Consider the following 224,430-nt stretch of genomic DNA (forward strand, 5'->3'; position numbering starts at 1 on the left):
CGTGCCGCCATCCTCAATCGCTTCACGCGCTTGGGCACGCCCACGACCGTAGCGGTGACCATGCCGTAAATCCGTCTGGGGTTTGGGGTACTACGCGCTCAATTGATTTATGCAACAAAGCCCTCTTCGCCGATCAGGCCGCTTTCATGGGCGCCGACCGGATTGAAGTAGCGCAGCAGCGCGATGCGCCAGTCGGGCTCGGCCTTGGCGAGGTCGCGCAGGATGTCTTCGATCATCAGCTTGCTGCGGCCATAGGGATTGGTGGCCGACAGCGGGAAGTCCTCGCGGATCGGCACCGAGGCCGGATCGCCGTACACGGTGGCCGAGGACGAGAACACCAGCGACTTGCAACCGAACTTGGCCATGGTCTCGAACAGCATCACGCTGCCGTTGACGTTGTTGTCGTAGTAGCGCAGCGGCTGCGCCACCGATTCGCCGACCGCCTTCAGGCCGGCGAAGTGGATCACCGCCTCGGGCTTGTGCTCGGCGAACGCGGCTTCCAGGGCGGCGCGATCGCGGATGTCGGCCTGGACAAAAGCGAACGGCTTGCCGGTGATGCGCTCGACGCGCTCGCAAACCGACTGCTGGGCGTTCGACAGGTTGTCGAGCACGACCACGTCGTGCCCGGCGTTCTGCAGTTCGACGACGGTATGCGACCCGATATAGCCCACACCGCCAGTAACCAGAATCTTCATGTCTTTCGCTCTCTGTTGATAGTATGTTGATGATCCATTTCTTGCCAGCGCGCTTCTTTCACGCCTCACTCATTCGTCCTGGCCGCTTCCTTGATCACGAGCCAGATAAACGCCATATCGTCGATAAAGTAACGCCGGAACATCCGGCGCGGCTCTTGCAGGAAGCGGAAGAACCACTCGAGTCCGGCCTTCTGCATCCAGGCCGGGGCCCGCTTGACCCGGCCGGTCGCCACGTCGAAGCTCCCGCCCACCCCCATCGCGAACGGTATCCGCATCTCGGCCTGGTACAGGCCGAGAAACCGTTCTTTCATGGGCGAGGAAATCGCCACGAACAGCAGGTCGGCGCGGCTGTCGCGCACCTGCCGCACCACCCCTGCTTCCGCATCCTTGCCCTGCCAGTAGCCGTCACGCACGCCGGCCAGCACCAGGGCCGGATAGCGGCGCGCATAGGTCGCGGCCACCTCGCGCACCACGTCGGGGCGCGCACCGAGCAGGAATACCCGCCAGCCCTTGTCCGCCGCGCGCCGCATCAGGGCCTCGAACAGGTCGATGCCGGCGACTCTTTCCTTGAGCGGCTTGCCCAGCAGGCGCGAGGCCCACACCACCGGCATGCCGTCCACATTGACCAGGTCGCAGGCATTGATGATGCGGCGCAGGTCCTCGTCGCGGCTGGCCTTGACCAGCTTGTCGACATTGACCACCACATGCTGGTGCGGCCGCCTGGCGCGCACGAAATCCTCGACCCGTTCCAGGGTCTCTTCCATCGAAACGTTATCTATATTACAACCAAACAGCGTGACGCGCTCGTTCATGCGTGCCTCCGGTCCGGCGTCTGACGTTTCTTGTCATTAATTATTTATCATCGATAAAGGTGATTGTAAACCTGCATTCGATGGGAACGGCGGACGATATGGTCGTGATGCGCAGCACTTCGCACGGCGTCTTCGATTCATAGGCGGCCGAATACCAGCCCAGCGGCGGATTCTCGGCGCCGCGCACCAGCTCCAGGTGCAGGTCGTCGCCGCTGGCCTGCATCTGCAGCACGAAGCGCTTGCCGCGCACCGACAGGCCTTGGCTGGTCAGGCGCACGTCCAGGCCGGGTGCGAAGTGCCAGAAGGCCTCGACCTTGTGCTGCTTCCTGGCGGCGACCTCGTCACGCACGGTCAGGGTGTTGCTGGCGCCGTCGAAGCGCACGCTGCGCAGGTGCAGCACCGGGTCCGGCAGGCGCACATAGCCATCATGCGAGCCGCGGAAGTCGAATTCTTGAGGCGAGGCAGGCATGCGCTCGATGCTCGAGCGCGCCTTGCGCAGCCACATGAAGCGCCCGCCCGGCACCGACTGGTCGAGGCCGTCGACGCGCACGCTGTTGTGGGCCGAGGTGCCGCGGAAGTAATCGCGCCATTTCTGGTCTTGCCAGTACGAATAGGTGCCGGGGTCGACCAGGCAGGCCTCGCCCGCCACCGACAGGTTCAGGGCCAGCGCATCGGCGTGGCCATGGGCGGCGATGCCGAGATAGCCCAGCGGCCCGCAGTCGAGCACACCCTTGATCTCGTTCGCCTCGCCGAAGTGGTTGCCGAACAGCAGGTAACCGCCGTCGGGGAAGGACCATCCGGACTCGACTTCGTGCGGATCGCAGTCGGGCCGCCCGCCCGGCAGCGCATGCAGCAGCCAGCGCACGCCCGGGTGATGGTCGGGCTGGCCGCCGAACACGGTATCGCCCAGCGCCAGCAATTGCGCGGCGCGGTCCGGACCCGGCCGGCCGCTGCCCGCGTGCAGGCGGAATGCGCAGCCGTCGTCGGCGTCGCCCACCATCGGCAGGCCGCCGCCGACGTCGCGCACCGAGCGCAGGAAGCGCAGCGCGCGCTGCAGCACCGCCCAGTAGCTGCGCGAGAAGGGATGGCCAGCGGCCTGGCCCAGCAGCCCGGCCACGAACAGGAATTCGCTGGACAGCATATGGTAGGCGAACGCCTGTTCGCGGTTGACGCCGTCGCGCGAGAACTGGGCCTGGGCCTCGTGCTCGAGTTCGCGCCGCGCCTGGGCTTCCCAGTCCTTCGATTCCTTCCAGCACGGCCAGGTGACGGCGCCCGCATACAGGCCGGCCAGTTCGGCGATCAGGTGGTTGTTGGCCGAGGAATGGCGCGACAGGTGGCGCGCGATGGTGCGGCAGTGGGCATGGATGCTGCTTAGCCAGTCGGCGCGCAGGCGCTGCCCGCCATCGCCCTCGAACAGTGCGCCGTGCTCGCCGCCCACCAGCTGCCAGATCAGGCTCCAGTTGACCAGGCGGATGCCCAGCTCCATCGAGCTGGTCCAGTTGGGTCCCGTCAGCGGCGGGCAGGCTTCGAACCAGCTGCGCAGGTTGTGCTCCAGCGCGTGCAGCCAGCGCGGCTCGCCCGTCAGCGCCCAGGCCTGGGCCAGGGTCACCAGGTGCAGGTGGCGGTTCAGTTCCCACACATGCTTGATGTCGCCCACCAGTTCGCGGTCGCCGATGGCGATGTCGCCGCGGTACAGCGACGGCGCGACGACGCCCGTTTCCGGATCGCGGTTCCAGGCGGTCGGCACGCCGACGTCGAAGCGGCGCTCGGCGAACAGCACCACATGGCCGGCCTCGATGCGCTCGGCGTCGAGCAGCAGCGCCTCGACTTCGGCCTGCGCCAAGGCCGGCGCGCCGCGCACGCCCAGGCTCAGGGTGCGCGGCAGCGGCGGCGGCGCGGCGCGGCCGATGGAACGGCGCGCCAGGCGGATCGTCGCCGCCTGGTGCACCCGGTAAGCCATTTCCGGCACCGACATGCAGCGCAGCCGGTTGACCAGCCATGCCATGCGTACTGTTGCGTTCATGAATTTTTCCTCACCGTTTTCTTCATTGCGCCCTCTCGTCCAGCAATTGCGCGTACAGCGCGGCCAATGTGGCGCACACCACCCCGGCCGAGTAGTGTCGCTCGACGGCGGCGCGCGCCGCGCACGCCAGCCGCGCATGGAGCAGGCCGTCGTCCAGCAGGCGCCCGATGGCGCAGGCCAGCGCCGGCGCGTCGCGCGGCGGGGCCAAGAGGCCCAGCGCGCCATCGGCCAGCGTTTCCGGGATGCCGCCGACCCTGGTGGCCACCACCGGCACCCCGGCCGCCATCGCCTCGAGCACCGACATCGGCAAGCCTTCGGCATGGGACGGCAGGCAGAACAGCCAGGCGCGCGCCAGCTGGGCGTCGCGCGCGGCCGCGTCCAGCCAGCCCGGCGTCTCGACCCGATCGGCGATGCCGAGTTCGCCGGCGCGGCGGCGCACCCAGTCCAGGTCGCCGCTGCCGCCCAGCACCAGGCGCAGCCGCGGCTGGCGCGCGGCCAGCACGGCGCAGGCCTGCAGCAGTTCATCCACGCCCTTGGCCGGATCGAGACGGCCCAGGAACAGGATGCGGCCCGCTTCGGCTTGTTCACTTACCGCAGGCGACGCCGGATGCACCGGGTTGGGCACCGGATTGGGCACCACCACGACCCGCGCGCGCGGCGCGCATTCGCGCACCCAGGCGGCCCAGCCGGGCGACAGCGCGATCACGCGCGAGCTCGCCTCCAGGGTGTGCCGGATCCAGCGCCGCAGCAACGGCCCGGCATCTACCTGCGCGTAGCGCCGGAAGCCGCCGCCATGCAGGTGGAACACCGTGCGCGCGCCGCCCATGCGCGCCATCAGCAACACCAGCGACTTGCGCTGGAAGCTGGCGTGCGATCCGGCGTGCACGTGGACGATGGCCGGCCGCCCGCCCGGGCCCAGGCAGGCCAGCCCGGTGCGCCACAGGCCGCGCAGCGCGCTGCCGAGCTTATGCAGGCGGCGGCCCTCGGCGTGGGTGGCGACATAGACGATGCCCTCGCGCTCGAACAGACCGTCGGCGCGCAGCACCTCGACCACGCTAGCGATGCCTCCCCTGCCCCCCAGCGCCGTTCCAACCATCAACACGCGTGGGGACGCCATGTTCATGCAGGCGCCCGTACCGGGAAAGGTGTCGCAAACCCGCTCATGGCTCATCTACCTCGAGGATGCACTTACAAAAGGGGCAATATTTACGATCATACATGGCGGATTGTCGAATCTCGCGCACGATTCAGCCGTCGACGGCGATGAACTCGAACTTGCCGTTGGCGCCGCGCGGGATCGCCTCGACCCGCTCCACGGCGACCTGCACGCCGGGCACCCGCTGCAGGAATTGTTCGCGCAGGGCGGCCTCGTCGCAGCTGCCGAAACCGTCGGCGGGCACCACCCGCAGGGTGAAGCGGGCCTGGCCGTGGTAGCGCACCTGGCCCTCGAGCAGGCGCAGGCCGCTTCCCTGGAACACGCGGTCGAGGCGCGCCACCATGCGGCCATCGGGCAAGGTGAGGATGCGCTCCTGGCGTCCGATCACGGCCTCGAGCGTCGGGAACACGCGGCCGCAGGGGCACGGCCCTGGTTCGCTCAAGAGCACCGTGTCGCCGGTGCGGTAGCGCGCGAGCGGCATCGCGGCATTGTTCAGGCTGGTGCCGACGAGTTCGCTGCTGCCGTCGGGCAGCGCCAGCAACTCCACGCCGCCGTAGTCGGTCAGCAGGTGGTAGCGGGCGTGCTCGCAGGTGCCGATGGCGGCCACCCGCTCGGCCTGCCCGTACCAGTCGAACACGATGACGCCGAAGGCGCGCATGACGGCCGCGCGCACGCCCGGCTCCAGGGTCTCGGACGAGGTCATCACGCCGCGCAAGGCCTGGCCCCCATAGCGGCGCCCGGCCGCCTCCAGCCAATGGGCGATGGCCCCGATCGAGGATGGATAGGCGTGGATCACGGTCGGATCGAAGGCCTCCAGCGCCGCCACATAGGCGCCGATGGTCGCGTTTGACAAGTGATATGACGACATCACGAGCAGCTTGCCGACCGGGTCGCGGCGCCAGTAGCGCCCGTCGTGCGGACGTTCGTCGCACACGAGGTCGCCGCGGATCCAGGCGCGGCGCTGCCCCGGCCGCCAGCCGATCCAGCGCAGCTGGCGCTGGATGAAGGCTTCCTCGCGGATCACGGCGCCGAGCGACTGCACCAGGGTGAGCGGCGAACCCGAGGTACCGCTGGTGCGGATCGTGTTGCGCAGCAGCGAGCCGAAACCGCGTGGCCGCAGGTGGCGCGCGGGGTCCTGGCGCAGCGCCGACTTGGCCAGCAGGAAGGCGCCGGGCGGCACCGCGTGCAGCCGGGTCGCATCCGGCGGCACGGCCACGCCCAGGCGGCGCGCGCGCCGCGCCACATAGGCATTCAGGGCAGCGGCCGAACGCTCGTTGCGCATCAGGCGCGGCAGCACCAGCAGCCGCGCCGGCAGGCCGCGCGCCAGCAGGCGGCCGAGCGACCTGAGCGCCAGGGCGAGCGTGCGCCCATCCATCAGGCGCCCCGCCCGGCCAGGATGCCGGCATAGGCCTGCGCCACCGCCCGTCCCAGGATCGCATAGCTGCGGTGGGCCCTGACCCAGCCTGGGCCGCGCGCGCGACAGGCGGCGGCCAGGCCGGGCTCGCGCAGCAGACGGCGCACGGCGGCGGCGAACGCCGGCGCCTCCATCGGCACGCACAGCCCGGCCCCGCTCTCGGCCAGCACACGGGCCTGGTCCGGGATGTCGTTGGCCACGCCGGGTATGCCCAGCGCCAGGTACTCGACCAGCTTGGTCGGAGAGGAGACGTCGTACAGGACGCCGCGCGGGATCGGCGACAGGCCGACTTCGGCCCGCACCGCATAGCCGAGCGCCTCCTGCCGCGCCAGCCAGCCGGTGAGCAGCACGAGTCGTTCCAGTTTGCGGCGCGCGATCTCGGCGCGCATCCAGGCCATTTCGTAGCTAGATGCGGCGTCGCCGGCGATCACCAGCAGGATATCGGGCACATCGCCGGCGAGCTGCTCGACGACGTCGAGCAGGAAGCCGGAGCCGCGCGCTTGCGCGACCCGGCCCAGGTACAGCACCACCCGCCGTCCGTCGAGGCGCGGATCGACGCTGGGCACGATGCGCCCGCGCTCGCACAGCGCGGCATCGACGCCCATCGGCACCGCCGTCATGCGCTCGCGCGCGAATCCCTTGCCTGCCAGCCAGTCGGCCATCGCCTCGCTCTGCACGAACAGATGGCGCGCGCCCGGCAGCACCAGGCGGTACAGCAGCCAGCGCGAGGCGGCGGCGCGCGCCGCATGCGCCAGCCAGCGCGGGCCCCGGCCGCGGCGCGCGATCTCGTCGCGCCGCGCCTCGAAGCCTTCGACGATCGGGAACGACATCCAGTACAGGAAGGGTATGCCGAGCGCGGCGGCGGCCAGGCGGCCCAGCAGCCCGGAGGCGATCTTGTCGCGCACCTGGATGCCGTCCGGCTTGCGGCGGCGCCAGGCGCGGGCCAGGCCCAGCAGGTCCCAGGCGGGCGACAGCACGCTGGCGTAGCGGCTGCCAAGGCTGCCGACGGCGTGCATGCCGCCGCCACCCCACTCCTGCGGGCCGGCGCCGCCGGACTGACCAACCAGCTCGCTATCGACGCCATGGCGCGGCATCTCGGCGCCGAACAGGGTCAGCAGGTCGGCGCGCACCGGCGGCAAGGGATCGCGCACGATGAAGGCGATGGAGAACGGCTTGCGCATGGCGCCTCGTATCGATGGGTGGAACCTACGATACTAGACCGGCGAATGACGCAAACGTTTCAGCTATCGCAGACTTGCGCGCTAGCGGCCGGCGTCGCGGTCGTCCTTGCCGTACTCGCCCGCCTTCTTGGCCGGCGCGCGCAGGATGGACAGGATCACCAGGCCGAACAGCGCGCTGAGGATGGCCGTGGCTTCGCGGCCCATGCCGGCGGCCACGCCGATGGCGGCCGTCATCCAGACGCTGGCGGCGGTGGTCAGGCCGCGGATGTCGTTCTGTTCCTTCTGCTTGAGGATGGCGCCGGCGCCCAGGAAGCCGATGCCGGCGGTGACGCCCTGCAGCACGCGCGACAGGTCCGACACCTCCATCCCGGCCTGCAGCGGGATCAGCACGAACAGCGCCGAGCCGACCGAGACCAGCATATGCGTGCGCAGGCCGGCCGAGGCGCCCACCGTCTCGCGCTCATAACCCAGCATCCCGCCCACCAGCGCGGCCACCAGCAGGCGCACCACGATGACGGTCACGTCTTCGGCATTGCCCAGGTCGGAAAATTCACGCTGTATCGTCAGCCAGCTTTGTGTCCACCACACTTGCATTCCTCCATCCTTTGTCCGGTTCGATTCCCGGTAAATCATGCCATCCATGCAAGATCCGTGTCGCCACGCTCGGCCGTTCGCGCCAGCGTAAAGACGCGGCATGCCGTTGCGCTTTTCGTATAATCGGCAGCTCAGCCAACCTTCACGAGGAGACCCTGATGGAAACGATGGAGATCTACCGCGGACGCCTGATCGACCACATCCAGCTGGTGGTGCGCGACCTGCCCGCTTCACGCAGGTTTTATACGGCGGTGTTCGAGGTGCTGGGCATTCCACTGGCCGGCTCGGGCATTGATTATTTCTGGGCCGACGAGCTGTTCGTCTCGACGGCGGACAGCGAAGCGGCACAAGGCCAGCTGACCGGCCGCCATCACCTGGCTTTCCAGGCGCGCGACCGCGCCATGGTCGACGCCTTTTATCATGCGGCGCTGGCGGCCGGCGGCAAGGACAATGGCGCGCCGGGCGAACGGCCGTATCACCCGGGCTATTACGGCGCCTTCGTGATCGATCCCGACGGTAACAATATCGAAGCCGTGTACCACGGCGAAGCGACCTTCAGCGCGCGCGAGATCAAGATCACGTTCTGAACTTTTTACGCGACCCGGCCCTCCTTCCATGCCAGCAGGCGCGGCAGCAAGGCGGCGCTGGCGTGGCTGTCGAGCTTGCGACAGAAGTGGGCGCTGGACGCCCGGATGCGCTCGAAATCGTCTTCGTCGAGCACCTTCGGATGGCAGGCGCCGCCTTGCGGCCACGCGATGTAGCGGAAATTGTCCGGCAGCACACGACCTGCGAAGCGCGAATGCATCACCAGCGTCTGGAAGAACAACTCGTCGGGCGACTGCACGCTGCGGCAAAAACCCAGCAGGCGGGGATGCGCGTCGGCGAGGCGCAGCAGCTCGCGCACGCAGTCGCGTGACAAGGTCCACCAGGATGAGCCGCCATAGGGCACGAATCCGTCCGGCAGATGCCGTGTGCGTCCCAGCAGGCGCAGGGCGCGATTGGCGGCGGCGCAGGCCAGTCGTTCGGCCAGCCTGCCACTGTCGCGATGGAAATAGGCGTAACGATGCATCACGCGCCAGCCACTGGCCGCAATCGGCGCGGTCTCGATCAGCTCGTATCCGCGCATCCTCGCCAGCTCTGCCTTCAACAAATGATTCGGCAACAGCGGGAAGTCCTGGGCCGATATGAGGATGAGCTTGTCGAAGTCCGGGACTTCCAGCAGGATCTGACGCACCGATGCCAGCACGGACTCGACCTGGGACACGTCACCCCAGCGCACGCAGACCCGTTCGCGCACCAGGCGGGCAGCCGGATGCAGTCGCGCCGGGTCGAGCGCGCTCTTGCGGTCGAGGTGGACGTAGACGCAGAAGTCGGGATCGCACAATTGCCGGACCAGCCCATTGAGCTGGTCCATGTCCTTGTGCGCACAGATCAGGAACGCCTGTTTCATCGGTGGCCGCAACTCCGCTCATGCGCGCCAGACTAGCACCGCGCACGAACGGTGCGCGCCATCCAGGCGCTGGGCAATTGCCTAGTTCAAGGTCACGCTCTGGCCGGCGACGGTCACGGTGCGCACCGTGCCCGAGGTCGTGATGCCTACCTGCGGCTTCCTGCAGCCGACGTCGAGCAGCACCAGGAACTCGGCGGTCGATTTGCCGTCGTTCTTGAGGTAGAAGGCGCCGTGGTCCTCGATCACGTTCACCTTGGCGCCCGGCCCGATCCACTTGGCGAAGCTGGCGTCCGCGTTCAGCGAGCGCAGGCACAGCGACTGGCCGCCGGCCGCCACCTTGACGTTCTGCGCGTTCTCCACCGTCATGATGACCGGGGTGTGGATATTCCACTCGTAGGTGCGGGCGATCGTGCTGGCCAGGCGGTCGCGCACCAGGATCGCGTTGCCGGCATTGCGCAGGTGCCAGACCTGGCGCTTGGCCATGGTCAGCTGGCCGCCATAGGCGGCGGTGGCGTCGCCCTCGGCGAAATCGTAGGCGGGCTGGGCGGCGAAGCCGGTGATCTTGCCGTTGCGCTGCAGCTGTTCGCGGTAGCCCGTCACCAGCTGGCCCTTGCCGCCGTCGAAGGTGACCGCATTCTGCGAACGGGTCTGGTGATACCAGTCGGTCCAGTACGGCGAGCCGTACCAGTCATACCAGCCGGCCTTGACCAGCAGCGGCTGGCCCGCGCTCGACAGCAGGATGCCGTTCTGGTCGCCATGGCTGTGGTTGAACGAACCGTAGGGGCTGGACTTGAAGTACAGCGAGGTCCGCTCGGCCGAGCCGATGTCGGTATGCATCGAGGCCCAGCCGATGCTCGGATAATAGGCCGAGTTGCTCGGCGGCGCTTTCGTTCTGGTGTCCTTGATCGGCAGCGGATACGGCGCTTGCAGCAGGCTCAGCGTGTCCTCGGTGCCGCCCAGGCTGGCGACGTACCAGGCCGCGCGCGGCGACACCATGCGCGAACCGAAGGCGTGCCAGACCCGTGTGTCGGGCCTGGTCTCGGAGCCGTCGCCGAAGGCGTGCACGCGCGAGCCCGGCGGCGTGAACTGGCTGGCGAAGTCGAGCAGGCCCAGGGCCCAGGGCTTGGCATAGAAATTCACGCCGGACGCCTGCGACATCGGATCCCACAGCGCGACCAGGTAGCCGGCCGCGTATTCGGCATACGCGGTGCCGTTGGCATAGCCGCCCTCCTCGCCGCTCCAGGGCGACGGCGAATTGGCATAGGCGCGGAACGAGAAGTCGAACCACTTCTGCGCCTCCGGAATGTCACCCAGGGCCAGGGTCGAGATCAGCGAAAGAAAGATCAGGCTCGTGTTGCCGTGCGAATCGAAGGGATACTGGTCGAGGCGGCCATTGTCGCCGGCCAGGTTGCCATAGATTTCCTCGGTGCGGATCTTGACCGTGTTCAGCCAGCGTGCGCGGCGCGCTGCGTCGAGGTCGCCGGCCAGGATGTCGACCGCCTTGATCAGCGAGACCGAGATCTGGCGCGTGGCCTGGTCCTGGTTGGCGTAGCTGGTAGGTCCGCGCGGATCGAGGGCCGCCATCTGGTCGCCACGGCGCAATGCCTCGTCGAGGAACAGGCGGTCGCCCTTCATGCGCCACATCACGGCGGCGGCCTCGAGCTGACGGCTGGCCTCGTTGATGCGCTGGCGGATGTCGGTCTGCTGGCTGGCCATGGCGGCCGTCAGCGGCGAGCTGATGACGATCGGCCAGCGCGCATCGCTCAGCGCCGGCACCGCATTGATCTGCAGCTTGATCTCGTTGCTCATGCGGCTGACGTAGGGGTCGAGTTCGGCGCGCTTCGCGCTGCTCCAGCTGCCGTAAGGCGTGAACGAGGGCGGCAGCGAACGCGGCCGCGCCTTGGCCGTGATGCGCGCGCGCAGCGTGGCATTCTCCGGCACCTCGAACAGGTTCGACTTGCTGGTGATGGAAAAGGCGCGCGGCGTCGACCAGTCCTCGCTGCCGACCGGACGTACGCGCCAGGTGTACTTGCCCAAGGCCAGGGCTTTTGGCGGAAGGTACCAGTTGCGCTCGGTGACGACCTTGCTCGGCGCACCGCCGCTTGGCGTGATCTCGAGCTCGTAGGCGGCGGGACCGTTGGCGTGGCGAGCCCAGGTGAATCCGGGCGGGTTCTGCGCCTGGACCTGATTCAGGTCCGGGCTGGGTTGAACGACCAAAGGATCGGGGGACTGGGCCCAGTCCGCGCGCGCGCTCATGCATACCAAGAGCGACGACAGCGCTAGCGCGCGGACCATACCTTTCCGGTGAAAATTCATGCTGGAGCTCCGAGAGAACGAGAATTGTTCAGGGACCGCGCCGCGATCGGGCGCTGGATCGATACCTGCTGCAGGCATCGGACGATGCTTGCTTGACGGGAAGAATGTTACCGCAGGTTTTCTTGAACAAAATAAACTTCCCCAAGGAAACAGAGCTTTATTTGATTTTTTGTCCTTCGTTCGCGCAAATCCAACACGGCAGATTTAACATTTGGCGAACAGGATGTTCTGTCCTGTAACTGTCGTGCTCGATGTGAAAAGACTGTGCGATAACTAGGCTTGCGCCTGGCCATCCTGGGCGCGTAATGCGTGCATGCGTTTCAGGTAGCGCAGGCAATAGATGCCGAACGCCAGCGGCGCCTTGCCCGCATGGCGCCGGCGCACGGCGAATTCCTCGCGCCGCGCCGCGATCCGGTTGCGCGACGAGACGCTGCCGGCATGGTCGCGAAACACGGCCAGCACCGCGTCCACCAGCGCCGGTGGGCCGAGCATCCCCAATCGCAGCCACAAGTCGATGTCCATCGCATAGCGCAGGCGCTCGTCGAAGCCGCCGACCAGGGCGAACACGTCGCGCCGCACGAACGCGGCCGGGTGCGGCACCCAGGCGCGGCCAGCGGCATAGGAGCGGTAGGAGAACGGCGGCATCGGGTTCGGCGGCAGCAGGCGCCCCTCCTTGAGCACCTGGATGTTGCCGACCAGCCAGGCCGGCGGACCGCCGCCGTCGCGCGCCTGTTCGATGCGCCGCGCGACCGTCGCCAGCACCGCCGGCCCGGCATAGTAGTCGTCCGAGTGCAGGTGGGCGACGTAGCGGCCGCCCGCCGCGGCGATGCCCCGGTTCATGGCGTGGCCGATGCCGCCCCGCACGTCGCACAGCACGCGCTTGTTGCCGGGATAGGCGGCGAGCATGTCCAGGGTGGCGTCGCTCGAGCCGCCATCGACGAAGATGTGCTCGAGGTCGCGGCAGGTCTGGGCCTGGACCGAGGCCAGCGTGTCAGCCAGCGTGGCGGCGCTGTTCCAGGTGCAGGTGACGATCGAGAAGGTCGGCTGGTTCGGCATACAGCTCCAGTAAGGTGGGCAGCAGGCGGGCGGCGTCGGCCCCGAAGTCGGCCGGCGGCGCGATGCGTGGCGGTGGCGGCGCCGCGAGCAGGCGCGCGAGCCGCGCCACCAGCTCCGGCATGGCGGCGGCCAGCGCCAGCTGGCCCGGATACCGGGCGTATTGCGCCAGCTCGGGCGTGCCGCCGCGCGCCAGCGCCAGGCAGCCGCGGCCCAGCGCCAGCGCTTCGAGCACCGTGGTGCTGCAGGCTTCCTCGCACACCGAAGGCGCCACGCACAGGTGGGCGCGCGCGGCCAGGGCCAGGGCGGCCGCATGGTCTTGCCAGCCGAGGAAGCGCACCTGCGGGCCGGCGTGGCGCCGCTCCAGCGCCGCGCGCTGCGGACCGTCGCCGACGACGCTCAAGCGGGCATGGGCCGGCAGGCGGCCGGCAGCGGCGTCGAGGAACTCGGCAAAACCCTTGCCGGTGTCGATCCTCCCGGCCAGCACGACCTGCCCCGCTTGCGGCATGGGCGCGGCCAGGGCCAGCGCGCGCAGGGAGGGATAGTCGACCAGGTTGTGGATCACGCGGCTGCGCGACAGGTCGGCATCGGGCACCGCGCGCAAAAATTGGCGGCGCAGGAAGTCGGACACGAAGACCGTCTTGTGGCGGGCGAAGGCGCGCGCGGCCTGGCTGCGGTAGCCGCTGACGGCGAGCGCCGTCAGCGCCGTGCGCACCGGCCCCGGATGCGGGCCGGCGCCGCGCGCGCTGCACGCCGTGCACGCGCCCGGCGCCAGCCGCTCGCACACGGCGCCGTCGACGAAACGCAGGTGGGTCAGGCATTCGCTGCCCTGGTCGTGGCGGGTCTGCACGAAGTTGATGCCGTCCCGGACGTACAGGCCCGTCATCGGCAGGTGGCCGTGGTAGTGGACCACGTCGAAGCCGGCGGCGTGGGCATCGATGGCGCGCGCGATGCGGCGCGCGAGCCAGGGCCGCTTGAGCGGGTTGAACGCGCCCAGCTGCGCTTCTTTCCAGCCGGGGCGCGCGATGGCGAAGCCGGGCCGGAAGCGTCCGGCGAAGCCGATCTGGCGCGCGGGGTCGCTTGACGGCCGGTCGGCGCGGCCCAGGATCTCGACCGCATGCCCCTCTTGCAGCAGGCGGTTGGCCAGGGTCACCACGTGCTTGCCCAGGCCGCCCACTTGCTCGCCCGGCAAATCCTCGGACACCATCAGGATGCGCATGTCTTTTTGACCTTGGTCGTCCTCAGCCGGCCCGGGCGCGTGCCGGCTGGCAGCGCGTCTTGAGGCGGGTCCAGGCCAGGTCGCGGTCGTCGCGCTCGATCACGAACAGCGCCCCATGCAGGGCCAGCAGCAGCGCGGTCGCGGCCAGGATCGCGACGAAGGCGCCCAGGGTGTCGTCGAGCAAGGCCTCGGCCGCGCCGGCGGCGATGGCGACGGGCGCGATCCCGGCCAGCCCCGGCGCATAGCCATGGACCAGCAGGCGCCGCAGCGTGGTCGGGACCGTGCGGCCATGGACGTAGACCAGGAAGGCCGTGGCGAACAGCAGCGAGGTGGCCAGGTGGCCCCAGGCGGCCCCATCGATGCCCCACCCCGCCACGCCGGCGTAGACCAAGCCCAGTCCGGCCAGCGCGCGCCCCATGGCGAACAGGCCCGAGACGCGCGGGTGGCCCATGCCGTCGTTGACCAGCGACGGCAGGCTGGTCAGGGAATCGACGAATTGCGACAAGGCCATCAGCGCCAGGATGGCGGCGCCGTGGCGGGCGAAGTCGGCGTCCATCCAGTAGCCCAGGATGCGATGGGCGAACACCGCCAGCAGCACCAGGATCGCCGCGTTCAGGTAGACCACGTAGCGCGTCGCCTTGAGATAGACCGCGTCCAGGCGCGCCAGCTCGCCCCTGGCCGCGAGCGCGCTGGCGGCCGGGAAGAACACGGCCGACAGGCGAAAGCTCAGCCCCAGCACGCGATTGGCCAGGGTGGCGGCGACCGTGAAATACGCCAGGCCGGCGACGCCGACCAGGGCCCCGATCACCAGCTTGTCGGCGTGGGCGTACGACAGCGCGGCAAAGCGCGACAGGAAAGTCCAGCTGGAAAAGCGCAGCAGGGCCGCGCGCATGCCGGCGGCCGGCCAGCGCCAGCGCCAGCCAGGCAGCAGGCGCCGGATGGCGCGCCACAACAGCAGGGCGTGGATGCCACTGGCCACCACACGCAGCAGGATCACCTCGAACAGGCCCAAGCCCAGGGCCAGCACGCCGACCGTGGCCAGCGGCAGCAGCGCGCCGAACGCCATCTCGAGCCGGCCAGAAATATCGTAGCGCATCAGCGACTGCGGCACGCTGTTCAGGTAGATCTGCAGCTGGCCGCACAGGAAAGCGAGCGCGGCCAGTTGCAGGGTCGCGCGCGCTTCGAAGCGCAAGGCCGCCGGCACGGCGAACACGGCCTCGATCAACCAGGCCGCGCTCAGATGGATGCCGAGCGCGCCGACGAGGCCGATGGCGGCATAGGTGGCCAGGCCAAAGGACAAGGTCTCGGCGACCTGGCGCGCATCGCCCCTGGCCCGGTGCTGGGCGATGTACTTGACGGAACCCGCCGTGAGGTTGATGTCCATCACCGCGAAGTAGCCGACGATGGCCGTCACCAGCGAGTACACGCCATAGCCGGCCTGGCCCAGGCCACGCACCACCAGCGGCACCGTGACCAGCATCACCAGCGCGGGTACCGCTGCCCCGAGCAGGTTGGACCAGGCGTTGCGGGCCAGGCGCAGCTTCATCAGGCCGGCACCAGGTGGCGCCGCGGCGCGCGCTGCCAGGCCGGCCGCTGCGGCGCTGTCGGCCCCTGCGCTGCCGCCAGCGCCAGGTAAGGCAGGCTCAGGCATAACGCCAGCATCTGGGTGGTGCGCACCTGCGGGAACGGCGTGCCGATCAGCAGGTCGGGAATCATGAACGCCAGCCCCGCCGCCCCGGCCGCGCCCAGGCCCAGCAGCTCGGGCGGCAGGCTGCGCAGCGCCCGCCGCGCGCCCACGACGAAGGCGACGACCGTGCCCGCCAGCAGCACCGTGCCGAGCAGGCCGCTCTTGAGTGCGATATGCAGCACCCCGCTGTGCAGGAACAGGCCGCCGTCCGGATTGCCTTGCCACGAAATGGCCTGGTAGCCGTGGTAGCGGCCCCAGGCGCCAATGCCGGCCAGCGGGTGCGCCAGGAAGTCGGCGAAGGCCAGCTTGAGTTCCAGCACCCGCTCGCTTTCGGGGCCGAAGCGGCGCGACTGCATATCGTGCAACAGGCCGCCCCCCGCACCGCCTCCCCCTTCGGCCCGCGTCTGCGCCAGGCGCCGCGCTGCCACGAAGGCCATCGCGGCGCCGGCCATCGGCAACGCGGCCAGGCCCAGCTGCAGGCGGCGCGCCGGAGGAAAGCGCCACAGCACGACCACGAAGGCCAGCAGGAAGCCGATCCAGGCGGTGCGGCGATAGGACAGCACCACGCACAGCGTGGTAGCAAGCAGGGTGGCCCATGCCAGCGCACGCCACGGCCGGCCCTGCGCTGGCAACGGCGCGCCGGATGGCGCCTGGAACAGCGCGACGGCGGCGATCGCGAACGCCAGCGTGCACAGCAGGCTGTCGTTGATGTCGAAGAAGGTCAGGCGGATCTGGATCGCATTCATATTGGCATAGACGTTGTTCGGGTCGCCGCCCGATACCGCCCAGCGGCCAAGGCCGAACAGCGCGCGCGCCAGACCCGCCAGCATGATGAAGCGCGCCAGCGCGAGCGCCTGCTCGCGGGTGCGGAAGGCCAGCAGCATCAGCGAGATGAGCGGCGCCATCCAGACGATATTCGAAAAGCCCGACGGCGCCAGCGACGCCGCCAGCGGCACCCCGGTGGCCAGCCCGACGCCGACGTGGGCGGCCAGCAGGACGGTCCAGGCCAGGAACCAGGGCCGCAGATTGCAGGCCGGCGCGGCGTGGCGCTGCGGGCCGGTCGCGGCGTTGTCGTTGAAGCTGGCGGCAATGCGGGCGCACAGCCAGGCGCCGAGGACGTACCACAGGACCACGCCGAAGAACAGCATACCCGAGCCGCGACTGTAGATGCTGCGCGACGCGAACACGGCCAGGTTGCCGTAGCTGGTGGAATTAACCCAGAAAAAGAGCAGCAGATAGGGATAGACCAGGAAGCGCGGCCATGCCAGCCCGACGCCGATCCCCAGCACGGCTGCGACCGACAGGCCGATGACGAACAGCCACGGCAGCGAATAATAGATATAGGGCAGGATGTCGTTCATCGCCGCGCTGTCGCCGGGTCAGTGGTGCGCGCTGCGGGCGGCGCGGGCCGGCGTGGCCGCAGTGGCCGCCGGGTCAGGCGCGGCCACCGTGGCCGTCGGCGCGGGCGCGGTGTCGGCGCCGATCAGGTGGGCGCGGTCGCGTGGCGCCAGCGCCGCGAGCAGGTCGACCACGAAGCGATCCTGCACGCGCCAGGCGGCGTGCCGGTCGGAGCCGATGGTCGATACCCGCACCAGCATGCCGTCCGGGATCTCGCCCGACAGGCCGTAGGCGAGGCGGCGCAGTTTTTGCTGGATGCCGGCCTTGGTCGCCTTGTCGCCGATGGTGATCCAGTAGGTGATCGGCTCGTTGCGCTCGCTCAGGCGCGCCACCAGGCGCTTGACCGGCAGGCGGCCATGGCGGGTGGGCAGCAGGACTTCGCTGTCTTCGAGCAGCTCGAAGCCCTGGGCCACGTAGCAGACCTCGGGCAGGTGCAGCTGCAATGCCCTGCTCTGGTCGCCGCCATAGGCGATCGACAGCATCACCCGCTGGCCGTAGGCGTCGACATAGGTGCGCGACAGGGTCTGGTCGTAGATCTTCGCGAGCACGCCCTGCTGCTCCGGATCGGGCTGCAGGGGCACGACGCTCGGGTCGACCGTCCAGGCGCCGAAGCGTTGCGGAATCATCTGTTCCAGGCTGAAGCGCTCGTGCGGCAGCGGCGCGCGCGGCGCCGGCGTCAAGGCCCCGGTCAGGGCCGATGTCGCGGCCATGGCCAGGCCCAGCACGATGCTGATGGCCAGGTGGCGGCGCGCCGCTTTCATTGGACCGCCCCGCGTATCGAATCCGGCGATGTTGGCGACTTCGGCTGGCCGTCGGGATGGCGCGATTGCTCCCGGCGTTTGATGAACCATTGCAGGGTCGAGTCGAGCGCCAGGATCATCAGGAGCGCCGTCACGAACAGCACCATGCCGGCGAAGCCGTGCAGGAAGCCCTGCCCGGCCGCGTCGCCGAAATAATAGGTGACCAGGGTCAGCGTGATCACGCGGATCACGTTCGCCGTGAACGAGACCGGCACGATCAGGATCGCCAGCGCGATATTGCGAACGGCCGAAGGATGGCGCATCAGGTTCAGGTAGAACAGGCCCAGCGCCTCGAGGGTCAGGAGGGTCTGCAGGCCGGCGCAGGCATCGGCCACCAGCAACTGGTACTGGCCGATCTGCAGCACCACCCCGGAGCGCGAGATCGGATAACCGGCGGCGAACAGCAGGTGTTCGGTGGCCCAGGAGACGGCCATCTTCATCGGCATCGTCACCGCCGCCACCAGCTCGCTCGGCAGCGGCACCATGAACAGCATGAAGAAAAACGGAAACCACAGCAGGCGCAGGGCGCGCGCGCCCAGCTTGAGCAGGACGATTGCCGCCAGCACCGCCAGGATCGAGGCGACCTCGAACATCAGGATGTTCTGCGAACGGCCCAGCAGGTGGATGCCGAGGCCGAAGGCCAGCACCGCCCAGCCGGCCGGGTGCGGCCGGAGTGGCGCGCTGGCCGCCCTCACCTCGGGCCACTTGCGCCAGACCAGCCACAGGGACAAAAAGAAGATGATCGGTCCATGGCCCTGCTCTTCGCCGATCCAGGCGCCGGTGAACAGGTCGTGGAAGGTCGGTCCGAACAGCAGGGCCAGGCCCAGCATGACCGGCCACCATTCGGGCAAGGCATGGCGCAGGCCGGCGCCGGGACCAGCACCGGAGCCAGGTCCGGAGCTCGCATACGGGCCGTGCCGCGGATCCATTTCGCGCCCGGTCGCCATGCTAGAACTCCATCACAACCGAACCGACCACTTCGGCGCCGGCATCGGCCATCTGCCCGGCCATGCGCGCCACGTCGGCGATGCGGGTGCGGTGCTTGCAGGCCACCAGCAACACGCCGCCGGCACGGCCCGCCACCGCCAGGGCGTCGGCGCCGGCGGTAAAAGGCGGCAAGTCGACCAGCACGACGTCGTGGCGGCTTTCCAGCTGCGCCGACAGCGAGCAGAAGCCGGGCCGCGCCAGCAGTTCTTGCGGATTCGGCGGTACGGTCCCGGCCGGCAATACCGACAGGTCGGCAAAGGACGGCACGCGCAATATCGCATCAAGGTCGGCCCGTCCCGCCAGCAGGTCGGACAGGCCCTGGCGCGGCCTGAGCCCGAACAGTTCATGCTGGCGCGGCGCGCGCAGGTTGGCGTCCACCAGCAGCGTTTGTTCGCCGAGCTGGGAAAACACCAGCGCCAGGTTGGCCGCGAACAGGCTGGCGCCATCGTCCGGGTCGGCGCCGGCGATCGCCAGCGCGCGCCGCCCGCGCGCGAACCAGCGCAGCATCAGCTGGCTGCGGATCGCGCGCAAGGCCTCGACCTGGGGAGAGAACGGTTCGTAGGCGGCGACCAGCCTGGGCGAGAGCCTGGCCTGCCCTTTCCGCACATAGGGATAGGCGAACTGCCGCGCCAGCGCCTGCTGGATGTCGTCTTCGCTCACCAGGCCGAGGCGCAGCGCCGCTTCGCCGAAGCGGATGCCCAGGTCCTGGTGGGTGCGCAGCACGCGCTCGGCGTCATCGACGCTGAGCTTGCCCGCATCGACCAGCAGCGTCCCCATGCTGGCGTCGCGGCCAGGGCCGCTGTGCAGGGCGGATAGCACGGATGAGTTCATGGCGCGTCCTCGGCTCGGCTCAGTTCAATTCGGGCGCGGCTGCAGGCCGGGCGCCATCAGCCTGCGAAATCAGCCGGCGAACACGGCCCGCGCGCACGGGCGGCGCCTGCCAGGCAATGGTGCCCAGCACCGGAATGCCCAGCATGTCGTCCAGGTCGCTGCTTGAACGTACCGGCCGCTCCAGCAATTCGAGCAGCAGCGCCAGGCCGACGCCGAGAACGGTGCCGAGCAAGATCGCCGCCAGTGTATTGAGCAGGATGCGTGGGCCGCTCGGCGTCGTGGGCGCCACGGCCGGGTTGAGCACCGAGACGTCGGACTGCTCGGACAGGGCCTCGATCCGCGTCTGCGAATAGCGCTGGCTGGCCGCATCGAAGGCGCGCTGCGCGCCTTCGAGGTCTTTCAGCAAGGGACCGAGCTCGTCGCGGGTGCGGTTCAGCTCCAGCACGCGTTCCTTCTGCGCCGCCAGCTCGCTGCGCAGCTGGGCTTCGCGCTGGCGGTAGACGTCGGCGTTGGCGCCGACGCTGCGGGTGACGCTGCCCAGCGCACCGGCGAGCTCGGCGCGCAGCTTGCCGGCCTCGGCATCCGCGGCCTGGTACTGCGGGTGGTTGCGCCCGAAGCGCGCGCCGGCCTCGGCCAGCTTGGCCTCGGCGCTGGCCAGGTTCATGCGCAGGTTCTGGATCAGGGTATTGTTGGCGACGTCGGGCGAATCGACGGCCGCGCCGGCGGTCCCGGCCGCCCTTTCACGCGAACCCGCTTCCATGGCCGCGGCCTGGGCCACGACCAGCTGGGCGGCCAGGTCGTTCAGGCGCGACAGCTCGACGTCGACCCGGTTGTTGTCGAGGCTGACGATGCCTTTTTCTTGCTGGTACTTCGACAGGCGGGCCTGGGCCGCCTCGAGGTTGTCGCGCAATTGCCTGGTCTGCTCGTTGAAGTACAGCGAGGCGTTCTTGGCCGGCTCGGTCTTGAGCTGCACGCCGACCCGCCGATATTCTTCGGCGAAGGCGTTCGCGACCGCGGCCGCGAACACGGGGTCGGCGCCGCTGAAGCTGATCTCGACCACGCTCGACTCGCGCGACGGCATGATTTCGAGCTTCTGGAGCAGCAGGTCGGCCAGCCAGTCGCGCACCGTCCCCTTGCCCTCGTTGGCTTCCTGGAATTGCTGGACGACGGCCGGGCTGGACGCCAGCCGCAGCGCGTCGACGACGCGCAGCGCCACGTTCTTGCTGCCGATGATGTCCATCTGCGTTGCCATATATCCCGGCATCAATTGCCCTGGCATCGTCAGGCCGGTGAGCGGATCGACGCCCTTGTAGTTGAGCAGCACCGATGCCGTCGCTTCATACGTCTTTTGCTGCACCACGCTCCAGCCAAGGGCGAGCAGCACCGTGACCAGGAGCGTTCCCAGGACAATTTTCTTCCGGGCCAGCAAGATCAGCAGAAATTGATGCACGCTCATGATTCACCTTTGCATGCGGGGACCGGCGCTACAGCCCAGCAAGAACCCAATGCCGGACATGCTGTCATGGCGCACCGGCGCTTCGATCACGCTCCGTTAAAACCAGCTTTCGCGCACCACGATCACGTCGTCGACCTGGACCGGATCGCCGGCCTGGACATCCAGCGTGACCGGCTTGCCGTTGGCGTCGCGGCGCGTGATCTTGATGCCGTTGTCGCTGCCGCGCGGGCTCAGTCCTCCGCCGGCCGAAATCGCCTGCTGGACCGTCATGCCGCGCTCCAGGCGGAACGGCCCCGGACGGCCGACCTCGCCGGTGACGTAGGCGCGCGGCGCCCGCTCCACGAAGATGATGTCGCCGCCGGCGACCTCGTAGTCCTTGTCGAGCTCGCCCTTGTGCACCATGTCGACCACGTCGATGGTCTCGCGCGTCGTCTTGCCGTCGCGCGTGCGCACCAGGCTGATCATGTCGCCGCCGTCGCCATGGATGCCGCCGGCCAGCGCCAGCATGTCGAGCACCTTGCGCCTGCCTTCGACCGGATAGCGGCCCGGCCGGTTCACCTGGCCCAGCACCGACACCTGCTGGCTGGCCAGCGTGGTCACCAGCATGTTCACCTGGGCCCGCTTGATATAGCCCCCCTTCTCGAGCTGGCCGGCGATCTTCTTTTCGGCGGCGGCTACCGACAGGCCGCCGACCGCCACCTGGCCCAGCAGTGGAAACGTGATGTGGCCGCTCTCGCTGACGCGGGTCTCGATCGACAGGTCGGGGCTGCCATACACGGACAGCCTGACCACGTCCCCGGCGCCCAGCAGCACCTCGGTCGCACCGGCCACGCCCATGCCCAGCATGAAGGCGGCCCCCGTCATCCACTTGATCCAGCGTTTCATCGTCAGTCTCCGGCTAGCACGTCGTTGGGAAGTCCCTGGAATGCGTTACTTGAGGCCGGCCACGCCGCGATCGAGCGCCGCCTTGTCGGCGCGCGCGTCCTCGTCCACGGTGTCGGCCACCGGGCCGATATCGTTGTCATTGTTGCCGTCGTTCGCGGTCGATCCCGTGTCCAGTCCGGCACCCGCCAGCGAGGCCGGCGCCGCGGCCGGGAGCGCACCGGGCGTGGCGGCGTCGGGCGCCAGGTCCTTGTTCAGGTAGTCGATCCGGGCGGTGGCGCGCAGGCGCTGGATCTCGGCCTGGGCCAGTTCCTTGTTCTTGCGGTTGGCCAGGTATTGCGCGATCTGCGGCGCGGCGATCGCCAGCGACACCGGCGCGTCGCGCACCTCGTCGATCGAGGTCAGCAGCGCGCGCTGCCCTTCCTGCACCAGGAACAACTGGCCCTTCGGCATCGACAGCAGCTTCGCGGCCAGCTCGGGCTTGAGGTCGGCGGTGCTGCGCGTGACCTGGGCGCGGCCATAGGCGACCTTCCTGGTGTCGAGATAGGCCGCCACTTCCTCGAGCGAGCGCGCCTTGTCGGCGGCGGCGCGCAGCTCGGGCGTCACGCTGGCCGCCGGAAACACGAGCTGGTTCATCGCGAACTGGCGGCGGTTGGCGAAGAACTGGGGATGCTTGTTGAAGTAGTCCTCGATCTCGGCCTCGGTCGGACGGCCGACGTCGCCGACCCGCTTCTGCATATAGGCCTGGGCGATGATCAGGGAGCGCGCGCGCTCGATCGCCTGCATCACCTTGGGATCGCGGTCGATCTTTTCCTTGGCCGCTGCGCTTTCGAGCAGTTCGCGGTCGATCAGGGCTTGCAGCAACTGCTTGCTGGCGGTTTGCTGCTGTGCCGCCGGGACGCCGGCACGCTGCATTTCTTCATTGAGCTGCAATACCGTGATCTCTTCGCCATTCACGCTGGCCAAGGCCTGGCCGGGCTTCGTCTCGGGCACCGGCTTGTCCCGGTTGCAGCCGGCCAGCGCGACGCTGGCCAGGAACAGGGCCGCGCACACGGCCCGCCCCGGGCTGAACCCCGGTGCGAATGAAAGCGGCGAGTCTGAGGCATTGTGCATGGTGTTCTCCAGCGTGGTGGACGGCATTGCCCCTCAGGCATGCGCGGTCCGGGGTGAAATCTGCCATTCTGGACCGCTTGCGCCATCCGCTCTGTTGTGTATTTCACATCGCGCGTCGAGACCGGCTTCGCAGGAGAGGTAAGCAAGATAGGCGAGATAGGCGCGCTGCAGGCCCTCGGCCAGCGGCGTGCTGGCGCGCCAGCCCAGCGCCGCCAGCTTGGAGACGTCGAGCAGCTTGCGCGGCGTGCCGTCGGGCTTGCTGGCATCGAAGACGATATTGCCGCAGTAGCCCACGGTCTCGCCCACCAGGCGCGCCAGCTCGGCGATGGTCACTTCCTGGCCGGTACCGACATTGATGTGCGAATGCATGGGGTCGGTAGCAGCCGCATACGCCTCGGGCGCCAGCTCCATCACGTGGACGCTGGCGGCCGCCATGTCGTCGACGTAGAGGAATTCGCGCATCGGCTTGCCGCTGCCCCAGATCACGACCTCGGGGGCGGCGCTCGTCTTTGCCTCATGGAAGCGGCTCAGCAGGGCGGGAATGACGTGGCTGTTCTCGGGGTGGTAGTTGTCGCCGGGACCGTACAGATTGGTGGGCATCACGCTGCGATAGTCGGTGCCGTACTGGCGGTTATAGCTTTCGCACAGCTTGATGCCGGCAATCTTGGCCATGGCATAGGGTTCGTTGGTCGGCTCGAGCATGCCGTTCATCAGGAATTCTTCGCGGATCGGCTGCGCCGCCAAGCGCGGATAGATGCAGGACGAGCCCAGGAACAGCAGCTTGCGCACGCCGGCGCGCCAGGCCTCGTGCACGACATTCGCCTGCACCATCAGGTTGTCGTAGATGAACTCGGCCGGATAGCTGTTGTTGGCGTGGATGCCCCCTACCCTGGCCGCGGCCAGGTAGACCTGGTCGATCGCTTCGCTGCGGAAGAATTCGCGTACCCGCACCTGATCGGTCAGCTCGAGTTCGTCGTGGCTGCGTGTGACGATCTCGGCCTTGTTGGCGGCGCGCAGGGCGCGCACGATCGCCGAGCCGACGAGGCCGCGGTGGCCGGCAACGTAGATGCGTGGCTTGTCGTGCACATTGCCTCCTGTGATCAATGCCGATGTTTCCCCACCCCTATTGCGGCGGAGAATCGGCCATTGCTCTTGCATTCCAGTTAACGATTCTACCCAGCGCGGATGGCCGCGCAAGCTTGTCGGCAATCGTCCAGATCAAAGAGCGCGTCGATTAGCGCTCATCCGTTTCCGGGACAAAATTGATAGGCTCGAAAGCCCGATTGGAACCCCGGCCACCCTGTCATTCGATGCGCGCGAAGCCCGACGGTTCATTTTTCGCGCGCGGCGACTGGCGGTGGTCAGTGCGCGTTCTCGCGCGTGAGGACGACCTTGACGGTCTTGAGGATGATCCACAGATCGAGCCACAGCGACCAGTTGCGCAGGTAATCGAGGTCGTAGCGGATGCGCGCTTCCATCTTGTCGAGGGTGGCCGTCTCGCCGCGCAAGCCGTTTACCTGGGCCCAGCCGGTGATGCCCGGCTTGACCTTGTGGCGCAGCATGTAACCCTTGATGAGCTTGCGGTACTCCTCGTTGTGCGCGACCGCATGCGGACGCGGCCCGACCACGCTCATGCGTCCTTGCAGCGCATTGATAAACTGCGGCAATTCATCAAGAGACGTGCGGCGCAAAAAATGGCCAATGCGCGTGATGCGGCGATCGTCGGCCCGGGCCTGGACGATGGTCGGCCCGTCGTCCAGCACCGTCATCGAGCGGAATTTATAGATATAGATTTCTTCGCCATACAGCCCGTAGCGGCGCTGCTTGAACAGCACCGGGCCGGGCGAACCGAGCTTCACGGCAAGGGCGATCACCAGCATCAGCGGCGCCAGCAGCACCAGGGCCAGCGCGCTGACCACGACGTCGGTGCCGCGCTTGAGCACGCTGTTAAAGCCCATGAATGGGGTCTCGCTGATCGCGATCACCGGCATGCCGCCCACGGTATCGAACCGCGCCTGCATCAGGTCGAACACGTACACGTCGGGCAAGAAATAGACCGAGGCAGTGGTGTCCTTCAATTCGTCGACCAGCTGGCGAATGCGCGGCTGGGCCGAGACCGGCTGGCTGATGAAGATCATCTTGATGTTCTTGCGCCGCACATAGGCGGCGACCTCGGCCATCTTGCCCAGCATCGGATAGCGCAGGCCGGGCGGCTGGCGCCGGTCTGCACGGTCGTCGAAAAAGCCCTGCACCTGCATGAACAGGTTCGGATGGCGCTCGCACACGCCGGCGAACTTGATGCCGGCATCGTTGGCGCCGACCACCACGATCGAGCGCATTTCACGCGCGTGGTGCTTGCGGCCCCCGGTGGCGAAACGCACCGCGATATGGCTGGCCAGGATCGTCAGCGGCGTCGCCACCGCCCAGGCCAGCAACACCCGCTCGTCGTAATAGTATTTCATGCCGCTGGCCGAGCCGAGGAAGTACAGCACGGCGAGCGTCAGGCACCAGCCGAACACCGTATCGCGCGCATAGGCCAGCATGCGGCCGCTGCGCCAGGTGCGGTAGGGATCGATTTGCTGGTAGACGGCCGACGAGATGAAGAAGGCCAGGATCATCAGCACCAGGCAATAGCCGGAGAATGGTTCGCCAAACGCCAATGTCGCCAGGTACAGGCTGCCCATCACGATCAGCGGATCGAGCACGCGCTGGAAGAAAGAAATGATGGGAATGTCGTTGACCGTCATGCGCCGCCACATCCCTGGTCAGAACAGCACGTTGGCACTCAGCTGCACCATATTGGCGTCGAACTTGCCGGTGCCAAGTGCCTGCGACCCCGAGCGCGATTCGTAGGCGTAGCCGGCAATCACTTGTACCTTGGGCCGGACCTGCCATAGCGCCCGCAGGCTGGCGCTGCGGATCGCGTCGGTCAGGTCATCTGAGCCGGCAAACACGTCGCGCGCCGTGTAGTCGCGCTTTTCATAGGACGCGCGGGCGTCCACCCTGATGCGGTCGGTCGCGAGCCAGGTGGCTTGCAGGCTCGCCCCCTTGTTCAGGGTGGTGCTGACCCGCGAGCTTTCGATCGGCGCGAACTCGCGCCACAGCGACGCGCCATAACTGATCTTGCCTTGCGGCTTGTACAGCCAGGTGACACGGCCATTGACGCCGCTGGTGCGGCCGTCGTCGTACGAAGGCTGGTCGCGCCGCGCATAGCCGACCAGCGCCTGCAGCGTCGTCGATCCGCTGGCGAGCCAGTCGACTCGCGCCTTGAGTTCGTCTTGCGTGAAATCGTCGGTGAGCACGCTGCTGTTATAAGGCCGCCGGTACGGATAGGTGCCCTCGACGCGGCGCGCCACCAGGCCGACCGTGCTGCCAGTTTTCGGCCGGTACTGGAGCTCGACCTCATGGGTCTTTTCGGTGCGGTCGTTGTAGCGCTGGGCCTCCAGCTCGTAGGTGTATTTGTCGCGCGCGGCGCCGACGCGCAGCTTCCAGCTTGGATGCAGCTTCCAGCCGGCATCGAGCAACTGGCGCCGCTGCTCGCGCAGATTGCGCTGGTCGCTGTCGAAGTCGGTGTATGGCGCCAGTGTCTTGATGTACAGCGCTTCTAGACGCCCCTCGAACTGCTTGCCGGCCTGCCACAGCCAGCTCGCCTGCAGGTCGCGCCCGTCGTAGTCGAGCTGGTCGAAGTGGTCGAACTTGACCTTCGACACCTTGGCAGTGGCCGCGATGCGCTGGCGGCTGATGTTCTTGTCGAGCACAATGCCGGCATCGAGCGTGCGATAGGAATCGCTGCGCCGGCCTTCGAACGGTTGCTCGTCGTCGGCTACCCGCAGAATATTGTCGTCGTAGGCCCAGCCGATGCCGCCAAGCAGCCGCAGGCCGTCTTCTTGCTGCGCATCGTTCGGCGCGGACACGGCAGGGAAAGAACACAACACCGCCGCCAGGGCCGCCACGGATCGAAGCCGATGCGCTGCAGGGTTGAAGAGCATGTTCTACGCTTCCCGGAAGATACTGCACCGAAGGAATTACCAGAACTGGCAGCCTCCGGCATGCAGCACCCGGATTCCCAGCAATCCATTGGTGATAGCGTGAGCCAGGATCGGCGACCACGGCTTGCGGTGCCGCAGATGCAACCAGCGCCGGCCGACGCTGGAGTGGGATCTTCGTAGAACTGCGTTTTATTCGCCCCTGGCGCGCGCCTCGATGCGTTCCCAGCGATCGAGCGCGTCGAGCAGCAGGTCTTCGATCTCGGCATACCGCGCATTGATGCGCTTGGCGTCGGCCGGATTCGTCTTGTAGAAGTCGGGCGCATTCAATTGCTGGGTGATCGCGGACTGCTCGTCTTCGAGCGAAGCGATCAGCTGCGGCAGTTCCTCGAGTTCGCGCTGTTCCTTGTAGCTGAGCTTGACCTTCTTGCCCGCGCCCTGGGCCGGCGCTTCTTCCACCTTGGCGGCGCTGGCCTTCGGCGCGCTCGGCGCCGGCGCCTGCGCCACCGGAGCCGCCGCCCTGACGCGCTCCCAGTCGGTATAGCCGCCGACGTATTCGCGCCACTTGCCGCCGCCCTCGGCCACGATGACCTGGGTCACGACATTGTCCAGGAAGGTACGGTCGTGGCTGACGAGGAAGACGGTGCCGGTGTATTCCTCCAGCAATTCTTCCAGCAGTTCGAGGGTGTCGATGTCAAGGTCGTTGGTCGGTTCGTCCAGCACCAGGCAGTTGGCCGGCTTGGCGAACAGGCGCGCCAGCAGCAGACGGTTGCGCTCGCCGCCCGACAGCGACTTGACCGGCGAACGCGCCCGCTCCGGCGAGAACAGGAAGTCGTTCAGGTAGGTCATCACGTGCTTGCGCTGGCCATTGATCTCGACCCAGTCGCTGCCGGGAGCGATGGTGTCGGCCAGGCTCGCCTCTTCGTTGAGCTGGGTGCGCATCTGGTCGAAATACGCGACATTCAACTTCGTGCCGAGGCGCACGGCGCCGCTGTCGGCCGTCTCCTCGCCCAGGATGATCTTGAGCAGGGTCGTCTTGCCGGCGCCGTTCGGCCCGATCAGGCCGACCTTGTCGCCGCGCATGATGGTGCCGGTGAAACCGTCGACGATGACCTTGTCGCCATAGCGCTTCGACACGCCTTCCAGGTCGGCGACGATCTTGCCCGAGCGCTCGCCGGTGGCAACGTCGAGCTTGATCTGGCCCTGCTGGTCGCGGCGCGCGGCGCGTTGCAGGCGCAGCGCTTCCAGTCGGCGCACGCGGCCTTCGTCGCGGGTGCGGCGTGCCTGCACGCCCTTGCGGATCCACACCTCTTCTTGCGCCAGGAATTTATCGAACTTGGCGTTCTCGACTTCCTCGTTGGCCAGCAGTTCGCGCTTGCGTTCCTGGTACGTGGTGAAATTGCCCGGGAACGAGAGCAGCTTGCCGCGGTCGAGCTCGATGATGCGGGTGGCGACATTGTCCAGGAAGCTGCGGTCGTGGGTGATGAACAGGATCGAGCCGCGGAACTCGCGCAGCAGGCTCTCCAGCCACTTGATCGAGGTAAAGTCCAGGTGGTTGGTCGGTTCGTCGAGCAGCAGCACGTCCGGCGCCGACACCAGGGCCACGGCCAGCGCCACGCGCTTTTGCATACCGCCGGACAAGGTGCCCATCTTCGCGTCGCCCGCCAGGTTCAGGCGGCCCAGCGTCGTCTCGACCTTGTTCGCCAGGTTCCAGCCGTCGGTGGCGTCCAGCCTGGTCTGCAGCACGTGCATGCGCTCCATCAGCGCATCGTCGTCGCCCTGGCCGAACTTGCCGGTGAGTTCTTCATATTCGGTCAGCATCGCCTGCTGGTCGCCCATGCCGAGCGCGACCACTTCGAATACGGTCATCTGCGGGTCGAACACCGGTTCCTGTTCCACGTAGGCGATGCTGACACCCTGCTGCATGACCAAGAGGCCGTCGTCGAGTTTCGAGCGGCCCGAGATGATCTTCAGGAGCGAGGATTTGCCCGTGCCGTTACGGCCGATGAGACCGACGCGCTCGCCGGTTTCCAGCGAAAAGTCGGCGTGGTCGAGCAGCGGGACGTGGCCGAAGGCCAGTTGCGCGGAAGTGAGGGAGATGACTGCCATGATCGGTGTGCGGCCCGGTGCCGGGCAAAAGCATGAGTTGATTGAATAAGGCGCACATTGTACCGACTGGACGCGCGCCCGACGTCAATTCTCACATATTCTGGGGAAACTGCAGGAGGGAAAAATGGTATCGCCAGCAGGAATCGAACCTGCATCTAACCCTTAGGAGGGGCTTGTACTATCCATTGTACGATGGCGACACGCGACGCGAATTGTACCAGCCGCCAGCCTACTCTGTCATTTCTACAGCGTAAGACCCTGGCATATTGCGCGGATCGGCACCGAAAACGATCGCCCCTGCGCCAACAGCCTGCCACTGTTTCCCTATCATGCCTCGTGCAAGGAAATTCCGGCGATCCCGCCTGCCTTGCCTTCACTGAAAGGGGCATTCCATGCTGACCATCCATCACCTCGAAAAATCCCAGTCCGAGCGCATCGTCTGGCTCTGCGAAGAGCTGGACATTCCATATGAACTGAGGCGCTATGAACGCGACCCGCTGACGCGCCTTGCGCCGATCGAGTATCGCGCCCTGACGCCATTCAGTACGGCGCCGGTCATCACCGACGGGGAGCTCACACTCGGTGAATCGGCGGCCATCGTCGAATACATCGCCCGGATCCATGGACAAGGGCGGCTGCTGGCGCGGCCGGATGCACCAGATTACGCAGACTTCCTGTTCTGGTTCCATTTTTCCAACGGCTCGTTCATGCCTGCGGCGATGATCGACTCGGTCGCCAGGCGGCTCGGCGGCGACAACCCGCTGGTCACGGCGCTGCGCTCCCGCCACCACCGCGCCCACGCCCTGCTGGAGCAGCGCCTCGCCGATGTCCCTTTCCTGGCGGGCGACACGTTCACCGCGGCCGACGTCATGACCTTGTTCGTGCTGACGACGATGCGGTTCTTTTCAAGCCACGACCTGTCGCCCTACCCGCACATCCGTGCCTACGTCGAGCGCACGACGGCGCGTCCGGCTTACCTGCGCGCCATGCGCCGGGCCGAGCCCGATGCACAGGCGCCAGCTTGACTGCCGTCGCCGCACCGTTCATGCTTGCCGTCAGCCTTCACTCGACGACTCCCCGATGACCGCACACACCGACCACGGCGCCAATGCCCTCAGGGTGCGACCGGGCATCGGCGCGACCGCCGGCGTCGTGCAACACAGCGAGCTGCGCTTCAGCCGACTCGCCATCGACCAGCCGACCGTGATCGTCGTACGCCACGGCAGCAAAACGCTGCATGCGGACGGCCGCGAGTGGCAAGTCGGCGCCGGCGAGGCCATCGCCATCGCAGCCGGGACTACCTTCGATGTGACCAATCGGCTGGGCGGCGACGGGCGCTACGAAGCGCGCTGGCTGATCCTGGATACCAATCTGGTGGAGCGCGCCAGACGCCGGACGCCCGATCTCGACGAAAGCGGCGACATCGACGGCGCCAGGACCGTCCACGGCCTGGAGCCCGAGTTCCGCGCCGCCCTGGGCCGCGCCTTCGACGCGATCACGGCGCCGTTCCCCGATCCCATTGCGGAGCACCGGCTGACCGAAGTGCTGGCATGGCTGTTCCTGCGCGGCCTGCGTTTTCCGCCTATGCAGGCGCCGAGCCTTGCCGCCCGGGTGCGCAAGCTGTTCGAGACCGCCCCCACACGGCGCTGGACCGCGGCCCTCGCGGCGCGCCAGCTCGCCATGAGCGAAGCGACGCTGCGCCGCAGGCTGGCGGCGCAAGACGCCACGGTGGGCACCCTGCTTGCCGACGTGCGCATGACGTCCGCCCTGCTCCTGCTGCAGTCGACCGGCCTGCCGGTCGGCCAGATCGCACTGGATGTCGGCTACGAGTCGGCCTCGCGCTTCGCGATCCGCTTTCGCGAGCGATTCGGCTGTGCGCCTTCCGCGATTCGCGCCCGGGCGACAGCCCCGCCGCGCGCCCGGCGCACGCCGGCCATCGACGTCACTTGACGGCCACGCTCATGCCCCCATCCGCCATCACGACCGCTCCCACGATGAAGCTGGCCCTGTCCGACGCCAGGAAGGCAATGATCTCGGCGATCTCGCGCGGTTCGGCGGCGCGCCCGATGGGGGCCCCTTTGCCGTGTTCGGCCAGGAACTTCCGGCCGTCTTCCATCAGGCTGTTCGCGATGTTGGTCACGACGTCGCCGGCGCCGACGGCATTGATGCGAATCCCGTGTTCGATTGCTTCCAGCGCCGACGCCCGCGTCAGCTGCGCCAGCGCGCCCTTCGACGCCGCATAGGCGGCGAGCGTGGGAAACGCCTGGTAGCAGGCATAGGAACCGACGTTGACGATGGCGCCCGTGCCCGCCGGGATCATCTTGCGCAGGGCTTCGCGCGAGAACAGGAAGGCGCCGGTCGTGTTCACCGCCAGCACGCCGTTCCATTCGTCCAGCGTCATGTCGACCATCGCCTTGTTGAGCAGGATGGCGGCATTGTTGACGAGGATGTCGAGCTTGCCGAAACGCTCGATGGCCAGCGCCACGGCGCGCGCCGCGCTGTCCTCATGGCCGACGTCGGCCACCAGGGGCACGATGCCGGCGCCCTCGAGCGCCCCCACCTCCGCGCTCCGGTCAACGGCGACCACGCTGGCGCCGCGCTCCTGCAACATCCGGGCGGTCGCCAGGCCGATGCCGCTGCCGGCGCCGGTCACGATCGCGACCTTGCCGTCGAATTCCTGTTTCGTGTGCAAATTGCTGGTCATGGAACATCCTCCTTTACCTGATCGATGAGACAGGGCCATGCTAAAGACGGCGCCTGTCATCGAACAGCCATGTTCCTATCGCAGGATTGCACTTTCCTATATTCTTGAGCGGCCAGCGCGCGCCGGCCCGGCCGTCTGCGCTACCATCTGCCCTTTGCCGTGCTTGAACTCAAGATTGGACGATGTCACCACCGCCCGCCGCATGACGGCCCTGCTGCGGCAACTGGCGCCGAACGAGGGCTATACCGCATCGCTTCTCGACGGCGTGCGCTTCATGCGCGCCGACCGCCACCTGAGCCGCACGCTGGTGCTGTACGAGCCGAGCATCATCATCGTCTGCTCCGGCTCCAAGCAGGGCTTCCTGGGCGACGAGATCTACCGCTACGATGCGCGTCATTACCTGGTGCTGTCGGTGCCGCTGCCACTGTGCACCGAGACCTGGGCCACGCCCGACGATCCGCTGCTGGCGGTGTCGGTCCGGCTCGACATGACCGAGCTGGCCGACCTGGTGCTGGCGCTGGACCGGGCGGGAGAGCCGGCCCTGGCCCCGCCGGCGGGCATCGTCTCCACCGCGCTCGACGACGCGATGGCCGACGCCACCTTGCGCCTGCTGCAGGCGCTGGCCTGCCCGCGCGATGCGGCCATCCTGGGACCTGCGATCGCGCGCGAAGTGTGCTACCGCGCGCTGATCGGGGAACAGGGAGGCGCGGTGCGCGCAGCGCTGGCGCACCACGGACATTTCAACCGCGTCGCACGCGCGATCAGGCGCATCCACGCGCAATTCGGCGAGCCCCTGGACGTAGGCGCGCTGGCATCGGAAGCACGCATGAGCGTGCCTGCCTTCCACGTGCACTTCAAGACGGTGACGCAAACGACGCCGATCCAGTACATCAAGGCGATCCGCCTGCACCAGGCGCGCCTGATGATGATCCGCGACGACCTGACCGCGGCGGCGGCATCGGCCAGGGTCGGCTATGAGAGTCCCTCGCACTTCAATCGCGAATTCAAGCGTTTCTTCGGCCGCAGTTCGCGCCAGGAAGCACGCGACATGAAGACGGCGTTCTCGCTGCTGCCGCCGACCCGCATCGGCGCTGTGCAGGATCGGGAATGAATCGCCGGGTTGGCATGCGCCGCCGGCTAGGCGTCGTCATCCACCCGCAGTTTTCGCTTCATGGTCGACAACAAGGCGATCATGCCCGCCTTGTCCTCGCCCGGCACATCCGCCAGCATCTCCTCGATCCAGCGCTCGTGCACCGCCGCCATCTCGGCAAACGCTGCCCGGCCCGCTGCGGTCAGCTTGACCGCCGACGCGCGCCGGTCGCGTGCGTCCTGCACCCGCACCACCAGTTCCTCGCGCTCGAGCTGGTCGGTAATCCCGGTGATATTCCCGCCGGTGACCATCATGCGCCTGGACAGCTCGCCCATGCGCAGCCCATCCGGATGACGCTCGAGCTGCGCCATCAGGTCGAAACGCGGCAGGGTGATCCCGAAGGTGGTGCGCAGGCGACTGCGGATTTCGTTCTCGATCCGGGTCGTGCACGACAGCATGCGCAGCCACAGCCGCAGCGACTGGTGATGTTCGTCCGTCAGGCGGCTTTCCAGGTCCAGCTCGGCCGCCTCTCTCCCATCGGCATCGGCAACCTCTTTGCGCCTGTCGTCATCCATGCAATTCCTCAAACCGCTTCAGTGCGTAATTTAAACCGTTGCAGTTTACCGGTTTCGGTGCGCGGCAGTTGTTCCTTGAAGAGTATCGCGCGCGGGTATTTATACGGTGCAATCTGGCCCTTCACGAATTCCTGCAGCTCGTGGGCCAGCTCGTCCGACCCGACGTGGCTGCTGCGCAACACGACGTGGGCCTCGACCACCTGCCCGCGCTCGGGGTCGCTCCGCCCCACCACCGCGCATTCGGCCACCGCCGGATGGTGCAGCAGCGCTTCTTCCACCTCGGCGCCGGCGATGTTGTAGCCGGCCGAGATGATCATGTCGTCGGTGCGCGAGCGGTAATAAAAATAGCCGTCCGCATCCATCTCGTAGGCGTCGCCGGTCAGGTTCCAGCCATCCTGGACGTAGTCGCGCTGGCGTTCGTCGGCCAGGTAGCGGCAGCCGGTCGGCCCCTTCACCGCCAGCCGGCCGATCACGCCCGGCCCCACGCGCCGGCCCTGGGCGTCGAGGATGCAGGCCTGGTAGCCGGGCACCGGCTTGCCGGTGGCCCCAGGGCGGACGTCGTCGGCCGCGCTCGAGATGAAGATGTGCAGCAGTTCGGTCGCGCCGATCCCGTCGATCATGGCCAGCCCGGTCGCCGCCTGCCAGGCCTCGCGCGTGGCCACCGGCAGCGCCTCGCCGGCCGACACGCTGGCGCGCAGGCTGTCGAGCCTGAACCGTCCTGCCTGCGCCGCCATCTGCCGGTAAAAGGTCGGCGCCGTGAAGCACACCGTGGCGCGGTGCTCCGCGATTGCGCCCAGCAGGTTGTCGGGCGTGAGCTTCTCGATCAGCACCCCGGCCGCCCCCACCCGCAGCGGGAACAGCAGCAGTCCGCCCAGGCCGAAGGTGAAAGCCAGCGGCGGCGTGCCGATGAAGACGTCGTCGGCCTGGGCGCGCAGCACGTGGCGCGGGAAGCAGTCGCAGATCGCCAGCACGTCGCGGTGGAAGTGCATGGTCCCTTTCGGCACGCCGGTGGTGCCCGAGGTGAAGCTGATCAGGCAGACGTCGTCGGCCGCCGTGTCGGCCGCCGTGAACGGCTCGCCATGGCGCGCCATGCGTTGTTCGAGGGAATCGGCGGCCAGCGCGTCGAACGCCAGCACCGGCACCGCCAGGCCCAGCGCGTCGACCTCGTCCACCAGGGCGGCGGCGCACAGCACCGCGTTCACGCGCGCCTTGTCGACGATGGCGCCGAGTTCGCGCGCGCGCAGCAGCGGCATGGTCGGTACCGCGATGCAGCCGGCCTTGATCACGCCCAGGATGCAGGCCGCCATCGTCGGGCAGTTGGCGCCGCGCACCAGCACCCGGTTGCCGGTGGCCAGGCCCAGGTCGTGGCGCAGCACGTGGGCGATGCGGTCGACCCGCGCCAGGAGTTCGGCATAGCTCAGCCGCTCGCGCGCGCCGATCAGCGCCGTGCGCCCGCCCCAGCCGCGCCTGACGGCGCAGTCGAGCAGGTCGGCGACGCAGTTCAGGCGCTGCGGGTAATGCAGTTCGGGCAGGTCGAAGCGGAATTCGGGCCAGGCGTGCGGCGGCGGCAGGTTGGCGCGGGCGAAGCCATCCGTGTGGCCGGACGGGGACAGGGTTGCGATGGTGGCGTCGTTCATGAATGGTCCCGGCTGGGTAAGACGAGGCGACGGCAAAAAGCGCTCAAGCAACAATCCAGGATTACTTTAAATCTAAAGCACCTGTTCGACAAGCGGATTCGCCACCTCTTCTTGCGCTCAGCCATGCGCTGCGCGCCCGGCCTGGCGCACGACCGCCGCGCTGGCCGTCGCCAGCGCCGCCGCCACGTCCTGCGGCGCCGGAGAACGGGTGTCGGCCACCCTGGCCAGCGCCGCGGCGGCGCCGTACAGGCCAAGCGTCTTGCAGCCTTCGCGCAGGCGGTTCAGGCGCGCCTGCGTCCCTTCGTCGCCGGGCGCCGGTTCGTGCATGGCCGCCTGCAGCTGGCGCGCCAGCCCGTCGAGATAGAGGCGTAGCCGCGCGGCGTCGATGCCGAGCCGGCGCGCGACCTCGTGCGGCGCCTCGTCCGGGGGCACGTCGTCTCCCCCGGCTGGAAACAAACGATCGAACTGCGCGCGCACGTCTTCCTGGCGGAAGGGCTTGACGATGTAGCCGCTGGCTTTCATGGCCGCCGCTTCGTCCAGCGTCGCGGCGTCGGACGCGGCCGAGACCAGCACGAAGGGCAGCGCGGCCATCGCCCCGTCCGCGCGCAGGCGCTGCAGCAGCTCGAGGCCGGACAGGTGCGGCATGCGCAGGTCGCAGAACACGATGTCGGGCCGCAGGCCGGCCTCCAGCTGGCGCCAGGCGTCGGCGCCGTCTTCCGCTTCCAGGATCGCATGGTTGCCGCAGCTGTCGACCAGATGCATCAGCATCATGCGCGCCACGATGTCGTCGTCCACTACCAGCACCTTCATTCGCCCTCCGCCTGATCGGTCAAGACCTGCATTATAGGCAGCCACGGTAGCACGGTTGCAAGATTGTCTGCACGATCAGTGCGGCGCGAAGGCATCGAGCAATGCATGCAGCTGCGGCAGGCCGGCGCGCAGGCGCTGGTGGTCGCCGGCGTCGGCCGCCGCTTCCAGTTCGCCGCACAGCATCTCCAGGCCTGGCTCCGCCAGGTGGCCGGCGCTGCCGCGCAGGCCGTGCAGGATGCGGCCGGCGGCGTCCAGGTCGTCGGACGCGACGGCCGCCGCCAGTTCGCGGCGCCGGCGCGGCAGGTCGGCGACGAAGGCGGCGCGCAGGCGCACCGCCAGCGCCTCGCCGTGCGCGGCCGGCGCGGCGGCGGCCGCAGTGGCCGATGGCACCGGTTCCGCGCTGCGGCTGGCCGCCGGTTCGTCGAAGGTCACCTCGAACATCGCGTCCAGCGCCGCCATCGCCTGCGCGCGGCTGTCCTGCGTCCCCTGCGCCGGCATCGGCTCGAGCGGCACGCCGCGCTGCAGCTGGCGCTCGATCGCGCGCGCCAGCTGGACATGCAGCGCCGCCTCGTCGATCGGCTTGGTCAGGAAGGCGTCCATCCCGCAGGCCAGGTAGCGCGTGCGGTCCTCGTCGGTGGCGTTGGCGGTGAGCGCCACGATCATCAGGTGCGGATCGATCACGGGCGCGTCCTGCGGGCCGCCGGCGCGGATCAGGCGGGTGGCATTGGCGCCGTCCATCTCGGGCATGCGGCCGTCCATCAGGACCAGGTCGTAGCGCTTGCGGGCGCAGGCGGCGACCGCTTCCACGCCATTGTCGACGATGTCGATCGCGTGGCCCATCTCCTCGACCATCAGGCGCGCGATGATCTGGTTGGTCGGGAAGTCCTCGGCGCACAGGATCCGCAGCCGATGGCTGTGCGGCGCGCGCGGCGCATGCTCCACGTGGGCCGGCTCGACGCCGTCCGGCAGCGGCAGCAGCACGCTGAACACGCTGCCCTTGCCTTCCTGGCTGTTGACGCCGATGGCGCCCCCCATCAGCTCCACCAGCTGGCGGCAGATCGCCAGGCCCAGGCCGGTGCCGCCGTAGCGGCGCGTGGTGGTGGTGTCGGCCTGCTCGAACTTCTGGAACAGGCGCGGCAGCGCGTCGGACGGGATGCCGATGCCGGTGTCGCGCACCGTGAAGCGGATCATGTGCATGCCCGGCGGGCGATCCTGGTCGTCGGGCCGGCATTCGACCTGCACCGTCACGCTGCCCGACCTGGTGAACTTGAAGGCATTCCCGATGAGGTTCACCAGCACCTGGCGCACGCGGGTCGGGTCGCCCACCAGGAAGCGCGGCACGTTGTCGTCGACCTGGACCGAGAAGTCCAGGCTGTGGCCCGCGGCCTGCTCCTGGAACAGGCTGGCCACGTTGCGCATCTTCTCGTGCAGGTCGAAGTCGATGCGCTCGACGGTCAGCTTGCCGGCCTCGATCTTCGAGAAGTCGAGCAGGTCGTTGATGATCGCCAGCAGCGCCTCGGCATTGGCCTGGCCGCGCAGGATCTGCTCGCGCGTATTGTCCCTGAGCGCCGCGTCGCGCAGCGCGAAGCCCAGCATGCCGATCACGCCGGCCAGCGGGGTGCGCATCTCGTGGCTCATATTGGCCAGGAATTCGGACTTCTGGCGCGTCGCGTCCTCGGCGCGCTCCTTGGCCTGGCGCAGGACTTCCTCGTTCTCCTGCAGCGCGCGATAGGCGCGCGCCAGCTCGTTGCTCTGGTGGCGTCCGCGCCGCTCCTGCTCGCGCAATTCCTGCGTCTGCTGCTCGAGCATGCGGTTCTGCTGCTCCACCTGCTCGGTGCGCGCGCTCACCTGGTGTTCCAGGCGCTCCTTGTGGCGGCGCAGGCTCGACAGGCGTACGCGCAGGCCCACGTAGACGGCGCTGCACACCAGCACGATCATGGCGATCCGGGCCCACGGCGTGCCCCACGGCGGCGGCTCGATGGTCAGCGCCAGCGCCGCCACGTCCTCGCTCCAGACGTCGTCCTTGTTGGCCGCGCGCACCCGGAACACATAGGTCCCTGGATCGAGGTTGGTATAGGTGGCGAAGCGCTGGTCGGCGCCGGCGTTCACCCAGCCCTTGTCGAAGCCGTCGAGCCGGTAGGCGAACTTGTTGCGCTCGGGCGCGGCGAAGTGCAGCGCCGCGAATTCGACCGTGAGCACGGCGGCGTCGGCCGGCAGGGTCACGGCGCTGGCGTTCTCGATCGGTCCCGGCAGCAGGCCCGGGAAAGCCTGCTCGAGGGGGCGGTTGTAGACCTGCAGCCCGGTGATCACGGGCTTCGGCGCGATGCGGTTGTCGCGGATCGCGCGCGGGTCGAAGGCGGTGATGCCGTTGAAGCCGCCGAAATACAGGGTTCCGTCGGCCGTGCGCAACACCGAGGCGTCGAAGAAGGCGCCCTCGGTGATGCCGTCGGCCGCCGTATAGCTGCGCCAGCGCCCGCTGGCCGGATCGAAGCTCGAGATGCCGCTCGAGGTGCTGGCCCAGATGCGGCCGTCCTGGTCTTCCACGATCGCCGCCACGGAATCGTCGACCAGGCCGTCGTGCGTGGTGTAGCGGGTGAAGCTGAGCGCGCCGTCGCGCCCCGTCACCATGCGGTTCAGGCCCACCGCGGTGCCGATCCAGATGTCGCCGCGGCTGTCTTCCATCAGGTGGTGCACCTCGTCGTGGCTGATGCTGTTCGGGTCGTAGGGATCGTGCCTGAAGTGGCGGAACCGGCCGCTGGCGCGGTCCAGCAGGTCGAGGCCGGCGAAGGTGCCGACCCAGAAGCGGCCGTGCCGGTCTTCCAGCATCGGCCGCGCGATGTCGTCCGACAGGCTGGTGAATTTCGACGGATCGTGGCGGTAGCTGGTGACGGCGCGCGTGACCGGATCGAGCCGGTGCATGCCGCCGCGGGTCGTGATCCAGATCGCGCCGGCGCGGTCGAGCAGCATCGAGCGCACGTTGTTGGCGTCGGCGTCGCCCGGCAGCACCTGGCGCTGGAAGCGGCGCGTGCGGGGATCGAAGGAGGTGATGCCGGAGCGGCTGCCGATCCACAGCAGGCCGGCGCCGTCGCGCACGAGGGCCGCCGCCGGCACGTCGATCAGGCTGTTGGTGTCGTCCTTGCGGTGCCGGAACACCTCGGCCTTGCCGGTGCGCGGATCGAAGTGGTGCAAGGCGGTGGCCGAGCCGACCCACAGCCGCTGCCCGTCTTCCAGCAATGCGCGCACCTTGTTGTCCGCCAGTGAATCTTCGACGCCGGGCCGCGCGTTCAGGCGCGCGAAGCCGCCGCTGCCCAGGTCGACGCGCGAGACGCCGCCATACCAGGTGCCGGCCCAGAAGGTGCCGACCCGGTCGCGGTACAGGGCCGAGACGTAGTTGTCGACCAGGCTGTGGCGGTCGGTGACGACGTTGCGGAAGGCGTCGAAGCGCTCGCCCCCGGCGCGCCAGCGCAGCAGGCCGTCGTCGTGGGTGCCGGCCCACACCGTGCCGTCGGGATCCTGGTACAGCGTGGTGACCCAGGAGTCCTTGACGCCGTCCGCCGGCCCGAAGCGGCGCAGGTTTCCAGCTTCCGGCCCGCGCAGTTCGCGCCGTTCCAGCCCGCCGTAGCGGCCGATCCAGAGCCGCTGGCCGGCGTCGACCAGCAGCGAGTGCACCGGCCGCGCACGCAGGTCCAGCGTCGATGGATGGTGCTCGACCGTCCGGCGGTCGGGGGCCAGGCTGTCCAGGCCCGCCGCGTTGCCGATCCACAGCCGCCCGTCGGCATCGAGCGCCAACGCCTGGATGCCGTCGTCGCGCAGGGTGCGCTCGTCGTTCGGCACGTGGTGCCAGACGGTGAACTTGCCGGTCTCGAGGTCGAAGTGCTGCAGGCCGTCGGCGGTGCCGATCCACAGCCCGTCGCGGCCATCGCCGATCATGGTCTTGATCTGGCGGTTGCCGGTGCCGCGCCGGGTGGGCTCGTGCGGCGCGTACAGGGTAAAGCTGCGGGTGGCCGGATCGTAGCGATTCAGGCCACCGTCGGTACCCAGCCACATGCGGCCGTGGCGGTCCAGGTGCAGCACCCGCACCCAGTTGCTGGACAGGCTGCGCGGATTGCCGATCTCGCTGCGGTAGTGCACGAAGCGGTAGCCGTCATAGCGCGACAGGCCAGACTGGGTGCCGAACCACATGAAGCCGTCGCGGTCCTGGACGATGGACAGGACCGATTCCTGGGCCAGGCCCTGCTGCACCGACAGGTGCTCGAAGCGCAAGGTCGGCTCGGGCGCGGCCGCCGCCGCCGGCGTTGTCAGCGCGGCAAGGGCCAGCACCAGGGGCAGGAACAGGAAAACGACGAAGCGCGAGATCGCATGCAGGACCCCGGCCTGGCAGGCGGCGCGCGCTTTTTCCCCTGTCAGGATCGATCCGTTTTTCTGTTTGCTATCCACGGCGACAGGGTAGCAAACTCTGCTTGTCTTGAGGCAAATATGGGGCCGGGAACGCGACAAATTGTCTTCGTTTGTCGCTTCCCGGCCGATTTTCAGTCGCCTTTGGCGATACCCTCGCGGCGCGGGTCGGCGCCGCCGAACCACATCGGCACCCCATGCACCCGGATCCGCTCGATGCCGTGCAGGCCCGAGGTCTGCTCGCTTACCCGGATCGCATGGCCGCGCGCGCGCAGCAGGTCTTGCGTGGCTTGCGGGAAGCGCCCGCGTTCCAGCTCGGTGGGTCCGTTGCGGCTGCCGAAATTGGGCAGCGCGATCGCCTGCTGCACGTTCAGGCCCCAGTCCAGGGTCCCGACCAGCACCTTGGCCACGTAGTTGATGATGGCCGGGCCGCCCGGCGAGCCGACCGTGAGCACCAGCTTGCCGCTGTCCTTCTCGAACACGATGGTGGGCGACATGGCGCTTCTTGGCCGCTTGTTGGCCTCGACCCGGTTCGCCACCGGGCCGTCGGCGTCACGCGCGCTGAACGAAAAGTCGGTCAGCTGGTTGTTGAGCATGAAGCCGTCGACCATCTGGCGCGAACCGAACGCATCCTCGATGGTGGTCGTCATCGCCAGGCCGCGGCCCTCGGCGTCGACCACCGACAGGTGCGAGGTCGACGGCGTCTCGATCGCATTGTCCGTGCCCCAGGCGACTTCCATGCCCGGCGGCGTGCCGGCCTTCGCCTCGCCCATCGAGCGGGCGCCGACCAGGCTGGCGCGCGCTTTCAGGTAACCCTTGTCGATCAGGCTCGGGATGCCGCGCCCCGGCAGCGGCACGAAGTCGGCGTCGGCCGCGTAGCGGTTGCGGTCGGCATAGGCCAGGCGGCCCACTTCCGAGAACACGTGCACCGCTTCGGCGCCGGGCACGCCGTCTTTTGGGGCCAGCGCCTTCATGTCGAAGGTCTCGAACATCCCCAGCATCTGGGCCACCGCGATTCCGCCCGACGACGGCGGCGGCATGCCGCACACGGTGTATTGCCGATAGTCGCTGCAGACCGGCGTGCGCACCTTGGGCCGGTAGTCGGCGATGTCCTTGGCGCTCAAGAGGCCGGGATTGGTCGGGTGGCTGGCGACCTTGGCCGCGATGTCGCGCGCGATGCGGCCGGTATAGAACACGTCGGCGCCGCCGTCGGCGATCTCGCGCAGGGTCTTGGCCAGCGCCGGGTTCTTCAGCACATGGCCGACCGGCCACGCCTCGCCGTTCCGGTCGTAGAAGTAAGCGGCCGCCACCGGATCCTTGCGCAGGTGGGTCTCGCCGGCCAGCATCTTGTGCATGCGCGGGCTGACCGCGAAGCCCTGCTCGGACAACAGGATCGCCGGCTCGAACAAGGCCTTCCAGGGCAGCTTGCCATGCTGGCGGTGCGCCAGTTCGAGCATGCGCAGCACGCCAGGGGCGCCGACCGAACGGCCGCCGACCACGCCTTCGGTGCGCGACAGCGGGGTGCCGTCCGGGCGTTCGAACAGGTGCTCGTCGGCTTTGGCGGGCGCGGTCTCGCGGCCGTCGAAGGCCTGGGTCTGTTTGCCGTCGTAGTGGACCATGAAGGCGCCGCCGCCGATGCCCGACGATTGCGGCTCGACCAGGGTCAGCACCAGCTGGGTGGCGATCGCCGCGTCGATCGCGCTGCCGCCACGGCGCAGGATCTGGTAGCCGGCCTCCACCGCCAGCGGATTGGCCGCGGCCACCATGTATTTCTGCGCCGGCCAGCCGGTTTTTTCGGCATAGCCGCTGGCCGCTTCGGGCGCGGCCTGCAGCGAATCCTGGGCCAGGACAGGATGGGTAAGGACTCCGGCCAGGACCAGGCCGAGTGCGAGCGAGCTGAGTTGTTTCAAACGATTCTCCCAAAAGCAAACGGGCGCGCCGCCGCACGACAGCGGCAACGCGCCCGGGACCGCAGACATGCTACCTCATGTCGCGCCGGCTTGCTTTCAGGACAAGAACTTTACTTCGGCTGCATGCGGATCGCGCCGTCCAGGCGGATCGTCTCGCCGTTGAGCATCACGTTCTCGATGATGGCCTTGGCCAGGTGGGCATACTCCTTCGGCATGCCGAGGCGCGGCGGGAACGGCACCATCTTGCCCAGCGAATCGCGCACTTCCTGCGGCATGTTCATCAGCATCGGGGTCTCGAAGATGCCCGGCGCAATGGTCATCACGCGGATGCCGTTGCGCGCCAGGTCGCGCGCCATCGGCAGGGTCAGGCCGGCCACGGCCGCCTTGGATGAGCCGTAAGCAGCCTGCCCCATCTGGCCGTCGTAGGCCGCGACCGAGGCAGTGTTAATGATGACGCCGCGCTCGCCGTATTCGGCTTCTTCGGTCTTGGCTATCGCTTCGGCCGCCAGGCGCGCCATATTGAAGGTGCCGACCAGGTTGATGTTCACGGCGCGCTGGAACACGTCCAGCGGGTGCGGTCCGTCCTTGCCGACGGTCTTGACGGCCGGCGCCACGCCGGCGCAGTTGACCAGGCCGCGCAGGGTGCCGAGCGCCACGGCGGCCTCGATGACGGCCTTGCCGTCCGCTTCCTGGGTGACGTCGCAGCGGACGAACTGGCCGCCAAGTTCAGCCGCCAGCGCGCGGCCGGCCTCTTCCTGGACGTCGGCGATCACGACTTTCGCGCCGCTCTCCGCCAGCATGCGCGCGGTGGCCGCGCCCAGGCCCGAGGCGCCGCCGGTGACGATGAAGACGTTGTTCTGGATGTGCATGGTGATGTCCCTTTATAAAAATTCTGGTGCCGCTTATTAACGTTTACGTTAACGTCAATCGGCATTGTAGCGAACTTTTATGAGTGACCACCACCTTGCCGCTCAGTTCAGAAGCACTGCATGGTGTTGCCGGTGCGGTTGCACAGGCGGCCTTCGCTGTTGACGCTGGCGTTGCCGACCTGGCCGGCCGTGGTGGCGCCGCTGGCGTCGGTGCAGGTGGCGCCGGTGCAGGCGCTGACCGGACGCGAGCTCGGGCCGACCGGGGCCGGCGCAACAGTCGGTGTCGGCGACGGCGTGACGCGCGCGCTTGGCGGCACCGCCTGGCTGTCCTGCGGACGCGGCATCGGCGACGGCTGCGGACGCACGTTCTGCGGCGCCGGATGGGTGGCGGGATCGATGTCCTTCAGGCGCGACGGCTCCTGGCGGCCGGTGGCCTTTTCTTCCTGGGTCATGGGACGCATGTCGATCGTCGGGGCCGGAGCCGTGGCCTGCTGGCCGTCGAGCGAGGGGCGATAAGTCGCGCCGGTGGCCGGCTGGCCCTGGGTGGTGCCGGTGGTCTGAGCGCCGGCGGCGAAGGCGGTGGCTGCGAGCAGGACGGCAAGGATGGCTTTCGACTTGTGCATGATGGACCTCTCTCCGCTTTTCATTGATCGATGACCTATTATCGTCTTGCCAACCCTGCGCACGGCAGGCGGGAAACAATTTCTCACATAATCTTGGAAAAAGATGGTTACATAGTGCCCGGCACCAAAAATTGCTTGCCCGACGGCAGCCAATATGCCAACAATGCGCATTGCATAGTGTCAATATTGCTGAACGCACTCTTCCCTCCACTTTCGACCAGAGCCAATGATGAACACGTCCGCCGCCAGCACGCATGATGCGATCGTCCAATCCTTCTATTTCGCCTTCTACGGCCGCCCCGCCGATCCGGCCGGCCTCGCGTTCTGGTCGCAGCAGGTCGAGGCCGCGGGCGGACAGCTGGCCGGCATCGCCGCCGCCTTCGCGCGCTCCGAGGAAGCCTTGATCCGCTTCGGCGACGCGCCACTGGCCGTGCGCATCACCGACATCTACCAGGCCATGTTCAGCCGGGCGCCGGATACGGATGGCCTGCGCTACTGGATCGGTGTCGTCGACGGTGGACAGGCGTCGCTGGCCGACGTCTCGCTCGCCATCCTGCAGGGCGCCCAGGGCAGCGACCTGGCCCTGGCCACGCTGCGGCTGGAGGCGGCGACGCTGTTCACGGCGCGGGTCGAGGCCACCGGCAGCGATTACCAGGGCTACGCCGCAATCGAGGCCGGACGGGTGATGCTGCGTGGCGTCACCCCGGATGCCGGCGCGGACGAGCTGTCCGCGCTGGTGGAGTCGGCGCTGGTCTTCGCCGACGTGGTCAGCGACCATCCGGCCGTGATGGAAGCGCTGGCGCCGAAGCTTCCCGTGCTGACGCTGTTCGAAGGCGGCCGTGGCGCGGCCGACCCGGCGCTGATGGCCGAAGCCCTCGGCGTCGTCGCCCAGGCGGCGGCCACTGAGCCGGCCGCCATGCGCAAGCTGCTGCGCGAAGGCGGCATGGCCGAGTTGCTGGACGAACTGCCGGCCGGCTTCGGCCTGCAGGCGCTGATCGACACGGTCAAAGCTGGCGGCCTGGCGAGCCTGGTCGGGCTGGCCTTCCCGCCCGCGGAGCCACCTCCGGCCCCCGAGCCCGAGCCCGAGCCCGAACCGGAACCGGAGCCAGAGCCGCCCACCCTGACCGCCGTCACCTACGGCCCGAGCGACGGCCACCTGGCCATCGGCGAAGCGATCACGCTCAGGCTGGTGTTCGACAAGAACGTGAGCGCCGACCCCGGCACGGTCCTGGCGCTGAACAACCTCGGCAGCGCCAGCTATCAGAGCGGCAACGGCAGCAATACCCTCGTCTTCCGCTACGTAGTGCAAGCGGGCGAGAGCGTCGCCGACCTGGCCCTGGCCGCCAGCGGCGCACTGGTCGGCGGCATCGTCGACGCCGACGGCCTGGCCCTGCCCGCCGCCAGTCTCGATGGCATCGATCCGGCCGGCGTGGTGATCGTCGACGGCGTCCAGACCAGCGTCTCGATCTCGGCCGGCGTGGATGGCTTGCGCGTCACCGCCAACAAGCCCGGCGACGTGCTGATCGAGGCAGCGGGCGGCACCCTCTTCCTGGCCCATGCGGGCAACGGCGCCGATCCGGTCGACGCCGTGATCGGACCGCTGTCCGGCGGCGAGCTGACCGGCACCGTGGTCGTGCGCTCGCCGAGCGGGAACGTCGGCAGCGAAGCGAACGGCATCGTGGTCGCGATCGGATCGAGCGACAGCCAAAACCTGGCCGGCCAGTACGTCTGGGGCCATGGCGGCGACGACGTCATCGACGGCACCGCCGGCGCCGACAGGCTGTTCGGCGGCGACGGCGACGACACGATCCGGGCCGGCGCCGGGGCCGACGTCGTATACGGCGGGCGCGGCGGCGACACCATCGACCTGGGCGCGGACAACGACGTCGACCGCCTGGTGTATGGCGCCGGCGAGTTCGACGACGGCCAGCCCCGGTTCGAGGACGGCGACACGACCGCCCACATCGACAAGGTCGACCATCTCGGCATTGGCGACATCATCGACCTGGGCCGCCCGTTCGGCGGGGCGCCGGTTGCGCGCGACACCTATCTGAGCGGCCTGGATGACAATGAATATGCGCTGGTGCGCGGCTCGGCGAGTGGCGGGCGCTTCGTACAGGGCGATAGCGCCGCGGACGACGACTTCATGCTGCAGTGGAGTACCGACGGCGTGGTGGGCAGCACGATCCTGCGCGACATCGGCAGCCGGGCCAATTTCATCATCGACCGCGCCGCCGGGACCCTGACCCTGGCCGCGCCGGCGCCAGCGATGTCACTGGTGAGCTCGATCTCGTACTCGTCGCTGCTCGGGGACATCATCACCGCAACCTTCGAATCCTTGCCCGACCCGGTCACGCACACCCCCGGCAGCGCGACCGGCCTGGCCAACCGCAACGGCTTCTCCTTGTTGAACTACCGTGAATTTTCCCCGCTGCCGACCGACCCAGGCCACGTCGCCGCGCCCGGATTCGGCCTGCGCGACAACGTCCTCTCGCTCAACGGGCCGCTCGCCTCGAACCTGTACTCGATGTTCTGGACCAACGACACCTTCGACACCACGGCGGGCTACCTCGCGACCGGCCAGGTCTTTTTTGCGGGCGGCCATAACAACGGCTTCGACAACGACGGTTTCGCGGTCGTCACCATGCGCACGATGTCCGGCAACACGACCTTCACCGACGCGGTCCCGTGGGCCATTTTCGGCCACGCCTCCGGCTCGGCGAGCCTCGTCACGGGAAGCGGCAACGACGTCGTGCTGAGCAAGGGCGGGGCGCTGACGATCGTCTACGCCGGCATCGATGCCGGCGCCGAAGATCTGATCCTGGACTTCGATCCGGCCAAGGACTTCATCGGGCTCGCCGGCGACCTGCGCGATGCCGTCGACGACAACGGCAATGGCCTCGACTGGATGGGCGGCAGCGGCGGGCGGCTGGTGGTCGGCGCCAGCGTCGACGCGGTGCAGGTGACGCTGGACGGCTCCGCGGCCGTCGTCTCGAGCGCGCCGTCGCTGCTGCAGCAGACGCTGGACACGCTCAACGCCGCGCTGGACGTCAGCCAGCTGGCCCGCGGCGGCGACATCCTGATCCTGGCCCGGCACGCCGAGCACACCGGTAGCGCCGCCATGCTCTACTTCCGAGCGGAGGATGACAATGGCGTCATCGACGCCGACGAGATCACCTTCATCGCCACCTTCAACGGCGGCGCGCCGTCCTTCGTCGACATCCAGCTGGTGGGGATGCCGGCGCCTTGATGGCGCGGATGATTTACGCCGGCCCAAAAACGGTCGTTCCCGCGGAGGCGGGAACCTAAGTTGCTTGCGTTATCGCGACGCTTGAAACTTGGGTTCCCGCCTGCGCGGGAACGACGGGTTACTGCTAACTTACTTTGTGCTTGCTACGCTTATTCGGACAGCGCGGCGAACGCGTTGTCGCGCACCTGCTCGACCGGGCCGACGCCCGAGATCTTGCGGTATTTCGGCGCGCCCGGCAGGCCCGACTCGGCCCACTTGCCGTAGTAGCCCAGCAGCACTTCGGTCTGGTTGTGATAGACCTCCAGGCGCTTCGACACGGTCTCGGCCTTGTCGTCGTCGCGCTGGATCAGCGGCTCGCCGGTGACGTCGTCGACGCCTTCGACCTTCGGCGGGTTGAACTTGACGTGGTACACGCGGCCCGAGGCCGGATGCGAGCGGCGGCCGGTCATGCGGTCGAGGATCATTTCGTCAGGCACGTCGATCTCGAGCACGTAGTCGATGGTGACGCCGCTGTCCTTCATCGCCTCGGCCTGGGCGATGGTGCGCGGGAAGCCGTCGAACAGATAGCCGTTGGCGCAGTCCGCATCCTTCAGGCGCTCCTTGACCAGGCCGATGATGATGTCGTCCGACACCAGTTGGCCGGCATCCATCACCTTTTTCGCAGCCAGGCCCAGTTCGGTGCCCGCCTTGATCGCGGCGCGCAGCATGTCGCCGGTCGAGATTTGCGGGATGTTGAACTTTTCCTTGATGAAGTTTGCCTGGGTGCCCTTACCGGCACCGGGTGCTCCTAACAGAATGAGACGCATGAGTTTCCTGAGATTCTAGAAAATAATGAAAATTGCTGGGGATTGTATAAATTATGTTTGCTGTTGCCAAGCCTTCTTGACACGGAAGTTACCACAAAAGTTGGCTTTCAAGCCAGTTTTGGGGCCCAGCGACCAGGATTATTGATCCCGCGCAGACGGCCCCATCATTACTCAGCGGTTTACATCAAGACGGATAATGCAGGCGTACCCGCGCGAGGTCGTCCGGCGTGTCGACGCCGCCGGGTGGCGCCTCTTGCGTGACATGCACGGCGATCGGGTAGCCGTGCCACAGCACGCGCAGCTGTTCGAGCGCCTCGATGCCCTCGAGCGGAGAGACCTCCAGCTTTGGGTAGGCTTGCAGGAAGGCGTTGCTGTAGGCGTAGAGGCCGACGTGGCGCAGTGGCGCATAGCCGAGCGGCAGGGAGTCCTGGGTGGCCGCGAAGGCGTCGCGGTGCCAGGGAATGGTGGCGCGCGAGAAGTACAGCGCGCGCCCAAGCTTGTCGAGCACCACCTTGACGATGTTCGGGTTGAAGACCTCGGCTGCGTCCAGGATCGGATGCGCGCAGGTGGCCATCGGCGTGTTGGCGTCGATGCGGGCGGCGCAGGCCGCGAGCAATGCTGGATCGATCAGCGGTTCGTCGCCCTGCAGGTTGACCACGACTTCGTCCTCGCCCAGGCCGAGCACCTGCGCCACTTCGGCGATGCGGTCGGTGCCGGACGGGTGGTCGGCGCGGGTGAGCACCGCGCTCACGCCATGCGCGGCGCAGGCGGCGGCGATGTCTTCATGGTCGGTGGCGACGATGATGCGCGCCGCGCCGGATTCGCGCGCGCGTTCGGCCACGCGCACCACCATGGGCTTGCCGCCCAGGTCGGCCAGCGGCTTGTTCGGCAGGCGGGTCGACGCCAGGCGCGCCGGGATGATGACGGTGAAGCTCATGTCACTCAGGCGGGTTCGATCTTGCGCGCCTGGTCGGCCCACATGATCGGGATGCCGTCGCGGATCGGGTATGCAAGGCGGTCGGCGCGGCAGGTCAGCTCCTGCGCCTTTTTGTCGAGTTCAAGCGGTCCCTTGCACAACGGGCAGACCAGGATATCAAGCAAGCGAGCGTCCACGACATTTCTCCACGATTTGTTCGGCCAGGCGCGCGTCGAGCTGCGCCGTGACCGGCACGACCCACAGGCGTGGATCGTTCTTCAGATGATCAATTTGCCGACATTTTACTGCATCCTTCTCGGTGATCAGGATGACATCGGCATCGACCCCGGCAAACGGGTCGTCCATGAAGTCGTGATGGTCGGGCAAAGGCAGCTCGCCGACCGTCAGGCCGGCCGCGCGCAGCATGGCGAAGAAGCGTCCCGGATTGCCGATGCCGGCGGCGGCCACGATGCGTTTTTCACTTAATTGTGCCAGCGGCAGCTGCGGTCCGCCTCGCAGCGGCTCGGCGAACTCACCCGCCAGGTGCATGCGCCATGGTTGTCCGCCGACCGCCTGGGCCAGGGCGGGCGTGATCTCGGGCGCATTGACGACCGTGAAGTCACGCCGGCGCGACGGCGGCTCGCGCAAGGGACCGGCCGGCAACAGCCAGCCATTGCCGACTCCGCGGCCGTCGAACAGGACGATCTCGACGTCGCGCGCCAGCGCGTAGTGCTGCAGGCCGTCGTCGGCGATCAGCACGTCGACCCCGGGATGCGCCTGCAGCAGCGCCCTGCCCGCCTCCACGCGGCGGCGGCCGACCACGACCGGGCATCCGGCGCGCGCCGCGATCAGCAGCGGTTCGTCGCCCACGGCGCGCGGATCGGACTGCGGGGTGACCTCGAGCGCCGCGCCTTCCTGGCCGCCATGACCGCGCGAGATCACCCCGGGATTCAGGCCGGCCGCGCGCAGGCTCTCGACCAGCCAGATCGTCAGCGGCGTCTTGCCGGTACCGCCGATAAAGATATTGCCGACCACGATGACCGGCACCGGCAGGCGCTCGGCCTTTTTCAAGCCGGTGCGAAACAGCAGCCTGCGCAGGCCGGCGAGCAGGCGAAACAGCAACGCCAGCGGCAGGAGCAGCAATGCCAGCGGCCCGCGCCGTAGCCAGGCGCGGGTCAGGGTCGATTCGAGTCGGGAAGCCATGCGGGAAGAAAAACGGCGCGCGGCGTGCGCGCCTTGGGGATTATTTGGCGGCGCCGGTCTGGGCCGCGAAGGTCAGCTTGTCATAGCCGGCCACGCGCGCCGCTTCCAGCACGTTGATCACCATCTGGTGCATCGCGAACTGGTCGGCGTTGACGATGATCACCGGGCTGGCCACCACCTGGCCGTCGGGCGTGCGCGCGGCGTTCTTCATGTCCTGGGCCAGGCCGGCCACGCTGGTGAAGGCCACCGGCGTGTTGTTGACCGTGTAGTTGCCCTTGGCATCGACCGTCACATTGATCTCGAACGGCTTTTCCGCCTGCTTCTCGGCCTCGGCGGTCGGCAGCGTGATCTGCAGCTCGGTGAACTTGCTGTAGGTGGTCGAGACCATCAGGAAGATCAGGACCACCAGCAGCACATCGATGAACGGGATCAGGTTGATCTCCGGCTCTTCGCGCTTGCGGCCGCGGCGAAAGTCCATCATTTGCGGGCACCGTGAACGACGTCGACCAGCTTCACCGCCTGCAGTTCCATCTCGACGACATAGGTGTCGACCAGGTTGCGGAAGTGGCGGTAGAAGACCAGGGCCGGCATCGCGATCGCCAGGCCGAAGCCGGTGTTGTACAGCGCCACCGAGATGCCGTGCGCCAGCTGGGCCGGGTTGTTGCCGCCGGTCGGGGTCGAGGCGCCGAAGATCTCGATCATGCCGACCACCGTGCCGAACAGCCCCATCAGCGGCGCCAGCGAGGCGATGGTGCCGAGCGTGGTGAGGAAACGTTCCAGGTTCTGGGCCACGCCCCGGCCGGACTCCTCGATCGATTCCTTCATCACGTCGCGCGGAGCGTCGACGTTGCGCAGCGCCGCGGCCAGCACGGTGCCGAGCGGCGAGTTCTGTTCCAGCTTGTCCACCACGTCGGGCGTCACCTTGCCGCTGCGGTAGACGCGGATGACTTCATCGAGCAGGTTGCGGGGCAGGATCTTCTCGCGGCGCAGGGTGATCAGGCGTTCGACGATGAGGGCGACGGCAACGATCGACGCAACCAGCAGGAACCAGATGGGCCAGCCTGCGGCTTGAAAAATGGCGAGCAAGAGATACTCCTGAGAGGAAAAAGGTCAATTCGGCAATGTAGCAAGTTGGCAGCAAAGCGGCAAGTAGAGTTCTTCACAACTTCTGTGGATAAAATTGTGCGCAATGGCCGGGAGGTGGAACAAGTACCTTGATTTGTAAGGGCTTTCTGCGCCTGCGCAAGAAAATGGCAGTCTCATGACTTGCCTCAACCGGGCGCTGGCCCAGGTATTTGCCCACTGGAATGCTGTAGTTGCGAACAAATTCTGTGGACAAAATTGTGCGCAAGGCTTACCGGACTCAGCTAAGTGACTGATTCTTTGGATTTAAATTGTTGAGCCTAAATTCCGGGCAGCGGAACCGTGCTGTACTTCGTCTTCGCTTGTGTGGGGTTCCGCACACTTTTTGTGGACAAAAGTGTGAGCAATGAGCACTTTATGACAGTAAGCCTTTGATTTACCTCAATAAATGATCGCTGCTTAAAATATTAGCACACGGCATTTTTTGCCAACAAACTGTGCCCGGAAGGCGGTTTCTGCCTCGTTTGTTTGGCCTGAGAGACGCTCGTGCATACATTATTCGCCATGTGCACAATTTTTGTGGATAAGAATGTGAGGAAGGTCGAACTTTACCACTTAAGTGCTTGATTTAATTGGCATTAGATCAGACCGCCCAAAAAGCAGGCAGCGGCGGTTGCGACATTTTCAGCTCGACAAAGGACAGAGCGAGCGCGCTGCCGACCTCCGGTCCCACACAAAAGGTTTGCACAGATTCTGTGGACAACTTTGTGATCAAGCTTCCGGCTAGGGGCTTAAGTCATTGATTCGTAATAATTCTACTTATCCTGCCCAATCGCTGCGCACTCTCCCTCGGGTCGGATGAGTTCCCCACAGTTTTTGTGGATAAATCGCCCTCAAACGACATTACCCCATCGATAAGTCATTGATTAAGAACGAATTTCAATAGATTGCATTGAAAAGCAGCAACATTGTGCCGATTACGTCCCCGGCCGGCAAACCACCCGAGGCTTGCCGATGGAGGATAATGATTGTTTTCGCCATTTTCACCAGCCCGCCATGCAAGCACCGAACGACGCCGATCCAGCCTTCACCGCCCCCGCCGTCCTGAGCGTCACCGCCCTGAACCAGCAAGTGGCGCGCCTGCTGGAGCGTTCGTTCCCGCTGGTGTGGATTGGCGGCGAGATCTCCAACTTCACCCGGGCCGCTTCCGGCCACTGGTATTTCACGCTGAAGGACGATGCGGCCCAGGTGCGCGCCGTGATGTTTCGCAGCCGCGCGCAGATGGCCGGCTTCACCCCGCGCGAAGGCGACAAGGTCGAGGTACGCGCCCTGGTCACCCTGTACGGCGCGCGCGGCGACTACCAGATCAACGTCGAGGCGATCCGCCGCGCCGGCGTGGGCCAGCTCTACGAGGCTTTCCTGCGCCTGAAGGAGAAGCTGGCCGCGCAAGGACTGTTCGACGCCGACCGCAAGCGCGCGCTGCCGCTGTTCGCGCGCAGCATCGGCATCGTCACCAGCCCGCAGGCGGCCGCCCTGCGCGACGTGCTGACCGCCCTGCGCCGGCGCGCCCCGCATGTGCGAATCGTGCTCTACCCTGCCCCGGTCCAGGGCCAGTTCGCGGCCGACAAGATTGCCGAAGCCATCATGACCGCCTCGCGCCGCGCCGAGGTGGACGTGCTGCTGGTCTGCCGCGGTGGCGGTTCCATCGAGGACTTGTGGAGCTTCAACGAGGAATGCGTGGCGCGCGCGATCGACGCCTGCGCGATCCCCGTGATCTCGGGTGTCGGCCACGAAACCGACGTCACCATCGCCGACTTCGCCGCCGACGTGCGCGCCGCGACGCCGACGGCGGCCGCCGAACTGGCCGCCACGCCGCGCGCCGACTGGCTCGCCTCGCTCGAAGGCGATGCCCTCGACCTGCAGCGCGCCATGGAACGCCGCCTGCACGACGCCAGCCAGGGACTCGACAACCTGAGCCGCCGCTTGTTGAGCCCTTCAGCCCAGATCGGCCACCAACGCCTGAAACTGCTATCGCTGGCCACGGCCATGACGCATGCGGTCAAGCTGCCGCTGAACCGCCACGGCCTGCTGCTCGCCCAGCTGCAGCAGCGCTGGTCGCGCCACCGTCCCGACATGCGCGCCCTGCGCGCGCGGCTGGCGTCGGACAGCCGCCACCTGAACGCGAGCCTGTGCAGCCAGGTCAGGGCACGGCGCGAGGCGCTGAACGCCCTCGCCGCCCAGCTCGAGCTGCTGAACCCGCAGCGCACGCTGGAGCGCGGCTATGCCATCGTGCGCGACGGCAAGGGCCAGATCGTGCGCGACCCGGCCCAGATCCACGCCCGCGACACGCTGACGGTGCGGCTGGCCAACGGCAGCGCCGAGGTCAGTGTGGCCCAGGTCCAGAGCGTCCTCGAGTGAATCCGGGACGGTTGCCGGGGCTGCATAAAATGCAAGCCTGCAACGTTGCTCTATATTGCGTAGAATAACGGCGCTATAAGAACAGCAACCTTTCCCAACCACTAAGGAACGCACACATGGAACACACCCTGCCGCCGCTGCCGTATGCCAAGGACGCCCTGCAACCGCACATCTCGGCCGAGACCCTGGAATACCACCACGGCAAGCACCACCAGACCTATGTGACCAACCTGAACAACATGATCAAGGGCACGGAGTTCGAGAACCTGTCCCTGGAAGAGATCATCAAGAAGTCGACCGGCGGCGTGTTCAACAACTCGGCCCAGGTCTGGAACCACACCTTCTTCTGGAACTGCCTGAGCCCGAACGGCGGCGGCGCGCCGACCGGCAAGGCACTGGACGCGATCAACGCCAAATGGGGTTCGTTCGACAAGTTCAAGGAAGAGTTCAACAAGTCGGCTCTGGGCAACTTCGGCTCGGGCTGGACCTGGCTGGTGCAGAAGGCCGACGGCAGCGTCGACATCGTCAACACCACCGGCGCCGGCACCCCGCTGACCACCACCGACGTGCCGCTGCTGACCGCCGACGTCTGGGAACACGCCTACTACATCGACTACCGCAATGCGCGCGCCAAGTTCCTGGAAGCGTTCTGGAATGTCGCTAACTGGGAATTCGTGAACAAGAATTTCGTCTGAATGCGCTGACTGTCATGCCGGCGACGGCATGATGCGTCGACGACCAGGGCCCGCTCGCGCGGGCCCTTTCTTTTACCGGCGCCCGAAACTAGTCGCCCCCGCCACCGCCGCAGCCGCCCGCGCCTCCACCATCGGCGCAACCGTCGCTGCCGCCGGCAGTATCGAAAATGGCGATGCCGCCATCGCCTGTTTGCGCCTCCGGTCCGGGCTTCTTCAGCAGCGCCAGATAGGTCATCTCGCTGACCAGGCCCGCACCGAACAGAGCAGGCAGCGCGAGATCGGGATGCACGTGCGCCGGCCCCGGTTTGCTTCCTGCCGCATCGAGGCGCCGGTAAACGATGTCGCCACGCTCGATCCAGTAACCGTGGCCGTTCGGCATATGCAGACGGGCGTCGAGTGCGAACAGCGGCGGCAGGCCCGGGCCGTGGGAAGGCCGCCCTTCGAGCGCGCGGCAGCCGACGAGCGTCTGCGCCAGGGCTGAGCGGTCGAGGGCGGACTGCGGCAGATGCGCGATCGTGGTGCCGAAATGGCGCCGGCAAAAGCGGGCCAGATCGTCGGCATCCCAGCGCATCCACGCATGCCAGACCGAGTCCGCGGCCAGCGACGGCAGTGCGCACGGCTTGCCGCGCCGTGTGGATGCCTCGAAAAAATCCATCAGTCCGACAGCGGCCCGATGGAAGAACAGGCGTCCGGTAGGCATGCCCGGAAATTCTTCCGGTCCAACACGCTGCCAGTAGGCATGCAAGGCCGGCGCAAGCTGCACCAGCTGTTCACGATAGCGTGACCGCCGCAGTTCACGGCGCACGCGCCAGTCATCGATCCAGTTCATATGCCGCCTTGATCTCGTTTGACATGGCTGCATCATACCGCGCCCCGCTTCTACTCCTGGAACAGGAAGTGCAGATCGAGCCGCTCGCCGCTCATGGCGCCATCGTAGCCTGGCAGCGCCGACAGCACCTCGCGGAAAGCGCCGCCCGCCATCGCCGCCTGCGCCGATGTCAGCAGCGGCGTGTCCAGTGCGCCAGCGTGACAGGCCAGGAAATACCGCTCGCGAATCACCGGAATGAAGTCGAGATCGAAGCGGCGCGCCGCCGTCTCGACGCCAAAACCCACATCAGCCATGCCGCTGGCGACATAGGCCGCCACCGCCGCATGCGTGAATTCGGCGGTGCCTGAACGGTTGATCACGGACGGGTCGACGCCGAGATCGGCCAGCAGCAGTTCGAGCAGCACCCGCGTCCCCGATCCCTTCTGGCGGTTGACGAAGCGAAGATCGTGGCGCGCCAGGTCGGCCAGGCCCGTCACTCCCTTCGGATTGCCCTTGGCGACGAAGATCCCCTGCATGCGATATGCCAGGTGCAGCAGCGCGTGGCGCTCCGGATCGAGCCAGGGCCGGTACTTGGCGGCCGCCGCCCCTTCCAGCTCGCCGACCGGCAAATGAAAACCCGCCAGGTCGCACTCGCCGCGCGCCAGCGCCGCCACCGCGTCGCTGCTGCCGCGATAATTGATGTCCACCGTGACGCCATGCTCGTTCAGCTGCGTCACCAGGGCAGCCACAGCGAAGCCGTGCGAGGCGGTCAGGCGCAAGACCTGCGCGTCGCCGACCAATACCCGCGCCAGTTCCTGCTGCAGTTCCGAGGCGAGACTATCGAGCGTCGGAGTCAGGCGGGCGTGGATGCGGCGGTCGGCCCACATCAGCTTTTCGGCCAGCGGAGACAGCACCGTGCCCTGCCCGCGCACCTTGTGAACCAGCTCGACACCGAACTGCGCCGAGAACTGCTGCAGCAGCCCCCAGGCATGGCGGTAGGACATGCCGCGCGCCGTGGCAGCCTTGCTGATCGAACCGAGCTCGCTCACTGCGAGCAGCAGGCCGAGCAGCGCCGGCAGCGCGGTCGGCTCCCCGGAGGCATCGCGCACGATCCAGTCCGGCCGTATCTCCACTCTGATCATATGCAAAATCCTTCATATTGAACACCTGCGAATCGGGTGCTACTCTGGACCAAGCAGTACATAAAAGCCGTTTATATATGTTCCCACAAACATATGCAAGGCAGAGATGGAGACAATATGAAACCAGATAGCACCGAAGCGCGCCGCGTCATCGGCGACATCCTCGCACTCCACGCGCATAACGGCCTGCTCGGTCAGGACATGCTGCTGCCGGTGCTGCATGCCATCCAGGACCGGCTCGGCTTCATCCCGCCCGATGCGGTCGAGGGACTCGCGCAAAGCTTCAACCTGTCGCGCGCCGAGGTGCATGGCGTGATCACCTTCTACCACTACTACAAGACCACGCCGCCGGCGCGCTGCACGGTGCAGGTCTGCCGCGCCGAGGCCTGCCAGAGCATGGGCGGCGACGCCCTGCTGTCCCACGTCCAGCAGGCGCTCGGTTGCGAGCTGCACGCGCATACCGCCGATGGCGGCTTCGCCCTCGAACCCGTGTACTGCCTGGGCCAGTGCGCCACCGCGCCGGCCATCATGATCAACGATGCCGTCCACGCCCGCGTGACGCCGCAACGTTTCGACAAGCTGGTCGCGAAAGTGGCCACCAAGGCCGAGGAGGTCGCATGAGCGTGCGTATCTATGTTCCAGCCGATTCCGCGGGACTGGCCCTGGGCGCCGACGATGTCGCCGCCGCGATCCGTAGCGAGGCCGCACGGCGCGGCATCGCCATCGACCTGGTGCGCAACGGCACGCGCGGCCTGCTGTATCTCGAACCGCTGGTCGAGGTCGAGACCCCGGACGGGCGCATCGGCTTCGGCAACGTCGATGAAAGCGACGTGGCCGCCCTGTTCGATGCCGGCTTCCACGCCGGTCAATCCACGCACCGCCTCGCGCTCGGCCTCGTCGAGCAGATTCCGTATCTCGCCCGGCAGACCCGCCTGACCTTCGCCCGCTGCGGCGTCACCGACCCGCTGTCATTGAGCGACTACGAGGCCCACGGCGGCTATCGCGGCTTGCGCCAGGCCGTGACCATGACCGGCGCCGACATCGTCGCCGCCGTCACCGCATCCGGCCTGCGCGGACGCGGCGGCGCCGCCTTCCCCACCGGGATCAAGTGGAACACGGTGCTGCGCGCACCCGCCTACCAGAAATACATCGTCTGCAATGCCGACGAAGGCGATTCCGGCACCTTCGCCGACCGCATCGTCATGGAAAGCGATCCCTTTGTCCTGATCGAGGGCATGACGATCGCCGGCCTCGCGGTCGGCGCCACCCGCGGCTTCATCTACGTGCGCAGCGAGTATCCGCATGCGATCGCCGCCCTGAATCACGCGATCCAGACAGCCACGCGCGCGGGCCTCCTTGGACCGAACGTCGCCGGCAGCGGCCGCGCCTTCGAGCTGGAGGTGCGCAAGGGCGCCGGCGCCTATATCTGCGGCGAAGAGACCGCCCTGCTGGAGAGCATCGAGGGCAAGCGCGGCGTGGTACGCGCCAAGCCACCCCTTCCCGCGCTCGCCGGCCTGTTCGGCCAGCCGACCGTCATCAACAATGTGCTGTCGCTGGCCTCGGTGCCGGTCATCCTCGACAAGGGGCCGCAGTTCTACCAGGACTTCGGCATGGGCCGCTCGCGCGGCACCCTGCCGGTGCAGCTGGCCGGCAACATCAAGAACGGCGGCCTGATCGAACTGGCGTTCGGCGTCACGCTGCGCGAGATTTTGTATGACTACGGCGGCGGCAGCGCCAGCGGCCGCCCGATCAAGGCGGTGCAGGTGGGCGGCCCGCTGGGCGCCTACCTGCCGCAGTCGCAGTGGGACACCCCGCTCGACTATGAGGCCTTCGCCGCCTTGTGGGCGGTGCTGGGCCATGGCGGCATCGTGGTCCACGACGACAGCGCCGACATGGCGAAGCTGGCGCGCTACGCGATGGAGTTCTGCGCCGTCGAATCGTGCGGCAAGTGCACGCCCTGCCGCATCGGCTCCACCCGCGGCGTGGAGGTGATCGACAAGATCCGCGCCGGCACCGAGCGCCCGCAGCAAGTCATCCTGCTGCGCAGCCTGTGCGACACCATGCTCAACGGTTCGCTGTGCGCGATGGGCGGCATGACACCTTACCCGGTGCTGTCGGCGCTGAACCACTTCCCGCAAGACTTCGGCCAGGTGGCCGGCGACGAATTGGCCGCCTGAACGGCTGCCCAGGAGAGAAGGCAATGATCGAAACCATCCTCACCCGCGATTTCGGCACACCGGCGAAAGAAATCAACCTCGCCACCGAGATGATCACCCTGACCATCGACGGCGTCCAGGTCACCGTCCCGGCCGGCACCTCGCTGATGCGCGCGGCGGCAGAGAACAGCATCAACATCCCCAAGCTGTGCGCCACCGACAGCCTGGAGCCGTTCGGCTCCTGCCGCCTGTGCCTGGTCGAGATCGAAGGCCGCCGCGGTTATCCGGCTTCCTGCACCACGCCGGCCGAAGCGGGCATGGTGGTGCGCACCCAGACACCCAAGCTGCAGGAAGTGCGCAAGGGCGTGATGGAGCTGTACATCTCCGACCACCCGCTCGACTGCCTCACCTGCCCCGCAAACGGCAATTGCGAGCTGCAGGACATGGCCGGCGTCACCGGCCTGCGCGAGGTGCGCTACGGCTACGAGGGCGCCAACCACCTCAAGCTCAAGAAGGACGAGAGCAATCCCTATTTCACCTTCGATTCGTCGAAGTGCATCGTGTGCAACCGCTGCGTGCGCGCCTGCGAAGAGACGCAAGGCACCTTCGCGCTGACCATCTCGGGCCGCGGGTTCGATTCGCGCGTGTCGGCCGGCCAGAGCGAAGCGTTCATGGAGTCCGAGTGCGTCTCGTGCGGCGCCTGCGTCGAAGCCTGCCCCACCGCCACCCTCACCGAGAAATCGGTGATCTGGCTCGGCCAGGCCGAGCACAGCATCACCACCACTTGCGCCTATTGCGGCGTCGGTTGCTCGCTCAAGGCGGAAATGAAAGGCAACGAGGTGGTGCGCATGGTGCCGGCCCGGGACGGCAAGGCCAACGAGGGCCATGCCTGCGTCAAGGGCCGCTTCGCCTGGGGCTACGCCACCCACAAGGACCGCATCCTCAAGCCCATGATCCGCGCGAAGATCACCGACCCGTGGAAGGAAGTGTCGTGGGACGAGGCCCTCGACTACGCGGCATCGGAGTTCAAGCGCATCCAGGCCAAGCACGGCAGGGATTCGATCGGCGGCATCGTCTCTTCGCGTTGCACCAATGAAGAAGGCTATCTGGTGCAAAAGCTGGTGCGCGCCGCCTTCGGCAACAACAACGTCGACACCTGCGCCCGCGTCTGCCACTCGCCGACCGGCTACGGCCTCAAGACGACCCTCGGCGAATCGGCCGGCACCCAGACCTTCAAGTCGGTCGAGAAGGCCGACGTGATCCTGGTCATCGGCGCCAATCCAACCGACGGCCACCCGGTGTTCGCCTCGCGCATGAAGAAGCGGCTGCGCCAGGGCGCGCGGCTGATCGTCATCGATCCGCGCCGCATCGACCTGGTCAAGTCGCCGCACATCCGCGCCGATTACCACCTGCAGCTGCGGCCCGGCACCAATGTCGCGATGATCAGCGCGCTGGCCCACGTGATCGTCACCGAAGGCCTGATGGCCAACGATTTCATCACCGAGCGCTGCGACCTGCGCGCCTTCGCCCAGTGGCGCGCCTTCGTCGCCCAGCCAGAGAACTCGCCCGAAGCGATGGAAGCGATCACCGGCGTGCCGGCGCAGCAGGTGCGCGATGCCGCCCGCCTGTATGCGCTGGGCGGCAATGGCGCGATATTCTATGGCCTCGGCGTGACCGAACACGCGCAGGGTTCCACCGCCGTCATGGGCATCGCCAACCTGGCCATGGTCACCGGTAACGTCGGCCGCCTCGGCGTCGGCGTCAATCCGCTGCGCGGACAGAACAATGTGCAGGGTTCCTGCGACATCGGCTCTTTCCCGCACGAGCTGCCGGGCTATCGCCACGTCTCGGACACCACCGTGCGCACGCTGTTCGAGCAGGCCTGGGGCGTGCCGCTGCAGGCCGAACCGGGACTGCGCATCCCGAACATGTTCGAGGCGGCCCTCGACGGCAGCTTCATGGGACTGTATTGCCAGGGCGAGGACATCGTCCAGTCCGACCCGAACACCCAGCACGTGACCGCGGCGCTCGAAGCCATGGAGTGCATCGTGGTGCAGGACATCTTCCTGAACGAGACCGCCAAGTATGCCCACGTGCTGCTGCCGGGCTCCTCGTTCCTGGAAAAGGACGGCACGTTCACCAATGCCGAACGCCGCATCTCGCGCGTGCGCAAGGTGATGCCGCCACGAGCCGGCTATGCCGACTGGGAAGTCACCGTGGCGCTGTCGAACCGGCTGGGGTATCCGATGAACTACCGCCACCCGTCCGAAATCATGGACGAGATCGCGCGCCTGACGCCGACCTTCAGCGGCGTGAGCTACCGCCGCCTCGATGAACTGGGCAGCATCCAGTGGCCATGCAACGACGAGGCGCCGGAAGGCACGCCGACCATGCACGTCGACGGCTTCGTGCGCGGCAAGGGCCGCTTCATCATCACCCAGTACGTCGCCACCGACGAGAAGGTGACGCGCAAGTATCCGCTGATCCTGACCACCGGCCGCATCCTGTCGCAGTACAACGTCGGCGCGCAGACGCGCCGTACCGAGAACGTGCGCTGGCATGCCGAAGACCGGCTCGAGATCCACCCGCACGATGCCCAGGAGCGCGGCATCGAGGATGGCCAGTGGGTCGGCATCCACAGCCGCGCGGGCGAGACCGTGCTGCGGGCGATGGTCACCGAGCGCATGCAGCCGGGCGTGGTCTACACCACCTTCCACTTCCCCGAATCGGGCGCCAATGTCATCACGACCGAGAATTCCGACTGGGCCACCAACTGCCCCGAATACAAGGTCACGGCGGTGCAGGTGATGCCGGTCCAGCAGCAGTCGGACTGGCAGCTCGAATATGCCCGCTTCAACCAGATGCAGCTGGGCCTGGCGGAGCCGGTCGCATGATGGACGCCCTCGACATGGATGCGCACGCCAAGGTGCACGAGCCCTTCCAGCATTTTCCGAGCGCCTGCATGACCGTGGCACGCATGCACGGCGGCGAATCGCGCAGCACGCAGGACGAGCTGGCCGAGGAAGTACCGGTTGCGCTCGAGTACAACGGCGTCTCGCACGCAGTGATGCTGGCGACGCCTGCCGACCTGGAAGAGTTTGCGCTCGGCTTTTCCCTGAGCGAAGGCATCATCGCCTCGCCCGCCGAATGCTATGGCGTGGAGATCGAACACGCTGCAAGCGGCATCACCGCCCACGTCGACCTCGCCGCCGGCGCCTTCATGCGTCTCAAGGAGCGGCGGCGCAGCCTGGCGGGCCGTACCGGCTGCGGCCTGTGCGGCGTCGACAGCCTGGCCCAGGTGGTGCGGCCCCTGCCCTGGCTGGCGCCGACGCGGGCGCTGTCCGGCCCAGCGATCCGGCGCGCCCTGGCCGATGCCCGCGCCCAGCAGCCGCTCAATCGCATAACCGGCGCCACCCATGCGGCCATCTGGTGCGGCCGGGACGGCAGGCCGCGCGCGGCCTTCGAGGACGTCGGCCGCCACAACGCGCTCGACAAGCTTATCGGCGGCCTGCACCTGGCCGGAACCGACCCGGCCGACGGTTTCTGCCTGATCACCAGCCGCGCCAGCGTCGAGATGGTGCAGAAGGCGGCCACCGTCGGCATCGCCGCCATGGTTGCCATCTCGGCTCCCACCGCCCTCGCCGTCCGTACCGCGCTCGGTTGCGGCCTGACCCTGGTCGCCTTCGCCCGCGGCGACGACTTCGTCGCCTACGCCCACGGCGCCAACATCGCTATGGAGTCCACATGAACATCGACAACCTGGTCACCATGGCCAACCAGATCGGCACCTTCTTCGCGTCCTATCCGGATCCCCAGGAAGGCCGCACCGAGATCGCCAACCACCTGCAGCGCTTCTGGGCGCCGCGCATGCGCAGCCGGCTGTTTTCGCATATCGATGAAACCGAGGGCGAAGGGCTCAATCCGATGGTGATCGAGGCCTTGCTGGAGCACCGGCGCGAGCACATGCCGCCGCCGCCGCCGGGTGGCGACGCCGGCTGATACCCCACTAAACCCGCCGACGAAGCACGTCATTCCCGCGGCCTCGATACGTCATTCCCGCGCAGGCGGGAATCCAAGTCCTATGCGTTGCCACTACGTTTTAACGAAGTGGCTGCGCGACATACTTGGATTCCCGCCGGCGCGGGAATGACGTTTTTGCGTTACGGGACTACCGTGATGGCGTGATGCGGGACTCGAAGAACACGATCACGCTTGCGCCGTCTCCAGCTGGGCCAACCGCGCGCGCAGCTTGCGTTCTTCTCCCCAGCGTTCGGTCTCGTCGCGCACCAGGGCGACGATCGCCGACACTTCCCCGCCAGGCCCATGCAGCAGCGCCACCGTGAAAGCGATCGACAAGGGCTTGCCTTCCTTGTGCAGCGCCGGCACGCGCAGGATGTCGCTGCCGTAGCGCGTCTGGCCGGTGGCCATGGTCTTGTCATAGCCGTCCCAGTGCCGCTGGCGCTGGCGCTCGGGGATGATCAGGTCCAGCGACTGCCCGATGGCCTCGCTTTCGCTGAAGCCGAAGATGCGCGTGGCAGCGGCGTTCCAGTACGTGATGTCACCTTTCGCATTGCAGACGACGACGCCGTCGCCCAGTGACTGCACCAGTTGTTGAAAATCGATGTCGGCTTGCATGTTCAACCCTCCCCCATAAAAAAACAGGTGCGCGTCGCAAACCGCCGACGCGCACCGGACCTTCGTGTTATTTAGCCAGGCCCGTGATCACACCACCTGCTTCTCGTGCAGCGCCGCGATGTCCTTCTGGCTGTATCCCAGGCCTTCCAGCACCTCGTCGGTGTGTTCGCCCAGCAGCGGCGAACCCTTGATCTCGACCTTCATGTCCGAGAACTTGATGGGGCTGCCCACGGTGAGATACGTGCCGCGTTCCTTGTGCTGCACCTCGGCGATCGTGCCGCTGGCGCGCAGCGATGGATCGGCGGCGATTTCCTTCATCGACAGCACCGGCGAGCAGGGAATGTCGAACTTGCGCAGGATGTCGACCGCCTCGAACTTGGTCTTGTCCTTCAGCCATTCTTCGATCGTCCCGAAGATGTCGAAGATCTTGTCCTGGCGCGCGCTGGCGGTCATGTAGGCCGGGTCGTCGATCCACTCTTCCCTGCCGAGCGCCTTGCAGATCGGCGCCCAGGCATGGCCCTGGATGGTGAAGTAGATGTAGGCATTGGGGTCGGTTTCCCAACCCTTGCACTTGAGCACCCAGCCCGGCTGGCCGCCGCCGCCGGCATTGCCGCCACGTGGCACGACGTCGGAGAATTTGCCGTGCGGGTACTGCGGATACTCTTCCAGGTAGCCGACCCGGTCCAGGCGCTGCTGGTCGCGCAATTTCACACGGCACAGATTCAGCACGCTGTCCTGCATCGACACCGCCACTTTCTGGCCCTTGCCGGTGGTGTCGCGCGCACGCAGGGCGGTCAGGATGCCGATCGCCAGGTGCATGCCGGTATTGCTGTCGCCCAGGGCGGCCGCACTGACGGTCGGTGGGCCGTCGTCGAAGCCGGTGGTCGAGGCCGCGCCGCCGGCGCACTGCGCCACGTTTTCATAGACTTTCAGGTCTTCGTAGTGGTGGCCGTCGCTGAAGCCCTTGACCGACGCGACGATCATGCCCGGGTTCAGTTCCTTGATGTGCTCCCAGGTAAAGCCCATGCGGTCGAGCGCGCCCGGACCGAAGTTCTCGACCAGTACGTCCGACTCCTTGATCAGCTTGGTCAGGATTTCCTTCCCTTCGGGCTTCTTGGTGTCGAGCGTCAGCGAACGTTTATTGCTGTTCAGCATAGTGAAGTACAGGGCGTCGACGCCGGGAATGTCGCGCAGCTGCGAACGCGTGACGTCGCCCGCGCCGGGACGCTCGACCTTGATCACGTCGGCGCCGAACCAGGCCAGCAGCTGGGTGCAGGCGGGGCCGGCCTGGACGTGGGTGAAGTCGATGATCTTGATGCCTTCGAGTGGTTTGCTCATGATGTCAGTCTCCGTTTTGTCAGTCGATATCTGTCAGTCGATATTGCGGGCTCCGCCGGCGGCCTCGTGGGCGCCGGCGGTCGTGCGTGTCGCTTCGCTGTACTACTGATCGGTCACTTTTTCGCGTTGCTTTGCGGATTCAGATTGGTCAGGCGGCCGCTCTCGGTGCCGGCGGTCTCGTCGATCACGGCATTGATCAGGGCGGGCTTGCCGGCGGCGATTGCCTCGCTCAGCGCCCGGGTCAGCTCTTCCGGGCTGGTCACGTGGTAGCCGATGCCGCCGAAGGCCTCGATCATCTTGTCGTAGCGGGCGTTCTTGACGAACACGGTCGGGGCGACGTCCTTGCCGCCGGTCGGGTTGACGTCGGTGCCGCGGTACACGCCGTTGTTGTTGAAGATGATGGTCGTGACCGGCAGCTCGTAGCGGCAGATAGTCTCGAGTTCCATGCCGCTGAAACCGAAGGCGCTGTCGCCTTCGATCGCGACCACCGGCTTGCCGCTGACGACGGCCGCGCCGATCGCGTAACCCATGCCGATGCCCATGATGCCCCAGGTGCCGGAGTCGAAACGCTTGCGCGGCTGGTACTGGTCGACGATGCTGCGCGCATAGTCCAGGGTATTGGCGCCCTCGTTCACCAGGTTGATGTCCGGATGCTGCTTGAGCACGTCGCGGATGGCGCGCAGGGCGGTGTGGAAGTTCATCGGCGCGACATCGCGGTTGAGCAGCGCCGCCATCTTGGCCGTGTTCTGCTCCTTGCGCTCGGCGATCGGGCCCAGCCATTCCGCGTCCGGCCTGGCGATGCCGGCGCCGTCCAGGCCGTCGAGCAGGGCCGCCACGCAGGAGCCGATATCGCCGATCAGCGGCGCGGCGATCGCCACATTGCTGTCGATCTCGGTCGGCGAGATGTCGATCTGGACGAACTGCTTGGGCTTGCCCCAGGTCTTGCCCTTGCCGTGGGCCAGCAACCAGTTGAGGCGCGCGCCGATCAGCACCACCACGTCGGCTTCGGCCAGCACGTAGGAGCGGGCCGCCGAGGCCGATTGAGGATGCGTATCGGGCAATAGGCCCTTGGCCATCGACATCGGCAGGTAGGGAATGCCGGTGCGCTCGACCAGCGCGCGGATGTCGTCGTCGGCCTGGGCATAGGCGGCGCCCTTGCCGAGCAGGATCAGCGGTTTCTTCGCGCCCTTGAGCAGCGCCAGCGCGCGCTGCACCGAGTCCGGGGCCGGCAGCTGGCGCGGCACCGGGTCGACCACCTTGATCAGGGAACGCTTGGCATGGCCGGCCTCGATCGTCTGCGCCAGCAGCTGGGCAGGCAGGTCGAGGTAGACGCCGCCCGGGCGGCCCGAGACGGCGGCGCGAATCGCCCGCGCCACGCCGACGCCGATGTCCTCGGCCTTGTTGATGCGGTAGGATGCCTTGGCGTAGGGCTTGGCCGCGTTCAGCTGGTCCATTTCTTCGTAGTCGCCCTGCTGCAGGTCGACGATCTCGCGCTCGCTCGAGCCCGAGATCAGGATCATCGGGAAGCAGTTGGTGGTGGCGTTGGCCAGCGCCGTCAGGCCGTTGAGGAAGCCCGGCGCCGAGACCGTCAGGCAGATACCCGGCTTCTGGGTCATGTACCCGGCGATTGCCGCGGCATTGCCGGCGTTCTGTTCATGGCGGAAGCCGATGAAACGCATCCCTTCGGCCTGCGCCAGGCGCGCCAGGTCGGTAATCGGAATGCCGACCAGGCCGAAGATCGTATCGATGTCGTTGTGTTTCAGGGCATCGATTACCAGGTGGAAGCCGTCGGTCACGTCTACCGATACGTGGTTAGTCATTGCTGTCTCCAGTTATTGTCGATCCGGGCAGAACGCGGTGTGTATCGCCCGCAAACCATCATAGCCAGCACGCCTGATTTGTCTCATTGACCATGGTCAATTTTGGCCGCATGATGCGAGAATCTCGCTAAACGGCCGCGTTCATGACGACTATTGCAAATCACTCGGAACGGAACATCATTCGTCTGCAGTTAAAGCAGAACGTAGTGCTCAAGGAATTGCGCGACAGCGAAATGGCGGCGCTCGAGCCGTACCTGACGATCGAGAACCACCAGAAGGGCGACCTGCTGATGAACCAGGGCGTGCACGAGATGTCGCAATACTTCATCCTGGACGGCATCCTCAAGCGCCAGGTCTCCAACCAGGAAGCCAAGGAGATGATCCTGCGCTTTTCGGCGGAACGGGACATCGAAACCAGCTACGCCGCCTGGTGCCTCAAGATGCCGACGCCATTTTCCATCGCCTGCGTCACCAAGGTGCGGGTGGCGCGCATGCCGCTGCCGCAATGGGTCGACTACCTGCGCAGTCACAGCACCGTGAAGCAGGCCTTCGAGTACGAAGTCATGAACCTGATGAGCGCGATCATGGCGCACACCATCACGCTGCATCTGCTCGATGCGCCGGGCCGGGTCCATCGCTTCATGCGCAAGCACCCCGACCTGTTCGAACGGCTGCCGAAAAAGGAATTGGCGGCGTACCTGAACCTGTCGCCGGAGACGTTGAGCCGGTTGAAGAATCGGGGGAAGATCTGAAAGTCAGGCGAAGTCGCTGATTTTGTTGGCACAAAACCGTCGCCCCCGCGAAGGCGGGGGCCTAAGTTCTGCGTTACCGATACGCTTGCAAACTTGGGCCCCCGCCTTCGCGGGGGCGACGCATGGTGCGGCTAAACTGTCGATACCGGAGACGCCGGCGTCACCGCCCTCTGCAGCTTGACGCCACCACCCTCCTCGGTCATGGTCTGCTCCAGCAGCTTCACGAGCGCATACGCCGAATCGATATGCGGCGTCGGCGTGCCGGTCATGCGCGCCAGTTCGATCACCGATCCGACCAGGGCATCGATTTCCGGCCCCCGCCCCGCTTCCACGTCTTGCAGCATCGAGGTCTTGTGCTTGCCGATCTGCGCCGCGCCCTCGATCCGCCGATCGAGGGTCACGCGGAAGGTGATGCCCAATTTGGTTGCCACCGCTTCCGCCTCGCGCATCATCTCCGCCGCCAGTTCGCGTGTGAGCGGGTACTGGCAGATGTCGACCAGGGTCGAATGCGCCAGCGCGCTGATCGGGTTGAAGCTGACGTTGCCCCATAGCTTGAGCCAGATCTCGGCGCGGATATTGTCGAGCACCGGCGACTTGAAGCCGGCGTTCTGGAAGCAGGCCGATACCGCAGCCACCCGCTCGCTCGTCGTGCCATCCAGCTCCCCCAGCGGGAAGCGCACGCCTTCGATGTGCCGGATGACGCCCGGCGCCACCAGTTCGGCGGCCGGATAGACCACGCAGCCGAGCACGCGCTCCGGTGGAATCCGGCGCGCCAACTCGCCGCCAGCGTCGACGCTGTGCACGGTGCGCCCGTCGAACTCGCCGCCATGGCGGTGGAAATACCAGAACGGTATGCCGTTCTGCATCGTCACCACCACGGTGCTCGGACCGAACAGCTTGCCGATCTGGGCCGACACGCCGTCGACCTGGTGCGCCTTGAGGGCCAGGATCACCAGGTCCTGCTCGCCGGCCGCGTCATAGTCGTCCGTCGCCCGCACTTGCGAGGCGATCCTCTCCTCCCCGTCCATCTCGATGAGCTTGATGCCGTTCGTGCGGATCGCCGCAAGATTGGCTCCCCGCACGATGAACGTCACCTCCTCGCCCGCCAGCGCCAACCTGGCGCCGACGAGGCCGCCAATAGCCCCCGCTCCAATTACTGCGATCTTCATGACCCACCCCTTGTCGTTTACTCGAACCGATTGATGAGCTTTCCGATGCCGTCGATCTCTACCTCGATCGTGCTGCCTGGCCGCATCGAGCCGACGCCGACCGACGTCCCGCACAGCAGGAGGTCGCCCGGCTCAAGTGTCATGTCCTGGGAAATCCGGCTGACCAGTTCGGCCACCGAAAACACCATGTCGTTGATCGGATAATCCTGGCGCACCTCGCCGTTCAGGGTCGTGCGCACGACCAGCATTGCCGGATTAAGCCCGGTGGCAATCACCGGGCCGAACGGGCAAAAGGTATCGAAGCCCTTGGCGCGCACCCACTGTGGGAAGGTCGGATCGCGCCCGATGATCTCGCCCACGGTGACGTCGTTGGCGCAGGTATAGCCGAACACATAGTCGTGCGCCTCTTCGACCGGGACCGCGGTGCAGCGGCGGCCGATCACGATCGCCAGCTCGCCCTCGAACGCCACCTTGCCCTCGCACAGCGGCTTGCGGATCGTCCCGCCCGGCGCCAGGTAGGAGGTCGACGGCTTCATCAGGTAGAGCGGCTCCGCTGGCGGCGCCAGGCCCAGCTTCTGGCCGAGCGCATGAAAATTGTTCCACATCGCCAGGACCTTGCCCGGCACGCTAGGCGTGAGTACCTCGACCTCGTTCAGGTTCACTGCCATGTCGGTGCGTCGCGGGCTGTCGAACATATCGCCCTTGAAGATCCGGATCTTGTCGCCCTCGAGCGTGCCAAAACGTATGGTGTCGAGGTGTTGAAAACGAATCCAGTGTCGGATCATGGGAGCTCTCTCGTACGTCGGGTCAGGGGATAGTCAGATTGTGGAAGAAGCAATTCTGCATATCCTTGACCACGGTTAAGATTCGAAAATCTCAGCCCAGCCGTGGGATTTACGCCCCGATTTGCCGCTGCTGGAGCGCGGACCAGTCGATGTAGGCTCCTGGGTTGCAGCCGGCGGCGCTCAGCTGCGCCTGGCAGCGTTCCTTGGCGGCCAGGATTGCCTCGACCAGGAAATCGGCGTCATGCGCGCTCAGGAGGTGCGATTGATGCCGCGCCAGATAATCGCGCAGGCCCGTGCGGTCGTCGGCGCCGGCGACCGCGCTCGCGTAGAGTCCGGTATCCCAGACCCAGCTCAATCCCAGTTCATGAAACGCCGCGTTATAGGCATTGCACTCGGCATCGATGTTGCTGCTGCAGGTCGTCGTCATGGCACTCTCCAGGTGGGTGGTTGCGGTCGAGCTGTCTTGAAACCATCGTAGTCCAACAAAATGATGAGCAATAGTGAAAGTTTTTAGGGATAATCATTAACGACTGCGTATACATGGGTGGGAGAACCGATGAAGAACGCGACACTGCGTCAACTGAAAGTCTTCGAGACGGTCGCGCGCCGCCTCAGTTTTTCGCGCGCCGCCGAGGAGCTGCACCTCACCCAGCCGGCCGTGTCGACCCAGGTCCGCACGCTCGAGGGCCACGTCGGCATGCCCTTGTTCGAACAACTGGGAAAGAAGATCTACCTGACCCAGGCGGGCGACGAGCTGCTGCACTTCTGCCGCGCCATCATCCAGCAGTTCGATGAAGCGGAAGATGCGATGGCGCAACTCAAGGGAATCGCCGGCGGCAAGCTGAACGTGGCCGTGATCAGTGCCGGCGACTATTTCTTTCCGCAACTGATGGTCGCTTTTGCGCGCCAGCATCCGGGCGTGCAGCTGAACCTGACCGTGCACAACCGCGAGGAATTGCTGGACAAGCTGGCGGCGAACCGCACCGACCTGGCCGTGATGGTGCGGCCCCCTGCCGATCTCGACACGCAGAACGATGCCTTCGCCCCCCATCCCTACGTGATCGTGGCTGCGCCCGACCACCCGCTGGTTGGGTGCGATCGCATATCGATGACCGAGCTGATCCGTCACCCATTCGTGATCCGCGAACCGGGCTCCGATACCTGGTTCTCGATGCAGGACGCCTTCGGCCCCCACCTGGATGAACTGAGCGTCGCCATGGAGATCAAGAGCACCGAGACGATCAAGCAGGCGGTGATCGCCGGGATCGGCCTGGGTTTCCTGTCCTTTCATACGATCGCCCGCGAACTGACCGCAGGCAGCCTGGTGGTACTGGAGGTCGAAGGGTTTCCCTTGATGCTCAACTGGTATGTCGTGCATCGGAGGGAGAAGCGCCTGCCTCCGGTGGCGCGGGCGTTCCGCCAGTTCCTGCTGGACGAAGGAAAGGCGCGGATCGCCGCGCTGATCCCCTCGCCCGGTTCCTGATCCTGTGTCGACCCAGCCACACCCGGTGAGCATGCGGGTCGCCGTAGAGATCACGCGTAAATGCCGGTTTTTATAGGGCGACATTCACATACAGCATAACTGGTATCAGCACTCGAAATTGGAAGCGTCGGCAGGTAGTCCCTATATTTACTGCATCGCACAAACCAACTTTCAGGAGCCAGTCATGATCAACGCACCAGCCGAAACCACTTTCGCAGCCCCGTCGCACTCGCTGCTGTCGCTCATCGTCGCCTTCCTCACGCTGAACCTGCGCGAGAAGCTCGAACCAGGCTACACCGGCCAGGATTCGGACCCGGCCTACTACGGTTGCGGCCTGTAATTCCCGGCCCTGTCGTTACCGGAATACACCGTACGACGTCAAATCGAGGCGCCCTCACTGGATGCGATATCCCGTGTGCGGCGCCGCGCTTTATAATAGTCATCCCTGCATCAGCGCGCGCACGTGCGCCGCGCAACCGCCGGCAAGCCCCTGGGCGCTGTAGCCGCCCTCCAGGATCGACACGATCCGGCCTTGGCACACATCCCTCGCAATTTCCATGACTTCGCGCGTGATCCACGCGAAATCCTCGTTTTCCAGGTTCATGCTGGCCAGCGGATCGAGCCGGTGCGCGTCGAATCCTGCCGAGATGACGATCAGTTGCGGCGCAAACTCGCGCAGCGCCGGCAGCAGGACGCCCGCCGTCCGCGCACAGAACAGATCCGGACTGCAGCCCGGCGGCAACGGCACATTGACGATATTGCCGCTCACGCCAGTCTCGCTGGCCGCCCCGGTCCCCGGATACAGCGGCGATTGGTGGCTCGACCCGTAAAACAGTTCGCGCCGGTCGAAGAACGCGGCCTGCGTGCCATTTCCATGGTGGACGTCGAAGTCGATCACCGCGACGCGCTGCAGGCCGTGCGCCTCGAGGGCATGGACGGCGGCGATGGCGGCCTGGTTGAACAGGCAGAAACCCATCGCCCGGCCAGGCTCGGCATGGTGTCCGCAAGGCCGGGTCGCGCAGAACACGTTGGCGGCCTCGCCCGTCATCACGGCATCCACGCCGGCGCAGGCGGCGCCGACGCAGCGCATCACCGCGTCCAGCGATCCGGGCGACATCAGGGTGTCGCCGCCGTCGAGCGCCACCAGCCCGCCCAGCGGTGCTGCGCCGACGATCGCGTCGATGTAGTCGGCGTCGTGCACCAGCAACAGCTGTTCGCGCGTGCCGGGCGGCGCCTCGCGCCAGGCCAGTTGGGCGAATTCGGGCTGGCGCAGCGCCGTGAGCACCGCATGCAGGCGCCATGGAGATTCCGGGTGGCCAGGCCCGGGTTCGTGCCCGAAGCAGGCCTCGTGATGAAATACCAGTGTATGCATGTCAGGCGGTGGCGATGGCGTGGTTCGACATCCGCTCGATCGCCTGGCACAGCGCCGAATGATCGAGTTGGGCCATGCCGTGGGCGGCGCAGGAATTCATCAGCTCCTGCGCGCTGGCGGTATTCGGCAGCGCGAGACCGAGGCTCTTCGCGCCCTGCAGCGCCAGGTTGAGGTCCTTCTGGTGCAGCTCGATACGGAATCCCGGCGCGAAGGTGCGCTTGACCATGCGCTCGCCGTGCACTTCCAGGATGCGCGAGGCGGCGAAACCGCCCATCAGTGCCTGCCTTACCCTGGCCGGGTCGGCGCCCGCCTTCGAGGCGAACAGCAGCGCCTCCGCCACGGCCTGGATGTTCAGCGCGACGATGATCTGGTTCGCCACCTTGGTGGTCTGGCCATCGCCATTGCCGCCCACCAGCGTGATGTTCTTTCCCATCAGCTCGAACAGCGGCCTGGCCCGGTCGAACGCCTCCTGCCCACCACCGACCATGATGGTGAGCGTGGCGGCGCGCGCCCCCACCTCGCCGCCCGACACCGGCGCGTCGAGGTAGTCGCACTGGCGCTTGTTGATCTTTTTCGCGAATTCCTTGGTGGCAATCGGCGAGATCGAACTCATGTCGATCACGATCTTGCCGGGGGTGAGGCCGGCCGCCACGCCCTCGGCGCCGAACAGCACTTCCTCGACGTGCGGGGTGTCGGGCACCATCACGATGATGATGTCGGCGCGCTTGGCCACCTCGGTGGCGTTGGTGCAGACGGTGGCGCCGCCCTCGATCAGCGCCAGCGGCGGATTTTTCAGGTCGTGCAGGTACAGCTTGCAGCCGCCTTCCTGCAGCTTGGTGGCCATGGGGCCGCCCATGATGCCAAGGCCGATGAATCCTACTTTCGTCATGATGGTCTCCAGGTGTGTTGTCGTGCGAAGCGCTTCACGAGCCGTAACTACGGGCTAGGCCCGCAGGCCGTGGTCGCCGATCCAGTGCAGGCCCTGCGCGGTGCCGGCTTTTGGCTTGTACTCGCAGCCGACCCAGCCCTCATAGCCGATCTCGTCGAGCATGCCGAGCAGGTAGCGGTAGTTGATCTCGCCCGTGCCCGGCTCGAAGCGGCCTGGATTGTCGGCCAGCTGGATGTGGCGGATCAGCGGCAGGTTGGCCTTGATCGTCGCCGCCAGCTCGCCCTCCATGCGCTGCATGTGATAGATGTCGTACTGCAGGAACAGGTTGTCGGAGCCGGTCGCGTGGATCAGGTCCAGCGCCTGGCGTGTACCGTGCAGGAAGAATCCCGGGATGTCGAAGGTGTTGATCGGCTCGATCAGGAGGCGGATCCCCTCGCCTTTGAGCTTGTCGGCGGCGAACCCGAGGTTCGACACCAGCGTGAAGTAGGCCTCCTCCAGCGCGACGCCAGGCGGCACGATGCCCACCAGGCAGTTGAGCTGCTTGACGCCCAGCCCCTTGGCATACTCGATCGCCGCGCCGACGCCGTCCTGGAACTCCGCTTCGCGTCCCGGATGGCAGGCGATGCCGCGCTCGCCGCCGGCCCAGTCCCCGGCCGGCAGGTTGTGCAGCACGAGTTCGAGGCGGTTTGCATCGAGCCGGGCGGTGATGTCATCGAGCCGGTAGGCATAGGGGAACAGGAATTCGACGCCGCGAAAGCCCGCCTTGGCGGCGTGCTCGAAGCGGTCGAGGAAATCGACTTCGTTGAACAGCATGGTCAGGTTGGCGGCAAGTCTGGTCATCTCGGTCTCCTGTGCTGGCGTTATTCGACATCGAGGACTTCATTGAATTCGTTGAGCGCGTCGATCTCCGTGCCCATCGCGATATTGGTGACGCGCTCGAGGATGATCTCGACCACCACCGGCACGCTGTACTGCTGCATCAGCGCGCGGGCGCGCTCGAAGGCGGGAATGATGTCATCGGGCCGGAACACCCTGAGCGCCTTGCAGCCCAGGCCCTCGACCACGGCGACGTGATCGACGCCATACCCTTCCAGTTCGGGCGCGTTGACGTTCTCGAACGCCAGCTGGACGCAGTAGTCCATCTCGAAGCCGCGCTGGGCCTGGCGGATCAGGCCGAGGTAGGCGTTGTTTACCAGGACGTGGATGTACGGCAGCTTGAACTGCGCCGCCACCGCCAGCTCCTCGATCAGGAACTGGAAATCGTAGTCGCCCGAGATGGCGACGATGTCGGCGTCGGGATCGGCCACGCGCACGCCGAGCGCCGCCGGGATGGTCCAGCCCAGCGGGCCGGCCTGACCGCAGTTGATCCAGTGGCGCGGGTGGTTCACGTGCAGGAACTGGGCGGCGGCGATCTGCGACAGGCCGATGCTGGCCACGTAGCGCACGTCGCGTCCAAAATAGGCGTTCATCTCGTGGTAGACGCGCAAGGGGTTGACCGGCACGGTGTCGAAATCGCTCTTGCGCAGCATGGTGCGCTTGCGCTCCTGGCATTCTTCCAGCCATTGGCTGCGGTCTTGCAGGCGGCCGCTGGCGCGCCACTCGCGCGCCACCTCCACCAGCAGTTCGAGCGCCGCCTTCGCATCGGACACGATGCCGAGATCCGGGCCGAAGACGCGCCCGATCTGGGTCGGCTCGATATCGATGTGCACGAAGGTGCGGTCCTTGGTGAACACCTCGATGCCGCCCGTATGGCGGTTGGCCCAGCGGTTGCCGATGCCCATCACGAAGTCGGAGGCCAGCAAGGTCGCATTGCCGTAGCGGTGGCTGGTCTGCAGGCCGGCCATGCCCGCCATCTGCGGATGGTCGTCGGGAATCGATCCCCATCCCATCAGGGTCGGGATGACGGGCACGCCCGTGATCTCCGCGAACTCCACCAGCAGCGCCGAGGCGTCGGCATTGATGATGCCGCCGCCGGCGGTGATCAAGGGGCGCCGCGCCCCGTTCAGCATGTCGAGCGCCTTCTCGACCTGGGCGCGGGTCGCCTGCGGCTTGTGCAGCGCCAGCGGCGCATAGGTGTCGCCGTCGAACTCGATCTGCGCCATCTGCACGTCGATCGGCAGGTCGATCAGCACCGGGCCGGGCCGGCCTGAACGCATCAGGTGGAAGGCCTGCTGGAATACGCGCGGCACCAGGGCCGGCTCGCGCACCGTGACGGCCCACTTGGTCACGGGCCTGGCGATCGACTCGATGTCGACCGCCTGGAAGTCTTCCTTGTACAGGCGGGCGCGCGGCGCCTGGCCGGTAATGCAAAGAATAGGTATCGAATCGGCTTGCGCCGAATAGAGGCCCGTGATCATGTCGGTGCCGGCCGGCCCGGAGGTGCCGATGCACACGCCCAGGTTGCCGGCCTTGGCCCGGGTATAGCCCTCGGCCATGTGCGAGGCGCCTTCGACGTGGCGCGCCAGGTAGTGGCGGATGCTGTCGCGCTTGCGCAGCGCTGCGTAGAAGGGATTGATCGCGGCGCCGGGCACGCCGAAGGCGACCTCGATGCCTTCTTTTTCCATCACCAGCACCGCTGCCTCTGCTGCTGTCATCCTTGCCATTCCAACCTCCAGGCTCATGAACGCACGATTGCGATGACCTTATGCTAGAGCGTCGTGGCGCTGCTGATAAGAACACAAAAAGTAGGTGTATTCGATCTCTGGAGTATGGAATACTGAAGACATGGACAAGGTCAAACAGATGTGGGCCTTCGTCGACGCGGTCGACAAGGGCAGCCTGGCGCGCGCCGCGCTGGGGCAGAACATCACGCCGGTGATGCTGGGGCGCCGCATCGACGCGCTCGAACGGCGGCTGGGCGTCAAGCTGCTGCACCGGACCACGCGCCACCTGACGCTGACCGAGTCGGGGTCGGTATTCCTCGAGCATTGCCGCAGGCTGCTGGCGGACATCGACCTGGCCGAGACCATCGTCTCGGAAGGCCGCGACCAGGCCAGCGGGCACCTGATCGTGTCGGCGCCGGCGGCTTTCGGGCGGCTGCACGTGGCGCCGCACGCCCCGGCCTACCTGGCGGCCAATCCGAACGTGCAGATCTCGTTCAACCTCACCGACCACGTGGTCGACCTGGTGCGCGAAGGCTATGAGCTGGGGATCAGGATCGGCGGCGTGCTCGATCCGAGTTTCGTCGCGGTGCGGCTGGCAACCAACCGACGGGTGGTGTGCGGCACCCCGGATTATTTCGCGCGCTGCGGCGTCCCGCGCACGCTGGAGGAGCTGGCGCAGCACAACTGCCTGGCATTTAATCTTCAGGGCGGCCAGCAGCGCGGCTGGTATTTCCAGAAGGACGGCAAGCCGGTGACCATCAAGGTGAACGGCAACCTCGATTGCAACGACGGCGAATTGCTGCACCGCTGGGCGAGCGAAGGACTGGGGCTGGCCTGGCGCTCCACCTGGGAGATCCAGGCGCAGCTGGCGAGCGGCGAACTGGTCACGGTGCTCGACGAGTACGCGCTGCCCGACTACGACATCATGGCGGTCTATATGCAGCAGCGCCACCTGCCGGCGCGGGTGCGCAGCTTCATCGATACTCTCAAGGCGGTCTACGCCCAGCCTGGATACTGGACCCGGCCAGGCATGAGCCGCCCCTAGATCACCCGCTCGTCGCGCAGCAGCGCGATCTGCTCGCGCGAATAGCCCAGGTCGGCCAGCACTTCATCGGTATGCTCGCCCAGCAGGGGCGAACGCCGCACCTCGGTCGGGCTGTCGGACAGCTTGATCGGATTGCCCACGCTGAGGTAGGAGCCGCGCTCGGGATGATCGACCTCGACGATCGTGCCGGTGGCGCGCAGCGACGGCTCTTGCGCGATTTCCTTCATCGACAGGATCGGGCCACAAGGGATATCGTATTTGTTCAGGATATCCATCGCCTCGAACTTGGTGAGCGTGGTACTCCACTCCTCGACCGTGGCGAAGATCGACATCAGGCGCGGCAGGCGCGCCTTCGGGGTCGCGTAATCGGGGTCGGTGATCCACTCCTCGCGCCCGATCAACTTGCAGACCGCGGGCCAGACCTGGGCCTGCGCGATGAAGTAGATATAGGCGTTCGGATCGCTCTCCCAACCCTTGCACTTGAGGATCCAACCCGGCTGCCCGCCGCCCGAGGCATTGCCCGCGCGCGGGACCGACTCGCCGAACTGGCCGTCGGCGAACTGCGGATATTCTTCCATCACACCGTTGCGCTCGAGCCGCTGCTGGTCGCGCAGCTTGACCCGGCACAGGTTCAACACCGCGTCCTGCATCGAGGTGAGCACCTTCTGGCCGCGGCCCGTGCTGTTGCGCTGGTAGAGCGCGGTGACGATGCCCAGCGCCAGGTGCAGGCCGCTGCCGCTGTCGCCGATCTGGGCGCCGGTGACCATCGGCGGGCCGTCGTCGAAACCGGTGGTGGCCGCCGCGCCGCCAGTGCACTGGGCCACGTTTTCATAAACCTTGCAGTGCTCGTAGGGGCCGGGACCGAAGCCCTTGACCGACGCCACGATCATGCGTGGATTGAGTTCCTGGATACGCTCCCAGGAAAAGCCCATCCGATCGAGCGCGCCTGGCGCGAAGTTCTCGACCAGCACGTCGCAGTGCTTGATCAGCGTTTCCAGCACTTCCTTGCCGGCCGGCCGCTTGGCGTCGAGCGTCATGGAGCGCTTGTTATGGTTGAGCATGGTGAAATACAGGCTGTCCACGCCCGCGATGTCGCGCAACTGGTTGCGTGTCGCATCGCCCTCGCCGGCGCGCTCGACCTTGATGACGTCGGCCCCGAACCAGGCCAGCAACTGGGTGCAGGTCGGTCCGGACTGGACATGGGTGAAATCGAGGATGCGAACGCCTTCCAGTGCCTTGCCCATACCAGTTTCCTCCGAAGATTTAACTCAGCCATTGCATTCTGCTCCTGGCAGCGCATTCGTGCACGCTGCACTGCATCAGCGCATGAGAGCAAAACGCCGATTGATCTTAACGAGGCGCAGCGGACGAGCTCAATGACCGCAGTCAAGATTCATGAAATGACGTTTTAACATCGAAACCGCGCCGGCCAGGCAAGAAAAACGGGCTTCCGAAGAAGCCCGTTTCCCTGTCACGCTGCGCCGTGGCTGTCAGGCAGGCAAAGGCCCTTTGCCGACCGCGTTTTCTTCCGCGTAGCGACTCCTCGAGTAGCTGACGTGATTGCGCAGCACCGGTCGCAGCACCGTGATCGCCAGCAGCGCCGCGACGAGGTCCATGGTGGCCACCGTGTACAGGACGGTCGACCAGGTGCCGGTCGCCTCCATCATCAGGTTACCGACCGGGACGAACAGCGCGCCGATGCCCTTCGCGGTGTACAGCACCCCGTAGATCTTGCCGATGTGCTTGGTGCCGAAGGCATCGCCGGCCAGGGCCGAGAACAGCGAGTACACTTCGCCCCAGGCCAGGAACACGATGCCGGACAGGATCAGGAAGGCGTACGGGTTGCTGCCGAAGTAGCCGAGCGCGATGATGCCGCAGCCTTCGAGCGTGAACGCGATGACCATGGTCTTCTCGCGGCCGATATGGTCCGAGATCCAGCCGAACAGCGGCCGCGAGATGCCGTTCATGATCCGGTCGAGCATCAGCGCCAGCGGCAAGGCGGCCATCACGAAGAAGTGCAGGTCGACCTGGAATTCCTTCACGCCGAGATCCTGCGCGATCACGCCCAGCTGCGCCACCGCCATCATGCCGCCGGTGACCACCAGCACGAACATCACCAGCATCAGCCAGAACAGCTTGGTGTTCAGCGCTTCCTTGAGCGTGTAGTCATGCGTCGATTGCACCAGCTTGCTCGACTTCTTGACCTCGGTCGCTTTTGGCGAGCGCAGGAACCAGGCGGCGACGAAGGCCAGGCTGCCTTGCAGGATGCCGAAGAACAGGAAGGTCTGCTGGAAGCCCGACGACTCGATCATGGCCGCGATCGGCAGGATCGTGGCGGCCGAACCGGCGCCGTAGCCACCCGCGGTGAGGCCGACGGCCAGGCCGCGGCGATCCGGGAACCACTTGATCGCGTTATTGATGCAAGTGGCGTAGATCGAGCCCACGCCGATACCGCCGACGGCCGCACCGACATAGAACCCGGCCAGGGTGGTGGCTTGCGAATTGATGATCCAGGCCAGGCCGATGAAGATGGCGCCAAAGGCGACCATCATGCGGGGCCCGAATTTATCGATGAAGTAGCCTTCGAGCGGCGCGAGCCAGGTCTGGACGATGACGAACAGCGTGAACGCGACCTGGATGCTGGCCCGCGACCAGCCGAACTCACCCTGGATTTCTGGAACGAACAGGGTCCACGCATACTGGATGTTCGCCGTGGCGATCATGCAGACGACGCCGACGGCGAGCTGGAACCAGCGCGTATTGCCGGACGCCGGTTGATGGGGCTGAAGCGCGGCTGCCGATGAATTATGCATTTGGCGCTCCTTGATCGGTGAGATGTTGTTGTTTCAGACCTGCAGACGGATATGCGGGCGCCGGGGGCACCTGCCTGGTTATGGTTTCCAGCATTTTCATGTCTCCACTTTTTTTGGTGTGATGTGCATGCTCCACGTCGAGTCCGGGACTCGCGCGCCAACCCCTACGCCTTTTCTAATTAAATCAAGCTCATTGAATAGTTAAAGCACCCTGCCATCAAAAAGGACGTCGGCATGCTCCTGGCGGCCGAACTGCCCACCAGGCGAGACAGCCGCTCAATACAGTTCTCCAACAGTGCTCTCCGGATTTTGAATGTGCGCTATTGCCGCTCTCCTCTTTGTGCAAGATTGCTGCCTGGACGACCGCAAAGGTATTGCGTTCCCTGCTTTCACTTCAGCGCCCGGGAGGCGCCGTTGCATCGGGGTTAATCAAAACAGTGAAAGTGAGATGATGTTGCTGGAGCCGATTTCGAGAATCATTGACCGCGGTTATGTTTTGAGATTTTTGAGAACCGGCAGTCAATGGCTTGGCATGTGGTGCACCCGCCGGACTGACGCGGGACAAGCCGCGCTGCGTGACATCGCGTGCGCCGTGCGAGATGCAGGCGATCGTTGATGGAGAAATGATGGTCGACTGGGCAGCCTGCCGCTGATCCGTTCCGGGTAGTTGGAAGGTGTCGGATGAACATTTGGCCGCCGAGCAGTATGTTGTAGGCAGTAGCAAAAGATGCGCTACCGGCACCTGCGCCGGCCAGGCATCCATTTTTCTGATCGAAACCTTACGTTATCGGCAGAAAGTGATTGGATTATTACAGATATTTTTCTGTATAGACAATTATTTTCAAGCAACACTCGATAGGAGTTTATATTGAGAAATATTTATTAATTGAATCCAATATTCGGGGCGCCCGGCTACTACTTCCTGACGTACCAGGCGCCGATCTGCGCACCGATCGAAAGCGAACCCTGCGAACAGCGCACGCCGTCGGCATTCAGGAAGATCAGCTCCTTGCCGGGCAGCTTCTCGAAAAAAAGCGCGAACGACGCACCGCCGCCGCTGAACATCCCCATTTCCTGGCCCTTGCGCACCAGCGCGCCGCGCCGCATGGCCGGATCGAACACAATGCCGGACGCCGCGCTCGTGCCCAGCGGGATGCAGCACACATGGCCATGGTCGGCGGTCCTGATCACGATCACCCCGCTGGCGAAGCCGCCGGGAATGGTGAACGGGTCGAACAGCACTTCGCCATGCACTGGCGCCCACCAGCGCTGGAAGTCATAGGGCCCGAGCTTGGTCTGGAACACGCGGCCGCCCTCGAACAGGTCGACCAGCCGGTAATAGTCGACCAGCGCCTGCTGCTGCGGCACGCTCGTTGCGAGGAGATCGGCCAGCGTGCAATGCCTGCCCCCGAACCGGAATGCGTCCTCGCGTACCGGCGCGCCATCGGTCGGGCAGGCGACGGTCCGGTTCGAATCCGGATCGGCGACGGGACGTGCCCGCGCGGGATCGTCGAAGGGTCGGGTCAGGAAGGCATTCCAGCTGTTCCAGTAGGGCGGCGTGCCGGCATCCTTGCGCCACAAGGAGAAGCGGTAGCGCTCCTTCGCCGCCGCCGACAGCCACTGTTCGCCATCGACACGAAAGCCCGCGTTCGAGGCCGGGCTGTCCAGGAAGGCATGCCAGTCGTTCAGGATGTTCGACGTCAGGAGCTTGATGGTTGGATGCCCGAACAAGGCGGCGCCGCTCGCGGTCCGGCCGAGATCCGCCATGAAGGCGGCAAACGGCAGGCCGATCAATTCACCGTCGATGAAGCCCGGCGCATGGGTGAGGATCGTGTTGAAACCATGCAGCAAGGCGCCAACGTCCTCGATGCGCGGCGCATGCGTACCGACGCTGGCCAGGCATTCCGCGCAGGCTTTGTTGGCAAGGCGGCGGACGTCTTCGGTGTTCTCGATATAGGTGGCCAGCGCCTGCACCGATGGCGCCAGCGCCGTTCTTCCGGCGCCCAGCACGCGCTCGATATACGTCCGCATGCCGGCGCTGCCGTATCGGGGCAGCCAGCCGCCGTGCGGATCGCCCGAGCCGGGATGGATGTCGAACTGCGCGTCATGCGGTGCGGTCGTCACTGCGTGTCCTTCGGATGATCAAAATAGAAAGATCACCTTTTTAACCGCCGTTCGATCGCGCCCGTTTGACATCGATCAGTCCGTTTTTAGGAAATCCCGGATGGATGGAGCCGGACATCTGCAACGTCACACCCCGCCGCAAGTTGGCATGATGGCCACGCTCGTGATCGTCCCGGCAAGCCGCAATCCCTTCCAATTGTCGTCAAACTGTAATTAACTGTCTTCTATGTCTGGAGGATGTGTTAATTGGAGACTTGGTCTTATACAATGCCGGACGGAGGAGAAAATTGTATGTACCGAGTGATGTTGGTGGAAGACGATGCGCGGCTGGCCGAGCTCGTCACCGAATACCTGTCCGGCTATGAATTCGCGGTCGAACTGGTCACGCGCGGCGATGCGGCGCTCGACCGTTTCAAGGAACTGGCGCCCGACGTCGTGATCCTCGACCTTATGCTGCCGGGCCTGGACGGCATGGTCGTGTGCCGCCAGATTCGCGACCAGTCCGACGTGCCGATCCTCATCCTCACCGCGCGCGAAGACTCCTATGACGAAGTATCCGGCCTCGAGCAAGGCGCCGACGACTTCGTCAACAAGCCGGTCCAGCCGCGCGTCCTGCTGGCGCGCCTGCGCGCGCTGATGCGCCGCACCCAGGCCAAGTCGGGCGTCGATGCGCGCGTGCTGCAGTTCGGCGCCCTGCGCATCGTCACCTCCGACCGCAGCGTGGTCTGGCGCGGCCAGCCCTGCGTGCTGTCGAATACCGAGTACAAGCTGCTGCTGGTGCTGGCCGAGGCGGCCGGACGCGTGCTCTCGCGCGACGCCCTGCTCAAGAAGATGCGCGGCATCGAGTTCGACGGCCTCGACCGCAGCATCGACAACTGCATCTCGAAGCTGCGCCGCAAGTTCGACGATGCGGAATCGGAAAAGATCAAGACGGTGTGGGGCGAAGGTTACCTGTTCTCGCCCTCTGCCTGGAATTGAAGACCCACCCATGAAACCTGCGGTATCGCAGGTTTTTTTTCGCGCTGTCTTATTCGAACAGCGGCACGATCGCGAGCGGCGCGTTGTAGGTGACGACCTGGCCCGCCGGCTGCGCGCCGAAGCGGTAGGTCACGACCGGGAAGTCGTCGTCGGCGTCGCCCGCGAAGGCAGCCCCGCGCGAAGGCGCCAGCGCCTGTTCGGCGCCGCCCGCGCGCACCCGCACGTCCGCCGCCTCGCCTTCTTTCGGGAACACCAGGCGCACGCCGACGCATTGGCGGCCGCGCGCCGAATTGTCGGCATAGCGGGCGAAGCCGAGCGCCTGCTCGCAGGCCGCGCGCAGGTCGGCCACCTCGTAGGCGCCATCGGCGCGCAGCGCCAGCGAGACCCGCGGCTTGACCGTGAAGCCGCCCAGCGGCCGGTTCGGCGTCAACACCGCGTTCTCGTCATAGGCCGCCTTGAGCAGCGGCAGCACGGCGCGGCCGAGCGGATCCAGCGCCAGGCTGGTCCGGACGCTCTTGCCCTGCATGAGCAGTTGCGCGCCCGGTTGCAGCACGCCCTTGTCGCGCGGCAGCACCTGCAAATGGTTGTTCAACAGATTCTTGGGGCCACCGTATTTGTCAAACAGCACCATCGCGCGGTAGGCGTCACGATAGTTCACCCATTCCCCGGCGCGCGGCTGCGCCACGGCCAGTCCGGCCGTCAGCAGCAAGGTCACGCAGGCGGTGAGGTGTGCGCGTCGCATCATCAAAACCGGTAGGCGAAGGCGGCCGAAACCGTCACGTTGGTGGGCCGCTCGACGAGCGGGCTATTGCGGACGCTGCCGACCAGGCGCGTGGCCTGGACATTGGTGACCAGCATCCAGGAGGGGCTCAGCGCCCAGTTCCAGCGCACGCCGGCGCGGACATCCTTGAGGCCGCCGCCCGGGCGATAGGGCGGATTGCCGCTTTGCCAGGATTCCTGGCCGGTCACGCCGAAATAGGCGCGGCTGTAGTCGGCGTTGACGATCGTTGCGCCGGCATTGAACGAGATCGTGTGCTGCGGCGCGAGCTGCACGGCCAGGCGCTGCACGCCCAGCTCCATGCGTGCGCCATCGCGGTCGTTGCCTGCGCCAAACAGCACGCTGCTGGTCAGCCGCCATTCCGGCGCCAGATAGTAATTGAAGAAAAAACCGCCTTCGAGCCGGGTGCTCACGTCTTCCATGCCCGCCAGACGGTTCCCGGTCCGTGCAAAGTGCAGCGGCGAGGTCGATACGCCAACGCCATCGACGATGCGGCCCGTGCCGGACTCGTCACGGTTCGGGTGGACCGACAGCAGCGGACCATACTCGACCGTGGGACGGTTGGACAGATGCATCCCCGCGCTCATGCCGGAAATAAAAAGGCCGTTGCTCCATTGGACCTGGAGCACCGGCAAGGCTGAAACCTTTTGGCTGTCCGCCCCTTCGTAACGCGGCCGCGAGACGGCGCCCAGCCCTGCGTACATGTCGCGGCTGCCGTCGGGCATCGGGTTGGTGGCCGGCGTCTGCGCACTTGCTGCGGTGCTCGCAGCCGCCAGGGCCAGGGCGAAGAATGGTTTCATCGTGAAAGTACTCGGAGAGTTCGTTTGTCGATATTTTACGTCGAGCAAGCTTCGCTCTCCCATCCCATTATGACAAGCGCCGCATTCCCGTTGGGGTTGCATCCGCGGTCAGGCCAGGGAACCGTGCTGTGCGCCGCGCTGGCGCTTTGGAACCGACCGGCGCGGCGCCGGGCTCGACGATGTTGCTCGCTCGCACCATGCTCATAAGCGCTTCCTTATGGTCGAGGCGCGGCCCGCTCCGGGTCGCTTCCTGCTGAATAAAAAAACCCACCGATATTCCATTGCTGGCGCATCAGGTGGGCAAACGGAAAACCTGATGATGGGAAAGATGGTAATCGTTCGGCCTCCTGTCATGCACCCTCCAGATGTCGGCCAATTGTCGTCAATTTGTAAGCCGCGCTGTCTGCTCTCTCCTTTGGATTACCGGTACCACCATTGCGCCTGTACAATTCGTGCCCGAGGAGAAACCATGCAGCCGGCACCACCGCCAGACCGACAGTTACCCAGGACGCGCCCGTGAACCGGATATTCTTCCGCTTCTTCGTGCTCGTCATGCTGTCGATCACGGCTGCCACCTTCGTCATCTATTTCGCGTTCGCGCGCCTGTTCGGCGACCCTCTGGACGACATCGCGCGGCGCCAGGCAGCGGCCCAGATCTTCCTGCTCGAACAATACGTGGACCAGGCGCCCGGCGACGAATGGCTGAGCCGCCTGAACAATGTGCGCGAAGTGTCCGACGTGCGCTACGACCTGATGCCCCTGGCCCAGGCGCTGGACGCCCTCGGCGCCGGCCAGCGCGCCGAGCTCGAACGGGGAAACATCGTGATCGACGTGGCCGGCAAATCCTTGTACCGGCGGGTCGACCTGGACGGCGAACGCTATATCGGCAGCCAGGACGAAGTCTTGCACGCCCACGACTTGCCGATCGATATCGGGCAGGCGCTCAAGATGGAGCTGCTGCGCTACGTGATCGTCGCCATCGCCCTGCTGCTGCCGATCGCGCTGTGGTCGCGTTCGCACTGGCAGGGCTTGCAGTCGCTGTCGCGCATGGCGGACGAATTCGGGGCCGGCAAGCTGTCGGTGCGCGCCCGGTTGAAACCGTCCGACGCCGTCTATCCGCTGGCGGAACGGATCAACCACATGGCCGGCCGCATCGAGGACTTGATGGAATCGCAGCGCAGCCTGCTGCACTCGGTGTCGCACGAACTGCGCACGCCGATCGCGCGACTGGAATTCGCGCTCGAGCTGCTCGACGCCAAGGCCAGGGATCCCGAGCTGAGCCGCCGCATCGCCGCGATGGAGGGCGACCTGTCCGAACTGAACAACCTGGTCAAGGAGCTGCTCGATATGAGCAAGCTCGACAGCGCGCGCACCCTGCAGCGCGCCCCGGTCGACCTGGACGTCCTGCTGCGCGACTGCTGCGCCACCCTGCCGCCCTCGCTGCAACAGGTGGCCTGCGAGCTGGCGGACGGGCTGGGCACGATCGAGGTCGATGCGCGCCTGCTGGCGCGTGCGGTCGGCAATCTGCTGCGCAACGCCCAGAAGTATGCGCAGGGACGGATCGTGCTGTCGGCGCAGAGAACGCCCGATGGCGTCGAGATCGCGGTCGACGACGACGGCCCCGGCATCCCCCTTGACGAGCGCGACAGGATCTTCAACCCGTTCTACCGCCTCGACCGCAGCCGCGACCGCGCCACCGGCGGCTTCGGGCTCGGCCTGTCGATCGCGCAGAAGGCCGTGGTGTTGCATGGCGGGAGCCTGCAGGTCGAGACATCGAAGCTGGGCGGCGCGCGCTTCGTCATCACCCTGCCGGACGCCCGGACAGATAAATAAACGAATTCGTTTACTTATTGTCGAGCCGGGCGTAAGCTGGGCGGGTTGCCAATTTCATCATTGCCATGAACGAACGCCTGCTGATCGGCACCCTGTGCGGCCTGGGCCTGTTGTCCACCGTCGGCGCCTCCCTCCCCTACCCGATGCTGGCGCCGCTGTTCGCCGACGGCAATGTCAATGGACTGAACAGCTTCCTCGGCCTGCCGCCCAAGCTGCTGCTGGGGATCGCGCTCATGATCAACCCGGTCGGCCTGCTGATCGGCAGTGCGATACTGGGTCCGCTGTCGGACGGCTTCGGCCGGCGCCGCGCCCTGCTCATGACCACCGCCGGCGCCGCGCTCGGCCACCTGCTGACGGCGGTGGCGATGGTGATGGAATCCTATCCACTGTTCCTGGCGGCGCGCTTCTTTACCGGTCTGTTGGAGGGCAATGGCGCGGTGATGCGGGCGCTGGTCATCGAGCGCATCAAGGGGCCGCTCCGCAACCACGCGCTGTCGTGGCTCAACGGTTCGTTCAACCTGGGCTGGCTGGTCGGCCCAATGCTGGCCGGCTTCACCATGGCGCTCGGGCCGGCGGTACCCTTCTACATCGCCGCCGGCGCACTGCTGCTCGGCACGCTGGGCGTGCTGGTCTCGATCCCGGCCACGCCCGCCCAAGCCCACCTGCAGCGGCAGCGCTGGTGGACGGTCGCGCGCGAGCGCCACGCCCTCACCCTGCTGCGCCATCCGCCGCTGCGCACCCTGTTCACGGTGCACCTTGCCTATTGCTGCGGCGTCGCGTCGCTGTACGAGTTCTTTCCGCTGTGGCTGGTGGACGTGGGCGGCTACGATGCGCGCCAGATCGCCATCGTTAATATGGGCATGTGCGCGCTGATGACCATGGCCGCACTGTTCGCCGGCCATGCCAGCCGGGTCGAGGGACGGCTGCGCGCCGGCTGGTATGCGGCCGCGGCGGCCGCCGCCGTGCTGTGCGTGGGCTTCGGCAACCTGTGGATCGGCATCGCCGGCATCCTCCTGTTCGGCGCACCGCACGCCTTCTACAACACCGCGCTGCAGACCTGGGCGGCGGACGAGTTCGCGCCGCACGGCCAGGGCTCGGTGATGGCCCTGCTGTCGACCATCTTCTGCCTGGCGAATATCCTGATGGCGCTGGCCGGCGCCGTGTTGACCCTGGTCGATACCCGCCTGGTGCTGGTCGTCGGCGGCCTGCTCGCCGTCTGGGCCTCGGTGGGTCTGCGCCGCTGGAGCGCGCGCAGTCCGCATCCCCACCTGGAGAACGCATGAACACGCCGGACCGCATCCTGTTGCAGCTCAAGATGCGCGGACCGCAGACCGCGCAGGCCCTGGCCGATGGGCTGGGACTGACGTCGATGGGCGTGCGCCGCCACCTGGACCAGGCGCAAGACAAGGGGCTGGTGGACAGCCATGACAGCAGCGGCAAGGTCGGCCGCCCGGTGCGGCGCTGGAGTTTGAGCGAGGCCGGCCATGCCCGCTTTCCCGACCGCCATGCGGAGCTGACGGTCGACCTGATTGGACAGGTGCAGGCGCTGTTCGGGCCGGCAGCCATGGAACGCCTGATCGCCGCCCGCGAGCAGGCCAGCGAAGCCCTGTACCGCAGCCGGCTCGATGAGGTGGCGCCGGACGCGCCGCTGGCGCGCCGGGTGGAAGCCCTGGCCCGGGTACGCGACGAAGAAGGCTATATGGCCGAGGCGCAGCCGCAGGACGATGGCGGCGTCCTGCTGGTCGAACACCATTGTCCGATCTGCGCGGCGGCGGCGACGTGCCAGGATTTCTGTCGTTCGGAGCTGGGAGTGTTCGAGCGGGTGCTGGGCCCGGACGTGAAGGTGGTACGGATCGAGCACCAGCTGAGCGGTGCGCGGCGCTGCGCGTACGCGGTCACGCCGCGGATAGCTGAATAAGACAACGGCGTCCGCAGGGGACGCCGTGTTGGATTACTTGCGGGTATCGATGCGGCCGTCGTGATCGGGGTGCGAGCGCACATGCGTCACGCCGTACCAGAGATGCTCCCACCAGTGATCGCGCGAACGCACGGTCAGCAGGCACTTCTGGTCGAACCCCTCCTTGAACACTTGATCAGGACAGAGGTTCGAGGCCATCGCATGGCGCTGGTTTTCGGCATGGACGAGCGCAATGCCGAACCAGACGGTGGTCAGGACGAAGATCAGCGCAAGCGTCCACGCGAGGTGATTCACGTTACTGGTCTCGAACAAGTTTTCCTCTTTGGGCCGGGACCCTTCGTAAATCTTGAGGATCTCGCCTTCGACTTTATCGGTCATTTTTCCTTGGCTGCCTTCGCCACCAGTGCATCGAGGACCTGGCCGGTCGCCGTCATCAGCTGGCCCATGTCCTGGATCTTGTTGGATTGCGCCACCGTTGCCGGCGACACGACGTATTTGCCGTCGATGACGACGGTCGGGGTGCTGCTGGCCTTGTACGCTTCGGCGATCTGCGGCAGGCGCTTGAGCTTGGTCTGCACGCCGAACGAGTTCCACGCTTCCATGAATTTAGCCTTGTCGAGGCCGTTCGACGTGGCCCAGGCGATGATGTCGTCGTCCTTCATCAGGCGCTTGCGCTCGACGTGCACGGCGCGGAACACGCGATGATGATACTCCTCCAGCTTGCCCATGGCGTCGAGCGTCAGGAACAGGCGGGCTTCGGGATCGCTGGCGCCCTGGAACGGCAGCGGGATGCGGCGCATCACGATGTTGTCACCCTGCTTCTTGGTCCAGTTCACCAGGGTCGGCTCGAACGCGTTGCAGGCGCCGCAGTGGTAGGCGAAGAATTCGACCACTTCCACCTTCTTGCCGACCGTCTGGGTCGGCTGCGGGTTCGCGAGCACGGTGTATTCGGCGCCAACCTGAGGATTGGTCGGCGAGGCATTGGCGAAACCGGCGACCAGGGCAGCGGCAACGAGGGCGAAACGCAGGGTGCGCATAAAATCCTTCCAAAAGAATGAACGAACGACCGCGAGATTACCACTTTTTGCGGTTCCCCTGTCCCAGGAGCACGATTTTTTGCATTTGCTTACGGCTGAAACAAGGGTCTGGTGACTTTCAATCTACGCCTCCGTCGTGAATAGTCAAGGCCGGCGCCCGCGCGCTTCTTCGAGCAGCGCGCAGACGCGGGCGGCGCCCTCGGCCGTGCGCGGCCCTGCCCGGCTGGTCAGGTCGCCATCAATCTCGAACAGGTTGCCGCGCTTGACCGCCGTCATGCCCTTGTAGGGTTGCCAGATCTTCCAGCCGGGATCCTTGGGATCGTCGCGCTTGCCGACCAGGATGACTTCGGGATCGGCTTCGATCACCGCCTCGCGTCCGACCTCGGGCGCGATCGTCTTCAGGGCGCCGAACAGGTTCCGGCCGCCGCACAGGCGCAGGATGTCGCTGGCGATATGGTCATCGTTGAGGGTGTACAGCGGGCGGTCCCAGACCTGGTAGAACACGCCTACCTGCGGACGCCCGGCGTAGCGCGTCCTGAGCGCGGCGATGCGCGACCCGTAGTCGTGCGCAGCCCGCCGGGCCGCGGGCTCGGTGCCGAGCAGCCGGCCCAGGCGCAGCAGGCTGTCGCCGACCTGCTCCAGCCGGCTCGGCTCGCTGTAATAGACGGGAATTCCCAGCCGCGACAGCTGCTCGAGCTGGCGCGTCCGGTTGCCGCTCTGCCAGACCACCAGCAGGTCGGGCTTCAGCGCCAGCACGCGCTCGACATCGATCTTGTTGAAGCTGCCGACCTGGGGCAGCTTTTTCGCCGCCTCCGGATAGTCGCTGTAGTCCACGGCGCCGACCACGCGCGCCCCGCCGCCGGCCGCGAACAGCAGCTCGGTGACGTGGGGCGCCAGCGAGATCACCCGCTGCGCCGGCCGCGCCAGCGTGACCGTGCGCCCGGCGTCGTCGACGACGGCGATCGCCGCCAGCGCATTGACTGACGTTGCGGCCAGCACGGCCGCCAGCGCGGACTTCATGGCCTCAGAAGTCGAAGCGCAGCGACAGTTTCAGCTGGCGGCCATCGCTCGGATAGATGCCGTCACGGCAGCTGAAGGCCTGGCTGTAGTACTGGCGGTCGGCCAGGTTCAGGCCCGACACCGCCACCTCCCACGGGCCGAAGCGGCGCGCATAGCGGGCGTCGATCGTGGTGAACGACGGGATGCGGGTGCTGCAGCCATTGGTGAAATCGTTGCCGTAGCGCTGGCTGTCGACCCATTGGGCGCCGATGTCGGCGGTCTGGCCGTCGCCCGGCGTCCAGGCCAGGCGCGCGGTGACGACGTGCTTCGGCACCAGCACCATCTCGCGGCCGGCGTTCAGGCCGTCGCGGAACTCGGCCTGCACGTACTGCCACGCGCCGGTCAGGCGCCAGGCGTCGGCGAACACGGCCTGCCCTTCGAGCTCCACGCCCTGGCGGCGGGTTGGATCGAGGTTGGTGTTGGCGCCAAAGCCGATGGTCGGGTCGTAGAAGATCTCGTTCGTCAGGCGGTGGCGGAACACACGCGCAGTCACCTTCCGCGCATCAAGGCCGGCACTGACACCCAGTTCCAGGTCGCGCGAGGTTTGCGGCTCCAGCACGTCCAGGGTCGAACGGTAGGAGTTCTCGTCGATGTTGGCGATGCGGTAGCTGCGGCCGGCCTTGGCGAACACGGTCACGAGCGGCATCACGTCGATGCTGCCTTCCACGGTCCAGGCGTTGAGCGACTGCTTGCGGTGCTCGCCCAGGACTGGCGGGAACGCCAGCGGGTCGCTGTAGTCCTTCTCGAAGCGCTCATGGCGGCCGCCGACCGCCAGGCGGGCGTTGTGCGGCGCATTCCAGCGCAGTTCGTCGCGCAGGTAGAAGGCTTTCGAGTCCTGGCGCGCGTCGCCGGCCGAGTAGGTCGACGTGACCTTGCGGTCCCAGCGGATCAGGTCGATGCCGGTGACGAATTCGTTGCGCTTGTCGCCGAGGTCGAGGGTATGGCGCAGGCGCGGCGAGAACTGGGTCTGCTCGGCCTCGTAGCGCGAAGCAGTCGTGCCAAATTGGGGAGAGATATAGGTGGAGGCGACCTCGCGCTCCCGGTGCGACAGTTCGGCCGCCAGCTCGAACGCGCCGATGCGGTGCTCGACGAAGGCAGTCACGCGGTCGGTGTCGAGCGAGCCGAAATCGTTCGGCGTATTGCTCTGGGTCGGAATGGTCAGGAACTGCTCTTCCGTCAGCGAACCCGGCAGGCGCGAATCGGAACGCGAACTTTCGAAACGCAGGCCGGCGCGGCCGTTCGGGGCGTAGGCATACTGCACGCCGCCACTGAAGCTGGTCTGTTCGTACTTGTTGTTGTCGCGGTAGTTATCCGTGCTACGGTCGCTTACTGCGGCGTCGAACGACCATGGACCGGCGCCGTGGGTGACCGAGGCGCGCAGGTCACGGTGGTCGAAGCGGCCGGCTTCGGCGAACAGCGAACCGTGCGTTCCCGCGCCGGCGCCGCGGCGGGTAACGATGTTGATCACGCCGCCGGTGGCGCCGTCGCCATACAGCACGCTGCTGCCGCCGCGCGTGATCTCGATGCGCTCGACCGTGTCCACGGGAATGGTCGACAGCACGGTGTGCGCCAGCTCGTTCTCGTTCAGGCGCACGCCGTCGACCAGCACCACCGTGTTCTGGGCGCTGTTGGTGCCGAAGCCGCGCAGGTCGAGGCCGAAGTCGGGCGAGCCGTCCAGGCTCTGGCGGCCGAACACGCCGCCGATCTTGCGGATCGCCCCGTTCACGTCGGTGGCGCCGGCGCTGCGGATCTGCTCGGCGGTGATGACGGTCGCGCCGATCGGCGTGGCCTGGGCCGGGAAGCGCGGGCCGGTGATGACGACGGACGGCAAGTTATCCTGGGCGATCGCCGGGGTGGCGAGGGCGAACAGGGCGGATGCGCAAGCCAGTGCGAGTGGCGCGCGGCGCGGTGCGGCAGCAAAAATCATGATGAATGTGTTCTCGATAAAAGGCACCGGCCTGCTTCCCCGCAGCCCGGAGTCAACTAGAAGCGCCTGGCGCTTCCACCTGCTTTGGCCGGTATCCGGGCTGGCAAGCATGACGGCCTCACCTTCCTGCGCAGGATGTACACTGGCACAGTGGTTGTCGAGACCGCCCGCCACGCCTCTTGAATGGGGGCGCGGCGCTTGTTGACCGTTGCGGGGGCAGCACACTTCCATGACGGCGCGCGGCGCGGCCATGTCGTGTTTCCCGTTTAACTTCGCGCACCAGGATGCGCGCGAGAGCACCAAAACGGGGCGATTATACCTTGACAAGGTGCGACCTGCCCGGCCGCCGGCAAGCTCTCGCCGCTTGGGCTAACATGACCGTTTCAATGCCCGACAGGAGCGATCATGGCGCGCTTACCCACCTTGCCCACCTATTTCGTCTCGCATGGCGGCGGCCCCTGGCCGTGGATGCGCGAGCAATACGGTTCGGCCTACGACCAGTTGGCGGACTCGCTGGCCGCACTCCGCGCCGAGGCTGGAGAGACGGTGCGCGCGGTGCTGGTCGTGACCGCCCACTGGGAGACGCCGCAGTTCATGGTGTCGTCGGGCACGGCGCCAGGCATGATCTACGACTATGGCGGCTTCCCGCCGCATACCTACCAGGTGAAGTACCCGGCCCCGGGCGAGCCTGCGCTGGCGCGGCGCGTGGCCGACCTGCTCGAGGCCGCGGGCCACCCGGCCGCGCTGGATGCCGAACGCGGATTCGACCATGGCACGTTCTCGATGCTGTACCCGGTCTATCCGGAAGCGCGCATGCCGGTGGTGCAGCTGTCGATCCGGCGCGACCTGGATCCGGCCACCCACCTGGCGGCGGGCCGCGCGCTCGCGCCGCTGCGCGACGAGGGCATCCTGATCATCGGCAGCGGGCTGTCGTATCACAACCTGCGCCAGTTCGGGCCGAATGGACGCGAGGCCTCGCAAGCCTTCGACGGCTGGCTGCAGCGCACCTTGCTCGATCTCGATCCAGCTGAACGCGAACAGGCCTTGCTGCGTTGGGATACGGCGCCGATGGCGCGGGCGGCGCATCCGCGTGAGGAACACCTGATCCCGCTGATGGTGGCGCTGGGGGCGGCCGAGCGGGAAGCCGCGGCCTGCGTCTATCATGAAGACGCGTTCATGGGGAATTTGACGGTGTCGAGTTTCAGGTTCGGGGCCGCGCCGGCGTGAGTTGGACGCGTGGACGGCAAGCCGTCCACCCTACGTGGGTCACGAACCTGACTAATTACGTCCCGCGCTTGCCGCGCGCCGCTTCTTCGGCTTTCGCGGCGGCCTTCTCGGCCGCGATACGGGCCTTCTCGGCCATCTCGGCCTCATGCTGGGCCAGGCTGGCCGCGCGCGATTCCGGCGTCTCGAGGCTGATGCGGCCCAGCGCGCCCTGGCGGTAATCCTGCAACAGGGTATGTGCAGCTTTCTCGTAATCGAAGTCGCCGCCGCGCACGCGAAAACCCCGGCGCTGGGCCACGCCCTCGATCACGGCCACGCCGTCCATCCCCTCGGTCTTGAAGCCATAGCGCGCCGTGAGCAGCTGCGGATAGCGCTGCAGCAGCAGCTCGCCCAGGTATTCGGCCACTTCTTCCTCGACCAGCGCATTGGTGCCGATCGCGTGGCTGGCGGCCAGCATCAGGCCGTCGCTGGCCATGGCGATCTTTGGCCACAGCATGCCGGGGGTGTCGACCAGCACCACGTTCTTGTTCAGGTACAGGCGCTGCTGGGTCTTGGTCACGGCCGGCTCGTCGCCCACCTTGGCCACGCGCTTTTTCAGCAGCGCGTTCATCAGCGTCGATTTGCCGACGTTCGGGATGCCCATGATCATGATGCGCAGCGGCTTGGTCGGCACGCCGCGGTGCGGGGCCAGCGACAGGGCCAGGTCCGGGATGCGGGCAACGTCGGCCGGCTTCTTGGTCGTCATCGGATAGGCGGTCACGCCATCCTGGGCATCGTAATAGGCTTTCCAGGCGGCGGTCGCGTTCGGGTCGGCCAGGTCGATCTTGTTCAGGACCTTCAGGCAGGGACGCTGGCGGAACTTGCGCAGCTCTTCCACCAGCGGGTTGCAGCTCGCCTCGGGCAGGCGCGCATCGAGGACCTCGATCACCAGATCGATGTTTTCCATCTGCTCGGCCGCTTCCCGCTTGGCCGCGTTCATGTGGCCAGGGAACCATTGAATCGACATACTATTGCTCTCTTAATCTTTCGTCCAAGGCGCTATTTTACGCTGAGCGTCGACACAAACGTAGCGGCGCAGCCACAAGGCCTCTTTCCATCGCGCACATCGTTGAGCTATTGCAACACTGATGACATATTCCGCGCGCACACTGCCCTCTTGCCTGCACAAGACGGAGATGGGAATGCGCGTAAGGGAAAAACTGAAACGGTCGCTGGCACGCTGGTATGGCGTGCTGATGCTGTGCTGCGCCATCGTGGTGTCGGCGATGGTCGAGCAGTTGCCCCTGCTTCCTTACTGATCCTGTCCGCAGTCGGCCGGCGGCAAGGTCGCCTGCGGATCGAAGCGCGCCAGCCGCGCACGGGCCGCGGCGCGGTCCTTCGCATACTCGGCCAGGTAGCGGCTGCGTTCCTCGCTCTGCCATTCGACATCCGGCACGCCGTCCAGCGAACGGGTGCGGCTGGCAAACACCTTTCCCTCCAGGCGCGGCAACAGCAGGCGGTCGGGGTCGAGATTCTCGCGCAGCAGATAGCCCTCGACGTCGCGGAGCGTCAAGGGCAGGCGCGGCGTGCCGTCGTGCAGCAGCTTGCCGTGCACCCTGAGCAGCACCTGCTGCGCCCCTTGCCCCAGCACCTCGTTGAAGGTGGCCAGCGCGAACGGCCGGCCGGCCGCATCGTCGACGCGGGCGGTGACCACGTAGCGTCCGGGCAGGCGCACGTCAAGCGGCAGCGCGAACTGCAGCGCGCCGCCCTCGACCGCCTCGCGCGGCGCACCGCTCCAGGTGGCCGGCGACTGCGGCGAATAGATGACGTCGAACAGCACGACACCTTCGCGGCCGCCGGCCTGGTAGCGAACCTCGAGCCGGATGGTGCCGTGGAACCCGGCCAGCGCGTTCTCCGCAGGCGCCAGTGTCCCGCGCCAGGCGCCGTCATGGTCGGCGAACGGCACGGCGACCCGCGGCGCCGGCCGGCTCGGCCCATAGGTCATGCCCTGGGCCAGCGCACGCGTGACGACCAGCGGCAGCGGCTGGCCGCTCCCGTCCAGCGCGCGTAGCGAAAAATTGGCCTGCTCGCCCGCCGCCAGGTAGACCCGCGACTGCGCGGTCTGCAGCTGGACGTCGGGATGGCTGTCGCCGCCCTCGGCCCGCATCGGATTGGTCTCGAGCAGCGGTTGGTTCGGGTACAGCTGGTCGGGATGGTGGCCGGCCGGCCGCGACTCGTGCGGATAGCGCGAATGCGCCAGGTAGCTGCAATAGGTGTGGTCGGTCAGGCGGACCTGTTCGACCAGCCGGCGCCGGCGCGCGGCGCGGTCTTCGAGCGTGGGCGCGACGGGCGGAGCAACTGCGATGGGATGCGCGGACGGCGGCGCCTGCGCCGCGTCGGGCACCGCCTCGCCTTCGTCCACCAGGACGACCAGCCCCAGGCCGATGCAGGCTGCCACGCCCGCCGCGGCCGGCCAACGCCAACGCATGCCGATCCCCTAGTTGGCGGTATCGACCATCGCCTGGCGCACGACCCCGATGATGCCCTCCCAGTTGCCGTCGCCGTAGTGGTCGAAGTCTTCGCGGTCGTCGCGGAAGGCGACCGAGTGCCAGCTCCACTTGACGCTGCCGCCCTGGTTCGGCTCGGTGCCATAGCGCAGGTCGTCGCAGAACCAGTCGCCCGGATTGCAGAGCGTGCGGCCGGAGTTGCCGGCCGCGCCGCCGCTGCTGTGGTAGGCCACGACCTCGTCGTCCTGTCCCGGCAGCAGGAAGGAATACACGGTGCCGCGCGCGCCGGCGTAGCGGTAGAACCAGATATTGCGGGTGTCGTTGTGGTTGTACATGGCGCGCGCCGTGCCGGTGCGCAGGTCTTGCACCAAGGGCTCGGAGGTGGTCCAGGCGCCGGCGTTGGCCAGTTCGGAGCCGCCCGAGGCGCCCGACGCCACCCTCACCCACTTGATGTTCCAGCCGCCCTGCACGCCGCCCGCGTCGCCGCAGACGCCGTCCCCGTTGGCCGTGGCGTTCTTGATCGCGCGCGTGGTGCCGCCGAAATTGGCCAACGTGTACCCCAGCAGCATCTCGCCCGCGCTGTAGGCCGCGATATAGCACCAGTTCTGGCCGGTGCAGAAGCAGTCGAGCGCGTCGCGCACGCGCCCGCTCTGCGAAGCGATGCTGCTGTAGCCATCCCAGTTGACGGCCTGCTTGTTGACGCCGGCGGGCGTGGTGTCCGGCCCCCAGTAGCGGAAGTCGGCGTAGTTGCCGGGCGTACCGCCGCTGTTGCGGCCGTTGATCCAGAGGGTGTAATTGGCTGCTTCGGCGATGCCGGCAGCCGAGAGCAGGCAGAGCGCACACAGGGTCTGCTTCTTGTTCATCTTCGTCTCCTCTACGCAAGCCGGACCAAGGCCGGATATGCGTTAGTGCGCGCGAGGAGCCGCTGAGTTCCGCGACCGGAACCGACGCCCTACTCGAGGTCGGCCATCACCTTCAGGTGCGCCACCACGCTGCGCCCCAGCGCCGACAGGTCGTAGCCGCCTTCGAGGCAGCTGACGACGCGCCCGCCGGCGTGTTCCTTCGCCACCGCCATGATCTGGCGCGTGATCCAGGCATAGTCGGCCTCCACCAGGCCGATGCCGCCCATGTCGTCGTCGCGGTGGCCGTCGAAGCCGGCCGAGATGAAGATCATCTGCGGCTTGAAGGCGTGCAGGGCCGGCAGCCAGTGTTCCTGCACCAGCTTGCGCACCGCGTCGCCGTCGCAGCGCGCGGGCACCGGTACATTGATGCGGTTGGCCGTGACCGGCTCGACCTCGCTGTAGGGATAGAACGGATGCTGGAAGAAGCTGGCCATCAATACGCGCGGCTCGTCGCGGAAGGCGTCGGCGGTGCCGTTGCCGTGGTGGACGTCGAAATCGACGATGGCCACGCGCTCGAGACCGTGGGCGTCGAGGGCGTGGCGGGCCGCGATCGCGACGTTGTTGAACAGGCAGAACCCCATCGGCTCGGTCGGCGTGGCGTGGTGGCCGGGCGGGCGTACCGAGCAGAAGGCGTTCGAGACGCTGCCCTTGATGACGTCGTCGGTGGCGGCCACCGCGGCGCCGGCCGCGCGCAGCGCCGCCTGGTAGCTGTAATGACAGAGCGATGTGTCGCCGTCGAGCGGGTAGTAGTCGCCGGGCGTGGCCGGCACGTGGTCGCGCACCAGCGCCAGCGCCCCTTGCGTGTGATTGCGGAGCACCTGCTCGACCTCGGCCAGCGGCGCGCTGCGCTGTTCGATCAGCCCGTCCAGCCGGGCCAGGATCAGCTGGTCGTCGATCGCCTGCAGGCGGGCCGGGGATTCTGGGTGCCAGCTGCCCATTTCATGCCGCAGGCAGTCCGGGTGGCTGTAAATCGCTGTACTCATGGTGCTCTCGTCTCCGACTATGCTCATCCATTCACACCCTGTGTCGCCGTTCTCGCATAGAATCCCCTGGAACGGCTGGCGCTTGCCAGGGCATGAAGCTTGCCAATGGCGCTAATCTACCACGGCAGGCCGCGGCCCCGCTCGGCCGCCCCCGTCGCAGACGCAACCGAACGACGCATCGACCAACCCACGGAAAATCCATGTTCAACAAACTGCACGCCGTCGCACGCCAGGTCAACGAAGTCGTGGTCGGCAAGGACCAGCAGGTGCGCCTGGCCCTGACCTGCCTGCTGGCCGGCGGCCACCTGCTGCTGGACGACCTGCCGGGCGTGGGCAAGACCACCCTGGCGCATGCGCTGGCGATCTCGCTCGGCCTGCGCTTCAACCGGGTCCAGTTCACCAGCGACCTGCTGCCGGCCGACGTGGCCGGCATCTCGGTCTACGAGCGCGACAAGAACGAGTTCGTGTTCCATCCCGGCCCCATCTTCACCCAGGTGCTGCTGGCCGACGAGATCAACCGCGCCACGCCCAAGACCCAGTCCGGCCTGCTCGAGGCAATGGAAGAGCGCCAGGTGTCGGCCGACGGCGTCACGCGGCCGCTGCCCGAGCCTTTCTTCGTGATCGCGACCCAGAACCCGGCCAACCAGGTCGGCGTGTTCCCGCTGCCCGAATCGCAGCTCGACCGCTTCCTGATGTGCCTGAGCCTGGGCTACCCGGACGCCGCCGCCGAGCGCGCGCTCTTGATGGGCGAAGACCGGCGCAGCATGCTCAAGACACTGCAACCGGCCATGCTGCCCGAAGAATTGGCGCAGGCCCAGTGCCAGCTGCGCGAGATCCACGCATCAAACAGCCTGGTCACCTATGTGCAGGCGCTGGCCCAGGCGTCGCGCCAGAACGGCCTGTTCGCCGAGGGCCTGTCGCCGCGCGCCGCGATCTCCCTGCTCCAGGCCGGCCGCGCCTGGGCCGCGCTGGAAGGCCGCGACCACGTGATCCCGGAAGACATCCAGGCCGTGCTGGTGCCGGTCTGCGCGCACCGCCTGCGGCCCCTGCGCGCCGCCCACGGCACCGCGCTGGCCAGCCGCGACCTGGTGCTGCAGCTGCAGAAGGCGGTCCCGGTCTGATGGCGCAGGCGCGGCAGAAGGTCTGGGGGCTGCGGGGGCGGCTGCGCCGCGCGACCGGCGCCTGGCTGCCGCGCGCCGGCAAGCTGGACGCCGGCGAGGTGGTGCTCAGGCAGCGCCGCGTGTTCATCTTGCCGAGCCGGGCGGGGCTGGGCTTCGCCGTACTGATGGCGGTGCTGCTGATCGGCTCGATCAATTATGCGCTGGGCCTGGGCTTCGGCCTGACCTTTCTCGCGCTCTCGTGCGCGCTGGTGGACATGGTCGCCACCTACCGCAACCTGGCGCACCTGGCCCTGCAGCAGGGCCGGGTCGCGCCCGTATTCGCCGGCCAGGAAGTCCAGTTCGAGCTGCAGGTCTTCAACCGCACGCGCCTGGCGCGCTATGCCATCCGAGCCGATTTTTCCGATATCGCCGAACCACGCCACGTGGCCGACATCGCGCCCGGCACCCACGCGATCCTGACCCTGTCGGTGCCGACCGTCCAACGCGGCTGGGTAGCGCCGGCCCGGATAAAACTGTCGACGCGCTTTCCACTCGGCCTGTTCACCGCCTGGAGCTACTGGCGTCCCGCCGCGCGCGCCCTGGTCTATCCGCGTCCCGAGGACGGCGCGCCGAGCCTGCCGCTGGGCGGGGGCAGCGGCAGCAGCCTGCGCGCCGCCGGCCACGACGATTTCGCCGGCGTGCGCAATTACCAGGCCGGCGATTCGCCGCGCCAGCTGGCCTGGCGCCAGATCGCCCGGCTCGATCCCAACATCGGCGGCGCCCTGGTGTCCAAGCATTTCGAGGGCGGTGGCGGCGACGAGCTGGTGCTCGACTTCGATGCCTTGCCGGCCACGCTCGACCTCGAGCTGCGCCTGTCGCGCCTGACGCGCTGGGTGCTGGAGGCGGAAAGCCGCGCCCTGCCCTATGCCTTCCGCCTCGGCGCGCTGCGCTTCGATGCCGCCCTGGGCGCGGCCCACCAGGCGGCCTGCCTGCGCGCGCTGGCGCTGCATGAGCTCAAGAACGACAATGGGGGCGCGGCATGAAGCTGCTTGCAACGCCGCTCACCCGCGACAAGGCCGACACCCTGCTGCTGCTGGGCAGCGCGGTGCTGGTGCTGGCGCCGCATACCCTGCACCTGCCGCTCTGGGTCTCGCTGCTGTGCGGCGCCACCCTGGCCTGGCGCGCCGCGATCACCCTGCGCGGCAAGCGCATGCCGCCGGCCCTGGTGCTGCTGCCGGTGGCGGTGGCCGCGATGGCCGGCGTGCAGTTCAGCTACGATACCCTGCTCGGCAAGGATGCCGGAGTGGCGATGCTGGTGCTGCTGGTCGCCTTCAAGATGCTCGAGATGCATGCGCGGCGCGACCTGTTCGTCGTGATCTTCCTGTGCTTCTTCCTGGTGCTGACCAACTTCTTCTATTCCCAGGGCATCGGCACCGCCCTGCTGACCGTGGCCTCGGTGCTGCTATTGCTTGCGACCCAGCTGTCGTTCCAGTTCGCAGGCAGCGTGCCGCCGCTGCGCACCCGCCTGGCGATGGCCGGCCGCACGCTGGCCTTCGCCCTGCCGATCGCGATCGTGCTGTTCGTGGTCTTCCCGCGCATCCACGGCCCGCTGTGGACCATGCCGGGCGACGGCGGCGGCCCGAGTTCGGGCCTGTCGGATTCGATGGCGCCGGGCCAGATGTCGAACCTGGCCCTGTCAGAGGAGCCCGCCTTTCGCGTGCGCTTCCTGACGCCGCCCCCGGTGCAGTCCCAGCTCTACTGGCGCGGCCCGGTGCTCGATTTCTTCGACGGCCTGACCTGGTCGCGCGGCGCCAGCCAGGCCTCCGGCCGCGACCTGCACCTGGCGGTGCACGGCGAACCGATCGACTACGAGGTCACGCTGGAGCCCTCGCAGTCGCGCTGGGTGTTTACGCTGGAGATGCCGGGCGAGCTGCCGCAGGTGGCGGGCCACGAATTGCGCCTGTCGCCGCAGTTCGAGCTGACCGCCGGCGACGCGCTCTCCAGCCGCGTGCGCTATCGCGCCAGCTCGCACCTGCAATTCGTTCTCCAGGGCGGCCCGACCCTGGACGACGCCCGCCGCTGGCTGCTGCTGCCGTATGGCTTCAACCAGCGCGCGCTGGCCGCCGGGCGGGCGCTGCGCCGGCTTCCCGATCCAGTGCAAAGGGTCGAGGCCGTGCTGGCGCAGTTCCGCGAGCAGCCGTTCGAGTACACGCTGGCGCCGCCGCTGCTGGGCCGGGACACGGTCGACGAATTCCTGTACGGCACCCGCTCGGGCTTTTGCGAACACTATTCGGGCGCCTTCGTGTTCCTGATGCGCGCGGCCGGCGTGCCGGCGCGCGTGGTGACCGGCTACCAGGGCGGCGAGATCAATCCGCTCGACGGCTTCATGACGGTGCGCCAGTCCGATGCCCATGCCTGGGCCGAAGTCTGGATCGCGGGGATCGGCTGGCAGCGGGTCGACCCGACCGCGGCGGTGGCGCCCGAGCGCGTGCGGCGCGGCCTGGACGCCTCGGTGCCGCGCCCGGCCCCGTTCGGCATCGAGGCGCTGCGCGGCATGAATCCGTTCCAGGGCGGCGCCAATGCCTGGCTGGCCCAGCTGCGCAACGCCGTCAGCGCCGTCAACAATGGCTGGAACCAGTGGGTGCTCAACTATACGCCCGAGCGCCAGCGCGCCGTCGTGCGCGACTTGCAGCGCAAGCTGTCCGGCTGGCCTTTTATCGCTGTGCTAACGTCTGTTGCGCTTGGCCTCGCCTCCCTGGTCTTTTTGCGCCGGCGCCGGGAAATCCACCCGGTCGATGCTCTATACTCGACCCTGTGCAAGCGTCTCGGCCAGCTGGGCCTGGCGCGCGCGCAGCACGAAGGACCGAGCGCCTACGCGGCGCGGGTCGCCGCCGCCGAACTGGCGCCGCCATCGCGCGCGGCGGCGCAGGAATTCCTGCGTCGTTACAGCGCCTGGCGCTACGCGCCTCCGACAACCGATCCCCGGCTTACCGCCACCTTGAAGAGCTTATTGTCGCAAGTCAGATGAAATCGATCGCAATCCTGTTTTCCGCGCTCGCGCTTGCCGCCGGCGCGCATGGCGATGCCCTCGCCGCTCCCCAGACCACCGCTACGCAAGCCGCCATGACGCTTGCGGCCGACCAGGACCCCGAACACGTGAACTTCGTCGAGTGGTTGCCGGTGCGCGAGTTCATCGAAGAGATGGTCACGCAGCACGGTTTCGACCGCGAGGCGCTGCATACCCTGTTCGGCCAGGTCCGTTTCATCGACCGCGCCGTGCAACTGGTCAAGCCGGCGCCGCCCGGCAAGCCGAAGAACTGGCAAGCCTACAGCGCGCGCTTCATCGAGCCGATCCGCATCCGCGCCGGCGTGCGCTTCTGGAACGAGAATGCCGAGGCCCTGGCGCGCGCCGAGGCCGCCTATGGCGTGCCGGCCGAGATCATCGTCGGCATCATCGGCATCGAGACCATCTATGGCCGCGATACCGGCAAGTTCCGCGTGCTGGACAGCCTGACCACGCTCGCCTTCGCCTATCCGGAAGCGCCCAACCAGGCCGCACGCAAGGCCTTCTTCCGCGAGGAGCTGGCCAATACCCTGGTGCTGGCGCGCGAGCGCGGCTACGATCCGTTCTCGCTGCTGGGCTCGTTCGCCGGCGCGGTCGGGATGCCGCAGTTCATGCCGAGCAATATTCTCAAGTATGGCGTCGACTTCGACAGCGACGGCCGGGTCGACCTGCGCGGTTCGGCGACCGATGCGATCGGCAGCGTGGCCAATTTCCTGGTCCAGCATGGCTGGAATGCCGAGCACCGCGGCCCGACCGTGTTCGCGGCCAACGTCTCGCCGACACGCGCCTGGGAACCGCTTATCGAGCGCGGTTTGGAAGCGACCCTGCGCCCCGAAGAGCTGCGCGCGGCTGGCGTGGTCACGGCGGCGGCGCTGCCGGGCGACCGCCTGTACGGCCTGATCGACCTACAAAATGGCGCAGAAGCAACAGAGTATTGGGTGGCAAACGATAACTTCTATGCCATCACTAAATACAATCGCAGTTATTTCTATGCCATGTCGGTCGTCGACCTGGGTCGCGCGGTGCGGGCGGCAAGGCCTGATTGACTCTTTCCTGGCGGGAAACTTTGTAATCCTTTGTAACAGGTTTCCCGCTTTCTCCTTCCGTTGTTCGTAGGCATTCTCCTACATACCCCCCAGGGGTATCTGCCGCCAACATTGTTGCGTCCGTGACAAAAATGGCACTGGTGGCAACATACCCCCCTATTTCTTTCAATTTCGTCAGCAAATATCGTACCGTGCGGCATCAAATGCTGGATGCCCGTACACTGGTCATTAAATAAAAAACAATATATTTCTCCAGTGACTTTGTGAGAGAATTGCATTGCGGCTATTGTTGCAATGAGACAACAAAATCCGAGGTGAGAGAAATGATTCCGACTTGCTCATGAGTATCGGAATAAAAATAGTTGTACAATTGAATAGAAAATTACGAAATTAAACTTCCGGAATCGAACGCCGCCAGCGACTCCGTTTCAACCCCAGATAGGAATTTGAATCATGACTAACCAAGTCGGCATTGATATGAACAGCGATTCGGAAGGCGATGAGCTGCTTCAGTACAACCCGAACCGCCTGCTCGATACCCTGATCGAGAACCTGCGCCTGAAGAACGATGCAGCACTGTCGCGCGCACTCGAAGTCGCGCCGCCGGTGATCTCGAAAATTCGCCACCACCGCCTGCCGGTCGGCGCTTCGCTGCTGATCCGCATGCACGAAGTCAGCGACCTGTCGATCCGCGACCTGCGCTACCTGATGGGCGATCGCCGTGCGAAGTTCCGCATCAGCGACAAGCAGTTCAAGCCAAAAGAAGGCGCGGTTCCTGCTTCGAAGGACTGAGTCGTCGCGGGCGCGGCAGCTGGCGCCCTGGCTTCTCTCCTGACGGGATGGGCGGCGCCTTGCGCGCCGCCGGACGAGTAGTGCGTACGCCCGCGCGGGCGTACGAGCCGCCGCATTGGCGGACGACCGATTAACGTTGGCGATGCGCCAATGATAAGGTCTATGCAGTCCCAGTGACTGATACAACAAGGCCGCCTGCAATCCAGGCGGCCTTTTTATTGGCGAGTGGCCTCAGGCCGGGAACACGCCGGTCGACAGATAGCGGTCGCCGCGGTCGCACACCACGAACACGATGGTCGCGTTCTCCACCGTCTGGGCGATGCGCAGCGCCACTTCGCAGGCGCCGGCGGCCGAGATGCCGCAGAAGATGCCTTCTTCGGCCGCCAGACGGCGCGCCATCTGCTCGGCCGACGCCTGATTCACGCTCTCGACCTGGTCGACGCGCGCCGCCTCAAAGATCTTCGGCAGATAGGCTTCGGGCCATTTGCGGATGCCCGGGATCGACGAGCCTTCCTCGGGCTGGGCGCCGACGATGCGGATGGCCTCGTTCTGCTCCTTCAGGTAGCGCGACACGCCCATGATGGTCCCGGTGGTGCCCATGGCGCTGACGAAGTGCGTGATGCGGCCTTCGGTGTCGCGCCAGATTTCGGGACCGGTGGTCTCGTAGTGCGCGCGTGGATTGTCGAAGTTGGCGAACTGGTCGAGGATGATGCCCTGGCCATCCTTCTGCATCTGCTCGGCCATGTCGCGCGCATACTCCATGCCGCCCGACTTCGGCGTCAGGATGATTTGCGCGCCATACGCGGCCATGCTCTGGCGGCGCTCGACCGACAGGTTGTCCGGCATCAGGAGGATCATCTTGTAGCCGAGGATCGCGGCCGCCATCGCCAGCGCGATGCCGGTATTGCCGCTGGTGGCTTCGATCAGCGTGTCGCCCGGCTTGATCTGGCCGCGCAGCTCGGCGCCGCGCAGCATCGACATGGCGGCGCGGTCCTTCACCGATCCAGCCGGGTTATTGCCTTCCAGCTTGCCCAGGATGATGTTGTTGCGGGCCGCGATGTCGGCGCCAGGCAGGCGCTGCAGCTGCACGAGCGGCGTGTTGCCGATCGTGGCTTCGATGGTCTTGTAAGCCATTGCTTTCTCTATTCCTTGCGATACCAAAGCGCCATTTTAATCCGAGAAGCAAGACGGCGTCGGGGCGGGCATCGGTGGACCTGTCCACCGATGCCCGCCCCGTCAATTTACAGGCAGGACGTACGCTGGTTTAGCGCAGCGGCAAGGGATACGTGGCCGGGCTGACGTTGCCATCCTTGTCGACCGCCTGCACGCCGAAGAACACATTATCCTTCGACAGGTCGATGGTCGCTTCCGTCACGTTGCCGACCCACTTCGAACCTTCCCAGTTCGCGCTGGTGGTGTCACGCCACACCAGGCGGTAGCCGGCCAGGTCGGGTTCGGCATTGGCCTTCCACACCAGGGTCGAATCGTTGGTCAGACCCGCGGTGCGCAGCTTCACTTCCTGCGGCGCGGATGGCGCCAGCGCCAGCGAGGCCATGGCGGCGCCATTCACCTTGGTTACGTTGGCAACGTAGCGGAAGTCGACGTGGTCGATGGTGTCGCCATACACCTTGCCGTTTTCGGTGCGCAGGTCCTGGTGCTGGTGGTCGAAGTTCTCGGCCGGCTCGGTGAAGCGCAGCGCCGCATAGCCCTGTTCCAGGAACGGCATGTGGTCGCCGCCGCGCAGGTAGCGGTCGTGGCGCTGGATGACGCTGACCTTGAAGCCCTTCACGTAGCGCTCGCCCTGCTCCTTGGTGTGGCGCGCGAGCTGGCGCGAGATCGAATCGTTCTCGCCGCCGGTGGCCACCAGCTGGCGCACGGCCTCGCTCATTTCCTTGGTCGCCGGGATGCTCTGGGCGAACAGGCGCACCGATTTATCGTCGACCTTGCCGTCGTCGCCACGCGAGCTGCCGATGATGTCGTTGGTGAACATGCCGGCCACGTTCCAACCCTTTTCGCGCGCCTGGGTCGCCCAGTGGCGCGCGCCGATCAGGCCCTGCTCCTCGGCCGCGACGGCCATGAACACGAGCGTGGCGTCGAACTTGTACTTGGCCATCACGCACGCCAGTTCCATGATGGCGGCGGTGCCCGAGGCGTCGTCGTTGGCGCCCGGCGCGTCCGACGTTGCATCCATCACGTCCGACGCGCGCGAATCGTAGTGGCCGCTGACCACGTACATGCGGTCCTTCGAGGCGGCCTGCGTCCCCGGCAGGGTCGCGACCACGTTGACGATCTCGGTCGGCTTCGAGATGCGCGCCGATACGGGGGCCACGTGGCTGTCGAAGGCTACCTGCAGCGGGGTGCCGGCGCCGCAGCGCTCCAGCTCGGCCTTGATCCAGCGGCGCGCGGCGCCGATGCCGCGCGTCTCGGATTCGGTTTCCGACATCGTGTGGCGGGTGCCGAAGCTGACCAGCTTGCGGATATGGCTTTCGATACGCTTCTGCGAAATTTCGCCCAGGATCTTGTTGATTTGAGCTTGCTGGGCGGTGATGTTCGGCTGGGCCGGGGTGGCTGCCGGGGTGGCTGCATGAGCGGTTGCGGAGGCGGCCAGCAGGGCCGCCAGCAAGGCGGTGGAAACACGGGCGTGAGGCATGGTTACCTTTCTGGTATTGATGTGCAAGCTGTAACAGATGAGCTTGCACATCTTGCCACGCGGCCGCGCGGATGTCAGTCAATACATGTCACATCGCTGCCTTGGCGTCGGCCGTCTGGCTCGGCTTGGCGTCCTTCGCGACTGGCTTGGCCGCCGCAGCGCCCTCCTTGCCCTTGCCGTTGACCACCAGGCCAGCCTCGGACAGCTTGGCAGCCTTTTTATCGCCCACACCCTTGACGCGTCCCTGCAGGTCGGCCCAGTCCTTGAATTCGCCCTTGGCGCGTTCGTCCAGGATGGCCTTGGACATGCTCGGCCCCACACCCTTCACGCCATCGAGCGCCGCGGCGTCGGCCTTGTTGACGTCCACCTGGGCGAAGGCAAACCCGGCCGAAGCGACCAGCGTGGCGACCACCAGCATCAGTTTCTTGATCATTGAATGTTCTCCGTAAGTGAATGCTCCCGGCGGCAGGACGCCGCCGGTGTTCACTTAGACGGATGACCCCGGCTATCGTTGGGGTCCGGGGACTGAGCGCGATCAAGCGTCAGGCAGGAAACAACTCCTCGCGCGTCACGGTCGCCGTGCCCAGCTTGCCGACCACGATGCCGCCGGCGCGGTTGGCGGTCACCAGGGCTTCGGCCAGCGGAGCCTTGGCGCCGAGCATGGTGGCGAGCGTGGCGATCACGGTGTCGCCCGCGCCCGAGACGTCGAACACTTCGCGCGCATCGGCATGCACGTGCAGCACCTCGTCCTTCGTGAACAGGCTCATGCCTTCTTCGGAGCGGGTCAGCAGCAGCGCATCCAGGCTCAATTCCTCGCGCAGCTTCTGCGCTTTCTCGAGCAATTGCTCTTCGGTCTTCCAGCCACCCACCACTTGCTGCAGCTCGGAGCGGTTCGGGGTCAGGATGCTTGCGCCCCGGTACGGTGTGAAATCGTCGCCCTTCGGATCGACCAGCACGATCTTGCCGGCCGCGCGTGCGAGAGCAATCATCTCGGCCACATTGACCAGGGCGCCCTTGTTGTAGTCGGACAGGATGATCACGTCGTAGTCGGGCAGCAGCGCCTTGAACTGGGTGAGCTTGTCGCGCAGGACGTTCTCGGTCGGCGCATCCTCGAAGTCGATGCGCACCATCTGCTGCTGGCGGCCGATCACGCGCAGCTTGATGATGGTCGAGATCGCTTCGTCGCGCTTCAGGTAGCTATGGATGCCTCCATCCTGCAGCAATTGTTCCATCTGGTCGCCCGCCTCGTCGGCGCCGGCCACGCCCAAGAGGCCCGTGTGGGCGCCGAGCGCGGCGGCATTGCGCGCCACGTTGGCGGCGCCGCCCAGGCGCTCTTCGCGCTTCTGGATGCGCACCACCGGCACCGGGGCCTCGGGCGAGATGCGCGAGACGTCGCCGAACCAGTAGCGGTCGAGCATGACGTCGCCCACGACCAGCAGGCGCACGGAAGACAGTTGCGGGGCCGCCTGCTGGCGGAAATCGTCGGCCACCAGCAGGCGGCTCGGAGTCGGCTTGTTCATCGTGCTCAGTTCATCACATTCAGTTCTTCGGTGCGGCGCGGCGGATAGGAATCCCAGCGGTTGCACCCCGGGCAGTGCCAGTAGAACTGGCGCGCCTTGAAGCCGCAGTGGCTGCACTGGTAGCGCGCCAGCTTCTGGGTATAGCGCTGCACCAGGTTCTTGACCATCGACAGCTCTTCCCAGATATTCGCCGGCGCATCCATCAGGCGCGCTTCCAGCAGTTTATCCAGGCCCAGCAAGGTTGGATTGCGGCGCAGCTCTTCGACCACCAGTTCCTTGGCCGCCTGCACGCCATCGAGCTCGATGACCGCCTTGAACACGACCTCGATCAGGTCGATCGACGAGGCCTCGGCCAGGTAGGACTTGAGCAGGTTGACACCTTCCTGCGGACGGCCCACCTTGCGGTAGCCATCCATCAGGCGCGCGGCCACCAGGGCCACGTGCGGCACGCTCTGCTGCTCGACGCGGCGCCAGGTCTTCAGCGCCTCTTCGACGTCGCCCTGGGCCAGCTGGGCGTCGCCGCGCAGGATAGTGGCGCGCACGCTGTGGCGGTCGGCTTCCAGGGCCTTGTCGAGCAATTGCATGGCGTCGCTGGATTCCGTGTGCACCAGCGCGTCCTGGGCCAGTTCGCAATAGAACTGGGCGATTTCCTTCTGGCGCGATCCGGCGCCCGAATCCTGCAGGCCTTCGGCAGCCGCGATGGCGCGTTTCCACTCCTTCTCGCGCTGGTAGATCTCGAGCAGCGAACGGCGCGCCTTGACCGCATACGAGGTGTCGACCAGCTGGTTGAAAGTTTCCTCGGCGCGGTCCAGCAGGCCGGCCTTCAGGTAATCGATGCCGAGCTCGTACTGCGCGTGCGCTTTATCCTCGGCCGGCAGGTCGGGCCGCGCCAGCAGGTTCTGGTGCACGCGGATTGCGCGCTCGGTCTCGCCGCGGCGACGGAACAGGTTGCCGAGGGCAAAGTGCATATCGGCCGATTCGGGATCGAGCTTGACGATCTCGATGAAGGAATCGATGGCTTTATCGGGCTGGTCGTTCAGCAGGTGGTTGAGGCCCTTGAAGTAGCCGCGCGGCAAGGTTCGCGATTCGGAGACCAGCTCGTTGATGTCGACCCGGGCGGCAAGCCAGCCCAAGCCAAAAAAGAATGGGATGCCAAGCAGCATCCAGAGTTCAAATTCCATGGATTCTAGTTTTCTTATTGTTCAGGGACGCGGTGCAGGCGGCGGGGTCACGCTGTCCGGCGTCGGCGCTGCATTGCCGGTGCCAGCGGCGCTTTGCAGGGACTGGATGGTGATCTTGTTCAGCCATTTTTCGCGGCGCTGGCGGAACACCGTCGGGGCCAGCGCCAGGATGCCGAAGGCGGCGCCGGCCACGAAGAAGGCCAGCAGCATCAGCACCAGCGGGCCGCGCAACTCATATTGCAGGAAGAAATGCAGGTCGACTTCCTGGGTGTTCTTCAGAGCAAAGCCGAAGAAAAGGATGAACAGGACGATTCCGACGATGGTCGAGACGAATTTCATCAGCAGGTTCCGCTGGAGAATGATGTGAGGGCGAAGTGTCGCATATTCGCCATGATATTTCAAAATGACACCGGGCGTGGGCCCGATGGGCAATCGGAGAGAGGCGAAAAAAAAACGGCATCCTCGCGGATGCCGTTTTTCGGGACTGCTTGACGACTCAATCGTTGATGATCGGTTGCCCGACCATCGCATCCACCCGCTCGCGCAACTGCTTGCCCGGCTTGAAGTGCGGCACCCGTTTTTCGGGCACCATCACCTTGTCGCCGGACTTCGGATTGCGTCCGATGCGCGGGGGACGGCTGTTCAGCGAAAAGCTGCCGAAACCACGGATCTCGATGCGCTGCCCGGTCGCCAGGGCGTTGGTCATCGCATCGAGGATGGTCTTGACAGCGAACTCCGCATCCTTTGCCACCAGCTGGGAATAACGCTCAGCCAGACGGTTGATCAGCTCGGATTTGGTCATCGCAGCTCCTCAGGAATTACCTGATTAGTTCTTGTTATCGAACTTGGCCTTCAGCAGTGCGCCCAGGCTGGTGGTGCCCGAAGCTGCGCTGTTGTCGTTCGCCAGTTTGCTCATCGCTTCCTGGGTGTCGGCGCTGTCTTTCGCCTTGATCGACAGCTGGATGCTGCGAGCCTTGCGATCGATGTTGATGACCAGGGCTTCGACCTTGTCGCCCACTTTCAGGTGGGTGCCAGCGTCTTCCACGCGGTCACGCGAGATTTCCGAAGCGCGCAGGTAGCCTTCGACTTCTTCGGACAGCGAGATCACGGCGCCTTTTGGCTCAACCGATTTCACGGTGCCGGTGACCAGCGAACCCTTGTCGTTCAGCGACGAGTAGGTGTTGAACGGGTCGCCTTCCAGCTGCTTCACGCCCAGCGAAACACGCTCGCGCTCGACGTCGATTGCCAGCACGACTGCTTCCAGCTCGTCGCCCTTCTTGAACTTGCGCACGGCTTCTTCGCCGGCTTCGGTCCACGACAGGTCCGACAGGTGGACCAGGCCATCGATGTTGCCTGGCAGGCCGATGAAGACGCCGAAGTCGGTGATCGACTTGATCGAACCCTTGACCTTGTCGCCCTTCTTGTGGGTCATGCCGAAGTCGTCCCATGGGTTCGCCTTGCACTGCTTCATGCCCAGCGAGATACGGCGACGCTCTTCGTCGATTTCCAGGACCATGACTTCCACTTCGTCGCCCAGCTGGACAACCTTGTTTGGAGCCACGTTCTTGTTGGTCCAGTCCATTTCCGACACGTGGACCAGGCCTTCGATGCCTTGTTCCACTTCGACGAACGCGCCGTAGTCGGTCAGGTTGGTGACTTTACCGAACAGGCGGGTGCCTTGTGGGTAACGACGCGACAGACCGGTCCATGGATCGTCGCCCAGTTGCTTGACGCCCAGCGAAACGCGGTTCTTCTCTTGATCGTACTTGAGGACCTTAGCGGTGATCTCTTGGCCAACCGACAGGACTTCCGACGGGTGACGCACGCGACGCCATGCCAGGTCGGTGATGTGCAGCAGGCCGTCGATGCCGCCCAGGTCGACGAACGCACCGTAGTCGGTGATGTTCTTGACGACGCCGGTGACCACGGTGCCTTCTTTCAGGGTTTCCATCAGCTTCGCGCGCTCTTCGCCCATCGATGCTTCGATGACGGCACGACGCGACAGCACGACGTTGTTACGCTTGCGGTCCAGCTTGATGACCTTGAATTCGAGGGTCTTGCCTTCGAATGGGGTGGTGTCCTTGACTGGACGGGTGTCAACCAGCGAACCCGGCAGGAAGGCGCGGATGCCGTTGGTCAGGACGGTCAGGCCGCCTTTGACTTTACCGTTGACGGTACCGGTGACGATTTCGCCCGATTCCATCGCTTTTTCCAGTGCCAGCCACGATGCCAGGCGCTTGGCCTTGTCGCGCGACAGGATGGTGTCGCCGAAGCCGTTTTCCAGCGACTCGATAGCCACGGAAACGAAATCGCCGATCTGAACTTCCAGTTCGCCCTGGTCGTTCTTGAATTCTTCAACTGGGATGAACGCTTCCGACTTCAGGCCGGCGTTGACGATCACGAAGTTGTGATCCAGACGCACGACTTCAGCCGAAATGACTTCGCCCGAACGCATGTCTTGACGCGACAGCGATTCCTCGAAGAGGGCTGCGAAGCTTTCCATACCGGTATCTTGGGTTGCAGTAGACATAAAAGGAGTGTTATTTCATGTTAGCCAGCAGGCCGGCAATATGCGGACTGAACTGGGTTAGGGTTAAAACACGCCTGCAACATAAAAGCGCGTTGCAGACACCAAAGGACGCCGGCCCGGAGACCGTCGCCCCCGCGCAGTCGGAAATGATGCCATTGGCATCATTTCCCCCAAGTTTGCTTGCACACCACGGCGATGACTCGAGCCAACGGTATGCATCGAACTGGGATTCCCGCCTGCGCGGGAATGACGTTTTGACGCCCAAGGCTTACGCCGAGAGCATCGAAACGCCATTCAAAGTCTTTAAAAAACTCTTCCTGATTACTTTTGCGCGTACCAGGCCAACACCTGGTCCACTGCCTGATCCACGCCCATTTCGGACGTGTCCAGCAGATGCGCATCGCTTGCCGGGGCCAGGGGAGCGACCGCGCGATTGGTGTCGCGCTCGTCTCTTGCCTGCAAATCTGCCAGGAGGTCGTTCATATTAGCAGAAAACCCTTTGTCAATCAATTGCTTATACCGGCGTTGCGCACGGGCCTCAACACTTGCGGTCAAGAACACCTTCAGCTTGGCGGTCGGGAAGATCACGGTGCCCATATCGCGCCCGTCGGCCACCAGGCCCGGCGTCTGGCGAAAGCCCAGCTGCAGCCCGAACAGCGCCTGGCGCACGGTCGGCAGCGCCGCGATCTTCGACGCCATATTGCCCACCTCCTCGGCCCGGATCGCGTGCGTCACGTCCTCGTGCGCCAGGTAGATATGTTCACCCTGGAAACGCGCCGGCAGGTGCTCGGCCAGCTTGGCGATCGCGTGCTCGTCGCGCAGCTCGACCTCGCGCCGCAGCGCCTGCAGCGCCGTCAGGCGGTACAGGGCGCCCGAGTCGAGCAGGTGAAAACTGAGGCGCTCGGCGACCCGGCTGGCGACCGTCCCCTTGCCGGATGCGGTGGGGCCGTCGATGGTGATGACTGGAACGTTCGAATTCGGCATGCGGATCCTGGCAATCGGTTAGAACAGCTCGTCGCGCGCGATGCCCGCGAACGCTTCGAAATAATCGGGGAAGGTCTTGGCGACGCATTTCGGATCGTTGATCCGCATCGCGTTGCCGCGGCGCGCCTTGCCGTCCAGCGAGGCGAGCGAGAAGCACATCGCCATCCGGTGGTCGTCGTAGGTGTCGATCGTGGCCGGCTTGAGTTCCTCCGGTGGGGTGATGCGGATATAGTCCGGCCCCTCCTCCACCTCGGCGCCGACCTTGCGCAATTCGGTCGCCATGGCCGCCAGGCGGTCGGTTTCCTTCACGCGCCAGCTGGCGATATTGCGCAGGGTGCTCGGGCCGTCGGCGTACAGCGCCGCCACCGCGATCGTCATCGCCGCGTCCGGAATATGGTTGAAGTCGGCGTCGATGGCCTTGAGCACGCCATTCGACCTCGCCTCGATCCAGTTGTCGCCGCGGGTAATAATGGCGCCCATGCGCTCCAGCGCGTCGGCGAAGCGCACGTCGCCCTGGATACTCTGCTCGCCCACGCCTTCCACCCGCACCGGACCGCCGGCGATCGCGCCGGCCGCCAGGAAGTACGACGCCGACGACGCGTCGCCCTCGACGTGGATCGTGCCCGGGCTGCGATAGCGCTGGCCCGGATGCACGGTGAACGAGGCCCAGCCGTTCTGCTCGACCTCGACGCCGAAGCGGCGCATCAGGTTCAGGGTGATCTCGATATACGGCTTCGAAATCAGTTCGCCGACGACGTCGATCGCCACCGGATGGGTCTTGGCCATCAGCGGCGCCGCCATCAGGAGCGCGGTCAGGAACTGGCTCGACACATTGCCGCGTACGGCGATGCGCTGCGGATTGACGCGGCCGCGGCGGATGCGCAGCGGCGGGAAGCCCTGTTCTCCCGTGTACTCGATCTGGGCGCCGACCTCGTTCAGCGCGTCGACCAGGTCGCCGATCGGACGCTCGTGCATGCGCGACACGCCGTGCAAGGTATAGTCGCCGCCGATCACGGCCAGCGCGGCCGTCAGCGGACGGATCGCGGTGCCGGCATTGCCCATGAACAGGTCGGCTTCATGGTTCGGCAGCTCGCCGCCATTGCCGTGCACGACCACGGTGCGCTCGTCGACTTCATCCCATTGAATGCCCAGCGAGCGCAGCGCGCCCAGCATCACCATGGTGTCGTCCGAGGCCAGCAGGTCGTGGATCGTGGTCGTGCCCTCGGACAGCGCCGCCAGCAGCAGCGTGCGGTTCGAGATGGACTTGGAACCCGGCAGCCGCACCGTGCCTTGCGCATGAAGCACGGGCTCGAGGTCGATATGCTGCGGGTAGTGTTTTTGCTGCGTCATGTGTTTTCCTGATTGGGCGAACGCCGTTCGAGCGAGCCGGCTTCGATGGCCTCTTGCCATTCGCGGCGGGCGCGCTGGGCGGTCGCGTAGATTCCTTGCAAGCCGACGCCGTCTGCGGCCGCGAGCATGGCCCGCATCGACGTCAATTGTGCCAGATATGCATCCAGCTCGGTAAGCAGAGCAGCGCGGTTGGCCAGGCTGATGTCGCGCCACATCTCGGGCGACGAGCCGGCGATGCGCGTGAAGTCGCGAAAGCCGCTGGCGGCGTACTGGAACAGCAGGTCCGCATGCGGCTTGGCGGCGATATCGTCCACCAGCGCATAGGCCAGCAGGTGCGGCAAATGGCTGACGGCGGCGAACACGCGGTCATGGTCTTCCGGGCTGAGCGTATGGATCACGGCGCCGCAGGCGCGCCAGGCGCCGGCGACTTTTTCGACGTCCTGCTCAGCGTTCTCCGCCAGCGGCGTCAGCACGCATTTCTTGCCTTGATAGAGTCCGGCGAGCGCGGCGTCGGGGCCGTTCGATTCGCTGCCCGCGATCGGGTGGCCAGGCACGAACTGGTGCACGCGATCCCCCAGCACCGCGCGCGCGGCCGCGACCACGTCGCACTTGGTGCTGCCGGCGTCGGTCACGACCGTTTGCGGCCCGAGGTGCGGCAGCAGCGCTGCCAGGATTGGACCGGTCTGGGCCACCGGCGCGGCCAGCAGCACCAGGTCGGCGCCGCGCAGCGCGTCCGCATGGTCCTCGGTCACCCGGTCGACGATGCCCAGCTCCAGCGCGCGCTCCAGCGCTTCCGGGTGGCGGCCGATGCCGACCACCTCGCCCACCTGGCCGGCGTTTTTCAGCGCCAGCGCGAACGAGCCGCCGATCAGGCCAACGCCGACGATAAGGACTTTACCGAGCATTCAGCTGAGGGACTTCTTGAGGGCTTCGATGAAAGCTGCATTCTCTTCCGGCAGGCCGATCGAGATGCGCAGCCACTGCGGCAGGCCATACGCGCCGACCGGACGCACGATCACGCCTTGCTTGAGCAGCGCCAGGTTCACGCGCGCGCCGGCGCCTTCGTCGTCGCCGACCTTCACCAGCACGAAGTTGCCGAACGACGGCACGTACTCGAGCTTCAGCTCCTCGAAGGCGGCGACCATCTGCCGGTAGCCTTCGGCGTTGTTCTGCGCACCTTTGGCGAGGAATTCCTTGTCGTTCAGCGCGGCGATCGCGGCGGCCTGCGCCAGCGAGTTGACGTTGAACGGCTGGCGGATGCGGTTCATCAGGTCCGTCACCTCGGGCTGGGCGATGGCGAAGCCCACGCGCAGCCCGGCCAGGCCATAGGCCTTGGAGAAGGTGCGCGAGACGATCAGGTTCGGGTATTTGCGCACCCAGGCGCTCGACTCGAACTGGTGTTCCGGCGCCAGGTATTCGTTATACGCTTCGTCCAGCACCACGATCACGTTGCCTGGGACCTTCTGCAGGAAGGCTTCGACCTGTGCGGCCGGGATGAAGGTGCCGGTCGGGTTGTTCGGGTTGGCGACGTAGACCAGGCGCGTGTCCGCGTCGATCGCGGCGGCCATCGCATCCAGGTCGTGGCCGTAGTCCACGCTCGTGACCACGATGGCGCGACCGCCCACGCCCTGCGTGGCCAGCGCATACACCGCGAACGAATACTGCGAATAGACCACCGCCTCGCCCTTTTGCACGAAGGCGTGGGCGGCGATCTCCAGGATGTCGTTGCTGCCGTTGCCGAGGGTGATCCACTCGAGCGGCACGTCATAGCGCTGCGACAGCGCGGTCTTGAGTTCGAAGCCGTTGGCGTCCGGGTAACGGCCGAGATCGGCGGCGGCTTCGAGCATCGCGGCGCGGCTCGATTCCGGCAGGCCGAACGGATTCTCGTTGGAAGCCAGCTTGACGATGGTCGCTTCGTCGAGGCCGAACTCGCGGGCGACTTCGGCGATGGGTTTGCCGGCCTGGTAAGGGGCGATGGCGCGGACGTATTCGGGACCGAATTTCGACATGGTGTCTCTCTCTATCTTTAATTAAAGGCTTTGCGGGTAGGACCCGAGCACCTTGAAGAAGGCGGCGTTGTCCTTGAGTTCCTCGAGCGCGCGCGCGACCGCGGCGTCGTGCACATGGCCCTCGATGTCCACGTAGAAGTAATACTCCCAGGTGCCGATGCGCGCCGGGCGCGATTCGAAGCGGGTCATCGACACGCCATGCTTTTCGAGTGGCGCCAGCAGGTTATAGACGGCGCCGGCCTTGTTCGGCACGGCCAGCACGATACCGGTGCGGTCCTTGCCCGACGGGCCGGTCTGCAGCTGGCCGATCACCACGAAGCGGGTGCGGTTGTGCGGGTCGTCCTGGATGTGGGCCTGCACCACGCCCAGCTGGTACTGCTCGCCCGCCATCTCGCTGGCGATCGCGGCGACCGTCGGATCCTGGCTCGCCAGCACGGCCGCCTCGGCGTTCGAGGCCACGGCGCGGCGCTCGAGGTGAGGATGGTGCAGGTTGAGCCAGACCTGGCACTGGGCCAGCGCCTGCGAATGCGCGCAGATGGTCTTCACGCCGTCCATCGAACCGGTCTTGCTCATCAGGCTGTGGTGCACGGCAATCGATACCTCGCCGCTGATGATGGTGGTGGTGGCCAACAGCAGGTCGAGCGAGCGGTTGATCGCGCCTTCGGACGAGTTCTCGACCGGGACCACGCCGAAATCGGCGGTGCCGGCCTCCGTGGCGCGGAACACCTCGTCGATCGACACGCAGGGCAGCGTCTCGATGGCTGTGCCGAACTGCTGGAACACGGCCTGCTCGCTGAAGGTGCCGCTCGGGCCCAGGTAGGCGACCGTCACGCGCTTCTCGAGCGCGCGGCAGGACGACATGATCTCGCGGAAGATCGTTTGCACGTCCTTGTCCTTGAGCGGGCCGGGATTGCGGTCGGCGACGCCGCGCAGCACTTGCGCTTCGCGCTCGGGACGGAATACGGGGGCGTTGGTTTCGGCCTTGACGTGGCCGACCTCTTGCGCGACCTTGCCGCGCTCGCTGAGCAGCGAGAGGATTTGCGCGTCGATCGCATCGATGCGTTCGCGCAGGGGTTTGAGTTTGTCTGTCATCGTTATGCTGTGTGGTCGATTGGTTCGCCTGACCGCTGCTGCACGCCTGAAAGCCCCGGCATGCCGGGGCGGGTCTCAACGACCGGCGAACTCGTTCAAGTAATCGACGAGAGCCTGTACGCCCTCGATCGGCATCGCGTTGTAGATCGATGCCCGCATGCCGCCGACGGACTTGTGGCCCTTCAGTTGCAGCAGACCGCGCGCTTGTGCGCCGGTCAGGAATAACTGGTTCAGCGATTCGTCGCGCAGGTAGAACGGCACGTTCATGCGGGAACGGAATTCCGGCGCCACGCGATTGCTGTAGAAATCGTCGCGTTCGAGCGCCTCATACAAGAGCTTGGCCTTCTCGATATTACGCGCTTCCATGGCCGCCACCCCGCCATTGGCCTTGAGCCAGGCGAACACCAGCCCGGCGATATAGATCGAATAGGTCGGCGGCGTGTTGTACAGCGAATCGTGCTCGGCGCAGGTCTTCCAGTTGAAGGCCGACGGGCACTGCGGCGACGCGTAGTCGAGCAGGTCTTCGCGCACGATCACCAGGGTCAGGCCGGCCGGCCCGATATTCTTCTGGGCGCCGGCGAAGATCACGCCATATTTGGAAATATCGATCTTGCGCGACAGGATGTGCGAGGACATGTCGGCCACGATCGGCACATCAGGATCGATCTCCGGCGCGTCGGGGTACTCGACGCCGTCGATGGTCTCGTTGGTGCAGATGTGCAGATAGGCCGCGTCCTGCGACAACCGCCACGACTCGCGCGCCGGCACGCGAACGAAGCCTTCGGCCTCGCTCGAGGCGGCAACGTTCACCCGCGCATAGCGCGCCGCTTCCTTGATCGACTTGCCCGACCACGAACCCGTGTGGACGAAGTCGATCACCGGGTCTTGGCGGCGACCGGCCAGGTTGAGGGGAACGATGGCGTTCTGCCCGAGCCCCCCGCCCTGCTGGAACAGGATTTTATAGTTGGCCGGCACGTCCAGCAGCTCGCGCAGGTCGTCCAGCGCCTGGCGATGGATGCTGGAAAACTCGGGACCGCGGTGACTCATCTCCATCACCGACATGCCGCTGCCATGCCAGTCGAGCATCTCGCTCGCCGCCTGCAGCAGCACTTCTTTCGGCAGGACGGCAGGGCCGGCCGAGAAATTGAAGACGTGGGTCATGCGGTCCTTTCGATGGTGTTATTTTGGCTGGGCGTTCTGCATCACTTCCCGCATCAGGCCATTCAGGCGCGGCGCAACGATCTTCTGGCCGACCGCCATGCTCTCGGCCGCCAGGCGCGGACTCAGGGTCAGCATCTTCTGGCCCAGTGGGGTGCGGTAGAAAGCGGCCAGTTCCTTCAGCTCGGCGACGTTGTAGTGACGGGCGTACAGCGGCCCGATCTCGGCCATCATCTCGTCGATCAGGGCCGGATCGCGGAACATGCGGTTGATCGCCTCGGTCGCACCCGGCAGCACCTGCTCGACCTTGTCCAGGGCCGCCTTCTTCTTCTCGTCGCTGGCGGACGGATCGGCATTGATCACGGCCGTCATCTGCGAGCGCATCATCTGCGGCAGCGCCTTCTCCATCTCGGTGAACGAAGCCATCATCATCTTGCGCACATCCATCGCCGCCATCAATTCCTTGACGGCGGCAGCTTCCTGGGCGCTAGGGGCGGCCGGGGCAGCAGCTTGCGCGAAAGCGAACGAAGGCACGCCGGCAAAGGCGGCGGCGCAGGTCACGGCGAGGAGGATTTTTTTCATTGGTTTCCCAAGCGGGCGCTGGCGCCCATTGAATTGAACGAAGGGTGCAAGCGCAGGCATATCACATGCGCGCTTGCACCCGGGCGCCATTACTCCGGCGCCGGTTCGAGCTCGACTTCTTCGAGGTCGGTCTCGACGATGCGCTGCAGGCCGGACAGCTTGGTGCCATCCTCGACCGCGATCAGGGTCACGCCCTGCGTCGCACGGCCCATCTCGCGGATCTCGGAGACGCGGGTGCGGATCAGCACGCCGCCGGTCGTGATCAGCATGATCTCGTCGCTCGGCTCGACCAGGGTCGCGGCCACCACTTTACCGTTACGCTCGCTGGTCTGGATCGCGATCATGCCCTTGGTGCCGCGGCCGTGGCGGGTGTACTCCGTGATCGGGGTACGCTTGCCGAAGCCGTTCTCGGTGGCGGTGAGGACGGTCTGCTCTTCGCTCTCGGCCACCAGCAGCGCGATGACCTGCTGGCCTTCTTCGAGGTTCATGCCGCGCACGCCGCGCGCGGTGCGGCCCATCGGACGCACGTCGTTCTCGTCGAAGCGCACGGCCTTGCCGCCGTCGGAGAACAGCATCACGTCGTGCTTGCCGTCGGTGAGCGCGGCGCCGACCAGCACGTCGCCTTCATCGAGGTCGACCGCGATGATGCCGGCCTTGCGTGGGTTGCTGAAGTCGCGCAGCGGGGTCTTCTTGACGGTGCCCAGCGAGGTCGACATGAAGACGTAGTGGTCTTCTGGGAAGGTACGGTTCTCGCCCTGCAGCGGCAGCACGACGGTGATCTTTTCGTTATCTTGCAGCGGGAACATATTGACGATCGGCTTGCCACGCGAGTTGCGCGAGCCTTGTGGCACTTCCCACACCTTGAGCCAGTACATCCGGCCACGGTTGCTGAAGCACAGCATGTAGTCGTGGGTATTGGCGATGAACAGCTGGTCGATCCAGTCTTCGTCCTTGGTCGCCGTCGCCTGCTTGCCGCGACCGCCGCGCTTCTGGGCGCGGTATTCGGAGATTGGCTGCGCCTTCATGTAGCCCGCGTGCGACAGCGTGACCACCATGTCCTGCGGGGTGATCAGGTCTTCGGTCTCGAGGTCGCTGGCATTGTGCTCGATGGTCGAACGGCGGGTGTCCTTGCCATTGTCGGCGTACTCGGCCTTGATGGCGGTCATCTCGTCGACGATGATCGTGGTCACACGCTCCGGCTTGGCCAGGATGTCGAGCAGGTCGGCGATGTGGGCCATCACCTCTTTGTACTCGTTGACGATCTTGTCCTGCTCCAGGCCGGTCAGGCGCTGCAGGCGCATCTGCAGGATCTCTTGCGCCTGCTCGTCCGACAGCTTGTACAGGCCGCTCGACTGCATGCCGTAGTGCTTCGGCAGGTGCTCGGGACGGAAGGCCGCGATGCCGCCGGCTTCGCCCAGTTCGGTACGGTTGAGCATCTCGCGCACCAGCGACGAATCCCAGGCGCGGTCCATCAGCTCGACCTTGGCGACCGGCGGGGTCGGCGCGGCCTTGATGATGGCGATGAAGTCGTCGATGTTCGCCAGCGCGACGGCCAGGCCTTCCAGCATGTGGCCGCGATCGCGCGCCTTGCGCAGCTCGAACACGGTGCGGCGGGTGACCACTTCGCGGCGGTGCGACAGGAAGCACTCGAGCATCTGCTTGAGGTTCAGCAGCTTCGGCTGGCCATTGACCAGCGCCACCATATTCATGCCGAAGGTGTCTTGCAGCTGGGTCTGCTTGTACAGATTGTTCAGCACGACTTCAGGCACTTCGCCGCGCTTGAGTTCGATCACCACGCGCATGCCCGATTTGTCGGACTCGTCGCGGATGTCGGAAATGCCTTCGAGCTTCTTGTCGCGCACGTTTTCGGCGATGCGCTCGAGCAGCGATTTCTTGTTTACCTGGTAGGGCAGCTCGTCGATGATGATCGCGGTGCGGCTGCCGTCGCGGCCCACTTCTTCGAAGTGAGTCTTGGCGCGCATCACCACGCGGCCGCGGCCGGTGCGGTAACCGTCGCGCACGCCCGAGACACCATAGATGATGCCGGCGGTCGGGAAGTCCGGCGCCGGGATCAGCTCGATCAGCTCGTCGATGGTGCAGTCGGGATTACGCAGCACGTGCATCGCGCCGGCGATCACTTCGGACAGGTTGTGCGGCGGGATATTGGTCGCCATGCCGACCGCGATGCCGGACGAGCCGTTGATCAAGAGGTTCGGGATGCGGGTCGGCAGGACCGTCGGCTCTTTCTCCTTGCCGTCGTAGTTCGGCTGGAAGTCGACGGTGTCCTTGTCGATGTCGGCCAGGATCTCGCCGGCGATGCGGTCGAGGCGGCACTCGGTGTAACGCATTGCCGCGGCGCTGTCGCCGTCGATCGAGCCGAAGTTGCCCTGACCATCGACCAGGGTGTAGCGCAGCGAGAAGTCCTGGGCCATGCGGACCAGGGTGTCGTAGATCGACGAGTCGCCGTGCGGGTGGAATTTACCCATCGTGTCGCCAACGACGCGCGCGCACTTGAGGTAGGGACGGTTCCACACGTTGTTCATCTCGTGCATCGCGTAGAGCACGCGGCGGTGCACCGGCTTCAGGCCGTCGCGTACGTCCGGCAGCGCACGACCCACGATCACGCTCATGGCGTAATCGAGGTAGCTCTTGCGCATCTCTTCTTCGAGGGAAATCGGGACTGTTTCTTTTGCGAATTGATCCATTGGGCGGGTCGACTGCTTTCAGGCGATGGTTATAAGTTGCAACGGACGATTCTACCATGCGACAGATAGCAGTTGCTCAATTCCGACCGCCCCACTCTGGATGCCGGAAATCAAGGGCGGGACGATGGAATCGGCGCCAAATTTCCAGCATTGTCGTCCCCGGCCTGCTCCGCTTGGGAAAATGTTGCGGCGTAACAACGTCAAGCAGTTAATGCTTGATGTTTGATTTGGGTGCAGTCGTGCGATTTTGGTGCATGTGGCAAAATGGACAGGAAGTCAATTGCTTGTTTCACAATACGAAACAGACGGAGCGGCCGCCGTGTTAATCTTCTGACCACACATGGAGCCCGTCTGAATCGCTACGGATTTAACCGAAAGGAAAAGAATATGAAGAAACTGATCACTGTTCTGCTCGCAGCGTCGGCCGCGATTGCGGGCGTCGCCTCCGCCCAAAGCGCCCCACCCTACGCGCCGCTGACCACCGACATCCAGGCCCGCACCCCGTACAGCGCCTACGTGCAAGACGCTCGCGGCGTGATCGCGCGCAATCCTTTCGGCCTGTGCTGGCGCACCGGCTACTGGACCCCGGCCGATGCGGTCCCGGGCTGCGATGCGCCGCTGTGCGTTGAGCCAGAGAAACTTGAAAACGGCAAGTGCGTCGCTCCGCCGCCACCGGCAGCGCCGGCACCGGCTCCAGCACCTGCTCCAGTCGTGGCCGCACCAGTGCCGACCTCGGAGAAAGTCAGCTACTCGGCCGACGCCTTCTTCGACTTCGACAAGGCGATCCTGAAGCCAGCCGGCAAGGCTTCGCTGGATGAGCTGAGCGCCAAGCTGGGCGACATGAACCTGGAAGTCATCATCGCCGTCGGCCACACCGACTCGATCGGCACCGATGCCTACAACCAGAAGCTGTCGATCCGCCGCGCCGAAGCCGTCAAGGCCTACCTGAAAGGCAAAGGCATCGAAGAAACCCGCATCTACACCGAAGGCAAGGGCGAAAGCCAGCCGAAAGCGGACAACAAGACCGCCGAAGGCCGCGCACAGAACCGTCGCGTGGAAATCGAAGTCGTCGGTACCCGTACCGTCAACAAGTAATCCGGGCTAACACCCCTGAACCCCGCTGCGGCGGGGTTTTTTCATTTCCGGGCCGTTCCCCCGCATCATTTCCGCTATTATTCGAGCCATGACGACGACAAACGCAGACTCATTAGAAATCCAGAAGTTCAGCGAACTGGCCCACCGCTGGTGGGATCCGACCTCGGAATTCCGTCCGCTGCACGAAATCAACCCCTTGCGCCTCGAGTGGATCAATGCGCGCGCCCCACTGGCGGGCAAGAACGTGATCGACATCGGCTGCGGCGGCGGCGTGCTGTCCGAATCGATGGCGCGCAAGGGCGCCAAGGTGACCGGCATCGACCTGTCCAAGAAGGCGCTCAAGGTGGCCGACCTGCACAGCCTGGAATCGGGCGTAGAGGTGCGCTACAAACACATCGCGGCCGAAGAGATGGCCGAGCAGGAAGCCGGCCAGTTCGACGTGGTCACCTGCATGGAAATGCTGGAGCACGTACCCGACCCGGCCTCGATCGTGCGCGCCGCCGCCAAGCTGGTGAAACCGGGCGGCCACGTGTTTTTCTCGACACTGAACCGCAATCCGAAGTCTTACCTGTTCGCCGTGATCGGCGCCGAGTACGTGCTGCGCATGCTGCCGCGCGGGACCCACGACTACGGCAAGTTCATCACGCCCGCCGAGCTGGCGCAGTTCGTACGCCAGGCCGGCCTGCAGGTCGACGGCCTGAAGGGCCTGACCTACAACCCGCTGACCAAGATCTATTCGCTGAACAACGACACCGATGTGAACTACATGGTGGCGTGCAGCAAACCGCTCTGAACGATATGACTTTTCCGACCGTGATGCCGGCACCGCGTGCCATCCTGTTCGACCTCGACGGCACGCTGGCCGACACGGCGCCCGACCTCGCAGCGGCCGTGAACTGGCTGCGCCTTGAACGCGGCCTGGACCCGACCCCATATGAGGTGCTGCGCCCGACGGCCTCGGCCGGCGCGCGCGGCATGATCGGCGCCGCCTTCGGCCTGGCGCCGGGCGACGACGGCTACGAGGAACTGCGCCTGGCCTGGTTCGACCGCTACCAGTCGGCGATGTCGGCACATACGACGCTGTTCGACGGCATTCCCGAGCTGCTCGACGGCATTGCGGACGCAGGCATGGCCTGGGGCATCGTCACCAACAAGCCGGCCCGCTTCACCGATCCGCTGGTGCCGCAGATCGCGCTGGCGCACGCCGGCTGCATCGTCTCGGGCGACACCACGGGCTTCGCCAAACCGCACCCCGCCCCGCTGCTGGAAGGCGCCCGTCGCCTGGGTCTTGCACCAGAACAGTGCTGGTACGTGGGCGACGACCTGCGCGACATCGAGGCCGGACGCGCTGCGGGCATGGTCACCGTGGCCTGCGCCTGGGGCTATTGCGGCGCGATCGAACCGTCGACCTGGGGCGCGGACTACCTGCTCGATACACCGGCCGAGCTGCTGGCGCTGCTGGGGCAGGTATCGGAGGCTGCACGGCAGGCCGAGCACGCGGCCTGATCTCTTCAGGATCCCGTTCAAACGGCGCCTTCCACGGCGCCGTTTTCTTTTGCGTGCTGTGCTTACATCTATTTACGATTGATACAGGGGCACGTCTATCTCTCGGTCCGGCTCGCCAGTAATCTACTCCCATACGAACACGCCATACTTTACGGAGCAGATCATGGAAACCACGACCACCAACCGCATCCACCCATTGATGGCCGCTGCAGCCGCGTCGGTCATCGTCGTCAGCCTGACTGGCGCCGCCGCGATCACCGGTCTGCTGCCGACTTCGAAGAGCGCGCCGGAGCCGAGCATGCCGCTGGCAGCCGCGTCGCCCTACGCCATGCCGCAGGCGGGCATGCAGGTGCAGCCTAACGGCTACGTCGCCCAGCCTGGCCAGATGGCGCCGGTGGCGGCTAACGGCCAACAACTGGTGCCTGCGATGGTTCCCGCGATGGTTCCAGCCCATCAGGTGGCATATGCCCAGCCGGTCGCCCAGGTGCAGCCGGAGCCGACCGTGATCGTCAAGGAAAAACCGGTGGTGAAAGTGGTCGAGAAAACCCGCGTGGTGCACGCCAAGCCGCAACCGGTGCGCTATGAAGAGCCGCGTTATTCGCAGCCCGCGCCGGCCCCGGCCCAGCAACCGAACTATGTCGGCATCGGCACCGGCGCCGTGATCGGCGGCCTGATCGGCAACCAGATCGGCGGCGGCAACGGCAAGAAGCTGGCGACTGTCGCCGGCGTGATCGGCGGCGGCATCATCGGCAACGAAATCGCCAACCGCAACGGTCGCTAAGCAAGCACTAACTTACCGTCTCTCCCCTTGGCCGCGGACCTTCAGTCTGCGGCCTTTTTTTTGAACACGCCAACGATAATATCGCTCGGGAACATGCGCAGCACGGGGATCGCGCACATGATCGCCACGTACTGGATGTAGAGCGACAGGGTCGGCACGTTGCCGGCGCAGCGCAGCCGCTCCAGCAAGCCCTTGGCGCGCAGCGCCGGCAGCTCGGCCGCCTCGGTCAGTTCGAAGCCCTGCCCCACCACCAGTTGCTGCAGATTGCGCGGATTGAAGTAATGGACGTGCGGTGAAGGCAGGTCTTTCTGCCACAAGCGCTCGAACGGCCCGCGCCAGCCCAGGCGCGCGATCAGCTTCGACAGCCGGTAGAAGAAGCCGCGGCTGTTCGGCAGGTTGAGGATCAGGATGCCGCCGTCGTGCAGGCGCGCATGGCAGGCGGCCAGGGCGCTGCGGATGTCGGGAATGTGTTCGATCACGTCATTGAACACGATGACGTCGAAACGTTCGCCCTCCTTGAGCACGTCCGGGAAGTAGCCGGAACGCACCGGCAAGCCGCGCGCGGCGGCGCGGGCGCCGACCACCGCATCCGGCTCCACGCCCAACACGTCGAACAGCTCGCGCGCCGTCTCGAGGAACCAACCGTGGGCACTGCCGACGTCGAGCAGGCGCGGCCGGCTCACGCCGACGTGCCTGCGGGCCCAGGCGACGATGGTGCGGAAATTTTCCAAGCGCAGCGCCTTGAGGCCGGCTTCGCGCTCGGCCTCGTCCACGGCGGGACCGCTATGGGCATTGATGGCAACGCTCAGGGCGGCGCTTTCATAGTTGCAAGCCGGGCAGGTCGCATGCCATCCGGCCAGGCCAGCCACCTGGGTATTGCCACAAACGATACACGTCATGTCGGTCCTCGTCAGCATCTCGATTCCATTAGCATATTGCAATTAAGCTATGCATTGTAGGTTTTTTATGATGACAGACTTTAAGCAGGCGCTAAGGGACGGTGCTGTACATCCTCGGCGCTTGGAGTACAATAGAGGTTCTTGACGTTGGGGGCGACCTGGTTTCGACGTGGGTTGCAAAGCAGCGCAGGGCATACCGAGGACTGGTTACCTCGTAAATACATCCAGAAATCAATAACTGCAAACGATAACTCGTACGCACAAGCAGCTTAATTGCTGCTAGCTCTACAACACCTCGCCTCTGGGGTGAGTCGCAAGACTGGTAGAGTCATTTACAGAGGCTAGGAATCAATCGGGTTACTTGGTTGCTTCCGAAATTTAAGGTAACTCGCTTGTCCAAAGGGTGCACATCCCCGTTGTACAGGTCAAATCAAATGATAGTGCTAAGTATGTAGAACTGTCTGTAGAGTGCTTGCGGACGCGGGTTCGATTCCCGCCGCCTCCACCAACCTCATTCAAAAAGCCGCTGATTCGTCAGCGGCTTTTTTCATATGCATTGCCGTCATTCGGATTGCCGTCATTCGCCGTTCAGTCCGCGTCGACTATCTCGCGCCAGCGTTATCGTCCTTCCCGCGCAGCGGTGCCCAGCGCACCTCTCTTACCACGCTGTTCGCCATCGGATCCGGCGCCGCAAACATCCTCGCCCTGCAGACCATCCGCTCGCCGCAAGTTAGGGTGGCTTCATGCAGCATGACGCCGTCGGCCGCATCGTCCAGCATCACCTCCGCCACCAGCAATTCGCCGACGCAGGCGGGCGCCAGGAACTGCGCGCTGCAGCGTGTCTGCGGGCGCGGCTGCCATACCTCATCCGGTCCTGTCCGCGACAACAGCACGAGCAGGTGGGCGGACTGCTGCGCGAACTCGATCAGCAAGAACTCGCGCAAGACCTGTGCACCACCCGGCACGTGCGCAGCCACGAAAGCGTCGCCGGCCTCGATCCGGCGGCAGGTGCGGATAAAGTCCGGCGGCCGACATTCGACTACCCGCTCCACCAGGATCCGTCCCGGCGCGATCAGCAACAGGCGCTCGATCTCGGCCCGCCTCAGTGGGGCAATCGATTCCGGGGCGGTGTCTCGCACAATGGGTTCCTGTCAGCCAGTTCCTGGATAACTGGAGGACCCGCGAATTACGGAAGAGTTCAAGATCAACGCAGTCAGCATGACATGGATTAAGCCGGCCATTGTGAGGCCCTAGCCCGTGCGTTTCTTGCCCCCAGGCCATTCTTGCGTTACCATGCCCCCGCCCTTGGGGAGTAGCCTACTTCCGCAACGGAAGTTCCCGCATCAACATACTTGACGTCTCCACGTCATGGTGCGGAAGCCTTCTGGTTGGCAAGACCATTGGCATGTTCGCGCGACGATCGGGCCGTGCGACATGCCTTGTGTCGTGCCCGATCGGAAAGCTGTCATGACTCTCGCTGCAATCATTATCCTCGCCTTCGCCATGTCCACCGACGCCTTCGCCGTCGCGATCGCCATGGGTTCACGCCGTGCCCACGTCCTGTTCAAGGATGCGCTCAAGGTCGGCCTGCTGTTCGGAATCATCGAGGGTGTGACGCCGCTGGTCGGCTGGGCCATGGGCAGCATCGCCGCATCCTACGTCGAAAGCTGGGACCACTGGATCGCATTCGTCCTGCTCGGCGGCCTGGGCATTCGCATGATCATCGAAGGCTGCGGTGAACCGGACGAGGATGCAGACGATCCCGCTCGTCCGTTCTGGCTGCTGGCGCTGACCGGGTTTGCCACCAGCATCGATGCGATGGTGGTCGGGGTCAGTCTGGCGTTTGCCGATACCGGCATCCTGTGGCCGGCGCTGGCAATTGGGCTGGCGACGCTGACGATGGTGACGCTGGGATTGCTGATCGGCCGCCGCATCGGGGCCGTGGTCGGCAAGCGGGCGGAGATCTTTGGTGGGCTGGTGTTGATTGCGGTGGGCTGCGTTACGCTGTATGAGCATTTGCAGTGATGCTGGTCTTCAGGCGATCGGGCTCCGGTTGGAGAGCTTGGGTCCCCGCCTGCGCGGGGACGACGTGCTTGAGCTAACTAAAGAATGAGCTCCGTTCGCTCAACGCAACGACCTCAGGAAGTCGGCCCCGGATCGCTCCCCGCTTGCTGCAACACCATCAACTGCTTCTGGATCGCTTCGTTGAACGCCGGAATATCATCCGGTTTGCGGCTCGTGATCAGCTTGCCGTCGACGACGACCTCTTCATCCGTCCATTCCGCGCCCGCATTGCGCAGGTCGTGCTGCAAGGTCGGCCAGCTGGTCAGGTGCTTCGACTCGGCCACGCCGGCGTCGATCAGCGGCCAGGGACCATGGCAGATCGCAGCGATCGGCTTGTCCTCGTCGCCGAAGGCCTTGATGAAGTCGATGGATTCAGGGCTCAGGCGCAGGTTGTCCGGGTTGGCGACGCCGCCCGGCAACAGCAGCAGGTCGTAGTCGCCCGGCTTGGCGTCCTGCACGCTCAGTTCGACCTTGAATTTCTGGTCCGGCGTCAGGTGATTGAAGCCCTGGATCTCCTCGCCGGCCTTCTTCGGCGAGACCAGGATCACCTTCACGCCCTTTTCCTCGAGGAAGCGACGCGGTTCGGTGTATTCGACCTGCTCGACGCCGTCGGTCATCAGGACCGCGACGCGCCTGCCCTGCAGGGATTGGGTGGCGGCCGGCTCGACGTGATCCGCCGGCTGCATGTTCTCTACTTGTTGCATATAGCCTCCTTGTTCGATGCGGTTCATTCGCATCGATTGTAGGTCGGCTGCCGCGTCCGCGGCGCGCGCATGCTTTCCATCACGTCGCGTCCAGCACATCCGGATCAGCCAAGCAGATAGCACACGTCATCGCGGTCGCGTCCGCCCGCCCGGGTGCACAGGAAACCATCCAATCCCAGCCGCGCCGAGCCATCCAGGCAAGCGCCGTCGACGTCCTCGCGCCGCAGCACCACCTGCAGCTCGCGATACGGCACCTCGATCGCGAAGCGGTCCAGCAAGGCGGCCAGTGCCCGTGCCCCTTCGGCGCCTGGCAGGAAGCGTTCGAACGCCCCCGCATCCACCGGCCCCAGCCGGATGCGGATGCCCAGTTCGGGCCGCAACAGCCGCGCGCCCGCGGTGGCGCCCTCCCCCAGCACGCAATTGCCGCACGCCAGCCGCGTGCGCTGCCCCGGCTCGAGCACGTCCCAGCGTCCGGTAAATTGTTCCACCCTTACCGGCACCCGGAAATAGGCGCGCAACACGCCCGCGATCGACTCCGCGCTCACCACCCGGCTGCGCAGCGGCGCCGCGAACCAGGCCAGGCTGGCCGCCTCCACGCCGGGCATGTCCTCCTGACGCGCCGGCACACCGGCCAGAGCCAGCAGCAGCGGCAGGAAGCGGTCCACATCGGGTTCCATCGCATGGCGCACCCGGTACTTGCACCAGGCCCGGTAGAACAGCGTCACCTGGCGGCTCGACAGCAAGTCGAGGAAGGCGCGCGGCCCCTCGTCGCGCACCGCGAGTTCCCAGGCGGCGAAGCGTTCGGTGTAATGCAGCGGCAGGGTCCCCATCACGCCCAGCAAACCCATCAGCGTGGGCGTGACGCTCACCGCCGGCACGCCCTCGGTGGTGGGCACGATGGTCTCGATCTCGCTGGCCGGAAAGGCCAGCCCCAGGCTGTTGCGAAAGCGGATCAGGCCGCCCAGGGCGTGCTCGGGCGCGATGCCCTGGTGCGCCAGCCAGGACACAAGCAGCCGCACCGCCTGGAAGAATTCGTAGCGTTGCGGCTGTTTCAGCAGGTCGACGATGGCGCTCGTACGCCTGACGGAGCTCACACCAGCGCCAGGCTGCCGTTGCGGGGCTCGCATCGCAGCAACTCCTTGTCGCTCTGCCCCGACACCAGCACCAGCCGGGTAAAGCTGTTCAGGTGCACATACAGGCCCAGGAAACGGCTCACGACCTGGGCGAACACGAACAGGCTGCTGCCGGCGAAGGCTTCCTCGTCCACCGTCATGCGCACCTCGATGCCATGCACCAGGCTCGCGCCGTAGCGGTTGCGCAGCCAGGCCGTAGCCGGGATTGACGTCATCGCGCTGACACCGGCGATCTGGCGCTGCGAGGCGCCCGAGCGCGGCAAGTCATACAAGGCCAGGGTCTCGCGGAAGGCGTCGAGGTCGGCCAGCGAGCGGTGGTTCAGCGCCAGTTGCGTCACCAGGCGCCAGTGGGTGCCGTTGCGGTTGCCGAAGCGCAGCGGCGCGGACGGCTTGCGCAGCAGGCGGATCGGCAGGCCGCTGGTCGCCGTTTCGCTGGCCAGGTCGCCGCCCGGCGCCTTGATGCCGACGCCGCAGGCGGCCGCGCCGTTGCTGCAGGTCAGGTCGATCGAAGCCACGCTGGCGTCTTCTTCCAGCCGCGAAAAATCGTCGTCGGTGAAGGCGATCTTCATGCGGTGGCGGCTGTCGCCGCGGTCGTCGCGGCGCGCGAACCAGTAGCGCTGGCCATGCTCGCCCCCTTCGCCATGGCGCAACCCGTAATAGGGACGGTACTCGACGCTGGCAGTCTTGCCGTCCTCGGTCCTGAGCACGTGCACCGCGTCGATGCTGTAGACCTCGACGCCCTCCTCGTGCCGGCTCGGCGCCACGTCGTACATCGCCGAACGGTGCGTGATGCGCACCGGCGCCGCCGCCTGGCGGAACAGGTTCACCACCGGCACGCAGCCGGTGAGCAGGTTGGCGGCCGACAGCGCGCGCAGGATCCGCGCCGGACTGGAGTCGGCGTGCATGCCGGCGAGGAGGAAATGCAGGGTGAAGCGGCGCGCGCCGGCCGGCAGCAAGGGCGCCAGGCGTGCCAGGTCGACGTCCAGGAAGTGGAATTTGTCGGGGAAGGCGAAGTACTCCGTCAGCAGCCGGTAGGCCGGATGGGCATGGTCCTGTTCCGGCACCAGCGCCTCCTCTAGCTCCAGGCCGCCTAGGTGCAGCACGGCGCCGTCGAGGCGGCGCCAGCCTTCCATGCCTTCAGCCTCGACCCAGGTCTCGACCACGTTCATGCCCAGGGCGTCGATCAGCGCCGCCGCCAGCAGGCCGTCGCCGTCCACGTGCAGGCGCAGGCGCGGCAGGCCGCGCCCATGCAGCATGCGCGCCGGCAGCGCGCTGTCGAACGCGATGCCGATGCGGCTCGCCGCGCGCGGCGGCAGCCGGATGCGCGGCGGGACGTGGGCCACCGGCTCGAACCAGGCGCGCGCCACCCTCACCGGTGCCAGCGCCAGCTCGGCCGTGGTGCGAAACACGCAGGGCGCGCCGCGCGCCTTCAGCGAACTCATCTCGGTGCCGCGCGGCATCGCCTGCACATGCTCGATCTTGCCGGCCGGGGCCAGCTGGTCGCCGCCGTCCACGTGCGCGATCGAACAGCTCGGCAGGCCGTGCAGGAAGTGAGGGTACAGGCTGCCCAGCAGGGCTTCGGTCAGTTCCGGATAGTCGTCGTCGAGCTTTTTCGCGGTGCGCGCATTGAGCAGCGCGCAGGCCTGGATCAGGCGCCGGATATGGGGGTCTTCGCTCCCTTCCGGTCCCAGTCCCAGCTCGGCCGCCAGGCGCGGATACTGGTGGGCGAGCTCGCGGCCGACGGTGTTCAGGTAGACCAGTTCGCGCTCAAAATACGGCAGCAGTTCTTCCATGAAAACCTCCTCGGGCTGTCGCTCTACGGTGGTGCAGATCGCGGCAAGTTGTCTTGCGACGGCACAACATTAACGATGGGATAAAACTTGCGGGATTAAAGAGATCGCGCCTGGCAATACCGGGCTTGACAATAAGTCAGTAAAATCACGGGTCCATATCGCCCTATCGCCGCATCATGACCACCGCCACCGCTACCACCGCCACACCCGTCCGCACCGAAATCGCCACCCTGTGGCGCCTGTCGTGGCCAGTGCTGGTCGGCCAGCTGGCGACGGTCGGCATGGGCGTGGTCGACGTCGCCCTTACCGGCCACGTCAGCGCCGACGAGCTGGCGGCGGTGTCGCTGGGCACGGCAGTGTGGTCGATCGTGCTGGTGACGGTGATGGGCACCATGATGGCGATTAACACCGTGGTCGCGCACGAGATCGGCGCCGCGCGCCACGACCGGGTACCGCACTCGGTGCGCCAGGCCATGTGGAAGGGCTTGCTGGTCGGCCTGGTCGGCTGCCTGTTCGCCAACCTGTGCACCTTGCTGTTCGACCATATCGGCATGGACACCCACGTGGCCGACCGCGCCTCGCTGTTCCTGCACGTGATCAGCATCGGCATGCCGGCCTTCGGCATTTATCGTGCGCTGTACGGCTATACCACCAGCATCAACCAGACCAAGCCGATCATGTGGATCGCCATCCTCGGGCTGGTGTTCAATACCGTGGTCGCCTGGGTGCTGGTGTACGGCAAATTCGGCTTCCCGCAACTGGGCGCGGTCGGCTGCGCGATCTCCACCGCCAGCGCGCTGTGGCTGATGCTGGGCGCCATGCTGTGGTGGATCACGCGCGCGCCGGCCTACCGCCTGACTTACCCCTTCGACCGCTACCAAGGGCCGGATGCGCGCGAGATCGGCGCCCAGCTGCGCCTCGGCCTGCCGATCGGCGTTACCTATTTTGCCGAGGTCAGCGCCTTCGGCCTGATCAGCCTGCTGGTTGCGCGCTATGGCGTGGTGCAGGTGTCCTCGCACCAGATCGCGCTCAATTTCGCTTCGCTGGTGTTCATGGTGCCGCTCAGCTTTGCGATCGGCATGCTCACCCGCGTCGGCCAGGCGATGGGCGAAGGCGACCCGGTGCGCGCACGCTTCGTCGGCTGGGTCGGCGTGGGCGTCTCGGTCAGCTTCGGCGTGGTGGCGGCGCTCGGCATCGCCCTGTTCCGCTGGGAGATCGCGGCCATGTACACCTCCGATCCGGCGGTGCAGCAGGTGACCGCCAACCTGCTGCTGTTCGCCGCCCTGTTCCAGCTGTCGGACTCGACCCAGGTCGCCACCGCCTCGGCCATCCGCGGCTACCAGGTGACGCGCCCTCCGATGGTGATCCAGTTATTGTCGTTCTGGGGCCTGTCTCTGCCGCTCGGTTGCATCCTTGGCCTGGCGCCGGCCTGGTTCCCGTGGTCGCCCGCCGCGCCGATGGAAGCCACCGGCTTCTGGATCGGCCTGGTGGTGGCGCTGACGGTGGCGGCGGTCCTGCTGACCTGGCAGTTCGAGAAGCTGGCGCGCCAGCGTATCCGCGACGGCGCGATGGCGCAGCCCCGCTGACTCTGGTATCGTCTCGCGATTGCTGTAAATTAATAATCCTCAAGAGACATCAATGCGCCCTCTTCTCCTTCTCCTGGCCGCCCTCGCGGCCACGCCCGCCATGGCCGAAAAACTGACACTGGACCGCATCTACGGTGAAGCCTCGCTGGCCGGCGCCAGCGTGCGCAACCTGCGCGTGTCGCCCGACGGCGAACGCGTGACCTTCCTGCGCCCGCGCGCCGACGACCAGTACCGCCTCGACCTGTGGGAATACAATACCAGGAGCAAGGCCACGCAGCGCCTGGTCGACTCCAAGCAACTGGTGCCGAACGAGGAATTGTCGCTCGAGGAAAAAGCGCGCCGTGAACGCGCGCGTACCGCCGGCCTGTCGGGCATCCTCAATTATTACTGGTCGCCCGACGGCAAGCGCCTGCTGGTGCCGATCGGCGGCGACTTGTATCTCGTCGATGCCGCCAAACCGGAAGCCGCGCGGAAGGTCGCCTCGGGCAACGTCATCGATCCGAAGATCTCGCCGCGCGGCCGCTACGTGTCCTTCGTGCGCAACCAGAACCTGGTCGTGATCGATCTCGCCACCGGCGCCGAGCGCCAGCTGACGACCGATGGCAAGGGCACCGTGCACAATGGCGAAGCGGAATTCATCGCCCAGGAAGAGATGGACCAGCACACCGGCTATTACTGGGCGCCGGACGACTCGCACATCGCCTACCGCCGCTACGACGACGCGCCGGTGCCGGTGGTGCGCCGCTTCGAGATCTTCGCCGACCGCACCGAGGTGATCGACCAGCACTACCCGGCCGCGGGCGATCCGAACGTGGCGATCGAGCTGATGGTCGTCAATCCGGCCACGGGTGAACAGCGCAAGATCGACCTCGGCCAGGACAAGGACATCTACCTGGTGCGCGCCGACTTCAGCGCCGACGCCAAGACCCTCGTCTACCAGCGCCAGACGCGCGACCAGAAGCGCCTCGACCTGGTGGCGGTCGACGTCGCCACCCTGGCCCAGCGTCCGCTGTTCTCGGAAACCTCCCCTACCTGGGTCGAAGTCCACAACGACCTGCGCTTCCTCAAGAACCGCCAGGCCTTCGTCTGGGCATCCGAGCGCACCGGCCGCAAGCACCTGTATTTGTACGACCTGAACGGCAAGCTGCTGCACCCGATCTCGCGCGGCGACTGGGGCGTGGACAATATCCTGGCCGTCGATGAAGGCGCCGGCAAGATCTATATCTCGTCGAATCGCGAGGCCGTGATCGACAAGCAGACCTATGCGCTGTCGCTGGACGGCCGTGGCGCCGACAAGCCGACCCGCATCACCCAGGGCGACGGCTGGCACGAGGCTTCGTTCGCCGGCAACGGTAAATTGTTCGTCGACACCTATTCGAATCCGAACACCCCGCCGCAAGTGTCGATCCGTCGCGCCGACGGCAGCATGGTCGAGTGGATCGAGAAGAACGAACTCAACGCCAACCATCCGTACACGCGCCACCTCGATGCGCACCTGCCAACCGAATACGGCACCCTGAAGGCGGCCGATGGCCAGACCCTGCACTATTCGATCATCAAGCCGGCCGGTTTCGATGCGAACAAGCGCTACCCGGTGTTCCTGTTCACCTACGGCGGCCCGCACTCGCAGCGCGTGACCCGCGCCTGGGGCAATTATTTTGACCAGTACATGGCGCAGCAGGGCTTCGTGGTCTTCCGACTCGACAACCGCGGCTCGGGCCGCCGCGAGCGCCAGTTCACCGACGTGCTGCACAATAACCTGGGCAAGCACGAAGTCGAAGACCAGGTGGCCGGTATCGACTGGCTGGCCAAGCAGAGCTTCGTCGATCCGAAACGCGTGGGCGTGTTCGGCTGGAGCTATGGCGGTTTCATGACCCTGCGCCTTCTCTCCGCAGCGTCGGACAAGATCGCGATGGGCGTGTCGGTGGCGCCGGTGACCGACTGGGCGCTGTACGACACCCACTACACCGAGCGCTACGTCGGCTGCACGCCGAAGGGCGATCCGGAAGCGTACAAGCGCAGCGGCGTGTTTGCCCACCTGGACGGCATGAAATCGCATCTGCTGCTGATCCACGGCATGGCCGACGACAATGTGCTGTTCTCGAACACCACCCTGTTGATCGATGAACTCGTGAAGCGCAATGTGCAGTTCGACCTGATGACCTATCCGGGCGCCAAGCACGGCATGTCGGGCCGCACCAACCAGCGCCACGTGTATGGCCTGATCGAGTCCTACTTCAAGAAGCAGCTGGGCGGCACGCAGCCGAACTGAGTTCGACCTCTTGAAAACAAAAACGGCCGCGTCGATCGACGCGGCCGTTTTTCATTGCGCTGTCAAAGCGCGGTGTGGCTTACGGACGTGGCGTTGGACGGTTCACTTCGTCCACGGCATCCTTCACGACTTCTTTCGCGTCGCCATAGGCTTCCTGGGTCTTGCCCTCGGCCTGGTTCGCCAGGCCCTTGGCCTGCTGTTCAGTGCTGCCCACCATTTTGCCGGCGCCTTCCTGAATCTTGCCGCCGATGTCTTTCAGTTTGCCTTCGACTTGGTCCTTGTTCATGGTGTTCTCCTTGAGTAATGCATGCCTGAATGGCCATGCGATGGATACAGAATAGTCTTTTCGCGCCTGCTCATCTGTTAGCGCACGCACACAGCGATGCGGCCTCATCCGCGCGACATTTTTACGGCCCGAATGCTAATCTTTTGGCAACGCGGCGTGCCGCTCAAGAAGAGATTCATCCATGAATAACAACAATACCGAAGCCGTCCCGCCAAGCCACGAAGCCCCGCAGACCCAGCGCCGCCTGGCGCGCCGCGTGACCCTCGTCAATGGCATCGCAGTGCTGTTCATCCTCGGCCTGGCCGCCGTCGTGCTGGCGGCCGATGCGCTGTTGCTGGTGTTCGCCTGCGTCCTGTTCGCCATCCTGCTCTACAAATTGAGCGAGATCATGCACCGCCGCTTCCGCATGAAGCGCAAGCTCGCGCTCGGCATCGTCGTGCTGCTGCTCAGCGCCATCATCGGCCTGGGCGGCTGGGCGATGGCGCCGCAGATTTCCGAGCAGTCGAGCCAGCTGGCGAAGGAGATTCCGGCCGCGATCGAGCGCCTGCAGGGGGAAGTCGCACAGCATCCGCTGATCAAGCGCGTGGTGGACGAACTGCCGCCGCCGGAAGACATCGTCAAGCAAATGAGTTCGATGGTGCCGAATGCCGGCCTGTTCTTCACGGGCGTGCTGGGCGCCCTCGGCAACGTCGTCATCATCATTTTCGTCGGCATTTACTTTGCCGCCACGCCGGGTGTATACACCGGCGGCTTCATCCGCCTGATCCCGCAACACAAGCGCGGCCGTGCACGCGAGGTCATCGACGAGATGGGTGATTCGCTGGCCAACTGGCTGCTCGGCAAGGCGCTGTCGATGCTGATCGTCGGCACCACCACCGCGATCGGCCTCTCCCTGCTGGGCGTGCCGCTGGCGCTGATCCTGGGCATCATCGCCGGCCTGCTCGACTTCATCCCCTATCTCGGCCCGATCATGGCCGGCATCCCGGCGGTGCTGCTGGCGCTGTCGATCAGTCCGGAAATGGCCATGTATGCGCTGCTGCTGTTCGCGGCGATCAATATGCTCGAGGGTTATGTGTTGCAGCCGATGATCGAAGCCAAGGCGATCGAACTGCCGCCCGCACTGGTGATCGTGATGCAGCTGATCTTCGGCACCCTGTTCGGCTTCGCCGGCGTGGCGCTGGCGACGCCGCTGGCGGCCGTGCTGTCGGTGCTGGTCAAGATGCTTTATATAGAAGACGTGCTGGGGGACAGGCCGGCGAAGGGGGTTGGATCGAGCTGACTTGCCTCGGTTCTGGAGTGCCGCGCCGCGCATTCCAGAAAATGTCGACGCAAAAACAAAGCCGCGCGATTGCGCGGCTTTGTCATGGGGCAGAAGGCAGATCAGCGATTGCCTTTGGCGATTTCCTTCACGTCGCCAACCTTCTTCTGGACCTTGCCCTCGGCCTGGTTCGACAGGCCTTCGCTCTGCTGCTGGCGGCTGCCGACGGCTTCGCCGACCTTCTGCTGCACCTTGCCGCCGACTTCCTTCGCCTTGCCTTTGACTTGATCCTTGTTCATTGCAGTCTCCTTGCCTGTTACGTGGATGAGCCTTGAGAATAAGGGTAACTTCCAGGCGGTTCTGTTCGACGCTTAACAAACAGGCTTGCGCCAGACGCTGGCCAGCCACGGTTGCTGGTCGCGCGGCAAACCAGGCGGACGGTAGTAGTGATGCAGGGCCGTGAAGCCGGCCGCGAGCAGGTAGCGTTCCCAGGTGGCATAGTCGTAGTAACTGCCATAGCGCGGGCCGTTCCAGCCTTCCTGGTTCTCGCCGCGCGGATTCGAACTGAACAGCACCCCGCCCGGCTTCAGCGCGGCATGCAGATGTGTTAGCACCTGCGGCAAGGCGGCGCTGGGCACATGGAACAGCACGGCATTGGCGAAGATGCCGTCAAAGGTTGCTTGAGGCAGATCAAGGTGCAGAAAATCCTGGCGCCATACCTCGCAGCCGCTGTAGTCGCGCGCCATGGCCACGAAGCGCTCGCTGCCGTCGACGCCAATGGCGCGGTGGCCGAGCGTGCTGAAGGTCTTGAGGTCGCGCCCCGGTCCGCAGCCCAGGTCGAGAATGGTGTATGGCGCCGGCGCCTCGATCGCGTCCAGCAGCGCGGCGATGTTCTGGCTGACGTCGTGGTCGATCGTGCCGGCGAAAAAGGAGTCGGCATTGCGCTCGTAATGCGCGAGCGTGCGGCGGGCGATGTCGTCGTGCGCGTCGTGATTGTGATTGTTCTCGTGATTCATGACGACAGTATGCCAGCTGGCAGCCTCAGAAAAAAAATTCAAAAAAAATTCAAGGAAACCCTAAAGTTCCCAAAATCGCTGCCGTAAAAGAACCAGACAACCGGCAATCCGGCCGGAGTTTCATTGTTTTGGTGGCAACATGAACGCAAACGAAGTCCTCGCGATGTACGAAAACCTGGCCAGCCTGACCCGTCAGATGTCGGAAGCCGCCAAGGCCGGGGACTGGAACGAATTTGCCAACCTGAACGTCGAAGCCAAGGTCGAAGCACGCAGCGCCGCCGCCGGCACGCCTGCCCTGGAAGGCGCCCAGCGCCTGCGCAAGATCGACCTGCTCAAGCAGCTGATGGCCAACGACCGCGCAATTCGCGACGTGACCGAGCCATTCGATGGCCAGCTGGACCGCGCGCTGCAGGCGCACTGATTCCTGGCGAATCCTGAACCAAGGCACCTGCGGGTGCCTTTTTTGTTGCCTGGATAAATACCAACGGCGCGAGAGACGGTCGAAGCACCAAAGAAAAAGCGCCCATCGGGCGCCTTGGCTGCCATCGAGCCAGGAGCTCGACCGCGAATCGGGTGGAGGGCGAACCCCAGCTATCTGCTGGCGTCGCCTCTTGCCGGTTGCTCCCGGCGTCCACCGCCGCTGCAGGCAAGTGGACTGCTTCCGGTCACAGGCGTTTCATCAACGGTCGTCTGTTGTCGCGCCACGCTATCGGTGGTGGCTGCGCAGACCCTGTGCCGTCTGTGACCTCGTCGATCACAAGTCCAGTATAACGCAAAATCAAACTTGTGTAGACATTTCCTGTTCAGCGTCGTCCAGCTTCGGTTCGACCGGTTCCTGGCTCGCTTTCTTGCGCCCGAAACGCTGGCGCAGGCGGGTCATCAGGGGCACGCCGGGCATGGGCTGGATACGCCCTGCCCGCTTGCGACGGCGAACGACCAGGATCGCAGCGCCGCCCAGCGCCAGCACGGCGCCAAGGCCGCCGGCGATCCAGCCCCAGGGCGTCGGCGCCTCCGGCTCGGGCGCCGGACGCCGCCGCGCCGGATGCGGCTTGCTCGGGTCAAGCGGCCGCGGCTTACTGACGGCCGCCGGGCTGGCGCCCAGCGCCACCTGCAAAACCCTCACCTTGTCTTCCAGCTGACCGATCTGTTCGCGCAACTGCGCATTCTTGTAATCGAGCGCGGCGCACACGGTCGAGCGGTCGACGTCGGGCGCGGGCGCGCAGGCGGCTGGCGCAGCCGGGGCGACCAGCGGCAGGGGCGGCGCCTTGGGGGCCGGCTTCGGCTCCGCTGCCGGCACTGGCAGGGCTTCCTGCTTCGGTTCCGGTGTGGGTTCGGGCCTGGGTTCCTGCTTCGGCGCCGGCGCGATCTTCGCGACCACCGGCTTGGGCGGCGGCGGTGCCGGACGCGGCCGTGGTGGCGGCTTGGCCACGACTGGCGTGGGCGGCGGCGTTTCGGCCACGACCGGCGCCGGCATCCTGACCGGCGCCGGTGGCGGCGGCGGATTCGGATTCGGCGCCATCGACAAGGTCACCAGGCGAACGCCGCGCTGAGCGCCATCGGCCAGTTCCAGGTACAGATGCAGGCGGTTTGATTCAACCGGGGCCAGCGACGTCACGTGCAGGAACTGGCGGCCCTCGCGTTGCGTCACAGTCATGTTGAGTGTCGACAGCACGTGCGGCATGCCGATATTGGCGCCGCGGTAGACGTTCGGGTGGGCCAGGCGCACCTGGACCGGGGTCGCCGGGGCGTCGAGCATGGTCAGTTCGATGTCGGCCACCAGTTGTTGGCCGAGATACGAACGCACCTGCGCTTCGCCCAGTTCGGCTGCGCCGGCCGCGCCGGACAGCAGCGCGCAAGTGATGATCAAGGGGAGGCGGCTAGCCATAAGGAATACCGAGAGTGAAGCCCAAGCGTAATTAACGGACATTGCGATAAACTCTTTAATCCCAGCCCCTTGTACAACAGGAATGTCTATGGAAAACAGGATTGAGAAGGACAGCTTTGGCCCGATCGACGTGCCCGCCGATCGTCTATGGGGTGCGCAGACCCAGCGCTCGCTCCACCATTTCCACATCTCCACCGAGCGCATGGCGCCCGAGCTGGTCGCGGCGCTGGCCCAGGTCAAGCGCGCGGCGGCGGCGGTCAACCGCTCGCTCGGCAAGCTCTCCAGCGACAAGGCCGACGCCATCATCCGGGCTGCGGACGAAGTGCTCGAGGGCCGCCATGCGGCCGAATTCCCGCTCGCCGTGTGGCAGACCGGCTCGGGCACGCAGAGCAATATGAACATGAACGAAGTGCTGGCCAACCGCGGCTCCGAGCTGCTGGGCGGCGAGCGCGGCGAAGGCCGCATGCTGCACCCGAACGACCACGTCAACATGGGCCAGTCGTCGAACGACATCTTCCCGACCGCCATGCACGTGGCCGCCGCCTGGGCCCTGGCCAAAGAGGTGTTGCCGGCGCTGGCCAAGCTGCGCGGCACCCTGCTGCGCAAGTCGCGCGACTTCGAGCCGATCGTCAAGATCGGCCGCACCCACCTGCAGGACGCGACGCCGCTGACCCTGGGCCAGGAATTCTCCGGCTACGTCGCCCAGCTCGAATATGCCGAGCAGCAGCTCAAGTCCGCCCTGCCCGGCCTGCTGCTGCTGGCCGCCGGCGGCACCGCCGTGGGCACCGGCCTGAACGCCCACCCCGAATTCGCCCCGCGCATCGCGGCCGAGCTCGGCTCGCGCACCGGCCTGTCGTTCAAGACCGCGCCGAACAAGTTCATGGCCCTGGCCGCCCACGACGCCATGGTGGCTGCCCACGGCGCCTTCAAGACCCTGGCCACGGCCCTCATGAAGATCGCCAACGACGTGCGCTGGATGGCGTCCGGCCCGCGCTCGGGCCTGGGCGAGATCACCATCCCCGAGAACGAGCCGGGCAGCTCGATCATGCCGGGCAAGGTCAATCCGACCCAGTGCGAGGCGCTCACCATGCTGTGCTGCCAGGTGTTCGGCAACGACGTCGCCATCACGGTCGGCGGCTCCCAGGGCAATTTCGAGCTCAATGTGTTCAAGCCCATGATCGTGCACAACTTCCTGCAAAGCGCGCGCCTGCTGGCCGACGGCATGCGCTCCTTCGACGAGCATTGCGCCCAGGGTATCGAGCCCAACCGCGCCCGCATCGGCGAGCTGATGGAAAAATCGCTGATGCTGGTGACTGCACTGGCGCCGCACATCGGGTATGATCGCGCCGCGCAGATCGCCAAGAAGGCATCGGCGGACGGCCTGACCTTGCGCCAGGCCGCCCTGCAGAGCGGCTTCGTCGACGAACAGCAGTTCGACCAGTGGATCGTGCCGATCGACATGACGCATCCGGATCCGGTGTAATCCGGCGAGGTCACGCTGGGTTGGCGTCGCCGCCAACCCAGGCGCATGCGCCCCTGTCTGCGCCCATACTAAGCGGCCTCATCAATCGTACGCCGCCATCACCAACCCGAGGATAGAATGCAAAAAATAGTTTTCGATTTGACATCAGAATTCGTCGAGGTCAATCAGCTGCTGAAGCTGGTCGGCCTGGTCGACAGCGGCGGCGCCGGCAAGAACATGGTCGCCAGCGGCGTGGTGTCGGTCGATGGTAAACAGGAGCTGCGCAAGACGGCGAAGATCCGCAGTGGCCAGACCGTCTCGGTCGGCGACCTGCGCATCACCGTGCAGTAAGCTGTTGGAGCCCAGGCCGGGCTTATAGTGTGAAGAAATTGAGCGCCAGAACGGCGTTCTTATGTTTGCGCACTAACAAACAGAGCGGGGCTTCCTTGTTTATATTTTAAGACGTCACTCATACGGCTTAGAGGTGAAGGCGATGGAAACCCCGGAACACCATGCACAAACGCAGGAGCAATTGATCGGCGACCTGCGCCTCGTGATCGAAAACGCGGAAGAACTGCTCAAGAATACCGATCATTATTCCAGCGCCCTGTACCAGAATGCGCGCGCCAAGCTGTCGCTCGCCCTGGAAGCGGCGAATGAAGAACTGTCCCGCTTCGAGGATGCGCAACTGGAGCGCATGATGGCCGCCACCCGCGCCGCCAACGACCGCTACAACGACAGGTCGGGCGAAGAACGCATCCTGCGCGCCTTCCACTGAACGACGAAAGCAAAAACCCGGCGTGAGAGCCGGGTTTCAAAGGGCAAGACACACAGCTCCATGTGATCTTCGATCCGCCTTTCGCGCTTAAGTTCGCGCCGGATGCACGCCCTGGATTCAGGCTTGGAAATCAAGCTTTGGTATTGATCGTATTGCCCAGGTGTGGCGGCAGGTTTTGCGGTTGCGGCAGCGCGTCGAGCAGCTGGGCGGCCGATGCCGCCTGAATGTCCATGGATTTCTTGAGCATCGTGACGCCCACTTCCTGACGAATACCGGTTTCGGCCATGCTGGTTGCAAGCTTGGCAATGTTCGCGACGTCCATACACTTCTCCAGAAAAAGACTTGTCAGTCTTTAACGGCCCCATCGACCGAAACTTGAGGCGGCGTCTTTAACCATCCGCAAATCCAATCCACTACCCGTCCCAGGTCGTTCAAGTCGAGCCAGGCCAGTCCGGCGCGTGCGTCGAGCGGCCGCGCCGCGTCCGACACCACGGCCAGGATCGTGGCATCGTCCTGGAACAGCGACGGCTTGCCCAGGCTCGGGCGGTGCACCTCGAGCTTGGGCAGGGATTCCCATTTATAGCCTTCGACCAGGGTCAGGTCGGCCGGCGACAGCCGCGCCAGCAACTCGTCCAGCCCTGGCTCCGGCTCCGCGCGCAACTCGCGCATGATGGCAAAGCGGTAGGGCGAGGCGATCATCACCTCGGCCGCCCCGGCCAGGCGCAGGCGCGCGCTGTCCTTGCGCGGCGGCTCGAGTTCGATGTCATGGTGGCTGTGCTTGACGATATTGACCCGCAAGCCGTCCTGCGCCAGGCGCGCGACCAGCCCTTCCAGCAAGGTGGTCTTGCCGCTGCCCGACCACCCCACCACGCCCAGCACCGGACCCGGGCCCTGCGCCATCCGCGGCGCTTCAGTACGCGACACGGTAGCGGGTTCCCCGGTAGTTCATCACCGCCGCTTTCGGCATCAGGCGCTCGAGCACCAGGCCGGGCGCCACTTCCTCGCCTTCGCGGCGCAGCATCTTGTCGACCAGCAGCAAGCTCTCGCCCGGCGTCGGCGAATAGATATAGCCGCCGAAGCTCACTTGCGGAATCTCGCGCCTGACCGCCTCGGGCAATTGCTGCAGTGTGCGCAGGTTGTCCTCGCCGGCCGGCTGGGCCGCCGCCACGGGCGCCGGTTCAGGCGCGGCCGGCGTTGCGGAAACCGGCGCTTCGGCCACGCGCACTGGCGGCGCCGGTGCGGCTACCTTGGCTGGCGCCGGCTTCGCGGCCACCGGCACGGCTTCGCGCGGCGCCGGCGCCAGTGCTGGTGCTGGTGCTGGTGCTGGTGCCGGCGCGGCTGGCGGCACGTCAGCCGCCGTGGGCACAGGAGCAGGTGCGGGTGCAGAAACAGGCGTCGGCACGGTCACCGGCGCCGCCGCCAGCCGCACCGGCTGTTCGCCCCCGTGGCGTACCCACAGCAAGGCGGCCGCCGCCACCAGCACGCCCAGGCCGAGGCCGATCATGAGATTGCGCCGGTTCCCGCCCCGGGCCCGATCAGGCGCCGCATACATGGGCGGCGGCGCATGGATGGTCGGGGCGTTGCCCAGCTGGCGTTCGGCCTGGGCCTTCTTGAGAGCTTCGAGAATGTACGACATATCAGTTTCCCACCCCCTTCACCGCAGCGGCCAGCAGGCGCGGCTCGACCACGCCGGACAGCTGGTTGAGACGCATATAAGTGCGCGGCCCGGCCACGCCGTCCGCCTTCAGGTCCTGGGCCGCCTGGAAGGCGCGCAGCCATTCCTGGGTGCGCGCATCCAGCGGCTGGTCGAGCGCCGGCGCGGTCGTCTTGTTCAGGCCGGCCAGGCGCTGGGCGATCCAGTCGACGTCGGGACCACGGTCGCCCTGCCCCACGACGTCGCGGAACGCGCCCGGCATGCGCCAGAAAGTCGTGAACTCGCCGCCGAAGCGCGAAACGAAGGCGGGAATCGCGACCCGCTCGCGGCGCCCGTCCACGACCAGCAGCACGCTGCCCTCGTCCATCCCGGCCAGCACCGCATACCCGGTGCGCGGGCCGTCGTGCAGGGTGACCACGGCCGGGCGGTCCAGCAGGCGCAGCTCGTACAGGCCGCCGCGGCCCTGGTGGCAGCGCAGGTTGGCGCGCTGGGCCGCCTCGCAGGTCGCTTTCGGGCTGGATCCGGCAATGCCGGCGAACGACGGCCCCCACAGGGCCGCCAGCGCGCGCAGCGCATCGTTCTCGCTCTTGTCGGCCGCGAAATCGGCGCCGGCCGCGGGCGCGGCCTTGATCTGCGCCGACGTCGGCGCCGGCGCCGGCTTGGCCGCCACCTGTTGCACGGCGGCCGGCGCCGCTTGCGCGGTGGCCGGCTGCGCCTGCTGCTGCGGCAGCATCTGCCAGGCCGCAGCGCTGATCGCCACCCCGGCCAGCGCCCCGCCCGCCAGCAGCGGCCAGCGCAGCGGCTTGCGCGCCGCCGGCTCGCCGGCAAATACTTCCTCGGCCGACTTGAGCAGGATGGCGCGCGTGACTTGCGGGCTGTTCTCGACATAGGCGCCCAGCAGCGCGCGGTCGCACAGCAGGTTGATCCGGCGCGGCACGCCATGCGTCAGGCGGTGCACCACAGGCGTCAGGCCAGGTGGGAACGGCATCCCGGCCGCCCCAGACACCGCCAGCCGGTGCGCGATATAGGCCCCGGTTTCCTGCTCGGACAACGGCCCCAGGTGGTAGCGCGCGATCACGCGCTGCGCGAGCTGCTCCAGTTCCGGGCGCGCCAGCATGGTACGCAGCTCGGGCTGGCCGATCAGGATGATCTGCAGCAGCTTGCGCTCGCTGGTCTCGAGATTGGTCAGCAGGCGCAGCTGCTCGAGCACCTCGCTCGACAGGTTCTGCGCCTCGTCGATCACCAGCACATTGTTCAGGCCCTGGGCATGCGATTCGAGCAGGTGGCGGTTGATCGCATCGACGTGGGATTTGACGCCGCTCACCCCTGGCGGCAGCGCGATGTGCAGCTCGTCGCAAATCGTCTGCAACAGCTCTTCGGCGTTCAGGCGCGGGTTGAAGATATAGGCCAGGCGGCAATTATCGGGAATCTGCTCGATGAAGCAGCGGCACACGGTGGTCTTGCCGGCGCCGATCTCGCCGGTCAGCAGGACGAAGCCGCCGCCGCTGCCGATGCCGTACAGCAGGTGGGCCAGCGCCTCGCGGTGCCGCTCGCTCATGAACAGGTAGCGCGGATCGGGCGCGATCGAGAACGGGGCGTGCTTGAGCTGGAAATAATGGTTGTACATGCGTTGGACCGTACGGTGTGGCGTGGCTAGCGGCCCGGAGGCTGCGGCTTGAACTTCGCGCAGTATATTTTGCTTTTGTCCCTGGCGTAGGCGATCGTGCTGCCCGGGTTCGATTTGCGCAAGGGGTAGCGCGAGGCGTCCACCGGCTTGAAGGCGACGCCGGCGCCGGCGCGCACCGATTTCTCGAATTCCTCGGGCGTGCTGTCGACGACGGCGGCGACGAACACCAGGTTGCTGGTATCGTCGCTGACCATCACCTCGCTCACCTGGGCGCCCCACAGCGAAGCTTCGGTCTTGAACCAGTACGCCCCGCCCTCGCGCTTGTAGGCCGGGCCGAAGGCCTGGGTCAGGTAGGCGTGGAAATAGGCGTTGTCCAGCTGGCTGCGGCACAGCAGCGCGCTGCCGATCACCGGACCGAAGGTCGACGGCGCCGCCATGGCGCCGGAGCAGACGAGTCCTGCCAGCAGCGGCAAGGCGCGCAGCATGGAGCGGGTCTTGCCCTGCAGCCCTGGGTGGCGAATCATGGACATCCTTTTTTCGACGATCTCGACATTATGACATTCCGCGCCGTGGCGGGCACCGCGGATTGTGGCGAACGGCGCACGGTTCGTCGCCCGCAGGTGCAGTTGAGCCCCCGAATCCACCATTTCATCGGTTTCGTCATGCCCCGCGCGCGCCGCCGGCGTATCGTTCAGGCTCCCATCGACTCCAGGCCAGGAATAATATGCACATCGTACAAAAAACCACCCTGCTGGCCGTCGCCCTCGGCGCCGCCTTCCTATCGATCGACGACAGCCAGGCCGACACCCCTGCCCGGGCGGTCTCCGAGCAGCGCAACGTCGCCGCCTTCAGCGCCATCGAGTTGAACGGCCCCTACGAGGTCGCCATCGACACCCAGGGCCGGGCCGGCCTGAGCCTGCGGGGCGAACGCCAGCAGCTGGACGAGGTCGAGACCTTCGTGCGCGGCGACACCCTGGTGGTGCGGCCCAAGGAAGGGAAGCTGTTCAGCTTCGGCTTCGGCCAGCGGCGCGAGACCGTGGTCATCCACATCGGCGCGCCGGCGCTGAAAAGCCTCTCGATGTCGGGCAGCGGCGACACCACGCTGGGCCAGGTGAGCGGCGAGCGTTTCGCGCTCGACGTCAGCGGCCCGGGCGACCTGGAAGTCTCCGGCGCGGTGCGCGACCTGGCGCTCACCGTGAGCGGCAGCGGCGACGCCAAGCTGCAGCGACTGCGGGCCAGCAATGTGGCGCTGACGATGTCCGGTCCCGGCGACGTACGGCTGGCCAATATCGACGGCTCCCTGCACGCCAGGATCAGCGGCTCGGGCGACCTCGAGGCCGACGGCCTGCGCCTGGCGCGCCTGGAAGCGCGCCTCTCCGGTCCCGGCGACATGGTGCTGCGCGGCGCCAGCGGCGAAGTGCGCGCCGAAGTGACCGGCTCCGGCTCCTTCGACGCCTGCGACCTGGCCGCCGGCCGCGCCAGCACCTTGCAAAGCGGCCCCGGCGACGTCTGCCTGGGCGGCGCCATCGCCCAGCTCGACGCCGAAGTCGGCGGTTCCGGCAACCTGACCGCGCTCGGCTTGCGGGCGCAGGCGGCCACCCTGCGCCTGCATGGCCCGGGCGACGCCCGCCTGGCCGGCACGGTGGGCGAGTTCAAGGCGCAGATGTCGGGCTCGGGCGATATCGACGCCCGCGGCCTCACGGTCACGAAAGCCACGCTCAAGGCGCGCGGCCCTGGCGGCATCGAACTGGCCCAGGTCTCGGACACGCTGGAGGCGGAACTGCGCGGCTCGGGCAGCCTGACGTCGGCGATCCAGGGCAAGCGCCTGGTCCTGACCTCGGACGGCCCGGGCGGCGCCCGCATCAGCGGCCAGGTCGAGATGGTCCATGCGCGCCTGAGCGGATCGGGGAGCCTGGACGGCAACCGCTTGACGGCCGACCGCGCCGACATCGCGGTCAGCGGCCCCGGCACGGCGCGGGTGCATGTGACCGAACGCGCGGCCAATGCGCCGGCGGGCGGCAACGGCCAGCTGCTGGTCGTCGACCGGCGCGGCAGCAGCCACGCGCCCGAGTAGGCGGCACGCAACGGTTCGCCGCCGCCGGCGGCATGCCGTTTTGACCGCGCGCAGCGCCCCTGTTCTTGTACGCCGTCCTGCTCCGCCCACGAGCGTTTCTTGAACAAATATGGCTCCAGCTAACTATATCCTTTCGAGCATTCAGGTCGCCTGCCCTTCGAACCAATCGCGGCTCGCCTCGTCGGCAGGAAAAAACGACTCCAGCCGCAGCTCGTGCACCGTCACGTCGTGCGGCGTGCCGAGAGTGGTGATGGTGGTGAACAGGTTCAATTCCAGCCCATCCTTGCGCAAGGTCATTGGCAGGAAAGGCAGGGCCAGGCGCTCCAGGTCGGGCTGGCGCGCCGCCCCGGCGATGCCGGGCAGCGCCATCAATTCATCCAGCAGCCGGGTCGACTCGCTGGCCGGTCCATCGCCCATCGCTTCGCGCTGCACCCATTGCAGCAGGTCGACCGCGACCGCCTCCCAGTTGACCAGGCAGGGACGCAGGCCGTCGGGATCCAGCGTGAGCTTCAGGACGTTGATCGAGCCGTCGCGCGGGATCGGGGCGTCGGGCGGCAGGCCGAGGAAGTGGCGCATCATGCGCGCGGCCGGCGCGTTGAACATCACCAGGTTCCACAGGCGGTCGACCACCAGGGCGGGATACGGCGCCGCCTGCGCCAGCATGAAGTCGAGCGCGCGCTTGACCGCATCCATGTCCGGATCGGACAGGCTGCGTTCGCGGTAGGCCGGCGCGAAGCCGGCGGCCAGCAACATGGCGTTGCGCTGACGTAGCGGGACGTCGAGCACCATGCCCAGCCTCAGGACCAGGTCGCGCCCCGGCTGCGCCTTGCCGGTCTCGAGAAAGCTCAAGTGGCGCTGCGAGATGTCGGCGTCGACCGCCAGCCGCAGCTGGCTCAGGCCGCGCCGTGCGCGCCAGTAGCGCAGCGCGGCCGCGAAGTCGCTGAAGTATGGGGTGCCCGCGGTCTGCGCATCGTCCATCATGCCTCCTGGTCCGGTTGGCCGTGATTGTGGCCGCCCCGTTCGATGAACTCAAGCCTGGTCGAGAAAACCGGTCACGTCGGCCAGGCGGCCGTCGAGGGTGACGGTGGCGATATCGAGGCCGTGGGCGACCGCCTCGCCGCCGGGCGCGCGCAGGGTCCAGGCGAAGCGCACCACGTCGTTGTGGCCATCCGGCGTGCCGCGCAGTTCGAAGCGGTGGTGCGGAAAATGCTGCTGGGCGGCGCCGATCATGGCGTCGATGCCCTCGATGCCGGCGCCGCGCATCATCGGGTCGACGTAGCTGGACTCATCGGCGAAGACGGCCGCCACCTGTGCGCGGCGGGCGGCTGGCGCGCGTTCGTTCCAGGCGGCGAGGTAGCGGTGGGCGATGGCTTGTGGGTTGTGCATGGCGTGCTCCTGTGGGTGGATGGGATGTCGTTGGCGACGGAGTCCATTCTCGCGACGCCGGCGCGGCGCGGCGATTACCTCCCAGGTAATCGCTGCCATCCAGGCGCCAAAACAATACCAGTGACGATACCAATTCCACGGATCATCACTATAGCGCCGTTCAACATAACCGCAGGCTATCCCCCGCTTTTGGTCTGCATCGACGCATACCAGTTAAATACCTGTTGACATCGGGATAGGCCCTGCCTATAGTGCCTTGACCCTATTTCCCTCACCTACCATGATCGACTATCTCATCGGCGTCGACGGCGGCGGCACCAATACCCGCGTGCGCCTGGCCGGGCGCGACGGCGCCGAACTGGCCACCGGCCGCAGCGGCGCTTCGGGCCTCGTCCATGGCATCGACAATGCCTGGCGCGCGGTCGACGACGCCACCGCCAAGGCCTTTGCCGCGATCGGCATCGACGCGATTCCCCGCCAGTCGTGCGCCATCGGCCTGGGCCTGGCGGGCGTGCACAACAAGGAATGGGCGGCCGCTTTCCGCGCCGCCAATCCGGGCTATGCCGCACTAAGGCTCGATACCGACGGCTTCTCGACCCTGATGGGCGCCCACGGAGGCCGTCCTGGCGCCATCGTCGCGATCGGCACCGGCAGCGTGGGCGAGGCGCTGCGCGAGGACGGCACGCGGGTCGAGGTCGGCGGCTGGGGCTTCCCCTCCGGCGACGAAGCCGGCGGCGCCTGGATGGGCCTGCGCGCGATCGCCCATGTCCAGCAGGTGCTCGACGGCCGCGCCGAAGGCGGCGCGCTGGCGCGCGAGGTCATTGCGGCCTGCGGCGGCGGACGCGACGCGATCCAGGTCTGGCTCGGCAAGGCCTCGCAGACCGATTACGCGAGCCTGGCGCGCTTCGTGGTGGAACATGGCGCGCTCGACCCGGTGGCCAGCGCCATCCTCGAGCAGGCCGGCCGCGAAGTGGCCACCATGGCGCGCGCGCTCGACCCCGGCGAAACCCTGCCGCTGTCGCTGTGCGGCGGCCTGGGCGACACCCTGCGCCTCTACCTGCCGGCCGAGACGCTGGCGCGCTGCAGTCCTCCCCATGGCGACTCGGCCCTGGGCGCGCTGCGCATGATCGAACTGCACCTGAAGGACTCCCAGGCATGAGCGCTACCATCAAAGGCAATATCCTCACTCCAGACGGCTGGATCCACGGCACGCTACGCTATGGCGCGCACGTCGATGCCATCGACGGCAGCCAGGCCGATCCGGACGCCAACGGCGACGACTACATCCTGCCCGGCTTCATCGACGTGCACGTGCACGGCGGCGCCGGACGCGACATGATGGAAGGCGGCGACGCCCCGCACGTGATCGCCGCCCTGCACGCCAAACACGGCACCACCAGCCTGCTGGCCACCACCATGACCGCGCCGGTCGAGGACATCGACCGCGCCCTCGCCGCCATCGGCCGCGCCTGCGCCGCGCGCGGCAAGGGCGAAGCGCGCATCCTGGGGGTGCACCTGGAAGGCCCGTACATCAATTCCGGCAAGCTGGGCGCCCAGCCGCCGTATGCGCGCGAAGCCAGCCTCGATGAAGTGAAACGCTTCGACGCCCAGGCGCCGATGAAGCTGATCACCGTGGCGCCCGAGATCGACGGCCACATGGAGCTGGTGCGTCTGCTGGCCGACGCCGGCATCCGGGTCCAGGTCGGCCACACCACCGGCAGCTACGAAGTCGGCGTCGACGCCCTCGCGCATGGCGCGGCCGGCTTCACCCACCTGTTCAACGCCATGCCCGGCCTGCACCACCGCGATCCCGGCATGGTCGGCGCGGCGCTGGCGCATGCCGAGTACGCCGAGATCATCCCCGACCTGCTGCACGTGCATCCGGGCGCGATCCGGACCGCGCTGCGCTGCATCCCCAAGCTGTTCTGCGTGACCGATTCGACCGCCGCCGCCGGCATGCCCGATGGCGAATACATGCTCGGTCGCCAGGTGGTCCATAAATGCATGGGCGGCGTGCGCCTGGCCAACGGCAGCCTGGCGGGTAGCACGCTCACCATGGACCAGGCGCTGCGCAACCTGGTCAGCATCGGCCTGTCGATCGAAGACGCCAGCCGCCGCGTCTCCACCAATGCCGCCGACTACCTCGGGGAAACCCTGCGCGGCCGCCTGGCGCCGGGCTGCCATGCCGACTTCGTGGTCCTCGACCGCGACCTGAACATCAAAGCCGTCCATATCGAAGGAGAACTCCTGTGACCACCGCCACCACACCGTCGCTCATGCTGCAGGAGGCCCTGTCGGCCGCCGATTGCATCGCCCACCAGCTGACCCAGGACGTGGAGCGCTACGCCGAGCTGGGGGCGAAGCTGCGCGCCACGCAGCTGCACAGCGCGGTGACGGTGGCGCGCGGCAGCTCGGACCACGCGTCCAACTACCTGGCCTACCTGATCATGGCGCGCATGGGGCGCCTGGTGACCTCGCTGCCGATGTCGCTCATCACTCTGTACAAGTCGCCGATCGTCGCGCGCGACACGCTGGCGGTGGCGATCTCGCAATCTGGCCAGAGCCCCGACGTGGTCGAGCCGATCCGCTACTTCCGCGACGGCGGCGCCACCACCGTGGCCCTGGTCAACGACCCGGCATCGCCGCTGGCCGACGCCGCCGAATGGACCATGCCGCTGCATGCCGGCCTTGAAAAAAGCGTGGCCGCGACCAAGAGCTTCATCGCCAGCCTGGTGGCAGGCGCGCGCCTGGTCGCCGACTGGCAGGACAGCAAGGAGCTGAAGGATGGCATCGCCGCCCTGCCCGACGCGCTGCGCGCCGCCACCGAAGTGGACTGGTCGGCCGCGATCGAGGTGCTGGCGCCGGCCCGCAACATCATGGTCGTGGGCCGCGGCATCAGCTTCCCGCTGGCGCTCGAATCCTCGCTCAAGTTCAAGGAAACCTCGGCGCTGCAGGCGGAAGCATTCTCCGGCGCCGAAATCAAGCACGGCCCGATGGCGCTGATCGAGGAAGGCTACCCGCTGCTGGTCTACGCCACCCGCGGCCCGACCCAGGCCGGCCTGGTGGCCCTGGCCGACGAGATGCGCGGGCGCGGCGCACGCGTGCTGCTGGCGGCGCCGAGCGACGTCGCCAGCCGCGACCTGACCTTGCCGACCGCCGCCATCCCCGACCTCGACCCGATCGCGGCGGTGCAGGCCTTCTATACGATGGCGGCCAAGCTGTCGGCCGCGCGCGGCATGAATCCGGACCAGCCGCGCCACCTGAGCAAGGTCACCAAGACCAACTGACCACGAATTTTATGTCCCGCACCATGACTGATTACCTCGGCCTGGCCGGCCAATTGATGATGGTGCGCCTGTTCGGCACCGAACTCGATGCCGACACCGACGCCTTCCTGCGCACCCACAAGATCGGAGGCGTCTGCCTGTTCCGCCAGAACATGGTGGACGCCTCTCAACTGACCCGCTTCACCGGCGCCCTGGTGGACGCCATGGGTCCGCGCGCCCTGGTCGCGCTCGACCAGGAAGGCGGCGCCGTGGTGCGCTCGACCTGGGTGCCGGCGCCGCCGAGCGCGATGGCGCTGGGCGCCGCGAACGATCCGCAACTGGCGCGCGAAGTCGGCGCGGCGGTGGCGCGCGCGGTGCGCGCGCTGGGCTTCAACTGGAACTTCGCGCCGGTGCTGGACCTCAACAACAACCCGCACAACCCCGTCATCGCCGAGCGCTCGTTCGGCGCCGACCCCGAGCATGCCACCCGCATCGCCCTGGCCTGGATGGAAGGCAGCGAGAGCGAAGGCGTGGCCTGCTGCGTCAAGCACTTCCCCGGCCATGGCGACACCCACGTCGATTCGCACCGCGACCTGCCGCACGTGGACAAGCCGCGTGAGGAGCTGCAGCGCTTCGAGTTCGCGCCGTTCCGCATGGCGGCCCAGGCGGCAACCCCGGCTCCCGCGATGATGACGGCCCATATCGTCTACCCGGCGCTGGACCCGGTCAATCCGGCGACGATGTCGCGCGCCATCCTCACCGGCGTGCTGCGCGAGGAATTCGGCTACGACGGCGTGATCATCACCGACGGCATGGACATGCATGCGATCGCGCACCGCTACAGCGCCGGCCAGGCCGCCGTCAACGCGCTGGTGGCGGGCGCCGACATGGTGATGGCGATCGGCACGCGCGAGACCCAGGTCGAGACCGTGCAGGCGATCGCCGCGGCGATCCGCGACGGCGTGTTGCCGCTGGCGGAAGTCGAGGCCAAGTTGGCGCGTCTTGCGAAGCTGGCCGACGCGCATCCCGCGCGTCCCATCGCCTATGCCCGCGAACAGGACGACCGCGCGCTGATGGCGCGCGCCTGGCGCGCCGGCCTGACCGAACTCGGCCAGCCGCAACGGCCCGCGCGCGGCAGCCGCGTGCGCCTGGTCGCGCGCGCCGACGTGGTCAGCGACGGCATCTCGGAAGCCGGCGTGCCGGCGGCCCGCATCGCCGAGGCGCTGGGGGCCCTGTACGACGTCGAACTCGTCACCTTCGCCGACAGCGAAAGCTTCGACTGGTCGCTCCTACCGCAGGACGGGCGCTTCACGATCCTGGCCTCGACCGCGCGCCGCCGCTATGGCCCGAACGCGCGCGCTGGCTGGCGCCCCGACCTGCACCTGGCGCTGTGGAACCCCTACCAGGCGCTGGACTTCCCTGCTCCGGCCCTGATGAGCTATGGCTTCGCCCCGCCCGCCCTGGAGGCTGCCGTTGAGTGGCTGGCCGGCGACATCGCAGCGCCGGGCACCTGCCCGGTGCCGGGCTTCGACCGTGCATGACCACGCGCCGCCAACGGGCAGGTAACGCGATGTAACGACGCTGTGCGCGCGCCCGAGCTCTGCGGCACAATTGGCGAGCCAGACAATGGCCGATTATGGGACAATGCACGTTTTGTCCGAGATTGGCATTTTTGCTATATTGCTGAGATTGCCTGGCGAAAAAGCGCGCCGACAGCGCGCTTCGTCGATTTTTTGTCTAGATAGAAGGATACACAATGTCCCAACTCCGTCTTGCCCGCCTCTGCCTGATGCTGGCCGCCGTCGGCCTCTCGGCCCCGGCCCTGACCACCGCCGTCCACGCGCAAGAGAAGCCCGCCGCTGCCGCGCCGGCGGACACCGTCCGCCCGGAGCTGTTCAAGCTGCTCGACCCGGCCGCGATCAAGCCGCTGATGGACGCAAAGAATTACGCCGAAGTGCAGAACCGCGTGCAGCAGGCCGAAGCCTTCCCGAACCGCACCCCATACGAAGACTACGTCGTCAACCGCATGAAGCTGTCGCTGGGCTCGGCGACCAACAATAACGCGATCGCCATGCCGGCGCTCGAAGCCGTGATCAATTCCGGCCGCCTGCAAGGCCAGGAACAGGCCGACTTCATCCTGGCCCTGGGCAATATGCACTACAACGCCAAGGACTACACCAAGGCGATCGAGTGGTTCAAGCGCTACCAGAAAGAAAGCGGCACCCCTGAGAAAGTCACGCCTTCCCTGATCCGCGCCTACTATCTGGGCGGCGACTTCGCCAGCGCCAAGGCGGCCCTGCTGCCGGCGATCGAAGCGACCGAGAAAGCCGGCCAGAAGCCGAGCGAGGAAGACCTGCGCCTGCTGGCCTCGTCCGCCAACAAGGTCAAGGACGACGCGGGCTACCTGACCGCGCTGGAAAAACTGGTCGCCCACTATCCGAACGACGACTTCTGGACCGACGTCCTGAACCGCGGCGTGGCGCGCAAGCCAGGCTTCGATGCGCAGACCAATATGATCAACGTGTACCGCCTGGAAGCGGCCACCGTCAAGAAGATGGCGCCGGAAGAATACGTCGACCTGGCCGAGCTGTCGCTGCGCGATGGCTTCCCGACCGAAGCCAAGAAAGCCATGGACGCCGGCTACGCCGCCGGCGTGCTGGGCCAGGGCGCGAACGCCAAGGCCCACGCCGCCCTGCGCGACAAGGCGACCAAGGGCGCGGCCGACGACGCCAAGAACATCGCCGCCGGCGAAGCCTCGGCCGCCAAGGCCAAGACCGGCGCCGGCCTGGTCAACCTGGGCTGGGCGTACGCCACCATGGACCAGGGCGACAAGGGTGTCGGTTTCATCCAGCAAGGTATCGCCAAGGGCGGCCTGAAGAACCCTGAAGAAGCCAAGCTGCGCCTGGGCATGGCGCAGGCGCTGGCCGGCAAGAAAGCCGAAGCCATCCAGACCTTCGAAACCGTCAAGGGCGGCGGCGGCGCCGGCGACCTGGCGAAATACTGGATCGTTCACCTGAACCAGAAGTAATCCTTCGTTTTACGACGGACCCGCGAAAGCGGGCCGGGCCCTGCGCCCGGCCCGCTTTTTTTATGGCGCTGTCATCGTTACCTGTTGATGACCCCGAATGCAATACGCAGCAATTGCTCGACAGAAGTGACTCTCCCGCCATCGATCGCCCAATACCAGCCCAGGTAGTTGGGTAACCGGCGCGACGCCACACCATGGAAACGCGCCAGCCATTCCTTGAAGCGCCGGTGGTAGGCGTTGACGTTTTGAACATGGATCGTGCCTTCGACACCGTCGCGGACCCGTTCACCGGCGCTGAGGTTGACGGCCTGGTGGGCAATGCCATGGGCGCGGGCGAAGGCGGGATAGGCGGCGTTGGCGTCCGTGACCAGCAGCACTTGCAAATCAAGCTTCGGCAGCAGGTGCTTGATCAGTTGGGCCACCTTCAAGGCGCCGCGGCCGGTGACGGCGTCGATGGTTTGACCGCTGCGGTCGCGCGCCACCAGGATGCAGTCGAGGTGATGCGAAATCCCCCGCAGGGCGGCTCTGCCGCCACGCTTGCGCGGCGGGCGGTCGAGCTTGCGTGAACCCTTCTGCGATTCGAGCAGGAATGTCTCGTCGGCCTCCACGATACCGACCAGGCGCTCCGGCCGGTCGTCCTTGACCCGGTCGAGAAAGCGGTGGCGCCAGCGAAACGTGGTGTTCGGGTGTACGCCAACCCGCTTGGCCGCGGCGCGAACCGTGCGGGAATCGAGCACCGTGTCCAGATAATCGAGCCACTTGCCCTTGTGCCTGAGCCGCGCCAGCGGCGTGCCGGTCAGGTCGTTGAAGGTGCGGCCGCACGCACAGCAGCGAAAGCGTTGCAGGTCGTTGGCCTGGCCATGGCGGTGGCAACGCTCGCAGCCGCAATCCGGGCAGCGGCGCCCTTTTGAACGGATCTCGCCGATGAGGGCGACCACCCGGTCGAGCCCGGCTGCCGGATGCAGGGCGGCGAGCACCTGCTGGCGCTGAGGCTGGTTCAGCAACGCCAGCTGGGCGAACAACTCCTCAAACTTCGGCGCTTGCATGGCGCGCTCCCGATCGATAGCGACCGGGATTGGACCGCGAGTCAGCTCAGCAGTTCAATGCTCATCCATATTTAACGATGACAGCGCCTTTGGTATTGACGGTTCACACTGTCCCGCTACCGGCCGCCGATTTTGCTCGTCCAAGGTGCGCCCCCGTACATTAAGGCGGCCCGAGCCCGTCCGATAATTGCCTTATTTGCATCGGAGGCAGCATGACGACGGTACGCAAGGGCCAGGCGCCCGCCAAGCTGGGACGTAACGAATTCCACCTGCGCTTTCGCCAGGCGTTCCAAGACCCCGGCTACGAAAAGCTCGACCGCGAACTGGCGGCGATCGAGGACGTGGCCTGGGATGCGTACCAGGAAGGCCGCAAGGCGCCGCACACGGTCAAGGCCGGCCCCGGCTTCGCCGACCCTGGTTACGACCTGTCGGTCGAGTGGAAGGAGGCGCGCGACCGCCTGCTCGGCGCCGAGCGGCACCAGAAGAATCCCGACTCGCGCAGCCGTGTCCTCCTGATCAACGCCTCGGCCCGCAACGACGGCACCTGTCCCGGCGAAATCTCAAAGAGCTGGCGCATGACGCAGATGGCCAGGGACGTGTTGATGGAACAAGGCTTCGAGGCTGACGTCCTCGACCTGAGCCTGCAGAACTCGGACTACGACCGCCACATCCACCCCTGCAAGGGCTGCGTGTCGACTGCGATGCCGCTGTGCCATTGGCCGTGCAGCTGCTACCCGAACCATGGCGAGCGGCAGGTCAACGACTGGATGAACGAGATCTACGAGCGCTGGGTGCTGGCGCACGGCGTCATCATCATCACCCCGGTCTACTGGTACCAGACCCCGGCCGTGCTGAAACTGATGATCGACCGCCTGGTATGCGCCGACGGCGGCAATCCCGACCCGACGTCGACCCACGGCAAGGACGCCGAACAGGCCAAGCAGATCGAGCGCGACGGCTGGGATTATCCGAAACACCTGGCCGGCCGCGCCTTCGGCCTGTTGGTGCACGGCGACGTGGCCGGCATCGAGGGCACGCGGCGCTCGCTGTCGGACTGGCTCGAATGGATGGGCCTGGTCAACTCGGGCAGCTTCGGCCAGCTCGACCGCTACATCGGCTATTACGAATCGTATGCCGACAGCCACGAGACGCTCGACAAGGACACCGCGGTGCAGGAAGAGACGCGCAACGTAGCGCGCGCGGTGGCCAGCGCGGTACGCGAAGTGCGCGCCGGCCGGGTCGCCGTGGTCAGCCAGCCTTTGAAAGATCCGCGTCCGAAATGACCACCGGCCCGGCCTGCGGTATCATTTCCAGTCCGTTGACCCTGCCCGCCGCATGAATCCTCTCGTCCAGCTGATGCACGACATCGCCAAGGCCAGCCTCGCCGCCGGCGCCGGCAAGCTGCCGCTCTACCAGCAACTGCAGCGCGCGCTGCGCCAGGCGATCGACAACGGCGTCTACGGCCCCTCGAGCGCCCTGCCCGCCGAGCGCCAGCTGGCGCTGGAGCTGGGCATCTCGCGCATCACGGTGCGCAAGGCGATCGACAGCCTGGTCGACGACGGCCTGCTGGTGCGGCGCGCCGGCTCCGGCAATTTTCTCAACACGCGGATCGAAAAGAATTTCGCCAAGCTGAGTTCGTTCTCGGAAGACATGCGCGCCCGTGGACGGGTGCCGAAAAGCAGCTGGCTCAAGCGTTCGGAAGGCCTGGTCACACCCGAGGAGGCATTGCGCCTGCGGCTCTCGCCGGGCACGCCGGTGTACCGCTTCAACCGCCTGCGCTATGCCGACGATGCGCCGATGTGCCTGGAGTACGCGACCATCGCCGCCTTCGCCCTGCCCTCGCTCGACGCGGTGGGCGACTCGATGTACGAGGCGCTCGAGGCAACCGGCAACCGCCCGGTGCGCGCGCTGCAGCGCCTGTCGGCCCTGCTGCTGGGCGCAGAACAGGCGCGCCTGCTGGATGCGCGCGAGGGCGACGCCGGCCTGTGTGTGGAACGGCTGGGTTTCCTGCGCGACGGACGCGCGGTGGAGTTTTGCCGCTCATATTTTCGCGGCGATACCTACGACTTCGTGGCCGAGCTGAATGCGGCCTGATGCGCGCAGCCTGTCTATCCAGCCCTGATCACCAGCGGCAAGCAGCAACGCCGCGATGCGCCATGCCGCGACAACTGAAGCAACGCCCCATGAAAAAACCGCCATGCCGACCGAGGTGGCAATGACGGTTTTTCCGTTGCCGGCATCGCGCCGGCGGCGTACCTGGATTACGCCTGCTTGCCCGAGCGGCGACGACGCACAGCGCCGATCAGGCCGAGGCCTGCAAGCATCGTCGCCAGCGTGGCCGGCTCCGGGACTTCGGCAAATGGGGTGTAGTCATACGAGACCTGCACCGCGCCCGATGCGAAGGTGTCGAATCCGGTCGTCACATTGCCAGGTCCCTTTGCGAACGAGGTGCCCAGCGCGCTCAGGCCGAGTTCGATGAAACCTTTCCCCGAGAACAGGGCGAAATCGCTGGCGCTGCTGCTCAGGAACGATTCGGCACTGCTTGCCTGGACCTCACCGGTATGGACACCCGAGGTGCCGCCGAAGTCGAGAACGCGGTCATAGCGCGCAAGGCTGTAAATCTGGTCGAATACCGGATTGGCCACGACCAGCGTGGTGCCATCCGGGCGGGTCAGCTCGATGGTCGAACCCAAGGTCAGGGTGACCTTGGCCGCGCTGCTGCCCCGGTTTTCGGCGAAGCCGGCGCCGCTGACCACGCCGCTCAGGTCGAACTTGATCGAATTGAGGGTGCCCAGCTTCGTGTCGAATTTGTTGAAACGCAGCGTCTCGGACCAATCCGTTTCGGTGGCTCCGATACTGTTATTGAAGCTGATCACGGCGGCCTGGGCGCCCGCGATGGGGAACAGGGCAGCGGCAAGGGCCAGAGCGGCGAAAGTCTTTTTCAAGTTGATCTCACTGGGTGGAAATACGTTGGTTGCGTACAGCGACTGACAACCAATAAGCATAATTCATGCCACTGAGATATAAATGATTCAAAACAAGGACTTAGTTTTTTGAGGCGCCAACTGCCTGCCCGGAGTGTAAAAATTTCCGACAGGCATAACATTTTCACACAGCGGTAAAGCCGCCATCGACCACCATCTCGTGGCCGTTGATATAGGACGCCATGTCCGAGCACAACCACAGGGCCGCCTGCGCCACCTCGCCTGCCTCGGCAAAACGCCCCATCGGATGCGCCGCCTTGAGCTTCTTCTCGATGCCCGGATCGCGCTCGAAGGCGCGCGCCAGCATCGGCGTCTTGACCGCGGCCGGGCACAGCACGTTGACGCGGATGCCTTCGCGCGCATACTCGGCGGCGGCGCTCTTGGTCAGGCCCACCACCGCGTGCTTGCTGGCGCCATAGATCGCGTGGTTCGGGCTGCCGACCAGGCCGGCGATGCCAGCCATATTGACGATCGCGCCGTGGCCCTGCTTGAGCATCTGGCGCAGCTGGTATTTCATGCACAGCCAGACGCCCTTGACGTTGACGTTCATGATGCGGTCGAACTGCTCGTCGTCGGCGTCGGCCAGCAGCTGGCGCTCTTCCTCGACCGCGGCATTGTTGATCGCGAAGTCGAGCCGGCCATAGTAATTGATGGTCTTCTCGACCAGGGCTTCGACGTCCCCCGCGCGGGTAACGTTACTTTGCACGAACAGCGCCTTGCCGCCGTTTTCGACGATCATCGCCGCCGTGGCGTGCCCACCGTCGATCGAGACGTCGGCCACGACGACACTGGCGCCGGCACGGCCGAACGCCAGGGCGATGGCGCGACCGATTCCACTGGCGGCCCCGGTGACCAAAACGACTTTGCCGGTGAACGACAAACCGCCTGCCGGCTGCTGCTTGCTGATGGCCTTCATGATGCTCCCTGGATGAAACTTTTGCTTCCGAAAAGAAACATTTTAACGCATGGCTTCGTGCATTGTCACAATCCAGAGAGTTTTTGTCAGGAAACTGTTGTAGTTACGGCATAGTAACTACGGGTGTTGCCGGACCTCCTGCCTTGGCCTGGTCGCCTGCCATGAATACCGATAGCTTAGCCGGATCGATCGCCTTGCGGAATGCCGCATTCAGCTGAGGCAAGGTCACCGCCTGCAGCTTGCGTTCGAGCTCGGCCGACGCCTCGTAAGTCTTGCCGCGGTACAGGAACGAGGTCCAGCCCGAGGCGAGCGCGCCATCGTTCGCGCGCGCTTGCAGGCGCTGCTGCATCAGGCCCGACTTGGCCCCCAGCAGTTCTTCGGCCGTGAAACCATCCTTGAGCGCACGCTCCAGCTCGGCGCGCACCGCCGCATCGAGCTTGGCCAGGTTCTGCGGCGCCGCGATCGCATTGATCGTGAAGCTGCCGGCGCGGTCCAGGGTGCCCGGCGACACGTCCGAGCCGCCGCCATACGACAGGCCATCCTGCTGGCGGATGCGGTCCATCAGGCGCGACTTGAGGCCGCCGTCGCCGAAGATGTAGTTAGCCAGCGTCAGGGCCGGATAATCGGCATCGTCGATGTTCAGGTCCAGGTTCAGGCGCGCGATATAGAAGCCGTTTTCCTTGTCCGGGGTATTCAGGGTACGCGCCACCGGGGCCACCTCGGCATGCGCGACGAGCACCGGCGCGTGTGCCTGCGGCGCTTTCCAGGCGCCGAACAGGGTATTGACCAGCGGCGTGATTTCCTGCGGATCGAAGTCGCCCACGATGGCCATCTCGGCCGGATTGGCGCCGTAGAACTGGCCGTGGAAGGACTTGACGTCCGCGAGACGCGCCGCCTTCGCTTCTTCCAGCTGCTCTTCCAGGCTCGGCGAATAACGGATGTCGCCGCGCGGATAGCGGTTGAAGTGCTGGCTGAGCGCGCGCACGGCCGCGCTTTGCGGTTCGTTGCGGCCCGCTTCGATGCCGACCAGCAGTTGCTGGCGCAATTGCTCGAATTCGGATTCGGGGAAAGCCGGCTCCCTGAGCACATGGGCCACCAGCTTGAGCGCCTCCGCCAGGTTGGCGCGCGTGGTCTGGAAATGGGTCGGACTGCCGGCGATCTTGAGCTTGTCGAAGGCGTCGGCCAGTTCGGCGCGCGTATAGCGGGTGGTGCCGCGCATCAGCATCAGGTTCGTCAGGGCCTGGGTCGTGCCTTTGCCGAACAGGCTTTTCTCGTCGCCGAAGTGCTGGCGCAGGTCGACCGTCACGGTCTCGCCGCGGTTCTTTTTCGGCAGCAGGGCCAGCTTGACGCCGCCGGCCGTCGTCAAGGTGGTGCGCTTCATGATGTTTTGCTGGCTCGGGTCGAAATTCTCCGACACCAGGTTCGAGACGGCTGGCTTGAAATCCTTCATCGCCTCCACCACCGTAGGCGCCGGCGGCAGTTCGGCGCGCTTCGACGCTTCTTCGGGGATGAAGGTGCCGGTCGTACGGTTGCTGCGCAGGTAATAACGTCCTGCGCTGGCGGCGACCTGTTCGGCCGTGATCTTCTGCACGCGCTCGCGGCCCACGAAATACATGCGCCAGTCGCCCAGGGCGATCGATTCGGACAGGGCCACGCCCACCGCCTGCGGATTGTTCAGGCTGCGCTCGATCGTGTTCAGCCAGGAACGGCGCACCCGTTCCAGTTCCTCGGCGGTCGGCGGCTTGGTGGCGAGTTCCTCGACAGCCCCGATCAGCGCCTCGCGCACCGGCTCGATCGGCTCGCCCAGCTTGACCACGGCGCCGAAGAATTGCAGGCCCGGCGCATAGCCGGTCTGGCCGAAGCTGAACACCTGGCTGGCCTTGCCGGTCTCGACCAGCAGCTTGTGCAGGCGGCCGTTGGGCGCGTCGCCCATGATTTCGGAAGCGAAGCCGAGCGCCTCGGCCTCGGGATGCAGGTCGGACGGGATCTTGTAGCCGACCGCCACGAACTGCATATCGCCCTGGCGCCGCACGGCGAAGCTGCGCTCGCCGTCCTGGGTCGGTTCCACCGTCCAGAAGGCCGGCAAGGTGCGCTTCGGTTTCGGGATCGCGCCAAACAGGCGGTTGATCTTGGCCAGGGTCGCGCGCTCGTCGAACTGGCCGGCCACCAGCAGCACCGCATTGTCGGGCTGGTAGTAGGTGCGATAGAAATTCTGCAGGTTCTCGATGCGCACGTTCTCGATGTCGCTGCGGTTGCCGATGGTCGAGCGGCCATAGCTGTGCCAGTCGTAGGCGACGCTCTGCATGCGCTTGAACAGCACGTTGCCGGGCTCGTTCTCGCCGGCTTCGTACTCGTTGCGCACCACGGTCATCTCGGAAGCGAGATCCTTGGCGGAGACGAAGGAATTGACCATGCGGTCGGCCTCCATCTGCAAGGCCCAGTCCAGGTTTTCCGTCGACGCCTGGAACACCTCATAGTAGTTGGTGCGGTCGAGCGAGGTGGTGCCGTTGAACTGCATGCCGCGCTCGGAGAACTGCCTGGTGATGTCGCGGTTGTTCTTCGCGCCCTTGAACAGCAGGTGCTCGAGCAGGTGGGCCATGCCGGTCTCGCCGTAGTTCTCGTGGCGCGAGCCGACCAGGTAAGTGACGTTCACGGTCACGGTCGGACGCGAGGCATCCGGGAACAACAGCACTTTCAAGCCATTCGCCAGGCGGTATTCGGTGATGCCTTCGACCGACGGGCCGAGGGTCACGCCCTTGGGGAGCGCTGCGCCGGCGGTGGACTTGCCGGCGCTGGGGGTTACTGGGGCGGCGGCGGTGGCCGGCGCAATCATGACCAGGGCCAGGCAGCCCGCTGCTACATGCGCGGCCATCCCGCGCAACTGAAATCTCGAATCCATGGTGTCCCGTCTACTCGGCGGGACGCCAGCCGTCCCGCCTGCTCCACCATGGTAGCAGACGGGCGTGTTTCCGGTGACCTATACGCCTACCCAGTTGACAGGACTTGCCGGCAGGCAGCTATTGGCGCACGCGACGCTCGTGCGATTGCTGCCAGGAGCCGATGCGCGACAGCTCGCTCATCTCTTCGGCCAGGAACTCGAGGAGGTCGTCGGCGCTGACGATGCCGCTCAGATTGCCCTGGGCATCCACGACCGGCACCCGGCGGATGCCGCGCAGGCGCATGTGCTCGATGGTCTCGTAGACGTCGTCGGATTCGCCCGCGGTGAGCAGGTCGTCGCTCATGATGTCGCCGGCCAGCAGGCTGGCGGGATCGAGCCCGGGGGCGATGACGGCGAGCACGATGTCGCGGTCGGTCAGGATGCCGAGCGGGACGTTGCCGCCGCCATCGGTGTCGACCACGACCAGGTCGCCGACGTGGTGGCGCCGCATCAGCATGGCGGCGCCCTGGACGGTTTCGTCGCGGGTGCAGCAAATGGTGTCAGTGGTACAGATTTCGCCGATGCGCATGATGCCCTCCTCGTCGTCGCTTGAGGCTAGGCCAAAACAAAACTGGCGCTTTGATTTCGATCAAAGCGCCAGTGGCGGCAAGCTTGCGGGGAGGTTCAGGCGGCGCCTGGCTTCTTTTCGCCCGGCAGGGGCACGAAACAGGCGTCGACGACCTGCATATCGTTGTCCTTGGCGAAACTGACCACGAAGTGGTAGGCCATCGGTTCGATCTTTTGCAGGCTGCGGTTGACCACGACGGCCTTGGTGCCGTTGACCACGGTCGGGTAGACGTAAGGCGAAAACTTCAGGTGGGCATTGGGGCCGCCGGAACCCGGGCAATAGCAGGCCATGACGCCGCACAGCCGCTCGGCCCAGTCGCTCGGGCGGAACGTCTTGCCTTTATTCGTGATGCCCAGGATGAAAAACTCGCCAGAGAGTTCATCATCCTTGGGTGGCGCTTGGTCGGTCATAGTCCTACGGGCTCAGACAGAAAATACTGCGTGGGTGAGAGCAAATTCGGCTCAAGTGCAATACAGCTTTGCTCGGTTCAGGCAGTATTATATCTTATAGAAGACTTGAGGACGAGACCCGGCGCGCCACACTCAGCGCAGCCAGGCCACGCTCGAGGTCAGCAGCAGCAGGATCATCCACAAGATCAAAGCGCGCCACACCAGTCCGACCGTGCTCTGCAGGGCGCGGACATTCGGCTCCTCGCCCGGCAGCACGTCCACGTCGCTCTCGCTCAAGTCCACCGTGGCGGCGTCCGCCGGTAGCAATTGTGGCGCATTTTCGTTCGGCGTGCCGAGGCGCACACCCATCGCGCCGCCGCCGGCCGACAGGATAATGCCGCGCGCCTCGTCGGCCCAGCGGTTGGCGAAGTTGCGCCAGGCATAGACGGCGTCCTCGAAGTTGCCGACCACGGCAAAGGCCACCGCCGTCAGGCGCACCGGCACCCAGTCGATCCAGTAGAAGGCCTTGGCGGCGAACTGGCCGAAGGCTTCGTTGCGCATGTGGTCTGGCTCGTTCCAGGCGCGCGACAGGTATTCGGACACGCGGTACATCACGGCGCCCGCCGGCCCCAGCGGCATCAGGAACCAGAAGAACACGCCGAACACGTTGCGATGGGTCGTGATCAAGGCCTTCTCGACCGCGATGCGGGTGATCTCGGTGCTATCCATCCCGACGGTGTCCAGCCTCGTCCATTCGGCCAGGAGGGACCGTGCCCTGGCGTCGTCTCCCGCATTGAGCGCGAACTGGATCGAGGTGAAGTAATGGCTGTAGTGGCGGAAACCGAGGGTCAGGTAGACGATCAGGACATTCCAGGCAAAGGCCAGGAATACCAGGTTGTAGTGCATGAAGAACCAGTAGACGAGCCAGGTCGGCAGCATCAGCGCGGTCATCATCAGGATCCAGCCCATGCGTCCATTCTTCTGCTCGCCGGCATTGAACCAGGTCTCGATACGCACGGCGAGCGACTTGACGCCGCCATACACCTGGTTATCGGCACGCAGCGGTTTCAGTTGCTCGATGAGCAGTGCGCACAGGATGGAAAAGAATGTCATTCAGGAACCCTTTTTTGTTATGGCAATACGACTGCCCCGTTACGATAGCGGAGAAGCTAGCCAGAATCAAATCCGGACCTGTAATAAAACTTAAATGGGTGACTCGGCGCGCAGGAAATGGAACAGGTTGCGCAGCATGGCGGCGGTCGCGCCCCAGATGAAATATTGCTCGTACGGCATCGTATAAAAGGCGCGCCGGCCGGCGCCCTGCGGCAGCTCGACGATGCGGCGCTGGTGGTTCAGGCCATCCATCAGGAAAGCCAGCGGCACCTCGAAGGCTTCGGCCACCTCGCCCGGATCGGGCCGCAACTCGAACGGCGGCTGGACCAGGGCCACGATCGGCGTCACGCGGTAGGCGCTCACCGTGGTGTAGTCCGGCAACACACCGATGATCTCGATGTGGCGGCGTCCCAGGCCGATTTCTTCCTCGGTCTCGCGCAGCGCGGTCTCGATCGGCGAGGAATCGCCCTCTTCGGCGCGGCCGCCGGGAAAGCTGATCTGGCCGGCATGGCTGGACAGGTGGTCGGTGCGGCGCGTGAACAGCACCGTCACGCCCTCGGGCCGCTCGACCAGCGGCACCAGCACCGCGGCGCGGCGCAATGTTTCTGCCAGCAGACCCCTGCCCTCATCCGACGTCTCCGCATCCCAGGGCAGCGTCTGCGCGAAGCGTGCGCGCAAGCCGGCCGGAGTCAGGCGCGCCGGCGCGACGGGCGCCTCGCCGGCAAGGCTGGTGACCGGAAGCTGGGTGGGATCGAAGACGAGTTTTGCCACAATAGAATCCTTGGACATCCGAAAAGAAAAAGGCATCCTTGCGGATGCCTTTTTCAGGAAACAGTCGCTATTACTCAGCAGCGGCTGGGGTTGCTGCAACTTTACGCTGCGGCAGTTTTTCCTTGATACGAGCCGATTTGCCCGAACGCTCACGCAGGTAGTACAGCTTGGCGCGGCGGACGTCACCACGACGCTTCACTTCGATCGAAGCGATCAGCGGCGAGTACAGCTGGAAGGTACGCTCGACGCCTTCGCCCGACGAGATCTTGCGAACGATGAAGTTCGAGTTCAGGCCGCGGTTACGACGCGAGATGACCACGCCTTCGTATGCCTGGGCGCGCTTGCGGTTGCCTTCGACGACGTTGACGCTGACGACGACGGTGTCGCCTGGTGCGAAATCAGGGATCTTGCGGCCGAGGCGCGCAATTTCTTCTTGCTCGAGTTGTTGAATCAGGTTCATTTTTTATGACTCCAAAAACCATCTTGCTGGCACTACCTTCGCCCAGTAGAGGATGGGGTTGAACGACGGACAACGCGTCCGCCGTTGCATGCGCCTGTATTACCGGCACATATTCTTTTACTCGGCAGATTTATTCAAATCTGCCAGAAACTGTTCGTCGTTCTTGCTCAGCTGGCCGGCGGCGCGCGCCTTGTCCAGCAGATCGGGCCGCTTCGTTGCGGTCGCTTCCAGCATGCGCTGGCGGCGCCACTTGACGATCTCGGCATGGTTGCCGCCCATCAGGACCGGCGGCACCGGCACATCTTCGTACACTTCCGGCCGCGTGTAATGCGGAGAATCGAGCAGGCCGTTGACGAAGCTGTCTTCGACCGCCGAGGCATCGTCGCCCAGCACGCCGGGAATCAGGCGCACCACCGCATCCATCAAGGCCATGGCCGGCAATTCACCGCCCGACAGCACGAAGTCGCCGAGAGAAATCTCTTCATCGACACAGCGGTCCAGCAGGCGCTGGTCCACCGCTTCGTAGCGGCCGCACAGGATCACCAGCCCAGCCTCGTCCTTGAGCGCCATCGCGCGCTCGTGGGTCAATGGCTTGCCTTGCGGCGACATGAACACCACGCGCGGACTCGGCAGGCCGAGCTCGGTTTGTCTTTGCTTCGCAGCATTGATCGTCGCTTCGAGCGGCTTGGCCATCATCACCATGCCGGGGCCGCCGCCATACGGGCGATCGTCCACGGTGCGGTGGCGGTCCTGCGTGAAATCGCGCGGATTCCAGATCTGCAGGCCCCAGCGTTGCTGCTCGAAGGCGCGCCGGGTGACTCCCGACTGCGTCAATGCGGCGAACATTTCGGGGAACAAGCTCACGACGTCAAACTGCATCGCGCTTTGCTCCTCTAGTGGATGGGCTCAAAAATCGAGGCCCCAGTCCAGGGTAATCAGCTTTTGCTCGAGACTGACGGTCTTGACGAACTGGTCCACGAACGGCACGAGGCGCTCTTGCGCCTTGCCTTCGGCAGCTGGATCAGCGACCGGAGTGATGCGCAAGATCGATTGCGCGCCGTTGTGCATCATGTCGGTCACCTTGCCCAGGGCTTCGCCCTGCAGGTTGACCACATCCAGGCCGATCAGGTCGGACCAGTAATACTCGCCTTCCTCGAGCGCCGGGAACTCGCTGCGCGCGACTTGAACCGACGCACCTTTCAGTGCCTCGGCCTCATTGCGGTCGCGCATGCCGACCAGGGTAGCGACGACGTCGCCACCATGCAGCTTTGCATTCCGTACGGTGACGGCGTGCAGGGTCGGCTTGTCGAGCCACCAGGTCTTCACGTTCAGCAGCGCATCGGCGTCTTGCGAATACGGGGTGACACGGATGCCGCCCACGATCCCATACGCCCCGGAGATGTGCCCGACCTGGGTCAGGTCATCGGGGACGGCCACCGGGCTTGCTGCTGAATCGCTCACTACGTGTTGCTTGATAAATTAAGCAGCTGGCTTGTTCTGGGCGACCAGACGAGCGACGGTCGGCGACAGTTGTGCGCCAACGCCTTGCCAGTGAGCCAGACGGTCAGCAGCGATACGCAGGCCAACTTCGGCGCCCGAAGCCATCGGGTTGTAGAAACCGATGCGCTCGATGAAACGACCATCGCGACGGTTACGCGAATCGGTTGCAACGATGTTGAAGAACGGACGCTTTTTAGCGCCACCACGAGCCAAACGAATAACGACCATAATATTTCCGAAAAAGTTGTTCTGGACGGAGAAAGTCGACGATTATAGCGCGCGACACCGAACAGCAGCAAGCGTTAATGACAACAGGGCCGACTTCACCAACTGTCGTCCCAGCACAATCAGCCATTATCGCTGATTTTTCACCACACCGCCACCGGCCATCCGCCCAAATCCGCAGCTTGTCGCGTGAAACGTGCCATTCCTGCAAATCTCGACCATACTCTTGCTGTCCCGAACTAATGAACAACATGACATGGCCGCTAAGCACAAGAACAAGACCGTCGCCACCCTGCTCGCCCTGCTGCTTGGTGGCTTCGGCGCGCATCGCTTCTACCTGAAGGGCGGCACCGACCGGCTCGGACTGCTGCACCTGTGCGCGCTGCCCATCACCGGCATCCTGTATGGCGCGGTCAAGCCGCACCCCTTCTATGTGATCTTGCCATTATTGGTGTCGTTCATCGCCGGCTTCATCGAGGCGCTGGCGATCGGCCTCACGCCGGACGAGAAATGGGATGAGAAGTACAACAAGGGCAGCGGCCGCCAGTCGCGTTCGAACTGGACCTTGCCGCTGCTGCTGGTAATCACGACGCTGGCCGGCGCCATCGTCCTGATCGGGACGATGGCGCGGCTGTTCGACCTGCTGTTTACAGGCGGGGCCTACGGTTAGAACTGGTCGACGTCGAGCGCCAGCACGCCGGTTGCGCCCTCCACGATCGCATGACGCAGGCCGGGCGCCTGCGACAGGATGTGGTCGGCAAAGAAGCGCGCGGTAGCGATCTTGGCGCGGTAGAAGGCGGCATCGCCCTCGCCCGCATCCAGCTTGCCTTGCGCCACCAATGCCGCGCGCGCCATCTGCCAGCCGCCCAGCACGATGCCGGCCAGCTTCAGGTAAGTCACGCTGCCGGCGAACACGGCGCGCACGTCCGATTTGACGTTGGCGACCACGTAATCGACCACCTGCTCCAGCGCGGTCGCGCCTTCGCTCAGGCTGCGCGCGATCGCGGCGCTGTCTTGTCCCTGCACCTCACCCAATTGCGCCTCGACCGCGCGGATCTGCGCGATCAGCGCCTTGGCCACCGCACCGCCATCGCGCACCGTCTTGCGGCCGACCAGGTCGTTGGCCTGGATCGCCGTCGTACCCTCATAGATGGTGAGGATCTTGGCGTCGCGGTAATGCTGGGCCGCGCCGGTTTCTTCGATGAAGCCCATGCCGCCATGCACCTGCACGCCGTCGCGCGCGACGTTCTCGCTCATTTCGGTCGACCAGCCCTTGATGACCGGGACCAGGTATTCATACACGGCGAGATTGGCCTGGCGCGTCGCCTCGTCCGGATGGTGATGCGCCAGGTCCGATATGCCGGCGCCGACGTAGGCCAGCGCGCGCGCCGCTTCAAGCTGGGCGCGCATCGACATCAGCATGCGGCGCACGTCAGGGTGATGGATGATCGCCACCGGGCCGCTGGAACCGGCCACGTCGCGCGACTGGATGCGGTCTTTCGCGAACGCCACCGCCTGCTGGTAGGCGTGCTCGGCCAGGCCGACGCCCTGCATGCCGACGCCGAAGCGGGCCGCGTTCATCATGATGAACATGTATTCCAGGCCGCGGTTCTCTTCGCCCACCAGGGTGCCGATCGCGCCGCCGCCGTCGCCGAACTGCAGCACCGCGGTCGGACTGGCCTTGATGCCCAGCTTGTGCTCGATCGAGACGCAGTGCACGTCGTTGCGCGCGCCCAGCGAACCATCGTCATTGATCAGGAATTTGGGCACGATGAACAGCGAGATGCCCTTCACGCCCGGCGGCGCATCGGGTGTGCGCGCCAGCACCAGGTGGACGATGTTCTCGGCCATATCGTGATCGCCATAGGTGATGAAGATCTTGGTGCCGAAGATTTTATAGGTGCCATCGCCCTGCGGCTCGGCGCGGGTGCGCACGGCGGCCAGGTCGGAGCCGGCCTGCGGCTCGGTGAGGTTCATGGTGCCGGTCCACTGGCCCGAGATCAGCGGCTCGAGGAAGCGCGCCTTCTGCGCATCGGAGCCGGCGGTGAGCAGCGCCTCGATGGCGCCGTCGGACAGCAGCGCAACCAGCGCGAACGCTAGGTTCGCGCCATGCAGCATCTCCATGCACGGCGTGGCCACCAGCTTGGGCAAGCCCTGGCCGCCGAATTCTTGCGGGTGCTGCACGCCCTGCCAGCCGGCGTCGGCATAGGCGCGGAAGGCTTCCTTGAAGCCCTTCGTCGTCGTGACACTGCCATCCTTCCAGTAGCTCGGCTCCTTGTCGCCGGCATGGTTCAGCGGGGCGATCACTTCGCCGCAGAATTTCGCGTTTTCTTCCAGCACCGCTTCCACGGTATCGGGCGTCGCGTCTTCGCAGCCGGGCAGCGCATTGACCTCGGCGAGGTTGGCCAGTTCATTGAGGACGAACTGCATGTCTTTCAGCGGGGCGTTATAGCTCACCTGTTGTCTCCTGATTGTCTCTCATGCAAAAAAAACGCCGTTCCTGCGCGGGCGGGAACGGCGTGTGCGGGTGCCTGCGGCGCGCGTCTCGATGAGCGCGCCGGCCGGTCAGCCCAGTTCCTTGACCAGCTCCGGCACGACCTCGAACAGGTCGCCCACCAGGCCGTAGTCGGCGACCGAGAAGATCGGCGCTTCCGGATCCTTGTTGATGGCGACGATGGTCTTCGAATCCTTCATGCCGGCCAAATGCTGGATCGCGCCCGAGATGCCCACGGCGATGTACAGGGTCGGGGCGACGATCTTGCCGGTCTGGCCCACCTGCCAGTCGTTCGGCACGAAGCCGGCGTCGACCGCGGCGCGCGAGGCGCCCATGGCGGCGCCCAGCTTGTCGGCCAGCGGCTCCAGGATCTTGAAGTTGTCGGCCGAGCCGATGCCGCGACCACCCGAGACGATCACCTTGGCGGCGGTCAGCTCGGGACGGTCCGACTTGGCCAGCTCGCGACCGACAAAAGTAGAGGTGCCCGAGTCGGCGACGGCAGTCACGTTCTCGATGGCGGCCGAACCGCCGCCGGCTGCCGAATCGAAGGCGGTGCCGCGCACGGTGATGACCTTGACCTTGTCGCTCGACTGCACGGTGGCGATCGCGTTGCCGGCATAGATCGGACGCTCGAAGGTGTCGGGCGAATCGACCTTGGTGATCTCGGAGATCTGCGCCACGTCCAGCTTGGCGGCCACGCGCGGCAGGATGTTCTTGCCGTAGGCGGTGGCCGGAGCCAGGATGTGCGAGTACTCGCCGGCGACGGCCAGGATCTGCCCGGCCACGTTCTCGGCCAGGCCGTCGGCAAAGTGCGGCGCGTCGGCGACCAGCACTTTCGACACGCCGGCGATTTGCGCGGCGGCTTCGGCGGCGGCGCCGCAGTTGCTGCCGGCGACCAGGATGTGGACGTCGCCGCCGCACTGGGCGGCCGCGGTCACGGTGTGGTGGGTAGCGCCCTTCAGGGAGCCGTTGTCGTGTTCAGCAATGACTAATGCGACCATGTTGATTCCTATGAATTATTTACGAACAGACGGCTATCAGATGACCTTGGCTTCGGTGCGCAGCTTCTGCACCAGGGTCGCCACGTCCGGCACCTTGACGCCGGCCGAGCGCTTGGCCGGCTCGACGACCTTCAGGGTCTTCAGGCGCGGCGCGACGTCGACGCCCAGATCTTCTGGCTTGACGGTCTCGAGCGGCTTCTTCTTCGCCTTCATGATGTTCGGCAGCGTCACGTAGCGCGGCTCGTTCAGGCGCAGGTCGGTCGTGATGATCGCAGGCAGGGTCAGGGCAACGGTTTCCAGGCCGCCGTCGACTTCGCGGGTCACGGTCACTTTACCGTCTTCCAGCACGACCTTCGAGGCGAAGGTGGCTTGCGGCCAGCCCAGCAGCGCAGCCAGCATCTGGCCGGTCTGGTTCGAATCGTCGTCGATCGCCTGCTTGCCCAGGATGATCAGTTGCGGCTGTTCCTTGTCGGCCAGCGCCTTGACGATCTTGGCCACGGCCAGCGGCTCGGTGTCGCCCGCAGTTTCCACCAGGATGCCGCGGTCGGCGCCGATCGCCATGCCGGTACGCAGGGTTTCCTGGCACTGGGCCACACCCACCGAGACCGCCACCACCTCGGTGACCTTGCCGCCCTCTTTCAGGCGGGTTGCCTCTTCCAGTGCGATCTCGTCGAACGGGTTCATCGACATCTTGACGTTGGCGACATCGACGCCGCTATTGTCGGACTTGACGCGAACCTTGACGTTGTAGTCGACCACGCGTTTGACGGGTACCAGGACTTTCATAGGGTGCCTTTAAAAATGGGATGGATCGAAATAAGTGGCATAGATTATATGAGAAATCGACGCTCCGGGCCAAATTAAAGCACGATCGTGCGATTTTTAGTTAGAGGAAATCACCTAATCGGCCTATCTCGGTTTTTACAGGGGGAGCGGACGGGGCTGGAGGCCCCGTCTCAGGATACGCACGCGGCTGCAGCATGGACTGCAGCCTGCCGCATTATTTGCGGCGCATCAGGAAGGTGAACTCGCCATTCTCATGGGTATGAGCCAGCAAGGCATTGCCGGTTTGCTTGGCGAAGGCCTGGAAGTCGCGCACGGAGCCGGTGTCGGTGGCAACGATGCGCAGCACCTGGCCGGTTTCCATCTCGGCGAGCGCCTTCTTGGCTTTGAGGATGGGCAGCGGGCAGTTCAGGCCGCGTGCATCCAGGTCTCTCTGGAATTCCATGGTGTCGGTTTCAAAAGTGATATCGCTCATCGCATTACCTGCTTTGATTAAGTGGTCCAACTTCAGTCGCATACTACTCCAATTCGGGCAGTATGACGCACCGCACCAAAATAGTCACACATTGTTGCAAGATTGCAACCGCAATGTGAAATGCTTGACCGAATTACATTGAGTGTGTACTGGATGCTCACGAATCGGCACTGCAGCGGTGCATTACATCCCGTAGATGCGGTCCGAATTGGGGCGCGCAATAGTCCGAATGACCATGAAAACAAAGTGTTACCACATTCGGCCAAGGCCAGAATCGACACCCCACTCGTAGCCCAAAAAAGTCGTCCCCGCGCAGGCGGGGACCCAGTTCCGTCGCGCAGCGACTACGATTTACGTAGACACAGCGCATGAAAACTTGGGTCCCGCGCCTGCGCGGGGACGACGTGTTGAAGCTAAATACTAAAGGTGGCGTTTGCGGAAGATCAGGCGCGTTCGCCGACCCAGCCAGCCACGCCGGCCAGCGCCGCCGGCAGGCCCGATGGATCGGTGCCGCCTGCTTGCGCCATATCAGGACGACCGCCGCCCTTGCCGCCAACCTGCTGGGCGACGAAGTTCACCAGCTCGCCGGCTTTGACTTTACCGGTGGCATCCTTGGTCACGCCCGCGATCAGGCTGACCTTGCCGTCGGCCACGCTGGCCAGCACGATGGCGGCCGTTTGCAGCTTGTCCTTCAGCTTGTCCATGGCTTCGCGCAGGGTCGCCACGTCGGCGCCTTCCATCGTTGCCGCCAATACCTTGATGCCGTTGACGTCGACTGCCTTGCCCAGCAGCTCGTCGCCCTGGCCGGCCGCCAGCTTCGATTTCAGCGCGGCGACTTCCTTCTCCAGCGTCTTGACCTGGTCTTGCACCTGGGCGATGCGGGCGGTCAGCTCGTCCGGGCTGGTCTTGAGCGCGCCGGCCGCTTCGACCAGCTTGCGGTTGATCGACTGCACCAGCGCCAGGGCGCCCTCGCCCGTCACCGCTTCCACGCGGCGAATGCCGGCGGCGACGCCGCCTTCCGACACGATCTTGAACAGGCCGATGTCGCCGGTGCGGGTCACGTGGACGCCGCCGCACAGTTCCTTCGAGGTGCCGATGTCCAGCACGCGCACGGTGTCGCCGTACTTCTCGCCGAACAGCGCCATCGCGCCATGCTTGACGGCGTCGTCGAACGACATGTGGTGCGACTGGGTCGGATGGTTTTCCAGGATCTCGCGGTTGACGATGGCTTCCACCTGCGCGATCTCGTCGGCGGTCAAGGCCTGCGGGTGGCTGAAGTCGAAGCGGGTCTTGTCCGGATCGACCAGCGAACCCTTCTGCTGCACGTGGGTGCCCAGCACTTCGCGCAAGGCCTTGTGCATCAGGTGGGTGGCCGAGTGGTTGCGGATGGTGCGGCCGCGCTTGACGGTGTCGACCTGCGCGTCGACGGTGTCGCCGACCTTCAGCGAACCCTCGCGCAGCACGCCGTGGTGACCGAACACGTCGGCCTGGATCTTGAGCGTGTCCTCGACCTCGAAGCGCGCACCGGCGGCGCCGTCGAAGTTACCAATAAGGCCCTGATCGCCGACCTGGCCGCCCGATTCGGCATAGAACGGGGTAGTGTCGAGCACGACGATGCCGGCCTGGCCGGCCTTCAGCTCGTCGACCTTCACGCCGTCGGCGTACAGCGCCAGCACGTGGGTGTTGTGGGCCAGCGATTCGTAGCCGACGAACTTGGTCTTCTCGCCCGCGTACTCGACGTTGGCGGCCATCTTGAACTTGCCGGCGGCGCGCGCGGTCTTCTTCTGCTGCTCCATGGCGGCGGCGAAGCCGGCCTCGTCGAGCGTCACGTTGCGCTCGCGGCAGATGTCGGCGGTCAGGTCGAGCGGGAAGCCGTAGGTGTCGTACAGGGTGAAGGCGGTGGCGCCATCCAGGTTCTTCGGATCCTTGGCCAGCTGGGCTTCCAGGATCTTCATGCCGTTTTCCAGGGTCTCGCCGAAACGCTCTTCCTCGGCCTTCAGCACCGACGCCACACGGTCTTTCACGCTGCGCAGTTCCGGATAGGCTTCGCCCATCTCGAGGTCCAGGTCGGCCACCAGCTTGTAGAAGAACGGCTTGGTCTGGCCCAGCTTGTGGCCGTGGCGCAGCGCGCGGCGGATGATGCGGCGCAGGACGTAGCCATGGCCTTCGCTGCTCGGGATGATGCCGTCGACGATCATGAACGAGGCCGAGCGGATGTGGTCGGCGATGACCTTGAGCGAGTTGTTGCCCAAGTCGTCGATGCCGGTCTCGCGCGCGGCGGCGCGGATCAAATTCTGGAACAGGTCGATCTCGTAGTTGCTGTGCACGTGCTGCAGCACGGCGGCCAGGCGCTCCATGCCCATGCCGGTGTCGATCGACGGCTTCGGCAGCGGAGTCATATTGCCCGCTTCGTCGCGATTGAACTGCATGAACACCAGGTTCCAGATCTCGATGAAGCGGTCGCCGTCTTCTTCGGGCGAGCCCGGAGGACCGCCCCAGATGTCAGCGCCGTGGTCATAGAAGATCTCGGTGCACGGGCCGCATGGGCCGGTGTCGGCCATCTGCCAGAAGTTGTCCGAGGCGTAGCGCGCGCCCTTGTTGTCGCCGATGCGGATGATGCGCTCTTTCGGCACGCCAATCTCGTTGGCCCAGATGTCGTAGGCTTCGTCGTCCTCGAAATACACGGTGACGGTCAGCTTCTCGGCCGGCAGGCCATAGACCTTCGTCAGCAGTTCCCAGGCATACTGGATCGCGTCGCGCTTGAAATAGTCGCCGAAGCTGAAGTTGCCCAGCATCTCGAAGAAGGTGTGGTGGCGCGCGGTATAGCCGACGTTTTCCAGGTCGTTGTGCTTGCCGCCGGCGCGCACGCAGCGCTGGACCGAGGTCGCGCGCGAATACGGGCGGGTATCCAGGCCCAGGAACACATCCTTGAACTGCACCATCCCGCTATTGGTCAACAGCATGGTCGGGTCATTGCCAGGCACCAGCGGGCTGGAACGCACGATGGAATGGCCTTTGGATTCAAAGAACTTCAGGAACTTTTCGCGAATGTCTGAGGATTTCATGTCTGTTGGAGGGCGGAATCAGGCAGCGTGCCAATAAAGGAACGATTATAGCCTAGCCGCCGCTGTCAATATCAGTCCGACTGATATTGACAACTTGCCAGCAACAATGGATTCAGCGCAGCAGGTTCGAGATCGCGCGGGTCCGTGGTTCGACCGGGGCCAGCATTGTCATGGCAGCTCCCTGCAGGATGCGCGCACGGGCCTCGCCGGTCGGATCAGTATCGCGCCGGCGCGCGCCTGCCTGCACCGACTTGCTGACGAGGTCGAGCCAACGGCTGACGGCGGCCTGTGCGCCTTCGGCGTGCGGGGACAACGGGATGATGGTGGTCGAGGGTGCCATGCTTGCTGCTTCAAAGAGATCGTCAGTACTTAACGTCTCCCTGGCGACCATTCTTGAGGCCGCCTGAGAAATATATTGCTGAGCCGAAAGTCTCTCAGGCGAAGTCCGGCCCGATCAGGTCGATGCGGTCGGTGCAGAAGGCGTCCACGCCCCAGTCCAGCAAGGTGCGCGCACGGCCGGGATCGTTGACGGTATAGCAGAACAGGCCGAAGCCGCCGTCCTTCACCGCCCGCGCCATCGCCGGCCCCAGGTGCTGGTGATTGGTGTGGACGGCAACCGCATCCAGCGCCCGCGCGCGTGCTTCCCAATCCGGCCCCAGCGCGCTGATCAGGCAGGCGCGCGGAAGTCGCGGCGCGGCCAGGCGCGCGCTGGCCAGCGCCGCGTCGCTGAACGAGGACAGCAGCGGGACCCCGGCCATGTCCCCGGCCGCGAGTTCGGCGGCGAACAGCTCGGCGGCAAGCGCGGCCACGACCGCGCCGGTTTCCGCCTCGAATCCGGGCGCCGGCTTGATCTCGATATTCATCCATACGCCCTGCTCCTTGCACAGGCGCGCGAACTCGGTGAACAGCGGCACCGGCTCACCGGCAAACGCCGGGGCGAACCAGGCGCCGGCATCCATCGCCGCGAGATCGCCGGCATCGTGCTCGAACACGCTGCCGCTGCCCTTCACCGTGCGGCCCAGGCCGGGATCGTGCATCACCACCGGGACGCCGTCGCGGGCCAGCATGACGTCGAATTCGATCGCGCGAAAACCCGCCTGCATCCCGCAGCGCAGGCCGGCATAGGTATTCTCGGGCGCCAGGGTGCCGCCGCCGCGGTGGGCCAGGATGCGAGGATAGGGCCACATGCGCGCCGCCTTTCGACGATCAGGCCGGCACGCCGAGGCGCCAGGCCAGCCAGGCGAAGGCGCCCAGGTTCAGCGCCACTGTCAGCTGGAACTTGCGCTGGAACGATTGCTTGCTGGTCTTGTGGCGCAACCATTGCTGGGCCAGCAGCGCCCCCGGCCAGCCGCCGACCAGGCCGAGGACCAGCAAGGTGCTTTCCGGCGTGCGCCAACTGTTCGCGCGCGCCGCCGACTTGTCGATGGCGTAGGCGACGAAGCAGGTCAGGCTGGTCGTCAGGTAAGCGGCGCCGACGAGCTGGGACATGTCCCAGGCCAGGCTGGCGAACAGGTAGACGGCGAAAAAGAGGACGAGCGGCAGGTAAGGCATGGCGCCAGCTTACCGCTCCCAGCCCGCAAATGTCCACTGGGCAAATGCAGCACCCAATTGCTCTTGGATGCCGCGCCTGGGTTCGTCATCGAACAGAGTCGACGATACCAAACATCTACGCTGAGTCTTCACAGGTATCACATCACGTAGGAGATGACATGGCTTTCGATTTAGGTAACTTATTGCAGCAATATATCGGCGGCGCCGGCGCCGGCGCCAACAACGGCAAGGCTGCCGACGACTTCGACCAGGTGGCGCAGAACGCGCCCCGCGCCAGCATCGCCCAGGGCATCGCCAGCGCCCTGCGCTCGGACCAGACCCCGCCCTTCCCCCAGATGGTCAGCCAGCTGTTCGGCCAAAGCAATCCCGACCAGCGCGCCGGCATGCTCAACAGCCTGCTGGGCGGCGCTGGCGGCGGTTTGCTCGGCTCGGTAGCCGGCGGCGCACTGGGCAAGATCTTCGGCAGCAACGCGCCATCGAAGGTAACGCCGGAACAGGCGGCGCAAGTCTCGCCTGAGCAAGTGCAAGAACTGGCCGAAAAGGCGCAACAACAGAATCCCGGCATTGTCGACCGTATGAGCGACTTCTATGCCGAGCATCCGACCCTGATCAAGGCTGCCGGCGGCGCCGCGCTGGCGGTCGCGCTCGGCTATATGGCAAACAATATCCGTAAACAATCACCAGAAAAGGAGGGTCCCGTGGGTATCCTGAGCAATATTTTCCACAAAATTTTCCCAGGTAAGAAAGATGCGGCGCCTGCCGCGACGACGGCTGCGGCCCCTGCCGCGCCGACCCAGCCGCAAGCCGCGCCTGCGCCAAGCGCCCCGGCCGCCGCACCGGCCGCCCCCGCTGCGGCCCCTGCCGCTGCTGCTGCGCCGATGCAACAGGTCGATGTGGAGCAAGTCCTGAACGATATGCAGAAGTCGTCCGGCCAGCAACTGAACTGGCGCACCTCGATCGTCGACCTGCTCAAGCTGCTCGGCCTCGACAGCAGCCTGGCGTCGCGCAAGGAGCTGGCCGCCGAGCTGAACTACACCGGCGACACCAATGACTCGGCCAAGATGAATATCTGGCTGCACCGCCAGGTGATGAACAAGCTGGCTGCCAACGGCGGCAAGGTGCCGGCCGACCTGCGCGACTGACAGACACGGCGCCGGCCCGGTGGCACCGTCACGTCGATCGTGACGGTGCCACCGGGCCGGGCGCGTGTGGTCAAAGAAGGATTTCCGCCACCATCTCTCCGAGCCCATCGATTTCGGTCTCGACAAAGCCGAATGAAGCATAGAACCGGCGTGCGGTGCCATTGTCCGGTTTGTAGCAAATCGTGATGCGCCGCGCATCGGCATGACCCCGTATTTCTGCCAGCAACAGTTCCATTGCACGACGGCCGATGCCATTGTTCTGGCGCGGATGGTCGACCATGAGCCGGTAGATCGCGTAGTGACCGGGTTCGTCGTTGCCGGCCACATCGTACAAGGCAAACCCGGATGGCACGCCATCGCAATAGATGGCGCGCGGCCGCCAGTCAGGGTAGTAATGTGCCTGGGCGATGGAATAGGCATTGCTGGCCAAGAAGCGCGCCTGCTCCGGCGGCAACTCCATGTCCATCAATGCTTCGAAGTTCTCGATCGTTACTGATTCCAGCGTGACATTCATGGTGCTGCTTCTCGCTATCTGGATTACAACGGCCCAGTGTACAAGCTTGTTGCCATCCTGACAAACAGGAAGCCCTTCGGCATGCTTAATCCTGCAGCGTCGTATTCGCCGCCACCCCGCAGGCGAAGCAGAACCGCGCGAACGCATTCTTGCGGGTCGTGCAGTTGCCGCACCGGTTGAACAGGCCGATGCCGCAGTGCGGGCAGAAGTCGATCTTGCCGTCCTTGAGGTCCACGGCGCGCTCGCAACCGGGGCACACGCCTTTCGCCAGGCGCGCCTGGACGACGTCGTAGCGCATGCCCTGGCGCCGTTCGGCGTCGGGCAGCGCCTCGGCCTGCTTCTGGCGCGCCAGGTAGCCCTGCAGCCACACGATGGCGTAGCGCCCCGCGACCACGGTCAGGACGATGCCGACGATGTACCGGACGTAGCCGCCATAGCTCGGCAGGTAGGGCACCAGCTCGAAGAAGAAGGTGAACAAGGCAAAGATGATGAAGCCCCAGGCGAACGGCCAGTCGGGGGTCTTGCGCTTGTGCCTGAACAGCCAGCCGGCCGCCAGCAGCAGCGGCAGGGTCAATGCCAGGCGATACAGAAAGACGCGCAGCTCGCGCGCCTCGACTTCGTCGGCGAAGGCCTGCTGCGCCGGTTCCTGCAAGGCGTTCCAGCGCAGGTTGGCGCGCTCGTAGGCCTGGGTGGCGTCCAGCATCGTCTGCTGTTCGCTCTCTACCGCCGCGAGGGCGGTGCGTTCAGCGCGCTCCAGGGCCTCCAGGCCCTGGGTACGCTTGATCAGTTCGGGGTCCTGCTCGGGCCGCGCGGTCGCCTGACGGGTCGCGAGCCAGTTGTCGAAGGTCGAGCGCGCCGAGCGTGTATTCGACTGCGCCACCGTGTGCTTCTGGCTGGCCTGCTCGAGGCGCGTGCGCGCGCCTTCGATGCGCGAGCGCTCGCTGGCCATCTCGGTGCGCAGCTTGCCGACCTGGGCCGGGTTCATGAACTCCTCGACCGTCAGCGGCTCTTCGACGTCGCGCAACTGCTGCACGACCAGGCCGCCCAGGCCGATCAGGAAACCGGCGAAGACGAAGGCGACGAGCCACAAGGCGCGTTGCATCCATTGTTCGGTCAGGCGCAAGCCTTTGCTCATGAAGCGCTCCTCGGCAATGGACAAGCCCGCAGCTTGCCATCGTCACGAACTCCGTGCTACTGATAGTTATCAGAGGCACGGGTTGCGCTACCGCAGGTATCGCGCAGCGATACCCCCGCCCTCATCAGAAGTAGGACAGACCCAGCGCCTTCTTGACTTCGTCGGTGGTCGCGGCCGCCACTTCGCGCGCCTTGAGGGTGCCTTCCTGCAGCATCTTCATCACCTGGGCCGGGTCCTTGGCGAACTCTTCGCGGCGGGCACGGATCGGCGCCAGCAGGTCTTGCAGGATGCCTTCCAGGCGCTTCTTGACGATGCTGTCGCCCAGGCCGCCGCGCTGGTAGTGCGCCTTCATCTCGGCCAGGCCTTCCTTGTCGGTGTCGAAAGCGTCCAGGTAAGTAAAGGCGACGTTGCCCTCGATATGGCCCGGATCCGACACCTTCAGGTGCAGCGGGTCGGTGTACACGTTCTTGACCGCGGCGCGGATCTCGTCGGCGCTGGCGCCCAGGTTGATGGTATTGCCCAGCGACTTGCTCATCTTGGCCTTGCCGTCGATGCCCGGCAGGCGGCCGACTTCCGGCACGAAGGCCTTGGCCTCGACCAGGATGTCGCGGCCGACGATGCGGTTGAAGCGGCGCACGATCTCGTTGCACTGCTCGATCATCGGGATCTGGTCTTCGCCGACCGGCACCACGCCGGCCTTGAAGGCGGTGATGTCGGCGGCCTGGCTGGCCGGATAGGTCAGGAAGCCGGCCGGGATGTCGCGCTCGAAGCCGCGCAGGACGATTTCCGCCTTCACGGTCGGGTTGCGCTCGAGGCGCGCGACGGTCACCAGGTTCAGGTAATAAAAGGTCAGCTCGGTCAGTTCCGGGATCTGCGACTGGATGAAGATCGTGGTCTTGGTCGGGTCGATCCCTACGGCAAGGTAATCGAGCGCCACCTCCAGCACGTTCCGGTGTACCTTACTCAAGTCATCCATATTGTCGGTCAGCGCCTGCGAGTCGGCCAGCATGACGAACTGGCGGTATTGGTGCTGGTAGGTCACGCGATCGCGCAGGCTGCCCACGAAGTGACCGAGGTGCAGCGGACCGGTCGGACGGTCGCCGGTGAGGATGATCTGACTCATTGGAGCAGAATCAGGAGAAGTGTTTTGTTGCAGGGTCATCGAGTTTCCTTGGTAGATGCCTCGATCGTCCTGCGTCAATGAATGAACGCCACCCAAATCGAGGCGGCGTTAGCTGAAATGCACATCATTTCCGGGGCCGCGCGCTAGGAGCGGCGCCACCAGGCAAGAATGAGATGTGCTTTCGGAAAGATCATGGACCGCATGGTTGCAGGTTGGCGCGCCGCTGTCAACCGCTTACCGGTACTGTGACTCGGCAGGCAGGGCTCTCCCCACGCAGTGTGAACGTCGGTAGCGCCGCATTGTCGATATTTTGTTGTCATAAAATTAAGGAATAAGAACCACATGAACAAGAGCACGAACAGCCCAGCACACCCCCTCGAACTCTGGGGCGGCCTCGAATGCACGGTCAACCGCGTGCAAGACACCTACTTCAGCCAGCTGGACCGCAACGGCCACAGCGAACGCGCCTGCGACATCGAGCGCTTCGCCGCGCTCGGCATCCGCGCCATCCGCTACCCCATCCTGTGGGAACGCACCGCCCCCGACGGCATCGACAAGGCCGACTGGCGCTGGCCGGACGAGCGCCTGGCCGCCCTGCGCGCGGCCGGCGTCACCCCGATCGCCGGGCTGATCCACCATGGCAGCGGCCCGCGCCACACGAGCCTGGTCGATCCGGGTTTCGCGCAAGAACTCGCCGACTATGCCGGCGCGGTCGCCGCGCGCTACCCCTGGCTCGAGTTCTACACCCCGGTCAACGAGATCTGCACCACGGCGCGCTTCGCCGGCCTGTACGGCGTCTGGTATCCGCACGGCCGCGACGACCGCACCTTCATCCAGGCCCTGCTCAACCAGTGCCGCGCCACCGTGCTGTCGATGCGCGCCATCCGCGCCGTCAACCCGGACGCGAAACTGGTGCAGACCGACGACCTCGGCAAGACCTACGGCACGCCGGAGCTCAGCCACGTGGCCGAGTTCTACAACGAGCGCCGCTGGCTGGGCTGGGACCTGCTGTGCGGCATGGTCGGCCCCGAACACACGCTGTGGAACTACCTGCTCAAGAGCGGCGCCACGGCTGAAGACCTCCTGTGGTTCCGCGACAATCCCTGCCCGCCCGACCTCATCGGCGTCAATTACTACGTCACCAGCGAGCGCTGGCTGGATCACCGCCCCGAACGCTTCCCCGCCCACCACCGCGGCATGGCCGACGGCATTCCCTGCGCCGACATCGAAGCCTCGCGCGTGCTGGCCACGCCGACGCCGGGCATCGCTCCGCTGCTGGCCGAGATCTGGGAACGCTACGGCATCCCGCTGGCCATCACCGAAGCCCATATCGACGCCAACCGCGAAGACCAGATGCGCTGGCTGCTCGAGATCTGGGAAGCGGCCCAGCAGTCGCGCGACAACGGCGTCGACGTGCGCGCCGTCACCGTATGGGCCCTGCTCGGCTCCTTCGACTGGAACAGCCTGGTGACGGTCGACCGCGGCTACTACGAACCGGGCCCCCTCGACGTGCGCTCGCCACTGCCGCGGCCGACCGCGCTGGCGCGCATGATGCAGGAACTCTCCAGCGGCGCGCCGCTGTCGCACCCGGTGCTGCGCGCCCAGGGCTGGTGGCGCCGGCCCGGCCGCTTCCTGTGCCAGCAGCCGGTGGCCACGCCCGACGCGCTCACCTCGATCGTGGCCGACGGCCACCGCCTGGTGGGCACGGCCGCCGCGCCGATCCTGATCCTCGGCGCCACCGGCACCCTGGGCCGCGCCTTTGCCCGCATCTGCGACAAGCGCAACCTGGCCTACCGCCTGCTGTCGCGCCAGGACATGGACATCGCCGATGCCGACTCGGTCGAGCGCGCGCTGGCCCAATACAAGCCGTGGGCCGTGGTCAATACCTGCGGCTACGTGCGGGTCGACGATGCCGAGCACGAGATGGAGCGCTGCCAGCGCGAGAACACGCACGGCGCCGCCATCCTGGCCGCCGCCTGCGCGCGCCACGACATCCACCTGACCACCTTCTCGAGCGACCTGGTGTTCGACGGCCGCAACGAGCGACCCTACGTCGAATCCGACACGCCCAATCCGCTCAACGTCTACGGCCGCAGCAAGCTCGATGCGGAACGCGCGGTGTTGACCAATCACCCGGGCGCGCTGGTGGTGCGCACCAGCGCCTTCTTCGGTCCCTGGGACGGCTACAACTTCGTGACCCAGGCCCTCGATGCGCTGGAGCGCGGCGATGCCTTCGTGGCGGCCAGCGACCTGACGATCTCGCCGACCTATGTGCCCGACCTGGTGCATGCTTGCCTGGACCTGGCCGTGGACCGTGAGGCCGGCATCTGGCACCTGGCCAACCAGGGCGAGCTGACCTGGGCCGGGCTGGCGCGGCGCGCGGCCGAACTGGCCGGCGTCGATGCGGCGACGCTGGAAGCGAAACCGGCTGCGGAGTTCGGCTTCACGGCGGCGCGGCCGGCCTACTCCTCGCTGCACAGCGAGCGCGGCGCGCTGCTGCCGGCGCTGGACGATGCACTGCGGCGTTATGTCGAGTTGCGCAATGCCGACAAGGCCGAGCGCTGCGCGCTGCAGCAGGAAGCCGAAGGCCGGCAGCAGGTTGCAGGCGCAGAGTCCCAGGCCGAGGCGGACAGGGTCGCTGCGATACAGTCCGGGACCTGATCTTCATGGATGAGGCGCCTCGGCGCCTCATGCGGATACGGCTGGCAAGCGCCCTGCTTCCGAATAGCTATAATCGACGCTTTCCGATAGCACAAAAAATATCGAGACATGACGCGATCCAGCCCACCCTCCCCATCCTTGCCCAAAGCCCTCGCCCACATCCGCGTGCTCGACCTGTCGCGCGTGCTGGCCGGCCCCTGGTGCTCGCAGAACCTGGCCGACCTCGGCGCCGACGTGATCAAGATCGAGCGCCCCGGCGCCGGCGACGACACCCGCGCCTGGGGTCCGCCATATGCGAAGGATGCGCAGGGTAACGACACGCTGGAGGCGGCCTACTACCTGTCGGCCAACCGCGGCAAGCGCTCGCTCACGGTCGATATCGCGAGCAGCGAAGGCCAGGCCCTGCTGCGCGAGCTGGTGCTGCATTGCGACGTGGTGCTCGAGAACTTCAAGGTCGGCCACCTCAAACGCTACGGCCTCGATTACGACTCGCTCAAGGCGATCAAACCCGATCTGGTCTACTGCTCGATCACCGGCTTCGGCCAGGACGGTCCCTATGCCCACCGCGCCGGCTACGACTTCCTGATCCAGGGCATGGGCGGCCTGATGTCGGTCACCGGCGAGCGCGACGACCTGCCCGGCGGCGGTCCGCAAAAGGCCGGCGTCGCCCTCACTGACCTGATGACCGGCATGTATGCCACGGTGGCCGTGCTGGCCGCCCTCACCCACCGCGACCGCACGGGCGAAGGCCAGCACATCGACATGGCCCTGCTCGACACGCAGGTGGCGATGCTGGCCAATGTCGGCAGCAATTACCTCAACAGCGGCAAGCCGCCCAAGCGCTGGGGCAATGCTCATGCCAATATCGTGCCCTACCAGACCTTCGCCTGCGCGGATGGCCACATCATCGTCGCCACCGGCAACGACGGCCAGTACCAGAAGTTCGTCGAGGCCGGCGGCCGGCTGGAACTGGGCAGCGATCCGCGCTTCGCCACCAATCCGCTGCGCGTGCAGAACCGCGAGCTGCTGGTGCCCTTGCTGGCCGAGATGGTCAAGCTCAAGAAGCGCGACGAATGGATCGCGCTGCTGGAAGAAAAAGGCGTGCCTTGCGGGCCGATCAACGACGTCGGCGAAGTGTTCGCCAACGAGCAGGTGGTGGCGCGAGAAATGGCGATCGACCTGCCGCATCCCAGCGCGGGGCGGGTGAAGCTGGTGCGCAATCCGATCCGGATGTCGGCCACGCCTGCGACGAGCGGGATGGCCCCGCCCCTGCTGGGCCAGCACACGACGGAAGTATTGCGCGAAGTGCTGGGCAGGAGCGAGGAAGAGATCGCGACTTTGCGCGAGCGGGGTATTGTCTGACGGCTTAGTGCAGCTGGTGCTTCAGGTTCGACAGTTCGTCGTGCACGCGCACGATGACGGATTGCACTTGCGGTGACGGACGGCTCGAGGTGCAGACGCGCTTGGCCTCGTCGCCCATGGCTTCCAGGTCGTCGATGGCCTGGATCATGCTCGACTGGTCGTTCGACTGCATGACGCTTTGCGCGCGCCCGGCTTCCTCGGCGATCTTGTGGATGCAGTCGCGGATTTCGCTGGGGACGCTCTGGTCGCTCTGGCAGACCTGCTCGGCCTGGTTCACGACCTGCTGGACGTTCTTGAAACGTTGCTGGATTTCGGCGGTTTGCAGCATGATGCCCTCCTGAAAAAGATGTGGAAAAAACCACTGGAGCCTTCCAGCTTAGGATGGATCCCTGGTTTATCAAGCATCGATTTCGCCTGTTCCGCGGGACAATGGCGGTGCGTTCCAGCCGGCATTCACGCCATCCCATTCCAGCGCCGCGCACAAGGTCTCGACCAGCTCGCGCACGCGCGGCACGTCCTCCTTCGCCTTCGGCCACACCACGTGGATCGGCAAGCCCGCGACCGCATGCCGTGGCAGGATCCGCACCAGGCTGCCCTCGCGCAAGTGGCGCCCGACCAGCCAGGTCGACATCTGGGCCACGCCCAGGCCGCCCAGGACCAGCCCGGCCTGGGCCTCGGCGTCGCCCGCCACGATCCGCTCGCTGGCGCCGCGCCGCTCGACCAGGGCGCTGCCGTGACGCACCAGCCAGGCGCTGACCGTGCCATCGGCCTTGCCGTACATGATCGCCGCATGCCGGTCGAGGTCTTCGAGCGAGGCCGGCACGCCGTGCGCATCGAGGTAGCCTGGGGCCGCGCAGAACACCTTCTGGTCCTGGCCCAAGAAACGGTGGCCCAGCAGCGGCGACCAGGCTTCCGGACTGCCGATGCGCACCGTGACGTCGATCCCCTCGCCGATCACGTCGACATAGCGGTCGGTGAACGACACCACCGGCTGGATGCGCGGATAGCGCTGCAGGAAGGCGCTCAGCACCGGCAACACCATCACCCTGCCATACGTCGCCGGCAAGTCGATGCGCAGGCGCCCGGCCAGCAGCGCGCCTTCGCCATGCAACGCCAGCTCGGCTTCCTCGAGTTCGCCCAGCACCCGGGTGCAGGCGGCCAGGAAGCGGGTGCCTGCGTCGGTCAGGCAAAGCCTGCGCGTGGTGCGCTCGAACAGGCGCACGTCCAGCCGCGCCTCGAGCCGCGCGATCGCCTTGCCGACGGCCGAACCGGTGAGGTTCAGGCGCGCGGCGGCGCGCACGAAGCTGCCCGACTGGGCTACGGCCACGAAGACGTCCACACCCTTCAGGCGTTCGCTGCTTTGCATGGTTGATTCCGGAATTTAATTCCGCTAAGTATAGGAATAAATGCCCGAGATAGGAACATACATTTCCAATACCATGGCGCCCTGATCAATCCATCACGATTTGCATGTCCAATTCACCTTCCTCCGCCGCACTCGCCCAGCCGGCGGCATCACCCTCGGCCTCCCTGTCCATCTTCATCCTGGCGCTCGCCGGCTTCCTGGTCGTCACCACCGAATTCCTGATCGTCGGCCTGCTGCCGGCCCTGTCGCGCGACCTCGGCATTTCCATCTCGATGGCCGGCCAGCTGGTGACCCTGTTCGCCTTCACCGTCATGCTGTTCGGTCCGCCGCTGACGGCCTGGCTGTCGCACCTGGACCGCAAGGCGCTATTCATCGCGGTGCTGGTCGTGTTCGCACTGTCCAATGCGCTGGCGGCGGTCGCCACGAATATCTGGGTGCTGGCGCTGGCGCGCTTCATCCCGGCGCTGGCCCTGCCGGTGTTCTGGGGCACGGCCAGCGAGACCGCCGCCGAGCTGGCCGGACCCGGCAAGGCCGGCCAGGCGGTGGCCAAGGTCTATCTCGGCATCTCGGCGGCCCTGCTGTTCGGCATTCCGCTGGGGACGATTGCCGCCAACAGCATCGGCTGGCGCAGCGCCTTCTGGATCCTGGCCGTGCTGTCGCTGGTCATTGCGCTTGCCCTGTGGCGCCTGATGCCGGCCGTGGCGCGCGCCCAGCGCGTGGATTTCCGTTCGCAGGCGCGCCTGTTCCGCGAACCCTTCTTCTTGGCCAACGTCGCGCTGTCGATCCTGGTGTTCACCGCCATGTTCACCGCCTACACCTACCTGGCCGACATCCTGGAACGCATCGCCGGCGTCGCGCCCGCCAATGTCGGCTGGTGGCTGATGGGCTTCGGTGCGATCGGCCTGATCGGCAACTGGCTGGGCGGCAAGGCGGTCGACCGTGCGCCGCTGCGCGCCACCGCGATCTTCGCCGGGCTGCTGGCGCTGGGCATGGCGCTGTGCGTGCCGGCGGCCGGCAATCCGGTCCTGTTCTGCGCGGTGCTGGCGCTGTGGGGCATCGCCTACACCGGCCTGTTCCCGATCTGCCAGGTGCGGGTGATGAAATCGGCCACCCATTCGCAGGCGCTGGCCGGCACCGCCAACGTGTCGGCCGCGAATGCCGGCATCGGCATCGGCGCCATGCTGGGTGGGATCGTCATCCCGTGGCTCGGGCTGGAGATGGTCGGCTATGTGGCCGCGGGCTTCGCACTGGCGGCGGCGCTGCTGGCGCCACTGGTGGCGCGCCTGCGCCGGGCCGATTGACCGTGATGCTCAGTGGCTGCGCGCGACCGTCTCGCAGCGCTGCGGCGGCTTTTCTCCCAGCACGAACTGCCTCACCTCGGCCTCGCCGCACGCCCCGCCGGACCATAGCACGAAATGTCCGCCGCCCTTGGCGGTGAACAGCCGCACCGGCCCGGCCTTGCGCAGCGCCTCGATATGGCGCACGGCGGCGCCATACGCCGTCTTCCCGTCGCGGTCGCCGTGGATGACCAGCGTCGGCGGCAGGCGCGCAGGCAGGCGCGCGAACCAGGCATCGCGTTCGTACAGGGGGATGGGATTGCCGACCAGATGGCCCGGTATGCTGCTCGAGAACAGCAGCCCGGCCTCTTCCTGCTTCACCTCCTCGGTCGTGCGTTTCGGCTGCAGATTGTTCTCGGAACCGCTGATGATGATCACGAGCGGCGTCGACGGCGGCCGCTGCGGGAAATTCCCAAAGCTCGCGGTCTGGCGCTCCACATCGGCCAACACTTCCTTCAACACCGTGTCCTGGCCGGCATCGAGTTCCTTGACCATCTCTGGAATGCGGCTGGCGGCGCTGGGGAAATCGAGCAGCGCGCCGAAGAAGCGCTTCGGGTTCTTGCCGGGCACATTCGCCAGCAGCGCCGGTTCGTTCTCGGCGCGCGCCAGCAGCCGCCGGTAGAGCGGCTCGAGCGGTTCGCCGATGCGCTCGCCGCAGGGCCCGCGCTCACAATCGGCCAGGATGGCGCGCCCCACCGCATCGGCCACCAGCGAATGGCGGCTCAGGTCGGCCGTGGCGTCGTCCTGCAGCGGCACCAGCGAATCGAGCACCACGCCGTCGACCTTCACGCCCATCGCCACCGTGCGCAGCACGAGCTGGGTGCCGTACGAGGTGCCATACAGATACGTCTTGCCCTGGTGCGGCGTGCGCTCGATCAGCCCTTTGAGATCGTGGGCCGCATTCGTCTGCGAGAACTGGCGTGCATAGACAGGATGCCCGTTCAGGTACTGGAAGCAGGTGCCCCACTCGGCGCCGTCCAGGGCGGCGCCGCCGGGAGAATCCACAGCTTCCTCGGCCGGGCACATGCGGGTCGAGAAACCGGTGCCGCGATGGTCCGGCATCACGAGATCGAATCCGGGGAAGGCACGGCGCAGGGTCGGCAGTATGCCATAGAACGAGGAGCCCGATTCGCCAGGGCCACCCGCGACCAGCCAGACCTGGCCGCGCGATGCGCCTTGCGCAGGAAACTTGCGCACGAAGAGCGAGACCGGGGCCGCGGGGCCGCCAGCCAGCCCGGAAGGATCGCCCTGCACTTGCTCGAGCGCGCACAGGCTGCCCGTCAATGCGGGATCGCTCGCGGCATCCGCGCAGGGCTTGAAGTCCGTCGCCTGCGCCAAGCCCGCGCCCAAGAACAGCGCGATGGTAGTGATCTTCCGGTTCATCTTGTTCCTTTTCTTTTCGGCATCAAAACGTCCAGCCTACTTTGAGAAAAAACAAATGTCCATCAGACATTTATGCTGCATACATGCATATCTCAGCAAGCTGAAAATATTTTTTCACAAGCTGCATCCATTCCTGCATCTGGCGAGTAGTACAAGCGCCAACATTGCAGCCGACCCGGCCGCGATGCGCCCCAATGAATTCAAACAAGCAATTCTTACTGAGGACACATCATGACCAATCCGCAATTCACCAAGCTCGTACTCGTTTCCTCGATCGCCCTCGCCCTGGCCGCCTGCGGCAGCAGCAGTGACGACCATGACGCGACGCCGCCCACCCCTGCCCCGCCGCCGCCGACTGCCACCGTCGGTGACGTGGTCGCCCTGACCGCCAGCAACCGCCTGGTCTCGTTCGACCGCGCCACCCCGGGCACCATCCGCAGCAACGTGCTGGTGACGGGCCTGCAGAGCGGCGAGAACCTGGTCGGCATCGACGTGAGGCCAAAGGACGGCATGCTGTACGGCGTCGGCTCGACCGGCCGCCTGTACACGCTGGACGCGGCCACTGGCGCCGCCACCAATAAATCGCGCCTCGTCGCCGATGCCGCCGACACCACGGAACCGTTCACCGCCCTGGCCGGCGCCAGCTTCGGCGTCGACTTCAATCCGATGGCCGACCGCCTGCGCATCGTCAGCAATACCGGCCAGAGCCTGCGCATCAACGTCGACAGCGGCGCCACGACCACCGACGGCAGCATCAACGGCGGCGCGGCCAATACCGCGATCTCGGCCTCGGCCTATACCAACTCGTTCGCCGGCACCGGCTCGACCACGCTGTACGGCATCGACAGCGCCAATTCGACCCTGTACACCCAGAACCCGCCGAACGACGGCACCCTGGCCAAGCCGGTGCCGCTGGGCGTCGCCATCGGCGCGGCGAACGGATTCGACATCGATGCGCGCACGAATATGGGGTATATGGTCGCCACCGTCGGCGGCGCGCGCAACCTGTATGGCGTGAACCTGGCTGCCACCAGCGCTCCGGCCACCCTGATCGGCGCGCTCGGCGTGACCGAAGACATCCGCGGCATCGCGCTGCGCGGCGCCGCGGCGCCGGTGATCCTGGGTCTTTCGGACGACAATCGCCTGCTGGGCTTCAAGGTCGCTTCGCCCAACATCATCGACAACAATATCGCCATCACCGGCCTGGCCGGCGGCGAAACCCTGGTCGGCATCGATGTGCGGCCGAAGGACGGCATGCTGTACGGCCTGACCTCGACCGCGCGCCTGGTCACGATCGACCCGGCCACCGGCGCCGCCACCGTCAAGGCGACGCTCAGCGCCGACGCCGCCGACACCACCGCGCCCTACACCGCCATGCAGGGCACGACGTTCGCGGTCGACTTCAACCCGGCCGCCGACCGCCTGCGCGTGATCAGCGACAGCGGCCAGAGCCTGCGCATCAACGTCGACACCGGCGCCACCACGACCGACGGCAACATCAACCGCGCCGGCGTGGCCCCGCGCGTCGTGGCCGCCGCCTACACCAACAGCATCCCGAATGCGGCCTCGACCCAGCTGTTCGACGTAGACGGCGCGAGTTCGGTGCTGGCGCTGCAGAATCCGCCGAACGACGGCACGCTGGTCGACGTCGGACCGCTGGGCGTGACGGTGGCGGGCAGCGGCGCCATGGACATCGGTGGCGGCGAGAACGGCCTGGTGCTGGCGGCGCTGCGCACCACGGCCGGCGGTCCGAGCTCGCTGTACCGGGTCAATCTGAGCACCGGTGCGGCAACCCCGGTCAATGGCGCGGCGACGCCGGCGACTTCGGTGATCGGCAGTGGCACGCCAGGCGTGCGCGATATCGCGATCTGGCTGCGCTGATAGGATCTGAAGGTGGCATGCGGGCCACCTTCAGGAAAGCCTATATCCTGACCGCGCGCCCGATATAGAGTATGGGCCCGGTCGGACGGCCGATCGGTGATCCGGCGGCCGGTTCCAATGTGATTTCGAACAACTGGTTCGGCACCACCTTCGGCAGATTGGCGAGCTTGACCTCGACCGCCTCGCCCGGCTTGACCAGGCCCAGCGAGACCGGACCTTCCCAGTCGTCGGCCTTGGTCCACAGCTGCAGCGCGCGATCCGCGGGCACCTCGGTCGTGACCAGCGGCTCCAGGCGCAGCGTGTCGTCGGCCACCAGCTCCAGCACCCAGCCCGGCCCTGCATTCTGCGGCGCCGCCAGCACCACCATATAGCGCGGCTGCTCGACCTCGAACTGGCGCAGGCCGACCACGGCGGCCATGATCGCGGCGGCCGCGAAGCCGCCGGCGGCCAGGGCGCGCCACAGGCCCAGGCGTTCCCACCAGCCAGGACGGACGGCCGCGGGTGCGGCCACCGGCGCCAGGCTGCGCTCGATGCGGCTCCACAGGGCGCCTGGCGGCGTCACCGGCCCGACCAGCGCGTTCAGGGGCAACAGCCGCTCTTCCCAATAGGCGACGGCGGCGCGCAGCGTGGCGTCGTTCGGCAGCATGGCATCCACCTCGCGGCGCCGTTCGCGCGACAGGGTGCCCAGCACGTATTCGCCGGCCAGCTCGTAGGAGTCGTGGATCGGATTCATACCATGCACTCCCGCAGCGCGCTCAGGCCGCGCTTGATCCAGGCCTTCACCGTCCCCAGCGGCGACTTGAGGCGCTCGGCGATCTCGCTGTGCGAGAAACCGTCGACATAGGCATGCAGGATGCTGTTGCGCTTGGCGACGTCGAGCCGGTTCAGGCAGTCGTGCAGGCGTCCCATGTCCTGGCGCAGTTCGAAGGCGTCCTGCATGCCGGGATCGAAGGCATCGACGTCCAGGGCATCGAACGCTTCCTCGTCGACGTTGATTTCACGGGCGCCGTCGCGCACCGCGTCCAGCGCCGCGTGGCGCACCACCGTGTACATCCAGCCGCGGCCCGAACCGCGGGTGGCGTCGAAGCCGGCGGCGCGGGTCCAGATGCTCACGAAGGCATCGTGCAGCACGTCCTCGGCCGCCTGGCGCTCGCGCACGATGCGCAGGGCCACACCCAGCAGGCGCGGGCTTTCCCGGTCATACAGGCGGCGCAGGGCTTGCCGGTCGCCGCGCGCGCAGGCGGCGAGGTGCGCTTCATAGTCGAAGTGGTCGGGTGCAGTCGTCATGACGGGCCGTTCTCGGGTGGATGGTCCGGGACCTGCCGGCTCCCGATGAGCAGCAATTATAGTTGGGCAGGTGAAAGAGGCTTGCACGCTTGCGCGTCAGCGGGCACCCGCCGCCCCGCCGTCGCCCTGGCGCTGGCGGTCGAGCGCCTGGCCGACGCTGATCGCCAGCTCGGCCAGCTGGAAGGGTTTGCGCAGCACCACGCCATCGCCGATCACCTGCTCGATCGCCTTCATGTCGGCGTAGCCGGTGGCGATGATGGTCGGCAGGCCGGGGAACATCGCACGCGTGCGCTGCACCAGTTCGGCGCCGGTCATGCCCGGCATCAGGTAGTCGGTGATGAGCAGGTCGGGCCGCTCGTCGTGCAGCGCGCGCAGGCCGGCCTCGCCGTCGGGGGCCTGGCGCACCGCATGGCCGAGGGCTTCGAGCGACGACACCATCGACTCGCGCACGAAGTCGTCGTCCTCGACGATCAGGATGCGCGCCGCCTGCCTGACGGCCGGCATGCGCGCCGGCGGCGCCGGCTCGGCGTCTTCCTTGCCGCCCGCCGTGCGCAGCCAGATTTCCACCGTGGTGCCGACGCCCGGCTCGCTGAGGATGCGCGCGGCGCCGCCCGACTGCTGCGCCATGCCGTACACCTGGCTCAGGCCCAGGCCGGTCCCTCCCACGCCCTTGGTCGTGAAGAAGGGTTCGAAGACCTTGGCCACCAGGTCGGGCGCCATGCCTTCTCCGCTGTCGGTCACGGCGATGCGCACGTAGTCTCCCGGCGGCAGGAAGCCAGGCGGCGGCGCGTCGCAGGCGGCGACGAACACCAGTTCGCCGCCGTCCTGCATCGCATCGCGCGCATTGATGGCCAGGTTCAGGAGCGCCATCTCCATCTGGTTGGCGTCGGCCAGCACCGGCGGACAGTCGCCCTCGACCTCGAAGCGCAGCCCGATGCGCGAGCCGAGCGAAGTGGAGACCAGTTCGCGCACCCCGTCGAACAGGCCGCCGATATCGGTCTCGCGCAGGTCCAGGCTCTGGTTGCGGGCGAAGGCCAGCAGCTGGCGCGTGAGCTTGCCGCCGCGCTGGCAGGCCTTGCGCGCGATCTCGGCGCGGCCCTTCGCCACCTCGTCCTTCGACATCAGGAGGATCAGGTCCATGCTGCCCTGGACCACGTTGAGCAGATTGTTGAAGTCGTGGGCGATGCCGCCGGTCAGGCGCCCCACCGCTTCCATCTTCTGGTACTGCGCCATGGCCTGCTGCACCCGTTCGCGCTCGATGATCTCGTTCATCAGGCGGTCGTTGGCCTGGGCCAGGGCGCGGGTGCGCTCCTCGATGCGCGATTCCAGCGTTTCGTTCAGCGCCACCAACTCCTGGCGGCTGTCCTGCAGGCTGGCGGCGGTGTGCTCGCGGTCGGCCAGCACGTCGCGCGCCTGGTACTGGCGGCGGCGCGCGCGAAGCGCCGACACGGTGGCGCTGCGCAGGGTCTGGACGTTGAGCGGGCGCTCGAGCAGGATCACGTTGCCCAGGTCGCCCAGGCGCGCGCGCGCCGCGGCCTGGTGCAGGCCGGTGGCCTTCCCCAACAAGACGATAAAGGGAAAGTCGGACCATGGTTCCTGGCGCTCCAGCCAGGCGCGCAGGGCGGATGCGTCGACCCCGTGCAAGGCCTCTTCGGCCACGATGGCCGCGCCCGCGCCTTGCCCGATGGCCGTGCCCAGGCCCGCGATATCGCCGACGAGCTCGCAATCAAGGCCGTCGCACCGCAGGGCCGACGCCATGACCTCCGCGTCGCGCCCGCGCGGCGCGAATACCAGAATACGTTCTTCGTGCGGATTATTCCGGTGCATGCGGCGCCTGCGCCATCATCGGCGTCAACCCGCGATAGGTCGGGATGCCCGTCAGCACGCCCTCGAAGCCCTGGAGCGGCGCGCCGATGCGCACCCCGCCCTCGCCCAGCTGCAGCTCGTGGATGGTCGAGGCGTGCTGGGTGGTGCGGCTCTTGATCACGCTGATCGCGCGCCGCACCTCGCCCGACGCCTCGAAGAAGCGCAGCAGCACCGTGCTGTCGCTCAGGTAGCTGAGGTCGACGTCCGTGCGGCCTTCCGCCATCAGGCCATGCTGCCCCAGGATCATCACCGTGGTCGCGCCCTGCTGGTTCAGGTAGGACAGCAGTTCGTGCATCTGCAGGGTCAGGAACTGCTCGCCCGGCATCGCCTGCAGGTAGGCGTTGAGGCTGTCGATCACCATGAAGCGGGTGCCGCCGTCGACCGCGTCGCGCAGCGCCTGCGCGAATTCGCCCGGCGACAGCTCGGCCGGGTCGAAATGGTGGATGGAGAGCCGGCCGCTGGCGAGATGGGGACGCAGATCGAGTCCGAGCTGTTGGTTTCGGGTGAAGAAGGTGCCCAGGCCCTCGTCGAACAGGTAATAGGCGGCCTTCTCCCCGCGCTCCAGGGCCGAAAGCAGGCAGCGCGTCGACAGGGTGGTCTTGCCGATGCCGGACGGACCGACGAGCAGCGTGTTCGTGCCACGCACGAGGCCACCGCCCAGCAGGGCATCGAAGCCGTCCGAACCCGACGAGTCGACGTGCGGCACGAAGTCGCGCACATGCTCGGCGGCGACCAGGCGCGGATACATGGTGATGCCGCCGGTGTCGAGCGTGTAGTCATGGTAGCCGCCGCGAAAGCGGATGCCGCGCATCTTGAGAACGTTCACGCGGCGCCGTTCCTTGCCGTACTCGCGGGCGATCTGCTCGAGCGTGATCACGCCGTGGGCGATGCTGTGCAAGTGCTGGTCGGATTGGGCGGTTTTATCGTCGAGCAGCAGCACCGTGCATTCGCGGGCCGAGAAAAACTGCTTGAGCGCCAGGATCTGGCGCCGATAGCGCAGCGCGTTCTGGGCCAGCAGCCGCACCTCGGACAGGCTGTCGAACACCACCCGCACAGGACGCAGCTCATCGACCCGGTCCATCACCTTGCGCGTGGTCTCGCCCAGCTCGACCTCGGACGGATGGAACACCGATTGCTGCGAATCCGGGTCGAGGTCGTCGTCACCGGCCAGCTCGTAGATCGCCAACTGCGACAGGTCCCAGCCATGGCTGTGGCCGACCGCGATCAGCTCGTCGGTGGTCTCGGACAGGGTGATGTACAGGCCGCTTTCGCCGCGCGCCACGCCATCGAGCAGGAACTGCAGGCCGAGCGTGGTCTTGCCTGCGCCGGGCGAACCCTCGACCAGGTATACGCGTTGCGGCGTCAGGCCGCCGCCGAGGATGTCGTCCAGGCCGGGAATGCCGGTCGAAAGACGGGGTGCAGTCGTGGTGCTCATGGAACAGCCTATATTGTCGGCCGCTTCACACGCTCCCGGTTGCAGGATGCGGGACGACCGGGTGGAAGGGTCGCGCGTTGCGCAACGGAATATTGGGTCGATTATAGCTTCATTACGCGGTGGCATGAACGGTAGGGGCCAACCGTGTTACACTAACGCCTTGCGGCATCGTTCGATCGGCGTGCGCTCCAGACGGGGTCCGCAATCGACTTACACGAGATTACCCTTGGTAATTCAGTGCCCTGTCCCCATATCGTGTTCATGCGGACGACCTTGCGCTCACGGCGCAGCCCAGAGCGAAGCGCCCTTGCGGATGACGAGGGCCGCATTATCCGAACGAAGTACCCGCACAAAGTAACTGCCAGTCATCGAACATGAAGCCTGCCGTGCGCGGGCTCCGTCATTCCCGGCGAAGCGCCCGCGCTGCGCCGCCACGTTCATCCTGACACCGCCTGCCCGCGCAGGCCGCATTACCCGCCTGCCCGTGCGCCGTTGCGCCAGGCCGGCCCGATATTCGTATTCACACTTACAGGAGCCCATCATGGCAAAAGAAGAACTCATCGAAATGAATGGCGTCGTCGCTGAGGTGCTGCCCGATTCGCGTTATCGCGTCGATTGCGAAAACGGCCACAAGCTGATCGCCTACACCTCCGGCAAGATGCGCAAGAACCACATCCGCATCATCGCCGGCGACCAGGTCAGCCTGGAACTGTCGCCCTACGACCTGAGCAAGGGCCGCATCACCTTCCGCCACCTCGGCAAGACCGGCAGCGGTCCGCGTCCGCCGGTGAACCGCGCCGCACGCCGCTGATCGGTACGGCTCATCGCCAGACAACGCCACGCCCAGCGTGGCGTTTTTCATTTGTGCGCGCACTCCAGGACCAGGCTGGCAGATCGTCTTCGCAGCGGGTTATCATCCGGACGCGCGGATGCATACCGAACCATCCGCCCTCGACAGACAATGATGCAAAGGTGTTGTGAGATTCAAATGCGGCAACGACGCAGCGATGAAACCACCGCGAACGCCGTGGCGCGCGGCCTGAACATCCTGGCCGTACGCGATGCCACCCAGGCGCGGCGCTATATGGAGCACAAGAACGTCCCCTCGTCCGTGATCGAGCGGGTCCTGCAGAGTCCGGATGCGTGCCGCCGGCTGACGCCCGAACAGGAGGTATCCGAGGCGATCCTGCCGTTGCCGCGCAACGGCCGGTTTCCGAATTGAGCGGCGCCGCTCAGCGCACCGGCACCGGCGCCAGCGTGCGCAGGCGCAACGCGATCAGCAGGCCGATGCCGAGGATCGCCCCCAGCAGCGCCACCACCCCGGGCCAGGCCCAGTGCTCGTACACATAGCCGGTGAACCACCCCACCACGCTCGAGCCGAGATAATAGAAGAATAAATAAATGCCCGAGGCCAGCGCCTGCGGCGGCTGCGCGCGCCGTCCGACCCAGCTGCTGGCCACCGAATGCGAGGCGAAGAAGCCGAAGGTGGCCAGGCCCACGCCCAGCACCACGGCAATGACCGAATCAACCAGGGTCACCAGCAGGCCGGCGATCATCACCCCCATCAGCAGCCACAGCACGTTGCGCCGGCCCAGGCGGTCGCCCAGCTTGCCGGCCCACATCGAGCTGAAGATGCCCAGCAGGTAGAGCAGCGACAGCAGCCCGACCGCGCTCTGGCGCAGTCCGAACGGCGGCGCCAACAGGCGGTAGCCGATATAGTTGTACAGGCTGACGAAGGCCCCCATCAGCAGGAACGGCAGCGCGAACAGCCACGGCAGGCCGGGGTCGCGCAAATGGATGCGCAGGCCGTCGACGAAGCCGGGCCCGCGCGCCGGCAGCGCGCCGCCATGGCGCGACGGCGGCAGGCTGCGCGAGAATTCCCAGGCGGCGTACAGCCCGGCCGCGCCGAGCAGCCCGACCGCCACGCGCCAGGACGCGAAATCGCTGATGAAGGCCGAGATCACCCGCCCGCTCATGCCGCCGAAGGCGCTGCCGCTGATGTACATGCCCATCGACAGGCCGAGCGAGGTCGGCTCGATCTCGTCGCTCAGGTAGGCCATGGCCACGGCCGGCAAGCCGCCCAGCATCAGGCCCATCAGGCCGCGCACGGCGACCAGTTGCGTGTAGTTGGCGGCAAAGGCGCAGGCCAGGGTCAGCACCGCGCCGCTGATCATCGAGGCCACCATCACCGTCTTGCGGCCGAAGCGCTCGGCCACGCTGGAAGAACCCAGCAGCGCCAGCGCCAGGGTGGCGGTGGACACCGACAGCACCAGGCTGCTCTGGGCCGGCGACAACAGGAAGTCATGGCCCAGCAGCGGCATCAGCGGCTGGACGCAGTACAGCAGGGCGAAGATGGAAAAGCCCCCGAACGCCATCGCGCGGTTGATGCGCCGGAAGGCCGGGCTGCCGGCGGCGATGCGTGCGCCGGGGGTGCTCAAGGATATTCCGGATCCACTTCGGAACCCGCGTAGTTCTCCAGCTCGGTCATCAGCTGGGCGATCGTCGCTTTCGTGCCGATCTGCTCCAGCACCGTGCAGTGCTTGCGGTAGATGTCGATGCGCTCGGCAATCACCGGCTGGTGGACCGGCGGAATGCGCGCCAGGAACTCGGCCCAGCCCTGCTCGAAATCCGGCTGGTGCTTGCGCACCGCCTTCACGAAGCGCTCGAACTCGCTCTGGCCGGTGCGCGCCGTGACGCGCGCGCCGCCCTCGACCGCGAAGATGATGGCCAGCGCGATCACGCCCTCCGAGTTCAGGTCCGGATCCTTGACCGGGCCCTCGTAGTGGTTCTTGCGCAGCCACTCGGCGGCCTTGACGGTCGCCTGGACCTGCTGGCGCTGCTGGACCTGGCCCAGGAAGCGCTCGTAGCCCGACCACGATTCGCCCGGATCGGCGGTGCAGATGTCGACGAACAGCTCCTTCAGGCGCCGCTGGGCGTACACCGGATCGTTGTCGTACTCGCTCACCAGGCTGTCCTCAGGCAGCGCGGCGAGTTCGCGGATCATGCGGAAACCGGCCTGGAAGGCGTGCTCGGCGCCCTCCCCCACCAGGATGTCGAGCGCGTCCAGGTCGCCCTCGTCGGCGCTCTCGATCAGGTATTCGAGGCCCAGGGACACGCCGCCCACGGTCAGCAGCAGCGCGCGCGCGATGCCTTCGGCGGTGCGGTCGTTGGTGAACTTCTCGGCCACCATGGCGGTGATCCCCGACAGTTCGTCGGCCAGGATCGCCGCTTCGTCCGGCGTGGCTTCGCCCGGCAGCAGCCTGATCGCGCGGATCAGGCGCGGCGGTTGTTCGATGACGATGGCTGGCAACATATCGGCGGCGGCTCCCGTCACGAGAAGATGTCCGTGCCCATGCTGCGGCGCGGGCTGCGGCGCGGCATGCTGCGCACCGACGGCACTTGCTTCCTCAGGCGCAGCAGGAGGTCGCGGGTCGAGCGCTGCATGAATTCGGACTCTTCGTCCGGATCGTCGGGCAGCTCGATCTCGGCCATCTCGGCGCTGTGGCGGAATTCGGGGAACAGCTCGAGCAGCGAACGCTCCCAGCCGTCTTCGGTGGCCTTGGCCAGGTCGACCGCCAGCGGCACGATGTCGCTGTCGGCGCTGGTCTGGCCGCTGACGTAGCGGCCTTTCGACAGGATCTCGCCCGCTACTTCCAGGATTTCCTTCGGCGCCAGCGACCACAGGATGGCGAACACGGTCGCGCCATGGTCGGTGCTCGACGCCGCTTCGAGCAGCTCGTTGCGGCGCTCCTCGTCGTCCTGGGCATAGACCACGCCGTGCACGTGGTTGAACAGGTTCTCGGCGATGCGTTCGGGATCGTCCTCGATCAGGTTGTCGGGCCAGGTGGCGGCGATGAAGGCCAGGCTGTCGGCCCAGGCCTTGGGCGGCACCAGCATGGTGGCCAGCGAGGTCTTGGCGCCGTCGAAGCCCGACAGGTGCAGGGCCGTGACTTGCGGCGGCAGCTCGGTCAGGACCTGGGCCACGGCGTAGTCGCCGTGCTCGTCGGCGGCCTTGGAGAACACCTCTTCGGCGTGCTCCAGCGAGCCGGCCAGCACCAGTTCACCGACCTGGCTGACCAGGGCCGGCAGGTTGGATTTGGTGTCATCGCTCATCGCGCTCTCCTTCATCGAACAGCTGGGTGAAGTCGTCGGTGGCCGGGCTGTCTTCCTCGTCGTCGTCGCCATCGTCGTCGCGGCCCAGCTGCTCGAGCGACTGGTCCTCGTCGTCCCAGCGGTTCTGGTTCTTGAACAGGAAGGCGGTGATGATGGCCTGGCGCGCCAGTTCCGGGTAGTTGGCGGTCATGCCCTCGTACATGGCGCGGCCGTCGTCGCCGGAGCACTCGGCCATGGCGAACACGCGCGCAGGGTCGCCGTCGGCATAGTCGGCCGCTTCGCGCATCAGGCCCTTCGGATCCAGGAAGCGGATCTTGTCGACCAGGGCGAACGCCATCATGTTGACGTCGTCGATGCCGCCGCCGTCGGCGTATTCGGACACCAGCGCGCCGACCATCATGTCGTAGTTCTTGCGGTTGGGCGGGTCGCCCAGGGTGCCCTCGATCTGGCCTTCCAGCTCACGCGACTGGAAGGAGAATTCGGGATGTACGTTCTTCATGTTCTATCCTGTTGATGGGACGCGGCGGCTCGGGCCGCATCCAGTGTTGCCGTGGTGCCGGGTCAGTTCGCCGGCAGGTTCACGCCGTTGAGCGCGAACAGCGAGCGCCACAGCTCGAACGCCTCGGCCTCTGCGTCCAGCACGATGCGGTGGTTCACGCTCTGGTTGTATTCCTCGCGCTTGGCGCGGTCCGAGAGGATCTCGTAGGCCTTGGTGACGGCCTTGAAACGCGCTTCCGCGCCGGGCGCCTGATTGCGGTCCGGGTGGTAGCGCATGGCCAGCGAGCGGTAGACTTTCTTGATCTCGTCGTCGGTCGCGTTCGGCGCGACGCCGAGGATCGCATATAAATTTTCCAACAGAAACTCTCCCGGCAACTATCTTAAAATACGGTAAACAGAGATTATCCTATAGAAAACGCCGGACGTGGCGCGAGCCCCGGCGTCCGGCTCGCGATACGGGCAACCTCAGCCGCCTCCGGGTACGGTAAAATGCCCCCCAACTTACCCTTCCAGAACTATTTCATGAGCAACGACAAGAATACCCCGGCGCCGGGCAATGCACCGTCGTCGAACTTCGTCCGTGCGATCGTCGAATCCGACCTGGCCGCCGGCACCCACCAGCGCGATGGCCTGCCGCCGGTCATCACCCGCTTTCCGCCGGAGCCGAACGGCTACCTGCACATCGGCCATGCGAAATCGATCTGCCTGAACTTCGGCCTGGCACGCGACTACGCCGGCCTGTGCCACCTGCGTTTCGACGACACCAATCCGGAGAAGGAAGACCAGGAGTACGTCGACACCATCATGGACAGCGTCAAGTGGCTCGGCTTTTCGTGGGAGCGCGAGGGCCAGGAGCACCTGTACTACGCCAGCGATTACTTTGAAAAGCTGTACCAGATGGCCGAGTACCTGATCGAGAAGGGCTACGCCTACGTCGACAGCCAGAGCGCCGAGGACATGGCGAAGAACCGCGGCAACTTCGGCACGCCGGGTACCAACTCGCCGTTCCGCGACCGTCCGGCCGCGGAATCGCTGCAGCTGTTCCGCGACATGCGGGCCGGCAAGTACAAGGACGGCGAGCACATCCTGCGCGCCAAGATGAGCGAGGATGCGATGGCGTCGCCGGTCATGACCAACCGCGACCCGGCCCTGTACCGCATCCGCCATGCGCACCATCACCGCACGGGCGACGCCTGGTGCATCTACCCGATGTACGACTACACGCACCCGATCTCGGATGCGATCGAGAACATCACGCACTCGCTGTGCACCCTGGAATTCCAGGACCACCGCCCGTTCTACGACTGGCTGGTCGAGACCCTGGCCGAAGGCGGCTTCTTTAAAAAGCCGGTGCCGCGCCAGTACGAGTTCGCACGGCTGAACTTGACGTACGTTGTCACCTCCAAGCGCAAACTCCGCGCGCTGGTCGACGACGGCACCGTCACCGGCTGGGACGACCCGCGCATGCCCACCATCGTCGGCCTGCGCCGCCGCGGCTACACGCCGGAATCGATCCAGCTGTTCTGCGAGCGCATCGGCGTCTCCAAGGCCGACGGCTGGATCGACATGGGCACCCTGGAAGGCGCGCTGCGCGACGACCTGGATCCGAAGGCGCCGCGCGCCATCGCCGTGCTGCGCCCCTTGAAGCTGATCGTCGATAACTTCCCGGAAGGCGAGTCGGTGGAATGCTCGTCGCCGGTCCATCCGCACCATCCGGAACTGGGCAAGCGCACCTTCCCGTTCACGCGCGAGCTGTGGATCGAGCAGGAAGACTTCATGGAAACCCCGACCAAGGGCTATTTCCGCTTCACTCCTCCGGTGGGCGACCAGCCGGGCAGCCGCGTGCGCCTGAAGTACGGCTACGTGGTCGAATGCACCGGCTACGACAAGGATGCCGACGGTAACGTGACCGCCGTGCACGTCAAGTACTTCGAGGATTCGAAGTCGGGCACGCCGGGCGCCGATAACTACAAGGTCAAGGGCAATATCACCTGGGTCAGCGCAGCCAGCGCCCTCGAAGCCGAGGTGCGCCTGTACGACCGCCTGTTCCTCGATCCGCAGCCGGACGCCGGCGGCAAGGACTTCAAGTCGGTGCTCAATCCGAACGCCCTGGAGACCGTGACCGCCTACCTGGAGCCGGGCATGAAGGACGCCGTGGCCGACCAGCGCTTCCAGTTCGAGCGCCATGGTTATTTCGTCGCCGACCGCGTCGACTCCAAGCCGGGCAAGCCGGTGTTCAACCGCGTGACCACGCTGAAGGATAGCTGGGGCAAGTAAGCTTCCAGTCTGTTGCCGTTCTGAAGAATCCCGCCCCGGCATTGCCGCGGCGGGATTTTTTTCCTGCGGCGCTGTCATCGTTAGTTGTTGATGACCCCGAATGCGGTTCGCAGCAATTGCTCGACGGAAGTGACTCTCCCACCATCGAGCGCCCAATGCCAGCCCAGGTAGTTGGGCAACCAGCGTGACGCCACGCCGTGGAAGCGCGCCAGCCATTCCTTGAAACGCCGATGGTAAGCGTTCACATTTTGAACATGGATCGTGCCCTCGACGCCGTTTCGGACTCGTTCGCCGGCGCTCAGATTGACGGCCTGGTGCGCGATCCCTTGGGAGCGGGCGAAGGCAGAATAGGCGGCGTTGGCGTCGGTAACCAGCAATGCTTGAAGATCGAGTTTGGGCAGCAGATGCTTGACCAGCTGGGCCACCTTCAAGGCGCCGCGGCCGGTGACGGCGTCGATGGTCTGGCCGCTGCGGTCGCGCGCCACCAGGATGCAGTCGAGATGATGGGAAATGCCGCGCAGGGCGGCCCTGCCGCCACGCTTGCGCGGCGTGCGATCGAGCTTGCGTGAACCCTTCTGCGATTCAAGCAGGAATGTCTCGTCGGCCTCAACGATACCGGCCAGGCGCTCCGGCCGGTCGTCCTTGACCCGGTCGAGAAAGCGATGGCGCCAGCGAAACGTGGTGTTGCGGTGCACGCCGACACGCTTGGCCGCAGAGCGGACCGTGCGGGAATCGAGCACCGTATCCAGATACTCGAGCCACTTGCCCTTGTGCCTGAGCCGCGCCAGCGGCGTGCCGGTCAGGTCGTTGAAGGTACGGCCGCACGCGCAGCAGCGATAGCGTTGCAGGTCGTTGGCCTGGCCATGGCGGTGACAACGCTCGCAGCCACAATCCGGGCAGCGGCGCCCCTTCGACCGGATCTCGTCGATGAGGGCGACCACCCGGTCGAGCCCGGCTGTCGGATGCAGGGCGGCGAGCACCTGCTGACGTTGCGGCTGGTTCAGCAGCGCCAGCTCGGCGAATAACTCCTCAAACTGCGGCGCTTTCATCGTGCGCTCCCGATCGATGGCAACGGGGATTGGACCGCGGGTCAGCTCAGCAGTTCAATGCTCATCCATATTTAACGATGACAGCGCCTTTCTTGCCGGGTCTGCTCCAGCAAGGTGGCTTCGAGCTGCATCATTCGTGCGCGCCGTCGTCGCCTGATCCTCCTCACGCCACACCGCGGATCGCGCCGCGATCATGGAAGTCCTGACATGCATCCACCCAAGCGGAGGCGATATGCACGTAAGTTTCCACACCGTCCTGTCTTGTCTACTATGTCTGCTCGCACCCGGGTTGATCGGCGCCGCGTCCGCCCAGGGCGCTCTCGGCCAGGTCGACGGCAAGAAGCCGCACCATCCCGCGCCCGCCAAGACCACCTACCGCGTCGTCAACCTCGCCGCAGGCGAAGTCATCTCGGCCTCGATCAATGCCAGCGGCCAGGTCGCCTATTCGCTGACGACCGATATCTTCAACGAGCCCATCAACGCCTATTTCTACAATGGCGCCAGCTCGCAGAACATCGGCAGCCTTACCGGTCCCGGCAATTTCGCCCGCGCCACCGGGCTCACCAATTCCGGCCAGGTGGTCGGGGTCTCCCTCAATGCCGCCGACGACATCCGCACCTTCACCTGGAACGCCGCGGACGGCATGACCGATATCGGCACCCTGCCCGGGGCCGACGAAGCCCTCGAGCCGGTCATCAACAACAAGGGCGTGATCACGGCCATCGCCCACAATACCGCCACCAGCTTCAACCGCGCCTTCCGCTGGAGCGCCTTGGGAGGCATCACCGACCTCGGCGTGCTGGCGCCGGGACCGGTCGAATCGTCGTATGCCCGGGCGATCAACGACGCAGGCATCATCGTCGGCGACTCCTGGGCCTTCGGCAACGACTACCACGCCTTCCTCTGGACCTTCGGCACCGGCATGATCGACATCCACACCAATGCCAGCAACGACTCGACCCCGGTCGGCATCAGCGCCATCGGCCATGTGGCCGGCAACTACCACGTCGACGGCGAGCTCTGGCGCGGCTACGTCTGGACCTTCGGCAGCGGCATGGTGGACCTCGCCCCGCCCGCCGTGCGAACCGAGGCCTTCGGCATGACTTCCGGCGGACGCATCACCGGCCAGATCGGCGACCCTTTCATCGGTTCGCGCGCCATGACCTGGACCCAGGGCGGCGGCCTGGTCGACCTGGGCACGCTCGGCGGCACCATCTCGTCCGGGCGCGGCGCCAACAACAAGGGGCAAGTGGTCGGCGCCGCCCAGACCGGCGCCGGCCCGGTCCACGCCTATGTCTGGACCGCCAAAGAGGGCATGGTCGACCTGAACACGCGCCTGAAGCACGCGCCGCCCGGCATCGTGCTCGAAAGCGCGCTGGGTATCGCCGACAACGGCTACATCGTCGCCGTGGGCAATACCGGCCTGGTGCTGCTCAAGCCCGTGAGCAAGTCGCCCTGCGCCTGCCCGCACAGCGTCGGCCCGGTCGTGGCGAGCGGGATGGTGGCGGTGGGCGCGCCGCTGACGGCATCGGTCGGTGTCGCCGGCGACCGTCCGGCCGCGCGCTACGGCATCACCTGGCACTGGGGCGACGGCAATGCCACGCGGACGGCGAGCACGCCGGCCGCGAGCGGCGCCGCCAACGCCGGCGCCACCCACAGCTATACCCGTTCCGGCATCTACACGGTAACGGCGAAGGTCGTCGACGGTAACGGCGCCAGCGTGGACGTCAGCCGCCAGGTCGTCGCCTACCAGCCGGGCCAGGGGATGGCGGCCGGCGCCGGCGCCTTCATCTCGCCGCTGGCGGCCAGCAAGGCGCCCCTGCGCCATACGGGCAAGGCGCGCTTCAGCTTCATCGCGCCGGCGGTCGATGCCCAGCCGGCAAGCACGGCGGCGTTCTCGCAAGCGACGCCAGGCGCGCTGCACTTCGATGCCGGCGACCTCGACTTCGTGAGCAAGGACGTCAGGCGGGTCGCGACCCAGGGCGCCCAGGGCAGGTTCGAAGGCAGCGGCACCCTCAATGGTGAAGGAGGCTACCGGTTCACGCTGGCCGCCACCGCATCGCATGCCGCCGGCGGCGAACCGGGCCGTATCACGCTCAAGATCTGGCATCTCGACCGGGCGACGGGCAAGGAAGTGGTCGCCTACGATAACAGCGAGGCCAGCGACGGGCCCACCCGCGCCACACTGGCCGGCGCGACCGGCCGCAGCGCTGGCTCCTTGGGCGGCGCCGGCAATGGCGCCGGCAGCGCGCTGTCCGAAGGCAGCATCGCCTTGCACTAGCGTTACGACGCATGGGCAAAGGTGACGCTCATCGCGCCGCCCTTGTAACAAAGCGGTCATGCAAGAATGCAATCATGCCGGCCATCCTTCCGACCGGAGACTTGCATGACCCGCTTACGTTTCACCGGCGCCGCCTCCTGCGCCGCCGCCCTTTCCCTGGCCCTGCTGGCCGGCTGCAGCCCCAGCGATCCATCCGCCCCCGCCGCGACCACGCCGCCGCCGGTGCAGACGCCGGATCCGACGCCAACGCCTCCGGCGCCGACCCCGGTCGCCTTCATGAGCGACGTCCACTTCCAGAACGTCTACGGCGACTTCAAGAACAGCCAGTTCGCCGGCATCCCGACCAAGGACGGCAAGCACGCGACCATCCGCACGATGTACGCGCAGCTGACCTCGACCCGCCTGTTCAACGAGAACTACTTCGCCTTCTTCGCCGCGCTCGACGACGCCTACGCCAAGGGCATCCGCGTCGTGGCGCTGCCGGGCGACTATACCGACGACGCCCAGCCGATGAACGTCGACGGCATCGCCGCCATCATGAAGGACTATCAGGCCAAGGGCATGCGCTTCTTCCTGGCGCCGGGCAACCACGATCCGGTCGAGCCCTACGACGACAACGAAGCGGGCAAGAACGACTTCCTGACCAAGGAAGGCAAGGAACAGAAGATCTTCGCCACCGGCAATCCGGCCTGCGTCGCCAAGGACCCGACCGTGATCTGCACCGACCAGGTCATGGAGCAAGGCACCGAACGCCTGATGACGAAGATGGCCGAATTCGGCTTCATGCCGAACAAGGCCGACCTGCTGTGGGAAACCCCGTTCAGCAAGTACACTGGCGGCAAGTACACGTATGACGAAGCGCTGGCCCAGGCCGCGGTGAAGAACCGCCAGTTCGAGATCTGCCTCGAGGGTTCGGGCGGCGCCTACAAGGCAGCCGGCGAAGCCAGGCTGGGCAAGGCTTTCACCAAGTGCACCGAGATGATCGACAGCACCTACCTGGTGGAGCCGGTCAAGGGCCTGTGGCTGCTCTCGATCGACGCCAACGTCTTCGTCCCCAACGCGAAATTCGATCCGGCCAAGCCGCACGATTTCAAGGGCTACGATGGCGCCGGCAACGCCGGCTGGAACAAGGTCATCACCCACAAGATGTTCCTGATGGACTACATCAAGTCGGTCGCCGCCCGCGCCAAGGCGGAAGGCAAGCAGCTGATGGCCTTCTCGCACTACCCGACCATGGACTTCTACGCCAACCAGACCTCGGCCATGAAGGCCGTGTTCAAGTCGGGCGCCTTCCAGACCGCGCGCGTGCCGGACCAGACCGTGGCCAACGCGGTGGCCGCGACCGGCCTGCGTCTGCACGTCGGCGGCCACATGCACTTCAACGGCACCAACGACCACCAGGATGCCGGCGGCAACTATCTGGTCAACGTCCAGTCGCCGTCGCTGGCGGTGTATGGCGCGGCCTACAAGATCGTCACCTATAAAGACCAGGACACGATCGACGTCCAGACCATGCCCCTGAACACGGTGCCGCGCTTCGCCGAGCTGTTCCCGCACTATGTGGTCGAGAACGACTACCTGAAGGGCAGCTCGGTGCCCGCCGACGCGGCCAAGCGCTGGGACCGCGACATCCTCGAAACCCGTTCCTATGGCGAGTACACCCATCAGTACTTCGGCGAACTGTCGCGCCTGCGCTTCATGGACGAATACTGGCCATGCGAGATGAAGGAAGCGGCGATGGCCCTGGACGGCAAGCAGATGCTGATCCTGTCCCAGCTGCAGACGAAAGTGACGCTGGCCCAGCTCAAGGACGTCCCTGGCGTCGTGCCCCTGACTGCCGCCTGCGCCGCGCCGGGCGCCACGTCCAGCGCCACGGTCGCCGCCTCGACCCTCGCCGCCGACTGGCTCGAGGCCACCGCGCGCGCCGACAAGCTGGCCAGCGCCGCCGGCCTGCGCCTGGACGACTTCGCCGGCATCTCGGCCTACGATTTCTACGGCGACTTCCACCGCACCGTGTATGCGGGCGAACTGGCCCTGCGCGACATGGGGCAGCAGCGCGTGAACCAGTACAAGGTGCTGATGGCAGCCTTCCCCGCCACCCCCGCGGCCATCGCCAGGGTGGGCGACAAGCCGTCCGACCAGAACCCGGTGCACGTACCGTTCCAGAACCAGTTCAAGCAGGTGTTCGCCATCCTCAAGGGCCTGGGTTCGGCCAAGCCAAGCGACCATTTCACGGTGGACCTGAAAGGCAAGAAGGTCAGCAACGCCAGCAATAATGGCCTGAGCTTCAACTGATCGCCGCTGGTCACCAGCCGGCCCGAAGGCGCCGCGGCCCATGGTCGCGGCGCCCTTTTTTTCATCTGCAGCCTCACCGCCGGACGTCGTGTTTTTGTAAAACCTAGTAAACCTGATAGCTCCTGTCTCGTCAGACATTGCTTAGCGTACGTAGGTATTGACGCCGAGCGCGACCACGCGCCGCCCTGCATTTTCGAGACCACCGCATGCCCCCAGATCGTTCTCCCGGAATGTTCGCGCCGGCGACCCTTGTAACGGGGTTGCTGCTGTCGCTGGCATTCGGCGCCGGCGCCTGGTTCGCCACGTCCGAGGCGATCGAGAGCGATGCCCATGCGCGTTTTCGCAGCATGGCGCGCGCCTCCCAGTACGCGATCGACGCCCGCATAAAGAGCTATAGCGATGTGTTGCGCGGCGCCGCCGGACTATTCCGCGCCGCGCCCGACACCACGGCCGACCAGTTTCGCCAGTACGTGCAGCAACTGGACATCAAGCGCAACTTCCCGGGCATCGAAGTCATCAATTATGCGCGCGCCGTCCAGACGCCGGGCCTGCCGGCGCTGAACGAGGAGGTGCGTGGACGCCTTGCGCGGCGCGGCGTGCACCACTTTCAGCCGCTGGTGGCCCAGCCCGACCGCAATACTTATACGGTGCTGGTCTATATCGAGCCCCTGCTCCCGCTCTCGCTCACCAAGCTTGGCATGGACCTGGAAGCACGCGGCGCGACCCGGCGCGTGCTGGCCAGCGCGCGCGACTCCGGCTTGCCGAGCGCCTCGGGCACCCGCATCGAGCTGTTTTCTGGTCCCAACCAGAATGGCCTGGCGCTGCGCCTGCCGGTGTACCGCAGCGACATGCCGACCGACTCGGTGGAGGGTCGGCGCCTGGCCTATATCGGTTCAGTCGGCATCGGCTTCGGCGTGGCGCGCCTGGTGGGTGGGGTGCTCGACGAGTTCCCGATCCGGGGCGCGCGCCTGATCCTGACCGAGCTGACCTCGGTGACGCCCGAGCCCGGCGAGACGCCGCCACGCGCCACGCTGTACGACAGCCTGGCCAGCGCCGAGCGCCCCGACCCGGCGCCGCCGCCGGACGACAACAGCGTATTCGCGACCAGCCTGCCGATCGAATTCAACCAGCGCATCTGGCGCGCCGACTTCAGCATCCCGAAGTCGGTGCTGTACACGCGCTTCGACATGTACTACCCCTGGCTGGCCGCGTTCGCCGCCGGCATCAGCACCGCCCTGCTCTACGCCCTGTTCCAGATCCTGGCCTCGTCGCGCCGCAACGCCCTGCGCATGGCCGAGGAAATGACGCGCGAACTGCGCGCCAGCCAGGCCAAGCTGCAGGCCAGCCACGAAAAGCTGCGCCTGCTGGCGGCGCACGCCGAGCAGATCAAGGAAGGCGAGCGCAAGCGCATCGCGCGCGAGATCCATGACGACCTGGCGCAGAACCTGCTGGCGCTGAAGATCGAGGCCGAGTTCCTGGCCAACCGCACCCGCGGCGGCCACCGGCGCCTGCACGCGCGCGCCGACGCCACCGTGCGCCAGATCGACGTCACCATCCGCAGCGTGCGCCAGATCATCAACGACCTGCGCCCCAATGTGCTGGACCTGGGCCTGTCGGCGGCGGTCGACTGGCAGGTGGCCGATTTCGCGCGCCGCACCGGCATCGAGTGCGAGCTGGTCGACGACGACGGCGAGCACCGGATCGACGACCACAGCGCCACCGCCTTCTTCCGCATCCTGCAGGAGTCGCTCAACAACGTGGCGCGCCATGCGCGCGCGACCAGGGTCAGGATCGCCCTGCAGCAGCAGGCCGACATGCTGACCATGACGATCCGCGACAACGGCGTCGGCATGCAGCCGGGAAGCCGCAACCGCCACGGCTCGTTCGGCCTGGTCGGAATCGAGGAGCGGGTTGGCATCCTGGGTGGCTCGTTCTCGATCAGCAGCGGCCTGGACGCCGGCACCACGGTGGTGGTGTCGATCCCGGTCACGCCCATGTTCGGCAGCGACGACGACGCGATGTACCGGGGGGCGCGGTCGACGGTGGCCGTGGCCGCCTGACGATACACGATGTACTTACGCTATGTTGCAACAGATACCGTTATTACAGCCAAAGTTTGATCAAGCTCAACAGTTGCAATGAGCATCCGCATGAAAATTTTTATCACTGTCACGGGTCAAGACGAACGTGACAGAAACAGTATCGACCAGAAGGCCACGACGCGAGCCAGTACCACCAGCGTCAACAGCACGACTGCCATGCCAAACAGGGATAACGCAGCGCCATTACAAATTTAACGAGGTGATAACGATGTCGACCAATACCGAATTCTCAGTGTTCGAAGCTCTTGACCTGACACCCATCAAAATGAAACTGATGCATGCGGAATCGGGCGAAGGCTGGTCCGAACGCCGTGCCAACGCGGTCGAGGCCGAGTACCGGCGCTTCCTGTTCCTCATGAAAAAATACCCGGACGACGGCGCTTCGCCGACGGTCGACGTCGACACGTTCTGGCACTACCACATCCTCGACACGATGAAGTACGCACGCGACTGCGAAGCGACCTTCGGCTTCTTCCTCCATCACTACCCCTACGTCGGCATGGGCGCCGGCGCCGATGAAGGCGAACGCGAACGCGCCGGCGAGCGCATGCGTGAAATCTATGAAGCCGAATTCGGCGTGGTCATCAAGGGCGATGCGGCCTGGTGCGCATTCCCGGGCAAGCAAGCCGCCCAGGCCGACGACACCGCATGGTGCGCATTCCCGGGCAAGCAAGCCGCCCAGGCCGGCGACACCGCATGGTGCGCAGCGCCGGGCAAGCAAGCCGCCCAGGCTGGCGACACCGCCTGGTGCGCAGCCCCGAGCAAGCAAGCCGCCCAGGCCCGCGACACCGCATGGTGCGCAGCGCCGGGCAAGCAAGCCGCCCAGGCCGGCGACACCGCATGGTGCGCGGCGCCGGGCAAGCAAGCCGCCAAGGCTGGTGACACTGCCTGGTGCGCAGCCCCGAGCAAGCAAGCCGCCCAGGCCGGCGACACCGCATGGTGTGCAGCGCCGGGCAAGCAAGCCGCCCAGTCTGGCGATACCGCATGGTGCGCGGCGCCGGGCAAGCAAGCTGCCAAGGCTGGTGACACTGCCTGGTGCGCCGCCCCGAGCAAGGCCGCGCAAGCCGCCTGAAGAAAGACCAACCCTCGCAGCCGGCATCGCGGTCCTGGCCGCCATGCCGGCTGTCGCTTTATACGGCGCCAGCCCCCGCGGTTTCGCTGCCCTTCCTGATCATCAGCGCACGCAATTCGCCGATGCTGAAATCGCTCTCCTCGTGCATGCGGATCAGCAGCGTCGCGCCGATCGGCAAGGTGTTGTGGCGGATCTTGCTGATCACGGGCGGCGCCACTTCGAGCAGCTGCGACAGGGCTGCGTCATTCTTCAGGCGCAGGCGGGAGATGATGGCGTCGAGGACCCGGTTGGGGTCGTACTCGGCGCCGGGTGGAAGGCGGCGGATCGGCATGACTCTTTTCAGTAAAATTATTAATTTGCTATTTGACGCGCTATGCCGCGAAAAATTAGCAGAAAGAGGCAAACCGTCAGTATTTATACGGCTATTTTCGCGGGACGCGAAATTATACAGATAGTCGATAAATAATGTTTACTATTCCATGAGCTGATCTCATGGGGGCGTCATGAGGCCCGGGCGCAGGCGCGCCAGCGTCGTGGCCACGTCGGGATGGCGCAAACGCACCCGCAGTTCGCGCCTCAGGCGCGTGTCGTCCAGCTGTCGCGATTCCGACATGAACGACAGCAGCATCGGCGACACCGCCGTTTGCAGTTCGGCGCGCGCCAGTCGCGGCGGGCGGTTCATGCCGAAGGCGTCGGCCACGGCATCGAAATAATCGGCCATCTTCATGCGCGTGCGGTCGACCGCATGCACCACGCGCCCGGGCCGTCCGCGCAGCAAAGCCGCCAGCACGATGCGCGCCAGGTCGTCGGCGTGCACGTGGCTGGTGTAGACGTCGTCCTCGGCGCGCAGCGCCGGCGTGCCCTGCTCCAGCCGGCGCAGCGGCAGGCGGTCGTCGGCATAGATGCCCGGCACGCGCAGGATGGCCAGCGACGCGCCGGTGGCCAGGGCCCAGGCGCGCAGTACGCGCTCGGCGTCCACGCGCCGCCGCGCGCGCGCATTGCGCGGCGCTACCCGACGATGTTCATGGACCAGCGCGCCACCGCAATCGCCGTACACGCCGCTCGTGCTCACGTACACCATGCGTTCGACTTTTCCCAGCGCCGCCGCCAGGCGGCGCGTGCGCAGATCGTGCTCGCCATCCGGCTGCGGCGGCGCCAGGTGCAGCACCCACGGCGCCAGCCGCCGCAGGCGCGCCAGGGTCGCGGGGCGGTCCAGGTCCGCCACCACCGGCACCGCGCCCAGCGCGCGCAGCTCGGCGCGGCGCTCGGGCTGGCTGGTCAGGGCGAACACACGGTATTTCGCGGCCAGCAGCGGCAGCAGGCGCATGCCGACGTCGCCGCAACCGACGATGAGCAGGCGGGGACGGGCGAAGGAGGATCGGTCTGGCATGGGTTCGGGCGCGGTGGGTGCGGATCGCGGCACTGTAGCACAGCGGCAGGGCCGGCGCCCGGCAAAACCGGGGCCGGTGTAGAATAGCGCCCAGTTGCAACAAAACCGCCATTGGATCAAACACTTGCGCTCGCGCGCCAACCCTTGAATCGCATGACCTTCCAGATCACCGTCCAGCCCAGCGGCAGCCAGTTTACTTGCGAAGCCGATGAAACCGTCCTTTCCGCGGCCATCCGCGCCGGCATCGGCCTGCCCTATGGCTGCAAGAACGGCGCCTGCGGCTCGTGCAAGGGCAAGGTGCTCGATGGCGCGGTGGAGCACAAGCCGCACCAGCAGCGCGCGCTGTCCGACATCGAGAAGACCGGCGGCATGTCGCTGTTCTGCTGCGCCGTGCCGGGCAGCGACCTGGTGATCGAGGCGCGCGAAGTGGGCGGCAGCTCGGACTACCCACTGCGCAAGATGCCGACCCGGATCGCCGCCATCCGCCGCGCCGCGCCCGACGTCGCGATCGTCAACCTGCAGCTGCCGGCCAACGAGCTGCTGGCCTACCGTGCCGGCCAGTACATCGAATTCCTGCTCAAGGACGGCAAGCGCCGCGCCTACTCGATCGCCAATGCGCCGTCGTTCGAAGGCCCGCTCGAGCTGCACATCCGGCATCTGCCGGGCGGCCTGTTCACCGACCACGTGTTCGGCGCCATGAAGGAGCGCGACATCCTGCGCTTCGAGGGCCCGCTGGGCACCTTCTTCCTGCGCGAAGAGTCAAGCAAGCCGATCGTGCTGCTGGCCTCGGGCACCGGCTTCGCCCCGGTCAAGGCCCTGGTCGAGCACCTGATGCACCTGAAGTCGACCCGTCCCGTACGCTTGTACTGGGGCGGCCGCCGCCCGCAAGACCTGTACATGGACGAGCTGTGCCGCGCCTGGGAAACCACGCTGCCCGACTTCACCTACGTGCCGGTGATTTCTGACGCGCTGCCCGAGGATGCCTGGACCGGCCGCACCGGCTTCGTGCACGCGGCGGTCATGCAGGACATCATCGACCTGTCGGGACACCAGGTGTACGCCTGCGGCGCACCGGTCATGGTCGATTCGGCGCGCCGCGACTACACGGCCTTGTGCGGCCTGCCGGAAGACGAGTTCTTCGCCGATTCGTTCACCACCGAAGCGGACCTGGCGGGCGGTTGATCCGCCGCTGGCGGCGCCAACGCGGCGCCGCATCTTCGGGCACAATGACGGGTTCTCCCGTCGCCCCGAACAATCCATGTCCCTGCTGTCTCCCTCCGGCCGCCTCGGCGTCCTGCGCAACCGCAATCTCGCCTTCTATCTCTCGGCGCGCTTCCTCGCCACCTTCGCCGTCCAGATGCAGAGCGTGGCGATCGGGTGGCAGGTGTACCAGATCACCGGCAGCCTGTTCGACCTCGGCCTGATCGGCCTGGCGCAATTCGCGCCATTCCTGCTGTTCATCCTGTGGGCCGGCCACGTGGCCGACCGCCATAACCGGCGCCTGATCGTCATGGCCTGCATGGCGGTGCAGCTGCTGTGCAGCGCGCTGCTGATCGCGTTTACCGCCAGCGGCAGCACGGTCGTGTGGCCGGTGTTCGCGATCCTGGTGGTGTTCGGCAGCGCGCGCGCCTTCATGATGCCGGCGTCGCAGGCGGTGCTCAAGAACCTGGTGCCCGACCGCGAATTCAGCCAGGCGGTGGCGCTCGGCTCTTCGACCATGCACGTGGCGATGATCCTGGGGCCGATCGTCGGCGGCCTGCTGTACGTGTTCGGTGCGCAGGTCGTGCACATGACGTCCGCCAGCCTGCTGGCGCTGGCGGTGCTCCTGATGACGAACACGCGCAGCATCCAGCAGATCATCAACAAGGCGCCGGTCAGCTGGCACACCCTGCTCGAGGGCCTGCGCTTCGTGCGCTCGCGCCCGATCGTGCTGGGCGCCATCTCGCTCGACCTGTTCGCGGTGCTGTTCGGCGGCGCCACCGCCCTGCTGCCGGCCTACGCCCACGACATCCTGGGCGCCGGCCCCACCGGCCTCGGCTTCCTGCGCACCGCGCCCGGCGTCGGCGCCGCCCTGTGCTCGATCACCCTCGCGATGTTCCCGATCACACGCCGGGTCGGCGCCTGGATGTTCGGCGGCGTCGCGCTGTACGGCGTGTGCGTGATCCTGCTCGGCCTGACCGACAGCTTCCCGGTCGCGCTGGCCGCCCTGTTCCTGCTCGGCGTGGGCGACATGGTCAGCGTCTACATCCGCCACCTGCTGGTGCAGTACGAAACCCCGGACGAGATCCGCGGCCGGGTCAGCGCCGTGAACTCGGTGTTCATCGGCGCCTCGAACGAGCTGGGCGAATTCGAATCCGGCGTCACCGCCGGCTGGCTGGGCCTGACGCGCGCCATCCTGCTGGGCGGCGTCGCCACGCTGGTGGTCACCGGGCTGTGGGCGGTGCTGTTCCCCGTGCTGTCAAGGATGGACCGCTTTCCGCACCACGAGAAAGAGCGCGGGAGCTAAGCCCTTCAGGCCACCGCCAGCGCGCGCTGCTGCGATGCCGACGCAGCCGACGCCGGACGGGCCGCGCCGGCATTGCGCTGGCCGGTGCCCAGGTTGAACACGCTGACCGTCTCGGCCAGGCGCGCCGACTGTTCCTTCAGCGACTGGGCAGCAGCCGCCGCTTCCTCGACCAGGGCCGCGTTCTGCTGCGTAACCGCATCCATCTCGGTGACCGCGTGGTTGATCTGCTCGATGCCGTTTTCCTGCTCGTGGCTGGCGACCGTGATCTCGCCCATGATGTCGGTGACGCGCTTGACGCTCACCACGATCTCGTCCATCGTCGCGCCGGCCTGGGTCACCAGGCGGCTGCCTTCGTCGACCTTGTTCACCGAATCGTCGATCAGGGTCTTGATTTCCTTGGCCGCGCTGGCCGAACGCTGGGCCAGGCTGCGCACCTCGCTCGCCACCACGGCGAAGCCGCGGCCCTGCTCGCCGGCGCGCGCCGCTTCCACCGCCGCGTTCAGCGCCAGGATATTGGTCTGGAAGGCGATGCCGTCGATCACCGAGATGATGTCGACGATCTTGCTGGCCGACGCGTGGATCGCGCCCATGGTCTCGACCACGTCGGACACCACGGCGCCGCCGCGGGTGGCGACGTCGGAGGCCGAGCGCGCAGGCCGTTGGCCTGGCGTGCGTGTTCGGCATTCTGCTTGACGGTCGAGGTCAGTTCTTCCATCGACGAGGCGGTTTCTTCCAGCGAGCTGGCCTGCTGCTCGGTGCGGCTCGACAGGTCGAGGTTGCCCACCGCGATCTCGTCCGACGCGGTGGCGATGGTGTCGGTGCCTTCGCGCACCTGGCTGACGATGTCGCGCAGGTTGGTGTTCATGTCTTTCAGCGCGCCCAGCAGCTGGCCGGTCTCGTCGAGCGAGGTGACCTCGATGTGGCTGGAGAGGTCACCTGCGGCGACGGTGCGCGCGACTTCCACGGCCCGGTTCAGCGGGCGGGTAATCGAACGGGTAATCAGCCAGGCGATGGCGACCGCCGCAATCAGGGCGATGCCGCCGACGGTGAACATCAACACGCGCGCCTGCGCATAGGCGTCGCGTCCACGCGCCTGGTCTTCATTATTGCGCGTGCTCTGCAGGGTGATGATGTCGTCGATCGAGGTGGTCCAGCCGCGCATGGCGGGCACGAACTCTTCGCGCAGGAAATCCCGACCGGCCTCGAGGTCGTTTTGCCGCGCCAGCGCTTCGCCCTTGGCGATCAGCGGCAGCACCTTGGCGGCGGCCGCGGCGGTATTGGCCAGCTGGGCCCTGCCCTCTTCGGAAGTGATCGATCCGTCCAGCGCTTTGGCGCCGACCTCGTAGGCTTCGCGCGCCTTGGCGATCGCGGTCGACTGTTCCTGCATCTGGGCTTCGTCCGAAATGATCGTCATGTCGCGCACGGCGATCGAGATCCGGCGCAGGTTGTCGCGCATGGTGCTGGCGGCATCGATGCGCGCATTGTTCACTTCGACGACCTTGACCAGCAAATCGTTCATGGCGCTCAGTTTCTGCACGCCGGTGGCCAACACGACAGCCAACAGCACAAGTACCAGGCCGAAGGCGAGCGCCAGGCGCTGGCCGATTTTCAGTTGCTTCAATTGCATCTTGTTATTCCCGTTCCTGTCATTGCATCGGCCGTGTAACGCGGAGGCGTCAGCGTGTTTTTATCGGTTTTTACACCCGCAACCTTTTCGAATCTTGTGACTTTCGAACTTTTAGATGAAACAATTCGATAGAATTGGCGGTTGAGGGCAATTCTAGTAGGACTGCTCCTACAAAACGAGTAAACAATTTCTATGTGGCAATTCAGCAACATTGATACCAGAGTGGCATTAGCAAGACGCTAACAGGTCGGGCGCGGCGAAATTCGCGGGAGGTGTAAGATGAAGCCGTAACGACTTACAGGAGCCATCCATGCAGATCAATGTAAATACCGACAACACCATCAACAAGCATCAGGGTCTGGACGAGCACGTGCAGGAAGTCGTGCGCACCTCCATCGGTCGTTTTGGCGACCAGGTCAACCGCGTTGACGTTCACTTGAGTAATGAGAACAAGGAGAAGAAGGCAGACGGCGGCAATTCGTGCATGCTCGAAGCACGCCTGAGCGGCATCGCGCCGATCGTCATCCACGAGCACGCCACCGACCTGCACCAGGCCATCAACAACGCCGGCGGCAAGCTGGCGCGCGCCCTCGACAGCGCGATCGGCCGTCTGCAGGACAAGCAGCGCGCCGCCTCGATCACGCACACCGAAGATCCCACCGCCGACAAGCACCTGACGGATATGTGATCGTGACCCAATGAAGTGCAGGCCCGTCCGGGCCTGCACTTCAGCCTGCACTTCAGCCTGCGCTTCCTTCCAGCATTGCCTTCACTTCGCGCAGATAGCGCAGGCCCGCCAGGGCCCGGCTTCCATACCACGACATCATCTCGCCATCGACCAGCAGCACGGGGATCCCGATCTGCTTTTCCAGCGCGTCCGCATGGGCCTCGGTGAAGCGGTAGGGTTCGGTCGACAGCAGCACGGCGTCGAGCCCGTCCACCAGGGCTTCGGACCAGTCGAAACGGGGATAGCGCGCCGCCCCCAGCCCGGGCACGCGCCAGCCCAGTTCGGCCAGCATGGCCGCGATATACGTGTCCTTCGACACGCTCATCCACGGGTCTTGCCAGATGCAGTACAGGACCGTGCGTGCGGGACCGCGCGCCAGTGCGCGCAGCCGCGCCAGTTCATCCTCGAAGTCCGCGCACCAGGACGCGGCCTGCTCCCGGGCGCCGAAGATGCCGCCCATCAGCCGCGCCAGCGCCAGGTTGTCCTCGGGGACCAGCGGATGCGTGACCACCACGTGCGGCACGAACTGGGCCAGCGCGTCGACGGTCGGCTTTTCGTTCTCGTCGATATTGACCACGACGTGGGTCGGCGCCAGCTTGCGGATCTTCTCGAGGTTGACGTCCTTGGTGCCGCCCACCTTGGGGATGTCCGCCACCACCGCCTTCGGGTGGATGCAAAAGCCGGTGCGGCCGACCAGCTGCGGCGCCAGGCCGAGGTCGCACAGCAGCTCGGTGATCGACGGCACCAGCGACACGATGCGCGCGTCCAGGGCCGGCCGATGCGCGTGCCCAAGCGCATCGAAGAGCGAATTGTCAGAATCAGTCATGCCGCCATGTCACCATTGTTGTTTAAGGAGCGCCGAATACGCATTCCAGGTCCGATAGGCTATCATTTCACCGCTGTAAGGACTCAACCTTACGCGATTCGCTCGAGGCCCCACTTGGAACACATCGGCACCTTCGGTGCTTCCCGTACGACGCTACGCGACCTGCACCTGTTTCGCGACGAGACCGACCCGGCCATCGCCGCGATGGTGGCCGGCTGCGCCGTCGTGCGCATGGCGCGCGGCCGCCGCATCGACGATGGCGGCCAGGCGCGCCTGTACATCGTCCTGTCGGGCGCGCTCGAGATCGCACCCGACGCCCATGCCGGCGACGAGGGCAACACCAGCCGCATCCTGCCGGGCGAGAGCGTGGGCGAACAGGCGGTGCTGGACGACGCGCTGAACCTGGCGGCGATGACGGCGCTCGAGGACACCGAACTGCTGGTGATCGAGTCCGACATGGTGTGGACACTGATCGAACGTTCCGGCGTGCTGGCGCGTAACCTGCTGCGCCTGCTGTCCTTCCGCATCCGCGCCACCAACGCCCTGCTGCGGCGGCGCCAGAAGCTGGGCGAATTCTACCGCCAGCTCTCGCTCAACGACCCGCTCACCGGCCTGTACAACCGCGCCTGGCTCAACGAGATGCTGCCCAAGCTGGCCGCGCGCGCGGCCAACGACGGCAGCCCGCTGTCGCTCGTGATGATCGACCTCGACCACTTCAAGCGCTTCAACGACACCCACGGCCACATCGCCGGCGACGCCGCGCTGGCCGCGGCCGCGAGCGTGATCCGCGGCGCGCTGCGCCCGTCCGACTTCGCGGTGCGCTACGGCGGCGAAGAGATGCTGGCCGTGCTGCCCGACACCACGCCGGAAATGGCGACTGGCGTGGCCGAACGCCTGTGCCGGCGCCTGCGCCTGGCCGTCGTGTTCCCCGACATGCGCCTGCCGCTGCCGCACCTGACCGGTTCCTTCGGCGTGGCCAGCCTGACTCCCGGCGGCGACGAGCGCAGCCTGATGGCGGCGGCCGACGCCGCCCTGTACCGCGCCAAGGAGGCGGGACGGGACCGCGTCTGCGCTTGAGCTCGCTTGCCGCCGGCCGTGACTGATCCGCGCGGATGTGCCACCATGCCGGTTGACGCCGCGACGGCAGCCTTTATAACAACACATGAGCACGCATACCTTCCTCTGGCACGACTATGAAACCTTCGGCGCGGTGCCGCGCCGCGACCGCCCGGCCCAGTTCGCAGCGATCCGCACCGACGCCGACCTCAACGAGATCGGCGAGCCGATCATGCTGTACTGCCAGCCGGCCAACGACTTCCTGCCCGACCCGCAATCCTGCCTGATCACCGGCATCACGCCGCAGCACTGCCTCGAACGGGGCGTGCCCGAACACGAATTCGCGCGCCAGATCGAAGCCGCCTTCAGCGAGCCGGGCACGATCGGCGTCGGCTACAACACGATCCGCTTCGACGACGAGGTGACCCGCTTCCTGTTCTGGCGCAACCTGATCGATCCGTATGCGCGCGAGTGGCAGCACAACTGCGGCCGCTGGGACCTGCTCGACGTGGTGCGCATGGTGTACGCGCTGCGCCCGGAAGGCATCGAATGGCCGACCCGCGAAGACGGCAAGCCGAGCTTCAAGCTGGAACACCTGAGCGCCGCCAACGGCCTGGCCCACGAGGCGGCGCACGATGCGCTGTCCGACGTGCGCGCCACCATCGCGCTGGCGCGCCTGATCCGCGCCAAGCAGCCGCGCCTGTTCGACTTCTGCCTCGAGCTGCGCCGCAAGGACCGGGTCGCGACCGAGATCGGCCTGCACCTCGACCCGGGCCAGCGCCAGCCTTTCCTGCACGTGTCCGGCATGTTCCCGGTCGAATACGGCTGCCTGGGCCTGGTCTATCCGCTGGCCCAGCATCCGACCAACAAGAACGAGGTGCTGGTCTGGGATTGCCGCCACGACCCGTCCGAACTGTTCGCGCTCGACGCCGACACCATCCGCACCCGCATGTTTACCCGCGCCAGTGAGCTGCCCGAGGGCGTGACCCGGCTGCCGATCAAGAGCGTGCACCTGAACAAATCGCCGATGCTGGTCGGGAACCTCAAGACGCTGCGGCCCGACCTGGCCACGCGCTGGGACATCGACCTGGAGCGCGGCCGCGCGCACGCCGCGCTGGCGGCCGGCGGGCCGGACATGCGGGCGATCTGGGCCCAGGTGCTGGCCAAACCCGGCACGGGTGAAGCGGTGGACGTCGACGAAGACCTGTACGGCGGTTTCGTCAGCCGCGACGACCGCCGCCAGCTCGAATCCCTGCGCATGCAGAAGCCCGAGGCGCTGGCGCGGCGCGTCAGCTTCGAGGACGAGCGTCTCAACGAACTATTGTTCCGCTACCGCGCGCGCAACTTCCCGCATACCTTGTCGGAAGATGAGCAGCAACTGTGGGAAGCGCACCGGGCGGCGCGGCTGTTCGAGGGCGCGCATGGGGCGCGCACGGTGGACCAGCTGTTTACCGAGATCGATGCCTTGTCGGAGACGGCGGACGAGCGCGCCGAGGAGATCCTGGGCGCGCTGTACGACTACGCGGAGTCGATCGCGCCGGATCGATACTGAAAATCATCGTGGCGTGGACGGCAACGCCGTTCACGCCACCGGATCAACCGTGGCGATGCGCGTTGATCGCATCGCGCGTCTCGCGCGCCACGCGCCGCGCCGCAGCGGCGAAATCTTCACCTTCCTGCGGCGTCGCATACAGGATCGCACGCGACGAATTGATCATCATGCCCGCGCCATCCGCCGTGCGGCCCGCCTTGACGGTCGCCTCGACGTCGCCGCCCTGGGCGCCCACGCCCGGGATCAAGAGCGGCATATCGCCCACCAGCTTGCGCACCTGCGCGATCTCGTCCGGGAAGGTCGCTCCCACCACCAGCGCGCACTGGCCGTTGCGGTTCCATTTGTCGGCGACCAGCTGGGCCACGTGCTGGTACAGCGGACGGCCGCCCACGTCCAGGAACTGCAGGTCGGAACCGCCCGCGTTCGAGGTGCGGCACAGCACGATCACGCCGCGGTCCGGCCATTCCATATACGGCTCGACCGAATCGAAGCCCATGTAGGGGCTGACCGTCACCGCGTCGGCGCCATAGCGCTCGTAGGCTTCGCGCGCGTACTGGTGCGCGGTGGCGCCGATGTCGCCGCGCTTGGCGTCCATCACCAGCGGGATGTGCGGGTAGGTAGCGCGCAGGTAGGCGCAGATTTCTTCCAGCTGGTCTTCCGCGCCGAGGGCGGCGAAATAGGCGATCTGCGGCTTGAAGGCGCAGGCCAGGTCGGCGGTGGCGTCGATGATGGCCTTGCAGAACTGGACGATGGCGTCCGGCTGGCCCTGCAAATGGGCCGGCAGGCGCGCCAGGTCCGGGTCGAGGCCGACGCACAGCAGCGAATCGTTACGGGCCCATGCGGCGGAAAGTTTGTTGATGAAATTCACCTCTAGCCCCTTGTATCTTTGTAAATGCAAACCCACTATTGTACCCGCCGGCAGTCCATCGCCGCCAATTGGCGCCCGGCCGGACGCCCAAGCGTGCCTGTTTCAGGTATATTTTGATCATTCGACAACTTGTACACACAAACAACATCATGACCCATTCCTTCTTCTTCCGTTGGACCCGTCTCCTCGGCGGCGCAGTCCTGGCCGGCGCCCTGCTGTCCGGCTGCGGCTACAACGAATTCCAGACCAAGGACGAGGCCACCAAGGCGGCATGGAGCGAGGTGGTGAACCAGTACCAGCGTCGCGCCGACCTGATCCCGAACCTGGTCAACACCGTCAAGGGCTACGCCTCGCATGAAAGCGCCACGCTCGAAGCAGTGACCCGCGCCCGCGCCCAGGCCACCAGCTTCCAGATCACGCCCGAGGTGCTGAACAACCCCGAGGCCTTCCAGAAGTTCCAGCAGGTGCAGGGCGAACTGTCGGGCGCCCTGTCGCGCCTGATGATGGTCTCGGAAAAATACCCCGACCTGAAGGCCGACACGAGCTTCCGCGACCTGCAGTCGCAGCTGGAAGGCACGGAAAACCGCATCACCGTGGCGCGCCAGCGCTATATCGCCTCGGTCCAGGATTACAACGTGACCGTGCGTCAGTTCCCCAAGAACTTGACGGCGATGGTGTTCGGCTACGACACCAAGCCCTCGTTCACCGTCGAGAACGAAAAGGCGATCTCGACCGCGCCGACGGTCGACTTCGGCAAGTAAGCCGGCATGACCGCACTGTCGCGTTTCTTCTGCATCCTACTGCTCGCGCTGCTCACCGGCGCGCCGGCCCTCGCACAGCTGCAGCCGGTGCCGAAGCTGACCGCGCGCGTCACCGACCAGGCCGGCATGCTCGACGCGGCCCAGCGCCAGCGCCTGGAAGCGGTGCTGGCCGACTACGAGGCCAAGACCGGCAGCCAGATCGCCGTGCTGCTGGTGAAGTCGACCGAGCCCGAAGCGATCGAGCAGTACAGCATCCGCGTCACCGATGCCTGGCAGCTGGGCCGCAAGGGCGTCGACGACGGCGTGCTGCTGCTGGTGGCGCGCGACAATCCATCGTCGCTGCGCCGCCTGCGCATCGAGGCCGGGCGCGGCGTGCAGGGCGTGCTGACCGACGCCCAATCGAAGCGCATCCTGCAGGACGTGATCGCGCCGCACTTCCGGCAAGAGCACTATTACGAGGGCCTGGTCGCCGGCGTCGGCGCCATCGCCACCCTGCTCAACCAGGAAGCTTTCCCGGCGCCGCCTCCGCAACAGCAGCAGCGCCAGGCGGCGGGCGACGGTGGTTTCCCCTTGTGGGCGATCTTCCTGATCATCATCGGCGCCTCCATGCTGCGCTCGGTGTTCCGGCCGCGCGGCCGCACGATCGGCACGCGCCGCGGCCAGTCGCACTGGGGCAGCGCCACCACCGGCTTCGTCCTCGGCAACATCATCGGCAATATGAGCCGCGGCGGCGGCGGCGGTTTCGGCAGCAGCGGCGGTGGCTTCGGCGGCGGCGGCTTTTCGGGCGGCGGCGGCAGCTTCGACGGCGGCGGCGCCTCGGGAGACTGGTAATGGGATCGATCACACACAAGATGCGCCGCGCCTGGCGCCACTGGAAGAGCAGCGCCAGCGAGGCGAAACAGGCCTTCCCCGACACGACCCTGGACGCGATCGCCGAGGCGATCGACCTGGGCGAACAGACCCACCGCGGCGAAGTGCGCCTGATCGTCGAGAAAGCCCTGCCGTTCGAAGCGGCCTGGGAAGGCGTCACCAACCGCCAGCGCGCGATCGCCCTGTTCGCCGACTATGGCGTATGGGACACCGAAGACAATTGCGGGGTACTGATCTACGTGAACCTGGCCGAGCACAAGATCGACATCGTGGCCGACCGCGGCATCGACCGCAAGATCGACGCCGCCACCTGGCAGGCCGTATGCCGCACCATGACCGAGGGTTTCAGGCAGGGCAGCTTCCATGAGGCGACCCTGGCGGCGGTCAGCCAGGTCAACGAGCTGCTGCGCCAGCACTTCCCGTCCAGCGGCGAGCGGCCTAACGAACTGCCGGACCGGCCGCTCATGCTGTAGTCGTCCCGTCCTGCTCGTCCAGCCATTCGCGCGCCAGCGCGTCGACGTCGGCGATTTCGGCCGTCATCCGGCGTGTCTTGCGGCGCGCCCAGATCCAGCCGCCGGCCAGGATCAGGGTCACGACCACCGAGCTCCAGGCCGCATTCCAGGCATCCCGCGCCGTCAGCCAGGGCACGACCGGCGCCGGCAGCATGGCGAAGGTCGTCCAGCGCGTCAGACGCGCCAGCCGCAGCCCGAGCAGCGCCCGGCGGCGCCGCAAATCCAGCCAGTCGCGCAGGCTGGTGCCGGTTGGTTCCTGCAAGGCCTGAAGGCGGGTCCAGGTATAGCTGACCATGACGAAACACATCAACAGCACATAGAACACCATCCATGGCCACAGGATGCCGTTGGTGTTCGGCAGCGGCCAACGCGCGGCCATCATCCCGATCGCCACGGCCGCCAGCGCCCATTCTCCGGCAATCGTCCATATGATCAGGTGGCGCTGGCGCCGCGCGCGGGCGATCATCGCCGTCACGTCCGGCAGCGGCGGAGCAGCCGGCGCATCCGCGCCCCAGGCATCTTGCAGCCTGGCCCATTCATCCGCATCGTTCATCGTTCCTCCAGCCTTTCCTTGAGCGCAGCCTTGGCGCGGTTCAGGCGCACACCGACATTATTCACCGAGATCCCGAGCAGCTGCGCGATCTCTTCATAGGACATGCCTTCGAGCGCCAGCAGCACCAGCTGGCGCTGCCCGACCGGCAGCTGGCGCAATGCCGCCAGCAGGCGTTGCTGCTGCTGGTTCAGGCGCGCCAGGGTTTCCGGCCCCGGTTGTTCGTCGGCCCATTCCTCGTCGAGCTCCTCGTGCTGCGGCTGCGCCGCCGCGCGCATCACGTGGCTGGCGCAGCGCCGGTGCGCGACGCCGACCACATAGGTCTTGAGGCTCGATTCGCCGCGAAAGGCCGGCAAGGCCTGCCACACCGCGAGCATGATGTCCTGCACCAGGTCTTCGCGCGCAT

203 protein-coding genes, 1 tRNA gene, 1 other RNA gene, 2 pseudogenes and 2 riboswitches (1 of these 209 only partly in view) are annotated in these 224,430 nt (G+C 66.2%); of the genes and pseudogenes, 68 read left to right on the forward strand and 139 right to left on the reverse strand.

What is annotated here, in order from left to right:
* Positions 1 to 122 precede the first annotated feature (122 nt).
* The 7 genes and pseudogenes from galE to J3U95_RS08830 form a co-directional block, all read right to left on the reverse strand.
* Positions 123 to 695 (reverse strand): annotated as a pseudogene (galE, locus tag J3U95_RS08800) (UDP-glucose 4-epimerase GalE); the annotation flags it as partial.
* Positions 696 to 760: 65 nt separating this feature from the next.
* The gene (locus J3U95_RS08805; RefSeq protein WP_208278247.1) at positions 761 to 1,507 is read right to left on the reverse strand and encodes a WecB/TagA/CpsF family glycosyltransferase; all 747 of its coding nucleotides are present in this window, start codon (positions 1,505 to 1,507) and stop codon (positions 761 to 763) included.
* A 40-nt stretch (positions 1,508 to 1,547) separates the two neighbouring features.
* A complete protein-coding gene (locus J3U95_RS08810) occupies positions 1,548 to 3,530 on the reverse strand; it encodes a heparinase II/III family protein (RefSeq protein ID WP_208278248.1) in 1,983 nt (660 codons plus the stop codon).
* Between the two features lie 22 nt (positions 3,531 to 3,552).
* Positions 3,553 to 4,653: a glycosyltransferase family 4 protein gene (locus J3U95_RS08815; RefSeq protein ID WP_208278249.1), complete on the reverse strand. Its 1,101-nt coding sequence runs from the start codon at positions 4,651 to 4,653 to the stop codon at positions 3,553 to 3,555.
* A gap of 124 nt (positions 4,654 to 4,777) precedes the next feature.
* Positions 4,778 to 6,061 carry a phenylacetate--CoA ligase family protein gene (locus tag J3U95_RS08820; protein WP_208278250.1) on the reverse strand — a complete coding sequence of 428 codons (1,284 nt, stop codon included), beginning with the start codon at positions 6,059 to 6,061 and terminating at the stop codon, positions 4,778 to 4,780.
* Positions 6,061 to 7,281: a glycosyltransferase gene (locus tag J3U95_RS08825; protein ID WP_208278251.1), complete on the reverse strand. Its 1,221-nt coding sequence runs from the start codon at positions 7,279 to 7,281 to the stop codon at positions 6,061 to 6,063. The genes J3U95_RS08820 and J3U95_RS08825 overlap by 1 nt, the downstream gene beginning before the upstream one ends.
* Before the next feature lie 81 nt (positions 7,282 to 7,362).
* Entirely contained in the window at positions 7,363 to 7,875 is a 513-nt protein-coding gene (locus J3U95_RS08830; protein ID WP_005669177.1) for an MgtC/SapB family protein, read from the reverse strand.
* 158 nt (positions 7,876 to 8,033) lie between these two features.
* Here J3U95_RS08830 and J3U95_RS08835 point away from each other — a divergent pair, with 158 nt between their 5' ends.
* Positions 8,034 to 8,462 carry a VOC family protein gene (locus tag J3U95_RS08835; RefSeq protein WP_208278252.1) on the forward strand — a complete coding sequence of 143 codons (429 nt, stop codon included), beginning with the start codon at positions 8,034 to 8,036 and terminating at the stop codon, positions 8,460 to 8,462.
* A 5-nt stretch (positions 8,463 to 8,467) separates the two neighbouring features.
* On the opposite strand, the gene J3U95_RS08840 is transcribed toward J3U95_RS08835, so the two are convergent.
* From J3U95_RS08840 to J3U95_RS08920, 17 genes are all read right to left on the reverse strand, one after another.
* Positions 8,468 to 9,325: a beta-1,6-N-acetylglucosaminyltransferase gene (locus J3U95_RS08840; RefSeq protein ID WP_208278253.1), complete on the reverse strand. Its 858-nt coding sequence runs from the start codon at positions 9,323 to 9,325 to the stop codon at positions 8,468 to 8,470.
* 81 nt (positions 9,326 to 9,406) lie between these two features.
* A complete protein-coding gene (locus J3U95_RS08845; protein WP_229519724.1) occupies positions 9,407 to 11,620 on the reverse strand; it encodes a heparinase II/III domain-containing protein in 2,214 nt (737 codons plus the stop codon).
* A gap of 294 nt (positions 11,621 to 11,914) precedes the next feature.
* Complete coding sequence (locus J3U95_RS08850) at positions 11,915 to 12,697, reverse strand: glycosyltransferase family 2 protein (RefSeq protein ID WP_208278255.1); 783 nt, start codon at positions 12,695 to 12,697, stop codon at positions 11,915 to 11,917.
* Positions 12,633 to 13,913, reverse strand: coding sequence for a glycosyltransferase family 4 protein (locus J3U95_RS08855; RefSeq protein ID WP_208278256.1), 1,281 nt, complete (start codon positions 13,911 to 13,913; stop codon positions 12,633 to 12,635). Before J3U95_RS08855 ends, J3U95_RS08850 begins: the two co-directional genes overlap by 65 nt.
* A gap of 22 nt (positions 13,914 to 13,935) precedes the next feature.
* Entirely contained in the window at positions 13,936 to 15,564 is a 1,629-nt protein-coding gene (locus J3U95_RS08860) for an oligosaccharide flippase family protein (protein WP_229519725.1), read from the reverse strand.
* The gene (locus tag J3U95_RS08865) at positions 15,459 to 16,961 is read right to left on the reverse strand and encodes an O-antigen ligase family protein (protein WP_208278257.1); all 1,503 of its coding nucleotides are present in this window, start codon (positions 16,959 to 16,961) and stop codon (positions 15,459 to 15,461) included. Before J3U95_RS08865 ends, J3U95_RS08860 begins: the two co-directional genes overlap by 106 nt.
* Before the next feature lie 18 nt (positions 16,962 to 16,979).
* A complete protein-coding gene (epsI, locus tag J3U95_RS08870; RefSeq protein WP_229519726.1) occupies positions 16,980 to 17,759 on the reverse strand; it encodes an exosortase-associated protein EpsI, B-type in 780 nt (259 codons plus the stop codon).
* Positions 17,756 to 18,745 (reverse strand): exosortase B, encoded by a 990-nt coding sequence (gene xrtB, locus J3U95_RS08875; RefSeq protein ID WP_229519727.1) that lies wholly within the window; start codon positions 18,743 to 18,745, stop codon positions 17,756 to 17,758. The genes epsI and xrtB overlap by 4 nt, the downstream gene beginning before the upstream one ends.
* A gap of 1 nt (position 18,746) precedes the next feature.
* Positions 18,747 to 19,616, reverse strand: coding sequence for a chain length determinant protein tyrosine kinase EpsG (gene epsG, locus J3U95_RS08880; protein ID WP_208278258.1), 870 nt, complete (start codon positions 19,614 to 19,616; stop codon positions 18,747 to 18,749).
* A gap of 19 nt (positions 19,617 to 19,635) precedes the next feature.
* Positions 19,636 to 21,072 carry a chain length determinant protein EpsF gene (gene epsF / locus J3U95_RS08885; RefSeq protein WP_208278259.1) on the reverse strand — a complete coding sequence of 479 codons (1,437 nt, stop codon included), beginning with the start codon at positions 21,070 to 21,072 and terminating at the stop codon, positions 19,636 to 19,638.
* A 96-nt stretch (positions 21,073 to 21,168) separates the two neighbouring features.
* Positions 21,169 to 21,957 (reverse strand): polysaccharide export protein EpsE, encoded by a 789-nt coding sequence (epsE, locus tag J3U95_RS08890; RefSeq protein ID WP_208278260.1) that lies wholly within the window; start codon positions 21,955 to 21,957, stop codon positions 21,169 to 21,171.
* Positions 21,958 to 22,002: 45 nt separating this feature from the next.
* Complete coding sequence (locus J3U95_RS08895) at positions 22,003 to 23,067, reverse strand: EpsD family peptidyl-prolyl cis-trans isomerase (protein ID WP_208278261.1); 1,065 nt, start codon at positions 23,065 to 23,067, stop codon at positions 22,003 to 22,005.
* Positions 23,068 to 23,100: 33 nt separating this feature from the next.
* Positions 23,101 to 24,153 carry a GDP-L-fucose synthase gene (fcl, locus tag J3U95_RS08900; RefSeq protein ID WP_208278262.1) on the reverse strand — a complete coding sequence of 351 codons (1,053 nt, stop codon included), beginning with the start codon at positions 24,151 to 24,153 and terminating at the stop codon, positions 23,101 to 23,103.
* 275 nt (positions 24,154 to 24,428) lie between these two features.
* A complete protein-coding gene (locus tag J3U95_RS08905) occupies positions 24,429 to 25,814 on the reverse strand; it encodes an undecaprenyl-phosphate glucose phosphotransferase (protein WP_208278263.1) in 1,386 nt (461 codons plus the stop codon).
* 18 nt (positions 25,815 to 25,832) lie between these two features.
* A complete protein-coding gene (epsL, locus tag J3U95_RS08910; RefSeq protein ID WP_208278264.1) occupies positions 25,833 to 27,056 on the reverse strand; it encodes an XrtB/PEP-CTERM-associated polysaccharide biosynthesis outer membrane protein EpsL in 1,224 nt (407 codons plus the stop codon).
* 189 nt (positions 27,057 to 27,245) lie between these two features.
* Entirely contained in the window at positions 27,246 to 29,162 is a 1,917-nt protein-coding gene (locus tag J3U95_RS08915) for an ATP-binding cassette domain-containing protein (RefSeq protein ID WP_208278265.1), read from the reverse strand.
* A gap of 125 nt (positions 29,163 to 29,287) precedes the next feature.
* Positions 29,288 to 29,362, reverse strand: a tRNA-Arg gene (locus tag J3U95_RS08920).
* A 192-nt stretch (positions 29,363 to 29,554) separates the two neighbouring features.
* On the opposite strand from J3U95_RS08920, the gene J3U95_RS08925 reads away from it, so the two are divergent.
* Together J3U95_RS08925 and J3U95_RS08930 are read left to right on the forward strand one after the other, a co-directional pair.
* On the forward strand, positions 29,555 to 30,187 hold the full coding sequence (locus tag J3U95_RS08925; RefSeq protein WP_208278266.1) for a glutathione S-transferase family protein: 633 nt from the start codon (positions 29,555 to 29,557) through the stop codon (positions 30,185 to 30,187).
* Positions 30,188 to 30,242: 55 nt separating this feature from the next.
* Entirely contained in the window at positions 30,243 to 31,112 is an 870-nt protein-coding gene (locus tag J3U95_RS08930) for a helix-turn-helix transcriptional regulator (protein WP_208278267.1), read from the forward strand.
* Here J3U95_RS08930 and J3U95_RS08935 read toward each other — a convergent pair.
* Complete coding sequence (locus J3U95_RS08935; RefSeq protein ID WP_208278268.1) at positions 31,105 to 31,866, reverse strand: SDR family NAD(P)-dependent oxidoreductase; 762 nt, start codon at positions 31,864 to 31,866, stop codon at positions 31,105 to 31,107. The two genes, J3U95_RS08930 and J3U95_RS08935, sit on opposite strands and share 8 nt — an antisense overlap.
* A gap of 202 nt (positions 31,867 to 32,068) precedes the next feature.
* Here J3U95_RS08935 and J3U95_RS08940 point away from each other — a divergent pair, with 202 nt between their 5' ends.
* A complete protein-coding gene (locus J3U95_RS08940) occupies positions 32,069 to 32,977 on the forward strand; it encodes an AraC family transcriptional regulator (protein WP_208278483.1) in 909 nt (302 codons plus the stop codon).
* A gap of 26 nt (positions 32,978 to 33,003) precedes the next feature.
* Here the strand turns inward: J3U95_RS08940 and J3U95_RS08945 are convergent, their stop codons facing one another.
* From J3U95_RS08945 to J3U95_RS08975, 7 genes are all read right to left on the reverse strand, one after another.
* Entirely contained in the window at positions 33,004 to 33,531 is a 528-nt protein-coding gene (locus J3U95_RS08945) for a MarR family winged helix-turn-helix transcriptional regulator (protein ID WP_208278269.1), read from the reverse strand.
* Between the two features lie 8 nt (positions 33,532 to 33,539).
* Positions 33,540 to 35,168 (reverse strand): benzoate-CoA ligase family protein, encoded by a 1,629-nt coding sequence (locus J3U95_RS08950; RefSeq protein ID WP_229519729.1) that lies wholly within the window; start codon positions 35,166 to 35,168, stop codon positions 33,540 to 33,542.
* A 117-nt stretch (positions 35,169 to 35,285) separates the two neighbouring features.
* A complete protein-coding gene (locus J3U95_RS08955; protein WP_208278270.1) occupies positions 35,286 to 35,978 on the reverse strand; it encodes a response regulator in 693 nt (230 codons plus the stop codon).
* A 75-nt stretch (positions 35,979 to 36,053) separates the two neighbouring features.
* Entirely contained in the window at positions 36,054 to 40,415 is a 4,362-nt protein-coding gene (locus J3U95_RS08960; RefSeq protein WP_370662049.1) for a hybrid sensor histidine kinase/response regulator, read from the reverse strand.
* A 92-nt stretch (positions 40,416 to 40,507) separates the two neighbouring features.
* A complete protein-coding gene (gene ggt / locus J3U95_RS08965) occupies positions 40,508 to 42,352 on the reverse strand; it encodes a gamma-glutamyltransferase (protein ID WP_229519730.1) in 1,845 nt (614 codons plus the stop codon).
* Positions 42,353 to 42,393: 41 nt separating this feature from the next.
* Positions 42,394 to 43,152: a 3-hydroxyacyl-CoA dehydrogenase gene (locus J3U95_RS08970; RefSeq protein ID WP_208278272.1), complete on the reverse strand. Its 759-nt coding sequence runs from the start codon at positions 43,150 to 43,152 to the stop codon at positions 42,394 to 42,396.
* Between the two features lie 107 nt (positions 43,153 to 43,259).
* Positions 43,260 to 43,775: a hypothetical protein gene (locus J3U95_RS08975; protein ID WP_208278273.1), complete on the reverse strand. Its 516-nt coding sequence runs from the start codon at positions 43,773 to 43,775 to the stop codon at positions 43,260 to 43,262.
* 226 nt (positions 43,776 to 44,001) lie between these two features.
* On the opposite strand from J3U95_RS08975, the gene J3U95_RS08980 reads away from it, so the two are divergent.
* Positions 44,002 to 47,025 carry a calcium-binding protein gene (locus J3U95_RS08980; RefSeq protein ID WP_208278274.1) on the forward strand — a complete coding sequence of 1,008 codons (3,024 nt, stop codon included), beginning with the start codon at positions 44,002 to 44,004 and terminating at the stop codon, positions 47,023 to 47,025.
* A 149-nt stretch (positions 47,026 to 47,174) separates the two neighbouring features.
* On the opposite strand, the gene adk is transcribed toward J3U95_RS08980, so the two are convergent.
* From adk to J3U95_RS09010, 6 genes are all read right to left on the reverse strand, one after another.
* Positions 47,175 to 47,831, reverse strand: a complete 657-nt coding sequence (gene adk / locus J3U95_RS08985; RefSeq protein ID WP_109344388.1) for an adenylate kinase — start codon at positions 47,829 to 47,831, stop codon at positions 47,175 to 47,177.
* Positions 47,832 to 48,015: 184 nt separating this feature from the next.
* Positions 48,016 to 48,768 carry a 3-deoxy-manno-octulosonate cytidylyltransferase gene (gene kdsB, locus J3U95_RS08990; RefSeq protein ID WP_208278275.1) on the reverse strand — a complete coding sequence of 251 codons (753 nt, stop codon included), beginning with the start codon at positions 48,766 to 48,768 and terminating at the stop codon, positions 48,016 to 48,018.
* Between the two features lie 5 nt (positions 48,769 to 48,773).
* Positions 48,774 to 48,944, reverse strand: coding sequence for a Trm112 family protein (locus J3U95_RS08995; protein WP_005669111.1), 171 nt, complete (start codon positions 48,942 to 48,944; stop codon positions 48,774 to 48,776).
* On the reverse strand, positions 48,925 to 49,950 hold the full coding sequence (gene lpxK, locus J3U95_RS09000; RefSeq protein ID WP_208278276.1) for a tetraacyldisaccharide 4'-kinase: 1,026 nt from the start codon (positions 49,948 to 49,950) through the stop codon (positions 48,925 to 48,927). The genes J3U95_RS08995 and lpxK overlap by 20 nt, the downstream gene beginning before the upstream one ends.
* Positions 49,951 to 49,990: 40 nt before the next feature.
* A complete protein-coding gene (locus tag J3U95_RS09005; protein ID WP_208278486.1) occupies positions 49,991 to 50,428 on the reverse strand; it encodes an ExbD/TolR family protein in 438 nt (145 codons plus the stop codon).
* Positions 50,428 to 51,036 carry a MotA/TolQ/ExbB proton channel family protein gene (locus J3U95_RS09010; protein ID WP_208278277.1) on the reverse strand — a complete coding sequence of 203 codons (609 nt, stop codon included), beginning with the start codon at positions 51,034 to 51,036 and terminating at the stop codon, positions 50,428 to 50,430. The genes J3U95_RS09005 and J3U95_RS09010 overlap by 1 nt, the downstream gene beginning before the upstream one ends.
* Before the next feature lie 1,053 nt (positions 51,037 to 52,089).
* Between J3U95_RS09010 and xseA the strand changes: the two genes are divergently transcribed.
* Together xseA and J3U95_RS09020 are read left to right on the forward strand one after the other, a co-directional pair.
* Complete coding sequence (gene xseA / locus J3U95_RS09015) at positions 52,090 to 53,451, forward strand: exodeoxyribonuclease VII large subunit (RefSeq protein ID WP_208278278.1); 1,362 nt, start codon at positions 52,090 to 52,092, stop codon at positions 53,449 to 53,451.
* A 116-nt stretch (positions 53,452 to 53,567) separates the two neighbouring features.
* Positions 53,568 to 54,146, forward strand: coding sequence for a superoxide dismutase (locus tag J3U95_RS09020; protein ID WP_208278279.1), 579 nt, complete (start codon positions 53,568 to 53,570; stop codon positions 54,144 to 54,146).
* 88 nt (positions 54,147 to 54,234) lie between these two features.
* Here J3U95_RS09020 and J3U95_RS09025 read toward each other — a convergent pair whose 3' ends face one another.
* Entirely contained in the window at positions 54,235 to 54,975 is a 741-nt protein-coding gene (locus tag J3U95_RS09025) for a UCP032817 domain-containing protein (protein WP_208278280.1), read from the reverse strand.
* A 50-nt stretch (positions 54,976 to 55,025) separates the two neighbouring features.
* Positions 55,026 to 56,096 carry a substrate-binding domain-containing protein gene (locus J3U95_RS09030; protein WP_208278281.1) on the reverse strand — a complete coding sequence of 357 codons (1,071 nt, stop codon included), beginning with the start codon at positions 56,094 to 56,096 and terminating at the stop codon, positions 55,026 to 55,028.
* 117 nt (positions 56,097 to 56,213) lie between these two features.
* Between J3U95_RS09030 and J3U95_RS09035 the strand changes: the two genes are divergently transcribed.
* From J3U95_RS09035 to J3U95_RS09055, 5 genes are read left to right on the forward strand one after another with little or no spacing between them, the layout of a single operon-like run.
* Positions 56,214 to 56,717 (forward strand): formate dehydrogenase subunit gamma, encoded by a 504-nt coding sequence (locus tag J3U95_RS09035; RefSeq protein ID WP_208278282.1) that lies wholly within the window; start codon positions 56,214 to 56,216, stop codon positions 56,715 to 56,717.
* On the forward strand, positions 56,714 to 58,273 hold the full coding sequence (locus tag J3U95_RS09040; protein WP_208278283.1) for a formate dehydrogenase beta subunit: 1,560 nt from the start codon (positions 56,714 to 56,716) through the stop codon (positions 58,271 to 58,273). Before J3U95_RS09035 ends, J3U95_RS09040 begins: the two co-directional genes overlap by 4 nt.
* A 23-nt stretch (positions 58,274 to 58,296) precedes the next feature.
* Positions 58,297 to 61,146 carry a formate dehydrogenase subunit alpha gene (gene fdhF / locus J3U95_RS09045; RefSeq protein WP_208278284.1) on the forward strand — a complete coding sequence of 950 codons (2,850 nt, stop codon included), beginning with the start codon at positions 58,297 to 58,299 and terminating at the stop codon, positions 61,144 to 61,146.
* Entirely contained in the window at positions 61,143 to 62,000 is an 858-nt protein-coding gene (gene fdhD, locus J3U95_RS09050) for a formate dehydrogenase accessory sulfurtransferase FdhD (protein ID WP_208278285.1), read from the forward strand. Before fdhF ends, fdhD begins: the two co-directional genes overlap by 4 nt.
* Complete coding sequence (locus tag J3U95_RS09055; RefSeq protein ID WP_208278286.1) at positions 61,997 to 62,251, forward strand: formate dehydrogenase subunit delta; 255 nt, start codon at positions 61,997 to 61,999, stop codon at positions 62,249 to 62,251. Before fdhD ends, J3U95_RS09055 begins: the two co-directional genes overlap by 4 nt.
* A gap of 207 nt (positions 62,252 to 62,458) precedes the next feature.
* On the opposite strand, the gene J3U95_RS09060 is transcribed toward J3U95_RS09055, so the two are convergent.
* From J3U95_RS09060 to oxc, 3 genes are all read right to left on the reverse strand, one after another.
* Positions 62,459 to 62,887 (reverse strand): PAS domain-containing protein, encoded by a 429-nt coding sequence (locus J3U95_RS09060; RefSeq protein ID WP_208278287.1) that lies wholly within the window; start codon positions 62,885 to 62,887, stop codon positions 62,459 to 62,461.
* An 87-nt stretch (positions 62,888 to 62,974) separates the two neighbouring features.
* Entirely contained in the window at positions 62,975 to 64,225 is a 1,251-nt protein-coding gene (gene frc, locus J3U95_RS09065) for a formyl-CoA transferase (protein ID WP_208278288.1), read from the reverse strand.
* Positions 64,226 to 64,338: 113 nt separating this feature from the next.
* Positions 64,339 to 66,045, reverse strand: coding sequence for an oxalyl-CoA decarboxylase (oxc, locus tag J3U95_RS09070; protein ID WP_109344402.1), 1,707 nt, complete (start codon positions 66,043 to 66,045; stop codon positions 64,339 to 64,341).
* A 143-nt stretch (positions 66,046 to 66,188) separates the two neighbouring features.
* Here oxc and J3U95_RS09075 point away from each other — a divergent pair, with 143 nt between their 5' ends.
* Complete coding sequence (locus J3U95_RS09075) at positions 66,189 to 66,797, forward strand: Crp/Fnr family transcriptional regulator (protein ID WP_208278289.1); 609 nt, start codon at positions 66,189 to 66,191, stop codon at positions 66,795 to 66,797.
* A 131-nt stretch (positions 66,798 to 66,928) separates the two neighbouring features.
* Here J3U95_RS09075 and J3U95_RS09080 read toward each other — a convergent pair whose 3' ends face one another.
* The 3 genes from J3U95_RS09080 to J3U95_RS09090 all read right to left on the reverse strand — a co-directional run bounded on the left by J3U95_RS09080 (position 66,929) and on the right by J3U95_RS09090 (position 69,178).
* Positions 66,929 to 67,966 (reverse strand): 2-dehydropantoate 2-reductase, encoded by a 1,038-nt coding sequence (locus J3U95_RS09080; RefSeq protein ID WP_208278290.1) that lies wholly within the window; start codon positions 67,964 to 67,966, stop codon positions 66,929 to 66,931.
* A 17-nt stretch (positions 67,967 to 67,983) separates the two neighbouring features.
* The gene (locus tag J3U95_RS09085; RefSeq protein ID WP_208278291.1) at positions 67,984 to 68,751 is read right to left on the reverse strand and encodes a fumarylacetoacetate hydrolase family protein; all 768 of its coding nucleotides are present in this window, start codon (positions 68,749 to 68,751) and stop codon (positions 67,984 to 67,986) included.
* A 109-nt stretch (positions 68,752 to 68,860) separates the two neighbouring features.
* Positions 68,861 to 69,178 (reverse strand): HAD family hydrolase, encoded by a 318-nt coding sequence (locus J3U95_RS09090; protein ID WP_208278292.1) that lies wholly within the window; start codon positions 69,176 to 69,178, stop codon positions 68,861 to 68,863.
* 129 nt (positions 69,179 to 69,307) lie between these two features.
* Between J3U95_RS09090 and J3U95_RS09095 the strand changes: the two genes are divergently transcribed.
* Entirely contained in the window at positions 69,308 to 70,234 is a 927-nt protein-coding gene (locus J3U95_RS09095; RefSeq protein ID WP_208278293.1) for a LysR family transcriptional regulator, read from the forward strand.
* Between the two features lie 184 nt (positions 70,235 to 70,418).
* Positions 70,419 to 70,574 carry a hypothetical protein gene (locus J3U95_RS09100; protein ID WP_005669059.1) on the forward strand — a complete coding sequence of 52 codons (156 nt, stop codon included), beginning with the start codon at positions 70,419 to 70,421 and terminating at the stop codon, positions 70,572 to 70,574.
* Between the two features lie 99 nt (positions 70,575 to 70,673).
* On the opposite strand, the gene J3U95_RS09105 is transcribed toward J3U95_RS09100, so the two are convergent.
* The 4 genes from J3U95_RS09105 to gcl are packed head-to-tail and all read right to left on the reverse strand — an operon-like array spanning position 70,674 to position 75,098.
* The gene (locus J3U95_RS09105; RefSeq protein WP_208278294.1) at positions 70,674 to 71,606 is read right to left on the reverse strand and encodes a histone deacetylase family protein; all 933 of its coding nucleotides are present in this window, start codon (positions 71,604 to 71,606) and stop codon (positions 70,674 to 70,676) included.
* Position 71,607: 1 nt separating this feature from the next.
* Positions 71,608 to 72,495, reverse strand: coding sequence for a 2-hydroxy-3-oxopropionate reductase (locus J3U95_RS09110; protein WP_208278295.1), 888 nt, complete (start codon positions 72,493 to 72,495; stop codon positions 71,608 to 71,610).
* Between the two features lie 54 nt (positions 72,496 to 72,549).
* A complete protein-coding gene (hyi, locus tag J3U95_RS09115) occupies positions 72,550 to 73,335 on the reverse strand; it encodes a hydroxypyruvate isomerase (RefSeq protein ID WP_208278296.1) in 786 nt (261 codons plus the stop codon).
* 20 nt (positions 73,336 to 73,355) lie between these two features.
* A complete protein-coding gene (gcl, locus tag J3U95_RS09120; RefSeq protein WP_208278297.1) occupies positions 73,356 to 75,098 on the reverse strand; it encodes a glyoxylate carboligase in 1,743 nt (580 codons plus the stop codon).
* Positions 75,099 to 75,219: 121 nt separating this feature from the next.
* Here gcl and J3U95_RS09125 point away from each other — a divergent pair, with 121 nt between their 5' ends.
* Entirely contained in the window at positions 75,220 to 76,143 is a 924-nt protein-coding gene (locus J3U95_RS09125; RefSeq protein ID WP_208278298.1) for a LysR family transcriptional regulator, read from the forward strand.
* Here J3U95_RS09125 and frc (J3U95_RS09130) read toward each other — a convergent pair.
* The 4 genes from frc (J3U95_RS09130) to J3U95_RS09145 form a co-directional block, all read right to left on the reverse strand.
* Positions 76,140 to 77,387 (reverse strand): formyl-CoA transferase, encoded by a 1,248-nt coding sequence (gene frc, locus J3U95_RS09130; RefSeq protein ID WP_208278299.1) that lies wholly within the window; start codon positions 77,385 to 77,387, stop codon positions 76,140 to 76,142. The two genes, J3U95_RS09125 and frc (J3U95_RS09130), sit on opposite strands and share 4 nt — an antisense overlap.
* Before the next feature lie 246 nt (positions 77,388 to 77,633).
* The gene (gene oxlT, locus J3U95_RS09135) at positions 77,634 to 78,956 is read right to left on the reverse strand and encodes an oxalate/formate MFS antiporter (protein WP_208278300.1); all 1,323 of its coding nucleotides are present in this window, start codon (positions 78,954 to 78,956) and stop codon (positions 77,634 to 77,636) included.
* Positions 78,957 to 79,350: 394 nt separating this feature from the next.
* Positions 79,351 to 79,719, reverse strand: a complete 369-nt coding sequence (locus J3U95_RS09140) for a hypothetical protein (RefSeq protein WP_208278301.1) — start codon at positions 79,717 to 79,719, stop codon at positions 79,351 to 79,353.
* A gap of 152 nt (positions 79,720 to 79,871) precedes the next feature.
* Positions 79,872 to 81,080, reverse strand: a complete 1,209-nt coding sequence (locus tag J3U95_RS09145) for a phophatidylserine decarboxylase associated domain-containing protein (RefSeq protein ID WP_208278302.1) — start codon at positions 81,078 to 81,080, stop codon at positions 79,872 to 79,874.
* A 291-nt stretch (positions 81,081 to 81,371) separates the two neighbouring features.
* Between J3U95_RS09145 and J3U95_RS09150 the strand changes: the two genes are divergently transcribed.
* On the forward strand, positions 81,372 to 82,058 hold the full coding sequence (locus tag J3U95_RS09150) for a response regulator (RefSeq protein WP_109344415.1): 687 nt from the start codon (positions 81,372 to 81,374) through the stop codon (positions 82,056 to 82,058).
* 49 nt (positions 82,059 to 82,107) lie between these two features.
* Here J3U95_RS09150 and J3U95_RS09155 read toward each other — a convergent pair whose 3' ends face one another.
* Both J3U95_RS09155 and J3U95_RS09160 read right to left on the reverse strand, forming a co-directional pair.
* Positions 82,108 to 82,800 carry a hypothetical protein gene (locus J3U95_RS09155; RefSeq protein ID WP_229519732.1) on the reverse strand — a complete coding sequence of 231 codons (693 nt, stop codon included), beginning with the start codon at positions 82,798 to 82,800 and terminating at the stop codon, positions 82,108 to 82,110.
* Positions 82,801 to 82,802: 2 nt separating this feature from the next.
* Entirely contained in the window at positions 82,803 to 83,636 is an 834-nt protein-coding gene (locus J3U95_RS09160; RefSeq protein WP_208278304.1) for a MipA/OmpV family protein, read from the reverse strand.
* Between the two features lie 516 nt (positions 83,637 to 84,152).
* On the opposite strand from J3U95_RS09160, the gene J3U95_RS09165 reads away from it, so the two are divergent.
* The 3 genes from J3U95_RS09165 to J3U95_RS09175 all read left to right on the forward strand — a co-directional run bounded on the left by J3U95_RS09165 (position 84,153) and on the right by J3U95_RS09175 (position 87,387).
* Positions 84,153 to 85,469: an ATP-binding protein gene (locus J3U95_RS09165; RefSeq protein WP_208278305.1), complete on the forward strand. Its 1,317-nt coding sequence runs from the start codon at positions 84,153 to 84,155 to the stop codon at positions 85,467 to 85,469.
* Between the two features lie 65 nt (positions 85,470 to 85,534).
* The gene (locus J3U95_RS09170; protein WP_208278306.1) at positions 85,535 to 86,752 is read left to right on the forward strand and encodes an MFS transporter; all 1,218 of its coding nucleotides are present in this window, start codon (positions 85,535 to 85,537) and stop codon (positions 86,750 to 86,752) included.
* On the forward strand, positions 86,749 to 87,387 hold the full coding sequence (locus tag J3U95_RS09175) for a helix-turn-helix transcriptional regulator (RefSeq protein ID WP_208278307.1): 639 nt from the start codon (positions 86,749 to 86,751) through the stop codon (positions 87,385 to 87,387). Before J3U95_RS09170 ends, J3U95_RS09175 begins: the two co-directional genes overlap by 4 nt.
* A gap of 33 nt (positions 87,388 to 87,420) precedes the next feature.
* Here the strand turns inward: J3U95_RS09175 and J3U95_RS09180 are convergent, their stop codons facing one another.
* The 4 genes from J3U95_RS09180 to J3U95_RS09195 form a co-directional block, all read right to left on the reverse strand.
* On the reverse strand, positions 87,421 to 87,765 hold the full coding sequence (locus J3U95_RS09180) for a hypothetical protein (RefSeq protein ID WP_208278308.1): 345 nt from the start codon (positions 87,763 to 87,765) through the stop codon (positions 87,421 to 87,423).
* Positions 87,762 to 88,424, reverse strand: coding sequence for a thiol:disulfide interchange protein DsbA/DsbL (locus J3U95_RS09185; protein ID WP_208278309.1), 663 nt, complete (start codon positions 88,422 to 88,424; stop codon positions 87,762 to 87,764). Before J3U95_RS09185 ends, J3U95_RS09180 begins: the two co-directional genes overlap by 4 nt.
* A gap of 144 nt (positions 88,425 to 88,568) precedes the next feature.
* The gene (locus J3U95_RS09190) at positions 88,569 to 89,444 is read right to left on the reverse strand and encodes a cobalamin-binding protein (protein WP_208278310.1); all 876 of its coding nucleotides are present in this window, start codon (positions 89,442 to 89,444) and stop codon (positions 88,569 to 88,571) included.
* Between the two features lie 4 nt (positions 89,445 to 89,448).
* A complete protein-coding gene (locus J3U95_RS09195) occupies positions 89,449 to 91,410 on the reverse strand; it encodes a TonB-dependent receptor family protein (RefSeq protein WP_229519733.1) in 1,962 nt (653 codons plus the stop codon).
* A 69-nt stretch (positions 91,411 to 91,479) separates the two neighbouring features.
* Positions 91,480 to 91,729, reverse strand: a riboswitch (cobalamin riboswitch).
* An 86-nt stretch (positions 91,730 to 91,815) separates the two neighbouring features.
* On the opposite strand from J3U95_RS09195, the gene J3U95_RS09200 reads away from it, so the two are divergent.
* Entirely contained in the window at positions 91,816 to 92,637 is an 822-nt protein-coding gene (locus J3U95_RS09200; protein WP_208278311.1) for a DODA-type extradiol aromatic ring-opening family dioxygenase, read from the forward strand.
* Between the two features lie 55 nt (positions 92,638 to 92,692).
* Here the strand turns inward: J3U95_RS09200 and ylqF are convergent, their stop codons facing one another.
* From ylqF to J3U95_RS09220, 4 genes are all read right to left on the reverse strand, one after another.
* On the reverse strand, positions 92,693 to 93,640 hold the full coding sequence (gene ylqF, locus J3U95_RS09205) for a ribosome biogenesis GTPase YlqF (protein ID WP_208278312.1): 948 nt from the start codon (positions 93,638 to 93,640) through the stop codon (positions 92,693 to 92,695).
* A 285-nt stretch (positions 93,641 to 93,925) separates the two neighbouring features.
* A complete protein-coding gene (locus tag J3U95_RS09210; RefSeq protein ID WP_208278313.1) occupies positions 93,926 to 95,101 on the reverse strand; it encodes a hypothetical protein in 1,176 nt (391 codons plus the stop codon).
* A 9-nt stretch (positions 95,102 to 95,110) separates the two neighbouring features.
* Positions 95,111 to 95,983 (reverse strand): hypothetical protein, encoded by an 873-nt coding sequence (locus J3U95_RS09215; protein ID WP_208278314.1) that lies wholly within the window; start codon positions 95,981 to 95,983, stop codon positions 95,111 to 95,113.
* 89 nt (positions 95,984 to 96,072) lie between these two features.
* The gene (locus tag J3U95_RS09220) at positions 96,073 to 97,005 is read right to left on the reverse strand and encodes a histone deacetylase family protein (RefSeq protein ID WP_208278315.1); all 933 of its coding nucleotides are present in this window, start codon (positions 97,003 to 97,005) and stop codon (positions 96,073 to 96,075) included.
* Positions 97,006 to 97,205: 200 nt separating this feature from the next.
* Between J3U95_RS09220 and J3U95_RS09225 the strand changes: the two genes are divergently transcribed.
* From J3U95_RS09225 to J3U95_RS09245, 5 genes are all read left to right on the forward strand, one after another.
* The gene (locus J3U95_RS09225) at positions 97,206 to 98,126 is read left to right on the forward strand and encodes an AAA family ATPase (RefSeq protein ID WP_208278316.1); all 921 of its coding nucleotides are present in this window, start codon (positions 97,206 to 97,208) and stop codon (positions 98,124 to 98,126) included.
* Positions 98,126 to 99,148, forward strand: coding sequence for a DUF58 domain-containing protein (locus J3U95_RS09230; protein ID WP_208278317.1), 1,023 nt, complete (start codon positions 98,126 to 98,128; stop codon positions 99,146 to 99,148). The genes J3U95_RS09225 and J3U95_RS09230 overlap by 1 nt, the downstream gene beginning before the upstream one ends.
* Complete coding sequence (locus J3U95_RS09235) at positions 99,145 to 101,133, forward strand: transglutaminase TgpA family protein (RefSeq protein WP_208278318.1); 1,989 nt, start codon at positions 99,145 to 99,147, stop codon at positions 101,131 to 101,133. Before J3U95_RS09230 ends, J3U95_RS09235 begins: the two co-directional genes overlap by 4 nt.
* Positions 101,130 to 102,215 carry a lytic murein transglycosylase B gene (gene mltB / locus J3U95_RS09240; RefSeq protein WP_208278319.1) on the forward strand — a complete coding sequence of 362 codons (1,086 nt, stop codon included), beginning with the start codon at positions 101,130 to 101,132 and terminating at the stop codon, positions 102,213 to 102,215. The genes J3U95_RS09235 and mltB overlap by 4 nt, the downstream gene beginning before the upstream one ends.
* Positions 102,216 to 102,668: 453 nt before the next feature.
* Positions 102,669 to 103,007: a hypothetical protein gene (locus J3U95_RS09245; RefSeq protein WP_109344434.1), complete on the forward strand. Its 339-nt coding sequence runs from the start codon at positions 102,669 to 102,671 to the stop codon at positions 103,005 to 103,007.
* A 231-nt stretch (positions 103,008 to 103,238) separates the two neighbouring features.
* Here J3U95_RS09245 and cysM read toward each other — a convergent pair whose 3' ends face one another.
* The 16 genes from cysM to gyrA all read right to left on the reverse strand — a co-directional run bounded on the left by cysM (position 103,239) and on the right by gyrA (position 120,768).
* On the reverse strand, positions 103,239 to 104,141 hold the full coding sequence (cysM, locus tag J3U95_RS09250; protein WP_208278320.1) for a cysteine synthase CysM: 903 nt from the start codon (positions 104,139 to 104,141) through the stop codon (positions 103,239 to 103,241).
* Positions 104,142 to 104,271: 130 nt separating this feature from the next.
* Positions 104,272 to 105,657 carry a M20/M25/M40 family metallo-hydrolase gene (locus J3U95_RS09255; RefSeq protein WP_208278321.1) on the reverse strand — a complete coding sequence of 462 codons (1,386 nt, stop codon included), beginning with the start codon at positions 105,655 to 105,657 and terminating at the stop codon, positions 104,272 to 104,274.
* A gap of 88 nt (positions 105,658 to 105,745) precedes the next feature.
* On the reverse strand, positions 105,746 to 106,090 hold the full coding sequence (locus tag J3U95_RS09260; protein WP_208278322.1) for a ComEA family DNA-binding protein: 345 nt from the start codon (positions 106,088 to 106,090) through the stop codon (positions 105,746 to 105,748).
* 109 nt (positions 106,091 to 106,199) lie between these two features.
* Entirely contained in the window at positions 106,200 to 107,177 is a 978-nt protein-coding gene (gene rfaE1, locus J3U95_RS09265; RefSeq protein ID WP_267877778.1) for a D-glycero-beta-D-manno-heptose-7-phosphate kinase, read from the reverse strand.
* A 5-nt stretch (positions 107,178 to 107,182) separates the two neighbouring features.
* Positions 107,183 to 108,358, reverse strand: coding sequence for a lipopolysaccharide assembly protein LapB (gene lapB / locus J3U95_RS09270; protein ID WP_208278323.1), 1,176 nt, complete (start codon positions 108,356 to 108,358; stop codon positions 107,183 to 107,185).
* Between the two features lie 21 nt (positions 108,359 to 108,379).
* Entirely contained in the window at positions 108,380 to 108,697 is a 318-nt protein-coding gene (locus tag J3U95_RS09275; RefSeq protein ID WP_071359980.1) for a LapA family protein, read from the reverse strand.
* Positions 108,698 to 108,854: 157 nt separating this feature from the next.
* Entirely contained in the window at positions 108,855 to 109,160 is a 306-nt protein-coding gene (locus tag J3U95_RS09280) for an integration host factor subunit beta (protein WP_005668997.1), read from the reverse strand.
* A gap of 24 nt (positions 109,161 to 109,184) precedes the next feature.
* On the reverse strand, positions 109,185 to 110,888 hold the full coding sequence (gene rpsA / locus J3U95_RS09285) for a 30S ribosomal protein S1 (protein WP_109344443.1): 1,704 nt from the start codon (positions 110,886 to 110,888) through the stop codon (positions 109,185 to 109,187).
* A gap of 321 nt (positions 110,889 to 111,209) precedes the next feature.
* Positions 111,210 to 111,872, reverse strand: coding sequence for a (d)CMP kinase (gene cmk, locus J3U95_RS09290; RefSeq protein WP_208278324.1), 663 nt, complete (start codon positions 111,870 to 111,872; stop codon positions 111,210 to 111,212).
* An 18-nt stretch (positions 111,873 to 111,890) separates the two neighbouring features.
* Positions 111,891 to 113,222 carry a 3-phosphoshikimate 1-carboxyvinyltransferase gene (gene aroA / locus J3U95_RS09295; protein ID WP_208278325.1) on the reverse strand — a complete coding sequence of 444 codons (1,332 nt, stop codon included), beginning with the start codon at positions 113,220 to 113,222 and terminating at the stop codon, positions 111,891 to 111,893.
* Entirely contained in the window at positions 113,219 to 114,127 is a 909-nt protein-coding gene (locus J3U95_RS09300) for a prephenate dehydrogenase (protein WP_208278326.1), read from the reverse strand. Before J3U95_RS09300 ends, aroA begins: the two co-directional genes overlap by 4 nt.
* Positions 114,128 to 115,231, reverse strand: coding sequence for a histidinol-phosphate transaminase (gene hisC, locus J3U95_RS09305; protein ID WP_208278327.1), 1,104 nt, complete (start codon positions 115,229 to 115,231; stop codon positions 114,128 to 114,130).
* Between the two features lie 21 nt (positions 115,232 to 115,252).
* Entirely contained in the window at positions 115,253 to 116,323 is a 1,071-nt protein-coding gene (gene pheA, locus J3U95_RS09310) for a prephenate dehydratase (protein WP_208278328.1), read from the reverse strand.
* Between the two features lie 75 nt (positions 116,324 to 116,398).
* Complete coding sequence (serC, locus tag J3U95_RS09315; RefSeq protein ID WP_208278329.1) at positions 116,399 to 117,484, reverse strand: 3-phosphoserine/phosphohydroxythreonine transaminase; 1,086 nt, start codon at positions 117,482 to 117,484, stop codon at positions 116,399 to 116,401.
* Between the two features lie 18 nt (positions 117,485 to 117,502).
* Positions 117,503 to 118,063 (reverse strand): DUF2059 domain-containing protein, encoded by a 561-nt coding sequence (locus J3U95_RS09320; RefSeq protein WP_208278330.1) that lies wholly within the window; start codon positions 118,061 to 118,063, stop codon positions 117,503 to 117,505.
* Positions 118,064 to 118,152: 89 nt separating this feature from the next.
* Positions 118,153 to 120,768 (reverse strand): DNA gyrase subunit A, encoded by a 2,616-nt coding sequence (gene gyrA, locus J3U95_RS09325; RefSeq protein WP_208278331.1) that lies wholly within the window; start codon positions 120,766 to 120,768, stop codon positions 118,153 to 118,155.
* 387 nt (positions 120,769 to 121,155) lie between these two features.
* Between gyrA and ompA the strand changes: the two genes are divergently transcribed.
* From ompA to J3U95_RS28625, 4 genes are all read left to right on the forward strand, one after another.
* Positions 121,156 to 121,863 carry an outer membrane protein OmpA gene (gene ompA / locus J3U95_RS09330; protein ID WP_208278332.1) on the forward strand — a complete coding sequence of 236 codons (708 nt, stop codon included), beginning with the start codon at positions 121,156 to 121,158 and terminating at the stop codon, positions 121,861 to 121,863.
* Positions 121,864 to 121,951: 88 nt separating this feature from the next.
* Positions 121,952 to 122,656 (forward strand): bifunctional 2-polyprenyl-6-hydroxyphenol methylase/3-demethylubiquinol 3-O-methyltransferase UbiG, encoded by a 705-nt coding sequence (ubiG, locus tag J3U95_RS09335; protein ID WP_208278333.1) that lies wholly within the window; start codon positions 121,952 to 121,954, stop codon positions 122,654 to 122,656.
* A gap of 5 nt (positions 122,657 to 122,661) precedes the next feature.
* The gene (locus tag J3U95_RS09340; RefSeq protein WP_208278334.1) at positions 122,662 to 123,369 is read left to right on the forward strand and encodes an HAD family hydrolase; all 708 of its coding nucleotides are present in this window, start codon (positions 122,662 to 122,664) and stop codon (positions 123,367 to 123,369) included.
* 163 nt (positions 123,370 to 123,532) lie between these two features.
* Complete coding sequence (locus J3U95_RS28625; protein WP_208278335.1) at positions 123,533 to 124,150, forward strand: glycine zipper 2TM domain-containing protein; 618 nt, start codon at positions 123,533 to 123,535, stop codon at positions 124,148 to 124,150.
* Between the two features lie 41 nt (positions 124,151 to 124,191).
* Here the strand turns inward: J3U95_RS28625 and J3U95_RS09350 are convergent, their stop codons facing one another.
* Complete coding sequence (locus J3U95_RS09350) at positions 124,192 to 125,067, reverse strand: class I SAM-dependent methyltransferase (protein ID WP_229519734.1); 876 nt, start codon at positions 125,065 to 125,067, stop codon at positions 124,192 to 124,194.
* Between the two features lie 131 nt (positions 125,068 to 125,198).
* Here J3U95_RS09350 and ssrA point away from each other — a divergent pair.
* Positions 125,199 to 125,557, forward strand: a transfer-messenger RNA (tmRNA) gene (gene ssrA / locus J3U95_RS09355).
* A gap of 94 nt (positions 125,558 to 125,651) precedes the next feature.
* Here the strand turns inward: ssrA and J3U95_RS09360 are convergent.
* Positions 125,652 to 126,188 (reverse strand): hypothetical protein, encoded by a 537-nt coding sequence (locus J3U95_RS09360; RefSeq protein ID WP_208278336.1) that lies wholly within the window; start codon positions 126,186 to 126,188, stop codon positions 125,652 to 125,654.
* 156 nt (positions 126,189 to 126,344) lie between these two features.
* A riboswitch (yybP-ykoY riboswitch) is annotated at positions 126,345 to 126,513 on the forward strand.
* Between the two features lie 3 nt (positions 126,514 to 126,516).
* Between J3U95_RS09360 and J3U95_RS09365 the strand changes: the two genes are divergently transcribed.
* Positions 126,517 to 127,074: a manganese efflux pump MntP gene (locus J3U95_RS09365; RefSeq protein ID WP_208278337.1), complete on the forward strand. Its 558-nt coding sequence runs from the start codon at positions 126,517 to 126,519 to the stop codon at positions 127,072 to 127,074.
* Positions 127,075 to 127,187: 113 nt separating this feature from the next.
* Here J3U95_RS09365 and J3U95_RS09370 read toward each other — a convergent pair whose 3' ends face one another.
* From J3U95_RS09370 to tssF, 3 genes are all read right to left on the reverse strand, one after another.
* On the reverse strand, positions 127,188 to 127,817 hold the full coding sequence (locus J3U95_RS09370; RefSeq protein WP_208278338.1) for a type 1 glutamine amidotransferase domain-containing protein: 630 nt from the start codon (positions 127,815 to 127,817) through the stop codon (positions 127,188 to 127,190).
* 104 nt (positions 127,818 to 127,921) lie between these two features.
* Positions 127,922 to 128,911, reverse strand: a complete 990-nt coding sequence (gene tssG / locus J3U95_RS09375; RefSeq protein WP_370662050.1) for a type VI secretion system baseplate subunit TssG — start codon at positions 128,909 to 128,911, stop codon at positions 127,922 to 127,924.
* A complete protein-coding gene (gene tssF, locus J3U95_RS09380) occupies positions 128,908 to 130,743 on the reverse strand; it encodes a type VI secretion system baseplate subunit TssF (RefSeq protein WP_208278340.1) in 1,836 nt (611 codons plus the stop codon). The genes tssG and tssF overlap by 4 nt, the downstream gene beginning before the upstream one ends.
* Positions 130,744 to 130,919: 176 nt before the next feature.
* On the opposite strand from tssF, the gene J3U95_RS09385 reads away from it, so the two are divergent.
* On the forward strand, positions 130,920 to 132,329 hold the full coding sequence (locus J3U95_RS09385; RefSeq protein WP_208278341.1) for an MATE family efflux transporter: 1,410 nt from the start codon (positions 130,920 to 130,922) through the stop codon (positions 132,327 to 132,329).
* A gap of 52 nt (positions 132,330 to 132,381) precedes the next feature.
* A complete protein-coding gene (locus J3U95_RS09390; RefSeq protein WP_208278342.1) occupies positions 132,382 to 134,601 on the forward strand; it encodes a S9 family peptidase in 2,220 nt (739 codons plus the stop codon).
* Positions 134,602 to 134,680: 79 nt separating this feature from the next.
* Here J3U95_RS09390 and J3U95_RS09395 read toward each other — a convergent pair whose 3' ends face one another.
* Positions 134,681 to 134,887, reverse strand: coding sequence for a CsbD family protein (locus tag J3U95_RS09395; RefSeq protein ID WP_208278343.1), 207 nt, complete (start codon positions 134,885 to 134,887; stop codon positions 134,681 to 134,683).
* A gap of 181 nt (positions 134,888 to 135,068) precedes the next feature.
* Here J3U95_RS09395 and J3U95_RS09400 point away from each other — a divergent pair, with 181 nt between their 5' ends.
* A complete protein-coding gene (locus J3U95_RS09400; RefSeq protein ID WP_208278344.1) occupies positions 135,069 to 136,166 on the forward strand; it encodes an AI-2E family transporter in 1,098 nt (365 codons plus the stop codon).
* A 101-nt stretch (positions 136,167 to 136,267) separates the two neighbouring features.
* On the opposite strand, the gene J3U95_RS09405 is transcribed toward J3U95_RS09400, so the two are convergent.
* Positions 136,268 to 136,444, reverse strand: coding sequence for a CsbD family protein (locus tag J3U95_RS09405; RefSeq protein WP_208278345.1), 177 nt, complete (start codon positions 136,442 to 136,444; stop codon positions 136,268 to 136,270).
* 72 nt (positions 136,445 to 136,516) lie between these two features.
* Complete coding sequence (locus tag J3U95_RS09410) at positions 136,517 to 137,161, reverse strand: class I SAM-dependent methyltransferase (protein WP_208278346.1); 645 nt, start codon at positions 137,159 to 137,161, stop codon at positions 136,517 to 136,519.
* Positions 137,162 to 137,300: 139 nt separating this feature from the next.
* Here J3U95_RS09410 and J3U95_RS09415 point away from each other — a divergent pair, with 139 nt between their 5' ends.
* On the forward strand, positions 137,301 to 137,582 hold the full coding sequence (locus J3U95_RS09415; RefSeq protein WP_208278347.1) for a flagellar protein FliT: 282 nt from the start codon (positions 137,301 to 137,303) through the stop codon (positions 137,580 to 137,582).
* Positions 137,583 to 137,939: 357 nt separating this feature from the next.
* On the opposite strand, the gene J3U95_RS09420 is transcribed toward J3U95_RS09415, so the two are convergent.
* A complete protein-coding gene (locus J3U95_RS09420; protein WP_208278348.1) occupies positions 137,940 to 139,046 on the reverse strand; it encodes a FimV/HubP-related protein in 1,107 nt (368 codons plus the stop codon).
* Between the two features lie 88 nt (positions 139,047 to 139,134).
* On the opposite strand from J3U95_RS09420, the gene fumC reads away from it, so the two are divergent.
* The 3 genes from fumC (at position 139,135) to J3U95_RS09435 (ending at position 141,286) form a co-directional block, all read left to right on the forward strand.
* Positions 139,135 to 140,529 (forward strand): class II fumarate hydratase, encoded by a 1,395-nt coding sequence (fumC, locus tag J3U95_RS09425; RefSeq protein WP_208278349.1) that lies wholly within the window; start codon positions 139,135 to 139,137, stop codon positions 140,527 to 140,529.
* A gap of 117 nt (positions 140,530 to 140,646) precedes the next feature.
* Complete coding sequence (locus J3U95_RS09430) at positions 140,647 to 140,859, forward strand: RNA-binding S4 domain-containing protein (protein ID WP_208278350.1); 213 nt, start codon at positions 140,647 to 140,649, stop codon at positions 140,857 to 140,859.
* A 142-nt stretch (positions 140,860 to 141,001) separates the two neighbouring features.
* Positions 141,002 to 141,286 carry a DUF883 family protein gene (locus J3U95_RS09435; protein WP_208278351.1) on the forward strand — a complete coding sequence of 95 codons (285 nt, stop codon included), beginning with the start codon at positions 141,002 to 141,004 and terminating at the stop codon, positions 141,284 to 141,286.
* Positions 141,287 to 141,416: 130 nt separating this feature from the next.
* Here the strand turns inward: J3U95_RS09435 and J3U95_RS09440 are convergent, their stop codons facing one another.
* The 5 genes from J3U95_RS09440 to J3U95_RS09460 are packed head-to-tail and all read right to left on the reverse strand — an operon-like array spanning position 141,417 to position 145,091.
* Complete coding sequence (locus J3U95_RS09440; protein ID WP_208278352.1) at positions 141,417 to 141,608, reverse strand: YjfB family protein; 192 nt, start codon at positions 141,606 to 141,608, stop codon at positions 141,417 to 141,419.
* Between the two features lie 23 nt (positions 141,609 to 141,631).
* On the reverse strand, positions 141,632 to 142,210 hold the full coding sequence (gene mobB / locus J3U95_RS09445) for a molybdopterin-guanine dinucleotide biosynthesis protein B (RefSeq protein ID WP_370662051.1): 579 nt from the start codon (positions 142,208 to 142,210) through the stop codon (positions 141,632 to 141,634).
* Positions 142,197 to 142,922, reverse strand: a complete 726-nt coding sequence (locus J3U95_RS09450; RefSeq protein ID WP_208278353.1) for a general secretion pathway protein GspB — start codon at positions 142,920 to 142,922, stop codon at positions 142,197 to 142,199. Before J3U95_RS09450 ends, mobB begins: the two co-directional genes overlap by 14 nt.
* 1 nt (position 142,923) lies before the next feature.
* Entirely contained in the window at positions 142,924 to 144,567 is a 1,644-nt protein-coding gene (locus J3U95_RS09455; RefSeq protein WP_208278354.1) for an AAA family ATPase, read from the reverse strand.
* Between the two features lie 26 nt (positions 144,568 to 144,593).
* Complete coding sequence (locus J3U95_RS09460; RefSeq protein WP_208278355.1) at positions 144,594 to 145,091, reverse strand: hypothetical protein; 498 nt, start codon at positions 145,089 to 145,091, stop codon at positions 144,594 to 144,596.
* A 200-nt stretch (positions 145,092 to 145,291) separates the two neighbouring features.
* Between J3U95_RS09460 and J3U95_RS09465 the strand changes: the two genes are divergently transcribed.
* Positions 145,292 to 146,641, forward strand: a complete 1,350-nt coding sequence (locus J3U95_RS09465; RefSeq protein ID WP_208278356.1) for a GIN domain-containing protein — start codon at positions 145,292 to 145,294, stop codon at positions 146,639 to 146,641.
* Positions 146,642 to 146,782: 141 nt separating this feature from the next.
* On the opposite strand, the gene J3U95_RS09470 is transcribed toward J3U95_RS09465, so the two are convergent.
* Both J3U95_RS09470 and J3U95_RS09475 read right to left on the reverse strand, forming a co-directional pair.
* Positions 146,783 to 147,619, reverse strand: coding sequence for a helix-turn-helix domain-containing protein (locus J3U95_RS09470; RefSeq protein ID WP_208278357.1), 837 nt, complete (start codon positions 147,617 to 147,619; stop codon positions 146,783 to 146,785).
* Positions 147,620 to 147,670: 51 nt separating this feature from the next.
* Positions 147,671 to 148,027, reverse strand: a complete 357-nt coding sequence (locus J3U95_RS09475; protein ID WP_208278358.1) for a nuclear transport factor 2 family protein — start codon at positions 148,025 to 148,027, stop codon at positions 147,671 to 147,673.
* Between the two features lie 280 nt (positions 148,028 to 148,307).
* On the opposite strand from J3U95_RS09475, the gene J3U95_RS09480 reads away from it, so the two are divergent.
* The 5 genes from J3U95_RS09480 to J3U95_RS09500 all read left to right on the forward strand — a co-directional run bounded on the left by J3U95_RS09480 (position 148,308) and on the right by J3U95_RS09500 (position 154,321).
* Complete coding sequence (locus tag J3U95_RS09480) at positions 148,308 to 149,186, forward strand: glucosamine kinase nucleotide-binding domain-containing protein (protein WP_208278359.1); 879 nt, start codon at positions 148,308 to 148,310, stop codon at positions 149,184 to 149,186.
* Positions 149,183 to 150,280, forward strand: a complete 1,098-nt coding sequence (gene nagA / locus J3U95_RS09485; protein WP_208278360.1) for an N-acetylglucosamine-6-phosphate deacetylase — start codon at positions 149,183 to 149,185, stop codon at positions 150,278 to 150,280. The genes J3U95_RS09480 and nagA overlap by 4 nt, the downstream gene beginning before the upstream one ends.
* A 23-nt stretch (positions 150,281 to 150,303) precedes the next feature.
* Positions 150,304 to 151,314, forward strand: a complete 1,011-nt coding sequence (locus J3U95_RS09490; protein ID WP_208278491.1) for an SIS domain-containing protein — start codon at positions 150,304 to 150,306, stop codon at positions 151,312 to 151,314.
* A 23-nt stretch (positions 151,315 to 151,337) separates the two neighbouring features.
* Positions 151,338 to 152,834 (forward strand): beta-N-acetylhexosaminidase, encoded by a 1,497-nt coding sequence (nagZ, locus tag J3U95_RS09495; protein ID WP_208278361.1) that lies wholly within the window; start codon positions 151,338 to 151,340, stop codon positions 152,832 to 152,834.
* A 215-nt stretch (positions 152,835 to 153,049) separates the two neighbouring features.
* Entirely contained in the window at positions 153,050 to 154,321 is a 1,272-nt protein-coding gene (locus tag J3U95_RS09500; RefSeq protein WP_208278362.1) for a tetratricopeptide repeat protein, read from the forward strand.
* 77 nt (positions 154,322 to 154,398) lie between these two features.
* On the opposite strand, the gene J3U95_RS09505 is transcribed toward J3U95_RS09500, so the two are convergent.
* Complete coding sequence (locus J3U95_RS09505; RefSeq protein ID WP_208278363.1) at positions 154,399 to 155,367, reverse strand: IS1595 family transposase; 969 nt, start codon at positions 155,365 to 155,367, stop codon at positions 154,399 to 154,401.
* A 212-nt stretch (positions 155,368 to 155,579) separates the two neighbouring features.
* Between J3U95_RS09505 and J3U95_RS09510 the strand changes: the two genes are divergently transcribed.
* Positions 155,580 to 156,650, forward strand: coding sequence for a flavodoxin family protein (locus J3U95_RS09510; RefSeq protein WP_208278364.1), 1,071 nt, complete (start codon positions 155,580 to 155,582; stop codon positions 156,648 to 156,650).
* A 52-nt stretch (positions 156,651 to 156,702) separates the two neighbouring features.
* On the forward strand, positions 156,703 to 157,461 hold the full coding sequence (locus tag J3U95_RS09515; RefSeq protein WP_370662052.1) for a GntR family transcriptional regulator: 759 nt from the start codon (positions 156,703 to 156,705) through the stop codon (positions 157,459 to 157,461).
* Between the two features lie 167 nt (positions 157,462 to 157,628).
* Here J3U95_RS09515 and J3U95_RS28305 read toward each other — a convergent pair whose 3' ends face one another.
* From J3U95_RS28305 to rpsP, 11 genes are all read right to left on the reverse strand, one after another.
* A complete protein-coding gene (locus tag J3U95_RS28305) occupies positions 157,629 to 158,312 on the reverse strand; it encodes a choice-of-anchor E domain-containing protein (RefSeq protein ID WP_229519735.1) in 684 nt (227 codons plus the stop codon).
* A gap of 163 nt (positions 158,313 to 158,475) precedes the next feature.
* Positions 158,476 to 159,267, reverse strand: a complete 792-nt coding sequence (locus J3U95_RS09525; protein WP_208278365.1) for an SDR family oxidoreductase — start codon at positions 159,265 to 159,267, stop codon at positions 158,476 to 158,478.
* Positions 159,268 to 159,370: 103 nt separating this feature from the next.
* Entirely contained in the window at positions 159,371 to 162,166 is a 2,796-nt protein-coding gene (locus tag J3U95_RS09530; protein ID WP_229519736.1) for a M16 family metallopeptidase, read from the reverse strand.
* Between the two features lie 118 nt (positions 162,167 to 162,284).
* Entirely contained in the window at positions 162,285 to 162,734 is a 450-nt protein-coding gene (locus J3U95_RS09535) for a CBS domain-containing protein (RefSeq protein WP_208278366.1), read from the reverse strand.
* A gap of 95 nt (positions 162,735 to 162,829) precedes the next feature.
* Complete coding sequence (locus J3U95_RS09540; protein ID WP_208278367.1) at positions 162,830 to 163,183, reverse strand: DUF3579 domain-containing protein; 354 nt, start codon at positions 163,181 to 163,183, stop codon at positions 162,830 to 162,832.
* Between the two features lie 132 nt (positions 163,184 to 163,315).
* Positions 163,316 to 164,275 carry a CobD/CbiB family protein gene (locus J3U95_RS09545; protein WP_208278368.1) on the reverse strand — a complete coding sequence of 320 codons (960 nt, stop codon included), beginning with the start codon at positions 164,273 to 164,275 and terminating at the stop codon, positions 163,316 to 163,318.
* A gap of 90 nt (positions 164,276 to 164,365) precedes the next feature.
* Complete coding sequence (locus J3U95_RS09550) at positions 164,366 to 165,064, reverse strand: CoA pyrophosphatase (RefSeq protein ID WP_208278369.1); 699 nt, start codon at positions 165,062 to 165,064, stop codon at positions 164,366 to 164,368.
* Between the two features lie 52 nt (positions 165,065 to 165,116).
* On the reverse strand, positions 165,117 to 165,506 hold the full coding sequence (gene rplS / locus J3U95_RS09555) for a 50S ribosomal protein L19 (RefSeq protein WP_208278370.1): 390 nt from the start codon (positions 165,504 to 165,506) through the stop codon (positions 165,117 to 165,119).
* A 117-nt stretch (positions 165,507 to 165,623) separates the two neighbouring features.
* Positions 165,624 to 166,385 carry a tRNA (guanosine(37)-N1)-methyltransferase TrmD gene (gene trmD, locus J3U95_RS09560; protein WP_208278371.1) on the reverse strand — a complete coding sequence of 254 codons (762 nt, stop codon included), beginning with the start codon at positions 166,383 to 166,385 and terminating at the stop codon, positions 165,624 to 165,626.
* A 27-nt stretch (positions 166,386 to 166,412) separates the two neighbouring features.
* Positions 166,413 to 166,943 (reverse strand): ribosome maturation factor RimM, encoded by a 531-nt coding sequence (gene rimM / locus J3U95_RS09565; protein WP_208278495.1) that lies wholly within the window; start codon positions 166,941 to 166,943, stop codon positions 166,413 to 166,415.
* Positions 166,944 to 166,985: 42 nt separating this feature from the next.
* The gene (gene rpsP, locus J3U95_RS09570; protein WP_005668882.1) at positions 166,986 to 167,234 is read right to left on the reverse strand and encodes a 30S ribosomal protein S16; all 249 of its coding nucleotides are present in this window, start codon (positions 167,232 to 167,234) and stop codon (positions 166,986 to 166,988) included.
* Between the two features lie 253 nt (positions 167,235 to 167,487).
* On the opposite strand from rpsP, the gene J3U95_RS09575 reads away from it, so the two are divergent.
* Positions 167,488 to 167,901 (forward strand): NINE protein, encoded by a 414-nt coding sequence (locus J3U95_RS09575; RefSeq protein WP_208278372.1) that lies wholly within the window; start codon positions 167,488 to 167,490, stop codon positions 167,899 to 167,901.
* Here J3U95_RS09575 and J3U95_RS09580 read toward each other — a convergent pair.
* The 8 genes from J3U95_RS09580 to J3U95_RS09615 form a co-directional block, all read right to left on the reverse strand.
* Positions 167,898 to 169,688 carry an acyl-CoA dehydrogenase gene (locus J3U95_RS09580; protein ID WP_208278373.1) on the reverse strand — a complete coding sequence of 597 codons (1,791 nt, stop codon included), beginning with the start codon at positions 169,686 to 169,688 and terminating at the stop codon, positions 167,898 to 167,900. The genes J3U95_RS09575 and J3U95_RS09580 overlap by 4 nt on opposite strands.
* Positions 169,689 to 169,796: 108 nt before the next feature.
* On the reverse strand, positions 169,797 to 170,726 hold the full coding sequence (locus J3U95_RS09585; protein WP_208278374.1) for an electron transfer flavoprotein subunit alpha/FixB family protein: 930 nt from the start codon (positions 170,724 to 170,726) through the stop codon (positions 169,797 to 169,799).
* Between the two features lie 36 nt (positions 170,727 to 170,762).
* Positions 170,763 to 171,512 (reverse strand): electron transfer flavoprotein subunit beta/FixA family protein, encoded by a 750-nt coding sequence (locus J3U95_RS09590; RefSeq protein ID WP_005668874.1) that lies wholly within the window; start codon positions 171,510 to 171,512, stop codon positions 170,763 to 170,765.
* 214 nt (positions 171,513 to 171,726) lie between these two features.
* Entirely contained in the window at positions 171,727 to 171,954 is a 228-nt protein-coding gene (locus J3U95_RS09595; protein ID WP_040777452.1) for a sulfurtransferase TusA family protein, read from the reverse strand.
* Between the two features lie 473 nt (positions 171,955 to 172,427).
* On the reverse strand, positions 172,428 to 175,049 hold the full coding sequence (alaS, locus tag J3U95_RS09600; protein WP_208278375.1) for an alanine--tRNA ligase: 2,622 nt from the start codon (positions 175,047 to 175,049) through the stop codon (positions 172,428 to 172,430).
* A 112-nt stretch (positions 175,050 to 175,161) separates the two neighbouring features.
* On the reverse strand, positions 175,162 to 175,389 hold the full coding sequence (locus tag J3U95_RS09605; RefSeq protein ID WP_208278376.1) for a hypothetical protein: 228 nt from the start codon (positions 175,387 to 175,389) through the stop codon (positions 175,162 to 175,164).
* A gap of 94 nt (positions 175,390 to 175,483) precedes the next feature.
* Positions 175,484 to 176,236 carry a glycerophosphodiester phosphodiesterase gene (ugpQ, locus tag J3U95_RS09610; protein ID WP_208278377.1) on the reverse strand — a complete coding sequence of 251 codons (753 nt, stop codon included), beginning with the start codon at positions 176,234 to 176,236 and terminating at the stop codon, positions 175,484 to 175,486.
* Between the two features lie 19 nt (positions 176,237 to 176,255).
* Positions 176,256 to 176,600, reverse strand: a complete 345-nt coding sequence (locus J3U95_RS09615; protein ID WP_208278378.1) for a DUF1294 domain-containing protein — start codon at positions 176,598 to 176,600, stop codon at positions 176,256 to 176,258.
* A 698-nt stretch (positions 176,601 to 177,298) separates the two neighbouring features.
* Between J3U95_RS09615 and J3U95_RS09620 the strand changes: the two genes are divergently transcribed.
* On the forward strand, positions 177,299 to 177,742 hold the full coding sequence (locus J3U95_RS09620; RefSeq protein ID WP_370662058.1) for a DUF3597 domain-containing protein: 444 nt from the start codon (positions 177,299 to 177,301) through the stop codon (positions 177,740 to 177,742).
* 70 nt (positions 177,743 to 177,812) lie between these two features.
* Here J3U95_RS09620 and J3U95_RS09625 read toward each other — a convergent pair whose 3' ends face one another.
* The 3 genes from J3U95_RS09625 to trpS all read right to left on the reverse strand — a co-directional run bounded on the left by J3U95_RS09625 (position 177,813) and on the right by trpS (position 180,514).
* Positions 177,813 to 178,256, reverse strand: a complete 444-nt coding sequence (locus tag J3U95_RS09625; RefSeq protein WP_208278379.1) for a GNAT family N-acetyltransferase — start codon at positions 178,254 to 178,256, stop codon at positions 177,813 to 177,815.
* 85 nt (positions 178,257 to 178,341) lie between these two features.
* Positions 178,342 to 179,391: a zinc ribbon domain-containing protein gene (locus tag J3U95_RS09630; protein ID WP_208278380.1), complete on the reverse strand. Its 1,050-nt coding sequence runs from the start codon at positions 179,389 to 179,391 to the stop codon at positions 178,342 to 178,344.
* A 124-nt stretch (positions 179,392 to 179,515) separates the two neighbouring features.
* Entirely contained in the window at positions 179,516 to 180,514 is a 999-nt protein-coding gene (trpS, locus tag J3U95_RS09635) for a tryptophan--tRNA ligase (RefSeq protein WP_370662053.1), read from the reverse strand.
* 342 nt (positions 180,515 to 180,856) lie between these two features.
* Between trpS and J3U95_RS09640 the strand changes: the two genes are divergently transcribed.
* Positions 180,857 to 183,175, forward strand: a complete 2,319-nt coding sequence (locus J3U95_RS09640; protein WP_208278382.1) for a family 1 glycosylhydrolase — start codon at positions 180,857 to 180,859, stop codon at positions 183,173 to 183,175.
* A 108-nt stretch (positions 183,176 to 183,283) separates the two neighbouring features.
* The gene (locus tag J3U95_RS09645; protein WP_208278383.1) at positions 183,284 to 184,537 is read left to right on the forward strand and encodes a CaiB/BaiF CoA transferase family protein; all 1,254 of its coding nucleotides are present in this window, start codon (positions 183,284 to 183,286) and stop codon (positions 184,535 to 184,537) included.
* A gap of 4 nt (positions 184,538 to 184,541) precedes the next feature.
* Here J3U95_RS09645 and J3U95_RS09650 read toward each other — a convergent pair whose 3' ends face one another.
* Complete coding sequence (locus J3U95_RS09650; RefSeq protein WP_208278384.1) at positions 184,542 to 184,865, reverse strand: hypothetical protein; 324 nt, start codon at positions 184,863 to 184,865, stop codon at positions 184,542 to 184,544.
* A gap of 69 nt (positions 184,866 to 184,934) precedes the next feature.
* Positions 184,935 to 185,903 (reverse strand): LysR family transcriptional regulator, encoded by a 969-nt coding sequence (locus J3U95_RS09655; protein ID WP_208278385.1) that lies wholly within the window; start codon positions 185,901 to 185,903, stop codon positions 184,935 to 184,937.
* Positions 185,904 to 186,007: 104 nt separating this feature from the next.
* Between J3U95_RS09655 and J3U95_RS09660 the strand changes: the two genes are divergently transcribed.
* Positions 186,008 to 187,204, forward strand: coding sequence for an MFS transporter (locus J3U95_RS09660; RefSeq protein ID WP_208278386.1), 1,197 nt, complete (start codon positions 186,008 to 186,010; stop codon positions 187,202 to 187,204).
* Positions 187,205 to 187,213: 9 nt separating this feature from the next.
* Here the strand turns inward: J3U95_RS09660 and J3U95_RS09665 are convergent, their stop codons facing one another.
* Positions 187,214 to 188,623 (reverse strand): alpha/beta fold hydrolase, encoded by a 1,410-nt coding sequence (locus J3U95_RS09665; RefSeq protein ID WP_208278387.1) that lies wholly within the window; start codon positions 188,621 to 188,623, stop codon positions 187,214 to 187,216.
* A 231-nt stretch (positions 188,624 to 188,854) separates the two neighbouring features.
* On the opposite strand from J3U95_RS09665, the gene J3U95_RS09670 reads away from it, so the two are divergent.
* On the forward strand, positions 188,855 to 190,504 hold the full coding sequence (locus tag J3U95_RS09670; protein WP_208278388.1) for a DUF4394 domain-containing protein: 1,650 nt from the start codon (positions 188,855 to 188,857) through the stop codon (positions 190,502 to 190,504).
* Between the two features lie 40 nt (positions 190,505 to 190,544).
* Here J3U95_RS09670 and J3U95_RS09675 read toward each other — a convergent pair whose 3' ends face one another.
* The 4 genes from J3U95_RS09675 to J3U95_RS09690 form a co-directional block, all read right to left on the reverse strand.
* The gene (locus J3U95_RS09675; protein ID WP_208278389.1) at positions 190,545 to 191,237 is read right to left on the reverse strand and encodes an anti-sigma factor; all 693 of its coding nucleotides are present in this window, start codon (positions 191,235 to 191,237) and stop codon (positions 190,545 to 190,547) included.
* Positions 191,234 to 191,791: a sigma-70 family RNA polymerase sigma factor gene (locus J3U95_RS09680; protein ID WP_208278390.1), complete on the reverse strand. Its 558-nt coding sequence runs from the start codon at positions 191,789 to 191,791 to the stop codon at positions 191,234 to 191,236. Before J3U95_RS09680 ends, J3U95_RS09675 begins: the two co-directional genes overlap by 4 nt.
* A gap of 96 nt (positions 191,792 to 191,887) precedes the next feature.
* Complete coding sequence (locus J3U95_RS09685; RefSeq protein WP_208278391.1) at positions 191,888 to 193,618, reverse strand: response regulator; 1,731 nt, start codon at positions 193,616 to 193,618, stop codon at positions 191,888 to 191,890.
* The gene (locus J3U95_RS09690; RefSeq protein WP_208278392.1) at positions 193,605 to 195,092 is read right to left on the reverse strand and encodes an ATPase domain-containing protein; all 1,488 of its coding nucleotides are present in this window, start codon (positions 195,090 to 195,092) and stop codon (positions 193,605 to 193,607) included. The genes J3U95_RS09685 and J3U95_RS09690 overlap by 14 nt, the downstream gene beginning before the upstream one ends.
* Before the next feature lie 541 nt (positions 195,093 to 195,633).
* On the opposite strand from J3U95_RS09690, the gene infA reads away from it, so the two are divergent.
* Complete coding sequence (gene infA, locus J3U95_RS09695) at positions 195,634 to 195,903, forward strand: translation initiation factor IF-1 (protein WP_005668826.1); 270 nt, start codon at positions 195,634 to 195,636, stop codon at positions 195,901 to 195,903.
* 177 nt (positions 195,904 to 196,080) lie between these two features.
* A complete protein-coding gene (locus J3U95_RS09700; RefSeq protein WP_229519737.1) occupies positions 196,081 to 196,314 on the forward strand; it encodes a hypothetical protein in 234 nt (77 codons plus the stop codon).
* A 10-nt stretch (positions 196,315 to 196,324) separates the two neighbouring features.
* Here the strand turns inward: J3U95_RS09700 and J3U95_RS09705 are convergent, their stop codons facing one another.
* From J3U95_RS09705 to J3U95_RS09725, 5 genes are all read right to left on the reverse strand, one after another.
* Positions 196,325 to 197,530, reverse strand: coding sequence for an MFS transporter (locus tag J3U95_RS09705; RefSeq protein ID WP_208278393.1), 1,206 nt, complete (start codon positions 197,528 to 197,530; stop codon positions 196,325 to 196,327).
* Complete coding sequence (locus J3U95_RS09710) at positions 197,527 to 198,405, reverse strand: hypothetical protein (protein WP_208278498.1); 879 nt, start codon at positions 198,403 to 198,405, stop codon at positions 197,527 to 197,529. The genes J3U95_RS09705 and J3U95_RS09710 overlap by 4 nt, the downstream gene beginning before the upstream one ends.
* Before the next feature lie 17 nt (positions 198,406 to 198,422).
* Positions 198,423 to 199,205, reverse strand: a complete 783-nt coding sequence (locus J3U95_RS09715; protein ID WP_208278394.1) for a hypothetical protein — start codon at positions 199,203 to 199,205, stop codon at positions 198,423 to 198,425.
* A complete protein-coding gene (locus J3U95_RS09720) occupies positions 199,195 to 199,704 on the reverse strand; it encodes a hypothetical protein (protein ID WP_208278395.1) in 510 nt (169 codons plus the stop codon). Before J3U95_RS09720 ends, J3U95_RS09715 begins: the two co-directional genes overlap by 11 nt.
* A 62-nt stretch (positions 199,705 to 199,766) precedes the next feature.
* A complete protein-coding gene (locus J3U95_RS09725; RefSeq protein WP_123071341.1) occupies positions 199,767 to 200,060 on the reverse strand; it encodes a DnaJ domain-containing protein in 294 nt (97 codons plus the stop codon).
* A 165-nt stretch (positions 200,061 to 200,225) separates the two neighbouring features.
* On the opposite strand from J3U95_RS09725, the gene J3U95_RS09730 reads away from it, so the two are divergent.
* Positions 200,226 to 201,980, forward strand: coding sequence for a glutamine--tRNA ligase/YqeY domain fusion protein (locus J3U95_RS09730; RefSeq protein WP_208278396.1), 1,755 nt, complete (start codon positions 200,226 to 200,228; stop codon positions 201,978 to 201,980).
* A gap of 80 nt (positions 201,981 to 202,060) precedes the next feature.
* Here the strand turns inward: J3U95_RS09730 and J3U95_RS09735 are convergent, their stop codons facing one another.
* Positions 202,061 to 203,029, reverse strand: coding sequence for an IS1595 family transposase (locus tag J3U95_RS09735; protein ID WP_208278397.1), 969 nt, complete (start codon positions 203,027 to 203,029; stop codon positions 202,061 to 202,063).
* Positions 203,030 to 203,261: 232 nt separating this feature from the next.
* Here J3U95_RS09735 and J3U95_RS09740 point away from each other — a divergent pair, with 232 nt between their 5' ends.
* The 4 genes from J3U95_RS09740 (at position 203,262) to J3U95_RS09755 (ending at position 210,779) form a co-directional block, all read left to right on the forward strand.
* Positions 203,262 to 205,310: a PKD domain-containing protein gene (locus J3U95_RS09740; RefSeq protein ID WP_208278398.1), complete on the forward strand. Its 2,049-nt coding sequence runs from the start codon at positions 203,262 to 203,264 to the stop codon at positions 205,308 to 205,310.
* Positions 205,311 to 205,415: 105 nt separating this feature from the next.
* Complete coding sequence (locus tag J3U95_RS09745; protein WP_208278399.1) at positions 205,416 to 207,605, forward strand: metallophosphoesterase family protein; 2,190 nt, start codon at positions 205,416 to 205,418, stop codon at positions 207,603 to 207,605.
* A 206-nt stretch (positions 207,606 to 207,811) separates the two neighbouring features.
* On the forward strand, positions 207,812 to 209,665 hold the full coding sequence (locus J3U95_RS09750; RefSeq protein WP_229519738.1) for a sensor histidine kinase: 1,854 nt from the start codon (positions 207,812 to 207,814) through the stop codon (positions 209,663 to 209,665).
* A 307-nt stretch (positions 209,666 to 209,972) separates the two neighbouring features.
* The gene (locus J3U95_RS09755; RefSeq protein ID WP_229519739.1) at positions 209,973 to 210,779 is read left to right on the forward strand and encodes a glycine-rich domain-containing protein; all 807 of its coding nucleotides are present in this window, start codon (positions 209,973 to 209,975) and stop codon (positions 210,777 to 210,779) included.
* Positions 210,780 to 210,837: 58 nt separating this feature from the next.
* Here J3U95_RS09755 and J3U95_RS09760 read toward each other — a convergent pair whose 3' ends face one another.
* Both J3U95_RS09760 and J3U95_RS09765 read right to left on the reverse strand, forming a co-directional pair.
* Positions 210,838 to 211,110 (reverse strand): hypothetical protein, encoded by a 273-nt coding sequence (locus tag J3U95_RS09760; RefSeq protein WP_208278401.1) that lies wholly within the window; start codon positions 211,108 to 211,110, stop codon positions 210,838 to 210,840.
* Between the two features lie 159 nt (positions 211,111 to 211,269).
* Complete coding sequence (locus J3U95_RS09765) at positions 211,270 to 212,169, reverse strand: NAD(P)H-binding protein (RefSeq protein WP_208278402.1); 900 nt, start codon at positions 212,167 to 212,169, stop codon at positions 211,270 to 211,272.
* 153 nt (positions 212,170 to 212,322) lie between these two features.
* Between J3U95_RS09765 and J3U95_RS09770 the strand changes: the two genes are divergently transcribed.
* Positions 212,323 to 213,351, forward strand: coding sequence for a CDP-6-deoxy-delta-3,4-glucoseen reductase (locus tag J3U95_RS09770; protein WP_208278403.1), 1,029 nt, complete (start codon positions 212,323 to 212,325; stop codon positions 213,349 to 213,351).
* 76 nt (positions 213,352 to 213,427) lie between these two features.
* Positions 213,428 to 214,675 carry an MFS transporter gene (locus tag J3U95_RS09775; protein ID WP_208278404.1) on the forward strand — a complete coding sequence of 416 codons (1,248 nt, stop codon included), beginning with the start codon at positions 213,428 to 213,430 and terminating at the stop codon, positions 214,673 to 214,675.
* A 5-nt stretch (positions 214,676 to 214,680) separates the two neighbouring features.
* On the opposite strand, the pseudogene J3U95_RS09780 reads toward J3U95_RS09775, so the two are convergent.
* A pseudogene (locus J3U95_RS09780) lies at positions 214,681 to 216,302 on the reverse strand (methyl-accepting chemotaxis protein).
* Between the two features lie 310 nt (positions 216,303 to 216,612).
* On the opposite strand from J3U95_RS09780, the gene J3U95_RS09785 reads away from it, so the two are divergent.
* Entirely contained in the window at positions 216,613 to 216,990 is a 378-nt protein-coding gene (locus tag J3U95_RS09785) for an HPF/RaiA family ribosome-associated protein (RefSeq protein WP_208278405.1), read from the forward strand.
* Positions 216,991 to 217,042: 52 nt separating this feature from the next.
* Here J3U95_RS09785 and J3U95_RS09790 read toward each other — a convergent pair whose 3' ends face one another.
* Positions 217,043 to 217,855 (reverse strand): helical backbone metal receptor, encoded by an 813-nt coding sequence (locus tag J3U95_RS09790; RefSeq protein WP_208278406.1) that lies wholly within the window; start codon positions 217,853 to 217,855, stop codon positions 217,043 to 217,045.
* A gap of 114 nt (positions 217,856 to 217,969) precedes the next feature.
* Here J3U95_RS09790 and J3U95_RS09795 point away from each other — a divergent pair, with 114 nt between their 5' ends.
* Together J3U95_RS09795 and sbcB are read left to right on the forward strand one after the other, a co-directional pair.
* Positions 217,970 to 218,932 carry a GGDEF domain-containing protein gene (locus tag J3U95_RS09795; RefSeq protein WP_208278407.1) on the forward strand — a complete coding sequence of 321 codons (963 nt, stop codon included), beginning with the start codon at positions 217,970 to 217,972 and terminating at the stop codon, positions 218,930 to 218,932.
* Between the two features lie 85 nt (positions 218,933 to 219,017).
* Positions 219,018 to 220,463, forward strand: a complete 1,446-nt coding sequence (sbcB, locus tag J3U95_RS09800) for an exodeoxyribonuclease I (RefSeq protein ID WP_208278408.1) — start codon at positions 219,018 to 219,020, stop codon at positions 220,461 to 220,463.
* 43 nt (positions 220,464 to 220,506) lie between these two features.
* Here the strand turns inward: sbcB and pyrF are convergent, their stop codons facing one another.
* Positions 220,507 to 221,331: an orotidine-5'-phosphate decarboxylase gene (pyrF, locus tag J3U95_RS09805; RefSeq protein WP_208278409.1), complete on the reverse strand. Its 825-nt coding sequence runs from the start codon at positions 221,329 to 221,331 to the stop codon at positions 220,507 to 220,509.
* 149 nt (positions 221,332 to 221,480) lie between these two features.
* Between pyrF and J3U95_RS09810 the strand changes: the two genes are divergently transcribed.
* Genes J3U95_RS09810 through J3U95_RS09820 form a run of 3 tightly spaced genes read left to right on the forward strand, consistent with a single transcriptional unit; the run spans position 221,481 to position 223,435 of the window.
* Complete coding sequence (locus J3U95_RS09810; protein WP_005668788.1) at positions 221,481 to 222,092, forward strand: LemA family protein; 612 nt, start codon at positions 221,481 to 221,483, stop codon at positions 222,090 to 222,092.
* Between the two features lie 6 nt (positions 222,093 to 222,098).
* A complete protein-coding gene (locus J3U95_RS09815) occupies positions 222,099 to 222,923 on the forward strand; it encodes a TPM domain-containing protein (protein ID WP_208278410.1) in 825 nt (274 codons plus the stop codon).
* The gene (locus J3U95_RS09820) at positions 222,923 to 223,435 is read left to right on the forward strand and encodes a TPM domain-containing protein (RefSeq protein ID WP_208278411.1); all 513 of its coding nucleotides are present in this window, start codon (positions 222,923 to 222,925) and stop codon (positions 223,433 to 223,435) included. Before J3U95_RS09815 ends, J3U95_RS09820 begins: the two co-directional genes overlap by 1 nt.
* Here the strand turns inward: J3U95_RS09820 and J3U95_RS09825 are convergent.
* Both J3U95_RS09825 and J3U95_RS09830 read right to left on the reverse strand, forming a co-directional pair.
* Positions 223,425 to 224,027: a hypothetical protein gene (locus tag J3U95_RS09825; RefSeq protein ID WP_208278412.1), complete on the reverse strand. Its 603-nt coding sequence runs from the start codon at positions 224,025 to 224,027 to the stop codon at positions 223,425 to 223,427. The genes J3U95_RS09820 and J3U95_RS09825 overlap by 11 nt on opposite strands.
* On the reverse strand, positions 224,024 to 224,430 hold the 3' portion of the coding sequence (locus J3U95_RS09830) for an RNA polymerase sigma factor (RefSeq protein ID WP_208278413.1). It continues 106 nt past the right edge of the window; 407 of the gene's 513 nt are visible here — the last part of the coding sequence; the start codon falls outside the window, past its right edge; its stop codon occupies positions 224,024 to 224,026. Before J3U95_RS09830 ends, J3U95_RS09825 begins: the two co-directional genes overlap by 4 nt.

This window comes from Massilia oculi (genome assembly GCF_017582745.1).
GTDB classification, from domain to species: Bacteria; Pseudomonadota; Gammaproteobacteria; order Burkholderiales; family Burkholderiaceae_D; genus Telluria; species Telluria oculi_A.

Excerpts from the sequence above, each read along its gene's own strand:
- J3U95_RS09185 (WP_208278309.1), bottom strand. The coding sequence starts at position 88,424 with ATGCGCACCCTGCGTTTCGCCCTCGTTGCCGCTGCCCTGGTCGCCGGT.
- J3U95_RS09150 (WP_109344415.1), top strand. The coding sequence starts at position 81,372 with ATGTACCGAGTGATGTTGGTGGAAGACGATGCGCGGCTGGCCGAGCTC.
- J3U95_RS09720 (WP_208278395.1), bottom strand. The coding sequence starts at position 199,704 with ATGAAGAACGTACATCCCGAATTCTCCTTCCAGTCGCGTGAGCTGGAA.
- J3U95_RS09215 (WP_208278314.1), bottom strand. The coding sequence starts at position 95,983 with ATGAACAAGAAGCAGACCCTGTGTGCGCTCTGCCTGCTCTCGGCTGCC.
- ugpQ (WP_208278377.1), bottom strand. The coding sequence starts at position 176,236 with ATGTGGCCCTATCCTCGCATCCTGGCCCACCGCGGCGGCGGCACCCTG.
- J3U95_RS08825 (WP_208278251.1), bottom strand. The coding sequence starts at position 7,281 with ATGCGCAAGCCGTTCTCCATCGCCTTCATCGTGCGCGATCCCTTGCCG.
- J3U95_RS08980 (WP_208278274.1), top strand. The coding sequence starts at position 44,002 with ATGATGAACACGTCCGCCGCCAGCACGCATGATGCGATCGTCCAATCC.
- J3U95_RS09710 (WP_208278498.1), bottom strand. The coding sequence starts at position 198,405 with ATGTTGCCAGCCATCGTCATCGAACAACCGCCGCGCCTGATCCGCGCG.
- J3U95_RS09655 (WP_208278385.1), bottom strand. The coding sequence starts at position 185,903 with ATGCAAAGCAGCGAACGCCTGAAGGGTGTGGACGTCTTCGTGGCCGTA.
- J3U95_RS09275 (WP_071359980.1), bottom strand. The coding sequence starts at position 108,697 with ATGAAATTCGTCTCGACCATCGTCGGAATCGTCCTGTTCATCCTTTTC.
- ylqF (WP_208278312.1), bottom strand. The coding sequence starts at position 93,640 with ATGTCGATTCAATGGTTCCCTGGCCACATGAACGCGGCCAAGCGGGAA.
- gyrA (WP_208278331.1), bottom strand. The coding sequence starts at position 120,768 with ATGGATCAATTCGCAAAAGAAACAGTCCCGATTTCCCTCGAAGAAGAG.
- J3U95_RS08865 (WP_208278257.1), bottom strand. The coding sequence starts at position 16,961 with ATGAACGACATCCTGCCCTATATCTATTATTCGCTGCCGTGGCTGTTC.
- J3U95_RS09320 (WP_208278330.1), bottom strand. The coding sequence starts at position 118,063 with ATGAAAAAAATCCTCCTCGCCGTGACCTGCGCCGCCGCCTTTGCCGGC.
- J3U95_RS09060 (WP_208278287.1), bottom strand. The coding sequence starts at position 62,887 with ATGCAAGCCGACATCGATTTTCAACAACTGGTGCAGTCACTGGGCGAC.
- J3U95_RS08905 (WP_208278263.1), bottom strand. The coding sequence starts at position 25,814 with ATGACGGTCAACGACATTCCCATCATTTCTTTCTTCCAGCGCGTGCTC.
- J3U95_RS09170 (WP_208278306.1), top strand. The coding sequence starts at position 85,535 with ATGAACGAACGCCTGCTGATCGGCACCCTGTGCGGCCTGGGCCTGTTG.
- J3U95_RS09650 (WP_208278384.1), bottom strand. The coding sequence starts at position 184,865 with ATGCTGCAAACCGCCGAAATCCAGCAACGTTTCAAGAACGTCCAGCAG.
- J3U95_RS09080 (WP_208278290.1), bottom strand. The coding sequence starts at position 67,966 with ATGAAGATCGCAGTAATTGGAGCGGGGGCTATTGGCGGCCTCGTCGGC.
- J3U95_RS09545 (WP_208278368.1), bottom strand. The coding sequence starts at position 164,275 with ATGACATTCTTTTCCATCCTGTGCGCACTGCTCATCGAGCAACTGAAA.
- epsF (WP_208278259.1), bottom strand. The coding sequence starts at position 21,072 with ATGAGCGTGCATCAATTTCTGCTGATCTTGCTGGCCCGGAAGAAAATT.
- J3U95_RS09410 (WP_208278346.1), bottom strand. The coding sequence starts at position 137,161 with ATGAATCACGAGAACAATCACAATCACGACGCGCACGACGACATCGCC.
- epsI (WP_229519726.1), bottom strand. The coding sequence starts at position 17,759 with ATGAAAGCGGCGCGCCGCCACCTGGCCATCAGCATCGTGCTGGGCCTG.
- tssF (WP_208278340.1), bottom strand. The coding sequence starts at position 130,743 with ATGGAAGAACTGCTGCCGTATTTTGAGCGCGAACTGGTCTACCTGAAC.
- pheA (WP_208278328.1), bottom strand. The coding sequence starts at position 116,323 with ATGACAGACAAACTCAAACCCCTGCGCGAACGCATCGATGCGATCGAC.
- J3U95_RS09005 (WP_208278486.1), bottom strand. The coding sequence starts at position 50,428 with ATGGACTTTCGCCGCGGCCGCAAGCGCGAAGAGCCGGAGATCAACCTG.
- J3U95_RS09510 (WP_208278364.1), top strand. The coding sequence starts at position 155,580 with ATGACGACGGTACGCAAGGGCCAGGCGCCCGCCAAGCTGGGACGTAAC.
- J3U95_RS09085 (WP_208278291.1), bottom strand. The coding sequence starts at position 68,751 with ATGATCCGACACTGGATTCGTTTTCAACACCTCGACACCATACGTTTT.
- J3U95_RS09090 (WP_208278292.1), bottom strand. The coding sequence starts at position 69,178 with ATGACGACGACCTGCAGCAGCAACATCGATGCCGAGTGCAATGCCTAT.
- adk (WP_109344388.1), bottom strand. The coding sequence starts at position 47,831 with ATGCGTCTCATTCTGTTAGGAGCACCCGGTGCCGGTAAGGGCACCCAG.
- J3U95_RS09365 (WP_208278337.1), top strand. The coding sequence starts at position 126,517 with ATGACTCTCGCTGCAATCATTATCCTCGCCTTCGCCATGTCCACCGAC.
- mltB (WP_208278319.1), top strand. The coding sequence starts at position 101,130 with ATGAAATCGATCGCAATCCTGTTTTCCGCGCTCGCGCTTGCCGCCGGC.
- J3U95_RS09225 (WP_208278316.1), top strand. The coding sequence starts at position 97,206 with ATGTTCAACAAACTGCACGCCGTCGCACGCCAGGTCAACGAAGTCGTG.
- aroA (WP_208278325.1), bottom strand. The coding sequence starts at position 113,222 with ATGACGCAGCAAAAACACTACCCGCAGCATATCGACCTCGAGCCCGTG.
- J3U95_RS09040 (WP_208278283.1), top strand. The coding sequence starts at position 56,714 with ATGAGCGTGCGTATCTATGTTCCAGCCGATTCCGCGGGACTGGCCCTG.
- J3U95_RS09530 (WP_229519736.1), bottom strand. The coding sequence starts at position 162,166 with ATGGATTCGAGATTTCAGTTGCGCGGGATGGCCGCGCATGTAGCAGCG.
- J3U95_RS08860 (WP_229519725.1), bottom strand. The coding sequence starts at position 15,564 with ATGCCTGAGCCTGCCTTACCTGGCGCTGGCGGCAGCGCAGGGGCCGAC.
- infA (WP_005668826.1), top strand. The coding sequence starts at position 195,634 with ATGGCAAAAGAAGAACTCATCGAAATGAATGGCGTCGTCGCTGAGGTG.
- J3U95_RS09180 (WP_208278308.1), bottom strand. The coding sequence starts at position 87,765 with ATGACCGATAAAGTCGAAGGCGAGATCCTCAAGATTTACGAAGGGTCC.
- J3U95_RS08895 (WP_208278261.1), bottom strand. The coding sequence starts at position 23,067 with ATGCACAATGCCTCAGACTCGCCGCTTTCATTCGCACCGGGGTTCAGC.
- J3U95_RS09585 (WP_208278374.1), bottom strand. The coding sequence starts at position 170,726 with ATGGTCGCATTAGTCATTGCTGAACACGACAACGGCTCCCTGAAGGGC.
- J3U95_RS09350 (WP_229519734.1), bottom strand. The coding sequence starts at position 125,067 with ATGCTGACGAGGACCGACATGACGTGTATCGTTTGTGGCAATACCCAG.
- J3U95_RS09110 (WP_208278295.1), bottom strand. The coding sequence starts at position 72,495 with ATGACGAAAGTAGGATTCATCGGCCTTGGCATCATGGGCGGCCCCATG.
- J3U95_RS09390 (WP_208278342.1), top strand. The coding sequence starts at position 132,382 with ATGCGCCCTCTTCTCCTTCTCCTGGCCGCCCTCGCGGCCACGCCCGCC.
- J3U95_RS09470 (WP_208278357.1), bottom strand. The coding sequence starts at position 147,619 with ATGGACGATGCGCAGACCGCGGGCACCCCATACTTCAGCGACTTCGCG.
- J3U95_RS09055 (WP_208278286.1), top strand. The coding sequence starts at position 61,997 with ATGAACATCGACAACCTGGTCACCATGGCCAACCAGATCGGCACCTTC.
- J3U95_RS09200 (WP_208278311.1), top strand. The coding sequence starts at position 91,816 with ATGGCGCGCTTACCCACCTTGCCCACCTATTTCGTCTCGCATGGCGGC.
- J3U95_RS08810 (WP_208278248.1), bottom strand. The coding sequence starts at position 3,530 with ATGAACGCAACAGTACGCATGGCATGGCTGGTCAACCGGCTGCGCTGC.
- J3U95_RS09660 (WP_208278386.1), top strand. The coding sequence starts at position 186,008 with ATGTCCAATTCACCTTCCTCCGCCGCACTCGCCCAGCCGGCGGCATCA.
- oxc (WP_109344402.1), bottom strand. The coding sequence starts at position 66,045 with ATGACTAACCACGTATCGGTAGACGTGACCGACGGCTTCCACCTGGTA.
- J3U95_RS09440 (WP_208278352.1), bottom strand. The coding sequence starts at position 141,608 with ATGGACGTCGCGAACATTGCCAAGCTTGCAACCAGCATGGCCGAAACC.
- J3U95_RS09550 (WP_208278369.1), bottom strand. The coding sequence starts at position 165,064 with ATGTCCAAGGATTCTATTGTGGCAAAACTCGTCTTCGATCCCACCCAG.
- cmk (WP_208278324.1), bottom strand. The coding sequence starts at position 111,872 with ATGCCGAATTCGAACGTTCCAGTCATCACCATCGACGGCCCCACCGCA.
- gcl (WP_208278297.1), bottom strand. The coding sequence starts at position 75,098 with ATGGCAAGGATGACAGCAGCAGAGGCAGCGGTGCTGGTGATGGAAAAA.
- fumC (WP_208278349.1), top strand. The coding sequence starts at position 139,135 with ATGGAAAACAGGATTGAGAAGGACAGCTTTGGCCCGATCGACGTGCCC.
- kdsB (WP_208278275.1), bottom strand. The coding sequence starts at position 48,768 with ATGAGCTTCACCGTCATCATCCCGGCGCGCCTGGCGTCGACCCGCCTG.
- J3U95_RS09260 (WP_208278322.1), bottom strand. The coding sequence starts at position 106,090 with ATGATCAAGAAACTGATGCTGGTGGTCGCCACGCTGGTCGCTTCGGCC.
- ubiG (WP_208278333.1), top strand. The coding sequence starts at position 121,952 with ATGACGACGACAAACGCAGACTCATTAGAAATCCAGAAGTTCAGCGAA.
- J3U95_RS08830 (WP_005669177.1), bottom strand. The coding sequence starts at position 7,875 with ATGCAAGTGTGGTGGACACAAAGCTGGCTGACGATACAGCGTGAATTT.
- J3U95_RS09255 (WP_208278321.1), bottom strand. The coding sequence starts at position 105,657 with ATGCCTCACGCCCGTGTTTCCACCGCCTTGCTGGCGGCCCTGCTGGCC.
- J3U95_RS09105 (WP_208278294.1), bottom strand. The coding sequence starts at position 71,606 with ATGCATACACTGGTATTTCATCACGAGGCCTGCTTCGGGCACGAACCC.
- J3U95_RS09435 (WP_208278351.1), top strand. The coding sequence starts at position 141,002 with ATGGAAACCCCGGAACACCATGCACAAACGCAGGAGCAATTGATCGGC.
- J3U95_RS09590 (WP_005668874.1), bottom strand. The coding sequence starts at position 171,512 with ATGAAAGTCCTGGTACCCGTCAAACGCGTGGTCGACTACAACGTCAAG.
- J3U95_RS09730 (WP_208278396.1), top strand. The coding sequence starts at position 200,226 with ATGAGCAACGACAAGAATACCCCGGCGCCGGGCAATGCACCGTCGTCG.
- J3U95_RS09605 (WP_208278376.1), bottom strand. The coding sequence starts at position 175,389 with ATGGCACCCTCGACCACCATCATCCCGTTGTCCCCGCACGCCGAAGGC.
- J3U95_RS09760 (WP_208278401.1), bottom strand. The coding sequence starts at position 211,110 with ATGCCGATCCGCCGCCTTCCACCCGGCGCCGAGTACGACCCCAACCGG.
- J3U95_RS08940 (WP_208278483.1), top strand. The coding sequence starts at position 32,069 with ATGACGGCCCTGCTGCGGCAACTGGCGCCGAACGAGGGCTATACCGCA.
- J3U95_RS08855 (WP_208278256.1), bottom strand. The coding sequence starts at position 13,913 with ATGCGCATCCTGATGGTGTCCGAGGATTTGCCGGGCGAGCAAGTGGGC.
- hyi (WP_208278296.1), bottom strand. The coding sequence starts at position 73,335 with ATGACCAGACTTGCCGCCAACCTGACCATGCTGTTCAACGAAGTCGAT.
- J3U95_RS09210 (WP_208278313.1), bottom strand. The coding sequence starts at position 95,101 with ATGCGTTGGCGTTGGCCGGCCGCGGCGGGCGTGGCAGCCTGCATCGGC.
- J3U95_RS09595 (WP_040777452.1), bottom strand. The coding sequence starts at position 171,954 with ATGGAATTCCAGAGAGACCTGGATGCACGCGGCCTGAACTGCCCGCTG.
- frc (WP_208278299.1), bottom strand. The coding sequence starts at position 77,387 with ATGGGCAAGGCACTGGAAGGCGTTCGCATCCTCGATTTCACCCATGTC.
- J3U95_RS09575 (WP_208278372.1), top strand. The coding sequence starts at position 167,488 with ATGGCCGCTAAGCACAAGAACAAGACCGTCGCCACCCTGCTCGCCCTG.
- J3U95_RS08955 (WP_208278270.1), bottom strand. The coding sequence starts at position 35,978 with ATGAAGGTGCTGGTAGTGGACGACGACATCGTGGCGCGCATGATGCTG.
- serC (WP_208278329.1), bottom strand. The coding sequence starts at position 117,484 with ATGACCCACGTCTTCAATTTCTCGGCCGGCCCTGCCGTCCTGCCGAAA.
- J3U95_RS09735 (WP_208278397.1), bottom strand. The coding sequence starts at position 203,029 with ATGAAAGCGCCGCAGTTTGAGGAGTTATTCGCCGAGCTGGCGCTGCTG.
- J3U95_RS09675 (WP_208278389.1), bottom strand. The coding sequence starts at position 191,237 with ATGAATCCGATCCACGACTCCTACGAGCTGGCCGGCGAATACGTGCTG.
- trmD (WP_208278371.1), bottom strand. The coding sequence starts at position 166,385 with ATGCAGTTTGACGTCGTGAGCTTGTTCCCCGAAATGTTCGCCGCATTG.
- J3U95_RS09715 (WP_208278394.1), bottom strand. The coding sequence starts at position 199,205 with ATGAGCGATGACACCAAATCCAACCTGCCGGCCCTGGTCAGCCAGGTC.
- J3U95_RS08835 (WP_208278252.1), top strand. The coding sequence starts at position 8,034 with ATGGAAACGATGGAGATCTACCGCGGACGCCTGATCGACCACATCCAG.
- J3U95_RS09455 (WP_208278354.1), bottom strand. The coding sequence starts at position 144,567 with ATGTACAACCATTATTTCCAGCTCAAGCACGCCCCGTTCTCGATCGCG.
- J3U95_RS08930 (WP_208278267.1), top strand. The coding sequence starts at position 30,243 with ATGACCGCACACACCGACCACGGCGCCAATGCCCTCAGGGTGCGACCG.
- J3U95_RS09535 (WP_208278366.1), bottom strand. The coding sequence starts at position 162,734 with ATGCGCATCGGCGAAATCTGTACCACTGACACCATTTGCTGCACCCGC.
- J3U95_RS09785 (WP_208278405.1), top strand. The coding sequence starts at position 216,613 with ATGCAGATCAATGTAAATACCGACAACACCATCAACAAGCATCAGGGT.
- J3U95_RS09020 (WP_208278279.1), top strand. The coding sequence starts at position 53,568 with ATGGAACACACCCTGCCGCCGCTGCCGTATGCCAAGGACGCCCTGCAA.
- J3U95_RS09300 (WP_208278326.1), bottom strand. The coding sequence starts at position 114,127 with ATGCTCGGTAAAGTCCTTATCGTCGGCGTTGGCCTGATCGGCGGCTCG.
- alaS (WP_208278375.1), bottom strand. The coding sequence starts at position 175,049 with ATGAAATCCTCAGACATTCGCGAAAAGTTCCTGAAGTTCTTTGAATCC.
- J3U95_RS09385 (WP_208278341.1), top strand. The coding sequence starts at position 130,920 with ATGACCACCGCCACCGCTACCACCGCCACACCCGTCCGCACCGAAATC.
- J3U95_RS09035 (WP_208278282.1), top strand. The coding sequence starts at position 56,214 with ATGAAACCAGATAGCACCGAAGCGCGCCGCGTCATCGGCGACATCCTC.
- J3U95_RS08815 (WP_208278249.1), bottom strand. The coding sequence starts at position 4,653 with ATGAACATGGCGTCCCCACGCGTGTTGATGGTTGGAACGGCGCTGGGG.
- J3U95_RS09480 (WP_208278359.1), top strand. The coding sequence starts at position 148,308 with ATGATCGACTATCTCATCGGCGTCGACGGCGGCGGCACCAATACCCGC.
- J3U95_RS09230 (WP_208278317.1), top strand. The coding sequence starts at position 98,126 with ATGGCGCAGGCGCGGCAGAAGGTCTGGGGGCTGCGGGGGCGGCTGCGC.
- J3U95_RS09700 (WP_229519737.1), top strand. The coding sequence starts at position 196,081 with ATGCGGCAACGACGCAGCGATGAAACCACCGCGAACGCCGTGGCGCGC.
- xseA (WP_208278278.1), top strand. The coding sequence starts at position 52,090 with ATGCAAGCACCGAACGACGCCGATCCAGCCTTCACCGCCCCCGCCGTC.
- J3U95_RS09525 (WP_208278365.1), bottom strand. The coding sequence starts at position 159,267 with ATGAAGGCCATCAGCAAGCAGCAGCCGGCAGGCGGTTTGTCGTTCACC.
- trpS (WP_370662053.1), bottom strand. The coding sequence starts at position 180,514 with ATGAGTCAGATCATCCTCACCGGCGACCGTCCGACCGGTCCGCTGCAC.
- J3U95_RS09420 (WP_208278348.1), bottom strand. The coding sequence starts at position 139,046 with ATGGCTAGCCGCCTCCCCTTGATCATCACTTGCGCGCTGCTGTCCGGC.
- xrtB (WP_229519727.1), bottom strand. The coding sequence starts at position 18,745 with ATGGCGACCGGGCGCGAAATGGATCCGCGGCACGGCCCGTATGCGAGC.
- J3U95_RS09505 (WP_208278363.1), bottom strand. The coding sequence starts at position 155,367 with ATGCAAGCGCCGAAGTTTGAGGAGTTGTTCGCCCAGCTGGCGTTGCTG.
- J3U95_RS08945 (WP_208278269.1), bottom strand. The coding sequence starts at position 33,531 with ATGGATGACGACAGGCGCAAAGAGGTTGCCGATGCCGATGGGAGAGAG.
- J3U95_RS08935 (WP_208278268.1), bottom strand. The coding sequence starts at position 31,866 with ATGACCAGCAATTTGCACACGAAACAGGAATTCGACGGCAAGGTCGCG.
- epsG (WP_208278258.1), bottom strand. The coding sequence starts at position 19,616 with ATGAACTCATCCGTGCTATCCGCCCTGCACAGCGGCCCTGGCCGCGAC.
- J3U95_RS09765 (WP_208278402.1), bottom strand. The coding sequence starts at position 212,169 with ATGCCAGACCGATCCTCCTTCGCCCGTCCCCGCCTGCTCATCGTCGGT.
- J3U95_RS09815 (WP_208278410.1), top strand. The coding sequence starts at position 222,099 with ATGACCGCACTGTCGCGTTTCTTCTGCATCCTACTGCTCGCGCTGCTC.
- J3U95_RS09160 (WP_208278304.1), bottom strand. The coding sequence starts at position 83,636 with ATGAAACCATTCTTCGCCCTGGCCCTGGCGGCTGCGAGCACCGCAGCA.
- J3U95_RS09280 (WP_005668997.1), bottom strand. The coding sequence starts at position 109,160 with ATGACCAAATCCGAGCTGATCAACCGTCTGGCTGAGCGTTATTCCCAG.
- J3U95_RS09190 (WP_208278310.1), bottom strand. The coding sequence starts at position 89,444 with ATGAAGTCCGCGCTGGCGGCCGTGCTGGCCGCAACGTCAGTCAATGCG.
- J3U95_RS09025 (WP_208278280.1), bottom strand. The coding sequence starts at position 54,975 with ATGAACTGGATCGATGACTGGCGCGTGCGCCGTGAACTGCGGCGGTCA.
- J3U95_RS09340 (WP_208278334.1), top strand. The coding sequence starts at position 122,662 with ATGACTTTTCCGACCGTGATGCCGGCACCGCGTGCCATCCTGTTCGAC.
- J3U95_RS09175 (WP_208278307.1), top strand. The coding sequence starts at position 86,749 with ATGAACACGCCGGACCGCATCCTGTTGCAGCTCAAGATGCGCGGACCG.
- J3U95_RS09405 (WP_208278345.1), bottom strand. The coding sequence starts at position 136,444 with ATGAACAAGGATCAAGTCAAAGGCAAGGCGAAGGAAGTCGGCGGCAAG.
- J3U95_RS09430 (WP_208278350.1), top strand. The coding sequence starts at position 140,647 with ATGCAAAAAATAGTTTTCGATTTGACATCAGAATTCGTCGAGGTCAAT.
- J3U95_RS09220 (WP_208278315.1), bottom strand. The coding sequence starts at position 97,005 with ATGAGTACAGCGATTTACAGCCACCCGGACTGCCTGCGGCATGAAATG.
- J3U95_RS08915 (WP_208278265.1), bottom strand. The coding sequence starts at position 29,162 with ATGGCAGTCATCTCCCTCACTTCCGCGCAACTGGCCTTCGGCCACGTC.
- rpsA (WP_109344443.1), bottom strand. The coding sequence starts at position 110,888 with ATGTCTACTGCAACCCAAGATACCGGTATGGAAAGCTTCGCAGCCCTC.
- J3U95_RS08840 (WP_208278253.1), bottom strand. The coding sequence starts at position 9,325 with ATGAAACAGGCGTTCCTGATCTGTGCGCACAAGGACATGGACCAGCTC.
- J3U95_RS28625 (WP_208278335.1), top strand. The coding sequence starts at position 123,533 with ATGGAAACCACGACCACCAACCGCATCCACCCATTGATGGCCGCTGCA.
- J3U95_RS09370 (WP_208278338.1), bottom strand. The coding sequence starts at position 127,817 with ATGCAACAAGTAGAGAACATGCAGCCGGCGGATCACGTCGAGCCGGCC.
- J3U95_RS09415 (WP_208278347.1), top strand. The coding sequence starts at position 137,301 with ATGAACGCAAACGAAGTCCTCGCGATGTACGAAAACCTGGCCAGCCTG.
- J3U95_RS09680 (WP_208278390.1), bottom strand. The coding sequence starts at position 191,791 with ATGACGACTGCACCCGACCACTTCGACTATGAAGCGCACCTCGCCGCC.
- hisC (WP_208278327.1), bottom strand. The coding sequence starts at position 115,231 with ATGTCGAAATTCGGTCCCGAATACGTCCGCGCCATCGCCCCTTACCAG.
- ggt (WP_229519730.1), bottom strand. The coding sequence starts at position 42,352 with ATGTCTGCGGTCCCGGGCGCGTTGCCGCTGTCGTGCGGCGGCGCGCCC.
- ompA (WP_208278332.1), top strand. The coding sequence starts at position 121,156 with ATGAAGAAACTGATCACTGTTCTGCTCGCAGCGTCGGCCGCGATTGCG.
- J3U95_RS09810 (WP_005668788.1), top strand. The coding sequence starts at position 221,481 with ATGACCCATTCCTTCTTCTTCCGTTGGACCCGTCTCCTCGGCGGCGCA.
- nagA (WP_208278360.1), top strand. The coding sequence starts at position 149,183 with ATGAGCGCTACCATCAAAGGCAATATCCTCACTCCAGACGGCTGGATC.
- J3U95_RS08950 (WP_229519729.1), bottom strand. The coding sequence starts at position 35,168 with ATGAACGACGCCACCATCGCAACCCTGTCCCCGTCCGGCCACACGGAT.
- J3U95_RS08805 (WP_208278247.1), bottom strand. The coding sequence starts at position 1,507 with ATGAACGAGCGCGTCACGCTGTTTGGTTGTAATATAGATAACGTTTCG.
- J3U95_RS09770 (WP_208278403.1), top strand. The coding sequence starts at position 212,323 with ATGACCTTCCAGATCACCGTCCAGCCCAGCGGCAGCCAGTTTACTTGC.
- J3U95_RS09475 (WP_208278358.1), bottom strand. The coding sequence starts at position 148,027 with ATGCACAACCCACAAGCCATCGCCCACCGCTACCTCGCCGCCTGGAAC.
- J3U95_RS09750 (WP_229519738.1), top strand. The coding sequence starts at position 207,812 with ATGCCCCCAGATCGTTCTCCCGGAATGTTCGCGCCGGCGACCCTTGTA.
- epsE (WP_208278260.1), bottom strand. The coding sequence starts at position 21,957 with ATGAAACGCTGGATCAAGTGGATGACGGGGGCCGCCTTCATGCTGGGC.
- epsL (WP_208278264.1), bottom strand. The coding sequence starts at position 27,056 with ATGCTCTTCAACCCTGCAGCGCATCGGCTTCGATCCGTGGCGGCCCTG.
- J3U95_RS09825 (WP_208278412.1), bottom strand. The coding sequence starts at position 224,027 with ATGAACGATGCGGATGAATGGGCCAGGCTGCAAGATGCCTGGGGCGCG.
- J3U95_RS09125 (WP_208278298.1), top strand. The coding sequence starts at position 75,220 with ATGGACAAGGTCAAACAGATGTGGGCCTTCGTCGACGCGGTCGACAAG.
- J3U95_RS09790 (WP_208278406.1), bottom strand. The coding sequence starts at position 217,855 with ATGACTGATTCTGACAATTCGCTCTTCGATGCGCTTGGGCACGCGCAT.
- J3U95_RS09030 (WP_208278281.1), bottom strand. The coding sequence starts at position 56,096 with ATGATCAGAGTGGAGATACGGCCGGACTGGATCGTGCGCGATGCCTCC.
- J3U95_RS09615 (WP_208278378.1), bottom strand. The coding sequence starts at position 176,600 with ATGCCTTACCTGCCGCTCGTCCTCTTTTTCGCCGTCTACCTGTTCGCC.
- cysM (WP_208278320.1), bottom strand. The coding sequence starts at position 104,141 with ATGGCTTACAAGACCATCGAAGCCACGATCGGCAACACGCCGCTCGTG.
- J3U95_RS08850 (WP_208278255.1), bottom strand. The coding sequence starts at position 12,697 with ATGCCGAACCAGCCGACCTTCTCGATCGTCACCTGCACCTGGAACAGC.
- J3U95_RS09685 (WP_208278391.1), bottom strand. The coding sequence starts at position 193,618 with ATGCACCGGAATAATCCGCACGAAGAACGTATTCTGGTATTCGCGCCG.
- rplS (WP_208278370.1), bottom strand. The coding sequence starts at position 165,506 with ATGAACCTGATTCAACAACTCGAGCAAGAAGAAATTGCGCGCCTCGGC.
- J3U95_RS09460 (WP_208278355.1), bottom strand. The coding sequence starts at position 145,091 with ATGATTCGCCACCCAGGGCTGCAGGGCAAGACCCGCTCCATGCTGCGC.
- J3U95_RS08820 (WP_208278250.1), bottom strand. The coding sequence starts at position 6,061 with ATGGATGGGCGCACGCTCGCCCTGGCGCTCAGGTCGCTCGGCCGCCTG.
- J3U95_RS08925 (WP_208278266.1), top strand. The coding sequence starts at position 29,555 with ATGCTGACCATCCATCACCTCGAAAAATCCCAGTCCGAGCGCATCGTC.
- J3U95_RS09500 (WP_208278362.1), top strand. The coding sequence starts at position 153,050 with ATGTCCCAACTCCGTCTTGCCCGCCTCTGCCTGATGCTGGCCGCCGTC.
- oxlT (WP_208278300.1), bottom strand. The coding sequence starts at position 78,956 with ATGCATAATTCATCGGCAGCCGCGCTTCAGCCCCATCAACCGGCGTCC.
- J3U95_RS09465 (WP_208278356.1), top strand. The coding sequence starts at position 145,292 with ATGCACATCGTACAAAAAACCACCCTGCTGGCCGTCGCCCTCGGCGCC.
- J3U95_RS09820 (WP_208278411.1), top strand. The coding sequence starts at position 222,923 with ATGGGATCGATCACACACAAGATGCGCCGCGCCTGGCGCCACTGGAAG.
- J3U95_RS09395 (WP_208278343.1), bottom strand. The coding sequence starts at position 134,887 with ATGAACAAGGACCAAGTCGAAGGCAAACTGAAAGACATCGGCGGCAAG.
- nagZ (WP_208278361.1), top strand. The coding sequence starts at position 151,338 with ATGACTGATTACCTCGGCCTGGCCGGCCAATTGATGATGGTGCGCCTG.
- J3U95_RS09100 (WP_005669059.1), top strand. The coding sequence starts at position 70,419 with ATGATCAACGCACCAGCCGAAACCACTTTCGCAGCCCCGTCGCACTCG.
- J3U95_RS09665 (WP_208278387.1), bottom strand. The coding sequence starts at position 188,623 with ATGAACCGGAAGATCACTACCATCGCGCTGTTCTTGGGCGCGGGCTTG.
- fdhF (WP_208278284.1), top strand. The coding sequence starts at position 58,297 with ATGATCGAAACCATCCTCACCCGCGATTTCGGCACACCGGCGAAAGAA.
- lapB (WP_208278323.1), bottom strand. The coding sequence starts at position 108,358 with ATGGAATTTGAACTCTGGATGCTGCTTGGCATCCCATTCTTTTTTGGC.
- J3U95_RS09075 (WP_208278289.1), top strand. The coding sequence starts at position 66,189 with ATGACGACTATTGCAAATCACTCGGAACGGAACATCATTCGTCTGCAG.
- J3U95_RS09645 (WP_208278383.1), top strand. The coding sequence starts at position 183,284 with ATGACGCGATCCAGCCCACCCTCCCCATCCTTGCCCAAAGCCCTCGCC.
- rpsP (WP_005668882.1), bottom strand. The coding sequence starts at position 167,234 with ATGGTCGTTATTCGTTTGGCTCGTGGTGGCGCTAAAAAGCGTCCGTTC.
- J3U95_RS09450 (WP_208278353.1), bottom strand. The coding sequence starts at position 142,922 with ATGTCGTACATTCTCGAAGCTCTCAAGAAGGCCCAGGCCGAACGCCAG.
- J3U95_RS09515 (WP_370662052.1), top strand. The coding sequence starts at position 156,703 with ATGAATCCTCTCGTCCAGCTGATGCACGACATCGCCAAGGCCAGCCTC.
- J3U95_RS08970 (WP_208278272.1), bottom strand. The coding sequence starts at position 43,152 with ATGCACATCCAGAACAACGTCTTCATCGTCACCGGCGGCGCCTCGGGC.
- J3U95_RS09245 (WP_109344434.1), top strand. The coding sequence starts at position 102,669 with ATGACTAACCAAGTCGGCATTGATATGAACAGCGATTCGGAAGGCGAT.
- J3U95_RS09155 (WP_229519732.1), bottom strand. The coding sequence starts at position 82,800 with ATGCGACGCGCACACCTCACCGCCTGCGTGACCTTGCTGCTGACGGCC.
- J3U95_RS09775 (WP_208278404.1), top strand. The coding sequence starts at position 213,428 with ATGTCCCTGCTGTCTCCCTCCGGCCGCCTCGGCGTCCTGCGCAACCGC.
- J3U95_RS09745 (WP_208278399.1), top strand. The coding sequence starts at position 205,416 with ATGACCCGCTTACGTTTCACCGGCGCCGCCTCCTGCGCCGCCGCCCTT.
- fdhD (WP_208278285.1), top strand. The coding sequence starts at position 61,143 with ATGATGGACGCCCTCGACATGGATGCGCACGCCAAGGTGCACGAGCCC.
- J3U95_RS08845 (WP_229519724.1), bottom strand. The coding sequence starts at position 11,620 with ATGGTCCGCGCGCTAGCGCTGTCGTCGCTCTTGGTATGCATGAGCGCG.
- J3U95_RS09670 (WP_208278388.1), top strand. The coding sequence starts at position 188,855 with ATGACCAATCCGCAATTCACCAAGCTCGTACTCGTTTCCTCGATCGCC.
- J3U95_RS09755 (WP_229519739.1), top strand. The coding sequence starts at position 209,973 with ATGAAACTGATGCATGCGGAATCGGGCGAAGGCTGGTCCGAACGCCGT.
- J3U95_RS08975 (WP_208278273.1), bottom strand. The coding sequence starts at position 43,775 with ATGCACAAGTCGAAAGCCATCCTTGCCGTCCTGCTCGCAGCCACCGCC.
- J3U95_RS09400 (WP_208278344.1), top strand. The coding sequence starts at position 135,069 with ATGAATAACAACAATACCGAAGCCGTCCCGCCAAGCCACGAAGCCCCG.
- J3U95_RS09625 (WP_208278379.1), bottom strand. The coding sequence starts at position 178,256 with ATGAATGTCACGCTGGAATCAGTAACGATCGAGAACTTCGAAGCATTG.
- sbcB (WP_208278408.1), top strand. The coding sequence starts at position 219,018 with ATGAGCACGCATACCTTCCTCTGGCACGACTATGAAACCTTCGGCGCG.
- J3U95_RS09640 (WP_208278382.1), top strand. The coding sequence starts at position 180,857 with ATGAACAAGAGCACGAACAGCCCAGCACACCCCCTCGAACTCTGGGGC.
- J3U95_RS09630 (WP_208278380.1), bottom strand. The coding sequence starts at position 179,391 with ATGAGCAAAGGCTTGCGCCTGACCGAACAATGGATGCAACGCGCCTTG.
- J3U95_RS09235 (WP_208278318.1), top strand. The coding sequence starts at position 99,145 with ATGAAGCTGCTTGCAACGCCGCTCACCCGCGACAAGGCCGACACCCTG.
- J3U95_RS09095 (WP_208278293.1), top strand. The coding sequence starts at position 69,308 with ATGAAGAACGCGACACTGCGTCAACTGAAAGTCTTCGAGACGGTCGCG.
- J3U95_RS09140 (WP_208278301.1), bottom strand. The coding sequence starts at position 79,719 with ATGGATGCCTGGCCGGCGCAGGTGCCGGTAGCGCATCTTTTGCTACTG.
- J3U95_RS09195 (WP_229519733.1), bottom strand. The coding sequence starts at position 91,410 with ATGATTTTTGCTGCCGCACCGCGCCGCGCGCCACTCGCACTGGCTTGC.
- J3U95_RS09740 (WP_208278398.1), top strand. The coding sequence starts at position 203,262 with ATGCACGTAAGTTTCCACACCGTCCTGTCTTGTCTACTATGTCTGCTC.
- J3U95_RS09490 (WP_208278491.1), top strand. The coding sequence starts at position 150,304 with ATGCTGCAGGAGGCCCTGTCGGCCGCCGATTGCATCGCCCACCAGCTG.
- J3U95_RS09690 (WP_208278392.1), bottom strand. The coding sequence starts at position 195,092 with ATGAGCACCACGACTGCACCCCGTCTTTCGACCGGCATTCCCGGCCTG.
- frc (WP_208278288.1), bottom strand. The coding sequence starts at position 64,225 with ATGAGCAAACCACTCGAAGGCATCAAGATCATCGACTTCACCCACGTC.
- lpxK (WP_208278276.1), bottom strand. The coding sequence starts at position 49,950 with ATGGCTTCCCGACTCGAATCGACCCTGACCCGCGCCTGGCTACGGCGC.
- rfaE1 (WP_267877778.1), bottom strand. The coding sequence starts at position 107,177 with ATGAACAAGCCGACTCCGAGCCGCCTGCTGGTGGCCGACGATTTCCGC.
- J3U95_RS09540 (WP_208278367.1), bottom strand. The coding sequence starts at position 163,183 with ATGACCGACCAAGCGCCACCCAAGGATGATGAACTCTCTGGCGAGTTT.